General features: G+C 65.2%; 209 protein-coding genes, 7 tRNA genes and 4 pseudogenes (2 of these 220 running past the window's edge). 110 read left to right on the top strand and 110 right to left on the bottom strand.

Features of this window, described 5'->3' with window-relative positions; genetic code table 11:
- The 5 genes from KZ491_RS02190 to efpL form a co-directional block, all read left to right on the top strand.
- A protein-coding gene (locus KZ491_RS02190; protein ID WP_222564213.1) for an acetyl-CoA carboxylase biotin carboxylase subunit crosses the window boundary here: on the top strand, nucleotides 1-891 show its end. The gene continues 1113 nt to the left of window position 1, outside the view; 891 of the gene's 2004 nt are visible here — the last part of the coding sequence; its start codon lies beyond the left edge, outside the window; it ends in the stop codon at nucleotides 889-891.
- Nucleotides 888-1778: a hydroxymethylglutaryl-CoA lyase gene (locus tag KZ491_RS02185; RefSeq protein WP_222564212.1), complete on the top strand. Its 891-nt coding sequence runs from the start codon at nucleotides 888-890 to the stop codon at nucleotides 1776-1778. Before KZ491_RS02190 ends, KZ491_RS02185 begins: the two co-directional genes overlap by 4 nt.
- Nucleotides 1779-1876: 98 nt before the next feature.
- Nucleotides 1877-2647: an SDR family NAD(P)-dependent oxidoreductase gene (locus KZ491_RS02180; RefSeq protein WP_222564211.1), complete on the top strand. Its 771-nt coding sequence runs from the start codon at nucleotides 1877-1879 to the stop codon at nucleotides 2645-2647.
- The gene (locus tag KZ491_RS02175; protein ID WP_222564210.1) at nucleotides 2647-2940 is read left to right on the top strand and encodes a hypothetical protein; all 294 of its coding nucleotides are present in this window, start codon (nucleotides 2647-2649) and stop codon (nucleotides 2938-2940) included. The genes KZ491_RS02180 and KZ491_RS02175 overlap by 1 nt, the downstream gene beginning before the upstream one ends.
- Nucleotides 2937-3503 carry an elongation factor P-like protein EfpL gene (gene efpL / locus KZ491_RS02170; protein WP_043958250.1) on the top strand — a complete coding sequence of 189 codons (567 nt, stop codon included), beginning with the start codon at nucleotides 2937-2939 and terminating at the stop codon, nucleotides 3501-3503. Before KZ491_RS02175 ends, efpL begins: the two co-directional genes overlap by 4 nt.
- A gap of 92 nt (nucleotides 3504-3595) precedes the next feature.
- Here the strand turns inward: efpL and KZ491_RS02165 are convergent, their stop codons facing one another.
- The 3 genes from KZ491_RS02165 to KZ491_RS02155 form a co-directional block, all read right to left on the bottom strand.
- Entirely contained in the window at nucleotides 3596-5536 is a 1941-nt protein-coding gene (locus tag KZ491_RS02165; protein ID WP_246606459.1) for a DUF7844 domain-containing protein, read from the bottom strand.
- Nucleotides 5537-5636: 100 nt separating this feature from the next.
- Nucleotides 5637-5957 (bottom strand): DUF2388 domain-containing protein, encoded by a 321-nt coding sequence (locus tag KZ491_RS02160; RefSeq protein ID WP_222564209.1) that lies wholly within the window; start codon nucleotides 5955-5957, stop codon nucleotides 5637-5639.
- A 93-nt stretch (nucleotides 5958-6050) separates the two neighbouring features.
- A complete protein-coding gene (locus KZ491_RS02155; RefSeq protein ID WP_222564208.1) occupies nucleotides 6051-7451 on the bottom strand; it encodes an FAD-binding oxidoreductase in 1401 nt (466 codons plus the stop codon).
- Between the two features lie 130 nt (nucleotides 7452-7581).
- Here KZ491_RS02155 and serA point away from each other — a divergent pair, with 130 nt between their 5' ends.
- Entirely contained in the window at nucleotides 7582-8820 is a 1239-nt protein-coding gene (gene serA / locus KZ491_RS02150) for a phosphoglycerate dehydrogenase (RefSeq protein WP_222564207.1), read from the top strand.
- Here serA and KZ491_RS02145 read toward each other — a convergent pair.
- Nucleotides 8814-9407: an NUDIX hydrolase gene (locus KZ491_RS02145; protein ID WP_222564206.1), complete on the bottom strand. Its 594-nt coding sequence runs from the start codon at nucleotides 9405-9407 to the stop codon at nucleotides 8814-8816. The two genes, serA and KZ491_RS02145, sit on opposite strands and share 7 nt — an antisense overlap.
- Nucleotides 9408-9624: 217 nt before the next feature.
- Between KZ491_RS02145 and nhaC the strand changes: the two genes are divergently transcribed.
- From nhaC to mtnC, 5 genes are read left to right on the top strand one after another with little or no spacing between them, the layout of a single operon-like run.
- Nucleotides 9625-11109: a Na+/H+ antiporter NhaC gene (nhaC, locus tag KZ491_RS02140; RefSeq protein ID WP_222564205.1), complete on the top strand. Its 1485-nt coding sequence runs from the start codon at nucleotides 9625-9627 to the stop codon at nucleotides 11107-11109.
- Between the two features lie 26 nt (nucleotides 11110-11135).
- The gene (locus KZ491_RS02135) at nucleotides 11136-12488 is read left to right on the top strand and encodes a sodium-dependent transporter (RefSeq protein ID WP_222564204.1); all 1353 of its coding nucleotides are present in this window, start codon (nucleotides 11136-11138) and stop codon (nucleotides 12486-12488) included.
- A gap of 51 nt (nucleotides 12489-12539) precedes the next feature.
- Nucleotides 12540-13175, top strand: a complete 636-nt coding sequence (locus KZ491_RS02130; protein ID WP_222564203.1) for a methylthioribulose 1-phosphate dehydratase — start codon at nucleotides 12540-12542, stop codon at nucleotides 13173-13175.
- Complete coding sequence (locus KZ491_RS02125; protein WP_222564202.1) at nucleotides 13172-13729, top strand: 1,2-dihydroxy-3-keto-5-methylthiopentene dioxygenase; 558 nt, start codon at nucleotides 13172-13174, stop codon at nucleotides 13727-13729. Before KZ491_RS02130 ends, KZ491_RS02125 begins: the two co-directional genes overlap by 4 nt.
- Complete coding sequence (mtnC, locus tag KZ491_RS02120) at nucleotides 13726-14433, top strand: acireductone synthase (protein WP_222564201.1); 708 nt, start codon at nucleotides 13726-13728, stop codon at nucleotides 14431-14433. Before KZ491_RS02125 ends, mtnC begins: the two co-directional genes overlap by 4 nt.
- An 84-nt stretch (nucleotides 14434-14517) precedes the next feature.
- On the opposite strand, the gene KZ491_RS02115 is transcribed toward mtnC, so the two are convergent.
- The 10 genes from KZ491_RS02115 to KZ491_RS02070 all read right to left on the bottom strand — a co-directional run bounded on the left by KZ491_RS02115 (nucleotide 14518) and on the right by KZ491_RS02070 (nucleotide 23981).
- Complete coding sequence (locus tag KZ491_RS02115; RefSeq protein ID WP_222564200.1) at nucleotides 14518-16200, bottom strand: calcineurin-like phosphoesterase C-terminal domain-containing protein; 1683 nt, start codon at nucleotides 16198-16200, stop codon at nucleotides 14518-14520.
- A gap of 74 nt (nucleotides 16201-16274) precedes the next feature.
- Entirely contained in the window at nucleotides 16275-16883 is a 609-nt protein-coding gene (hisIE, locus tag KZ491_RS02110; protein ID WP_222564199.1) for a bifunctional phosphoribosyl-AMP cyclohydrolase/phosphoribosyl-ATP diphosphatase HisIE, read from the bottom strand.
- Nucleotides 16870-17649: an imidazole glycerol phosphate synthase subunit HisF gene (gene hisF / locus KZ491_RS02105; RefSeq protein WP_222564198.1), complete on the bottom strand. Its 780-nt coding sequence runs from the start codon at nucleotides 17647-17649 to the stop codon at nucleotides 16870-16872. Before hisF ends, hisIE begins: the two co-directional genes overlap by 14 nt.
- Complete coding sequence (gene hisA, locus KZ491_RS02100) at nucleotides 17643-18407, bottom strand: 1-(5-phosphoribosyl)-5-[(5-phosphoribosylamino)methylideneamino]imidazole-4-carboxamide isomerase (protein ID WP_222564708.1); 765 nt, start codon at nucleotides 18405-18407, stop codon at nucleotides 17643-17645. Before hisA ends, hisF begins: the two co-directional genes overlap by 7 nt.
- A gap of 115 nt (nucleotides 18408-18522) precedes the next feature.
- A complete protein-coding gene (hisH, locus tag KZ491_RS02095; protein ID WP_222564197.1) occupies nucleotides 18523-19140 on the bottom strand; it encodes an imidazole glycerol phosphate synthase subunit HisH in 618 nt (205 codons plus the stop codon).
- Nucleotides 19137-20210 carry a bifunctional histidinol-phosphatase/imidazoleglycerol-phosphate dehydratase HisB gene (gene hisB / locus KZ491_RS02090; protein WP_222564707.1) on the bottom strand — a complete coding sequence of 358 codons (1074 nt, stop codon included), beginning with the start codon at nucleotides 20208-20210 and terminating at the stop codon, nucleotides 19137-19139. The genes hisH and hisB overlap by 4 nt, the downstream gene beginning before the upstream one ends.
- Before the next feature lie 5 nt (nucleotides 20211-20215).
- On the bottom strand, nucleotides 20216-21331 hold the full coding sequence (gene hisC / locus KZ491_RS02085) for a histidinol-phosphate transaminase (protein ID WP_343225511.1): 1116 nt from the start codon (nucleotides 21329-21331) through the stop codon (nucleotides 20216-20218).
- Complete coding sequence (gene hisD / locus KZ491_RS02080; RefSeq protein WP_222564196.1) at nucleotides 21328-22656, bottom strand: histidinol dehydrogenase; 1329 nt, start codon at nucleotides 22654-22656, stop codon at nucleotides 21328-21330. The genes hisC and hisD overlap by 4 nt, the downstream gene beginning before the upstream one ends.
- Nucleotides 22653-23564, bottom strand: coding sequence for an ATP phosphoribosyltransferase (gene hisG, locus KZ491_RS02075; protein ID WP_222564195.1), 912 nt, complete (start codon nucleotides 23562-23564; stop codon nucleotides 22653-22655). Before hisG ends, hisD begins: the two co-directional genes overlap by 4 nt.
- A gap of 93 nt (nucleotides 23565-23657) precedes the next feature.
- The gene (locus KZ491_RS02070) at nucleotides 23658-23981 is read right to left on the bottom strand and encodes a YerC/YecD family TrpR-related protein (RefSeq protein WP_222564194.1); all 324 of its coding nucleotides are present in this window, start codon (nucleotides 23979-23981) and stop codon (nucleotides 23658-23660) included.
- 170 nt (nucleotides 23982-24151) lie between these two features.
- On the opposite strand from KZ491_RS02070, the gene KZ491_RS02065 reads away from it, so the two are divergent.
- Complete coding sequence (locus tag KZ491_RS02065; protein ID WP_222564193.1) at nucleotides 24152-26026, top strand: sensor domain-containing diguanylate cyclase; 1875 nt, start codon at nucleotides 24152-24154, stop codon at nucleotides 26024-26026.
- A 6-nt stretch (nucleotides 26027-26032) separates the two neighbouring features.
- Here KZ491_RS02065 and KZ491_RS02060 read toward each other — a convergent pair whose 3' ends face one another.
- Together KZ491_RS02060 and hisS are read right to left on the bottom strand one after the other, a co-directional pair.
- A complete protein-coding gene (locus KZ491_RS02060; RefSeq protein ID WP_222564192.1) occupies nucleotides 26033-27919 on the bottom strand; it encodes an HAL/PAL/TAL family ammonia-lyase in 1887 nt (628 codons plus the stop codon).
- Complete coding sequence (gene hisS / locus KZ491_RS02055) at nucleotides 27916-29298, bottom strand: histidine--tRNA ligase (RefSeq protein ID WP_222564191.1); 1383 nt, start codon at nucleotides 29296-29298, stop codon at nucleotides 27916-27918. The genes KZ491_RS02060 and hisS overlap by 4 nt, the downstream gene beginning before the upstream one ends.
- Before the next feature lie 135 nt (nucleotides 29299-29433).
- Between hisS and KZ491_RS02050 the strand changes: the two genes are divergently transcribed.
- The 12 genes and pseudogenes from KZ491_RS02050 (at nucleotide 29434) to KZ491_RS01995 (ending at nucleotide 40241) form a co-directional block, all read left to right on the top strand.
- A tRNA-Pro gene (locus KZ491_RS02050) sits at nucleotides 29434-29510 on the top strand.
- Nucleotides 29511-29918: 408 nt separating this feature from the next.
- Entirely contained in the window at nucleotides 29919-30344 is a 426-nt protein-coding gene (locus KZ491_RS02045) for a DUF6326 family protein (protein WP_222564190.1), read from the top strand.
- A gap of 110 nt (nucleotides 30345-30454) precedes the next feature.
- Nucleotides 30455-30892: a GNAT family N-acetyltransferase gene (locus KZ491_RS02040; RefSeq protein WP_222564189.1), complete on the top strand. Its 438-nt coding sequence runs from the start codon at nucleotides 30455-30457 to the stop codon at nucleotides 30890-30892.
- 60 nt (nucleotides 30893-30952) lie between these two features.
- Nucleotides 30953-31567, top strand: a complete 615-nt coding sequence (locus tag KZ491_RS02035) for a hypothetical protein (protein WP_246606458.1) — start codon at nucleotides 30953-30955, stop codon at nucleotides 31565-31567.
- A gap of 1285 nt (nucleotides 31568-32852) precedes the next feature.
- Nucleotides 32853-33083: pseudogene (locus tag KZ491_RS12910) on the top strand (cupin domain-containing protein); the annotation flags it as partial.
- 75 nt (nucleotides 33084-33158) lie between these two features.
- Nucleotides 33159-33764: an HAD family hydrolase gene (locus KZ491_RS02025; RefSeq protein WP_222564187.1), complete on the top strand. Its 606-nt coding sequence runs from the start codon at nucleotides 33159-33161 to the stop codon at nucleotides 33762-33764.
- Between the two features lie 198 nt (nucleotides 33765-33962).
- Nucleotides 33963-34229, top strand: a complete 267-nt coding sequence (locus tag KZ491_RS02020) for a hypothetical protein (RefSeq protein WP_222564186.1) — start codon at nucleotides 33963-33965, stop codon at nucleotides 34227-34229.
- A gap of 135 nt (nucleotides 34230-34364) precedes the next feature.
- Nucleotides 34365-34703, top strand: a complete 339-nt coding sequence (locus KZ491_RS02015) for a tRNA-binding protein (RefSeq protein ID WP_222564185.1) — start codon at nucleotides 34365-34367, stop codon at nucleotides 34701-34703.
- 160 nt (nucleotides 34704-34863) lie between these two features.
- Complete coding sequence (locus KZ491_RS02010) at nucleotides 34864-35298, top strand: DUF2231 domain-containing protein (RefSeq protein ID WP_246606457.1); 435 nt, start codon at nucleotides 34864-34866, stop codon at nucleotides 35296-35298.
- A complete protein-coding gene (locus tag KZ491_RS02005; protein WP_222564184.1) occupies nucleotides 35295-36587 on the top strand; it encodes a PQQ-dependent sugar dehydrogenase in 1293 nt (430 codons plus the stop codon). The genes KZ491_RS02010 and KZ491_RS02005 overlap by 4 nt, the downstream gene beginning before the upstream one ends.
- Nucleotides 36588-36589: 2 nt before the next feature.
- Nucleotides 36590-37807: an acetate/propionate family kinase gene (locus tag KZ491_RS02000; protein ID WP_222564183.1), complete on the top strand. Its 1218-nt coding sequence runs from the start codon at nucleotides 36590-36592 to the stop codon at nucleotides 37805-37807.
- A gap of 67 nt (nucleotides 37808-37874) precedes the next feature.
- Entirely contained in the window at nucleotides 37875-40241 is a 2367-nt protein-coding gene (locus KZ491_RS01995) for a phosphoketolase family protein (protein ID WP_222564182.1), read from the top strand.
- A gap of 33 nt (nucleotides 40242-40274) precedes the next feature.
- On the opposite strand, the gene KZ491_RS01990 is transcribed toward KZ491_RS01995, so the two are convergent.
- The 3 genes from KZ491_RS01990 to proB all read right to left on the bottom strand — a co-directional run bounded on the left by KZ491_RS01990 (nucleotide 40275) and on the right by proB (nucleotide 45769).
- The gene (locus KZ491_RS01990; RefSeq protein WP_222564181.1) at nucleotides 40275-43151 is read right to left on the bottom strand and encodes a VWD domain-containing protein; all 2877 of its coding nucleotides are present in this window, start codon (nucleotides 43149-43151) and stop codon (nucleotides 40275-40277) included.
- A 145-nt stretch (nucleotides 43152-43296) separates the two neighbouring features.
- Nucleotides 43297-44571, bottom strand: coding sequence for a glutamate-5-semialdehyde dehydrogenase (locus KZ491_RS01985; protein ID WP_222564180.1), 1275 nt, complete (start codon nucleotides 44569-44571; stop codon nucleotides 43297-43299).
- A 52-nt stretch (nucleotides 44572-44623) separates the two neighbouring features.
- Nucleotides 44624-45769, bottom strand: a complete 1146-nt coding sequence (gene proB, locus KZ491_RS01980; RefSeq protein ID WP_222564179.1) for a glutamate 5-kinase — start codon at nucleotides 45767-45769, stop codon at nucleotides 44624-44626.
- Between the two features lie 396 nt (nucleotides 45770-46165).
- Between proB and KZ491_RS01975 the strand changes: the two genes are divergently transcribed.
- Nucleotides 46166-46708, top strand: a complete 543-nt coding sequence (locus KZ491_RS01975; protein WP_222564178.1) for a DUF1190 domain-containing protein — start codon at nucleotides 46166-46168, stop codon at nucleotides 46706-46708.
- 4 nt (nucleotides 46709-46712) lie between these two features.
- Entirely contained in the window at nucleotides 46713-47897 is a 1185-nt protein-coding gene (locus KZ491_RS01970) for a glutathionylspermidine synthase family protein (protein WP_222564177.1), read from the top strand.
- Here the strand turns inward: KZ491_RS01970 and argH are convergent.
- The 7 genes from argH to KZ491_RS01935 form a co-directional block, all read right to left on the bottom strand.
- Nucleotides 47888-49204 (bottom strand): argininosuccinate lyase, encoded by a 1317-nt coding sequence (gene argH, locus KZ491_RS01965; RefSeq protein ID WP_222564176.1) that lies wholly within the window; start codon nucleotides 49202-49204, stop codon nucleotides 47888-47890. The two genes, KZ491_RS01970 and argH, sit on opposite strands and share 10 nt — an antisense overlap.
- 25 nt (nucleotides 49205-49229) lie before the next feature.
- Nucleotides 49230-50183 (bottom strand): N-acetyl-gamma-glutamyl-phosphate reductase, encoded by a 954-nt coding sequence (gene argC, locus KZ491_RS01960; RefSeq protein WP_222564175.1) that lies wholly within the window; start codon nucleotides 50181-50183, stop codon nucleotides 49230-49232.
- Nucleotides 50180-51562 carry an acetylglutamate kinase gene (locus tag KZ491_RS01955; RefSeq protein ID WP_222564174.1) on the bottom strand — a complete coding sequence of 461 codons (1383 nt, stop codon included), beginning with the start codon at nucleotides 51560-51562 and terminating at the stop codon, nucleotides 50180-50182. Before KZ491_RS01955 ends, argC begins: the two co-directional genes overlap by 4 nt.
- Nucleotides 51563-51634: 72 nt before the next feature.
- Entirely contained in the window at nucleotides 51635-52729 is a 1095-nt protein-coding gene (locus KZ491_RS01950) for an acetylornithine deacetylase (RefSeq protein WP_222564173.1), read from the bottom strand.
- The gene (locus tag KZ491_RS01945; RefSeq protein ID WP_222564172.1) at nucleotides 52719-53918 is read right to left on the bottom strand and encodes an argininosuccinate synthase; all 1200 of its coding nucleotides are present in this window, start codon (nucleotides 53916-53918) and stop codon (nucleotides 52719-52721) included. The genes KZ491_RS01950 and KZ491_RS01945 overlap by 11 nt, the downstream gene beginning before the upstream one ends.
- 76 nt (nucleotides 53919-53994) lie before the next feature.
- Nucleotides 53995-55005 (bottom strand): N-acetylornithine carbamoyltransferase, encoded by a 1011-nt coding sequence (locus KZ491_RS01940; protein WP_222564171.1) that lies wholly within the window; start codon nucleotides 55003-55005, stop codon nucleotides 53995-53997.
- Nucleotides 55006-55298: 293 nt separating this feature from the next.
- Nucleotides 55299-55754 (bottom strand): hypothetical protein, encoded by a 456-nt coding sequence (locus KZ491_RS01935; RefSeq protein WP_222564170.1) that lies wholly within the window; start codon nucleotides 55752-55754, stop codon nucleotides 55299-55301.
- Between the two features lie 152 nt (nucleotides 55755-55906).
- Between KZ491_RS01935 and cysS the strand changes: the two genes are divergently transcribed.
- Together cysS and KZ491_RS01925 are read left to right on the top strand one after the other, a co-directional pair.
- Entirely contained in the window at nucleotides 55907-57331 is a 1425-nt protein-coding gene (cysS, locus tag KZ491_RS01930; protein WP_222564169.1) for a cysteine--tRNA ligase, read from the top strand.
- A 131-nt stretch (nucleotides 57332-57462) separates the two neighbouring features.
- Entirely contained in the window at nucleotides 57463-57906 is a 444-nt protein-coding gene (locus KZ491_RS01925) for a SufE family protein (protein WP_222564703.1), read from the top strand.
- A gap of 93 nt (nucleotides 57907-57999) precedes the next feature.
- Here the strand turns inward: KZ491_RS01925 and dksA are convergent, their stop codons facing one another.
- On the bottom strand, nucleotides 58000-58983 hold the full coding sequence (gene dksA / locus KZ491_RS01920; protein WP_425493069.1) for an RNA polymerase-binding protein DksA: 984 nt from the start codon (nucleotides 58981-58983) through the stop codon (nucleotides 58000-58002).
- Nucleotides 58984-59192: 209 nt separating this feature from the next.
- Between dksA and yidD the strand changes: the two genes are divergently transcribed.
- The 3 genes and pseudogenes from yidD to KZ491_RS01905 form a co-directional block, all read left to right on the top strand.
- On the top strand, nucleotides 59193-59414 hold the full coding sequence (gene yidD / locus KZ491_RS01915; RefSeq protein ID WP_193986817.1) for a membrane protein insertion efficiency factor YidD: 222 nt from the start codon (nucleotides 59193-59195) through the stop codon (nucleotides 59412-59414).
- 28 nt (nucleotides 59415-59442) lie between these two features.
- Nucleotides 59443-60795: a dihydroorotase gene (locus tag KZ491_RS01910; protein WP_222564168.1), complete on the top strand. Its 1353-nt coding sequence runs from the start codon at nucleotides 59443-59445 to the stop codon at nucleotides 60793-60795.
- Nucleotides 60796-60938: 143 nt separating this feature from the next.
- Nucleotides 60939-61682: pseudogene (locus tag KZ491_RS01905) on the top strand (M23 family metallopeptidase); the annotation flags it as partial.
- Between the two features lie 16 nt (nucleotides 61683-61698).
- On the opposite strand, the gene KZ491_RS01900 reads toward KZ491_RS01905, so the two are convergent.
- The 6 genes from KZ491_RS01900 to efp form a co-directional block, all read right to left on the bottom strand.
- Nucleotides 61699-63399 carry a diguanylate cyclase gene (locus KZ491_RS01900; RefSeq protein ID WP_222564166.1) on the bottom strand — a complete coding sequence of 567 codons (1701 nt, stop codon included), beginning with the start codon at nucleotides 63397-63399 and terminating at the stop codon, nucleotides 61699-61701.
- Nucleotides 63400-63544: 145 nt separating this feature from the next.
- On the bottom strand, nucleotides 63545-64300 hold the full coding sequence (locus KZ491_RS01895) for a squalene/phytoene synthase family protein (protein WP_222564165.1): 756 nt from the start codon (nucleotides 64298-64300) through the stop codon (nucleotides 63545-63547).
- Nucleotides 64297-64965, bottom strand: coding sequence for a phosphoglycolate phosphatase (locus tag KZ491_RS01890; RefSeq protein WP_222564701.1), 669 nt, complete (start codon nucleotides 64963-64965; stop codon nucleotides 64297-64299). Before KZ491_RS01890 ends, KZ491_RS01895 begins: the two co-directional genes overlap by 4 nt.
- A 2-nt stretch (nucleotides 64966-64967) precedes the next feature.
- Nucleotides 64968-65690: a bifunctional 2-polyprenyl-6-hydroxyphenol methylase/3-demethylubiquinol 3-O-methyltransferase UbiG gene (gene ubiG, locus KZ491_RS01885; protein WP_222564164.1), complete on the bottom strand. Its 723-nt coding sequence runs from the start codon at nucleotides 65688-65690 to the stop codon at nucleotides 64968-64970.
- Between the two features lie 19 nt (nucleotides 65691-65709).
- Nucleotides 65710-67047, bottom strand: a complete 1338-nt coding sequence (locus KZ491_RS01880; RefSeq protein ID WP_222564163.1) for a TRZ/ATZ family hydrolase — start codon at nucleotides 67045-67047, stop codon at nucleotides 65710-65712.
- On the bottom strand, nucleotides 67047-67613 hold the full coding sequence (gene efp, locus KZ491_RS01875) for an elongation factor P (protein ID WP_222564162.1): 567 nt from the start codon (nucleotides 67611-67613) through the stop codon (nucleotides 67047-67049). Before efp ends, KZ491_RS01880 begins: the two co-directional genes overlap by 1 nt.
- A gap of 113 nt (nucleotides 67614-67726) precedes the next feature.
- Here efp and epmB point away from each other — a divergent pair, with 113 nt between their 5' ends.
- Complete coding sequence (epmB, locus tag KZ491_RS01870; protein ID WP_222564161.1) at nucleotides 67727-68779, top strand: EF-P beta-lysylation protein EpmB; 1053 nt, start codon at nucleotides 67727-67729, stop codon at nucleotides 68777-68779.
- Nucleotides 68780-68881: 102 nt separating this feature from the next.
- On the top strand, nucleotides 68882-70960 hold the full coding sequence (locus KZ491_RS01865; protein WP_222564160.1) for an EAL domain-containing response regulator: 2079 nt from the start codon (nucleotides 68882-68884) through the stop codon (nucleotides 70958-70960).
- 84 nt (nucleotides 70961-71044) lie between these two features.
- Here the strand turns inward: KZ491_RS01865 and htpX are convergent, their stop codons facing one another.
- Nucleotides 71045-71947, bottom strand: a complete 903-nt coding sequence (htpX, locus tag KZ491_RS01860) for a protease HtpX (protein ID WP_222564700.1) — start codon at nucleotides 71945-71947, stop codon at nucleotides 71045-71047.
- A gap of 121 nt (nucleotides 71948-72068) precedes the next feature.
- On the opposite strand from htpX, the gene gluQRS reads away from it, so the two are divergent.
- The 3 genes and pseudogenes from gluQRS to phaR form a co-directional block, all read left to right on the top strand.
- Nucleotides 72069-72995, top strand: a complete 927-nt coding sequence (gene gluQRS, locus KZ491_RS01855) for a tRNA glutamyl-Q(34) synthetase GluQRS (RefSeq protein ID WP_222564159.1) — start codon at nucleotides 72069-72071, stop codon at nucleotides 72993-72995.
- 88 nt (nucleotides 72996-73083) lie between these two features.
- The gene (gene phbB / locus KZ491_RS01850; RefSeq protein ID WP_222564158.1) at nucleotides 73084-73824 is read left to right on the top strand and encodes an acetoacetyl-CoA reductase; all 741 of its coding nucleotides are present in this window, start codon (nucleotides 73084-73086) and stop codon (nucleotides 73822-73824) included.
- 83 nt (nucleotides 73825-73907) lie between these two features.
- Nucleotides 73908-74351, top strand: a pseudogene (gene phaR / locus KZ491_RS01845) (polyhydroxyalkanoate synthesis repressor PhaR); the annotation flags it as partial.
- A gap of 54 nt (nucleotides 74352-74405) precedes the next feature.
- Here phaR and KZ491_RS01840 read toward each other — a convergent pair.
- On the bottom strand, nucleotides 74406-75323 hold the full coding sequence (locus KZ491_RS01840) for a M48 family metallopeptidase (protein WP_222564157.1): 918 nt from the start codon (nucleotides 75321-75323) through the stop codon (nucleotides 74406-74408).
- A gap of 34 nt (nucleotides 75324-75357) precedes the next feature.
- A complete protein-coding gene (locus KZ491_RS01835; protein ID WP_246606456.1) occupies nucleotides 75358-77256 on the bottom strand; it encodes a formylglycine-generating enzyme family protein in 1899 nt (632 codons plus the stop codon).
- A 106-nt stretch (nucleotides 77257-77362) separates the two neighbouring features.
- Here KZ491_RS01835 and rnd point away from each other — a divergent pair, with 106 nt between their 5' ends.
- From rnd to KZ491_RS01750, 17 genes are all read left to right on the top strand, one after another.
- The gene (rnd, locus tag KZ491_RS01830) at nucleotides 77363-78502 is read left to right on the top strand and encodes a ribonuclease D (protein WP_425493068.1); all 1140 of its coding nucleotides are present in this window, start codon (nucleotides 77363-77365) and stop codon (nucleotides 78500-78502) included.
- Nucleotides 78503-78543: 41 nt separating this feature from the next.
- Nucleotides 78544-78619 (top strand) — tRNA-Ala (locus KZ491_RS01825).
- A gap of 278 nt (nucleotides 78620-78897) precedes the next feature.
- Complete coding sequence (locus KZ491_RS01820; protein ID WP_222564155.1) at nucleotides 78898-80532, top strand: TldD/PmbA family protein; 1635 nt, start codon at nucleotides 78898-78900, stop codon at nucleotides 80530-80532.
- Nucleotides 80533-80551: 19 nt separating this feature from the next.
- Nucleotides 80552-82186, top strand: coding sequence for a TldD/PmbA family protein (locus KZ491_RS01815; RefSeq protein WP_222564697.1), 1635 nt, complete (start codon nucleotides 80552-80554; stop codon nucleotides 82184-82186).
- Between the two features lie 34 nt (nucleotides 82187-82220).
- On the top strand, nucleotides 82221-83555 hold the full coding sequence (locus tag KZ491_RS01810) for a TldD/PmbA family protein (protein ID WP_222564154.1): 1335 nt from the start codon (nucleotides 82221-82223) through the stop codon (nucleotides 83553-83555).
- 37 nt (nucleotides 83556-83592) lie between these two features.
- On the top strand, nucleotides 83593-84315 hold the full coding sequence (locus tag KZ491_RS01805; protein WP_222564153.1) for a DUF4159 domain-containing protein: 723 nt from the start codon (nucleotides 83593-83595) through the stop codon (nucleotides 84313-84315).
- Between the two features lie 15 nt (nucleotides 84316-84330).
- On the top strand, nucleotides 84331-85329 hold the full coding sequence (locus KZ491_RS01800) for an AAA family ATPase (protein ID WP_222564152.1): 999 nt from the start codon (nucleotides 84331-84333) through the stop codon (nucleotides 85327-85329).
- Nucleotides 85330-85340: 11 nt separating this feature from the next.
- Nucleotides 85341-86246, top strand: coding sequence for a DUF58 domain-containing protein (locus tag KZ491_RS01795; RefSeq protein ID WP_343225509.1), 906 nt, complete (start codon nucleotides 85341-85343; stop codon nucleotides 86244-86246).
- Complete coding sequence (locus KZ491_RS01790; protein ID WP_222564151.1) at nucleotides 86243-87457, top strand: BatA domain-containing protein; 1215 nt, start codon at nucleotides 86243-86245, stop codon at nucleotides 87455-87457. Before KZ491_RS01795 ends, KZ491_RS01790 begins: the two co-directional genes overlap by 4 nt.
- Nucleotides 87454-89667 carry a DUF4175 domain-containing protein gene (locus KZ491_RS01785; protein WP_222564150.1) on the top strand — a complete coding sequence of 738 codons (2214 nt, stop codon included), beginning with the start codon at nucleotides 87454-87456 and terminating at the stop codon, nucleotides 89665-89667. The genes KZ491_RS01790 and KZ491_RS01785 overlap by 4 nt, the downstream gene beginning before the upstream one ends.
- Nucleotides 89664-91484 (top strand): hypothetical protein, encoded by a 1821-nt coding sequence (locus KZ491_RS01780; RefSeq protein ID WP_222564149.1) that lies wholly within the window; start codon nucleotides 89664-89666, stop codon nucleotides 91482-91484. The genes KZ491_RS01785 and KZ491_RS01780 overlap by 4 nt, the downstream gene beginning before the upstream one ends.
- Before the next feature lie 71 nt (nucleotides 91485-91555).
- Nucleotides 91556-91632, top strand: a tRNA-Arg gene (locus KZ491_RS01775).
- A 105-nt stretch (nucleotides 91633-91737) separates the two neighbouring features.
- A complete protein-coding gene (gene amaB / locus KZ491_RS01770) occupies nucleotides 91738-93270 on the top strand; it encodes an L-piperidine-6-carboxylate dehydrogenase (RefSeq protein ID WP_222564148.1) in 1533 nt (510 codons plus the stop codon).
- A 24-nt stretch (nucleotides 93271-93294) separates the two neighbouring features.
- Nucleotides 93295-93621: a DUF4190 domain-containing protein gene (locus tag KZ491_RS01765; RefSeq protein ID WP_222564147.1), complete on the top strand. Its 327-nt coding sequence runs from the start codon at nucleotides 93295-93297 to the stop codon at nucleotides 93619-93621.
- A 2-nt stretch (nucleotides 93622-93623) separates the two neighbouring features.
- Entirely contained in the window at nucleotides 93624-94682 is a 1059-nt protein-coding gene (locus KZ491_RS01760; protein WP_222564146.1) for a quinone-dependent dihydroorotate dehydrogenase, read from the top strand.
- Nucleotides 94679-95719, top strand: a complete 1041-nt coding sequence (murB, locus tag KZ491_RS01755; RefSeq protein WP_222564145.1) for a UDP-N-acetylmuramate dehydrogenase — start codon at nucleotides 94679-94681, stop codon at nucleotides 95717-95719. Before KZ491_RS01760 ends, murB begins: the two co-directional genes overlap by 4 nt.
- 47 nt (nucleotides 95720-95766) lie before the next feature.
- A complete protein-coding gene (locus KZ491_RS01750) occupies nucleotides 95767-96636 on the top strand; it encodes a DMT family transporter (RefSeq protein WP_222564695.1) in 870 nt (289 codons plus the stop codon).
- A gap of 6 nt (nucleotides 96637-96642) precedes the next feature.
- Here KZ491_RS01750 and KZ491_RS01745 read toward each other — a convergent pair whose 3' ends face one another.
- Both KZ491_RS01745 and ispG read right to left on the bottom strand, forming a co-directional pair.
- Nucleotides 96643-97509: a phosphatase PAP2 family protein gene (locus tag KZ491_RS01745; RefSeq protein WP_246606454.1), complete on the bottom strand. Its 867-nt coding sequence runs from the start codon at nucleotides 97507-97509 to the stop codon at nucleotides 96643-96645.
- Nucleotides 97472-98740, bottom strand: a complete 1269-nt coding sequence (ispG, locus tag KZ491_RS01740; protein ID WP_222564144.1) for a flavodoxin-dependent (E)-4-hydroxy-3-methylbut-2-enyl-diphosphate synthase — start codon at nucleotides 98738-98740, stop codon at nucleotides 97472-97474. The genes KZ491_RS01745 and ispG overlap by 38 nt, the downstream gene beginning before the upstream one ends.
- A 62-nt stretch (nucleotides 98741-98802) precedes the next feature.
- Here ispG and KZ491_RS01735 point away from each other — a divergent pair, with 62 nt between their 5' ends.
- Nucleotides 98803-100815, top strand: a complete 2013-nt coding sequence (locus KZ491_RS01735; protein WP_222564143.1) for a M13 family metallopeptidase — start codon at nucleotides 98803-98805, stop codon at nucleotides 100813-100815.
- Nucleotides 100816-100908: 93 nt separating this feature from the next.
- Here KZ491_RS01735 and KZ491_RS01730 read toward each other — a convergent pair whose 3' ends face one another.
- Nucleotides 100909-101565, bottom strand: a complete 657-nt coding sequence (locus KZ491_RS01730) for a rhomboid family intramembrane serine protease (protein ID WP_222564142.1) — start codon at nucleotides 101563-101565, stop codon at nucleotides 100909-100911.
- A 77-nt stretch (nucleotides 101566-101642) separates the two neighbouring features.
- On the bottom strand, nucleotides 101643-101975 hold the full coding sequence (locus KZ491_RS01725) for an MGMT family protein (RefSeq protein WP_222564141.1): 333 nt from the start codon (nucleotides 101973-101975) through the stop codon (nucleotides 101643-101645).
- Nucleotides 101976-102010: 35 nt separating this feature from the next.
- Between KZ491_RS01725 and KZ491_RS01720 the strand changes: the two genes are divergently transcribed.
- Nucleotides 102011-102427, top strand: a complete 417-nt coding sequence (locus tag KZ491_RS01720) for a hypothetical protein (RefSeq protein ID WP_222564140.1) — start codon at nucleotides 102011-102013, stop codon at nucleotides 102425-102427.
- 16 nt (nucleotides 102428-102443) lie between these two features.
- Here the strand turns inward: KZ491_RS01720 and KZ491_RS01715 are convergent, their stop codons facing one another.
- Entirely contained in the window at nucleotides 102444-103571 is a 1128-nt protein-coding gene (locus KZ491_RS01715) for an inorganic phosphate transporter (RefSeq protein WP_222564139.1), read from the bottom strand.
- A gap of 10 nt (nucleotides 103572-103581) precedes the next feature.
- On the bottom strand, nucleotides 103582-104208 hold the full coding sequence (locus KZ491_RS01710; protein ID WP_222564138.1) for a DUF47 domain-containing protein: 627 nt from the start codon (nucleotides 104206-104208) through the stop codon (nucleotides 103582-103584).
- 332 nt (nucleotides 104209-104540) lie between these two features.
- Here KZ491_RS01710 and KZ491_RS01705 point away from each other — a divergent pair, with 332 nt between their 5' ends.
- Nucleotides 104541-105881, top strand: coding sequence for a hemolysin family protein (locus KZ491_RS01705; protein WP_222564137.1), 1341 nt, complete (start codon nucleotides 104541-104543; stop codon nucleotides 105879-105881).
- Nucleotides 105865-106506 (top strand): exopolysaccharide biosynthesis protein, encoded by a 642-nt coding sequence (locus KZ491_RS01700; RefSeq protein WP_222564136.1) that lies wholly within the window; start codon nucleotides 105865-105867, stop codon nucleotides 106504-106506. Before KZ491_RS01705 ends, KZ491_RS01700 begins: the two co-directional genes overlap by 17 nt.
- An 8-nt stretch (nucleotides 106507-106514) precedes the next feature.
- Here the strand turns inward: KZ491_RS01700 and KZ491_RS01695 are convergent, their stop codons facing one another.
- From KZ491_RS01695 to KZ491_RS01685, 3 genes are all read right to left on the bottom strand, one after another.
- Nucleotides 106515-108629, bottom strand: a complete 2115-nt coding sequence (locus KZ491_RS01695) for a putative bifunctional diguanylate cyclase/phosphodiesterase (protein WP_222564693.1) — start codon at nucleotides 108627-108629, stop codon at nucleotides 106515-106517.
- Between the two features lie 50 nt (nucleotides 108630-108679).
- Nucleotides 108680-109597, bottom strand: a complete 918-nt coding sequence (locus tag KZ491_RS01690; protein WP_222564692.1) for a phosphate/phosphite/phosphonate ABC transporter substrate-binding protein — start codon at nucleotides 109595-109597, stop codon at nucleotides 108680-108682.
- An 88-nt stretch (nucleotides 109598-109685) separates the two neighbouring features.
- Nucleotides 109686-110474 carry an RNA methyltransferase gene (locus tag KZ491_RS01685; protein WP_222564691.1) on the bottom strand — a complete coding sequence of 263 codons (789 nt, stop codon included), beginning with the start codon at nucleotides 110472-110474 and terminating at the stop codon, nucleotides 109686-109688.
- A gap of 108 nt (nucleotides 110475-110582) precedes the next feature.
- Between KZ491_RS01685 and KZ491_RS01680 the strand changes: the two genes are divergently transcribed.
- Nucleotides 110583-111413 (top strand): inositol monophosphatase family protein, encoded by an 831-nt coding sequence (locus KZ491_RS01680; RefSeq protein WP_222564135.1) that lies wholly within the window; start codon nucleotides 110583-110585, stop codon nucleotides 111411-111413.
- A 104-nt stretch (nucleotides 111414-111517) separates the two neighbouring features.
- Here the strand turns inward: KZ491_RS01680 and secF are convergent, their stop codons facing one another.
- From secF to queA, 5 genes are all read right to left on the bottom strand, one after another.
- Nucleotides 111518-112483, bottom strand: coding sequence for a protein translocase subunit SecF (gene secF / locus KZ491_RS01675; RefSeq protein WP_222564134.1), 966 nt, complete (start codon nucleotides 112481-112483; stop codon nucleotides 111518-111520).
- Nucleotides 112484-112498: 15 nt separating this feature from the next.
- Nucleotides 112499-114364 carry a protein translocase subunit SecD gene (secD, locus tag KZ491_RS01670; RefSeq protein ID WP_222564133.1) on the bottom strand — a complete coding sequence of 622 codons (1866 nt, stop codon included), beginning with the start codon at nucleotides 114362-114364 and terminating at the stop codon, nucleotides 112499-112501.
- 62 nt (nucleotides 114365-114426) lie between these two features.
- A complete protein-coding gene (gene yajC / locus KZ491_RS01665; protein ID WP_043958510.1) occupies nucleotides 114427-114765 on the bottom strand; it encodes a preprotein translocase subunit YajC in 339 nt (112 codons plus the stop codon).
- 92 nt (nucleotides 114766-114857) lie between these two features.
- Entirely contained in the window at nucleotides 114858-115967 is a 1110-nt protein-coding gene (tgt, locus tag KZ491_RS01660) for a tRNA guanosine(34) transglycosylase Tgt (protein ID WP_222564132.1), read from the bottom strand.
- Nucleotides 115964-117025 carry a tRNA preQ1(34) S-adenosylmethionine ribosyltransferase-isomerase QueA gene (gene queA / locus KZ491_RS01655; protein ID WP_222564131.1) on the bottom strand — a complete coding sequence of 354 codons (1062 nt, stop codon included), beginning with the start codon at nucleotides 117023-117025 and terminating at the stop codon, nucleotides 115964-115966. Before queA ends, tgt begins: the two co-directional genes overlap by 4 nt.
- 231 nt (nucleotides 117026-117256) lie before the next feature.
- Between queA and KZ491_RS01650 the strand changes: the two genes are divergently transcribed.
- Nucleotides 117257-118756, top strand: coding sequence for an aminotransferase class III-fold pyridoxal phosphate-dependent enzyme (locus KZ491_RS01650; protein WP_222564130.1), 1500 nt, complete (start codon nucleotides 117257-117259; stop codon nucleotides 118754-118756).
- A gap of 571 nt (nucleotides 118757-119327) precedes the next feature.
- Complete coding sequence (locus KZ491_RS01645; RefSeq protein WP_222564129.1) at nucleotides 119328-120827, top strand: catalase; 1500 nt, start codon at nucleotides 119328-119330, stop codon at nucleotides 120825-120827.
- Between the two features lie 74 nt (nucleotides 120828-120901).
- Here the strand turns inward: KZ491_RS01645 and KZ491_RS01640 are convergent, their stop codons facing one another.
- The 7 genes from KZ491_RS01640 to rsmD form a co-directional block, all read right to left on the bottom strand.
- On the bottom strand, nucleotides 120902-121663 hold the full coding sequence (locus KZ491_RS01640; RefSeq protein ID WP_222564128.1) for a TMEM43 family protein: 762 nt from the start codon (nucleotides 121661-121663) through the stop codon (nucleotides 120902-120904).
- Complete coding sequence (locus tag KZ491_RS01635; protein ID WP_222564127.1) at nucleotides 121660-122550, bottom strand: MBL fold metallo-hydrolase; 891 nt, start codon at nucleotides 122548-122550, stop codon at nucleotides 121660-121662. Before KZ491_RS01635 ends, KZ491_RS01640 begins: the two co-directional genes overlap by 4 nt.
- Nucleotides 122551-122631: 81 nt before the next feature.
- Nucleotides 122632-124389, bottom strand: coding sequence for a gamma-glutamyltransferase (gene ggt, locus KZ491_RS01630; protein ID WP_222564126.1), 1758 nt, complete (start codon nucleotides 124387-124389; stop codon nucleotides 122632-122634).
- Nucleotides 124390-124393: 4 nt separating this feature from the next.
- Nucleotides 124394-124648, bottom strand: coding sequence for a YfhL family 4Fe-4S dicluster ferredoxin (locus KZ491_RS01625; protein WP_222564125.1), 255 nt, complete (start codon nucleotides 124646-124648; stop codon nucleotides 124394-124396).
- A 68-nt stretch (nucleotides 124649-124716) separates the two neighbouring features.
- Nucleotides 124717-125220, bottom strand: a complete 504-nt coding sequence (locus KZ491_RS01620) for a hypothetical protein (RefSeq protein WP_222564124.1) — start codon at nucleotides 125218-125220, stop codon at nucleotides 124717-124719.
- Between the two features lie 52 nt (nucleotides 125221-125272).
- Nucleotides 125273-125776, bottom strand: coding sequence for a pantetheine-phosphate adenylyltransferase (gene coaD / locus KZ491_RS01615; protein WP_222564123.1), 504 nt, complete (start codon nucleotides 125774-125776; stop codon nucleotides 125273-125275).
- Nucleotides 125773-126462 carry a 16S rRNA (guanine(966)-N(2))-methyltransferase RsmD gene (gene rsmD / locus KZ491_RS01610; protein ID WP_425493067.1) on the bottom strand — a complete coding sequence of 230 codons (690 nt, stop codon included), beginning with the start codon at nucleotides 126460-126462 and terminating at the stop codon, nucleotides 125773-125775. Before rsmD ends, coaD begins: the two co-directional genes overlap by 4 nt.
- Before the next feature lie 67 nt (nucleotides 126463-126529).
- Here rsmD and ftsY point away from each other — a divergent pair, with 67 nt between their 5' ends.
- The 10 genes from ftsY to dxs all read left to right on the top strand — a co-directional run bounded on the left by ftsY (nucleotide 126530) and on the right by dxs (nucleotide 137421).
- Nucleotides 126530-127957: a signal recognition particle-docking protein FtsY gene (gene ftsY / locus KZ491_RS01605; RefSeq protein WP_222564122.1), complete on the top strand. Its 1428-nt coding sequence runs from the start codon at nucleotides 126530-126532 to the stop codon at nucleotides 127955-127957.
- Nucleotides 127958-127967: 10 nt separating this feature from the next.
- Nucleotides 127968-129311, top strand: coding sequence for an AsmA family protein (locus tag KZ491_RS01600; RefSeq protein ID WP_222564121.1), 1344 nt, complete (start codon nucleotides 127968-127970; stop codon nucleotides 129309-129311).
- Nucleotides 129308-130363 carry an A/G-specific adenine glycosylase gene (gene mutY, locus KZ491_RS01595; protein ID WP_222564120.1) on the top strand — a complete coding sequence of 352 codons (1056 nt, stop codon included), beginning with the start codon at nucleotides 129308-129310 and terminating at the stop codon, nucleotides 130361-130363. The genes KZ491_RS01600 and mutY overlap by 4 nt, the downstream gene beginning before the upstream one ends.
- A 20-nt stretch (nucleotides 130364-130383) precedes the next feature.
- On the top strand, nucleotides 130384-130659 hold the full coding sequence (locus KZ491_RS01590) for an oxidative damage protection protein (RefSeq protein WP_222564119.1): 276 nt from the start codon (nucleotides 130384-130386) through the stop codon (nucleotides 130657-130659).
- A 156-nt stretch (nucleotides 130660-130815) separates the two neighbouring features.
- A tRNA-Phe gene (locus KZ491_RS01585) sits at nucleotides 130816-130891 on the top strand.
- A 155-nt stretch (nucleotides 130892-131046) separates the two neighbouring features.
- Nucleotides 131047-131511 (top strand): LEA type 2 family protein, encoded by a 465-nt coding sequence (locus KZ491_RS01580; RefSeq protein ID WP_222564689.1) that lies wholly within the window; start codon nucleotides 131047-131049, stop codon nucleotides 131509-131511.
- A gap of 96 nt (nucleotides 131512-131607) precedes the next feature.
- The gene (locus tag KZ491_RS01575; protein WP_222564118.1) at nucleotides 131608-133398 is read left to right on the top strand and encodes an acyl-CoA dehydrogenase C-terminal domain-containing protein; all 1791 of its coding nucleotides are present in this window, start codon (nucleotides 131608-131610) and stop codon (nucleotides 133396-133398) included.
- Nucleotides 133399-133474: 76 nt separating this feature from the next.
- A complete protein-coding gene (locus KZ491_RS01570) occupies nucleotides 133475-134182 on the top strand; it encodes an HNH endonuclease (protein ID WP_222564117.1) in 708 nt (235 codons plus the stop codon).
- Between the two features lie 204 nt (nucleotides 134183-134386).
- Nucleotides 134387-135415, top strand: a complete 1029-nt coding sequence (locus KZ491_RS01565) for a hypothetical protein (RefSeq protein WP_222564116.1) — start codon at nucleotides 134387-134389, stop codon at nucleotides 135413-135415.
- Between the two features lie 86 nt (nucleotides 135416-135501).
- Complete coding sequence (gene dxs, locus KZ491_RS01560; RefSeq protein WP_222564115.1) at nucleotides 135502-137421, top strand: 1-deoxy-D-xylulose-5-phosphate synthase; 1920 nt, start codon at nucleotides 135502-135504, stop codon at nucleotides 137419-137421.
- A gap of 85 nt (nucleotides 137422-137506) precedes the next feature.
- On the opposite strand, the gene KZ491_RS01555 is transcribed toward dxs, so the two are convergent.
- The 11 genes from KZ491_RS01555 to KZ491_RS01505 form a co-directional block, all read right to left on the bottom strand.
- Nucleotides 137507-137583: transfer RNA gene (locus KZ491_RS01555), tRNA-Pro, on the bottom strand.
- Between the two features lie 98 nt (nucleotides 137584-137681).
- The gene (locus tag KZ491_RS01550; RefSeq protein ID WP_043958492.1) at nucleotides 137682-138038 is read right to left on the bottom strand and encodes a MerR family transcriptional regulator; all 357 of its coding nucleotides are present in this window, start codon (nucleotides 138036-138038) and stop codon (nucleotides 137682-137684) included.
- Nucleotides 138031-138333, bottom strand: coding sequence for an integration host factor subunit alpha (locus KZ491_RS01545; protein ID WP_222564114.1), 303 nt, complete (start codon nucleotides 138331-138333; stop codon nucleotides 138031-138033). Before KZ491_RS01545 ends, KZ491_RS01550 begins: the two co-directional genes overlap by 8 nt.
- Before the next feature lie 57 nt (nucleotides 138334-138390).
- Nucleotides 138391-140784, bottom strand: a complete 2394-nt coding sequence (pheT, locus tag KZ491_RS01540; RefSeq protein WP_222564113.1) for a phenylalanine--tRNA ligase subunit beta — start codon at nucleotides 140782-140784, stop codon at nucleotides 138391-138393.
- A 16-nt stretch (nucleotides 140785-140800) separates the two neighbouring features.
- Complete coding sequence (gene pheS / locus KZ491_RS01535; RefSeq protein ID WP_222564112.1) at nucleotides 140801-141811, bottom strand: phenylalanine--tRNA ligase subunit alpha; 1011 nt, start codon at nucleotides 141809-141811, stop codon at nucleotides 140801-140803.
- 106 nt (nucleotides 141812-141917) lie between these two features.
- On the bottom strand, nucleotides 141918-142277 hold the full coding sequence (gene rplT, locus KZ491_RS01530; protein ID WP_043958489.1) for a 50S ribosomal protein L20: 360 nt from the start codon (nucleotides 142275-142277) through the stop codon (nucleotides 141918-141920).
- Nucleotides 142278-142290: 13 nt separating this feature from the next.
- Nucleotides 142291-142488, bottom strand: coding sequence for a 50S ribosomal protein L35 (rpmI, locus tag KZ491_RS01525; protein ID WP_043958488.1), 198 nt, complete (start codon nucleotides 142486-142488; stop codon nucleotides 142291-142293).
- A 239-nt stretch (nucleotides 142489-142727) separates the two neighbouring features.
- Nucleotides 142728-143249 carry a translation initiation factor IF-3 gene (gene infC / locus KZ491_RS01520; protein WP_222564688.1) on the bottom strand — a complete coding sequence of 174 codons (522 nt, stop codon included), beginning with the start codon at nucleotides 143247-143249 and terminating at the stop codon, nucleotides 142728-142730.
- A gap of 65 nt (nucleotides 143250-143314) precedes the next feature.
- The gene (gene thrS, locus KZ491_RS01515) at nucleotides 143315-145216 is read right to left on the bottom strand and encodes a threonine--tRNA ligase (RefSeq protein WP_222564111.1); all 1902 of its coding nucleotides are present in this window, start codon (nucleotides 145214-145216) and stop codon (nucleotides 143315-143317) included.
- 279 nt (nucleotides 145217-145495) lie between these two features.
- Nucleotides 145496-146176 (bottom strand): hypothetical protein, encoded by a 681-nt coding sequence (locus tag KZ491_RS01510; RefSeq protein WP_222564110.1) that lies wholly within the window; start codon nucleotides 146174-146176, stop codon nucleotides 145496-145498.
- A gap of 54 nt (nucleotides 146177-146230) precedes the next feature.
- On the bottom strand, nucleotides 146231-146560 hold the full coding sequence (locus tag KZ491_RS01505; protein WP_222564109.1) for a hypothetical protein: 330 nt from the start codon (nucleotides 146558-146560) through the stop codon (nucleotides 146231-146233).
- A gap of 185 nt (nucleotides 146561-146745) precedes the next feature.
- Here KZ491_RS01505 and sctU point away from each other — a divergent pair, with 185 nt between their 5' ends.
- Nucleotides 146746-147810 (top strand): type III secretion system export apparatus subunit SctU, encoded by a 1065-nt coding sequence (sctU, locus tag KZ491_RS01500; protein WP_222564108.1) that lies wholly within the window; start codon nucleotides 146746-146748, stop codon nucleotides 147808-147810.
- Between the two features lie 36 nt (nucleotides 147811-147846).
- Here the strand turns inward: sctU and sctT are convergent, their stop codons facing one another.
- From sctT to KZ491_RS01465, 6 genes are all read right to left on the bottom strand, one after another.
- A complete protein-coding gene (sctT, locus tag KZ491_RS01495) occupies nucleotides 147847-148629 on the bottom strand; it encodes a type III secretion system export apparatus subunit SctT (RefSeq protein ID WP_222564107.1) in 783 nt (260 codons plus the stop codon).
- A gap of 76 nt (nucleotides 148630-148705) precedes the next feature.
- Nucleotides 148706-148972, bottom strand: a complete 267-nt coding sequence (gene sctS, locus KZ491_RS01490) for a type III secretion system export apparatus subunit SctS (RefSeq protein WP_222564106.1) — start codon at nucleotides 148970-148972, stop codon at nucleotides 148706-148708.
- Between the two features lie 36 nt (nucleotides 148973-149008).
- Nucleotides 149009-149896, bottom strand: coding sequence for an EscR/YscR/HrcR family type III secretion system export apparatus protein (locus tag KZ491_RS12825; RefSeq protein ID WP_343225507.1), 888 nt, complete (start codon nucleotides 149894-149896; stop codon nucleotides 149009-149011).
- A 3-nt stretch (nucleotides 149897-149899) separates the two neighbouring features.
- Nucleotides 149900-151027 (bottom strand): type III secretion system cytoplasmic ring protein SctQ, encoded by a 1128-nt coding sequence (gene sctQ / locus KZ491_RS01475; protein ID WP_222564105.1) that lies wholly within the window; start codon nucleotides 151025-151027, stop codon nucleotides 149900-149902.
- Nucleotides 151020-151637: a response regulator transcription factor gene (locus tag KZ491_RS01470; RefSeq protein WP_222564104.1), complete on the bottom strand. Its 618-nt coding sequence runs from the start codon at nucleotides 151635-151637 to the stop codon at nucleotides 151020-151022. Before KZ491_RS01470 ends, sctQ begins: the two co-directional genes overlap by 8 nt.
- Before the next feature lie 33 nt (nucleotides 151638-151670).
- On the bottom strand, nucleotides 151671-152747 hold the full coding sequence (locus KZ491_RS01465) for a sensor histidine kinase (protein WP_222564103.1): 1077 nt from the start codon (nucleotides 152745-152747) through the stop codon (nucleotides 151671-151673).
- A gap of 111 nt (nucleotides 152748-152858) precedes the next feature.
- On the opposite strand from KZ491_RS01465, the gene KZ491_RS01460 reads away from it, so the two are divergent.
- From KZ491_RS01460 to KZ491_RS01385, 16 genes are all read left to right on the top strand, one after another.
- Nucleotides 152859-153296 (top strand): flagellar biosynthetic protein FliO, encoded by a 438-nt coding sequence (locus KZ491_RS01460; protein ID WP_222564102.1) that lies wholly within the window; start codon nucleotides 152859-152861, stop codon nucleotides 153294-153296.
- Nucleotides 153297-153665: 369 nt separating this feature from the next.
- Entirely contained in the window at nucleotides 153666-155693 is a 2028-nt protein-coding gene (gene sctV, locus KZ491_RS01455) for a type III secretion system export apparatus subunit SctV (protein ID WP_222564101.1), read from the top strand.
- A 28-nt stretch (nucleotides 155694-155721) separates the two neighbouring features.
- Nucleotides 155722-157104 (top strand): FHA domain-containing protein, encoded by a 1383-nt coding sequence (locus tag KZ491_RS01450; protein WP_222564100.1) that lies wholly within the window; start codon nucleotides 155722-155724, stop codon nucleotides 157102-157104.
- 28 nt (nucleotides 157105-157132) lie between these two features.
- On the top strand, nucleotides 157133-157456 hold the full coding sequence (locus KZ491_RS01445; protein ID WP_222564099.1) for a hypothetical protein: 324 nt from the start codon (nucleotides 157133-157135) through the stop codon (nucleotides 157454-157456).
- A 26-nt stretch (nucleotides 157457-157482) separates the two neighbouring features.
- The gene (locus KZ491_RS01440) at nucleotides 157483-157917 is read left to right on the top strand and encodes a hypothetical protein (protein WP_222564098.1); all 435 of its coding nucleotides are present in this window, start codon (nucleotides 157483-157485) and stop codon (nucleotides 157915-157917) included.
- 13 nt (nucleotides 157918-157930) lie between these two features.
- Nucleotides 157931-158707 carry a type III secretion system inner membrane ring lipoprotein SctJ gene (gene sctJ / locus KZ491_RS01435; RefSeq protein ID WP_222564097.1) on the top strand — a complete coding sequence of 259 codons (777 nt, stop codon included), beginning with the start codon at nucleotides 157931-157933 and terminating at the stop codon, nucleotides 158705-158707.
- Nucleotides 158707-159321, top strand: coding sequence for a hypothetical protein (locus KZ491_RS01430; protein ID WP_222564096.1), 615 nt, complete (start codon nucleotides 158707-158709; stop codon nucleotides 159319-159321). Before sctJ ends, KZ491_RS01430 begins: the two co-directional genes overlap by 1 nt.
- Nucleotides 159322-159353: 32 nt before the next feature.
- Entirely contained in the window at nucleotides 159354-160085 is a 732-nt protein-coding gene (locus KZ491_RS01425; protein WP_222564095.1) for a FliH/SctL family protein, read from the top strand.
- Nucleotides 160082-161419 (top strand): FliI/YscN family ATPase, encoded by a 1338-nt coding sequence (locus KZ491_RS01420; protein ID WP_222564094.1) that lies wholly within the window; start codon nucleotides 160082-160084, stop codon nucleotides 161417-161419. Before KZ491_RS01425 ends, KZ491_RS01420 begins: the two co-directional genes overlap by 4 nt.
- Nucleotides 161416-161904: a hypothetical protein gene (locus KZ491_RS01415; RefSeq protein ID WP_222564093.1), complete on the top strand. Its 489-nt coding sequence runs from the start codon at nucleotides 161416-161418 to the stop codon at nucleotides 161902-161904. Before KZ491_RS01420 ends, KZ491_RS01415 begins: the two co-directional genes overlap by 4 nt.
- An 8-nt stretch (nucleotides 161905-161912) precedes the next feature.
- On the top strand, nucleotides 161913-162572 hold the full coding sequence (locus tag KZ491_RS01410; RefSeq protein ID WP_222564092.1) for a hypothetical protein: 660 nt from the start codon (nucleotides 161913-161915) through the stop codon (nucleotides 162570-162572).
- A gap of 126 nt (nucleotides 162573-162698) precedes the next feature.
- Complete coding sequence (locus tag KZ491_RS01405) at nucleotides 162699-162923, top strand: hypothetical protein (RefSeq protein WP_222564091.1); 225 nt, start codon at nucleotides 162699-162701, stop codon at nucleotides 162921-162923.
- Nucleotides 162913-163284, top strand: coding sequence for a hypothetical protein (locus tag KZ491_RS01400; protein ID WP_222564090.1), 372 nt, complete (start codon nucleotides 162913-162915; stop codon nucleotides 163282-163284). Before KZ491_RS01405 ends, KZ491_RS01400 begins: the two co-directional genes overlap by 11 nt.
- 31 nt (nucleotides 163285-163315) lie before the next feature.
- A complete protein-coding gene (locus tag KZ491_RS01395; protein ID WP_222564089.1) occupies nucleotides 163316-163786 on the top strand; it encodes a hypothetical protein in 471 nt (156 codons plus the stop codon).
- A 144-nt stretch (nucleotides 163787-163930) separates the two neighbouring features.
- Nucleotides 163931-164275 (top strand): hypothetical protein, encoded by a 345-nt coding sequence (locus tag KZ491_RS01390; RefSeq protein WP_222564088.1) that lies wholly within the window; start codon nucleotides 163931-163933, stop codon nucleotides 164273-164275.
- An 87-nt stretch (nucleotides 164276-164362) separates the two neighbouring features.
- On the top strand, nucleotides 164363-165136 hold the full coding sequence (locus tag KZ491_RS01385; RefSeq protein WP_222564087.1) for a DUF6683 family protein: 774 nt from the start codon (nucleotides 164363-164365) through the stop codon (nucleotides 165134-165136).
- A 116-nt stretch (nucleotides 165137-165252) separates the two neighbouring features.
- Here the strand turns inward: KZ491_RS01385 and KZ491_RS01380 are convergent.
- Both KZ491_RS01380 and uvrB read right to left on the bottom strand, forming a co-directional pair.
- A tRNA-Val gene (locus tag KZ491_RS01380) sits at nucleotides 165253-165327 on the bottom strand.
- Nucleotides 165328-165405: 78 nt separating this feature from the next.
- Nucleotides 165406-167493 (bottom strand): excinuclease ABC subunit UvrB, encoded by a 2088-nt coding sequence (gene uvrB, locus KZ491_RS01375; protein ID WP_222564086.1) that lies wholly within the window; start codon nucleotides 167491-167493, stop codon nucleotides 165406-165408.
- Nucleotides 167494-167652: 159 nt separating this feature from the next.
- On the opposite strand from uvrB, the gene KZ491_RS01370 reads away from it, so the two are divergent.
- Nucleotides 167653-168189: a GspH/FimT family pseudopilin gene (locus KZ491_RS01370; protein WP_222564085.1), complete on the top strand. Its 537-nt coding sequence runs from the start codon at nucleotides 167653-167655 to the stop codon at nucleotides 168187-168189.
- A 45-nt stretch (nucleotides 168190-168234) separates the two neighbouring features.
- Here KZ491_RS01370 and KZ491_RS01365 read toward each other — a convergent pair.
- The 8 genes and pseudogenes from KZ491_RS01365 to KZ491_RS01335 form a co-directional block, all read right to left on the bottom strand.
- Nucleotides 168235-168311 (bottom strand) — tRNA-Asn (locus tag KZ491_RS01365).
- Between the two features lie 54 nt (nucleotides 168312-168365).
- Entirely contained in the window at nucleotides 168366-168806 is a 441-nt protein-coding gene (locus KZ491_RS01360) for a type IV pilin protein (RefSeq protein WP_281421625.1), read from the bottom strand.
- Nucleotides 168803-172120 carry a pilus assembly protein gene (locus KZ491_RS01355; RefSeq protein ID WP_222564084.1) on the bottom strand — a complete coding sequence of 1106 codons (3318 nt, stop codon included), beginning with the start codon at nucleotides 172118-172120 and terminating at the stop codon, nucleotides 168803-168805. The genes KZ491_RS01360 and KZ491_RS01355 overlap by 4 nt, the downstream gene beginning before the upstream one ends.
- An 11-nt stretch (nucleotides 172121-172131) precedes the next feature.
- Complete coding sequence (locus tag KZ491_RS01350; protein ID WP_246606579.1) at nucleotides 172132-172539, bottom strand: pilus assembly PilX family protein; 408 nt, start codon at nucleotides 172537-172539, stop codon at nucleotides 172132-172134.
- Nucleotides 172540-172671: pseudogene (locus tag KZ491_RS12905) on the bottom strand (PilX N-terminal domain-containing pilus assembly protein); the annotation flags it as partial.
- Nucleotides 172668-173648: a PilW family protein gene (locus tag KZ491_RS01345; RefSeq protein WP_222564082.1), complete on the bottom strand. Its 981-nt coding sequence runs from the start codon at nucleotides 173646-173648 to the stop codon at nucleotides 172668-172670. The gene KZ491_RS01345 and the pseudogene KZ491_RS12905, both read right to left, overlap by 4 nt.
- Nucleotides 173645-174148: a type IV pilus modification protein PilV gene (gene pilV, locus KZ491_RS01340; protein ID WP_425493083.1), complete on the bottom strand. Its 504-nt coding sequence runs from the start codon at nucleotides 174146-174148 to the stop codon at nucleotides 173645-173647. Before pilV ends, KZ491_RS01345 begins: the two co-directional genes overlap by 4 nt.
- Nucleotides 174149-174153: 5 nt before the next feature.
- The gene (locus KZ491_RS01335) at nucleotides 174154-174717 is read right to left on the bottom strand and encodes a GspH/FimT family pseudopilin (protein WP_222564080.1); all 564 of its coding nucleotides are present in this window, start codon (nucleotides 174715-174717) and stop codon (nucleotides 174154-174156) included.
- A gap of 167 nt (nucleotides 174718-174884) precedes the next feature.
- Between KZ491_RS01335 and KZ491_RS01330 the strand changes: the two genes are divergently transcribed.
- Nucleotides 174885-175904 (top strand): sensor histidine kinase, encoded by a 1020-nt coding sequence (locus KZ491_RS01330; protein ID WP_222564079.1) that lies wholly within the window; start codon nucleotides 174885-174887, stop codon nucleotides 175902-175904.
- Nucleotides 175905-176005: 101 nt separating this feature from the next.
- Here KZ491_RS01330 and ppnN read toward each other — a convergent pair whose 3' ends face one another.
- From ppnN to grxD, 5 genes are all read right to left on the bottom strand, one after another.
- Entirely contained in the window at nucleotides 176006-177388 is a 1383-nt protein-coding gene (gene ppnN / locus KZ491_RS01325) for a nucleotide 5'-monophosphate nucleosidase PpnN (RefSeq protein ID WP_222564078.1), read from the bottom strand.
- 110 nt (nucleotides 177389-177498) lie between these two features.
- The gene (locus KZ491_RS01320) at nucleotides 177499-180756 is read right to left on the bottom strand and encodes a TonB-dependent receptor (protein ID WP_222564077.1); all 3258 of its coding nucleotides are present in this window, start codon (nucleotides 180754-180756) and stop codon (nucleotides 177499-177501) included.
- 181 nt (nucleotides 180757-180937) lie between these two features.
- A complete protein-coding gene (locus KZ491_RS01315; RefSeq protein ID WP_222564076.1) occupies nucleotides 180938-181531 on the bottom strand; it encodes a MarC family protein in 594 nt (197 codons plus the stop codon).
- Nucleotides 181532-181541: 10 nt separating this feature from the next.
- Nucleotides 181542-182285, bottom strand: coding sequence for an SDR family NAD(P)-dependent oxidoreductase (locus KZ491_RS01310; protein ID WP_343225506.1), 744 nt, complete (start codon nucleotides 182283-182285; stop codon nucleotides 181542-181544).
- Nucleotides 182282-182602 carry a Grx4 family monothiol glutaredoxin gene (grxD, locus tag KZ491_RS01305; protein ID WP_222564075.1) on the bottom strand — a complete coding sequence of 107 codons (321 nt, stop codon included), beginning with the start codon at nucleotides 182600-182602 and terminating at the stop codon, nucleotides 182282-182284. The genes KZ491_RS01310 and grxD overlap by 4 nt, the downstream gene beginning before the upstream one ends.
- Before the next feature lie 146 nt (nucleotides 182603-182748).
- On the opposite strand from grxD, the gene sodB reads away from it, so the two are divergent.
- Nucleotides 182749-183327, top strand: a complete 579-nt coding sequence (gene sodB / locus KZ491_RS01300; protein WP_222564074.1) for a superoxide dismutase [Fe] — start codon at nucleotides 182749-182751, stop codon at nucleotides 183325-183327.
- 382 nt (nucleotides 183328-183709) lie between these two features.
- On the opposite strand, the gene radA is transcribed toward sodB, so the two are convergent.
- Nucleotides 183710-185125, bottom strand: a complete 1416-nt coding sequence (radA, locus tag KZ491_RS01295; protein WP_222564073.1) for a DNA repair protein RadA — start codon at nucleotides 185123-185125, stop codon at nucleotides 183710-183712.
- Between the two features lie 67 nt (nucleotides 185126-185192).
- Nucleotides 185193-186200, bottom strand: a complete 1008-nt coding sequence (locus KZ491_RS01290; RefSeq protein WP_222564072.1) for an NAD-dependent epimerase — start codon at nucleotides 186198-186200, stop codon at nucleotides 185193-185195.
- 235 nt (nucleotides 186201-186435) lie between these two features.
- Here KZ491_RS01290 and mutS point away from each other — a divergent pair, with 235 nt between their 5' ends.
- Nucleotides 186436-188988 carry a DNA mismatch repair protein MutS gene (mutS, locus tag KZ491_RS01285; RefSeq protein WP_246606452.1) on the top strand — a complete coding sequence of 851 codons (2553 nt, stop codon included), beginning with the start codon at nucleotides 186436-186438 and terminating at the stop codon, nucleotides 188986-188988.
- Nucleotides 188989-188997: 9 nt separating this feature from the next.
- Here the strand turns inward: mutS and KZ491_RS01280 are convergent, their stop codons facing one another.
- From KZ491_RS01280 to ffh, 6 genes are all read right to left on the bottom strand, one after another.
- Nucleotides 188998-189402, bottom strand: a complete 405-nt coding sequence (locus tag KZ491_RS01280; protein ID WP_222564070.1) for an RNA-binding S4 domain-containing protein — start codon at nucleotides 189400-189402, stop codon at nucleotides 188998-189000.
- Between the two features lie 112 nt (nucleotides 189403-189514).
- The gene (rplS, locus tag KZ491_RS01275; protein ID WP_222564069.1) at nucleotides 189515-189940 is read right to left on the bottom strand and encodes a 50S ribosomal protein L19; all 426 of its coding nucleotides are present in this window, start codon (nucleotides 189938-189940) and stop codon (nucleotides 189515-189517) included.
- Nucleotides 189941-190084: 144 nt separating this feature from the next.
- Entirely contained in the window at nucleotides 190085-190840 is a 756-nt protein-coding gene (gene trmD, locus KZ491_RS01270) for a tRNA (guanosine(37)-N1)-methyltransferase TrmD (protein WP_222564068.1), read from the bottom strand.
- 7 nt (nucleotides 190841-190847) lie between these two features.
- On the bottom strand, nucleotides 190848-191363 hold the full coding sequence (gene rimM, locus KZ491_RS01265; protein WP_222564684.1) for a ribosome maturation factor RimM: 516 nt from the start codon (nucleotides 191361-191363) through the stop codon (nucleotides 190848-190850).
- Between the two features lie 36 nt (nucleotides 191364-191399).
- Nucleotides 191400-191672: a 30S ribosomal protein S16 gene (rpsP, locus tag KZ491_RS01260; RefSeq protein WP_222564067.1), complete on the bottom strand. Its 273-nt coding sequence runs from the start codon at nucleotides 191670-191672 to the stop codon at nucleotides 191400-191402.
- A gap of 88 nt (nucleotides 191673-191760) precedes the next feature.
- The gene (ffh, locus tag KZ491_RS01255) at nucleotides 191761-193128 is read right to left on the bottom strand and encodes a signal recognition particle protein (protein WP_222564066.1); all 1368 of its coding nucleotides are present in this window, start codon (nucleotides 193126-193128) and stop codon (nucleotides 191761-191763) included.
- A gap of 240 nt (nucleotides 193129-193368) precedes the next feature.
- Here ffh and KZ491_RS01250 point away from each other — a divergent pair, with 240 nt between their 5' ends.
- Genes KZ491_RS01250 through KZ491_RS01230 form a run of 5 tightly spaced genes read left to right on the top strand, consistent with a single transcriptional unit; the run spans nucleotide 193369 to nucleotide 199002 of the window.
- On the top strand, nucleotides 193369-194157 hold the full coding sequence (locus tag KZ491_RS01250; protein WP_222564065.1) for a cytochrome C assembly family protein: 789 nt from the start codon (nucleotides 193369-193371) through the stop codon (nucleotides 194155-194157).
- A 59-nt stretch (nucleotides 194158-194216) separates the two neighbouring features.
- The gene (locus KZ491_RS01245) at nucleotides 194217-194666 is read left to right on the top strand and encodes a MarR family winged helix-turn-helix transcriptional regulator (RefSeq protein ID WP_246606451.1); all 450 of its coding nucleotides are present in this window, start codon (nucleotides 194217-194219) and stop codon (nucleotides 194664-194666) included.
- On the top strand, nucleotides 194666-196198 hold the full coding sequence (locus KZ491_RS01240; protein ID WP_222564064.1) for an efflux transporter outer membrane subunit: 1533 nt from the start codon (nucleotides 194666-194668) through the stop codon (nucleotides 196196-196198). The genes KZ491_RS01245 and KZ491_RS01240 overlap by 1 nt, the downstream gene beginning before the upstream one ends.
- On the top strand, nucleotides 196195-197403 hold the full coding sequence (locus KZ491_RS01235) for an HlyD/EmrA/EmrK family protein (RefSeq protein ID WP_222564063.1): 1209 nt from the start codon (nucleotides 196195-196197) through the stop codon (nucleotides 197401-197403). The genes KZ491_RS01240 and KZ491_RS01235 overlap by 4 nt, the downstream gene beginning before the upstream one ends.
- Before the next feature lie 33 nt (nucleotides 197404-197436).
- Nucleotides 197437-199002, top strand: coding sequence for a DHA2 family efflux MFS transporter permease subunit (locus tag KZ491_RS01230; RefSeq protein WP_222564062.1), 1566 nt, complete (start codon nucleotides 197437-197439; stop codon nucleotides 199000-199002).
- Between the two features lie 30 nt (nucleotides 199003-199032).
- Here KZ491_RS01230 and KZ491_RS01225 read toward each other — a convergent pair whose 3' ends face one another.
- Together KZ491_RS01225 and purE are read right to left on the bottom strand one after the other, a co-directional pair.
- The gene (locus tag KZ491_RS01225; protein WP_222564061.1) at nucleotides 199033-200184 is read right to left on the bottom strand and encodes a 5-(carboxyamino)imidazole ribonucleotide synthase; all 1152 of its coding nucleotides are present in this window, start codon (nucleotides 200182-200184) and stop codon (nucleotides 199033-199035) included.
- Nucleotides 200181-200684, bottom strand: coding sequence for a 5-(carboxyamino)imidazole ribonucleotide mutase (gene purE / locus KZ491_RS01220; RefSeq protein ID WP_222564060.1), 504 nt, complete (start codon nucleotides 200682-200684; stop codon nucleotides 200181-200183). Before purE ends, KZ491_RS01225 begins: the two co-directional genes overlap by 4 nt.
- Nucleotides 200685-200805: 121 nt before the next feature.
- Between purE and KZ491_RS01215 the strand changes: the two genes are divergently transcribed.
- Genes KZ491_RS01215 through KZ491_RS01205 form a run of 3 tightly spaced genes read left to right on the top strand, consistent with a single transcriptional unit; the run spans nucleotide 200806 to nucleotide 202249 of the window.
- A complete protein-coding gene (locus KZ491_RS01215) occupies nucleotides 200806-201075 on the top strand; it encodes a Trm112 family protein (protein ID WP_222564059.1) in 270 nt (89 codons plus the stop codon).
- Nucleotides 201072-201935: a carboxylating nicotinate-nucleotide diphosphorylase gene (gene nadC, locus KZ491_RS01210; RefSeq protein ID WP_222564058.1), complete on the top strand. Its 864-nt coding sequence runs from the start codon at nucleotides 201072-201074 to the stop codon at nucleotides 201933-201935. The genes KZ491_RS01215 and nadC overlap by 4 nt, the downstream gene beginning before the upstream one ends.
- Nucleotides 201936-201937: 2 nt before the next feature.
- Entirely contained in the window at nucleotides 201938-202249 is a 312-nt protein-coding gene (locus KZ491_RS01205) for a DUF3301 domain-containing protein (RefSeq protein ID WP_222564057.1), read from the top strand.
- On the opposite strand, the gene KZ491_RS01200 is transcribed toward KZ491_RS01205, so the two are convergent.
- The 6 genes from KZ491_RS01200 to KZ491_RS01175 all read right to left on the bottom strand — a co-directional run bounded on the left by KZ491_RS01200 (nucleotide 202242) and on the right by KZ491_RS01175 (nucleotide 207410).
- Nucleotides 202242-202772, bottom strand: coding sequence for a ClpXP protease specificity-enhancing factor (locus KZ491_RS01200; protein WP_222564056.1), 531 nt, complete (start codon nucleotides 202770-202772; stop codon nucleotides 202242-202244). The two genes, KZ491_RS01205 and KZ491_RS01200, sit on opposite strands and share 8 nt — an antisense overlap.
- Nucleotides 202773-202840: 68 nt before the next feature.
- On the bottom strand, nucleotides 202841-203476 hold the full coding sequence (locus KZ491_RS01195) for a glutathione S-transferase N-terminal domain-containing protein (RefSeq protein ID WP_222564055.1): 636 nt from the start codon (nucleotides 203474-203476) through the stop codon (nucleotides 202841-202843).
- A gap of 182 nt (nucleotides 203477-203658) precedes the next feature.
- The gene (locus KZ491_RS01190; protein WP_222564682.1) at nucleotides 203659-204390 is read right to left on the bottom strand and encodes a cytochrome c1; all 732 of its coding nucleotides are present in this window, start codon (nucleotides 204388-204390) and stop codon (nucleotides 203659-203661) included.
- A gap of 46 nt (nucleotides 204391-204436) precedes the next feature.
- Complete coding sequence (locus tag KZ491_RS01185) at nucleotides 204437-205696, bottom strand: cytochrome b (RefSeq protein ID WP_222564054.1); 1260 nt, start codon at nucleotides 205694-205696, stop codon at nucleotides 204437-204439.
- Between the two features lie 3 nt (nucleotides 205697-205699).
- Nucleotides 205700-206365, bottom strand: coding sequence for a ubiquinol-cytochrome c reductase iron-sulfur subunit (gene petA, locus KZ491_RS01180; RefSeq protein WP_222564053.1), 666 nt, complete (start codon nucleotides 206363-206365; stop codon nucleotides 205700-205702).
- A 154-nt stretch (nucleotides 206366-206519) separates the two neighbouring features.
- A complete protein-coding gene (locus KZ491_RS01175) occupies nucleotides 206520-207410 on the bottom strand; it encodes a lytic transglycosylase domain-containing protein (protein WP_222564681.1) in 891 nt (296 codons plus the stop codon).
- A gap of 172 nt (nucleotides 207411-207582) precedes the next feature.
- On the opposite strand from KZ491_RS01175, the gene miaB reads away from it, so the two are divergent.
- From miaB to KZ491_RS01145, 6 genes are all read left to right on the top strand, one after another.
- The gene (gene miaB / locus KZ491_RS01170; RefSeq protein ID WP_222564052.1) at nucleotides 207583-208980 is read left to right on the top strand and encodes a tRNA (N6-isopentenyl adenosine(37)-C2)-methylthiotransferase MiaB; all 1398 of its coding nucleotides are present in this window, start codon (nucleotides 207583-207585) and stop codon (nucleotides 208978-208980) included.
- A 110-nt stretch (nucleotides 208981-209090) separates the two neighbouring features.
- Nucleotides 209091-209537 carry an azurin gene (gene azu / locus KZ491_RS01165; RefSeq protein ID WP_222564051.1) on the top strand — a complete coding sequence of 149 codons (447 nt, stop codon included), beginning with the start codon at nucleotides 209091-209093 and terminating at the stop codon, nucleotides 209535-209537.
- A 68-nt stretch (nucleotides 209538-209605) separates the two neighbouring features.
- Entirely contained in the window at nucleotides 209606-210289 is a 684-nt protein-coding gene (locus KZ491_RS01160; protein ID WP_222564050.1) for a TetR/AcrR family transcriptional regulator, read from the top strand.
- Nucleotides 210290-210419: 130 nt separating this feature from the next.
- Nucleotides 210420-211466, top strand: coding sequence for a DmsE family decaheme c-type cytochrome (locus tag KZ491_RS01155; RefSeq protein ID WP_246606450.1), 1047 nt, complete (start codon nucleotides 210420-210422; stop codon nucleotides 211464-211466).
- A 14-nt stretch (nucleotides 211467-211480) separates the two neighbouring features.
- Nucleotides 211481-214012: an MtrB/PioB family outer membrane beta-barrel protein gene (locus KZ491_RS01150; protein WP_222564048.1), complete on the top strand. Its 2532-nt coding sequence runs from the start codon at nucleotides 211481-211483 to the stop codon at nucleotides 214010-214012.
- Nucleotides 214013-214014: 2 nt separating this feature from the next.
- A complete protein-coding gene (locus KZ491_RS01145; RefSeq protein ID WP_222564047.1) occupies nucleotides 214015-214791 on the top strand; it encodes a c-type cytochrome in 777 nt (258 codons plus the stop codon).
- 34 nt (nucleotides 214792-214825) lie between these two features.
- On the opposite strand, the gene KZ491_RS01140 is transcribed toward KZ491_RS01145, so the two are convergent.
- Nucleotides 214826-216535, bottom strand: a complete 1710-nt coding sequence (locus KZ491_RS01140; RefSeq protein ID WP_246606449.1) for an amidohydrolase — start codon at nucleotides 216533-216535, stop codon at nucleotides 214826-214828.
- An 89-nt stretch (nucleotides 216536-216624) separates the two neighbouring features.
- Here KZ491_RS01140 and KZ491_RS01135 point away from each other — a divergent pair, with 89 nt between their 5' ends.
- The 5 genes from KZ491_RS01135 (at nucleotide 216625) to corA (ending at nucleotide 221312) form a co-directional block, all read left to right on the top strand.
- The gene (locus tag KZ491_RS01135; RefSeq protein WP_222564046.1) at nucleotides 216625-217611 is read left to right on the top strand and encodes a PhoH family protein; all 987 of its coding nucleotides are present in this window, start codon (nucleotides 216625-216627) and stop codon (nucleotides 217609-217611) included.
- A 20-nt stretch (nucleotides 217612-217631) separates the two neighbouring features.
- Complete coding sequence (ybeY, locus tag KZ491_RS01130; RefSeq protein ID WP_222564045.1) at nucleotides 217632-218105, top strand: rRNA maturation RNase YbeY; 474 nt, start codon at nucleotides 217632-217634, stop codon at nucleotides 218103-218105.
- Nucleotides 218106-218190: 85 nt separating this feature from the next.
- The gene (locus KZ491_RS01125) at nucleotides 218191-219078 is read left to right on the top strand and encodes a CorC family transporter (RefSeq protein ID WP_222564044.1); all 888 of its coding nucleotides are present in this window, start codon (nucleotides 218191-218193) and stop codon (nucleotides 219076-219078) included.
- A 67-nt stretch (nucleotides 219079-219145) separates the two neighbouring features.
- The gene (locus KZ491_RS01120) at nucleotides 219146-220318 is read left to right on the top strand and encodes a lipoprotein N-acyltransferase Lnb domain-containing protein (protein WP_246606448.1); all 1173 of its coding nucleotides are present in this window, start codon (nucleotides 219146-219148) and stop codon (nucleotides 220316-220318) included.
- Nucleotides 220299-221312 (top strand): magnesium/cobalt transporter CorA, encoded by a 1014-nt coding sequence (gene corA, locus KZ491_RS01115; protein WP_222564042.1) that lies wholly within the window; start codon nucleotides 220299-220301, stop codon nucleotides 221310-221312. The genes KZ491_RS01120 and corA overlap by 20 nt, the downstream gene beginning before the upstream one ends.
- Before the next feature lie 9 nt (nucleotides 221313-221321).
- Here corA and KZ491_RS01110 read toward each other — a convergent pair whose 3' ends face one another.
- The 4 genes from KZ491_RS01110 to KZ491_RS01095 form a co-directional block, all read right to left on the bottom strand.
- Nucleotides 221322-222569: a DUF819 family protein gene (locus KZ491_RS01110; protein ID WP_222564041.1), complete on the bottom strand. Its 1248-nt coding sequence runs from the start codon at nucleotides 222567-222569 to the stop codon at nucleotides 221322-221324.
- Nucleotides 222570-222647: 78 nt separating this feature from the next.
- On the bottom strand, nucleotides 222648-224738 hold the full coding sequence (locus tag KZ491_RS01105) for an alpha/beta hydrolase family protein (RefSeq protein WP_222564040.1): 2091 nt from the start codon (nucleotides 224736-224738) through the stop codon (nucleotides 222648-222650).
- A gap of 68 nt (nucleotides 224739-224806) precedes the next feature.
- Nucleotides 224807-226789 (bottom strand): OPT family oligopeptide transporter, encoded by a 1983-nt coding sequence (locus KZ491_RS01100; protein ID WP_222564039.1) that lies wholly within the window; start codon nucleotides 226787-226789, stop codon nucleotides 224807-224809.
- 153 nt (nucleotides 226790-226942) lie between these two features.
- Nucleotides 226943-227171, bottom strand: partial view of an alpha/beta hydrolase family protein gene (locus KZ491_RS01095; RefSeq protein ID WP_246606516.1) — the end only. The gene runs 1553 nt beyond the window's last position; the window shows 229 of its 1782 coding nt (coding positions 1554-1782); its start codon lies off the right edge, out of view — the gene reads right to left on this strand; its stop codon occupies nucleotides 226943-226945.

Genomic DNA, 227171 nt, shown 5'->3' with positions numbered 1-227171 from the left:
GGGGTGGTCGAGGGCGATACGGTGACGATCTTTTACGATCCGATGATCGCCAAGCTGATCGTCCACGACAGCGACCGCACGCGTGCCCTCGCCCGTCTGCGCGAGGCGCTGTCGCGCTGCGAGATCACCGGCCCCAAATCCAACATCGCGTTCCTGGAGCGACTGGTCCGCCACCCCAGCGTGGTCGAGGGCACGATCGACACCGGTTACCTGGACCGGCATCTGGACGAGTTCCTGTCGCCCAGCGGGCCGGTGGACACCGACCTGCTGCTGGCCGCCACCACCACCCGCCTGCTCGCCCAGGAGGCCGACAGTCGTCAGCGTGCAGCGCAGTCCCCGGACCCGGGATCGCCGTGGGCGATTGCCGATGGCTGGAGGCTGGCCCACGGCAGCCAGCGCAGTCTGGCCTTCGGACATGGCGAGGAGCGTATCGAGGTGCACGCCAGCGGCAGCAACGGCGAGTACCGGATCGAGCATGACGGCCAGAGCCATCAGGTCAGTGGCGCCCGCCGCACCTGCAGCGCGTTGAGCCTGCGCATCGGCGATCGTGCGCGGCGCTTCGAGGTGCTGGATCAGGGCGCGCATGTGGTCGTCCATGACGGCACCGGCCGCCTGCGCCTGCAGCCGATGGCGATGTACCAGCACGAGGCGACCGGCGCAGGCGCGGCGGCCGACAACGTGGTGGCGCCGATGCCGGGCCGCGTGGTCGTTGTCCGCGCGGCGGCTGGCGATGCCGTCAGTGAAGGCCAGGAAGTGATGGTGATCGAGGCGATGAAGATGGAGTTGAGCCTGAAGGCGCCGCGCGATGGCACCGTCGCCGAGGTGCGCGCGGCAACCGGCGACTTCGTCGAAGCCGACGCAGTACTGGTTGCACTGGATCCCGCGCCATGAAGTCTGCGGTCCGCATCGTCGAGGTCGGCGCGCGCGACGGCCTGCAAAACGAGAAAGCGATCATCGCTACCGCCGACAAGGTCGCGCTGATCGACCGGCTTTCGGCGACCGGTCTGCAGAGCATCGAGGCGACCAGCTTCGTCAGCCCCAAATGGGTGCCGCAGCTGGCCGACGCCGCCCAGGTGTTCGGCGGCATCACCCGCAAGCCGGGCGTCCACTATCCGGTACTGGTGCCCAACGAGCGCGGCTACGAGCGCGCACTGGCCGTCGGTGTGGAAGAGATCGCGGTGTTCAGCGCCGCCTCCGAGGCGTTCAACCAGAAAAACATCAATGCCTCCATCGCCGAGTCGCTGGCCCGTTTCGAGCCGGTGATGGCCCGCGCGAAAGCCGATGGCATCAAGGTCCGCGGCTACGTGTCCACGGTGCTTGGCTGTCCCTACCAGGGCGAGGTGCCGGTTGCCGAGGTGGTCCGCGTCGCCCGCGAGCTGTACGCGATGGGCTGCTACGAGGTATCACTGGGTGACACCATCGGCATCGGTACGCCGGGCAAGGCCCGCGCGATGCTGCGTGCGGTCGCCGCCGAGGTGCCGATGGATGCGCTCGCGGTGCATTTCCATGACACCTACGGGCAGGCGCTGCCGAACATCCTGGCCTGTCTGGAGGAAGGCGTCGGCGTGGTGGACTCCGCCGTGTCGGGCGTGGGCGGATGCCCGTATGCCAAGGGTGCGAGCGGCAACGTTGCCAGCGAGGACGTCGTCTACATGCTGCATGGCCTGGGCATCCAGACCGGTATCGACCTGGCGCTGCTGGCGGAAACCGGGCGGTGGCTGTCCACCTTGCTGGGCCGGGAAACCGGCAGCAAGGTCGGCCGCGCGCTGTCGTTCTAGCGGGCACGGCCATCGGGGTGAGCGTGGCGGGCGGACTGGCGGGGATGTCCTCGTTTGGATGGCCTAGAATCAGGGACTTTCGTCCGCAGGATCCCCCCATGAAGCTTTCCGATACCCGCGCCATCGTCACCGGTGGCGTTTCCGGCCTCGGCCTCGCCGTTGCCCGTCATCTGGTCGGTCAGGGCGCCAAGGTTGCGCTGTTTGACGTCAACGCCGACAAGGGCGCGGAGGCCGTCGCCGAACTGGGCGAGGCCAACGCCCGCTTCTTCGCCACCGATGTGTCCGACGAGTCGGCTGTGGTGGACAACGTCGCCAGTGCGCGCGACTTTCTTGGCGGCCTCAACGTCGCCGTGAACTGCGCCGGCATTCTGGGCGCCGGTCGCGTGCTCGGCCGCGACGGACCGATGCCCTTGTCGCGCTTCCAGACCACGGTGATGGTCAACCTGGTCGGCAGCTTCAACGTCGCCAAAGCGGCCGCTGACGTGATGCAGAACAACGAGCCCGGCGTCGACGGCGAGCGCGGCGTGATCGTCAACACCGCCTCGGTGGCGGCCTACGAGGGCCAGATCGGCCAAGCGGCCTATTCCGCGTCCAAGGGTGGCGTGGTCGGCATGACCTTGCCAATGGCGCGCGAGCTGTCGCGCTTCGGCATCCGCGTGATGACCATCGCCCCGGGCGTGTTCTGGACCCCGATGGTGGACGGCATGCCGGAGGCGGTGCAGCAATCGCTGGCCGCGACGATCCCCTTCCCGTCGCGCCTGGGCAAGCCGGAGGAGTTCGCCGACCTGGTCGCCTACGTCCTCGGCAACACCTACCTCAACGGCGAGACGATCCGCCTGGATGGGGCGACCCGTCTGGCGCCCAAGTGATGCCCGGCGGCCAGCGCACCTCCCGAATGGCGCAGCGCTGGCCGGCCATCCGCGCACGCGGCATGCGCCGTTTCGTGGTGGTCCGCGGTCTGCTGCTCTACGGCGGCGGCATGTTCGCCCTCATGGCCGTGCTGATGTGGTCGAAATTCGGCTTCGGCAACCCCCGTTTTGAACTTTTGATCGGCGTGGCCGCGGTGCTGTGCGCTTTTGGCGGCACGGTCTGGGCCGCGATCACATGGGTCCTCAATGAGCGCATCTACGGTGCGCTTCCACCGGCAGAAAAACCAAGATGAAAGCCTACGACGTAAAGAAAGGAAACGTGGTCGAGCACAACGGCACCGTCTACCAGGTGCGTGACATCGAGCGCAGCGCCGCCCAAGGCCGCGGCGGCAACGTCAAGTTCCGCTTCACCATGTACTCGGTGCCCGGCGGCAACAAGTTCGACCTCAGCCTGGGCGGCGACGACGAGCTCAAGGAAGTCGAGCTCAGCCGGCGCCAGGTCACCTACTCCTACAGGGACGGCGACGCGTTCGTGTTCCTTGATGACGAGGACTACACGCCCTACACGCTGGACGCGGCGACGGTCGGCGATGACGCCGGCTACATCGTTGACGACCTGTCCGGCTGCTACGTGCAGATCATCGACGACCTGCCCGTTGGGCTGCAGCTGCCGGCGAGCGTGGCAATGGAAGTCATCGAAACTCCGCCCGAGCTCAAGGGCGGCACGGCGACCAAGCGACCCAAGCCGGCGCGCCTGTCGACCGGCCTGGAGATCATGGTTCCCGAGTACATCGCCACCGGCGAGCGCGTGCTGGTCAGCACCAGCAACGGTGAGTTCGCCGGCCGCGCGGACTGATCGGAGCCAACGACCCGACTTCTGCCGGCGGCTCGCAGCGAGGCAGCAGTCGGGTTGGCACTGGTGCGGCACGGATGCCGCGAAGGCCCGTACTAGGGCACTTGCAGCCCGCCGCCGTCCCGGTTGAGCCGCCCCATCTGCGCGCGCAGCAACTGGAGGTTTTTCTCGGTCGCAGCGAGCTCGTCGCGAACTGCGGGAGCCAGCAGCGCCTCTACCTCTGAGGTCAATTGGCCGCCCAGTTCCGCCAGACGCCGGGATCGAGTCACGGCCACGGTTTTCAGCGCGTCGATTTCCGCCGGCTGCGGCAGCCCATAGCCGGCCTCACCGGTCAGGAGTGTTGCCGGACGGCTGAGGAACCCGCTGTCGCCAAGGATTTGCTGCAGGGTGGCATCGACCTCCGCGAACGCGCCCCTTCCGGGATGGACGCGCGCGTCCAGGAAGCGGCGTTTCAACTGCTGCCTGGCCAACACCAGCTGCCGGCGACGCGCCGACTCCTCCAGTAACAGCAGCGCCGCGGTCGCGCGGATGCCGGCCTTGCCGAAACTGCTGCGGCGGGCGGTGGCATCCAGTCCGAACCAGTCTTCCACCCTCGTCTGCGGCAGTGCCAAGTCGTTGCGGGCAATAGCGAACATCGCTTGATAGCGTTCGCGCAACGAGTCGAAGCGGTAGCCGAGCCGGCGCGCTTCCTCCACGTCCTCAAGCACGCCCGTATCGGCGATGTCAGAGCGCTCGAGCTTGCGCAGCAGACCGGTTGGAGTGATGGCATCGATACGCGCCTGCGCCAGTCGCGGGACGCCGTCGTGCAGCAGCTTGAAGGTCTCCACCGCGCAGTTGTTGGTGATGAAGTAGTAGCGCCCGTCGTAGCTCCAGTGCAGGCGCGCGGCGCGTTCCAGCAGTGCGGCGATCTCCTTGCGCTCCAGTTGCAACGGAATGGACTGCAGTCCACGCAGCTGGTCGCGCGTGTACTCGTCCACCACCTGCGCCAGCGGCAGCACGAAAAGGCGCGAGGGATACGACCCCGTCAGGCCGCGCCAGCTGGACAGCTGCACGTCATCGACAAAAGCGCGGAAGGACAGCACGAGGTGGTGTTGCAGATCCAAGCGGCACTCCGGTCCCGGCGCGCGTCCGGGCGCGCACACCACCAGGCGCAGCATGCTGTGGCCCCAGCGGCTCATCGGTTCGCTGTTGCCCTCGGCCAGCAGGTATTCGACCGAGGTCACCCGGGCCGCCTCCAGCGTGGCCAGTGCGAAGTCGCCATCGCGCGCAATGTCGCCGTCCGCGTCAACCGCGACGTAGGTGAAGCCCTGCGTGCAGTCGGCGCGCGGCGGCGCCCAGCCGAAGTGCGCGCTGAAGTAGCGGTGCAGCGCCGGCCGGCGGCACGCGTACTCCGGGTCAAGGAGAAAATATTCCAGGTTGACAGCGACAAACTCCCGCGGGCTGGTCAGCTCGTACGGGTCGGGCGTGCGATCAACGAAAGGGTTTTCCGAGGCGCGTGCGCGTGGCCGCTTGACCTTGACCTGCCAACCGGCGAGATCCAGCAAACGGGGATCCGCGGAAAGCCCCGTGCGGCGGTCGTGGAAATGCGCCACCTCGTGCAGCAAGGTCGCCAATACTTCGCTGCGCGCGCGGCCCGCCGCCGGTGCTGTCTGCTGCGCTGGGTCGGCGCCGTGAGTGGCACTGTCCAGTTCGGCTTCCACCGCGTGGGACGGACCGGCAGGTTCCACCGCCAGAAGCGGAAGTAGGCGCCGATTGAGCAGGAGCGTCCGGGACCGCGCCCGACCGGTCGCCGCATGCGGCAACGTGTCGCTCCACTGCACGGTGATGGCCTGGTCCGTCTCCGCCACCAGCGAGGGTGGTAAGCGGGCAAGCGCGGCGTCCAGCACGCTCGCGGTGGCGGCCACCTCCCCTGCGGTGAGGCTGGCGGTATCCAGCTGCAGCCGCAACCCGGCGTGGGCGGAGGCACAAGACCACAGCAATCCCACCGCCAGCAGACCGCTGCACAGGGGAGACGCCGGCAGACTGAGCCGATTCAAGCCGGCTGACTCAGCGGCCCGAGCATCCTGGCCTGACAGAAACACCGATAAGTTGTGGCCGCGCACGGCAGCCGCGGATCCAAGTCACCTGAAGCGCCACTCAGAGCGCGAGGATCGCCCGTGCAAGCGCAAGGTCACTGGCCCCGTCCGCCTGGGGCATTTCGGCGCGCAGAAGCGCCAGCGCGGCCTCGAGCTGGACGCCCCGGATCGCACCGTCGCTGGCGACGAAACTGGCAGCATCGTCGCGGGCCGCCAGCACGACGCGGTCATCGCTGAAGGACCCGCTGCTGGCGGAGACGCCATTGGATGTGCCTTTCACCGCCCCGCTGATTGCGTCGGAGGTCGTGGAAGTGGCGGACGCAAACGTCCCGGCTGAGGCAGTGCACAGCACCACGGCGACGAGCAGGCGGAATCGGATCATTGGCAGCAGACCTGAAGCGGGAAAAGGGCGACGCGCGCAGAGAGTACCGCTGCGGCGACTGTTCCGCATGCCCGACAGGCGCCGCAAGCGCGCCTACGCCTTGGGGATGGCGTCGAACACCTTGCCCGGATTCATGATTCCGGACGGATCCAGAACCTGGCGGATGCCGCGCATCACCGCGATTTCTTCGGCGCTGCGCGTGCTTTCCAGCCACGGTTTCTTGACCAGTCCGATGCCGTGCTCGGCCGAAATACTGCCGCCATGCCGCTTCAGGATGGCGGCCAGCATGTCGGTGACCTCACTGCAGCGGGCGACGAACTCCGCCTCCTCCATGCCGTCGGGGGTGAGTACGTTGATGTGCAGGTTGCCGTCGCCAATGTGGCCGAACCAGACCACCTCGAAGTCGGGGTAGCCAGCGGCCAGCAATGCCTGGGCCTCGGCCAGGAACGCCGGCATTGCCGAGATTCGCACCGAGACATCGTTCTTGTAGGGGCGGAACGCGGCCAGGCTTTCCGTAATGCCTTCGCGCAGGCGCCACAGCTGCGCGGCCTGGGCATCGCTGCTGCTCAGGACGGCGTCGCTGACCAGGCCCGCCTCCGCGCAGAGTTCGAACGCGGCCAGTGCGGCCGCCTCCTGCGCCTCGTCGGCCGCCTCGAACTCGGCCACCACGTAGTACGGATGGACCTCGGCGAACGGAGCCTGCGCGCCATGGGCCAGCACATGCGCCAGTGCGCGGTCGGTGAAGAATTCGAAGGCCTCAAGCTCGAGGTGGCTGCGCAGGATTGCAAACACCTGCATCAGCACGTCGAAGGACGGCAGCGCGAGCAGCATGACATTGGTGGGCGCGGGCGGCGCGGTCAGCCGCAGGGTGGCCTCGACCACGATGCCCAGCGTCCCTTCGGAGCCGATGAACAGATGGCGCAGGTCATAACCACTGGAATTCTTGATCAGCGAGCGGTTCAGCTCGAGCAGGTCGCCTGCGCCGGTGACCACCTTCAGCCCGGCGATCCACTCGCGCGTATTGCCGTAGCGGATCACCCGGATCCCACCGGCATTGGTCGCGATGGTGCCGCCGATCGAGCATGAGCCGCGCGAGGCGAAGTCGACCGGGTACGCGAGGTCCTGCTCGCGCGCTGCGTTGTGGACCGCCTCCAACGGGATACCGGCCTGCACCGTCAGCGTGCGGTCCACCGCGTCAAAACCGAGCACCCGCGCCATCCGCTCCAGGCTGAGGACCAGCTCGCCGTGGGCGGCGACGGCGCCGCCCGACAGCCCGGTCCGCCCGCCCGAGGGCACGATGGCCACACCCCCGGCACGCGCCCAGCGCACGATCGCCTGCACCTGCTGCACGGATTCGGGAAACGCAATCGCCACCGGCGCCGGGGTCCAGCGCCGGGTCCAGTCGCGGCCGTAATGCTCCAGGTCCGCGGGATCGGTTTTCAGCATCAGGCCGGGCACGGCCGCAAGCAGGGAAGCGGTGACTGCAGAACTCATTGTGGCGAAGCCTTCAAGGACGACCCATGCAGCGTGCCAGCAGCCTGTCAGTCGCGTCCAGTGCTGCGTCGCAGCAATCGTGTGCGGTTTCTGCGATATTTGCACTCCCACTTCCCACCCCGCGGCCGCCGTGACCAAGAAGACGTCCTACCCCAAAACCGACATCCGCGTCCTGTTGCTTGAGGGCGTCAGCCAGAATGCCGTTGATCGATTCCGCGAAGCCGGATACTCGCAGGTCGTGCTGCACGACAAGGCGCTGCCGGAAGATCAGCTCAAGCGCGAGATCGCCGAGGCGCACATCGTCGGCATCCGCTCGCGCACGCACCTGACGGCCGACGTCCTGGCCCACGCGCAGCGCCTGATCGCGATTGGCTGCTTCTGCATCGGCACCAGCCAGGTCGACCTGGAGGCCGCCGAGCTGGCCGGCATCCCGGTGTTCAACGCGCCCTACTCCAACACCCGCAGCGTCGCCGAGCTGGTGATCGCCGAGACCATCATGCTGCTGCGCGGGATCCCGCAGAAGAACGCCGCCTGCCATCGCGGCGGCTGGACGAAAAGCGCCGCTGGCAGCCACGAGGCGCGCGGCAAGACCATCGGCATCGTCGGCTACGGCCACATCGGCACCCAGGTCGGCGTGATCGCCGAGGCCCTGGGGATGCATGTGCTGTTCTACGACATCGAGGACAAGCTGACGTTGGGCAATGCGCACCCGGTCGCCAGTCTGGAGGAGCTGCTGGAGCGCAGCGACGTGGTGACCCTGCACGTGCCCGAGACGCCGGCCACGCGCAACATGATCGGCGCCGAGCAGATCGCGCGGATGCGCCAGGGCGCGCACCTGATCAACGCCGCGCGCGGCACCGTGGTCGACGTGGACGCACTCGCCGCCGCGCTCCGGGACGGCCGCCTCGGTGGGGCCGCGGTCGATGTGTTCCCAGTCGAGCCGGGCAGCAACCAGGACCGCTTCAGCAGTCCGCTGGTGGGCATCGACAACGTGATCCTGACCCCGCACGTCGGTGGCAGCACGTTGGAGGCGCAGGACAACATCGGCCTGGAGGTGGCGGCAAAACTGATCCGTTACAGCGACAACGGCACCACCCTGTCGGCAGTGAACTTCCCTGAAGTCACCCTGCCCGGGCACGAAGGCAGCCTGCGGTTGCTGCATATCCACCGCAACGTTCCCGGCGTGCTGTCGCGGATCAACGAGATCTTCTCCCAGCTCGGCCTCAACATCGATGGCCAGTACCTGCGCACCAATCCGGAGGTCGGCTACGTGGTGATCGATGTAAGCGCCACGAGCGCGCAAGGCGACGAGCTGAAGAGCCTGCTGAAGGCGATCCCGGGCACGTTGCGCACCCGCATCCTCTACTGATCCGCCGTCCGCCGGCGTTGCAGCCATTTGCGCGCCATGCGCTGCAACGCGGCGTCGTAGCTTCCGACGGTGGCGCCATCGCCACCGTCGGCAACCTGCCGGATGTCCCGCCACGCCAGGTCCAGTGACTCGGCGCTGACCACGTACTGCTCATCGGCGCCGGCTCGCACAACGTAGCGGGCGTCGAAATGCCAGTGGCCCGGCACCTCGCCGCGCGCCGGAATCCAGTGCCGGTCCAGATCGAACAGCGTGCGCTCCACGCGCAGATCCGGCAGACCGGACTCCTCCTGCGCTTCCAGCAGGGCGACCGCGGCCAGGTCGCGGTCGCCGTCGGCATGGCCGCCCAGTTGCAGCCAGCGCTCCAGCTTGCGGTGGTGGGTCAGCAGGACACGCGTGCCACTGCGATCCACCAACCACGCCGATGCGGTGAAGTGGCCTGCCAGGCGAGAGCGCGAAAATGGATCCTGCGGGTCCGTCGACAAGGCCTGGAAGTGGGCAACCACCTCGCCTTCCCCGGGCCATCGCTGCCGGTACTCCTCCAGCTCACGTCGGAATCGGGAGATGTCAATTTCTGAAGCGTTTTCCATACCTTTGCGTACGTGCAGGGTGGTCCCGGGAGGGGGGAGTATGCCCGTCGCGTCCACTTTCGAGCGCGGCTTGCCGCCCGTTTCGCCACTGGGGTAAGGTGATCCGCCACTGGCCCGCACGCTGCTCGCGCGACGTGACAGAACGCAGCCACCGTCGCTACTGAACAGCCGTTGGGGAATCCATGTCAAAGACTCGCGTGTTGATCAGGTCGGCTGCATGAGCGCAAGACCGGTTCGCCAGCCATCGCTGCTCCAGGCCCTGTTGCCCCTGCTGTGTCTCGCCATTGCCCTGGCGACTGGCGTTTACCTGTTCTCCGACAACGCCTCTTCGGGCGCCAACCAGGTATCACTGATGCTGGCCGGCGGTGTCGCCGCGATCATCGGCATCCGCAACGGGCTGAAGTGGGACGACATCCAGGAAGGCATGGTCCACGGCATCTCGCTGGCAATCGGACCGATCTTCATCCTGCTGGCGGTGGGCGCGCTGATCGGCACCTGGATCCTCAGCGGCACCGTGCCGACGATGATCGTGTACGGCCTGAAGCTGCTCCATCCCTCGTATTTCTATCCCGCCGCGTGCCTGATCTGCGCCATCGTGGGACTGGTGATCGGCAGCTCGTGGACAGTGGCCGGAACCCTCGGTGTTGCCCTGATCGGTGTCGCCCATGGCCTGGAAATGTCACCGGCGGTCACGGCGGGTGCGGTGATCTCCGGCGGTTATTTCGGCGACAAGATCTCGCCGCTGTCGGACACCACCAACATCGCTCCGGCCGCCGCGGGCAGCGAGTTGTTCTCGCATATCCGCCACATGCTGTGGACGACCGTGCCGAGCATCGTCATCGCCCTGCTCCTGTTCACCGTGATCGGCCTGGGCGAGGCCCGCGAGCTGGCCACAGAACAGGCCTTCGGCGATCTGCCACAGGTCCTGGGTGAGCAGTTCGCACTTGGTGCGCACCTGCTGATTCCGATGGTGGTGGTGTTCGCCCTGGCCATCAGCGGCTTCCCGGCGTACCCGTCGATCCTGATCGGCGCCCTGCTGGGCGCGGTGTTCGCGGTGATCTTCCAGCCCGACGTGGTGTTGCAGCTGGCCGACAACGAGGCCCTGTCACGGCCGATGGCGCTGCTGGCCGGTGCCTGGACGGCGATGTTCGACGGCTACCACGGCCAGACCGGCGTGGGCCCGGTGGATGACCTGCTCAGCCGCGGCGGCATGATCAGCATGCTCAACACGATCTGGCTGATCATCTGCGCGATGGGTTTCGGTGCCGTCATGGAACGGGCCGGACTGCTGGAGCGGATGATCCGCAGCGTGCTCAAGGCGGCCAGGTCGGCGGGGTCGCTGATTGCAGCCACCCTGGCAACGGCCATCGGCGCGAATATCGTCGCCGCCGACCAGTACATGGCGATCGTACTCACCGGTCGACTGTTCGCCCCGGAATACAAGCGGCGCGGCCTCGCCCCGGTCAATCTGTCACGCGCGCTGGAGGACGGCGGCACCATCACCTCGCCGCTGGTGCCATGGAACACCTGTGGCGCCTACATGGCGGCCACCCTGGGCGTGGCGACGATGGACTACCTTCCCTACGCGTTCTTCAACCTCGTCGGCCCGCTGGTTGCGGTCGTCTCCGCTTACGCGGGCTTCAAGATCCTGATGCTGCCGCGTGCCGCAGGCCCTGCGCCTGCTCCTTCGCCGGCCCGCTAAACGCTCCCCAACAAGGTACTGCTTGAATGGAAAAGACCTCGATCCACGGCATGTGGTCCTCGCGAACCGCGTTTATCCTCGCGGCCACCGGCTCGGCTGTCGGTCTGGGCAATATCTGGCGGTTCCCCTACCTGGCCTCCGACAACGGCGGCGGCGCGTTCGTGCTGGTGTACCTGATGTGCATCGCCCTGGTGGGGCTGCCCATCCTGATCGCCGAGATCCTGATCGGCCGCCACGGCCGGCGCAGCCCGATCACCACCCTCGCGGCGCTGACTAGGGAAACCGGTGCCGCCAAGGGCTGGATCAGCATCGGCTGGATCGGCATCGTTGCCGGCATCCTGATCCTGAGCTTCTACAGCGTGGTCGGCGGCTGGACGCTGCACTACAGCTGGTTGTACCTGATGCAGGCCTTCGGCGGTGCCCACATCACCGACCCGGCCGCGACCTTCTCCGACCTGTTGGCAAACCCGTGGGAGCTGGCTGGATGGCATGCCGTGTTCATGGGCCTGACCGTGGGCGTGGTCGGGTTGGGCGTGGAGAAGGGCCTTGAGCGCGCGGTGCGCTTCCTGATGCCAGCGCTGCTGCTGACCCTGCTGGCGCTGGTGGCCTATGGCGCCACCACCGGCCACCTGGGCAAGGCGGCGAGCTTCCTGTTCGAGCCGGACTTCTCCAAGGTCAACGCCGGCATGATGATGTCGGCGATGGGCCAGGCGTTCTTCTCGCTGAGCCTGGGCATGTGCACGATGATGACCTACGGCGCATACCTGCCCAAAGACATCTCGATCCCCAAGACCGGCGCCATCGTGGCCTTGGCGGATACCGCGATCGCGTTGCTGGCGGGACTGGCTATCTTCCCGATCGTGATCGGCTTCGGCATTGACCCGCACGGCGGCGGCCCCGGCCTGATCTTCACTTCCCTTCCACTGGCCTTCGATGTGATGACAGGCGGCGTCATCTACGGGCTGATGTTCTTCGGTCTGCTGTTCGTGGCGGCCTGGACCTCGTCGATCTCGCTGCTCGAGCCGGCGACCGCGTTCCTGGTCGAGCGCCGCGGGATTGCGCGCAAGCGCGGCTCGCTGATGGTCGCCGGACTGTGCTGGCTGATCGGTCTGGCCACGGTGTTCTCGTTCAACATCTGGTCGCACGTGCGCATGCTCGACCGCGACCTGATGGGCCTGATCGAGCTGGTCGCCAACGACATCATGCTGCCGCTGGGCGGCCTGTTGATCGCGTTGTTCGCCGGTTGGGCGCTCAAGGAGACGGTGCTGCGCGAGCAGCTCGCAGGCATTTCGCCGGCGGTGTTCACCACATGGCGCTGGGTGGTGCGGATCGTGGCGCCCCTGCTGGTGCTGATGGTGCTTCTGAACGTGGTGCTCTGAGGCGGGGGACAAGCGGGCGCCGCGGCCGCGGGCATCCGATAAACTGGCGGGATGAAGCCACACCCCTACGATCCGCAGCTGTTTGCCGCGCGCGCCGATGAGCTGGCGCGAAACGTTCGCGAGATAGCCTCGGCCGGGTGGACCCCGGCCACCAGCAGCAACTTCTCCCAGCGTCTGGATGCGCACCATGTAGCCATCACCGTGTCCGGTGGCAACAAGGGTCAACTGACCGCCGACGGGATCATGGTGGTCGATCTGGAGGGCAACGCAGTGGCGACCGAGCGTCGCTCCTCGGCCGAGACGCTGCTGCACACCCGCCTGTACCGCCGCTTTTCCGAGGTCGGTTGCGTGCTGCATACGCACTCGCAGAACCAGACCGTCGCCTCGCGCCTGTATGCCCCGGCTGGCAAGGTGCGGCTGGAGGGGTATGAGATGCTCAAGGCCTTCCACGGCAACACCACCCACGAAGCCGCGATCGAGCTGCCCGTGCTGCCCAACAGCCAGCACATGCCCACCCTCGCCGACCAGGTGGATGCGCTGCTGGACCGGCAGTCGATGTGGGGCTACCTGATCGACGGCCACGGCCTGTATGCGTGGGGCCGCGACATGGCCGAGGCGCGCCGCCATCTGGAGGCGTTCGATTTCCTGCTGGGATGCGAACTGGAACTGAGGAAGCTGCAACGATGAGCCGACTGCGTATTTTTTCCGACCTCGACCCCGCCAACGCGGTGTCAACCATCAGCGAGCACGCCGCGATTGCGCGCGAGCTGGCTGCCATCGGGGTGACATTCGAGCGCTGGGAAACCAACGACCGGATCAGCGGCGGCGACGCTCCCGAGAAGATCCTCGCCGCTTATAAGACGGACATCGACCGCCTCGTCGCGGAGCACGGTTTCCAGAGCGTCGATGTCGCCAGCGTTGGGCCGGACAACCCCAAGCGCGCCGAAATCCGCAAGACGTTCCTGGACGAGCACTTCCACAAGGAGGACGAGGTGCGGTTCTTCGTCGCCGGCTCCGGGCTGTTTACCCTGCATGTGGATGACAAGGTGTACGAGGTGCTGTGCGAAAAGGGCGACCTGATCTCGGTGCCCGACGGCACGCCGCACTGGTTCGACATGGGCGCGGAGCCGGACTTCGTCGCCATCCGCTTTTTCAAGCAGCCCGACGGCTGGATCGGCCATTTCACCGGCACCGACATCGCCACGCGCTTTCCGCGCCACGAACCGGCCGAGTCGCCATGACCAAGCCTGCACAGGTGATCCTTACCGATATCGAGGGCACGACCAGCAGCATCTCCTTCGTCAAGGAGGTGCTGTTCCCGTTTGCCCGCCGCGCCCTGCCCGCCTTCGTCAAGGTCCGTGGGCATGAGCCGGCAGTACGCAAGTGGCTGGATCTGGTCGCCACCGAGCTGGGCGGCATGTGCCAGGACGCCATGATCGGCGAGGTGATGCAGGGCTGGATCGACGAGGACCGCAAGCACACCGCGCTCAAGGCCCTGCAGGGAATGATCTGGGCCGACGGTTACCGCAACGGCGACTTCACCGCGCACATCTACCCCGATGCGGCGCAGGCGCTGCAGCGCTGGCACGCGGACGGAATCCCGTTGTACGTGTACTCCTCGGGCAGCGTGACGGCGCAACGGCTGTTTTTTGGCCACAGCGATGCCGGCGACCTGACCGGGCTCTTCTCGGGCTGGTTCGATACCGAAGTCGGTGCGAAGCGGGATTTCCGCAGCTACGACCGCATTGCCTCGGAGATAGACGTTCCGGCAGCGCGCGTGCTGTTCCTGTCCGACGTGGTCGCCGAGCTGGACGCCGCGCGTACGGCAGGCATGGACACGGTACTGATCGATCGTCTGGAGGACTATCCGCAGCCGCGCGACACCGAGGCTGCCAACGGCCATCGCCGGCTGGAATCCTTCGAAGGTATCCACCCGGTGAAGTGAGGCCGACGGCCGCTGCGGCTTGTGCGGCCAGGCGTTTCCTGCCGCGGCCGATGACGATCGTTCCGTCGCGTTGCGGATTCGCGCTTACTCCGAGGCGTCCTGCAGCCGGTAGGTGGTGCGTGCTGTCTGCTCGCCGATCCAGCGATCGGTCGTGCGCACCTCGACGCCGTGCTCGCCGGCGGTCAGATCGGTCGGCAGCGCCCCACGCCACAGGTGGCGACTGGGCTTGGCTTCGGGCGAGCGGTCGAAGCCGCGCAGCATGTCCGCCTCGTCGTCGCGGACATTCTCGGCCAGCAGTCGGGGATCGGCCTGCACCACCTTGCGCATCGGCTTCCATTCGCCACCGTCAATGCGGTACTCGACCTTGCTGTGGTCCATGCCCATGAACACGTTGGCGTACACACCCCAGGCCGGATAGGCACCGCGCCGCAGGACCCGGGGTGCGTGCAGCGCCATGGCGTCCGTGATTTCGGCCTGGTTCGCCGGCAGGCGCGCAGGATGCCAGCTCAGGGCGTAGTCGCCGGACCGACCGATCTTCAGCCGCGCGTAACCGTTGGGCGTGCCGTCGGCCATCGTCGCATCGGGGATGCCGGCCTCGTCCTTGACCCCGGACCAGAATGCGCCGCAAGCCGCCCCGACGTTGTACTCGTGCAGCGGATGTCGCCCGTTCCAGCCTTCCGCAGCACCGTGGTGGAAGTGCTGCTGGACGTGGGTGTGGCCACTGAGCAACAGCACGTTGTCGAAGCGCTGCAGCAGCTGGAACAGCCGCTGGCGATCGGCCACGCGGAAGGTCTCCGCCCCGGGTGCGGTCGCGGTGTTGAAAAACGGGATGTGCGCGCCCACCACCAGCCGCGTGTCATCAGCCAGCGTGGGCAGGTAGGACTCGAGGAAGGCGAACTGTTCCTCACGCAGTCCACCCACGTAGCCGTCGCCCGGGAGGTGGATGACGTCATCCAGCAGGACGATCGCCGTGCCCTGCTCTTCCCACGCCAAGGTGTCCGGGCCGAAATGCCGGCGGAAGGTGAGCGTGGATTCCGCGTCGGAGGCGGCGTCCAGGTCCATGTCGTGGTTGCCCGGCGCGTGCAGCCAGGGCACACCCAGGGCCGCGGTGCGTGCGTTGATCGCCGGGTACAGCGAGAGGTCGTCATCAACGATGTCGCCCAGGCTCAGACCGAGCTGCGCGGGGGCGTCCTTGCGGATCGAGTGGAGGATGTCGCGGTCGAGGTAGTCCACGTCAACCAGCGATTTGACCTGCGGGTCGGCCATCAGCAGCACCTCCAGATCGCCCGCCGGGGGCTTCCTGGCGTGCAGCGCCACGTCCATGCTCAGCCGGTTGTCGGCGGGGATGCCGCCGTACTCCAGCGCGGGCGAGCCGGCGGGAAAGTAGTGCTGCCAGAACGCAGGCAATCCGTCAGCGCCGGTGGCAAACGCCCGGTCCGCCGGTTTGACCGCGAAAACCGTGTCGCCCGGACGGACGGGGATCCGGTAGCTGCCATCGGCGTCGCTGAGGACGATGTCGCGGCCGTTGGAGAGCTTGACCCCGGACACGCCGGGCTCACCCGGGTCTCGCCGGCCGTTTTCGTTGGTGTCGGCGTACACCACGCCGGAGAACTCCGCGTTGCTCTGGGTCGCTGCTGCCACTTGGGCGGTTGGCAGCAGCCACGAGCATGCCAGCGCCGCAGCCAGAGCCAGAGCCACGAACGCAGGCCGACTGACCGTCGCGTCCGGACGGGGCGAACAGGCTGACGTTGGGAGGGGTGCACACATGCCGGGCCGTTCCGTTGCAGAGACAGGAAGGGAAGCCTAGCAGCGGCGCCGGCGACGCGAACCCATCGACGCGATCAATCGGTGCGGTGGCGCTCGCGCAGAACGCTCAGTGCAGCTTCCAGAGAGAGACCTCGCGCGCGCAGCAACACCAGCAGATGGAAGATCAGGTCGGCCGCCTCACCCGAAAGCGCATCGTCGCCCTCGGCTACCGCGGCCAGCGCCGTCTCCACGCCCTCCTCGCCGACTTTCTGCGCGATCCGCCGGATGCCGCCTTCAAACAGGCTGGTCGTGTAACTCCCCGCGGGGCGCTCAAGGTCGCGCCTCTGGACGAGCTGGTCGAGCTCGGCGAGGAAGCTGCCGGGCGCATCGGCGAAACAACTGGTGCGGTCCAGATGGCAGGTCGGCCCCTGCGGACGCGCCAGCACCAGCAGGGTGTCATCGTCGCAATCGGCCTGCATCGAGACCAGGGTGAGGAAATTGCCCGAGGTCTCGCCCTTGGTCCACGCCTGCTGACGGCTGCGGCTGTAAAAGCTGACCTTGCCGGTCTCGCGGGTGGTCTGCAGCGCCGCGCGATCCATGTAGCCCAGCATCAACACCCGCAGCGTGTCGGCGTCCTGCACGATCGCTGGCAACAAACCGCTGGCGGCGTCCCAGGCGAGCGATTCGGGATCAGGAAACGGCATGACGCACCTCGATGCCCTGCGCGTGCAGGTACTGCTTGAGTTGGGGAATGGCGATGGCACCGGAGTGGAACACGCTGGCGGCAAGCGCGCCGTCAACATCCACGCGACGGAACAGATCGAGGAAGTGCTCCCTGGCCCCGGCGCCGCCGGACGCGATCAGTGGCACCGCACAGACTTCGCGCACGCGCTGCAACTGTTCGATGTCATAGCCCTCTCGTACGCCGTCGCTGCCCATGCAGTTGAGCACGATCTCTCCCGCACCCAGGTCCTGTACCTGTGCGACCCATTCCAGGGTGGTCTTCGCCAGCGCTTGGGTGCGTTCCACATCGCCGGTGAACTGGCGCACACGCCACTGGCCGTCCTCATCGCGAAGGCTGTCCACGCCGACCACCACGCATTGGACCCCGAATGCATCGGCCAGCTCGGCCACAAGTTCGGGCCGCTGCAGGGCCGGGGTGTTGATCGAGATCTTGTCCGCGCCGGCGTGCAGCACCTCGCGCGCGTCAGCCACGCTGCGGATGCCACCGGCGACGCAGAACGGGATATCGATGACCCGCGCGATGCGCTCGACCCACTCCTTGTCCACGTGCCGTCCTTGCGGACTGGCGGTGATGTCGTAGAACACCAGCTCATCCGCCCCGGCGTCGCGGTAGCGCATGGCGAGCTCGACGATATCGCCGACATCGACGTGGCCGCGGAATTGCACGCCTTTGACCACCCGGCCGTCGGAGACGTCAAGGCAGGGAATGATGCGCCGGCTCAGCACGGGCGTTCCTCGGCCAGTGCTGCGGTCAGGTCGAGCCGACCGTCCAGCAACGCCTTGCCCAGGATCGCACCGCTGCAGCCAGCGTCGCGCGCGGCAACGATGTCGGCGGTGTCGCGCACACCGCCGGAAGCCTGCAACTGCATGTCCGGTGCCAGCGCGAGCAGATGGCGATAGAAGTCCAGGTTGGGGCCGGCCATCATCCCGTCACGGGCGATGTCGGTGCACAGCAGGTGGCGCAGGCCTTCGCCGGCGTAGCGCGACAGCAATGATTCCAGCGACACATCGCTGGCTTGGGTCCAGCCGGCGGTCGGCAACTGCCAGCGCCCTGCTTCGTCCTGGCGTGCATCCAACGCCACGGTGATGCGCTCGCTGCCGAAGCGGTGGATCCAGCGGATCACCAGTTCCGGTTCGCGCACGGCCAATGAACCCACCACGACACGGTCGGCGCCAGCCTCCAGGATCGCCTCGACATCCGACTCGGCGCGGACGCCGCCACCGGTCTGGATCTGCAGGTTCGTGGTCCGCTTCAGCTCGCGCAACAGCGGCTGCAGGGTGTAGCCACCGGCGCGCGCCGCGTCGAGATCGACCAGATGCAGCCAGGTCGCCGCGGCCCCGGAATAGCGCGCGGCAACGATTGCGGGCTGGTCGGGATAGCGGGTTTCGCGGTCGTAATCGCCTTGTTGCAGACGGACCACACGGCAGTTGCGCACGTCAATGGCGGGATAGACGACGAAGGCGTCCGCGCCGGGCCGGGTCATGGCGCGGTCGGCTGAAGGACGGGGATCGGGCGAAGGCATGGAATCAACTCCGGAAATCGTGGATATCAGCAACGGTGAGCTGCAGCGACGATGCCCACAGAAGGCACGCACACACTCACGCAGGAATCTTGAGGAAATTGGTCAGCAGGCGCATGCCCACCGTCGACGAGCGCTCGGGATGAAACTGCGCCCCGTAGCGGTTGCCGCTGCGTACCACAGCGGCGAAGGGGCTGCCGTGCTGGCAGGAGGCCAGGGTCCGCTCATCAACAGGTGCAGCGTAGCTGTGGACGAAATACACATGCGCGCCGTCACCGATGCCCGCCAGAAGCGGATCAGATTGGCGCAGTTGAAGGGTGTTCCAGCCCATGTGCGGCACCCGGATGGCGGGCTTGCCGTCGCGGGCAGGTGACGCGGTCAGCTTGCGCACGGTGCCCGGAATCAGCCCGAGGCACTCGACGCCGCCCTCCTCGGAGCCCTCGTAAAGCAGCTGCATGCCCAGGCAGATGCCCAGCAGCGGCTGCGTCAGCTCGCGCAATACCTTGAGGAGATCACGCTCGCGAAGCAGCGCCATGCCCGACGCCGCGGCACCGACACCGGGCAGGATCACCCGGCTCGCGGCGGCAATTTCCGCCGCATCGCGGCTGACCCGCAGGTCCGCGCCCAGCCGTTCGAGCGCGTAACGCACCGACCCCAGGTTGGCGCCACCCGCATCGACCAGAACCGTCGCGCTCACAGTCGGCCCTTGGTGCTCGGCAGTTCGCGGCCCTCGCGGCGAATCGCCTGGCGCAGCGTGCGCGCCAGCGCCTTGAAGCTGGCCTCGACTTTGTGGTGGTCGTTGTCGCCCTTGACCGACAGGTTGAGGTTGATCCCGCCGCCTTCGCACAGGGAGCGGAAGAAATGCGGCACCAGTTCGGTCGGCATGTCGCCGATCATCTCTCGCTGGAAATCACCTTCGAATACGAAATAGGGTCGGCCCGAGAAGTCCAACGCAGCGCTCGCCAGTGTCTCGTCCATCGGCAGGGTGAATCCGTAGCGGCCGATCCCACGCTTGTCGCCGAGCGCCTCGCGCAGCGCCTGGCCCAGCGCCAGCGCACTGTCCTCGATGGTGTGGTGTTCATCCACATGCAGATCGCCCTCACACTCCAACTTCAGGGCGAAACCGCCATGCTTGCCGATCTGCTCGAGCATGTGGTCGAAGAACCCCAAGCCGGTCGTCACCTGCGGCTCGGCAACCCGGTCCAGGTCAACCTCGACGCGGATGCGTGTCTCGCGGGTGTCGCGGGTGACCACGGCACGGCGTGGCGCATCGGCCAGCTCATGGGCGATGCCGGGCCAATCCCACTCGCCACCGAACTGTTCGGTGCGCAGCTGGAATGCACGGATGCCCATGTTGCGGGCGAAGCCGTTGTCGGTTTCGCGATCTCCGACCATCGCCGATCGTTTCCAGTCGATGTCACGGTCCTTCAGCAGGTGCTGGGCCAGGCCGATTCCGGGCTTGCGCGTGGGCGCGTTGTCGGCCGGCCAGCTCGTGTCGATCAGCACCTCGCGGAACGTGATTCCCTGGCTCTCCAGGATCTGCATCATCAGGTGCTGCGGACCGTCGAACGCCTCCTGCGGGAATGCCTCGGAGCCCAGACCATCCTGATTGGTGACCATGACGAACTGGTAACCCGCATCGCGCAACTTCAGCATCGCCGGCACCACGTCCGCCACCAGACGCAGCTTGCCGAGGCTGTCGAGCTGGAAATCTTCCGGCTCCTCGACCAGGGTGCCGTCACGGTCCACGAACAGGATCGGCGTCAGACCACTCATTGCGTACTCTCCAAGTCGTTGATGGCGTCAATGACGCGGTTGTTCTGTTCGGGGGTGCCAACGGTGATCCGCAGCGCATCGCCCAGCCCGGTGGCGGCGCGCTGGTCGCGGACCACAATGCCGGCGTCGAGCAGGCGGTCCATCGCCGCGTCGGGATCATGGAACCGCACCAGCAGGAAGTTGGCCTGCGAGGGATATGCCCGCCGGACGGCCGCGCTTTGCGCCAGCGCCGCGCGCAGACGCTCGCGCTCGGCGAGGACCACGGCAACGCCGGCATCGGTGCGCGCGCGAGCCTCGGCATCGAGCGTCCGGCAGGCCACCTCGATGCAGGGCGCCGGCAAGGGATACGGGGCCTGGCAGCGCCGAAGCACCGCGATCAGGCCGGCGTCCGCGATCACACTGCCAATACGGGCGCCCGCCAGCGCATGCGCCTTGGACAGGGTTCGCAGCACGGCAATATTGGGTTGGCGGTCGATCAAGGACGCCGCCGAGGCGACCTCGCTGAACTCGCCATAGGCCTCATCGACCACGACCAGCGCGCGGTCCTGCAATGAATGCGCGAGCGCTTCCACCTCTGACAACGGCAGTGCCGCGCCGGTCGGATTGCCTGGCGAGCAGAGGAACACGATCTTCACCGGACCGGCGGTTGCCGCGCGCCTGATGGCCGCAAAGTCGGCTTTAAACCAGTCTTCCCTGCGCGACGCTTCGGTATCCAGCAAGGGAACCTCGATCACCGCCGTGCCATGCAGGCGCGCACTGACCGCATACATGCCGAAAGTCGGCGGGGTGATCAGCACCGCGTCGCCGCCGGGCCGGCACAGCGCGCGAACCAGCAGATCGATGGCCTCGTCACTGCCGCGCCCGACCAGAAGGCGATCGGCGTCGCAGCCGTAGAGTTCGGCCAACAATGCGCGCAATGCAGCAGGCTGGGGCTCGGGATAGCGACGCAGGGCACCGTCGGCATCGGCAGCATTGGGCCACGGAGATTCGTTGGCGTTGAGCCAGGTGTCACCGTCCAACCCGGCGGTGCGGGCGGACGCATAACCCCCGAAACCCGCGAGGTCGGCTCGCACCAGTCGCACCGGGTCACCTTCGCGAAGGGACGCGTTCACGATGCATCCAACCGGCGTGACACGGCCAGGCGATGGGCGTCCAGGCCCTCCGCGCTGGCCAGCTCGACCGCGCAGGGACCAATCGCGCGCAGGCCCTGCCGGTCCACTTCCTGCACCGTGATCGCAAGCTGGAAGCTGGCGACGTTGAGCCCGCCAACGAACCGCGCCGCTCCGCTGGTCGGCAGCACATGGTTGGTGCCGCTGCAGTAATCTCCCAGCGCCTCGGGCGCCCAGTCACCCAGAAAGACCGATCCCGCAACGCTCACCGAGGGCAACCAGCGGCGGGCGTCGCGCAGCGCGAGGATCAGATGTTCGGGCGCATAGTCATTGCTGATCGCGAAGGCATCCTCCAGTGCGGCCACTTGGATCATCCGGGCCGACTGCAATGCCCGGCGCGCGGTCTCCTGCCGCGGCAGTTCCAGCAACTGGATCCCGATCCGGTCAATGACGCGCTCGATCAGATCGGCGTCATCGCTGATCAGGATCACCTGCGAGTCGGGTCCATGCTCGGCCTGGGACAGCAGGTCGGCGGCGACGAAATCGGGGTTGGCACCGGCATCGGCGATCACCAGCACCTCGGAGGGACCTGCCGGCATGTCGATGCCCACGCCCCGCTCCAGTTGCGCGACCTGGCGCTTGGCCTCGGTCACGTAGGCATTGCCGGGGCCGAACAGCTTGTCGCACGCCGGCACGCTCGCGGTGCCCAGCGCCATGGCGGCGATGGCCTGCACGCCGCCGAGCTTGAATACCCGGTCGATGCCGCAGGTTGCCGCGGCCACCAGCACGGCGGGATCCACGCTGCCGTCGACGCGTGGCGGCGTGCACAGCACGACATCGGGGCAGCCGGCCAGGCGGGCCGGGACACCCAGCATCAGCGCTGTCGAGGGCAGCGGCGCAGAGCCTGCCGGCACGTACAGACCGACCCGCTGGATCGGCCGCAGCACGCGCTCGCAGCGCACCCCCGGTGCGGTATCCACCGCGTAGGGTCGGGTCATGCCGGCGGCGTGGAACTTCTCGATGCGTGCCGCCGCCTCGACGATGGCATCGCGTAGGGCCGGCGCGACCTGCGCCTGTGCCGCCGCAAATTCGTCCGCGGACACCGCGAAGCTATCAATATCAACGCCGTCAAAACGGGCCGTCAGCGCGCGCAGCGCAACGTCGCCGCCCAACCGGACTTCCTCGATCAGCGCCGCCACCGCGGCTGCCGTCTTCCCACCATCGACCTGTGCCGGCCGCCTCAGCGCATTTGCGCGTGCTGCCGGATCCAGCGCGTTCCACTGCAGGCGATTTTGCGGACTGATCGCCGCGATGGATGCCCCGCTCATGCCAGCATCCCTTCCACCGGCAACACCATCAGGCCCATGGCCCCGGCGCGCTTGAGATCCTCCAGCCGCTGCCAGGTCAAGTGGCCATGGCATAGCGCCTGCAGCGCCAGGCGATCCGCACCGTCCACCTGCATGATCGTCGGCGCCTCGGCATCGGGCAGCAATGGCAGCAGCTCCGGCAGGCTCTCACGCGTGGCCTGGAACAACAGCAGCTTGCTGTTGCGGATACGCAGCGCGCCATCCAGCCGCCGCAGCAACAGGTCCACCAGCTCGCCACGCGCGGCGTCCAGTTCGTGCATCGGGCCGGCGAGCACTGCTTCGCTCTCAAACAGCGTGACCACAGGTTTCAACTGGTTTGCCGCCAGTGTTGCGCCGCTGGATACCAGATCGCAGATCGCATCCGCCTGCCCCAGCCGCGGTGCAATCTCCACCGAACCGGACAGCAGTACCACCTCGGCGTCGATGCCCTCACGCGCCAGCCATTCCGACAGAAGCGCCGGGTAGCTGGTCGCGATGCGCTTGCCGGCCAGCTGCGCCGGCGACTTCCACTCCTCACCTTCGGGTATCGCCAGTGCCAGGTGGCAATCACCGAAACCCAGCGCCCGCCACTCGCGGAAGGCCGGAGCCGCTCCGGACGCCCGCCGCGCGCCATCCTGCTCGGCCATCACGTTGCGCCCGACGATGCCCAGGTCGCAGACACCGTCGGCGATCAATCCGGGAATGTCGTCGTCGCGCACCAGAAGCAAATCGACCGGCAGCGACTCGCCGTAACAGAACAGCCGGTCGCGGCTTTCCCGCCAGCTCATGCCGCAGGAGGCAAGCAGGGCCCGCGCGGGCTCGGCAAGGCGGCCATTTTTCTGGATGGCGATACGCAGTCGATCGCGGCCGGCAGGAACTTGTGGAGTCATGGGGAAATCCGGAAGCGTGCATCGTGCCCGGGGCAGCGACGCAATGGCGAAATGGGGGAGGAACGAAAGGTCGAGAAGCTCGCGTCGGGCGATTCAGGCATCGCCTGGATGCAGCTCTGGGTGGCTGTGGCGGATTGCTGCCGCATAGCCGCCGGCGCCGTGGTCAATGGTCCGGGCGACCCGCCCGATGGTGGTGACGCTGACCTGGGTGCGCGAGTGGATCTCGCGGTAGGGGATGCCCTGCAACAGCAACGGCACGACCCGCCAGCGACCCGCCATCGCCTCCAGTTCTGCCGGCGTGCACAGATCGAGCAGGAAGGCGCGAACATCGGCGCTGCCTTGCAGGGCGCTGAGCGCGTCGGAAAGTGCATCCAGATCGTCTGCCGGATCGTGCGAATCGCTTGCTTGTCGCTTCATGTAAGCTGTAACAATGTAATAACGTGCTGTTACGTTATGTCACACCTGTTGTTCCGTCAAGGGGTTTGCAGGGGTAGCATTCCATTGGGGACAAGCACCGCCTGTAGGAATCGCGGCACGCGCGGGGGTCGGCGAGCAGGAGATCGCAAAGGCAGAAACGGGGATATCCGATGAAGGGCAGGAAGCTGTCGGGATGGCGCGGCGTGCTGGCGTGGCTGGCACTCGCGAGCGTGTCCGTGGCTCTGCATGCGGCGCCCCTTGCCAAGGTCGATCCCGACGCCGCGCGCCCGGTGCTGCAGCTGGACATCCAGACCTCGCGCCTTGAACTCACGCCCTACGTCAGCGTGTACCACGACCTGGAAGGCCAGGACGACCTCGTCGCCGCGCGCAAGGTACTGGACTCGGGTGGCTTCGTTGCGCTGCCCGACAACAAGACTGCGTTTGGATTCCAGCCTGGAGCGCTCTGGTTCCATGTGCGCATGGTCAACTCCAACGCGCGCGAGCCACGTTGGCTGCTGGTCCAGAAATACGCGCTGAGCGACCACATCGAGGTGCACATCCTGCATGCCGATGGCCGCGTCGATACCCACATCGGTGGAGACGCCCTGCCCTTCGAGGCGCGCAGCATCCGCTACCGGATGCCGAATTTCTGGGTCAACGTGCCACCGGGACCGCCGGTCGACCTGCTGGTGCGCGTCAGCAGCCAGAGCTCAATGCAGGTGCCGCTGTGGCTGTACACGCCGGGAGCGTTCGCCGAGGTGTCGCGCGATGCCCAGTTCGGCATCGGCCTGTATTACGGCATCCTGCTGGCGCTGTTTTTCTACAACCTCGTGCTGTGGTTGCGGCTGCACGACCCCAGCTACTTCTGGTACCTGCTGCACATCTCCGCGTTCGGGCTGGTGCTGTTCACGCTCAACGGCCTCGGCTTTGAATACCTGTGGCCGAAATCTCCGTGGCTGGCGGACAAGGCCGTGCCCCTGTCGATCTGCCTGGCCCAGATCGGCATGCAGCAGTTCGCACGCTATTTCCTGGAGTTGCGCCAGCGCTGGCGGTTGGGAGATCTGGTCGGCCTGGCAATGATCGCGTTCTTCGTGGTGCTGGGAGTCGCCTCGGTCTGGCTTCCCTACCGCATCGCGACGCCGCTTGCCTCGGCTGCCGTATTCGTCAGCATTGCCTGGATCGCGATCGAGGCGATCGTGGTGACCGCGCGGGGCTACAAACCTGCGCGGATCTTCCTGCTCGCCTGGGCCCTGTTCCTGGTTGGGACCGGCATGTTCGCCGCGCTGGCGTTTGGCGTGTTGCCGAAAACCTTCATCACCGAATACGGCGTGCAGATCGGCTCGGCCACCGAGATGCTGCTGCTGTCCATCGCACTCAGCTACCGCTACTCCGCGTTGCGGCACGAGAACGAGCGCATCATCCGCGCCGGCCGCGAAGAACTGGCGCAGAAGGTCGAGCAGCGTACCTCCGAGCTGCGGCTGGCGCTCGACCAATTGGGTCACGCACACGCCCGTCTGCGCGAATCCAGCCAACGCGACAGCCTCACCGGACTGCATACGCGCGCCCATTTCATGGATCGGTTCCAGCAACTGATGAACGAGGCGCACCGCCTGCACCAGCCGCTGTCACTGCTGATGATCGACCTGGACCACTTCAAGGACATTAATGACCGGCACGGCCATCTGGTTGGCGATGAGTGCCTGCGTTTCAGCGCACATATCCTTGGCCAGGCCTTGCGCGAGCACAGTGCGTTGTTCGCGCGATTCGGTGGAGAGGAGTTTGTGGTCGCCCTGCCCGGCAAGGACCGCGAAGCGGCCCTGCGGGTCGCCGAAACGCTGCGCCAAAGTCTGGATCAAGCGCCGTGCGAGACGGCCGGCCTGAAGATCCACCTGACCGCCAGCATCGGCGTCCACCAGTTGCACCTGGACGGGGGCACGCAGGTCGCCAGTGCCCTGCAACAGGCCGACGAGGCGCTGTACCGGGCCAAGGCGGAAGGCCGTAACTGTGTGCGCTGGGACGTCGACCTGCCAACGCACACCAGCTGAGTGCGGTCAGCTGCTGCGGGCAGCCGCCAGCACGTCACCGTCAACGACCAACCGCACCGCGGCCGCGACATCGCGATCGAGGGCTCGGTCGCGTTCCAGGAAAGGTATCCGCGCCCGGATCGCGGCATGCGCGGCGGCGACGGCGTCGCCTGGATGGAAGGGTTCCGACTCAGCCAGCTCCGCGCGCAGGGCGTCCACCTCGGCCAGGAACGCCGCGTGGTCGCCCGCATTGCCCGGAGCACCATGGATCTTCGCCGCAAGGGCTTCCACGTCGCCCTGACGGGCCAGCTCGCGGGCCGCATTGATCATGTCGGTGCGCAGATCCAGCGCCTGGGCGGCGGTGTACAGCTCCAGGCCCAGCACCTTGCCCAGGTCATCGGCCATCGCCAGCACATGACGCGCCTCGTTGGCGCCCATCGACACGTGGTCCTCGGCGTTGGCACTGGTGGGAATGGAATACACCGAGGCCGGCATCGCCCGGCTGGTGAGGTCGTTGACGATCGCCGCCGCGGTGTACTGCACGATCATGAAGCCCGACTCGGTCGCGTCCTCATTGCCGATCAGGAAGGCCGGCAGGCCGTCATTGGTGGCCGGATCGACCAGCTTGTTGAGGCGGCGCTCGGAGATACTCGCCAGCACCGGGATGGCGGCCTTGACGTAGCTCATCGCCAGCGCCAACGGCATGCCGTGGAAGTGGCCGGCGGAAATCACCTGCTGCTCGACGTAGTCCGCCTCCGCGTCCGGGAAAATGATCGGGTTGTCGGTGAGCGCGTTGAGTTCGATGTCCAGCACACGCGCAGCCTGTGCAACCGCGTCGCGGACCGCGCCATGCACCTGCGGGATGCAGCGCAGCGAATAGCTGTCCTGCGGCTGGTGTTTCTTGCCGCCCTTGAACGGGCGGAAGCGGGTGTAGAACTTCTCTCGCCCATGGCGCTGGTCCAGCGGGACCCAGTTCCAGCCGATGTCGAAACGCAGCGCCTGCGCATCCGATGTCTCCCAGCTCTGTGCCGTCCACGGCTTGAACGTGGGGACCAGGTGATAGGGAATATCCGACAGCGTGGAGCCGTCCAGCAGCGTGCGAAGGTGGGCGGCAACCTCGACCTGACCCGGATGCGGCCGCAAGGCGTGGACCTTCTCCGCAAACGCGCCCAGGCGGCCGGCAAAGGCATCGATGGTCATCGCCGCGGCAAGGTCGGCGGTGTCGAGCAGATCCTCCAGCTTGGACAGCGCCAGCACCCCGCAGGCCAGCATCTGCGCGGTGCCGTTGTTGAGCGCCAGCCCTTCCTTGTAGGACAGGGTCACCGGCTTCAGACCCGCGCGCTCCAGCGCTTCACCGCCGCCCAGCCGCTCGCCCCGATAGAACGCCTCGCCGCCACCGAGCAGCACGATGGCCAGATGCGACAGCGGGGCCAGGTCGCCGGAAGCGCCAACCGAACCGAGCTGCGGCACCACGGGAACGATGCCCGCGTTGAGCATTGCCACCAGCGCCTGCAGCGTCTCCACCCGGACGCCGGAGTGGCCACGCATGAGCGTGTTGATGCGGATGCAGAGCATCGCGCGCACCACGTCGGCGGAAAAGGGTTCTCCCACGCAGACGGCGTGGGTGACGATCAGATTGCGCTGCAGTTCGGCGTGCAGGCTCTCGCCGGTTGGCTGCTGCCCGGGCAGCGCCTCGCGCACACGACGACCACCCAGGAGGCGGTCAGCATTGCTGCCGAACCCGGTGGATACCCCATAGATCGGCTCCTCGCGGCGCACCTGCTCGGCCAGGAAATCGGCCGCGCGGGCGACGGCTGGCAACTGCTCCGGTGCCAGCTCGACATGCGCGCCGTGTGCCACCGCGACGAGCCCGGCACGGGTCAGCGAGCGCCCGTCAAGGCGGACCGGTTTCACCGCTGCACCTCGGGCTGGGCCAGCTCCACGCGCAACGCCCGCGCCAACTCCGCCCGCTCGACCTCAAACTGATCGGCGCGGCGCAGGTCCTTGACCGTGACAGTGCCTTTGGCCATCTCGTCCTCGCCCAACACGACCACGAATCGGATCCCGGCGCGATCGGCATACTTGAACTGGCGCGCCAACTTGGACGACTCCATCACCACCTCGGTATTGATGCCGGCATGGCGCAGATCGTTGGCGATCGCCAGGCACTCCGTCAGCGAGCCGCTGTCCATCTGCGTCACCAACACCTGCACCGAGCTGGCGGCGGTTTCCACCAGACCGGCCTCTCGCAGCTGCCAGAACAACCGGGTGAGGCCGATGGAGATGCCGACGCCGGGCAATTTCGACTTGGTGTAGTGGCTGGCGAGATCCTCGTAGCGGCCGCCGGAACAGATCGAACCGATCTGCGGGTAGTCATCCAGGGTGGTCTCGTAAACGGTGCCGGTGTAGTAATCCAGGCCGCGCGCGATGGAGAAGTTGAGCGCGTAGTCGGACTCGGGAACGCCCATTGCCCGGACCAGCTCCAGCACCTCGCGCAGTTCGGCAATGCCCTCGCGCAACGCCTCGTTGCCCTCACCCAGCGCATCAAGACGCGCCAGCGCGTCCGAGTGCGACGTCGACCGGACCTGGACGAAGGTCAGGATCCGGTCGACGGCAGTTGCCGGCAGGCCGAACTCCGGACCGGTCAGGGTCTCGCGGACGTAGTCCGGACCGCGCTTGTCGATCTTGTCGACCTCGCGCAGCACCCGCGCCTGCAGCTCGCCATCCGCCACGCCCTGCGCCTCGAAGAAGCCGCGCAGCAGCTTGCGGTTGTTGAGCTGGATGGTGAACTTGCCGATCGCCAGCTCGGAAAACACCGCGTGGATGACCGCGGGGATCTCGGCGTCGTAGCGCACCGACAGCGCATCCTTGCCAATGACGTCGATGTCGCACTGGTAGAACTCGCGGAAACGGCCGCGCTGCGCGCGCTCGCCGCGGTACACCCGCTGCATCTGATAGCGACGGAACGGGAAGGTCAGGTCGTGCTCGTGTTCGGCCACGTAGCGCGCCAACGGTACCGTCAGGTCAAAGCGCAGGGCCAGCTCCGGTACGCCCTCCCCGCCCGACGCGGCCTTCTCCAGCGCACCGGTGGACTGGACGAAGTAGACCTGACGCTCCGTCTCGCCGCCAGATTTGGTGAGCAGCACGTCCGAGAGCTCCATGACCGGCGTTTCCACCGGCAGGAATCCGAAGCGCTCGTAGTTGCGGCGGATGACATCGAGCATGCGCTGGAAGGCAATCTGGTCACGGGGCAGCAGCTCCATGATCCCGGGAGGCGTACGCGGCTTGATCAAGCAGGACTCCAGTGACAGAACGTCGCAATAGATGGCGCACAGTTTAGCGGCCCAGCCCACTCAATGCCGGACTGCGCGCGGCCCCCGCCCCTTGCGCAGTCCCGTGACGGTGCTTACAATCACCGGCTCTGCAGTCGGGGTGTAGCTCAGCCTGGTAGAGCGCTACGTTCGGGACGTAGAAGTCGCAGGTTCGAATCCTGTCTCCCCGACCACTTGTCAGCCATTCGCTGCAAGGCAGAAAGCAAAAAACCGGCCACGTGCCGGTTTTTTTGTGCCTGGTCGAAATGAAATCAGCTGCGTGGCGATGCAACGCGAGCAGCGAATCGGTGGGACGTTGCGCCTGGCCGGGTGCAGTGCGATATTCCGGTGGGGACCGTCGCCGGGAAAAAGCCCGGTATTAGGCACCTTAAGTTGGGGAACTAGTTGATTTCCAAGGGGCTGCGGCTCGGAAAAGGACCCGAAATTCGGGATTAGGCACAAGGAATAGGCACCACTTTGGTGTCGAATAGGTGTTAGGCCACATGCCGAACGACACGGCTACAGATGGCACTGCTGCCCAACTCCCTGTGATGGTCAGATAGCGATATCGCAAACTTCGCGCGGGAATTCTGGAGCGTCAAATGCCGCCGCTTGAACTTCAAGACACAACAGTATCGGTGAGAATCAAGTTGGCTGTACTGTGGACAAGCGTGATGTTTTGCTACGTCTACGGCGACTATTTTGAGCTTTACGTCCCAGGTAAGCTGCAAGAAATGCTTCAAGGGAACTTCTTATTTGGGCCTGTCACACAGTGGGCGTTGGTGGGTACTGCCGTTCTGATGGCAGTCCCCAGTCTCATGATCTTCCTCTCGGTTTCCCTGCCACCTGTAGTCGCCCGTTGGCTAAACATAGGTGTGGGTCTTTTCTACGCAACAATCATGCTGCTTATCTTTATTGGCGGCGCATGGGCGTTCTACATGCTCTTTGCGGCAATTGAGATCGTTCTCGCCTTACTTGTTGTGTGGTACGCGTGGCACTGGCCGCGAAAGCCCGCAAATGTGGCCTAACTATTCGTTCAAGCCGACACCGCTTCGTAGCTTCACCTTTGCGCCTGCGCTACGCTAGCGCAAAGCTTTCGCCACTGCGCGGCGCGACTTAACTCAGGTGTTAGACCGTGATGAAGAATGTCAGCGTTAACACTGCCAAAGAGAATGAACTCGTTGAGGCGCAACGCTTCTACGATTCCCGCGGTTACGGCGGCGCAGCCATTGAGACTACTGACATTGTGGTCTTGGCCAAACATGAGACCGAGATCGTAGGAATAGGTCGCCTTTGCCAAGAGGGAAGCTTTCTTTGCTTACGCGGCATGCAAGTACGTCCAGAGTTCCAACGACAAGGACTTGGCAGTCGGATTCTTCAACAACTCACGAACGCGATCGGACTCAATCCCTGCTACTGCCTGCCGTATCAGCACCTTGTGACGTTCTACGGTCAAGCAGGCTTTAAGCATGTCTCCACAGGTCTTCCAACGATCCTAGGCCACCGCCTTTCTGAGTATTCTGCTCGTGGTCTAGACGTCGTCGCTATGTTTCGCAACAGCCAGGAAACGGTCTAACTATTCGTTCAAGCCGAGACCGCTTCGCGTCCCGGCTTAACTCACGTGTTAGGAGCGCAGATGAATAAGATCGGATTCTTGCTATGCAATTTCCTATTGATGGGCGGCCCCGTAGCGCATGCCGCCACTACTTGCTCGTACGACAAGGCCGCTTTGCTGGCTCTTGACGAAGAAGCGTTCGATCAGGATCCCTCCGGTGGCTGGCGAACCGTCGCTAAAACTCCTGGATGTGAGCTTGCCGCCGCGGATCTGCTTAACGCCTATCGGACTAAACATTCCAAAGTCAGCGCGGTTCTTGCTTGGCACGAAGGGCAATTACGTGCGATGGCCGGTCAGTATGAGCGAGCAATCCCACTCCTCAACAAAGATCGCAAGCCTCCAGGTCAAGATCCCGCAGGCTGGAACTATTACGTCGATGCCACGCTTGCATTCCTACGCCATGACAAGCCTGCGCTACTCAATGCGCGGCAACAACTGGCGGCCGTGCCGTATGCTGAGGGCATGGGTTTGCCGCCGCTGAAAAATGGGTACTTTGAGATTCCCGGCCAGCCAGGGCACCCTGCTACGCGTATGCGGTGGCCGCCCAATATCGACGTCGTTGATGGGCTCGTGGCCTGCTTTGGTAAGTCCTATTCCGAAGCCGATGGAAAAGCATGTCGCCCACCGTCTCCGTAGAGTGCGCACCTAACATTTCATTCGAGGCGGACGGCTGCGCCGCCGCTCAATTCCAGCGTTAGGCCGCTATGGATCACTCACCGCGCGTCCAGTTCTCAGTTCGCTACCGGCTCGGGGAGTACCTCAAGTTCGTAACGGAGCACGCATTCGATACGCAGGAAGAATTGCGCATGCTCCGCGGCGTGAGGCGACTTCTGTCGCGCATTGTGCTGCGGATTGTTGCAACGCTCGGTTTCGTGTACAAGTCGTCTCGCGTCGGCGGGTGTGACTTCATCGTTGATGCCGCGGGCGTGAGCAGAGGCACCAGACGCGGTCCAGGCTCTGTGCCTTGGTCCAAGGTAAAAGCAGTCCACACCTACAGTCTCGGCTTCCTGATCGAGCTCGAGAGCGGTGCCATGCCCATACCGTTCCGCGTACTCTCACCTGAGCAGTGCAGCCAGATATGTCAGTTGGCAGCCGGGCTGCTCGTTACGGGGGCGCAGCCTAACCATTCGTCCAAGCCGACGCCACTTCGTGGCGCGGCTTAACTCAAGCGTTCGCGCCTAAGGATAAGTTATGCGAAGTCTCGTGGTTTTAATTTCCGCGTTGGCTGCGTTCGGCTGCAGCCCCACTGTTGTCCACCTAAGCGACACGGGGATGGCTAGCGCCCCTCTAACTACCCGATCGAATACGCACGATGGGTCGGCCGCTGCCACGATGGAATTCCTACTTGAAGCAGCGGCTGCAGACTTTCAGGCGCATCCTCCTGGCGGTGCACGCCTGCGGTTTCACAACGTGCGCTTTGGCTATTTGGCTACCTCTGCCGGCACACCAAGGTACATGCTGTGCGGTACCTTTTCATCGGAAGAGGCGGGTGTTAGAGGCGAGGCGACCCCTTTTGTGACAGTCGACTCGCCCGGCGGGCCCAATGGATACCAACAGTTGCTCGGGATGAACAACTTGTGTGCAGATCCCGCTGCCACCCTTAACAGCGCGAGTGACCTGTCGTCATTGTTGCAGGGCAGATTCGACTCAATTGCTTCCGCTGAGCATTGATCCCGATTCGGCGCTCAGCGTACGGGAACTTCAAGACATAAGGTGTTAGTCGCCAGCAAGGCGCTCGGAGACGTAGATGACACGAGAGGCAGTTTTCTTAGCACCGGGCGAAGGTCGGAGGTATCCGATGGGGCGGATCTTGGCACTGTTCAAGGCAGATGGATCTGAAACGGACGGTCGTTATTCCATTTCTGAGTGGTGGCTTGAGCCAAACACGCAGGGACCAGGTGCTCACTAGCATCCCGAGGATGATATCTTCTACGTCCTTGAAGGAACCATGAGCTTCCTTGTCGGAGATCGTTGGCTAGAAGCACCAGCCGGATCGTTTGTTCTCGTCCCTGCGGAAATGACCCATGACTTTGAGAATCGGGGGTGTTTGCGTGCCGGTGTTCTTAATTTTTCGGAGCCAGGCAACTTCGAGCAGCATATGCCTGACATCGCTGATTGGTTTGCCAACCATCCACCCGGCCCGGCTGGCTAACGATTAGTTCAAGTCGAAGCCGCTTTGCAGGCCGGCTTAGTTCCAGTGTTGGCGCCCAAAAGGAATCCGCGGCAAATGGATTTGGCCCTATTCGATTTCGACGGCACGATCACGACCCGGGAAACGATGCCAGATTTTATGCGTGTCGCGGTGCGGCCCGGTCGGCTACTACTGGGCATGGTCTTACTTCTTCCGCTGATCCTCGGCTACAGGTTCAAACTGCTGCCGGGCGCGATAGTGCGCGCAGCCATCTGTCTGTTTGGCTTTTGGCGCATACCCGTAGAGGAGCTGGAGATTCACGGCCAGCACTTTGCTAAACAGTTCTTGCCCACCACTCTGCGCCCCGAGGCCATGGCGCGTATTGCCTGGCACAAGGCAAGAGGCGATACCGTTGTGGTGGTTTCCGGGGGGCTGGACGTCTATCTACGCCCATGGTGTCGGGAGCATGGGCTACAACTTCTATGCTCCGTCCTTGAGGAACATGGCACCAAGCTCACCGGACGGTATCGAGGGCGTCAATGCGTTCGGAAAGAAAAGGCACGCCTTGTCCAGGAGCAATTTCCGCCGATGCGGTTCACGCGCGTCTTTGCTTACGGCGACACCTCGGAGGATCACGAAATGTTGGCATTGGCACATGAGCCGTACTACCGTTGGCAGCCGGCGACCACAGGTGCGCGTTAACTGGTCATGTTGCCGGGCTCACGCAGTTACCTGTGCCTGCCCGTAAACGTCGCCGGCACTCCGCGGGCACTTCCCTACGTCTGGGAGCGACAGGAGCAGGGGAAGCAAATTGTCATCATTGGTACTGGGCATGCGTCGCACGGGGCGTTGTTGACCCATTGGTAATCCCAATGAACTGGCATTGAGGAGACTTGGTCCGTGAAGAACAGCGTAATGATTTCTTTGATCGTCTCGTCGTTGGTGTTTTTCTCATTGTGCTTGCTGTTCTCCGGCAAGCCGGATGATGCAGGATTCCTGACGTCCCTGAATCCCGTCGAGGCGGTGTCCGGTCTTTCCTTCGCCCTGGGCTTTGCCGCAGGTCTGCCTCCAACTGCGGCGGTCATTGCCGCCGTCGCGCTGCTTGCGCTGGTTCCAATAGGCGTGTTTTTAATCGCGCGTCGATTTCTGCGCCGCTATGATGGCTAGGCAACTCAACGTGAAAACGGCTCTCAGCCGCATGACCGCTCATTCAACTCGGACCTCGCAATACGTCGTCCACCTTATCGTCATTCCTTTTCAAATGGTTTGCGCCGCATTGACCACTCCCACCGAATCAAACCGATGACTCCTATCTCATTTGACGACTTTCTCAAGGTTGAGCTCCGCGTCGGACGTATCGTCGATGCGTACGAATTCAAAGAGGCCCGCAAGCCGGCGTATGTGTTGCACGTGGACTTCGGTGAAGAGCTCGGGGTCAAGAAGTCGAGCGCACAGATAACCGGGCTTTACCGGCCGCAGGCGTTGATAGGCAAGCTGGTAGTGGCCGTGGTCAACTTCCCGAGCAAGCAGATCGGCCCGCTGATGTCCGAGTGCCTTGTCACGGGGTTCCATGATGCCGATGGGAACGTCGCGCTGTGTGTCCCTGATCAACCCGTCCCGTTGGGGACGAGATTGCTGTAGAAAGCGCGGCACGACCGGCTCGTGCCGCTGACCGCTCCAGGTAGCCACTCCCTCGCTAACGCGCCGCGCACATTGCCCGCGTTAAGGTTCTCCCGATGATTCCTGACAAGACGTTGGGCCAACCCGAAGAATCCTTCTGTTCTCTCCTGGAGCAAGCACCATGGCAGCCACCGTTGATCGACCCATCGCAATGCGAGACCGGATCGCCCCGCTCCACGCACTCGTGCTGGGCGGCGCTATCACCCTCTTTATCGCAGCGATGCTGAGCGATTTTGCCTACTCATCCACCTACGAAATCCAGTGGAACAACTTCGCGTCCTGGTTGATCGCCGGCGCGCTTGTCCTCACTGCATTGGCCGTTGTCTGGGGCTTGGTGGATTATTTCCGGCGCGGCCGGGGGCAGCCGCGAAGCCTGGTCTATCCAGTGCTGATGCTGATCACCTGGATCCTTGGATTCATCAACGCGCTGGTCCACGCAAAGGACGCGTGGGCGAGCATGCCTGAGGGCCTGGTGCTGTCTGTCATCGTGGTCCTGCTCGCCTGCATCGCCGCTGGTGCAGCGTCCATGTCCCGCCGGACAGGAGCTCTGTCATGAAGCGCACTTCCCTGCTCATCGCGGTCATTGCCGCCCTGTCACTGTCCGCCTGTGGCGGCAGCGATCCCGATCCCGAACAGTACGGCTCACAACCCGTCCTCCCCGACCCGCAGCGCGGCCTGCTACCCCGCATGACCATTGCCAATCCGACTGGCTGGGGCGACGAGCTTCCCACGGTGCCCGACGGCTATTCCATCAGCGCGATCGCAACCGACCTCAAGATCCCGCGTCAGACCCTGGTGCTGCCCAACGGCGACATCCTGGTGGCCGAGGGCAAGGGCGGCAACGCACCTGCGCTGAAGCCCAAGGACCTGATCGCCGGTCCGATCAAGGCCAAAGGCACCACGCCGGTGAAGGGCGGCAACCGCTTGACCCTGCTGCGCGACGCCGACGGCGACGGCAAGTACGAGATGCAGACCGTGTTCGCGGAAAATCTGAATGCGCCCTACGGATTGGCCCTTATTGACGGCACGCTCTATGTCGCCAACCAGGATGCAGTCGTGCGCTTTGACTACACCGAGGGGCAGACCCGTGCAGAAGCGCCGCCGGTCACGGTGACCCCGCTGCCGTCGGCGATCAACCACCATTGGACCAAGGCGATGACCGCCAGCCCGGACGGTCGGTTCCTGTACGTCGGCATCGGCTCCAACAGCAACATCACCGAGCGCGGCATGGTGGCCGAGGTCGACCGCGCCAGGATCTGGCAGATCGATCCGTCAACCGGCGCCCACCGCGATTACGCCACCGGCGTTCGCAACCCCACTGCGCTGGCGATCCTGCCCGGAACGGACGAATTGTGGGCGGTCGCCAACGAGCGTGACGAGCTCGGCCCGAACCTGGTCCCCGACTACCTCACCTCGATCCGCGAGGGCGGCTTCTACGGCTGGCCGTACAGCTACTGGGGCCAGAACATCGATCCGCGGGTGAAGCCGGAGGACCCGGAGAAGGTTGCCTCTGCGATCGCCCCCGACTACAGCCTGGGTTCGCACGTGGCCGCGCTCGGCCTGGACTTTTCCTCGCCGGTGATGGGCGCGCAGTTTGCGGAAGGCGCGTTCGTCGGTGAGCACGGCAGCTGGAACCGGAAAAACCCGGTCGGCTACAAGGTCGTTTTCGTTCCCTTTACCGCCGGCCGCCCGGCCGGTGACCCGATCGACTTTGTCACCGGGTTCCGAGGCGAGGATGGAAAAACGCGTGGGCGCCCTGTCGGTGTCACGGTCGATCCACGCGGCGCGCTGATTGTTGCCGACGACCTGTCGAACACGATCTGGCGGGTTACCCCGACGCGCTAGCCGTGGACCGCGCCGGTACGCTCATCGTTGTCCTGAACTGCGGCTCGTCCAGCATCAAGTTCGCCGTGTTTCCCGCCGATGCTGAGCCGCTGCCGAGAGAGCCACTGTGGAACGGCAAGGTCCAGGGCGTCGGCGGCTCCTCTCCGGATTTCGGTGAAACCGGCGTTGAACCATTTGCGGTCGATCTTGATCCGGCCCATCCGCACAGGGACGCGCTGACGCTTATCCAGCAACGTATCACCCGGCGCCTGGATGGGCGTCGCGTGATCGCCGTGGCGCACCGTGTCGTCCACGGCGGGACGCGGTATTTCGATCCCACGATCGTGACGTTGCCGATCCTGGAGGACCTGCGCAGCTACATCCCACTGGCGCCCCTGCACCAGCCGTTCCCGCTGGAGGCGATGGGCCTGTTGCTGGAGCAACGTCCTGACATCGTGCAGGTCGCATGCTTCGACACCGCCTTCCACCACACCCTGCCCAAGGTCGAGCAGATCCTGCCCCTGCCTTACTCGGCGTGGCAGCGCGGCCTGCGACGCTATGGGTTCCACGGCCTGTCTTACGAGTTCATGAGCCTCGCCCTTCCCGAGCGCCATGGTGACGTGGCGCGCGGGCGGGCCGTCGTCGCGCACCTGGGCAGCGGTGCCAGCCTGTGCGCCATGCAGGACCTGCAAAGCGTCGCCACAACCATGGGCTTCTCCGCACTCGACGGGCTGATGATGGGCACGCGGACCGGCTCCATCGACCCAGGCGCCCTGCTCTATTTGGTGGAGATCGAAAAACTCTCGTTGGAAGATGTCGCCTCCACGCTTTACCACGACTCGGGACTGCTCGGGGTGTCCGGCATTTCTTCCGAGCCGCGGGTGTTGATCCGGCACGAGGATGATCCCGGAGAATCCGGCGAGCGCGCCCGGATCGCGCTCGCGCTGTTCGTGCGTCGGATCGTGAAAGAGATCGGCGCGATGGCGGCCGTGCTGGGCGGTCTGGACCTGCTCGCCTTCACCGCAGGCATCGGCGAGCACAGCGTTTTCATCCGCGAGCGGGTCTGCCGCGATCTGGCCTACCTCGGCGTGGCGCTCGATCTCGACGCGAACGCCATCGACGCGCCGGTCATCTCGAGCGCCGACAGCCGCGTGCTCGTCGCCGTCGAACCGACCAACGAGGAGTGGATCGCCGCACGCCACGCTCAGGCACTGTTGCCAACCAACGGCCGCCCGCCGTGACCAAACACGCGGCTGCGACCGCTCCGCGCACGCTTTCCACCCATCGACAACACAGAAGGCTGACCCCATGACCACCGTTTCCACGATCCGCCAGCGCTGGCTTGCCGGCCATGGACCGATCGTCCATCGCGACCAGACCATTGAGCGCGTCGAATCACTCATTGCGCGGCTGGTGGCCGAAGGTGCCGACGAGGCAAGCGCCTACACGCTGCTCGCCGCCGCCGACCGCCTGACATGCGCGGCGATGAAGGTCGTCGCGCACATGACCTATGCGCGCCGCATCGACCTTTCCGGTGCGCCGTTGGCAGCCGAGGACTTCAAACCAACGCCCGAGGGCCACACCGGCGGCTCGCTGAACATGGTCCAAGCCTACGTGGCCTACCTGCTGGCCAACGCGCTGACCGGAACAACGCGCTCGTGGATCATGGGACAGGGCCATTGCGTGGCCGCGATCGAGGCGGTCAATGCACTGACCGGCGACGTCTCGCCGGCACAGAAGGGCCGCTACGACCGCACCGAGAAAGGCCTCTCGCAGTTGTGCAGGGATTTCTATTCCTACGCGATTGATGCCAACGGGGTGCCGGCGGTTCCGCTGGGCAGCCACGCAGGCCCCAATACCGCGGGCGCGGTTTCGGAAGGCGGCTATCTGGGGTTCGCCGGCTTGCAGTACATCCACATGCCCTTGCCCGGCGAATCGCTGGTCGCCTTCCTCAGCGACGGCGCGTTCGAGGAACAGCGCGGGCCGGACTGGGCGCCGCGCTGGTGGCGCGCCTACGACAGCGGTTTCGCGGTGCCGGTGATGATCCTCAACGGCCGGCGCATCGAGCAGCGCACCCAGATCATGCAGCAGGGCGGCGCGGAATGGCTGGCCGAGGACGTGCGCCACAACGGCTTTGAACCGGTGACCGTGGATGGACGCGACCCGGCCGCGATCGCCTGGGCGATCATCCAAAGCGAGGAGGCGCTGCGCCGCTTCGCCGCCAATCCGGACCGACGCTATCCGGCGCCGATGCCGTACGTGATTGCCGAAACCGAGAAGGGTTTCGGCTTCCCCGGCGCCGACAGCAACGCCGCCCACAACCTGCCGCTGGCCGGCAATCCACACACCCATGCCGCCACCCGCCAGTTGTTCAACGAGAGCGCCGCCGCCCTGTTTGTGCCGCCGGCCGAGCTGGACGCTGCACTGGACGCATTCGCTACCCATGCCGCGCAGGGACGCGCGTTGGAAAGCGCGCACCCGATGGCCCATCGCCACCCCGCCGCACCCCATTTGCCGGAACCACGCTGGGAAAGCACAGAAACCCACCGCAGCGCGATGACGACCCTGGACCGGTGGTTTGTCGAACTGGCCAACAGCAATCCGGACCTGCGCATCCGCGTTGGAAATCCCGACGAACTGGCCAGCAACAAAATGGGCGCCACCCTGGACCTGCTCAAGCACCGGGTCAACGAGCCCGAGCCCGGCGTGCCCGAGCATCTGTACGGCGCGGTCATTACCGCACTCAACGAAGAAGCGGTCGCCGCCGCGGCGCTGGGCAACAAGGGCGGGCTGAACCTGATCGTCAGCTACGAGGCCTTCGCAGTGAAGATGCTCGGACTGATGCGCCAGGAGATCATCTTTGCCCGCCACCAGCGCCAGGTGGGCCAAAACCCCGGCTGGATCTCGGTGCCACTGATTGTCACCTCGCACACCTGGGAAAACGCGAAGAACGAGCAGTCCCACCAGGACCCGACCATCGGCGAGGCGCTGCTGGGAGAGATGTCCGATACCTCACGTGTGCTGTTTCCGGTCGACGGCAACACCGCGGTTGCGGCGCTGCGTGACGTGTACGCGCACCGTGGCCAGCTCGCCTGCATCATCATTTCCAAGCGCGAGGTGGAAAGCCGCTTCGATGCGGAAATGACCAGACAACTGGTTCGCGATGGCGCCGCCCATCTGGTCGGTGATCCCGCCGACGCCGAAGTGCAGCTCATCGCGCTCGGCGCGTATCAGTTGGAAGAAGCGATCAAGGCACAGGAGCAGCTGGCCGATCGGGGCAAGAAGGCCTGTGTGACGGTAATCCTCGAGCCAGGTCGCTTGCGCATTCCGCGCGACGACATCGAAGCGAAATTCGTCGACGACGACGCTACGGTCGACAAGCTTTTTCCGCCCGGGTTACCCCGGGTGATTATGACCCACACCCGCCCCGAGCCGATGCTGGGCATCCTGCGCCGCATCGACAGCGGTCGCGCCAGGACCCGCGCCCTTGGCTACATCAGCCGCGGCGGCACACTCGACGTGCCGGGCATGCTGTTTGCCAACCGGTGCACGTGGGCGCACGCCGTGGATGCCGCAGCGAGCGTGGCGGGGTGGCAGCGCGATGCGCTGCTCGAACCCGCGCAGCTTGATGCGATCGACGGCAAGGGCGACCCCGGCGACCTGCGGCGGCGGTGAGCAACCCGCCACCGCAGTGGTAACCCTGCCCGGTCATTCGTCCGGTTCGGCGGCCGTGACTGTCAAGGTTTTTCTCGCCAGCACCTTGTGATCCTGGTACTGCACGTAGCGGACCTCCCAGACTCCCGGTTCGCGGGGCACCGTTACGCGGAGCGGGTTGCCGTCGTTGGTGGCGCCGTGCTCCGCGACACTTCTGGCGTCCGTCCCCGGCCTGGCTACCGCAATAAAGTCATGGGGGTAGCCAGGTCCGGTCCACTTCACCGCCATTTTGGAGCCCGCCGGCGCGCTCGCCGGGATGTCCAGGCTGGCGGTGACAGGAGTCGTGGTGATGGTCTTGCGCGCCAGCACCTTGCGATCCTGGTACTGCACGTAACGCACCTCCCACTCGCCTGGCTCCGCAGGCAGAAGAAGTTTCAGCGGCGTTCCCTCCTTGGTCGGCGTGCGGTTCACCGACTCGCTCCCGGGTGCACCGGCACGCACGACTGAAATGACATCGTGGGGATAATCCGGACCGGTCCAGCCAACGTTGATCCTTGCGCCCGCCGGTGCAGTCTCCGGGATGTCCAGGCTGGCGGTGACAGTAGTCGTGGTGATGGTCTTGCGCGCCAGCACCTTGCGATCCTGGTACTGCACATAGCGCACCTCCCACTCGCCGGGCTCCGCAGGCAGCAGAAGTTTCAGCGGCGTTCCCTCCTTGGTCGGCGTGCGGTTCACCGACTCGCTCCCGGGCGCACCGGCACGCACGACAGAGATGACGTCGTGGGGATAATCCGGACCGGTCCAGCCAACGTTGATCCTTGCGCCCGCCGGTGCACTCTCCGGGATGTCCAGGCGGGCGGTGACAGGAGTCGCGGTGATGGTCTTGCGCGCCAGCACCCTGCGTCCCTCGTACTGCACGTAGCGCACCTCCCACTCGCCCGCTTCCGCAGGTAGCAGAAGGTGCAGCGGATTGCCGGCGTCGGTGCCGGTGTGGTTCACCGACTCGCGGTCCGGTGCACCCGGACGTACCACCGCAATGTAGTCATGTCGCTCATTGGGTCCGGTCCAGATGACCCGCACGGTGGATCCGGCCGGTGCGCTTTCCGCTACCTGCAGCGTCGCCTCTGCGTTGGGATCGTGGGCCGCAGGCGCTTTCGTATCGCTGTCAGCGGCGGCAGCGGCAACGCGGGTGGCCCCGGCCGTGCCTCCGGCGATCGTCGCGCTGCGCTGTGCGGCCGAGACGAATGCCATCTCACCGGTCACCGAATAGTCGAAAATGCATTGATCGAGGAAGGGCTGCAGCGCGACGCCCGACTCGCGACATACGGCTTCCGCGCGCTTGAGCACGGCAGCCGGCAGGGTCTGGCGCGTGACGTGCTTTTCCGGGAACGCCAGGTCGGTGTAGGTCGCCGTGGATTCCCCGTCGCGGTAGTCGAACAGGGATTCCTCATCGGCGACCCGCCATTCGGCGGCGAAAACCTTGTAGAGCTTTCCGCTGTCCAGCGGCGGGGCGAGAACCGTTCCATCGCGCGTGCGGAAGTCGTTCTTCGGGTCACCGTCGTGATTGCCCAACAGTCCCGACGCTTCAACGCCGTCGGCTAACTCCATGGTGAAGTCCATGAAGCCATTGGAGGGACTGTTCACGATGATCCGATGGCCGCTGGTGGTCGCGATATGCACGGCGCGGTAAAACTGGGTCAGCGTGCCCGTGGCAAACTCCAGCACGTCGCCGTCCGCGCCGTGTGGCACGGCCTTACCGTCAACCCGCGCACGAAGGCCGCCCTGATCGGTATCCAGCAGCACGCGGGTGCCGTCGATGTCGATCGCCATTGCAGTCACCACCGATACGGTGCGTGAGGAATGCCGCGGAGCGGTGCGCAGCTGCAGCTCGAGCTTTGGCGCGCGTACGCCGACGAACTCGCCCACGGCCTGCATGGACAGGTTCGCGCCGTCAAATGTCGTCAGGTGCGGGTCGCCGCGGACACCGCCGCAGCGGCCAAAGCAACGTGGCGGAGGGGGCTGACGGGGCGGAGGATCGTAGCAATTGCCACCCAGGTTGCATCTGATCAGATCGTTGCTGTCGGACGCGCCGCCGCCAAACTTCTTGAAGTACTTGCGCACACACTTCAGTCCGAAACGGCATCCTTTCAATCCGTCGCGGAACCCCTTCATCATGGGGTCGGCCTTGGCCGGCGTACTCGAACGTGTTGAGCCTTTTACCGCAGTCGCCGGCACACCCTCGAATGCGAGCGGCTCTTGCTCTCCGTCGATTTCCTCGCCGTAGTAGCGGATGCGGTTTTCGGCCATCCGGTGGGCAAGCACTTCCAAACCACCCGCATCCGCCGGGTCCTGTCCGGGCAAGGCCTGCAGGAATGCAAAATCAATGCTCATCGGGTCATCGGGCGTCAGCCGGTCGCCGAGAAACGTCAGGTCAAGCTCGACACTGTCGTCCATCCCGATTGGGGCAGTGGCGCCGCTGTCCGGCATGGCCACGATCGCCAGCCCGTCGCCGTCAGGGGTCCGCAGCAGGCCAGCGACAACGGTGACGTCCTCGCGGCGGCTCCCGTCGCCCGCTGACAGCCAGGGCCGCAGCTCCGGGTACGCGATGAACTGTGCATCATGCGGCAGCGGAACCGCGGCTTGTGGCTCCCCCGGAAGATTCGCCATGATCTCGTCGAGCAGCTCAACACGGTTGCCGTCAGCGTCAAACGTGGAAACACGCTCATACAGCCAGAGATCCTGAACCCATGGGCCCTCAACCATCCGGGCATCCGGTGCGGGAACCGAAGCAGTCTCCCCGGCACTCGTGGAGTGGTTGCCACCAGCACCCTTGTCACCGCAGCCGGCCAGTGTCACCAGCGCGAGCAGCAGCACTGCCAGCGCACTCAAGCCCTGGCCGGTGGAGCACACCGTCCCTATCCGTCGAAACATGTCGTCTTCCCTGTTGTCCGTGGAGGAGGTCCGCGAGCCCGTCAGTGGTCCGGGGCATCACGTCAACAGGTACACGCCATGCGATCGGCAAAGCGGACATCCGCCCTGTCCTCGCACGAAGGCGGCTGGAAGTGGCAGGCCTGCGTCAGGCCTGCGCGGCGACCACGTCGGGGTGACGCACCTGGCCCTCACCGCGCACCACGTAGCGCTCGATAGTCAGAGATTCCAGCCCCATCGGCCCATAGGCATGCAGGCGGGTGGTGGAGATGCCGATCTCCGCGCCCAGGCCCAGCTGGCCACCGTCGTTGAACCGCGAGGACGCGTTGACCACCACGGCCGAGCTGCGGATCTCGCGGATGAAACGATCCACCGCTCCGGTATCGCGGCTGACGATGACCTCGGTGTGGTCGGAGGTGAAACGCTGGATATGGGCCAGCGCATCGTCGATGGAGTCAACCACCTTGACCGCCAGAACGGGTGCGAGGAACTCGCGGTCGTAATCCTCATCGGTTGCCAGCGCAGCATCCTGGAACAACGCACGGGTGCGTGTGCAGCCGCGGATCTCCGCGCCGCGTGACTGCAGATCCTTCAGCGCGCCCGGCAGCCACTCCGCGGCAATATCACCGTGGACCAGCATGGTCTCCAGCGCATTGCACACGCCCGGGCGCGACAGCTTGCCGTCGATGGCCAGCCGCAGGGCGAGATCGAAGTCGGCCGCCTTGTCGACATACAGATGGCAGACGCCCTTGTAGTGCTTGATGACCGGGACGCGCGCGTTCTCCGCGACAAAATGGATCAGCTTCTCGCCGCCGCGCGGGATGGCCAGATCGATCAGGTCGGTCAGCTGGAGCAGTTCCAGCACGTGCTCGCGCGCGGTGTCCTCGACCAGGGTGACGGCCTCCGGCGGCAGGCCCTGTTCGCGCAGCGCCTTGTGCAGGCAGGCGGCGATGGCGATATTGCTGTCGCGTGCCTCCGAGCCACCCCGCAGCAGCACCGCATTGCCGGCGCGCAGGCACAGCGCGGCGGCGTCGGCGGTCACGTTCGGGCGCGCCTCGTAGATCATCGCGATCAGGCCGAGCGGAATACGGACCTTCTCCACCTTCAGGCCGTTGGGCATTGTCTGGCTACGGGTCACCTCGCCGACCGGATCGGGAAGTTCACCGATCTCGCGGATGGCGGCCACGATGTCGGCCACCCGCCCCTCGTCCAGACGCAGGCGATCCAGCATCGCGCCGGTCGTACCGGACTGTTCGGCGCGGGCCATGTCCTGCGCGTTAGCGGTCAGGATATCGCCGCTGCCCTGCTCCACCGCATTGGCCATCGCCTCGAGCATGGCGCCGCGCGCAGGCGCGTCCAGCTTGGCAATGACATGGGAGGCGGCGCGGGCGCGCCGGGCAAGTTCGCGGACGTATCCACTCATCGAAAGTTCTCCTTGAATTCTGGTTGACTCGAAACCCGACTCGAAAGCGTGTTCAAAACTCGGCCGTTGAGGTGGGCGCCAGCAGGACCATGTCCTCGCGGCGGATCACCGAATGGCCGTGGTCGAAGCCGAGGATTTTCTGGATATCGCTGCTGTGGTGGCCGGCGATGCGGCGCAGGTCGCTGGACTGGTACTGGACCAGCCCGCGGGCGAGCCTGCAGTTGCCCTCTGCGGGGAGCACGTCGACCATCGCATCGCGGGAAAAGTCACCGTTCACGGCGATCACGCCGCCGGGTAACAGTGAAGCGCCGTGCTCGCACAACGCTTTCACTGCACCGGCGTCGATGCGGATCGCGCCGCCGCTTGGCGGTGTGTGCCGGAGCCACTGCTTGCGCGCGACGAGCTGGTCACCATGTGGCTCGATATAGGTACCCAGCAGGCGGTCCTGGGCCAGTGCAGCGATGGCTTTCGCATCATGGCCACAGAACAGCGCGGTACCAATGCCGGCGGATGCGCATTTGATGGCCGCCTCGAGCTTGGTGTACATGCCGCCGGTCCCCAGCTCGCCGGCACCGCCGGAGGTCATGCGCATGATGTCGGTAGTGATCTGGTCGATCTTGGGCACCGGCTTGGCATCCGGGTCTTGCACCGGATGCCCGGTAAACAATCCGCTGGTGTCGGTGGCGATCAGCAGTATGTCCGCCTCGACCATGGTGGCCACTGCGGCGGCCAGATTGTCGTTGTCGCCCAGTTTGAGCTCGGCCACCGCGACGGTGTCGTTCTCATTGATGATCGGCAGCGCGCCGATGCGAAGCAGCTCGCGCAGCGTGGATTGCGCATTGAGGTAACGACGACGGTTGCGCAGGTCGTCATGGCTCAGCAGCACCTGGGCGACAGGCTGTTCCATCAGGCCCTGCCAGAGGGTCAGCATGGGTGCCTGGCCGAGAGCCGCCAAGGCCTGGCGCTGGATCACGCCCATGTTGTGGCGGGCCATCAGGCCGCGCCCGGCGGCGACCGCGCCTGAGGACACCAGCAGCACCTCGCGCCCCTGATCGGCGAAATGGCCGATCAACCCCGCCAGGGCAGCGGCATTGCGCTTGCCAAGCCCCCCTTTTCCATCGGTCAAAAGACTGCTGCCGACCTTGATGACAGCGCGTCGCCAAGGGGGAAGGGGCTGCTCGGTAAATGCGGAAGTCATCGTTGTAACCAGTGCTCCATGGGTGTGTGGCCAGAGTGGGACACAACATCGCCTTCTGGCAATGGTATTGGCAGGTCGCGAAATCGCGAACGGTTGGGCACTTCCGATGGCGATCGATCAAGCCAACAGCGACCTTGCACGGTCGCAGACAGGAGCTGCAAGGACTCAAGCGCAAACAGGCTTGACGGGAAACAGCCCCGGTAGCGGCCGGGTCCACCAGCCAGCCGCAGGAAGTGCGAATCCGAAACCATCGGCACGTCGCAAATGACGCCGGAAACCGGATTCGACAAGCACGCCAGCCTAACAGGGTCGCGTGCCCAACCCAACCCGGCTGCCAGGAGCCGGGCACCCGTATCGGCTAAGATCCGCTCAGCATTGTCACTCCGGACTCCAGGCATGAAGCGATCGAAAACCACCACGCTGTTGTTGATGAGCGCCGCGCCGCTGCTGTTCTCGGCATGCCAGCTGGAGCCGCAGGGCCAGCTGCAGGAAGGCGTGTACACCTCGGTGGACAACTGCGCCCGCGCCACGGGCGACTCCTCCACTTGCCAGCAGGCGTTCGAGACCGCTCAGCAGCAGGCTGCCGACTCCGCGCCGCAGTTCGCCAGCCGCGCGGCGTGCGAGCAGGAATATGACGCCGATCAGTGCGTGGAGCAGCGCACGCGCTCGGGCACCTCGTTCATCGGCCCGATGATGGCTGGATTCTTCATGTCGCAGATGCTGCAGGGCCGCGCAGCCAGCGCCACCGCCGCAGCGCCCGCGGCGGCGCCCGCGTTCCGCGACAAGGCCAACGCCTGGGCACGCCCGGCAGCCCCCGGCATGACCGGCGCCAACCGCACCGCCCTGACCCCGATCAACAGCCAGCCCAACCGCGCGGTCACCGCCAGCCGCGGCGGCTTTGGCGACACGAGCCGCAAACGCACGACATCCGGCGGTTGATCCGGTGAAACGCATTGCCATTGCCGAGCGCTCCAACTGGCGCGCGCGGGCGGACGAGGCCGGCTTCCGTTTCCACACCATCGAAGGCGAGCCCTACTGGGATGAAAGCGCGTACTACGCTTTCACCTTGCGCCAGGTTGAAGACGACATCGAAGACCCCAGCATCGAGCTGCATGCGATGGCGCTGGACCTGGTCGGCGAGGTCGTTGCCAGCGAGGAGTTGATGGCCCGGCTCGCGATTCCCGAGCCCTTCCGCGACTGGATTGCCGAGAGCTGGCGACGACGCGACCCGCACCTCTACGGCCGCCTGGATTTCGCCTACGACGGCAACGGACCGGCCAAGCTCTACGAGCTGAACTACGACACCCCGACATCGCTGTTCGAGGCGTCCTTCTTCCAGTGGCAGTGGCTGGAGGACCAACGCAACCGGGGCACACTGCCGGGCCACGCGGACCAGTTCAACTCGATCCATGAGGCGCTGGTGGAGCGCTTCGGCCAGCTGGCGGCGCAACTGCCGCCCCCGCTGTACTTCAGCGCGGTGCGCGATTCGGAGGAAGACCAGGGCACCGTGACCTACCTGCGCGATTGCGCGGCGCAGGCCGGGCTGCACGGCGCCTCCATTGCCATCGAGGACCTCGGGCTGTCCACCGATGGGCGCTTCACGGATATGAGCGACGTCGTGATCGGCAGCCTGTTCAAGCTGTACCCGCTGGAAGACCTGATGCACGAGGAGTTCGGCCTCGCCCTGCCCGCTTCCGACCTGCAACTGCTGGAGCCCGCGTGGAAGGCGGTGCTGAGCAACAAGGGCATCCTGCCGCTGCTGTGGCAACGTCACCAGGGGCACCCCAACCTGCTGGAATCGCACTTCGACGACGGCGCAGCGCTGGCAAAAGGCTGGGTGCGCAAACCCCTGCACTCGCGCGAGGGCGCCAACGTGGCGATGCACATGCCCGATGGCAGCTGGCAGGAGAGCGATGGCCCGTACAGCGGACCCAGCATCCGGCAGGCGCTGCATCGCCTGCCGGAGTTCTCGGGCAACTACCCGATGGTCGGCAGCTGGGTGGTAGGTGACCACGCCTGCGGAATCGGCGTGCGGGAGGATGCCAGCGCGATCACCCGTGACAGCGCCCGGTTCATCCCGCACACGATCATCGACGAGATCCAGCCGAGCGTGAAAATCTACGTCTGAGGCGCAGCTTCCACCCGACCGCCCAGTGCATGCAGGCGCTCGCGCAAGACGTCCAGACGCAGGTCGCCCGCGGCTCCCGGGGACACGCGCGCCGCCAGGCTGGCATCCGCATCACCTGCCTCCCAACGCGCCGGGTCGGCTGCCTGACGGTAGGCATCGCGGAACGGGGTTCCCGCCCGCGCCAGATCCACGGCAAGGTCGGTGGCGTACATCGATGGCTCAAGGGCGGCCCGCATCGCTTCGGGCTTCCACTCCAGGTTGCGCAGCAGGTCGGGCAACAGCTCCAGCGCGCCCAGGCCGCGGCCGAAGGCGTGGAAGATCGCGCCTTTGCTGAACTGCAGGTCGCGGTGGTAGCCCGACGGCAGTGACAGCAATTGCTCGATCTCGCTGCGCGCCGCGGCGACACTCGCATAGCTGGCGCGCATCAATTCGATGACGTCCGGGTTGCGTTTGTTGGGCATGATCGAACTGCCGGTGGTGTACTGCGCCGGCAGGGTGACAAAGCCGAACTCCGCGCTGGTAAACAGGCTCAGGTCCCAGGCCAGTCGACGCAGGTCGAGCATGCCACTGGACAGAGCCTCGATCGCCGCCATCTCGAACTTGCCACGCGACAGCTGGGCGTAAGTCGCCGACAGCTGCATGCGCCCGAAGCCCAGCGCCTGCGTGGTGTGGTCGCGCGCCAGCGGCAGGTTGACCCCGTAGCCGGCGGCGCTGCCCAGCGGATTGGCGTCCACCCACGCCAGGGTGTCGCCCGCGCGCGCGGCGTTGTCGATAAATGCCTCCGCCCACGCCGACCACCACATGCCTGCCGAGGACACGACCGCGCGCTGGATATGTGTGTATCCCGGCAGGGGCAGGTCGGACTCCACGTCCGCGCGCGCCAGCGCGATGCCGGCAATTTCGGTGCACAGCTCGCGCAGTCGCGCCAGCCGGTCCTTCAGCCACAGGCGCGTCGCCACCAACACCTGGTCGTTGCGGCTGCGGCCAGTGTGGATCTTGCGGCCCGCATCGCCCAGCCGGTCGATGAGGCGCGCTTCGATCGCCGAATGCCCGTCCTCGTAGGTCGCGTCAAGGACGAAGCGGCCACTGGAGAAGTCATCGGCCAGGGCTGTCAGTTCACGCTCGATCGCGTCCAGCTCAGTCGCGTCGAGGATGCCGATCATCTGCAGGCCCTGCGCATGGGCGCGGCTGGCCTGGATGTCGAACAGCAGGAACTCGCGGTCGAGGATCACGTCGGCGCCGGCGCAGAAATGCTGGATGCGCTCATCGACCTGCACGCCGGGTTTCTGCCAAAGAAGCTGGGTCATGGTTTGGGGTTCCTGCCTGGTCGGATTAGACCGGGATTCCGGTCAGCTCGGGCAGCGCGAAGGCCCGGTTGAGGTTCTGCATGGCCTGCGTGGCGGCACCCTTGAGGAGGTTGTCCTCGGTGGCGACTGCCACCAGCCGGCGCCCATCGGCGGACAGGGTGAACCCGCCGATATCGACGTGGTGCCGACCGGCGATCGCGCTCACCCACGGGGCGCCATCAACAACCCGCACCAGCGGCTCGTCAGCGTAGCGATCCCGGTAGCGGGCAACGACCTCCTCGCGGGTGAGGGACTGTCGCAGGTGCATGTTGGCGGTCATGGTGATGCCGCGGAAATGCGGTGCCACGTGCGGCATGAACTCGACCGGATGGCCCAGCCGATGGCTGACCTCGCGCTCATGGATATGACCGGCCAGGGCGTACGGCATGAGGTTGTCGCGCAGCAGTGCCGGATCGTTGCGATCCGATGGCGTGGTACCGGCACCCGAGTAGCCCGACACGCCAAAGCACTGCGCGGGGCCGTCGAGCATGTCCAGCATCGGCGCCAGCACCAGCTGCATCGCGGTCGCGTAGCAGCCCGGATTGCTGATCCGGCGCTGGCCTGCGTAATGCTTCCGGGTCAGCTCCGGCAGACCGTAGTACCAGTCCGCGTCGAAGCGGTAGTCGGCCGACAGATCGACGATCACTGGATCGGTACCAGCGGCGTCCAGGGCCGCGACGTATTCGCCGGCCTTGTCGTTCGGCATGGCGAGGACGTAGGCATCCATGCCCGCCGTGGCGACGGCCTCCGGTGTGGAACTCTGGTAGCGCAGGTCACCGGCGACGACTTCATGATGGTCGGCCACGCGCTGCCCGGCGAATTCGCGCGAGGAGACGAATCCCAGTGCGAAGTGCGGATGCCCGGCGATCAGGCGCATCAACTCGGCGCCGGTATGCCCGCGCGCACCCACCAGCCCCACGTTGATCGTTGACCGCGTCACTTCGAAGCTCCCGCCGCAGCCGGGGCCTGGTTCGTCTTGTCATCGGCCGGATCGACCAGCGTGGCGCTGCGGGTCGCACAGTGGGCAACGCAGCTCGCGATCTCATCGAAGTTCTCGAGGCCGTACCAGAACACCTTCCATTTATCCTGTTTGCAGTGGCCGTCGGACTGCGCGTAGTAGAAGGCGTTTACCGGGTTGCCGTGGCGTGAGCGCCAGAACAGCCGCGGCGTCTGGTCGCGCATGACCTGCCACACCGCGCGCCCGAGGCCTTCGCCTTGAGCGTCGTCGAGCACCGCGAACTTGTCCAGGTAGGTGTAGCCGTCCTCATCGGTAAGCACCACCGCTGCGCGGTAGTTCTCGCTGACGAAGGCACGCAGCAGCTTCGTGCGCTCGAAGTAGTCGGGGGCCAGCTGGCGGCCGAAGGCGGACTCGATCAACGTGCGCAGACGCGGCCGGTCCAAGGCCTCCCAGCGGTCGACCTGCAGCACCCGCTCGCCGCGTCGGACCAGGGTGCCCGAACCCTTGTGGGTGAACAGCTCCTTGGCCAGTTCAGAGGGCTGGGTGATCGACACCGACGAGGACGGCGGCAGCTTGTCGAGAAGGTCCTTGACCTGCTGGATCTTCACCCGCATGCCGCCGTTGATCCAAGGCTGGTTCATCAGGTCGGTGTACTCGGTGGAGAGATTGATCGAGTCGATGATCCTGCCCTGGTCGTCCAGCAGCCCACCGGTGCCGGTCAGGAACACGATCTTGTAGGGCTGCAGTACCTGGACCAGCTCGCTGGCGGCGAAATCGGCATTGACGTTGAGGATCTGTCCGCCGGTGGTTTCGCCGAGGCTGGCGATCACCGGGATCGACCCCGCCTGCAGGCTGGCCTGGATGGGGGCCAGGTCGACCCGCGTCACCTCGCCGACCAGCCCGAGGGCGTCGCGGTCCAGGAAGTCCGCCTCGAACACCCCGGAGACGATCGAGGTGGCCCGCGCCCCACCCCGCTGCAGGGCTTCCACCAGCCGCAGGTTCTGCGCGTGGAATACGCGCCGAACAATCGCCAGCGCCTCCGGGGTCGTTACCCGCAGGCCGTTGACCGTCTGCTTCTCGATTCCCGCGGCGGAAAATTCGTCATCCAGCTGCGGTCCGGCGCCGTGCAGGACGATCGGAGTGAGGCCGACGTCCTGCAGGAATGCCAGCGACGAGGTGAGTGCATCCAGGTCGTCGCGGAGCACCGCGCCGCCCACCTTGACCACGGCGAAGCGTGCCGCGTCGAGCTGGGAGAACCGCTTCAGGTACTGGCTGATCTCCTTGGCGCTGGCCATGCTGGACAGCAAGCGCACGATGGTCTGGCGGGTCTGGATATCGTTCGCGGAAGGAGGAATGGTCATGGGGATTCGTTGATGGGGGCGGTGGTAGCAAGTCGCGATTGACGCGGGGCGGTGGCGGGGTCGCAGCAGACCTCAACCAGGCGGCTGGTCCAGGATGCGGCGGATCGACTCGGCGTAGCGCTCGAGCTGGTCAAGTTCGACCCACTCGTCGGCGGTGTGGGCCTGGGCGATGTGGCCGGGTCCGTAGACGATCGCGGTCATCCCAGCGGCCGAGAACAGCGATGCCTCGGTCCAGAAGTCGACCGCGGGACCAATCGGCAGATCGAGTGCCTCGGCCAGATCGCGTGCCTGCAGGCGGCGGTCCTCCGCCGTGGCGATATCGCCCGACGGCAGCGGTGGCCCGCGGAAGGTCTCCTGATAGCGCTCCACCGCGCCCGGCTCGGAAAGCGTGCCGAACTGATGGTGCAACTCATCGATGGACATGGACGGCAACGGGCGGAAACCGAAGCGCACCTCGGCGCTGGGGGCGATCATGTTGGCTTTGATGCCACCCTCGACCCGGCCGATGTTGAAGCGCAGCCCGGTCAGGCCACCGAAACGTTGATGCGACTGGTCGGCGACGAAATCCAGCGCCCGGCTGCCCCACCGCATCGCCTGGTGCAGCGCGCTGGCGTGGACGGCATTCGCGCCGGAGGCATGGCCGGCGGCGCCCTGGAAGTGCATCAGCACCGAGGCGATTCCGCGATGGGCGAGCACCGCTTCGCAGTTCGTCGGCTCCGCCACGATCACTTCCTGGAAGCCGTGGCCGCTGCCCAGGAAGGCGGCGATGCAGCGCGGGTCATTGGCCTCCTCGTCGGTGCTGAACAGGAAGGCCGCATCGCCGCTGGTGACCGCTGCCGCCGCGAGCAATCCGGCCGCCGCGCCCTTGATGTCGCATGCACCCAGACCCACCGCGCGGCCGCCATCGACCCGCAGCACATGCGGATCGGCACTCCACGCCGGCGAAGACGGCACGGTGTCCAGATGCACGTTGAACAGCCGCGTCGGTTGGCCGCGCACGGCGAGCATCGATACCGCACCGTCGCCGTGGTCGGTGACCTCGATCCGGAACCCCGGCAGCTGCGCGCGCAGGTAGTCGAAGATGCCGCCGGTGCCGATCAGCCGCGGCGGGTTGCGGGTGTCAAAGGCAACCAGGGCTTCAAGGTGGCGCAGGACGTCAGGGAGCACGGTTGACCTCGGCCCAGAGCGTGCTGCTCATACCGAACAGCTTGATGAAGCCTTCCGCCTCGGCCACGCCCCAATCCGCGGCCTGCGCGTAGGTCGCGCCCTTGGCGTTGAGGATGTGCGGCGAATCGATCGCCACTGCGGTGACGCTGCCACCGTGGGTCTCCACGACGACCTCACCGTTGACGGTTGCCTGGCTGGACGCCAGGAAGGCTTCCAGGTCGGTCTTCAGCGGGTCATGGAAGAAGCCCTCGTACACCAGCTCGACCCACTTGCGCGCGACCTCCGGCTTGAAGCGGTTCTGGTGTTTGCTCAGCACCGTCTCCTCCAATGCCCGATGCGCGGTCTGCAGTGCGGCCAGGCCGGGCGCTTCGTAGATGATCCGGCCCTTCAGGCCGATGGTGGTGTCGCCGGTGTAGATCCCGCGGCCGACCCCGTACTGCGCGAACAACGCGTTCAGGCGCGCCAGCATGTCGTGACCGGGCATGCGCTGCCCGTCGAGACTGACCGCTTCGCCGCGCTCGAAGCCGATCCGTACCTGCAGCGGCTGCTCCGGCCACTGCGCACGTGGCTTGCACCAGCCGGTCGCGCCTTCACCGGGCGCCTGCCAGCGGTCGATCTCGCCGCCGGACATGGTCAGGCCGAGCAGGTTCTCGTTGATCGTGTAGGCCTGCTGCTTGGCGCGCACGCCAAAGCCCCGGTCCTCCAGGTACTTCTGCTCGTAGGCGCGCACTTCGGTGTGCTCCTTCTGGATCTCGCGGATCGGCGCGATGATCTCGTAGTCGCCCAGCGACTTCACGGTCAGGTCGAAGCGCACCTGGTCGTTACCCATGCCGGTGCAGCCATGCGCGATGACCCGGGTGCCCAGCTCGTCGCAGCGCTTCAGCGCGGCATCGACGATCAGGTAACGGTCGGACACCAGCAGCGGGTATTGCGCCTGATAGCCTTCGCCTGCCCAGATGAACGGCTTGACGAAGCCTTCCCAGATCGCCGGGCCGCCATCCACGGTCACATGCGAGGCAACCCCCAGCTCGGCCGCGCGCTGCTCGATGAAGGCGCGCTCCTCTTCGTCCACGCCTCCGGTATCGGCAAACACGGTGTGGACCTGCCAACCGCGCTCCTGCAGGTAGGGCACGCAGAAGCTGGTGTCGAGTCCGCCGGAGAAGGCGAGGACGATATTCTTGTCGGTCATGGGAGAGTCTCGGTGTGGCGGTGGCCCGTCGGTCGCCGGGCGTTGGGGATGTGGGGTAAGCGGTCAGACGCAGCAGCTAGCGACCCGCCAGGGCGGTCATGATCGCTTTTTGCACGTGCAGCCGGTTCTCGGCCTCGTTGATCGCGATGCACTGAGGCGAGTCCATCACCGCATCGGTCGCCTTGACGTTGCGACGCAGCGGCAGGCAGTGACTGAACACGCCATTGTTGGTCAGCGCCATCTTGGCTTCGTCCACGATGAAGTGCCGGTACTGGTCGCGGATCGGTTTTTCCGGCGCCCAGTTGCCGAAGTACGGCAGCGCGCCCCAGCTCTTGGCATACACCACATCGGCACCGGCGTAGGCGCTGGCGATGTCATGGCTGACTGCCAGCGAGCCGCCGCTTTCGGCAACGTTGTCCGCCGCCCAGCCCATGAAGCGCTCATCGAGCACGTACTCGGGCGTCGGGCACAGCAGGGTCACGTCCATGCCCATGCGCGTGGCGATGGTGAGCGCCGAGTTCGCTACCGCCGTGTTGAGCGGCTTGGGGTGGTAGGTCCAGGTCAGCACGAATTTCTTGCCACGCAGGTCGGCGGTGCCGAAGTGCTCCTGCAGCGCCATCACGTGGGCGAGTTCCTGGCACGGGTGGGTGATCGTCTCCATGTTGATCACCGGCACCGGCGAGTATTGCGCAAATGCCTTCAGCACGCGGTCCTGGCGGTCCAGCGACCAGTCGACGAACTTCGGGAAGGCGCGCACGCCGATCATGTCCACATAGCGCCCCAGCACCTGGGCGACTTCCGCGATGTGCTCCTCGGTATCGCCATCCATCACCGTGCCCAGGTCGAATTCGATTGGCCATGCATCCTTGCCGGGCTGCAACACGATCGCATGGGCACCGAGTTGGAACGCTCCCAGCTCGAAGCTGGTGCGGGTGCGCATCGACGGGTTGAAGAACACCAGCGCGATCGACTTGCCCTTGAGCTGGTCATCCAGCTTGTCGCGCTTGAACGCCGCTGCCTGCACCAGCAGCGCGTCGAGGTCGGAGCGGGACCAGTCCTGGGTATTGAGGAAGTGCCTGGGGGTCATGCGTCAGTCCGGAGGTGAGTGAGCGGTTGAAGGAGACGGCGGGGAATGCGGGCGCCGGGAACAAAAAAACCCAGCTCGGTGGCTGGGCTTTTTTTCGTCTGTGACGCTTGTCTTGCGTGCACGTGCGATGAGCTACCCGGCCGGAGTGGTGGGCAACGGTCGGCGCGCGCGCGAGGTCATGCCCGCCGCCATGTAGGCGGAGGTCAGGATGTCGGCGTTGGCGCGGATGGCAATCATTGACCGCTGATCCTCGCACGCAGCGGCGGGCACCGCAAGTGGCTTGCGAATACCGGCTAGTTTTCGCGATTGCTGCTGACAACAGGAGTAACGCCAATGCGGATCCGCAGGCGATTGCCCGGATCCTCGGCGAGGCGCGACCGGTACTTGGAGCCCTTGTAGACATAGTCCACGTCATACGCGATCGGGCGCTGGAACTCGCGTCGGACCGGCACCACCGCGCAATCGCGCTCGTTCGCTTCCTCGGGCTCGTCGGGCTCGCGACCCAGGACACCCCTCACCGCTCCCACGACCCGCGACAGGCGGGAACCCACGTCTTCGTCCTCCGGGTCCGGCGTGCAGGTCTCCACCATCGCCGTTGCGGTGAGGGTCTGGTACACCGGCGTCACCCGCAACACCTGCGCATAGGCGAAGCGCACGTTCTCCAGCTGGGTGAGGGTCACGTCCTGTGCGCTGGCGGGAGCCGCTGCCACGGCGAACAGCAACAGGGGCAGCAGGCGAAGACACATCATCGTATTGGCGGACTCGAGCGACTGGATGCCCAAGTGTATGCGGCCAGGGACGGCGACAAATGAATCAGCGCTGTAGTGACGCCAGCCGGCCGCGCGGCTGACCCGTCGGCCTGTGAACGCTAGAATGCCGCAACGTCCCTTTCCCGTGTGCCATGAGCCTGCACCTCTACAACAGCCTGAGCCGACGGCTCGAAGCGTTTGCGCCGACCGACCCGGGCAACCCGACGATGTATGTCTGCGGGCCGACGGTCTACAACTACGTCCATATCGGCAATGCACGCGGCCCGGTGGTCTTCGGTGTGCTGGCGGATCTGTTGCGGCGGCGCTACGGCGCGCTGACCTATGCCCGCAACATCACCGACGTGGACGACAAGATCAACGCCGCCGCACGCGAGCAGCAGGTGCCGATCTCGGTCATCACCGACCGCTTTGCCGCGGCATACCGCGACGACATGGCCGCTCTGGGCGTCGCTCCGCCGGACATCGAGCCTGAGGCGACCGCACACATCGGCCCGATGATCGCGATGATCGAGCAGCTGATCGCCTCCGGGCATGCCTACGCAGCCGAAGGCCACGTGCTGTTCGCCGTTTCCAGCTTCGAGGGGTACGGCAAGCTCTCGCGTCGCAACATCGAGGACATGCTCGCCGGCGCACGCGTGGACGTGGCGCCCTACAAGCGCGACCCCGGTGATTTCGTCCTGTGGAAGCCCTCCGACGAAGGGCTGCCGGGCTGGGAATCGCCGTGGGGCCGAGGCCGCCCCGGCTGGCACATCGAATGCTCCGCAATGGCGGCCGTCCATCTGGGCGAGACCATCGATATCCATGCCGGCGGCGTGGATCTGCAGTTCCCCCACCACGAGAACGAGATCGCTCAGAGCGAGTGCGCCCATGGTGGGAAGCCGTTCGCGCGCTGGTGGCTGCACAACGGCATGCTTAACTTCGACGGCGCGAAGATGAGCAAGTCGGTCGGCAACATCGAGCGCGTCCATGACCTGGTGCAAAGGCACCCACCTGAAGCACTGCGCTACGCCCTGCTGTCCGCCCACTACCGTCAACCATTGGACTGGTCGGATGCGCTGATCGAGCGCTCCACGCGCACCCTGGACCGCCTGTACGGCACTATGCGCGACATCGATGCGCTCGCGGGCGATGCCGCGCCGGCCAGTACTGTGGATGTGCCGATACCGGCCGCGATCGAAGCGGCGCTGGACGACGACCTCAATACGCCACAGGCGCTGTCGGAGCTGGCATCCATCGCTACCAGGGCGCGCGGGATGCGCAACACGCTCGCTGCTGCAGGCGAAAACCCAAACCCGGCACAGTTGGCCCCGCTGCTGGCGTCCGCGACCGAGCTGCGCGCCGCAGGACGCGCGCTCGGGCTGCTGCAGCAGTCGCCCGAAGCGTGGTTCAACCGCGGCGGCGATGACGATGCCCATATCCAGGCGCTGATCGACGAGCGCACCGCCGCCAAGGCCGCCAAGGACTTCGCCCGCGCCGACGCCATTCGCGACCAGCTGGCAACCGAAGGCGTGGTGCTTGAAGACACGCCGTCAGGCGTGCGCTGGAAACGTGCCTGAACCGGTTCACGCTCTGCCGCATCTTTACGGGTTGACCGGTTTCCCTCCTGGACTCCCCGTCTCGCCGCTACCAATCCGTTGGCGCGAACCACCCATTTTTCAAAGCGAGCCGTACCGTGTCTGAAGCCAACCTGCCGACTCCGTTCCCACTGGAACCCAGCGCTGCCGAAGCGCAAGCCGCCATTCACGACGAGTTCGCGTTCTTCGGTGACTGGTCGGAGCGTTACCAGTACCTCATCGACCTGGGACGGAAACTGCCGGACCTTCCCCCCGAATTGAAGACCGAGGAGCATCGCCTGCTCGGTTGCCAGTCGATGGTCTGGATCGTGAGCAGCGGCAATACCGACAAGCTCGACTTCCATGCCATCAGCGATTCAGCCATCGTCTCCGGCCTTATCTACCTGGCGTTGCGCGTCTATTCCGGCCGCAGCGCCAGCGAGATCGTCGCCACCGATGCGGATTACATCGGCGATATCGGCCTGGCCAAGCACCTCTCGCCCACTCGCAACAACGGCCTGGCGGCCCTGCTCGCCTTCATCCGCGAGACCGCCAAGCAAGCGTTGGGGGAAACTTGAGTTATCGCTAGCCCGTAAACGGAAAAACCCCGCCATGGGCGGGGTTCCGGATAGGGCGCGCTGTGCGCGACACGGCCGCACAACGCAGCCGGGTCAGTCACCCATCTGCTTGCGCAGGTGCTCCCAACGTTCCTGCGCATCGATCGTGCGTTCGGCGGTCAACCGGGCATCCAGCCGCTCCAGACCGATTTCCTCACCGGTATCCACGCAATAGCCGTAATCACCGGTATCCACGCGCTTGAGCGTGCTGTCGATCTTGCTGATCAGCTTGCGGTAGCGGTCCCGGGTCCGAAGTTCCAGCGAGTTCTCGGTCTCGCGGGTCGCGCGCTCGGCCTCGTCGCCCACGTCACGGACTTCATCCTTCAGGTTCTCGATGGTCTGCTTGGACTCTTCGACCAGGTCGTCACGCCACTGCAGCAGGCGCTGGCGGAAGTACTCGAGCTGCAGAGCGCTCATGTATTCCTCCTCGACCGACGGGAAATAGTCCTTCGGCACGATCGGGCGACCCGATGCCTTGTCGATCTTGTGCGGGATCACCTTGAACTTCGTCTTTGGCGCGGGCGCCTGCGGCTTGCCCACAACCGCGACCGCCACCTTGCTCAGACGGCGCTTGGCCGGCGCGGCGGATTTAACCGGCTCGTTTACCGGAGCGGCAGTTTTTGCGGGCGATTTGGCGACTTTTTTCACTGCGGTTTTCTTGGCTGGCGCCTTTTTCGCCGGAGCGGGCGTCGCCGCTACGCTCTTGGTGGGCGCTTCCTTTTTCAGGGCAACCTTTTTGGCTGCGGCTTTCTTGGCTACCGGCGCCTTCTTCGTCGCGGCAGCGGATTTGGTGGTCGTTTTCTTGGCACTCGGCTTGCTGTCGATGGTACTGGCTACCTTCTTTTTCGCGGCCGCCTTGCTGGCAGGAGCCGTCTTGGATGGGGACTTGGCCGCCGGTTCAGCGGCTGCGGCGGACTTGGGGGCGGCGGGAGACTTCGCTGCCTTTGCCGTCTTCTTGGCCGCGGTCTTGCCTGGGGCCAGATCGGACGTGATCTTGGTTGTCTTGGCGACCTTCGTCGCGGATTTTTTAACGGCCACGAGCCACCTGTCCTGTTTCGGTTCCCTTGTGACGGGAAAGCGCGCTGTTATACCCTGCCCCAGCACCCGCGGCAACTACGCGAGAACGATGCCGCAAGTTATTCACCCGTCAGGCGCCGGCTGCAAGGCCAACGCTCCCGCTGCTGGACAGAGCGGTTATTCCCTTCATTCTACATTTCGCGCGTGACGACTGCCTGACATGGATCACCGTGATTGACCGACTGCTCATCGCGCTGCTGCGAGGATACAAGCGCTGGATCAGTCCCTTGCTGGGGCCACGCTGCCGGTTCCACCCCACCTGCTCGGAGTACGCGATGCAGGCGATCGCCCGCTTCGGCGCGCTCAAGGGCGGCTGGCTGGCGTTGCGCCGCATCCTGCGTTGCCATCCGCTGCACCCGGGCGGCAATGATCCGGTCCCACCTGCGTCCTGACGCCCCCCTTTCCCGAGGACTTCCATCAATGTCATCCCCCGCCACGCTTATCGTCAATGCCCGCTTGGTCAATGAAGGCCGCGAGTTCGATTCCGACCTGCGCATTGCGGACGGCCGCATCACCGAGATCGCTCCCGGCCTGTCGGCCCGGCACGGCGAGACGGTGGTCGACGCGGCCGGTCGCAGGCTGTTGCCGGGCATGATCGACGATCAGGTCCACTTCCGGGAGCCGGGAATGGAGTACAAGGCCGACATGGCTGTTGAGTCCGGCGCCGCCGTGGCCGGCGGACTGACCAGCTTCATGGACATGCCCAACACCAGTCCGCCAACGCTGGACGCGACCGCGCTGGAGGACAAGTACGCACGAGCCGCAGGCCGCGTTTGGGGAAACTACGGCTTCTACCTGGGGACCAGCACCGACAACCTGGAGGCCATCCAGCGACTGGATCCCCGCTCGGCGCCGGGGGTCAAGGTGTTCATGGGCGCGTCCACCGGCAACATGCTGGTCGATGATCCCGAGGTGCTGGACGCGGTTTTCCGCGACGTCCCCACGCCGATCATTACCCACTGCGAAGACACGCCGATGATCGAGGCGGCGACCGCGGTCTACAAGGCCAAATACGGCGACGACATCCCGGCCGAATGCCACCCCGATATCCGCTCGCGCGAGGCGTGCATCAAGTCGACCCGGCTGGCCATCGAACTGGCCCGCCGCCATGGCACCCGGCTGCACGTGCTGCACATTTCCACCGCTGACGAGCTGGCGCTGTTCGAGCGCGGCCCGCTGATTCGCGCCGACGGCAGCCGCAAGCAGATCACCGCCGAGACCTGCATCCACTTCCTGCGCTTCGATCGCAACGACTACGCCACGCTCGGCCACCTGATCAAGTGCAACCCGGCAATCAAGGACCCGGCCGATCGCGAGGCGCTGATCCGCGCGCTGGCCGATGACGTGATCGATGTGCTCGCGACCGACCACGCACCCCATCTACTGGAAGAGAAGCAGAACGTCTATACCCGCGCGCCCAGCGGTTTGCCATTGGTCCAGTACGCGCTCAACGCGGCACTAGAACTGGTCCACGAGGGGCACCTCACAACCGCGCAGGTGGTGCAGAAATTTGCCCACGCACCCGCCCAGTTGTTCGACGTCAGCCAGCGCGGTTTCCTGCGCGAAGGCTATGCCGCCGACCTGGTTCTGATCGACGACGTGCCGCTGACGGTCCGCCGCGAGGACGTGCTGTCCAAATGCGGCTGGTCGCCGTTTGAGGGCAAGACCTTCCACAGCCGCATCGGTGCCACCTGGGTCAACGGCACGCTGGCGTGGGACGGCGAGCGCCTGGTCGGCTCGCCGAATGGCCAGCGTCTGGTGTTCGACCGATGAGGGCAGGTGTCGCGGCCACTCTGCTGGTCCTGTCCGCTTGTGCCTGCAGCACCGCGATAACCACGGCGGGGGCGGTTCCGGCGGATCCGGTCGCAGTCGATGCACGTCCGACCGCTTCCTCTTCAGCGACGAGCAAAGAGACTATCGTTTTCCCGGCCAGCGTCGAACAGGGTTCTCTGGTGATCGGAAAGGTGCCGGTCGGCAGCCGCGTCCGCCACTCGGGGCGGGATCTGCGGGTGACGCCATACGGCACCGTGGTCTTCGGCATCGCGCGTGATGCGTCAGACGCCGCCAAAGTGGAGGTCACGCCGCCGGATGGCGAACCCACCACGGCGACGATTACGGTGAAACCCCGCGACTGGCCGATTGAGCGCGTCAACGGCGTACCGCCCAGCACGGTGAAACCGGCACCGGCGCTCGCGGCCAGGATTGCGCGCGAGCAGGCGCTGGTCACCGCCGCGCGCAAGCGGGAGGATGCCCGAACGGATTTCACCCAGGCGTTCATCTGGCCGGTCGCGGGCCGCATCAGCGGGCGATTCGGCAACCAGCGCGTGTACAACGGAACGCCCGGCGCGGCCCACTCCGGCATGGATATCGCCGTGCCTGCGGGCACGCCGGTGAAGGCGCCCGCCGCCGGCGTAGTGACCTTTGCCGACGACCTATACCTGACCGGCGGTACGATTCTGCTGGACCATGGCCACGGTGTCAGCTCGAACTTCCTCCACCTCTCGCGCATGGACGTGGCAGTGGGCGACCGCGTCGAGCAAGGCCAAGTGATCGCCGCGGTTGGCGCCACCGGACGTGCAACCGGCCCTCACCTGCATTGGGGCATGAACTGGCTGGACGTGCGCGTGGATCCGCTGCTGGTGCTCGAGCGGTCGCACTGAGCGCGTCAGCCCGCGACTAGGCTGGTTCGGCAGCCGCCACCACCGGCACCCGGCCGGTAACCCGGTCCCGGCCAGCGGCCTTACTGGCGTACAACGCGGCATCGACGCGATCGAGAAGCTGCGCCGCGGTCTCGCCCTCGGCGAGCTCGGCGACACCCAGGCTGAGCGAGGCATCGAAGAGGTGGCCGTCGATCGAAAGCGGGCGACAATTGACCGCCGAGCGCAGGTTCTCTGCAACTCCCATTGCCTCCTCCAGATGGGTATCGGGCAACACCACCAGCAACTCGTCTCCGCCCCAGCGACCAAGGCTGTCGTAGGTCCGCAGCCGGTTGCGGGTTCGCAGGGCAATGATTTTCAGGCATGAATCGCCGATGCCGTGCCCGTACTCATCGTTGATGCGCTTGAACCGGTCGATATCGAAGAACACCACCGACATTGGAATCCTCCGGCGATGCGATTCCTCCACGCAGGCCTGGAGGCGGTTCTGTATCGCGGGTCGCGACATCGAACCGGTGAGCACATCCACGCTCGCCAAGCGGCTGGCACGATCACGATCGCGACGCAATTGCTGCAGGGTATCGCTCAGTCCGATCATGAAAACCAGGCCCGCAAGCACCAACGTGCCCGGCAGAGCATGCATCAGCCAGGGCGGCCCCGACCACAGACCGCTGGTCTCGCCCACCCGGACGATCAACAGCGCCATCATCGGCAGCCACGCCACCAACACGAAGTACGCCGAGCGCCGGCGTTGAAGGCAGCCATGCACGGCCGCCACCATGATCAGCACCGCTCCGAGCAGCAATATCAGGTTGCCCACCACCGGCACCCACTCGGCCTCGCTGAGCCAGGTACTGACTGTAAATATCGCGAACAGGGCCACGCAGACCGACACCATCTTCCACAACGCCGGCTGCCGGGCCCGCATGTTCAGATAGCGGGTGAGGAAGACCACGCTGAGGATCGCAATGGCCACCACGAACAGGCGCGGCAACCGCCAGTCCGCGCCGAGTTGCTCCGCCAACGCCGGCACCATGCGGATATCGCCACTGTGGGTGGCAAAGAATCCGACCTGGGCGAGCATGCCCAGACTCAGGTACGCATAACCGCGCTCGCCGATACCGATCCAGAATCCCAGTGCCAGCAGCGCCATCAACCCCAGACCGCCCAGCAATACCGCCCGCCACGCTACATGGGCCAGGTCGGCACGATGGACCTCGTAGAGCGACTCGATCGATACCGCCATCGGCGTGCTGACCGGGGACTGGACGCGCAAGTAGATGGACTCCCCTGCCGCCAGTCCCGAGGGAAGCGGAATCACCAGGCCGCGGCTGGAAAAGCCGTGGTCGGCGTCGGGGCCAAGCAGCGCACGCGTAATCGGCGCGCTGCTGCCGGGCAGCCAGGCTTCCACCGTGTTGTGACCCGGGGAATGCAACACCAGCTGCGGCTGATCCGTCGCGCTCACCCAACGGTCCGCGGTGATTCTCCACCAGCGCGGCCGGGGCGTGAACTCGTGGATTATTCCGCCTGCAACGGGGGCGAATCCCGCATCCGACGCGCCGTCGACAACCGCCACCGGAGCCGGTTCCGGATCCAGGCGGGACACCGTGAGCTGGGCTAGAGTTCCCGGCGGAGGCGCACTGGCGGCCTGTCCGGCCATCGCCATCACCAGCCCTGGCAACAGGAAAAACAGCATCAGGACGGCCAAACGTCCTGACACGGAACGTCCCGGTCCGGCCGGCGTCGCTGTTGATTTCGATAGTGTCATACGCCCCCCGCGCACTGGTTCGCAGCATAACGGGCAAACAGTGCCGAGAACACCGGAGAGGCCGGATGCGCGTATGCGCCGGCAGCCGGAGACCGGCTCAGTCGCGGGCGGATCGCCACGCGATCCAGAGCGTCTGTACGGCAGGCAAGGGTGCGGTGGCGGCACCGGCGGCCAGCCGCTTGCGGGCGAGGGCCGCCCAGATCCGTCGTACGCGGCTACCCGGACGCTCCATGGGCCACTGCCGGCCGAGCTCTGCCGTCCATACGGCGACCGGATCACCGTCGGCGGCGCGGGCAAGCATGTCCAGCGGCACGCCGCCGTCACCTTCTTGGACCATCCGCCAATGCAGCAGGTTCGCCGCGACCGCCCGCTTATCACCGGGCCCGGGGGGCGCGTCGAACAGGGTGCTGTCGATTCGGGCGACGGCAGCCGCGAATGGCTCCAGCGTGTCGAACGCAGCAGCGACGCTCGCCGGTCGCTCGCGCGTGTCGGCGAGTGCAGGCAGCGCCTGGCCGAGTGCTTGCCAAGTTGCGGGAAGGTCCTGCAGGACGGTGGCCAGCGGATGACGTCTTGCGCCCCGGGCCCAGCCGCTCAACTCCTCCTGCCACCAGCCCAGCTTGGCCCTGCCCGGTATCGGGTCGGACCCGCCCCAGGCCGCATCGACCAGTTCCTGTTGCAATGTCGCCCACGCAAGGGCCACGTCGCGCTGGTCGGCGGGAACGAAGGCCTCGGCGATATTCCACTCGGGCCAGCGGCCGCGCCACTTGGCGAGGAAGTCGGCCAGAGCGGCCGAACCATCGTCACGCGCGTCGGCAGGACGATCCACATCCTCGGTGGTGTTGGATTCGCTCATCGGATCGCTGGCCAGATGGCGGGGTCGGCAAGCGCATCCGGATCACGCACCAAAACATCGCCACCCCACTCCGCCGGGTCGTCACCATCCAGGCGATACCCCCACAGCGCCACGACCGACGGCATCCCGGCGGCGCGCGCCGCGATAATGTCGCGTTCGTCATCGCCAACGTAGACGCACGATTGGGCCGCGACGCCGAGCCGCTCGGCGGCCACCGTCAGCGGCAACGGGTCTGGCTTGCGGGCGGCCAAGGTGTCACCGCCGATGAGTACCGCACAGCGCTCCTCCCAGCCGAGTATGGGGATCAATCGCTTCGCCAGATATTCGGGCTTGTTGGTCACGATACCCCAGACCGTGCCGGCCGATTCAAGCTTTCCCAGCACCGCCTCGATGCCGTCGAAGGGAGCGCCATGAAGGCCCAGCTCCTGCTCGTACCGATTCAGGAACTCTGGAATCCAGCTCTCCCGCTCGTCCGCATCGACTTCTGGAAACGCCGCGGCGGCCATCGCGCGGGCGCCCTTGGACACATGCGGGCGCAGCTGAGCGAGCGTCATCGGCTGACGTCCACGCGACTCGCGCATGGCATTGATCGTGGCCAGCATGTCCGGCGCGCTGTCCAGCAGGGTGCCATCAAGATCGAACAGGACGGTCCGGGGAAATTCCACGCTCAGCCTGCCTTGCGCGCGGCCGCCAGGTAATTGACGCCCGTCCGGCTGGTCAGTCGGGCGGCGTTGCGCCACGGCTCGTACATCAGGCCGGTGACGTCTTCAAGCTGCAATCCCGCGGCGCGCAGCCAGCTTCCCAACTCGGAGGGTTTGATGAAGTCCCGGTAGCGGTGGGTGCCCTTCGGCAACAGCCGGGCAACATACTCGGCGCCTACGATGGCCAGCGCGAACGCGGCCGGTGTGCGGTTGAGGGTGGACACGAATAGCTGGCCGCCGGGCTTGAGCAGTGTCGCGCACGCGTTGATCACCGCCCCGGGGTCGGGCACGTGCTCAAGCATCTCCATGCAGGTGACCGCATCGAAATGGCCGGGTAGCTCGGCGGCAAGCGACTCGGCCGATTGCAGCCGATAGGTGACCGCCGCTCCACTTTCCAGCGCGTGCAAGCGCGCGACCTTGATCAATTCCGGGGCCAGGTCGATGGCGGTGACTTGAGCGCCTTTGCCGGCCAGCGCTTCACTGAGCAGGCCACCGCCGCAGCCGATATCCAGCACCTGCTTGCCGGCCAGCCCCACTTGCCCGGCGACATAGGCCAGGCGCGGTGGATTGAGCGCGTGCAGGGCCTTTTGCGGACCGTGCGGGTCCCACCAGCGGCTCGCCAGGGCGCCGAACTTGTCCAGCTCGGCCTGGCTGAAGTTGTCATCACGCACGCGGTCGGTGGTGCTCATCGGGGGTAACTCCGGGTGTTCAAGCTTGGATCGCGGCGATCCGGGTGCGCCATTGGCGCGCGTTGGCAATCAGTGCCTGGCAGTCCATGCCGACCAGTTCGCGCTGCTGCAGGCGCGCCTTGCCGTCGATCCAGACATCGGTGACCTGATGGCGACCGGTGGCGTACACCAGCTGGGATACGACATCGTGCAACGGTTGGGTTTCGATCTGCTGCAGATCCACGCAGGCAAGGTCGGCGCGCTTGCCGACCTCGATCGAGCCGACGCTGTCGTCCAGACCCATCGCCTTCGCGCCTCCCAGGGTGGCGGCACGCAATGCACTGACGGCACTGAACGCGGTCGCGTCACCCGCCACGGCCTTGGCCAACTGCGCCGCGGTGCGCATCTCGCCGAACATATCCAGGTCGTTGTTGCTGGCCGCGCCATCGGTGCCAATCGCGATATTGATGCCGGCCTGCTCGAGTTTGCCGATCGGACAGAAGCCGGATGCCAGCTTGAGGTTCGACTCCGGGCAGTGCACCACGCTGACGCCGCGCTCCGCGCACAGCGCAATTTCCGCATCGGTCAGCGAGGTCATGTGGACGGCGATCAGCCGGTCATTGACCAGGCCCAGCCGGTCCAGGCGTGCCAGAGGGCGCTGGCCGTACTTCTGCACCGATTCCTCGACCTCGTGCCCGGTCTCGTGCGTATGCAGGTGCACCGGGATGTCGAGCTGGTCCGAGAGCATCCGGATCCGCTCGAAGCTGGCATCGGAAACGGTGTAAGGCGCATGCGGAACGAACGCCATCGACACGAGTGGGTCGTGGCGCCACTGGTCGTAAACCTCGATGGCGCGATCGAAGTACTCGGCATCCGTCTTCGCCCACGCAGTGGGGAAATCGATGACCGGGAGACCGACCCGGGCGCGGAAGCCGAGCTTCTGGTACGTCGCTGCCTGCACATCGGGAAAAAAGTAGTTCTCGTTGGCGCAGGTGGTGCCGCCGCGAAGCATCTCCGCCACCGCCAGCGACACGCCATCGGCGACGAATTCCGGACCGATGACCTCTCCTTCGATCGGCCAGATGTGCTCCTGCAGCCACACCATCAACGGCAGGTCATCGGCGATACCGCGCAGCAGCGTCATCGGATTGTGGGTGTGCGCGTTGACCAGGCCGGGGATCAGCACCGAGCCCGGCCGGGCCACCGTTTCGCGGGCATGAAAACGTTGCCTGGCCTCGCCAGTCGGCAGCAATCCGACGATCGCGCCATCCGTCACGGCGACGGCATGGTCGACCAGCACGGCATCACCGGGCGCGACCGGAACCACCCAGCCCGCCTCGATCAGCAGGTCGCATTGACGCGGCGCGGTATCGGTCATTACTTGACCCGGCTGACGTATTCGCCGGAGCGCGTGTCAACCCTGATGACTTCGTCCTGGGCCACGAAAAGCGGCACGCGCACGACGGCGCCGGTTTCCAGCGTGGCCGGCTTGCCGCCGCCGCCCGAGGTGTCGCCACGCACGCCCGGATCGGTCTCGACGATTTTCAGATCGACGAAGTTGGGCGGCGTCACGAAGATCGGGTTGCCGTTCCACAGGGTCACCACGCAGTCTTCCTCGCCTTTGAGCCACTTGGCAGCATCGCCGACGCCGTTCTTGTCGGCCTGGACCTGCTCGAAGGTCTGCGGGTCCATGAAATGCCAGTGCTCACCGTCGGTGTACAGGAACTGCATGTCCGTATCCATCACGTCCGCGCCTTCCAGCGAGTCGGTCGCCTTCATGGTGACTTCCTGCGTGCGCCCGGTCTTGATGCTGCGGTACTTCACGCGGGTGAAAGCCTGGCCCTTGCCGGGCTTGATGAAGTCCGTATCAGTAATGACGCAAGGCTCATTATTGATCAGGATCTTCAGGCCGTTCTTGACGTCGTTCAAGCCGTAGGTGGCCATCTGGAACTCCTGGAGTGTGGTGGAAAACGGGATGCCGCAGGCCGCCAATTTGACGGCCCGCTAGAATGGACGGCTGCGCCCGGCGGATCTGTCGCAGGCAAAACCGGATACGAATGATAACCGCAGGCCCCTCACCCATACAGCCGGACCCCACTCCGCAACGCTGGCAACAGTTGTGGCGCGATGCGGTGCGCGATCCGCGCGAGCTGGCCGGCCTGCTTGGACTGGACCCGGACGTGCTCGCGATCAGCGATGCGGCGGCCGCCCAGTTTGCGTTGCGGGTGCCACGCGGCTTCATCGCCCGCATGCGCCGCGGCGATCCGCATGATCCGCTGCTGCGCCAGGTGCTGCCGCTGGATGCGGAGATGCAAGCGAGCCCCGGATTCAGTCTCGACGCGGTGGGCGATGGTCCGGCCAACGCCGGCACCGGGGTGATACGCAAGTACCGCGGCCGGGCGTTGCTGGTCGCCACCGGCAGCTGCGCGATCAATTGCCGCTACTGTTTTCGTCGCCACTTCCCGTATGCGGAACAGAACGCGGCGGCGGCAGGATGGAGCGAAGCGCTCGCGGCAATTGCCGCCGACCCCGGCATCGACGAGGTGATCCTCTCCGGCGGCGATCCGTGGTCGCTGGCGACAGCGAAACTCGCCGCGCTCACAGACGCATTGGCGGACATTCCGCATATCCGCCGCCTGCGCGTGCATACCCGCCTGCCGGTAGTACTGCCCGAACGGGTGGATGCGGAACTGGCGCAGTGGCTGGCCAACCTGCCATGGCCGGTCGCGGTCGTGCTGCACGCCAACCACGCCAACGAGTTCGACGAACACGTCGATGCGGCCGTCGCGCGCCTGCGCGATACGGGCGCGACGGTTCTCAACCAGGCCGTGCTGCTGCGGGGCGTCAATGACTCGGTGGATGCACTGGCGGCGCTGAGCGAGCGTGGCTTTGCGGCGGGTGTGCTGCCGTATTACCTGCACCAGCTGGACCGCGTTCAGGGCGCCGCGCATTTCGAAGTCGACGATGCCCGCGCCCTGGAGCTGCACGCGCAGCTCGCCGTGCGCCTGTCGGGCTATCTGGTGCCTCGACTGGTGCGCGAGGTGGCCGGCGACACCGGCAAACGCCCACTGAGAGCACTGAGCGACGGCAACCAGTCCACCGCTGGATAGCCACGATCGTTGGTCACCACGCGGCATGAAGTGACCCAACGCAAGTCTTGGGTGACACTCTTGCGCGATACTCGCCGTCCAAAGCACCGGGAAGGAACGCAGATGCAACTGGGAAAGGACAAGACGCTGCGGGTGATGATCGTTGACGACAGCGTCGATGACGCCGAGGCCATCGCCAACACACTTCGCAACAGCGGGATTGCAGTGCGTCCCAGTCGCCCGGAGACCCCGGACGAGCTTGCCGGCTTGCTCGCCAGCCAGCCCCTGGACCTGCTGCTGGTGTCCCGGAGCTCGCAGGCCATCCCCTTGGAGCAGGTCGCTGCGCAGGTGGGCAGCAGCGGCAAGGACCTGCCGATGCTGGCGATGGTCGAGACCATGGATACCCAGCAGATGCTGGAAATGGCCAACCTTGGCATCCGCGCCGCCGTCCTGCGCGGCCAGCCCGCGCATATGGAAGCGGTGATCCGCCGCGAGTGGAGCGACCTGGAGGCCCGGCGCGCGCTGCGCCGGCTGGAATCGCAGGTGCGCGAAACCGAACGCCGCTGCGACGCATTGATCGACTCGTCCCGGGACCCGATCGCCTACGTGCACGAGGGCATGCACATCCGCGCCAACAGCGCCTACCTGGAGATGTTCGGCTTCGAGTCCTTCGAGGACATCGAGGGGATGTCCCTGCTGGATCTGATCGCGCCACAGCACATCGATGAATTCCGCGAGCTGTTGAAGCGCCTGGGCAAGGGCGAGGCCGCGCCAACGCGCCACGAAATCGAAGCGCGCACGCTGGACGGCACCGGCTTTCCGGCGGTGATGGAGTTCACCTCGGCCACCTACGAGGGCGAAGCCTGCCAGCAGATCGTCCTGCGCCGACAGGAGCTGGATCCCGAGCTGGTCCGCGAGATGGAGGAGCTGCGCCATCGCGACCAGGTCACCGGCCTGCTCAACCGCGCCAGCTTCCTGCGCACGCTGGAGGACGCCGTTACCGATGCCGCCCGCGACGCAGGACGCCAGGGATTCCTGCTGGTGGAACCCGACCACTATGCCCACCTGCTGCAGGACATCGGCCTGGATGCCGCCGACGAGCTGATTGCCGCGTGCGCAAAGCGACTGCAGAGCGCACTGGGGGAAAATGATGTCGCGGCGCGTTTCAGCGAACACCAGTTCGCCGTCCTCCGCCCCGACAGCGACTATCACGACACCGCCGCGCTGGGCGAGTCGATCCGCGCCGCCTTCGCCGATCACGTGCTGGAGACGGAGGCCCACTCGCTCAATGCCACTGTCAGCATCGGCGGCGTCCAGATCGGGCAGAAGATCGCCAGCGTCCCCGAAGTGCTGGGCAAGGCGCACGAAACCGTACAGGCCAACCTGGCGGTCGGCGGTAACCGGGTGGAGATCTTCGACCCCGGCGCGGTGGACCGCGCCGAGCAGGAGCGGATCGATGCGTGGGTGACCCGGATCCGCGACTCCATCGACGGTGACCGCTTCACCCTGCACTACCAACCGCTGATCGGCCTGCATGGCGAGCCGATCGAGATCTACGACGCCTACCTGCGCATGCTCGGCGAACACGGCGAACTGGTCCCGCCGCCCGCGTTCCTGCCCATTGCCGAGGAACACGGCCTGCTGTGGGAGATCGATCGCTGGGTGGTGGGCAAGGCAATCCATGCGATCGGTGCGCGCATGAAGGCGGGCCATCGCACGACGCTGATGGTGCGCATCAGTGAAGTGTCCTTGCAGGACGACAGCCTGGCGCAGCACATCACCGAGCGCCTGGCCAAATTCGACGCCGACGGCGCCCTGCTGGTCCTGCAGTTGCCAGAGTCCAAGGTGTTCACCCACCTCAAGGCGGCCAAGGATTTCCAGCAGCAGATGGCCAAGCTCGGGGTTCGGGTCGGCCTGGAGCAGTTCGGCAGCGGCTTGAACTCCTTCCAGCTGCTGAGCCATTTCGATGCGGCGTTCCTGAAGCTCGACCGCAGCTTCATGGAAGATCTGCCGGCCAATCCCGAGTACCAGGCGAGGGTCCGCGAGATTGCCGCGAAGGCGCGGGAAACCGGACCCCAGACCATCGCCGAATTCGTCCAGGACGCGGCCAGCATGAGCGTGCTGTTCGCTGCCGGGATCGACTATGCGCAAGGCCAGTTCCTGGCCGGCGCCGGACCCGAAATGGATTACACGTTCGGCTGAGCGCGGAGACCGGCAACTGGTTCAAGCAGGCCAAGCACAAAAACCCGCCGGATGGCGGGTTTTTGCTGGCATCGAGAATGCGGGTCAGGCCACCGTACGCACGGTGTTGGCCCGCGCCCGCAGCGCGCCGATACGCTCCTCCAGCGGCGGGTGGCTGAGCAGCAGGCGGCGCAAGCCATGGCCCACCGCGCCGCTGATGCCGAACGCGGCCACCTGGTTCGGCAGGGTGTTGACGCCGTGGTTCTGGCCGAGCCTCTGCAAAGCGGCAATCATCTTGTCCCGACCCGCCAGGCTCGCGCCGCCGGCATCGGCGCGGAACTCGCGGTAGCGCGAGAACCACATCGCAATCATGTTCGCCAGCAGGCCAAAGACCATGTCCAGCACGAACACGGTGATGTAGTAGCCAAAGCCGACCCCGTTGCCCTCGCGGTTGCCGCTCAGGTAGCTGTCGACGATCCGTCCGACAATACGGGCCGCGACGATCACGAACGTGTTGAGCACGCCCTGCACCAGCGCCATCGTCACCATGTCGCCGTTGGCCACGTGGCTGACCTCGTGGGCAAGCACCGCTTCCGCCTCGTCCCTGCTCATCGCGCCCAGCAGGCCGGTGGATACCGCCACCAGCGAGTTGTTGCGAGTCGGGCCGGTGGCGAAAGCGTTGATCTCCGGCGCCTCATAGATGGCAACCTCCGGCATCTTGATCCCGGCTGCCTCGGCCTGCCTGCGCACCGTGGCGACCAGCCACTGCTCGGCCTCGTTGCGCGGCGTCTCGATCACCTGTGCACCGGTGGAGCGCTTCGCCGCCCACTTCGAAATCATCAACGAGATCAGTGAACCGCCAAAGCCGAAGATCAACGCGAACACCAGCAAGGTGCCGTTGTCACCCAGCCGGATGCCGAAAACACCCTGCAGTACGCTCAACACCACGCCCAACAGCACCATCACTGCCAGGTTGGTGGCCAGAAACAACCCGATCCGCTTGAACATCGACATTTCCCTTCCTGCGCAGGTTGCGCAGCTGTATCGCAATCTGTGGCACGCTCGGGCCGAATTCAAGAGCCAGCGACCTCGAAGCACCATGGCATCAGACCCGGATTGCCCGCAGTTGATGACCGACGGAGCGCAGCCGCGCGCTACCGCGCCGCGGAGCACCTACCGCGGCCGGTTCGCGCCCTCCCCGACCGGTCCACTGCATGCGGGCTCGCTGCTGTCCGCGCTCGGCAGCTGGCTGCTCGCCCGCTCAGCCGGTGGCCAATGGCTGGTACGCATCGAGGACGTTGACCGCACCCGCGAGGTCGCCGGCGCCGCCGCGGCCCAACTGTCCGCGCTGCATGCATTCGGACTGCACCCCGACGCGCCGGTGGTGCACCAGTCGCAACGCGGGCCGCGCTATCAGCAAGCGCTACAAAAATTACTCGACGCCGGGCTCGCCTTCGAGTGCCACTGCAGCCGTGGCCAGCTGGCCGCGGTTGGCGGAATCCATCGCCGCTGCCTGGCACGGTCGAATCGCCGCGACCCCGCGATCCGCTTTCGGGTCGCCGACAACAGCCGGATCTCCTTCACCGACCGGATCCGTGGAACCGTGCAGCAGGATGTGGACCGCGAGGTCGGCGATTTCGTCATCCGCCGTTCGGATGGATGCTGGGCCTACCAGTTGGCCGTGGTGGTGGACGACGCCGCACAGGGCATCACCGAAGTGGTCCGGGGGGCGGATCTGATCGGCTCCACCGCGCGCCAGATCCTGCTGCAACGTGGATTGGGCCTGCCGACCCCGCGCTACGCCCATTTGCCCGTGTTGCTGGACGCGGCCGGCAAAAAGCTGTCCAAGTCAGAGCGCGCGCATCCATTGGACCCGTCCGATCCGGTTCCGGCCCTGCGTAGCGCGTGGCGAATGCTCGGCCAGGATCTCGCCTGCCTAGGCGACGCCGCCGACGTGGAGACGCTTCTGGACCGGGCCGTTGCGAACTTTGAACCCGGTCGGATCCCGGCCCAACCGGCGCGGAGCGAACCGTTCGCGGCCTCGCACAAACGCTGAGGCTCTGATACACCTTGGATACCCCGCGCCAGGCATCACCCGCCTGCCGCAAGCGTAAATCCCACCGGCCCTCGTCTAGGAGAACACCATGTCGCAACGCATCGCTCTGGTCACTGGAGGTGCCGGCGGAATCGGCACCGCAATCATCAAGCGCCTCAGCAAAATGGGCCACAAGGTGGCGACCAACTACCGCGACGAGGCCCGCGGACGCGCCTGGCAGGAGAAAATGAAGGCGGAGGGTTATGACGTCGTGCTCGCTGCCGGCGACGTGTCCTGCCCCGAGCAGAGCGCGGCGATGGTCCGCGACATCGAGAATCAGCTCGGGCCGGTCGACATCCTGATCAACAATGCCGGCATCACCCGCGACGCCACGTTCCACCGGATGACCCCGCAGCAGTGGGAGGAGGTGATCTGCACCAACCTCAACTCGTGCTTCAACGTCACCCGCGCGGTCATCGAAGGGATGCGGGCACGAAAGTGGGGGCGCATCGTCCAGATCAGCTCAATCAACGGACAGAAGGGTCAGTACGGCCAGGCCAACTACGCCGCGGCCAAGGCGGGCATGCACGGCTTCACCATCTCGCTGGCGCAGGAAAACGCACGGATGGGAATCACCGTCAACACGGTATCCCCGGGTTACATCGGTACCGAGATGGTGATGGCCGTACCCGAGGAGATCCGCGAGAAGATCATCGCCCAGATTCCCACTGGCAGGCTCGGCACGCCCGAGGAAATCGCCTACGCGGTGAGCTTCTTCATTCCCGACGAAGCCGGCTGGATCACCGGTGCAAACCTGTCTGCCAACGGTGGCCAATACATGGGCTGGTAGCATCGCCTGCGCCCCGGGCGATGTTGCAAGCCTCCGGTTGCTCCGCCATGCTGCGGGGCATCATTGCTGCAGGCGAGCTGTCGATGTCATCCAAGCGTGTCATCAAGAAATATCCCAACCGGCGTCTTTACGACACCCGCATCTCGAGCTACATCACCATCGAGGATGTGCGCCAGTTGATCATCGATGGCGAGGAGTTCGAGGTCGTTGATGCGCGATCCGGCGAGGATCTGACCCGCCAGGTGTTGCTGCAGATCATCACCGAGCACGAGCAGGATGGAGAGCCGATGCTCTCCACCGAGCTGCTGAGCCAGATCATCCGCTTCTACGGCGACTCGCTCCAGGGCTATATGGGCAGCTACCTGGAGCAGTCGATGCAGGCCTTCCTCGATCAGCAGCAGCAATTCCGCAAGCAGATAGGCAACGTGCTGGGCCAGACGCCGTGGACGATGATGAATCAGCTCACCGAGCGCAACATGAGCTTGTGGAAGGAATTCCAGAAGAACTTCTCCGCCAGCGTCGGCCAGACGCCCAGGTCCGAGCGCAAGACCGACGAGCCGTCGGATTCCTGATCGCAGCCGTTACTGTGGCGTGCCGCCGCAGTACTTCTCGTAGAACCCCATCGCCTGGGGCATGAGCCCCTGCAGCGTCTGGATACGGTTGGCCGGATCCGGATGGGTCGAGGCGAACTCCGGCGGACGCGCACCGCCGCCCAACTGTGACATGCGCTCCCACAACGGCACCGCTGCACGGGGGTCGTAGCAGGCCGCCGCGGCGAGCATCAATCCGATCTGGTCAGCCTGGGTTTCGTGGTTCCGCCCGTACGGAAGGATCAGCCCGTACTGCGCACCGGCGCCGAGGGCAGCCATTACCGCCTGTTGCTGCTGTGGATCCATACCGTCCACGGCCATGCTCGCCGCGATCTGTCCCATCTGCACCAGGTTTTGCTGGGCCATGCGCTGCGAGCCATGCCGCAACAGCGCGTGGGCGATTTCGTGCCCCATCACGACCGCCATCGCGTCCTCGGTCTGGGTGATCGGCATCAGCCCGGTGTAGACGGCCATCTTCCCGCCGGGCAGGCAGAAGGCATTTGCCTCGTCGGACTGGATCACGCTGACGTCCCACTGGAAATCCTGGTAGGTGGTCGGCGCCTGCTGCTGGTTCTGCGCAGCGAGATCCGCGGTCACCTGCGGTACCTTTTCGATCAGTCGGTTGGCGATCGCGCGGATCTGGCGGCTGGCCGGCGCATCGGGCGGCAACAGCGCACCCTGGCCCTGTGCATCCGCCTTGACCTGGCGATAGGCCTGGGCGCCCAGGTCGACTTCTTTACTGGTGCTGACGCCGTAGTGCGCGGTCTCGCCGGTGTACGGATCCGTCTCGGCTGAGCCGAACCACTGCCACGCGGCGAAGGCGGCGAATGCCACCAGGATCCACCAGCGCACGCCAACACCGCGGCGACGCCCCGGACCAGGCCGATTTCCCATGCGATCGGAGTTCATCGTGTTTCCTCAAAGGGGCCGGGGTGCTGCCGGCTCAGATCTCGCGCACCACGCGGAAGCCTACGCGCGCATTTGTGGTGTTCGCGTCACTGCCCAGCCGCCATGTCGAACGGGTCTGTTCGGGCGAGCTCGCCCACGAGCCACCACGCACCACGCGCTCACGACAGCCCGGGTTGACCCACGCCTTGCCCGAAGCGGGCGCGCGACGGTAGCTGCCGTGCCAACAGTCGCCAACCCACTCACTGACATTGCCTGCCACATCGAAAAGACCGAACCCATTGGGCGCGAAGCTGGCTGCAGGCGCCGGCCCCCAGGCACCATCACCGTAACCTTCAAACGCATTGCGCCAATGTCGACCGCTGGGCGACTCGTCCAGCGCGCCGGTGTAATTGCCGCTGCCCGGCGGCGGCGCACCCTCACCCCAGGGGTACGGACCCGGGTTGCCGGCACGCAGCATGTACTCGAACTCGGCCTCGCTCGGCAGGCGGTAACGCTGCCCGGTCTGCTCGGCGAGCCATTCGGCATAGGCGTCGGCATCACGGGCACCAACGTGGAGCACCGGCAACTCGTCCGCGGCGGGTTTGCCGGTGTAGTCGTGGCGCCAGTCGACGCCGTTGCGGCGAACGAGATTGCCGCTGCGTTCGTCGTAGATGGTGGAATATCCGCGCCGCGCGGCGCGCGTGGTGTAACCGGTGGCGGTAATGAAGCGTCGGAACTCGGCCACAGTCACTTCGTGCTGGGCGACCGCGAGGCCGCGGTCAAAGCGGATAGTCCGAGAAGGGCGCTCGGCGTCCGTCGCATCCGCGTCGGAATCACTGGCGCCCATGCGGAACCCACCGTGCGGAATCACCACCATGGCCGGTCCACGACCACCTAGCCGGAGCGCCTCGGTAAACACCTGGCCCGGCCGGAAAAGTCCGTAGTGGCTGGCAAGCTCAATGCGCTCGCGCAGCTCGATGGCGGCGGGATTGGCCTCCGGGGCGATGCGCAGCAGGTTCGCCAAGTGGCCGCGCGCAACATCCACACCACCCTCGACGCTCAGTGCGGCAATGCCCTGGTCACGCAGGCTGCCGATGCGCGCAAGCCGCACGCGTGCGATCTGTGACCGCGCCCGGTCCACGGTGCCCGCGTCCGGGCGCACGTCCGCGGCCTTGTCGAGCCAGCTGTCGGCCTGCTCGTAATCGTCGGCCTCGGCAGCCTTTTCGGCGCGCCGGATGAGGGCGCTCTCTGCGGCGGCCAGCCCTTGCATGGCCCGCGCGTTGCCCGGGCGAATCTCCAGTGACTGGAGGAACCAGCCGATCGCGCCGCCGTCGCCGACTTCGCCGATGTCATCCTGATTCAGTGCCCGCTCGCCGCGCAGGCTGGCCTCCTGCGCGCGCTCGACCGTCTGCAGCTCATCCAGGTAGGCAATGACGCGGGGGTCTTGCGGAGCCACGACGCGGACAACCGAGCCCACCTCCTGCGCCTGCCGCAAGCCCGATGGGTCGTCTTCGACTGCTGCAAGCGCCTCGCCCGCGCGGGCGATCAGGGCATCCAGCGCATCACCGAGTCCCTGGCGGATTTCCGGATCGTCCGGTGCCGTCTGGCGCAGCGCAAGGTAGAGCGGGACCGCGTCGCCATCGCCCCCGAACAGACGGCCCTCGTCGAGCGCTTCGCGAGCCTTCTCTTTCAGCTCGTCGGTGTTGCCTTCATCCACATCGATGGCGGGCGCTTCCCACACGACCGCTTCGGGTAGCGCTTCGTCCGGGCCGATGGTGACCACGGGCGCCGTTGCAGCCGACCCGTTCGGAGCAGCGTCGTCGACCGCAGCACCATCACCGGAGCGGGAGCATCCCGAGCTGATCAGGACTGCCGCAAGCAACAGCGCCTTCACTGCGAGGCCAGCCTTCAGGCCCTTCGCGCGCGACGACACCGCTGGCACTGGGTTGCGCAATCGTCCTCCTCGCCTGTCGGCTGTCGCTGTGGACGCGCCGTAAAGGCACGCTGAAAGTAGGCTATTGTCGCCGCTTGCGGCAACTCCCGTCTCCGGCTTACTCCACGTGACAGAATCACCGAATTCCAACCGCCCTCCCACCTCCTCCTCCCCCGTCTGGATCGACGCCCCGGAGCAGCTCCGCGCCCGGCTAGCCCACGGACCCCGCAGGATCGGGGTGGATACCGAATTCATCCGCGAACGCACCTATTGGCCGAAGCTGGCTCTGGTGCAGATCGCGCTGGAGCGCGACGGCCGGCTCGAGATCCTGCTGGTCGACAGCCTGGCATCGGGCATCAACGAAGCGCTCGCCTCGATCCTCGCCGATACAGCGATCCTGAAGATCATGCACAGCCCCAGCGAGGACCTGGTGGCATTCAAGCATGCGTGCGATACGTTGCCGCGGCCGCTTTTCGACACCCAGCTGGCGGCTTCACTGACCGGCGTGGGAGGCGGCATGGGGTACCAGAAGCTGGTGGAAAGCATCACCGGCGTACCACTGGCCAAGGGCGAAACGCGCTCGGACTGGTTGCGTCGTCCGCTGTCGGCATCGCAACTGGAATACGCCGCCGACGACGTTCGCCATCTGTTCGAGCTGCACGACGTGCTGGACAGCATGTTGCACAAGCAGGGCCGCAGTGAGTGGCTCGCCGCGGACGCGGAGCGCACCCTCGCCAACGCCGATGCGGACGGGCTGGAACGCTGGCCACACCTGTCGCTGCGCGGTGCGCAGTTCCTTGATCCGGATGCCCAGCGCAGCGCTATCCGGCTGCTGCGCTGGCGCGACCGCTATGCCCGCCAGACCGACCGTCCCCGTGGCTGGATCCTGGACAATGAGCTGGCATTGCTGATCGCGCGGGAAAAGCCCGCCGACGCTGCGGCGCTGCAGGGGTTGCTCGACGGCCAACCCAAGGCACCGCGCAAACTGACCGACGTCATCTGGAATGCATTGCGCACCCCTGTTGACGACGAAGGCGGCGCGCCCGATGCCCGGCTCGCGGAGAAACGCGACAAAGCCCGCTTGCGCGCCCTGCAGGACGCGGTCGCTGCGGTGAGCGAGCGGTTGGATCTGTCTGCCGGCGTGCTCGCATCGCGCAAGCACCTGGAAAGCCTGCTTGACCACGGTGAGTGGCCTGATGCTCTCGCCGGCTGGCGGCAGGAAGCGCTGGAACCAGTGCTGACACCATTGCTGGAAGCAAAACACTAGCGCTGGCGTCGTCGCCCCGTTAGACTTGGCTCCGCTTTCATGGGGCGGTAGCTCAGCTGGGAGAGCGCCACGTTCGCATCGTGGAGGTCAGGGGTTCGATCCCCCTCCGCTCCACCATGAAGCAGTCCGGATAGCATCCGAAACGGTAAAGGGCCCTGCCACTGGCGCAGGGCTTTTTGCTTTGCGGTTCTCCCGATTTCCTGTCCGAATGGCGCTGGTTTGTTTGCCTCATCAGGGCAAGTCGCGTCGTGGGCTTATCTGCCGCACAGGATGTGCCGAAGGTCACTTGACGCCTTCCGGAGCGATCACCAGAGTCGATTCACGCGGTTCTCCCTCCTGTCTCCAACGCTTTGGGTACGTCAAAGCCGGTCGAGCACACCAGTGGCGCATGAACGATGGATAGACGGCAGTTTCTCACTCTCAGCAGCCTCGGCTTCGCCGGTCTTGCGATACCCGGTTGGGGTCACGCCATCGCGGCGGAAGCACTTCTGGATCCCGCACTCGACGTGGCGATGAAGAAATCGCTCGCCGACACGGCACTGCAGGCGGCCACCGACAGCGGCGCGTCGTACTGCGACGTCCGCATAGGTCGCTACCTTCGCCAGTTCGTGATCACGCGCGAGGACAAGGTCCAGAACGTGGTCAATACCGAATCCACCGGCATCGGCGTGCGTGTCATCGCCAATGGCGCCTGGGGTTTCGCCGCCACCAACGACATGGGCGCGGCGGGCGTCGCCGAGGCGGCCAGGCAGGCGACAGCCATCGCCAAGGCAAATGCGAAGCGACAGACGGCACCGGTTGAACTGGCGGCCACGCCGGGCCTGGGTGAGGTGAGCTGGAAGACGCCAATCCGCAAGAACGCGATGGCGGTGCCGGTCAAGGAAAAGGCCGATCTCCTGCTTGGCGTCAACGCCGACGCGATCGGAGCCGGTGCAAGCTTCGTCAACTCGATGCTGTTCCTGGTGAACGAGCAGAAATATTTTGCCTCGACCGATGGCTCCTACATCGATCAGGACGTGCATCGCATCTGGGCGCCGATGACGGTCACCGCGATCGACAAGGCCAGCGGCAAGTTCCGCACCCGTGCTGGGCTGTCGGCGCCCATGGGCATGGGGTTCGAGTACCTCGACGGGGACGCAGCGGGCCGCTTCGTGCTGCCAAACGGCGTCACCGCCTACGGCCAGTCCTACGACATGCGCGCCGACGCCGTCGCTGCCGCCAAGCAGACCCTGGAGAAGCTCAAGGCGCCTTCGGTCAAGCCCGGCAAATACGATCTGGTGCTCGATCCATCGCACACCTGGCTGACCATCCATGAATCGATCGGCCATCCGCTGGAGCTGGACCGCGTCCTTGGTTATGAAGCCAACTACGCAGGCACCAGCTTTGTCACGCTGGACAAGGTCAGGGACCGGTTCCAGTACGGCAGCGAGCAGGTCAATATCTTCGCCGACAAGACCCAGGCCGGAAGCCTCGGCGCGGTCGGCTACGACGACGAGGGAGTGAAGACCCGGCGTTGGGACCTGATCAAGGACGGCAAGCTGGTGAATCTGCAGGCGACCCGCGATCAGGTACACCTCCTTGGCGAGAATGCCTCGCACGGGTGTTCCTACGCGGACTCGTGGTCGAGCGTGCAGTTCCAGCGCATGCCCAACGTATCCATGGCCCCGGGCAACGCGAAACTCAGCGTCGCCGACATGATCAAGGATGTCGAGAAAGGCATCTACATCATCGGCGACGGCTCCTTCTCGATCGACCAGCAACGCTACAACGCGCAGTTCGGCGGCCAGCTGTTCTACCAAATCGAGGACGGAAAGATCACCGGGATGATCGAGGACGTCGCCTACCAGATCCAGACGCCGGAGTTCTGGAATTCCTGCGCGGCGGTCTGCGACAAGAGCGACTACCGCTTCGGTGGCTCGTTCTTCGACGGCAAGGGCCAGCCATCGCAGGTGTCGACGGTGTCGCACGGGTCGAGCACGGCTCGCTTCAACGGCGTCAACGTGATCAACACCGCCCGCAATCTGGGTTGATGGCAGGACACGGGAGATGATGGACCGCCGCGATTTCCTCAAGGCCTCCAGCGCAGGGATTGGGCTGCTGTTGTTGCCCGCATTCGGCCGCGCGATCGCCGCGGAGGAGCTGATCACCCGCATCGATGCCGTCTTGAAGAAGCGTCTGGCCGATACCGCGCTCGATACCGCCAGAGCCGGTGGTGCGACTTATTGCGACGTGCGCATCGGACGCTACCTGCGCCAGTTCATCACCACCCGGGAAGACAAGGTCGAAAACGTCGTCAATACCGAATCAACGGGTGTCGGTGTCCGCGTGCTGGCCAACGGCGCCTGGGGGTTTGCCGCCACCAACCAGCTCGGCGACGATGCGGTAGCCGAGGCGACGCGGCAGGCGCTCGCGATTGCGAAGGCCAATTCCGGGACGATCACCGAACCCGTCCAACTGGCCCCGGCCCGCGGCGTCGGCGAGGTGACCTGGGCGACGCCCATCCAGCGCAACGCGATGGAAGTGCCGATCAAGGACAAGATCGAGCTGCTTATGTCGGCCAATGCCGCGGCGACCGCCGCCGGAGCCAGCTTTGTCGCGTCGCGGATGTTCCAGGTCAACGAGCAGAAGTACTTTGCTTCCACCGATGGGTCCTATATCGACCAGGACATCCATCGCATCTGGACCCCGTTCACCGTCACCGCGATCGACAAGGCCAGCGGCAAGTTCCGCAGCCGCGACGGCCTGTCATCGCCGATGGGGATGGGGTACGAGTTCCTCGACCCGAAACCGCAGCACCGCTTCGAGTTGCCCGGCGGCGTGGTGATGTACTCGGACTCCTACGACATCGTCGCCGATGCCGCTGCTGCGGCGCGCGACGCCAGGGCGAAGCTCAAGGCGCCGTCGATGAAACCCGGCAAATACGACCTGGTCCTCGACCCCAGCAACCTGTTCCTCACCATCCATGAATCGGTCGGTCATCCGCTCGAGCTGGACCGCGTGCTCGGCTACGAGGCCAACTACGCCGGCACCAGCTTCGCCACGCTCGACAAGTGGCGCTCGGGTGATTACCGCTACGGCAGCGACAAGGTGACGTTCATCGCCGACCGGACCCAGCCGCACTCGCTGGGCGCAATCGGCTTCGATGACGAGGGCGTGGCGGCCAAGCGCTGGAACCTGGTCGAGGACGGCGTACTGGTGAATTACCAGGCCACCCGCGACCAGGCCCACATCATCGACGAAGCGCACTCCCAGGGCTGTTCGTATGCGGACTCGTGGTCGAGCGTGCAGTTCCAGCGCATGCCCAACGTCTCGCTGGCGGCCGGCAAGTCGGCGCTGTCGCCGGCGCAGATGGTCAAGGACATCGACGACGGCATCTACATTTTTGGCCGTGGTTCCTACTCGATCGACCAGCAGCGCTATAACGCCCAGTTTGGCGGTCAGCTGTTCTACGAGATCAAGAACGGCGAGGTCACCAACATGATCGAGGACGTCGCGTACCAGATCCGCACCCCGGAATTCTGGAACGCCTGCTCGGCCATATGCGATCAGCGCGACTACCGCCTTGGCGGATCGTTCTTCGACGGCAAGGGCCAGCCGTCACAGGTTTCCGCGGTCTCACACGGATCCAGCACCACCCGCTTCGACGGCATCAACGTCATCAACACAGCACGCAACCTCGGCTGACCGGCCAGGCACGCACCAATCAGGAGTTGCACAGATGGGTATGTTCACCGAACAGGAAGCCAAGGCGATCCTCGACAAGGTTATCGCCTTGTCGACGGCCGACGAGTGCACGGCGACGCTGACCGGCGCGATCGACGGCAACGTCCGCTTCGCGCTGAACAATATCTCCACCAGCGGCGTGGTCAGCAACACCGAGCTCGGGGTGCAGGTGGCGTTCGGCAAGCGGGTCGGCACCGCGACGATCAACGAGTTTGATGACGCGGCGCTGCAGCGGGTCGTGCAGCGCGCGGAGGAGCTGGCCAAGCTGGCACCGGAGAACCCCGAGTTTGTGCCCGCTGTCAGCAAGCAGAACTACACGCCCAGCCCGACCTTCAACGCTGCTACCGCTGCGATCACTCCCGAGTACCGGGCCAAGGTCGCGGCTGACTCGATCGCGCCAAGCAAGGCGGAGAATCTGGTTGCCGCCGGCTTCCTCGACGACGGACAGCGCTTCTCCGCGATCGCCAACAGCAATGGTAATTTCGCGTACCAGAAGTCCGCCGCGATGGATTACACCTGCACCGTGCGTACCGAGGACGGCACCGGTTCGGGCTGGGTCGGACGCAACCTGGCCGACGTGAGCGACTTCAACGTTGGCAACGACATCCAGACCGCGATCCGCAAGGCGCGCAGCTCCGCCGGCGCCAAGGCGTTGGAGCCGGGCAAGTACACGGTGATCCTGGAACCGGCCGCTGCCGCCGGCCTGGTGTCGTTCATGATGCGCTTCTTCGATGCACGCCAGGCCGACGAGGGCCGCAGCTTCCTGTCCAAGAAGGGCGGCGGCAACAAGCTTGGCGAACAGGTGTACGACCCCCGTGTGAATATCAGCGCCGATCCGTGGCATCCCGAAGCGGCGGTCCTGCCCTGGGACGACGAGGGCCTGCCGCGCGAGAAGATGGCCCTGGTCAAGGATGGCAAGATCGCCAACCTGCAGTACTCGCGGTTCTGGGCCCAGCAGCAAGGCAAGCGTGCGGTCGGCCGGCCCGGCAACCTGCTTGTGGCCGGTGGGACCAAATCGACCGGCGATCTGGTGCGGGAAACGCAGCGCGGCATTCTGGTCACCCGGACCTGGTACATCCGCATGGTCGATCCGCAGACCGTGCTGTTGACCGGGCTGACCCGCGACGGAACGTTCTATATCGAGAACGGGGAGATCAAATACCCGGTCAAGAACTTCCGCTTCAACGAGTCGCCGGTGATCATGCTCAACAACATCGACGAGCTTGGCCGACCGGTCCGCGTAGCCGGGGATGAGTCGGACATGGTGATGATGATCCCGCCGATGAAGCTGCGCGATTTCACCTTCACCTCGCTGTCGGACGCGGTCTAGGCGGTGCTCGCGGTGCGTGGCCGTTTGTGATCGCGGGATGAGCAGCGTCGCTGAGCGCAGGAAGTTCCTGCGCCTGTTCGGGGCGGCCGCGGCTGGCGCCCTGCTCGGTCCGCTTCCGTTCGCCACCCGCGCGCAGAGCACAAATTACGACTTCTGGTTCACGCGCCTGCGCTACGAATCCGGTGACTGGGACGTGGACGAGCGGATGCCGGCCAACGTGCTGACCTCGCTGATCGACTACACCAGCCTTCGGGTCGACCCGAAGGAACACGTGCTCGATCTGGCCGACCCGAAAATGCTGATGGCTCCGTTCTGCTACCTCGCCGGGCACAAGCTGGTCGAGTTCAATCCGGCCGAACGCCGCAACTTCGAGCACTACGTGCGCAACGGCGGGTTCGTGTTCGTCGATGACTGCAACCACGACATCGACGGCCTGTTCGCCAGGTCATTCGAAGGGCAGATGGCGTCGATCTTCGGCAAGACCGCGATGAAGAAGCTGCCGAACAACCACGCGCTCTACCGCAGTTTCTTCATGTTCAAGGACGGCCCGCCGGCCACGACGTTCGAGCTCAACGGATGGGGCGACGACCTGGTCCACGACTATCTCAAGGGCATTGAGATCAACGGCCGCCTCGGTGTGCTTTACAGCAACAAGGACTACGGCTGCGAGTGGGACTACGACTGGCGCAACAAGCGTTTTCTGGCGGAAGACAACACGCGGCTTGCGGTCAATATCGTGGTCTACGCATTGACCGCCTGAACCCACAGGATCCCCATGAACAGCGCCCCATCCGAAAACGACATCCAGTCCGAGCTGGCACAGCTGGACACCCTGCGCGACGCCATCGCCAAGGCGATCGTGGGACAGGATGAGGTGGTCGAACAATTGCTGATCGGATTACTCGCCAGTGGCCACTGCCTGCTCGAGGGCGTGCCCGGGCTGGGCAAGACGCTGTTGGTGCGTTCGCTGGGACAGGCGCTCGACCTGCCCTTCCGCCGCATCCAGTTCACCCCGGACCTGATGCCCAGCGACATCATTGGCACCGAGATCCTCGAGGAGGACCACGGCACCGGCCATCGCAGCTTCAAGTTCCAGCGCGGACCCGTCTTCACCAGCCTGCTACTGGCCGACGAACTCAACCGCACGCCGCCCAAAACCCAGGCTGCGCTGCTGGAGGCGATGCAGGAACGGACCGTTACCTATGCGGGCGTCACCCATGCGTTGCCTTCACCGTTCTTCGTGCTCGCGACCCAGAACCCGATCGAACAATCCGGGACCTATCCGCTGCCGGAGGCCCAGCTTGATCGCTTCCTGCTGCACGTGCGGGTCGCCTACCCCACCGAGTCGGAGGAGCGCGACATCCTCATCCAGACCACCGGCACGCACCTGGCAGAGGTGCCTCGGGTGATGGGCGGCGATGCGATCCTGGCATTGCAGGCCCGGGTTCGCGAGGTCCATCTGGGTGACGAACTGCTCGATTGGATCATCCGCCTGGTTCGCGCCACCCGCCCCGATGACGGTGCTCCGGCCGAAGTACGCGCGTGGGTGAAATGGGGTGCGGGCCCACGCGCCGGACAATCGCTGGTGCTTGCGTCCAAGGCCCGCGCCTTGCTGCATGGGCGGCTGGCCGCCACCCGTGAGGACGTGCTTGCGCTGGCCGCGCCGGTCCTGCGCCATCGCCTGATGTTGTCATTCACTGCCGAGGCCGAACAGAAAAGCACCGATGACGTCATCGCCGCCCTGTTGAGAGCCGTACCGCTGTCGCCGCGCTGAGTCGCGACCCCGTGGCCCAGTCACCTGCCGCCGTGCCCGACCTGATTCCACCGCAATTGCGGGCGCGCCTGAAAGGCATCCAGCTCTCAGCGCGCCAGGCAGCAGGTGCACAGGGCTTCGGGCTCCATCAGAGCCAGAACCGTGGGGCAGGGTTGGAGTTCTCCCAGTACCGGGCGTACGAACCCGGTGACGAACTGCGCCAGGTCGACTGGAAGCTCTATGCCCGCTCAGACCGCTTCTTTGTTCGCGAGTCCGAGCGTGACAGCCCGCTCGAGCTGTGGATTCTCATCGACACCAGCGCCTCGATGTCGCAGGAGGATGCTGCGCGCCCGGGCTGGTCGCGCCTCGACGCGGCGCGCACGCTGGCCGCGTGCCTGATCGAGGTCGCAATCCGCCAGGGCGACCGCTTCGGCCTGGCCATGATCGGTGGCGCCGGGTTGCGGATTTCCCCTCTCGGCACCGGCGCGCGCCACCGCGATCGCTGCCTGCTGGAGCTCCACACGCTGGCTGCAGCCGGCACCTGGCCGGACGAGGCGCGACTGCGGCCGGTATGGGAACACGTGCGCGCACGCAGCGTGGTCGTGTTCCTGGGCGACACCTTTGACGAAGAGGTCGTGCGCCTGGCTGAGCGCCTTGCCGCGGCCCGACGCGAAGTACTGAACCTGCAGATCCTCACCACCGAGGAGCGTGACTTCCCGTTCCACGGCGGCCATCTTTTCCGCGATCCGGAAAGCGGTGAAGAACTGATCGCCGACGGTGCTGCCGTGCGCGATGGCTTCATCGCCCGCTTCACCGCCGCGCGTTCCGACCTGGCCAAACGCCTCGCCGCCAGCGGTATCCGCCATGTCGAGTACGTGCTCGACGAACCACTCGACTTGCCGCTTCGGCGTCTGTTCACCGCGGGCCCCGTGGCATGACGCTGTCGGTCATGCTGCCACTGGGGCTGGCCGCGTTGGCGTCACTTGTGGTGCCACTGCTGGTGCACCTGGCCCGGCGCAGCGAACAGCGTGTGGTGGTGTTCGCCGCCCTGCGCTGGTTGCAGGCAAAGCCGCAGCCCCGACGCAAGCACCGCCTCGATGAGATCCCCCTGTTGCTGCTGCGCCTGCTGATGCTCGTGGTGATCGCCTTGTTGATTGCCGAGCCGGTGCTGTTCGGACGTCCGGACCGCACGCCCCGTGTGCTGGTGGCCCCCGGTGTCGACGTCGCTTCGTTTCGCCCCGACGGGGGTCTGGCTGACGCACGGTGGCAGTGGCTTGCGCCGGGTTTCCCGACCATCGAGCAAACCGGTGCCGATGCGCCGGCGCTCCTGCGCCAGGAAACGGCATCGTTGTCCAGCCTGTTGCGCGAGTTTGATTCAGCCCTGCCCGCCGGAACGCCGCTGACCGTGCTGGTGCCACCGGTGATCACCGGCGCCGATGCGGAACGCCCCGTCCTCAGCCGCGAGGTCCACTGGCGCGTCGTGGCAGGGGCAGGACCGACTTCCATCGAGTCGGACACGGATGAGGCTCAGCCGGCCATTCCCACACTGATGGTCCGCTACGCGCCTGAGCACCCGGAAGGACTCGAGTACGTGCGGGCCGCCGGTGCGGCGTGGCAGGTCTCGCGCGGCGGCGACTCAGCGGATGGCTCCGACCCCGACCCAGCGGTGGCCGTCGCGGTTGCATCCACTCCCCTCGATGGGCGCCATCTGGCTTGGCTGGTCCCCGGCCCGTTGCCTGACGCGGTGCACCGGTGGGTTGCCGCAGGCGGGAATGCGCTGCTAGCAGCCGGCACCATCGCCCCGGAAGTGGAGGGTGCTCCGGTCATTTGGCGCGACGCTACCGGCCCGCTCACGCGCGGGACCCGTCTGGGACGTGGCCGTCTGATGCGCCTGGAGCACAAGCTCACTCCGGCTGAGATGCCCATCCTGCTGGAGCCCGCGTTCCCTGCTCAGCTGGCGGCTCTGTTTGCCGAAACGCCCCCACCGCCGACCCATGTGGATGCCAGTGCCCACGCGCCCCGTGTCGGCGCGACGCCGACTCCGGATGCGCCCCGGCCGCTCGCGCCGCTGCTGGCCGGGCTCGTCGCGCTGCTGTTCCTTGTCGAGCGATGGATGGCCAATGGACCACGTCGCAGGACAACCGCATGAGCACGGCCGACACCCGTCTGCGCCGCGCACGCGAGGCTGCGGCCCGGCGCGCGCGCATCCAGGCCGCGCTGTTGGCGCTGCCGTGGCTGCTGGTTGCAGTCGTCATGGCCTGGCGGGCCAATGCTGCGGCTTGGTCGATCCTGGTGTTCGTCGCGATCGCGCTCGTTGCGGTCTGGCATGTCTGGCAGGTGGGACGCGCGTTCGATGACCGCTGGCTGGCGCGGACGCTCAACGCACGGCGGCGCGACATGGACGACAGCGCGGACCTGTTGTTTTCGCACCGCCCCTCAACCAATCCCTTGGAGTATTTGCAACAGCAGCGATTGCGACAACGGGTGCAGGACGGCCCGCAGATCGACCTGCGGGCGCCCTGGCGACACCGCCGTCTGCTGCTCCTGGGCACGCTCGCCGCCGCGCTCGCATGCGCGATCGTGTTTTATCCGGAGCCGCAGCAGAAAGCTTCACCCGCCAGCATTGCCGGCCCGGAACGCGCCACCCCCGACCGCCCCGCGCAACTGAACGCGCTTCGCATCGACATCCAACCGCCCTCCTACACCGGCCTCCCGGAAAGCAGCATCGACACGCTCGAAGCGACGGTGCCCGAAGGCTCCGTCCTGCAATGGACATTGCACTTCGCGCCAATGCCCGAGCAGGTCGAACTGGTTTTCCACGACGGCGAGCGCCTCGCCCTGGAGCGCGACGGGGATGCCTGGGTCGGCCGCCGCCGCATTGATCGCCCTACCCTCTACCACCTGCAGCTGGAGCACCCGCTGCCGACGGCACAGGCGGGCGAGAACCGGATCGATGTGGTCCTCGACAAACCACCCGAGTTGCGCGTGCTGAAGCCGCTGCAAACCCTGACGATGGCAGTGTCAGGCCAGAGGCACTGGTCGCTCGAATTCGAAGCCAGCGATGACTACGGATTGTCTCCCACCGCGGAACTGAGCATTACCCGGACCGTCGGCAGTGGCGAAAACATCACCACCCGGCAGCAGGTGATCACCTTGCACGGTCGAGGCAGCCCCGGGCAGATGCGCTATGCCCACCAGATCGCACTCGCTCCTTTGGGCATGGTCGCCGGCGAGGACCTGATCGCGCGGCTCAGCGTCAGCGACCGGCGGACACCCTCGCCCAACACTGTTGTCAGCCCCAGTTTCATCCTGCGCTGGCCGACCCCTCCCGTGGTCGAGTCGGCCGACCTGGACGGCCAGGTCAAGCGCGTCATGCCTGCCTACTTCCGCAGCCAGCGTCAGATCATCATTGATGCCGAGGCGCTGCTGAAGGAAAAGCCACGGCTGGCAGAGGATGTCTATCTCCAGCGATCCGACAGCATCGGGGTGGACCAGCGGTTGCTTCGCCTGCGCTACGGACAGTTTCTTGGCGAGGAAACCGGGGGGACGCCGCACCTGTTGCCCACCAACGACGCCCAGGACGTCCACCAGACCGACCTGCCGATCGAAGTCGCCTCCGAGGCGCCGGTAACCACACCCGCGCGGACCGATGAGCAGGCAACGGAGGACGGAAACGGCCACGACCACGCCGAGGGCATCCAGCGCCAGGCGACCTTCGGCGAGGAAACCGCCGTGCTCGAACAGTTCGGCCACACCCACGACCATGCGGAGGCTGCAACGCTGCTGGATCCGGCAACGCGCGAACTATTGCGATCCGCGCTCAACGAGATGTGGCAGTCGGAACTCAAGCTGCGTCAGGGCCAGCCCGACCGTGCATTGCCGTACGCGCATCGGGCATTGGCGCTCATCAAACAGGTGCAGGAAGCCGAGCGCATCTACCTGCCACGCGTGGGCAGCCAGGTGCCGCCAATCGATCTTGGCCGGCGTCTGAGCGGTGACCGAAGCGGCATTGCCAGTCGCCGCGACCCGCTGCACGAGGCAACGGCGGTCGATCCGACCGCGGTCGATACCTGGCGCGCGCTGGCGCCGACGCCGGGTGCCACGAATCCGGATCTTGATCTGGAGAAATTGGCACGCTGGGTCAACTCGCAGGATCTGGACGCCGCCGACCCCTTGCAGCTGGCGGCGGCAATCGCCGAAGTGCGACGTGACCCGGATTGTCGGGAGTGCCGCGCACGCTTGCGGAGCGCCTTGTGGCCGCTGGTCGCACGACCACCGGCGGCAGCAACCGACCGGCCGTCGGCGGGTGACGCCGGCGACGCGTATCTCGACGCACTGCAACGGGAGCTCCGGCGATGAACCCGCCGCTGTTGGTGATCGGAATACTCGCACTCGCGGTGCTGCTCGGCAGCGCTCGCGCCATGTGGGTCCGGATACGACAGCCGGTGGCATCGCGACCCCATGCGTTGCGCACGACGGTGCTGTTGCTGGCGCAACTGGCCTGCGCTGGGCTGCTCTACTTTTTATTGTTTCCGCCGCCCGTTCCACATGAGGCGGGAACGCTGGTCGTCCTGACTGCCCACGCCGAACAGGTCCCAGCGCCCGGGGCAGTCGGCGACCGCCGGGTGGCGTTGCCCGAAGCAGGCACAGACTTGCCCGCCGACGCCGAGCGCTTTCCGGACCTCGCCAGCGCATTGCGAAAGTACCCGGCGACCCAGCGCCTCCAGGTGGTAGGCGCCGGCCTCGTCGCGCGCGACCGGGAGGCCGCCCGGGACCGCGAAATCGACTTTCGCGAAGCACCGCAGGCACCGGGCCTGATCGAAGTGCAATCGCCTGATCGGGTGTCCGCTGGCCGGCGCTTCTCCGTCAGCGGGCGGGCCGAAGCGCTCGCTGGCGGATCAGTCGAGCTGCGCGACCCGGCCGATCGCCTAATGGATAGCCGTGTGCTTGACGACGACGGCCAGTTCACCCTGCACGGGAGCGCACGCAGCGCCGGTTTGACGCTGTATCGCCTGCTGGTGCTGGATCCGGACGGTAACGCGATCGACGAGGTGCCAGTACCGCTCGAGGTCACGCCAGCGCGCGTGTTGAAGGTCCTCATCCTGGCCGGTGGGCCCTCGCCGGAACTCAAGTACCTGCGCCGCTGGGCCCTCGATGCCGGCGTCGAACTCGATACCCGCATCAGCCTGGGCGCCGGCACGCAGCTCGGCACCCCGCCCAGCCGATTCGATGCGACAACGCTTGACCAATTCGACTTGCTCGTGCTCGACGACCGCAGCTGGGGCGCGCTCACCCACGCTCAACGTGGCGTACTCGCAGCCGCGCTCGACCGCGGCCTGGGCCTATTGCTGCGGATGGCTGGACCCGTGGGCGATGGCAGCCGCCAGCAACTGGCGGCACTTGGCTTCAACGTCGCCCGCACCAACCCCGACCGCGAGATCCGGCTTGGCGGAGGGTTGGTCGGATCAGGCGATTCCGCCGACGCGCTGCCGACCCTCACCCGCGGCATGAGCGTGACGGCTGCTGACGGTATCGCGCTGCTTGCTGACGGCGCCGGGCAGCCGCTGGGGTTCTGGGTGGCCCATGGTCGCGGCCGCGTCGGCGTAACGCCTCTGGTCGACAGCTACCGCCTGGTCCTGGCCGGGCGCGACGACGTGCATGGCGAGATCTGGAGCCGGGCCTTCACCACCCTCGCGCGCGCCAGCGCCGACACCGCATCGCCGATCACCATCGAGGTCGCTGCGCCGCACCAGCGGAGCGTGATCTGCGGCGTTGGTGACGGCGGACTCGTGGTGTCGCCTGCAGGTGAGTCGATCACGCTGCATGTCGATCCGGCCAGCAGCGCACCCGGCTGCGCAGGCTTCTGGGCAAGCGTCCCGGGCTGGCACCAGTTGCGCGACCGTGGACAGTCGCAGCTTTTCCTGATTCCGCCTGCAGAGCAAACCCCGGCAATGACCGCCCACGCATTGCGGGAAGCGACCCGGATCCTTGCAGCGGGTGCGCCGTCACATTCCACGGGCTTCCCTGAGCAGCACCAATCCTCATCACCCGGGCCCCGCTGGCCGTGGTTTTTGGCATGGCTGGCTTTGACATCAGCCTGCTGGTGGCTGGAACGCTCGCGCTGGGGGCGTGATCCGGAAACGATCCGTGCTGAAGCCCCGGCGGGCGACAGGTAGGCAATCGCAGGGCGACTTCGGCCGGTCCCCGCGCCACCCGCGCATCGGTTCATGCGAAAATAGCGTGTTGCGGCCCCGTAGCTCAGCTGGATAGAGCGGTCCCCTCCTAAGGGACAGGTCACACGTTCGAATCGTGTCGGGGTCACCATTCGTCGTCTGCGAGAACTTTTCGTGGCACTGCGGCGTGCGTCGCCCGGATTTGCCCGCGGCTTGAAGCGCGGCTTCACCACTGTTCGATCAACAGGAGATCTTCATGACCCATCCCGTCCTCACTGCGCTCGGCCTGAATGACACTGAATCCGGCACCTACCTCGGCAATGGCGAATGGGCCAAGGCCGGCACCGCGGGCATGCTGGAGCCGCTCAGCCCGACCGACGGCGAGTCACTGGCGAAGGTGCATGCAACCACGCAGGCCGACTACGACACGATCGTCGAGCGCGCCCAGGCCGCGTTCAAGGTGTGGCGCAGCACACCGGCCCCGCGCCGCGGCGAAGCGGTCCGGCTGTGCGCTGACGCGCTGCGCGAGAATAAGGACAAACTGGGTTCGCTGGTCGCGCTGGAGATGGGCAAGTCCAAGCCCGAAGGCGACGGCGAAGTGCAGGAGATGATCGACATCGGCGAGTTCGCCGTCGGCCTGTCACGTCAGCTGTACGGCCTGACCATGCACTCCGAGCGCCCGGGTCACCGCATGTACGAGCAGTGGCACCCGCTCGGCATCGTCGGCGTGATCTCGGCGTTCAACTTCCCGGTCGCGGTATGGGCGTGGAACGCGCTGGTCTCTGCGGTCTGCGGCAACATCACCATCTGGAAGCCGTCGCCCAAGACCCCGTTGTCGGCCATCGCCTCGATCAAGATCTGCAACGAAGCGCTGCGCAAGGGCGGGTTTCCCGACATCTTCTTCCTGTTCAACGACGCCGGCACCGAGTTGGCCCAGCACTTCGTTGACGACAAGCGCATCAACCTGATCAGCTTCACCGGTTCCACCAAGGTCGGTCGCCATGTGGGCGAGCGTGTTGCCAAGCGCATGGGTCGCTCGTTGCTGGAGCTGGGTGGCAACAACGCGATGATCGTCGACGCCAGCGCGGACCTGAAGCTGGCCATCCCGGCGATCGTGTTCGGCGCCGTCGGCACCGCCGGCCAGCGCTGCACCTCGACGCGCCGCGTGTTCATCCACGAATCGATCTATGACGACGTGCTGGCCAAACTGGTCGCCGCCTACAAGCAGGTCGAAGGCAAAATCGGTGACCCTACCGACCCGGCCAACCTGATGGGCCCGCTGAACAGCCCCGAAGGCGTCAAGGAATTCCTCGCTGCGATCGAGAAGGCCAAGGCGGCCGGTGGCAAGGTCGAATCCGGTGGCGAGGCGATCGACCGCAAGGGCAATTTCGTCCTGCCGACCCTGATCACCGGCCTGGCCAACAGCGCCGACGTGGTGCAGACGGAAACTTTCGCCCCCATCCTGTACGTGATGAAGTTCAGCACCCTGGATGAGGCGATCGAGATGCAGAACGACGTGCCGCAGGGCCTGTCCTCGGCGATCTTCACCGAAAGCCTGAAGGCGGCCGAGCAGTTCCTGTCGGCGTGGGGCTCGGATTGCGGCATCGCCAACGTCAACATCGGCACCTCCGGTGCAGAGATCGGCGGCGCATTCGGTGGCGAAAAGGAAACCGGCGGTGGGCGCGAGTCCGGCTCCGACGCGTGGCGCGCCTACATGCGTCGCCAGACCAACACCATCAACTACTCTGACGAACTGCCGCTGGCGCAGGGCATCAAGTTCGACCTGTAAGCTCCCACCCACCGAGCACTCTCGATGAACACATCCGTCTCCGCCCCGCTTCCGCCACCGGCCAACCAGATTCGCCGGACCAGCAGCATGGCCGTCATCAGCCTGGTTGCCGGCATCCTGGGCTGGACCCTGCTGCCCTTCGTGGGCAGCCTCGTGGCGATCGTCACCGGGCACATGGCGCGCGGTGAGATCAAGCGCGGCAATGGCCTGGTCGATGGTGACGGACTGGCGGTCAGCGGGCTGGTGCTCGGCTACGCGATGGTCGCCGTGGCCATACTCTCGATCATCGGCGTGGTGCTGCTGTTCGGCGGCCTGGCGGCCTTCCTCGCGGTCGCCTCCAACTGGGGATAGACGTGTACGGTCTGGCCCGCCCGCTGCTGTTCGCCATGGATGCCGAGCGCGCGCATGACCTCGGTCTGCGCGCGCTCGATGTCGCCTGGCGATCGGGTGCGGCTTCGCTGCTGTCGAAAACCCCTGCCCCGCTGCCGACACGGGCGTTCGGGCTGGATTTCCCCAACCCGGTCGGGTTGGCTGCCGGGCTGGACAAGAACGGCGAGCACATCGATGCACTGATGGCGCTTGGCTTCGGTTTCGTCGAGATCGGCACCGTCACGCCCCGCCCGCAGGAGGGCAACCCGAAACCGCGGATGTTCCGCCTGCCTTCGCACAAGGCGGTCATCAACCGGCTGGGCTTCAACAACGCGGGCGTGGACGCGTTGGTGCGCAATGTCGAGCGTGCCGACCGAAAGGGTGCGCTGCTGGGCATCAACATCGGCAAGAACAAGGACACCCCCAACGATATCGCCGACGGCGACTACATGTACTGCCTGTCGCGCGTTTACGAGCTGGCCGATTACGTCACCGTCAACATCTCCTCACCGAACACGGCGGGGCTGCGCGAGCTGCAGGAGGAACAGACCCTGCGGCGTCTGGTAGGCACGCTGCGCGATGAGCAGGAGCGTCTGGGCGCCAAGCATGGCCGGCGGATCCCGATGCTGGTGAAGATCGCGCCGGACCTGTCGGACCCGGATATCGAAGCCTGCGCGCGCGTGCTGACGGAAATGGAGGTAGACGGAGTGATCGCGACCAACACCACCGTCTCGCGCATCGCGGTGGAAGGCGTGCGCGGCGCCGACGAGGCGGGCGGTCTGTCCGGGAAACCGTTGATGGGCCGCTCCACCACGGTGTTGCGGATGATGCGCACGCGCCTTCCCGAGTCGATCCCCTTGGTGGGTGTCGGTGGCATCCTCAGTGGCGCCGACGCGGTGACCAAGATGGCCGCCGGGGCGACCTTGGTGCAGTGCTACTCGGGCCTGGTCTACCGCGGCCCGGCCCTGATCAACGAGTGCGTGGAAGCCATTCGCCGCCGCAAGTTCTCGCCCAGCGGCGGACCGATGCCCCCGGCTGCATGAGCCCGTCGGTGCAACTGTTCCGCAATGTGCCGCTGAAGTCGCGCAACACCTTCGGTGTGCCTGCAAATGCACCTGTGCTGGCCGAAGTGGACGACGCCTCCTTCCTGCCGGATCTACTGGGATCGCAGGATTTCCGCGACCGATCACCACTGGTGATTGGCGGTGGCAGCAACCTGTTGTTCGTGGGCGATCCGCAAGCCCCCCTTCTTTCTCTGACTGGCCGCCGCATCTCCGTGGTGGGAGAGGGCCCCGACAAGTCGATCCTGCGTGCCGACGCGGGAACCCCTTGGCACGAACTGGTCATGGAATCGCTTGCACTCGGCCTTTGCGGGCTGGAGAACCTGGCCTTGATCCCCGGCACAGTCGGCGCCGCACCGATCCAGAACATCGGTGCCTATGGTGTCGAGGTCGGCGAGTTCATCCATCGGGTGGAGGCGTTCGAGCCGGCCACCGGGGAGTGGCATCACCTGGGTGCCGATGACTGCGCGTTCGCCTATCGCGACAGCCTGTTCAAACGGGAGTCCGGTCGCTTCATCATCACCGCGGTCGAGTTCGCCCTGCCCCGTGAATTCAAGCCACGCCTGTCCTATGCAGGCATCAGCACGCAACTGGAGGCGCATGGCGTAGTGCAGCCCACGGCGCGCGAGGTCGCCGACGCGGTCGTGGCCATCCGGCGCAGCAAGCTGCCCGATCCGGCGGTGATCGGCAACGCCGGCAGCTTCTTCAAAAACCCCATCCTGGCGGCCGCCCAGGCCAGCGCCCTGCTCGACGCCCACCCTTCCATGCCGATGTTCGCCACCGCTGAGGACTCGACGAGAAAGGTGTCTGCCGCATGGCTGATCGATGCCTGCGGCTGGAAAGGCCACCGCTGCGGTGACGCGGGCGTCTCAGCGACCCACGCGCTGGTGCTGGTCAACCACGGCGCGGCCAGCGGACAAGCGCTTTACGACCTGGCCCGGGAGATAGCAGGTTCGGTGAACGAACGGTTTGGCGTCGCCCTGGAGCCGGAACCGCGATTGATCGGCGCCGTCTGGTGACATCAACCAAACCGCCGATCTCGATCCACACCCGCGCAGCGCTGTTGATGCTGGGCAGCACCGCATTTTTCGCCGTGATGGTGATCACCATCCGGTTGGCATCAGAGTCGCTGCACACCTTCGAGATCGCTTTCTTCCGCAGCTTCTTCGGCATGCTCGCGGCCCTGCCACTGCTGCTCAGGCACGGGCCGGGGCTACTGCGCACCCAGCAGATGCCGCGCTATATCGTGCGTTGCGTACTCGGCACGCTGTCGATGTTCTGCGGCTTCTGGGCAATCAGCCATCTGCCGCTGGCACAGGCCGTCTCGCTGTCCTATTCCACGCCGCTGTTCGTCACCATCGCCGCCGTGCTCTGGCTGGGCGAGCAGGTGCGCGTGCGTCGCTGGAGTGCGGTCATCCTGGGCTTTATCGGGGTGCTGGTCATCGTCCGTCCGGGCACGACCGAGTTCAGCGCCGCGTCGCTGGTCGCGGTGACGGCCGCCGTCATCAGCGGCATCGTCGCCATCCAGATCAAGCAGCTGGCCTATACCGAGCCGGCGGACCGGATCGTGATCCTGACCACCATGCTGTGGGTGCCGCTGTCGCTGCTCCCGGCGCTGTGGGTGTGGGAATGGCCGCAGGGCATCGTCTGGCTGTGGGTGGTGCTGGCCGGCGTGCTGGGCACCGGCGGGCACATGTTGTGGACACGGGCACTGAAGCTGGGCGAAGTGTCCGCCCTGGTTCCGATCAGTTTCATGCAACTGCCGATTGTCGTGGTTTTCGGCTACTTCCTGTTCGGGGAAGCGCTGGACCGGTGGACACTGCTGGGCGCGGCAATCATCTTCAGTGCCAATGGCTACATCGCGCACCGTGAAGCCAGCCTCTCCCGCAGGGCCGCGAGCACCGCGCCGACCAGCGCAGCCAAGCCCGGCAACTGAGAGCGTTCAGCGCGTGCGCTCGTCGCGGGCCGGCCATATCGGCGCGCGGAAGCGGTAAACCGCGAGATGGCAGGCCGCCGTCCACGCGCTGGCCACGGCCCAACCCGCAAGGATGTCGGACGGGTAATGCACGCCCAGATACATCCGCGAGATTCCCACCAGCAGGACAAAAGCGGACATTGCCGCGATGGCGGGCCAACGCCAGCGGGTGTGCCACACAAGCACGATCACGACCGCGGCCAGCGTTGCAGAGCCCATCGCGTGTCCGCTGGGAAAGCTCCAGGTGACTTCAGGCGTGATCGACTCCCAGAGCGAAGGCCTGTCCCGGGTGAATATGCGCTTGGCCGAGACGTTCAGCAGCGCCGATCCCACCACGGCCATGGACGCGAACGTGGCGGCCCTCAGGTGGCGGCGGATAAACAGCACCGCGACCAGAACGATGTCGACCGGCACCACGCCGTACAGGTAGCCCAGGTTCGAGAGCAGGACGAAAAACCGGTCGCCGCCGGCGCTGGCCATTGCGCGCAGCGCGCGCAGGAACGGCTCGTCAAAGGCGAAGATCGCCCCCTCCCGCAGCTCCACGGCGAGCTTGGAAAAGCCCCACAAGGGCAACAGCAAGGTCAGAAACACCAGCACCAGCGGCCAGCCGAAGTCCCGGGCGATACGGACCAGCAGCCGCTGCTCGCGGCGCAGGGTCGCCGGGGCACTCTCGGCGGAAAGCGCGGTGTCAGCCGGCAACCCGGCTTTGCCTGCTGGCAAACGCCCGCCTGCGATGTCGGGTACGCGACGGTCGACTCCAGCCGGGCCGGGCTCCAGCGGCCCGCTTGGCGGCGGGTCAGGCTCGCCGGGCGCCGCCATGGTGGCGCTCGACATAGGCGTCGATCAGGCCCAGGAATTCATCGGCGATGTGCTCGCCGCGCAGAGTCACGGTTTTCTCACCGTCCTCGAACACCGGGGCCGACGGCGCCTCACCGGTGCCGGGCAACGAGATACCGATGTTGGCGTGGCGGGATTCACCCGGTCCATTGACGATGCAGCCCATCACCGCGAGGGTGAGGTTTTCCGCACCGGGATGGGTGATCTTCCACTCCGGCATCTTTGCCCGGACGTGTTCCTGCACCTTCTGCGCCAGCTCCTGGAAGAACGTGCTGGTGGTCCGTCCGCAACCCGGGCATGCGGTGACCATCGGCGTAAACGCACGCAGGCCCATCGTCTGCAAAAGCTCCTGGGCCACGATCACCTCGTTGGTGCGCGACTGCCCCGGCTCCGGCGTCAGCGAGATGCGGATGGTGTCGCCGATGCCTTCCTGCAACAACACCCCCAGCGCGGCGCTGGAGGCAACGATGCCCTTGCTGCCTATGCCGGCCTCGGTCAGGCCCAGATGCAGGGCGTAATCGCCCCGCGCCGCCAACTCGCGATAGACGGTGACCAGCTCCTGGACTCCGCTCACCTTGGCGCTGAGCACGATCCGGTCTGCGGGCAGCCCGATATCCACCGCGCGCGCCGCCGAATCCAGCGCCGAACGCAGCAAGGCCTCGCGCAGCACGCGCCCGGCATCCCAAGGCTCGGCACGCAAGGCGTTCTCGTCCATCAGTTCGCGCGCCAGCGACTGGTCGAGCGAGCCCCAATTGGCGCCGATGCGCACCGGCTTGTCGTACTGGATCGCCAGCTCGATCAGGGTCGCGAACTGGGTATCGCGCTTCTTGCCAAAACCGACGTTGCCAGGATTGATGCGGAACTTTGCCAGCGCCTCCGCGGCGGCCGGCTCGGCGGTGAGCAACTGGTGGCCGTTGTAATGGAAATCTCCGATCAGCGGTACCGGCGCGCCGATCATTGCCAGCTTGTCGCGGATGCGCGGCACCGCAGCGGCGGCTTCGGCATTGTTGACTGTGATGCGGACCAGCTCCGAGCCGGCGCGCCACAGATCGGCCACCTGTTTCACCGTCGAATTGATATCGGCGGTGTCGGTATTGGTCATGGACTGCACGACAACCGGCGCCCCGCCCCCTACGGTGACGCCACCGATGCTGACCGCGCGCGTGACGCGGCGCGGCATCGGACCAAAGGCAGGAGCAAGGCAGGGCAGGACGACGTGTTGGCTCATGGGGGCATTGTACTGCCCGCCGCCTTGCTAGACTGCCGGAGATATTCTGGATGGACTACCCGATGACCCTTCGACCCCTGTTTTATGCCCTCGCCATCGGCTTGACCGCCGGCCTCGCCTCGCCCTCCGTCAGCGCCCAGGATACGGCCGAGGCCTGCTCCGACTTCTACGGCTTCGCCAATGCCGGCTGGCTGATGGCCAACCCGTTGCCGGCGGGTGCCGACTCCATTTCCGCGCTCGGCCAGCTCGAGACCCGCGCGCGCCAGGAGCAGATCGACCTGCTCAACGGCGCGATGCAGGCGCCGCAGGGCCCCATCCAGCAGTTGCTGGGTGATTTCTGGGCCAGCGGCCTGAACGAGGCTGGCGTGGAGGCCGATGGCGCCCAGCCGCTGGCGCCGCTGCTGGATCGTATCGTCGCGATTAAACGCAGCAAGAGCATCGCGCCGGCTATTGCCGCGCTGCACCAGGTCGGCATTCCGGTGGCATTCCACTTCGGCGCCGACATCGACCTGGCCAACCTGTCGCGCCACATCGGCTACTTCAGCCAAGGCGGCGTGGGCCTGCCCGATCCGGCCTATTACCTGCGCACGGATGAACCGACCCAGGCCGTCATGGCGCAATACCGCGCCTATATCGAAAAAATCCTCGCCCTCACCGGTGTCAAGGACAGGGAACTTGCCAAACAGGTGCAGATGGTCGTCGACCTGGAAACCCGCCTGGCAAAGGCCTCGCGTCCACTGGCCGAGCTTCGCGACCCGCGGAGCAACTATGCCGCTGTAGACACCGCCAGTCTGGCCTCCCAGTACCCCAACCTTGAACTCGACAAGTTCCTCGATGCCCAGGGTGTCACCACGGCCACCGTTTCCATCGCTACCCCGGCGCGCCTGGCGGAAGTGGACCGGCTGATCGGTGAGCTCAAGCCGGAACAGTGGCGGGCGTACCTGCGTTGGCGTGTAGGCGACTCGATGGCGCCCTACCTCGCCAAGGCCTGGCGCGACGCCCATTTCGATTTCCACGGTCGCGTGATCGCCGGCGATTCAGCGCCACCCTCGCGCGAGCAGCAGGTGCTGGATGCGATCAACCACGCCGCCGGCCCCATGCTGGGCCACGAGTACGCGGCGCGGTTCCTGAAGCCGGAGACGCGCGAGCAGGCCCTGCAGATTGCCGGCCAGGTCCGCAATGCGCTGGCCGATTCGCTGGCCAGTGACACCCGCATCAGCGAGCAGGCCCGGGCAGAAGCGTCCGCCAAGCTGGCGAAGATGAAGATCGAGCTGGGCGTCCCGGCCCGCGACCTGGATTTCACCATCCAGCCAATGGGACGTGGCAGCTTCGGCGGCAACATGCTCATCGCATCGACCTGGCGCCACCGCGAGGAAATGCGTCGCATCGGCGAGAACAACGCCGACCGCCGCTGGGACGTGCTGCCCCAGCAGCCCGCCCTTACGTACGACCTGGCCCAGAATCGCTTGATCGTCACTGCCGCCGCGCTGCAGGCACCGCTGCTGGATCCGCTGGCGCAGACGGCGACCCGCTACGGCGGTTTCGGCGCTCTGGTCGGGCACGAGATCAGCCACGGGTTTGATGCCCGCGGCCGGCATATCGCGGCCGATTCGGATATCCGTGACTGGTGGGCCCCGCAGGACGCCTCCACCTGGGATGCGATGGGCAACCGCGTCGTGACCCAATACAGCGGTTTCGACTACCCGATGCTCAATGGCGCCAAGGTCAATGCGATGGCGACCCGGGACGAGAACATCGCCGACATCGCCGGCGTCCAGCTTGCCTGGGAAGCCTTCAACAAGGCCGTGCCGGACGCGGACAAGAAAGCCAGGGAGGCGTTCTTCGAGGGCTGGGCCGCTCTGTGGCCGCAGCATTTGAGCCCGGGGTCGGCCGCCCAGCTCGCCGCGCACGGCGTGCATGCGCCCGGCAAATGGCGGACCAACGGCCCGCTGATGAACATGGCCGCCTTTGGCACGACCTACGGCTGCAAGGCGAGTGCTCCGATGCAGCTGAAGGCGGACGACCGCATCGTGCTGCGTCCGGAGCCGGCCGCGGAAAAGAGCAAGAAGAAGTAGGTAGCTGCGCCGGCACGCGGCAGACGGTAAAGGAAACGGCGCGTTCAACCGCGCCGTTTCCCGTTGTACAGCGGGTCTATTCGGCGACCACGCTCAGCGCACCACCCGCGGCCGCGGCGGGCCGCGCCGGCCGAACGGTGGTTGGCCACGCCAATACCGGATCAGCAGCCATCCAAACAGCATGCCGCCCAGGTGGGCAAAATGCGCCACGCCCGGCTGGTATCCGCTGAAGCCCAGCATCAGCTCGATCGCGCCGTAAACGATCACCAGGGTGCGCGCCTTCATCGGAATCGGCGGGATCAGCAGCATTACGCGCTGGTTTGGAAACAGCATGCCGTAGGCCAGCAACAGGCCGAACACGCCGCCCGATGCCCCGACTGTGGGGTAGGCCGTGCCGCCCTGGGACATGGTCCAGGCGCCCACCGCCAACTGGCACACGGCTGCGCCTGCCACGCAGACCAGGAAGAACGTCAGGAACCGGCGCTCGCCCCAGGTGTGCTCCAGCGGCGCGCCAAACATCAGCAACGCGACCATGTTGAACAGCAGATGGGTGAAGCTGCCATGCATGAAGCCGTAGCTGAGCAGCTGCCAGGGCAGGAACTCCCGGCCCGGATACATGCCCTCGCCCCCACCGATTGGCCACAGCATGAAGGCGGAGAGCGCGGCTTCCCCGAGGACGTTCTGGAGCAGGAACACAACCGCATTGGCGATCAGCAACGCGCGGGTGATGGGGGGAAGATTGGAAAACATCGCAGCTCCTTACCAAGTCACGCAATGGTAGCTGCTGAACGGGCCTGCGAGGCGAGGGATTGCGCGTCCGCTTGACCTCAGCCGGGATCTCCCCACAAACGCTCGTCCAATGAGGGGGAGCGTCGCATCCCACGGACCCGGCCACCCTCCACCCGGACGCCCTCGGCGCGGAGCCGCCGGCATTGCTCCAGGTGTTGTCGGGAACCTGCCGGGAATGCGATGCGCCCGTCGGCACGCACCACCCGGTGCCACGGCAAATCGGGATCATCATTGCCGGCCAGAAGCCGCGCCACCATCCGCGCGCGGCCCGGCAGGCCAGCACGGCGGGCCACCTCGCCGTATCCGGCCACCTGGCCGGGCGGGATCTGACGGATCGCCGCGATCACGCGGACGTTGGCCGGGTTTTCCATCGCGGTAGCATAGGCCTCCCCCGTCGGAGTCCGCCATGCACACGTTCAAGTCGATCCGCCAGCACCTGACCGGTGCCGGGTTCAATGTCGTCCTGCAGGATGAAGGCGTCGCCAGCATCGAGCTGTCGCTGGAAAAGGGCAGCCGCCACCAGACGATTTTCCTGTCCGAGCTGCACGACGAGGACGGGCGTCCGTACCTGCGTGTCAGCAGCGCGGTCGCCGTTGCCGTTGCCGACGGCATCGACGCCACCCGGGCGCTGAAGTTCAACTGGCAGAGCCGGGTCGGCTACCTGGCCATCGGTGAAATGGGCGGCGATCCGTACCTGCAACTATGCGAGAACCGCCCCTTCGAAGGCTTGGATGGCGCCGAAGTGCACCGTCTGGTGCTGGACATCGGGGGCACCAGCGACCGCATGGAGCGGGTGCTGTCGGGCGAGCGCGACGTGCTCTAGTCCACCCGTGCTGCGGCTATGCCCAGCCCAATGCAGCCATGCCGCGGAACGCCAGCCACGCGATCCCGCCTGATGCGGGAATGGTCAGGATCCACGCCCAGATCATCCGCTCCACGATCGTCCACTTGATCGCGTTCAGGCGCTTCGCCGTGCCCACGCCCATGATCGCGGCGGAGATGTTGTGGGTGGTCGACACCGGGATTCCCAGCGACGAGGCGGCCAGGATCACCGAGGCCGCGCTGGTCTCGGCGGCAAAACCGTGGATCGGGTGCAGTTTGACCAGCTTGTGGCCCAGGGTCTTGATGATCCGCCAGCCGCCGGCCGCGGTACCGGCGGCCATCACCAGCGCGCAGGCGAACTTGATCCACAGGTCGATGTCACCGTCGGCCAGCGCGCCTGGCGAGGGGTGCAGGAACGCCAGCCAGCCAGGCAGATTGTCGAGGACGCCAGTGCTCTGGGCGCTGACCAGGGTCAGGGCGATGATGCCCATGGTTTTCTGGGCATCGTTCATGCCGTGGGCGAAACCCATGCCCGCGGCACTGACGATCTGCGCGCGGCCAAAAAAACCGTTGACCCAGCGCGGCCGCGCCATGCGCGCCAGAAATCCGCCACTGTTGGCCATGCCGGAAATCACCGCAAACAGCACAGCCATCAGCAGGAAGCCGGCAACGAAGCCCAGGATCGGCGAGCTGAACATCGGCACGACCACTTTCCACAGCACGCCGGCGCTGTGATAGATCGGCTTGGCGGGTTCGGACCAGATGATCGCGTCGAAGTTATTGGACGCGGCGGCCAGCGCTGCACCGATCAGTCCGCCGATCAAGGCGTGGGACGAGGACGAGGGCAACCCGATCCACCAGGTGATCAGGTTCCAGATGATGCCGCCCAGCAGCGCGCACAGGATCAGCTGCGCCCCCACCTCGACCACACCGATGTCAATGAGCCCGGACGCAATGGTCTTGGCGACCGCGGTACCCACGAGCGCACCGATCAGGTTCATGCTCGCGGCCATCGCCACCGCCTGGGCCGGAGACAGCACCTTTGTGGCGACCACCGTCGCGATCGAGTTGGCGGTGTCGTGGAAGCCGTTGATGTACTCGAACACGAGCGCGACGATTACCACCGTCATGACCAGGGTCAACATGCTCGGCGCCTCAGGAGTTCTTCAGGACGATGTCGTACGCCACCACGCCAGCCTCGCGGCAGCGGTCGATCGCTTTCTCCAGGATCTCGAAGAACTCCTTCAACAGGAACATCTGCAGCGGCTCCAGATCGCCCGAGTAGATCTCACGGTACAGCTCGAGCATCAGGCGATCGGCTTCGTTCTCGATGGAGCGCAACTCGTCGTTGAGCTCTTTCATCGGCCCCAGTTTGATCTTGCGCAGCTGCTTGACCATCTTCACCACCACGCTGGCGGCCTGTTCCAGCATCGCTGCGCGGGGCGCGAAGTCGATGTGCTCGAGGTGCTGCACCGCCAGCGTGTAGCGATCGGCGAACTTTTCCGCCTGCTTGTTGATCTTGTGCAGGGCCGAGCTGAGCGCTTCGATGTCCTCACGCTCGATTGGCGTGATGAAGCTGTCCACCAGCTCCTGGCTGATCTTCTCGGACGCGTCGCGCTCACGCTGGCGGGCCAGCTTGAAAGCATCCAGCGCGGGCTCGCGCTGCTCGCCCTTGAGCATCTCGTGCAGCGCCTTGGTGCTGTCGTGGGCGGCAACGGCGGATTGCTCGAGCAGGTCGTAGAACTGGTTGCCTTGGCCGAACATCGTCTGCAGGGAAAACATCGGTGCAATACCTCGTCGTGCCGTAAGGCAACGCGTCGTGGTGGAGGAAACCGCAATCCGGTACAAAACCGCGCCGGACATCTTCATTGCGCTCCGGGCGGCAACCCGGGGGGTGCGATTATGACGGTTTCGCCGACTTCACGCCCAGTCATTGATTGTTCCATGGCCGGCATGGCCTACCTGCTAAAATCCGGCGGCGTCGCTTGGACGCGTCAATACGGTCTCCTGCGCTCCATGGGCGACGATCCAAAACCTCCGTCTACACGGCCCACGGCGCCTATCAGCGGCCGTGGCACAGTCATGCCCTGCTTCGCTCAAATGAGGCCAGCGGCATGCTGAAGTTTGGGATCGTACTGGTGCTCATCGCGTTCAACGCGTTTTTTGCGTTGTCAGAGATGTCGGTTGTCACCTCGCGCAAGGCCAAGTTGCGGCACATGGGGGTAACCAGCCGGCGCGCGCGCAAGGCGCTGGACCTGGCCGAACACCCGGACCGCTTCCTCTCCACCGTGCAGGTCGGGATCACCCTGATCGCAATCCTCACCGGCATGTTCGGCGGTGAGGCGATCGGCATGGCGATCGGCGACTGGCTCGCCGTACAGGCGCCTTTCCTGGCCGACTACTCGGGTACGATCGGCCTTGTGATGGCGGTGGGGCTGATCACCTACCTCAGCATCGTCCTGGGCGAGCTGCTGCCGAAAAGGCTGGCCCTGCTCGCCCCGGAAAAGCTCGCCAGCTTTGTCGCCGCGCCGATGCACTGGGTGTCGTGGGTCGCCACGCCGGCCGTCTGGCTGCTAATGGTCAGCACCCAAGGCATGCTCAAACTGATGCGCCTGGACCAGACCCAGGCGTCGAACGTGACGGAAGAGGAGATCAGGCTGCTGGTCAGCGAGAGCCACGAGCAGGGCGTGATCGATGCCGACGAGCGCAAGATGATGAACCGCGTCCTGGGCCTGGGTGATCGCACCGCCGACAGCCTGATGACGCCAAGGACGCGGATCACATGGCTGGACGCCGGTGCGCCGCTGGATGACAACCTGGAGACGATGCGCACCTCGCCGGTATCGCGTTTCCCGGTGCTGCGCGGGACCGACCAGGACGTGATCGGCGTGGTCGAGGCCAAGTCGCTGCTGCGCGGCCTGATGCCCGGTGTGCCGATCGATCTTTTCGGCCAGATGCGCGAGGCCCTGTTTGTCTCCGAATCGACCCACGCGATGAAGTTGCTGGAGATCTTCCGCGAGGAGCAGCAGTCGCTTGCCCTGGTGGTGGACGAGTACGGCGATGTCACCGGCCTGGTGACCGTCAACGACGTGATGGGGGCGGTCATCGGCCGCGTCCAGGCCGGTATGGGCAACGGCAGCAGCGAGAGCAGCGACGAAACCGCCGGACCGGTGGTGCAGCGGGCCGACGGCTCATGGCTGATCGATGGCAGTCTGCATCTGGAGGATCTGCACGAACTGGTGTCCGGCTCGGTGCCGGGCGAGGAAGAGCACGACTTCCACACCGCGGCCGGGATGGTTATTGCCCACTTCGGCCGGATTCCCAACGTGGGCGAGCAGTTCGCATGGCCGGGCTGGCGGATCGAAGTGATCGATCTGGACGGCCCCAGGATCGACAAGCTGTTGCTGCAGAGCGAGCCCGTGCAGGATCCGGAAAACGATGAAACCAGCGGATAGGGACGCCGCCGGTCCCGCGGCCCCCGAAGACCGCATCGGTACCCGGGCGTTGCTGGATTCCTTCACCGTGGGCGATCCCGCCGAAACCCTGCCTCTGGGCGAGATGTTTGGCGGACTGGGCGAGCGGTCCTTCGGGATGCTGGTTTTCATCGCCATCCTGCCCTCCTTCCTGCCCATTCCTGGCGTTGGCGGGCCAAGCGGCCTGCTGGTGGTGCTGCTTGGGCTGCAACTGATGGTCGGCCTGTCTGCGCCGTGGCTGCCCGGCTTCGTCGCCCAGCGCGGCCCGACGCGGCACACCCTCAGCCGCTTCCGTGACCGCATCTCACCGTGGCTGGAACGCCTGGAGCGCTTGTCGCGGCCGCGCGCGCCCGCGCTGCTCGAGCGTCGCGTATCCAGCATCATCACCGGATTGTTGCTGGTCGCGCTCGGCCTCCTGCTGTGCTTGCCGATCCCCTTCACCAACTATCTGTTTGGTGTGTTGCTGCTGCTGTTTGCACTGGCCCTGCTGGAGCGCGACGGCTATCTGATCGCCGTGGCGTGGCTGGCGGGAGCCGCAGCGATTGTCTTCTTCGGCCTTGTCTCCGGGCAGCTGGCAACCGCGATCGCGCACTGGATCCACGGCTGAGTTGAGACTCACACCTGGACTTTTTCCACCGCCGCGCGGTTGCACAGCTCAATAAATTCGTCGGCGCTCATGGGACAGGCCAGGCTGAAGCCCTGGGCCAGATCGCAACCGCGATCGCGCAGCACGCGGTACTGCGCGCGGTTCTCGACACCCTCGGCGATCACCGTGATTCCCAGCGAATGCGCCATGGCGATGATCGCCGTGGTCAGTGCCAGGTCATCTGCATCATGCAGGATGTCGGCCACGAAGCTGCGGTCGATTTTGACCCCGTCGACCGGCACCCGTCGCAGGTGGCTCAGGCCGGAAAATCCCGTGCCGAAGTCGTCGAGCCAGACCCGCACCCCGGTCGCGCGCAGCTGTTGCAGGAGTCGACCGGCGTGGGCCTCATCGCCAATCATGGCCGTTTCGGTCAGCTCCACCAACAGGCGACCGGGGTCCAGACCACTGTAGTCCAGGCTTCTGGCCACGCAGCGCGGCAGTTCACCGCTGCGCAACTCGCGGGCCGAAACGTTGACCGACACGAACGGCGCCGCTCCACCGTCCAGGGATGGCCAACGCGCCGCATCGCGGCAGGCCGCGGTCATCACCTTTGGGCCGATCATCTCGATCAGCCCGGTCTTCTCCGCCACATCGATGAAGACCGTGGGCGGCACCTCGCCAAGTTCGGGATGGTGCCAGCGCAGGAGGGCTTCCGCACCCACCACCGCGTCATCGCAGACCCGGAACACCGGCTGGTAAGCCATGCTCAGCTCGCCGCGTTCCCATGCACCGCGCAGCTCCGTTTCCAGCCGCACGTGGCGCTCCACCGCCTGGTTCATGACGGTGTCGTAGTAGCGCGCGCAATTCTTGCCGGCCAACTTCGCCTGATACATGGCGATATCGCCGTTCTTCATCAGCATCGCCGCGGTCGTGGCGTCCTCGGGGTACATGCTGATGCCGATCGATATACCCAGGAACACCTCGCGCTCGCGCAGCGCCAGCGGCGCGCCGAGTTCTTCCACCAGCGACTGGCCCAGCGCGGTCGCGGTCTGGCGGACATCGCTGCCGGGCTCGTTGGCCTCCACCAGGATCACGAATTCGTCGCCACCAAAGCGCGCCAGCATGGCGCCCGGCCCGCCCAGACGCTGGACCACCTCGCGGATCCGGCGAGACACCGCCAGCAGAACCTCGTCGCCCACGTCATGACCAAGGGTGTCGTTGACCCGCTTGAAGTCATCGATGTCGGCGAACAGCAAGGCGAGCTGCCGGCCGCTGCCGCGCAGACGGGTCAGTCGCTCATCGAGTGCCTCGCGGAATGCGAGCCGGTTGGCCTGGCCGGTCAGCGCGTCGGTGTAGGCCATGGTGCGGATGTCCCGATCATGCCGGGCGACGCTCTCGCTCATGTGGCGGAACGCACGTATCAGCTCGCCCAGCTCGTCCTTGCGAGCGCTGTCAAACGACAGCACGTCGTAATGGCCGGACTCGATCTTGCGTGCGGCATCGGCCAGGCTCCGAATCGGGCGCACCAGCCAGCGCTGGATCGCCCACAGCACCGCGACCCCGATGGCCATCAACGCGACGCCAAGCAGCAGCATCCACAACTTCTGCCGCTCCGCCAACGCCTGGAGCCGGGTGTCGAGCTGGAGCGACGCCCGCTGCTGCAATGTCCGCATCGCGTCGAGGTCGTATCCGATACGGACACCTCCCAGGCGTTCCCGACCGATCATGATCGGCGCCGAGACATCCATGACCGAGTCGCTGAACTGAGTGTTGAGCGAGGGCGCCGCGACTGCCGCGGGTGCCAGCCGATCCGCCATTGCCAGCCCGTAGGCCGGAATGGATTCACTGCCGTCGTGGAGCACATTCCCCTGCGGATCGAAGACGTACACGTAGCGGATCCAGTCCTGCTTGAGGGCGCCCTGCAGCAGTGCGCCTATACCGTCCAGGTCGTGGTAGTAGAGCGGGTTGACCAGAAGTTCAGCCAGCGGGCCAACCATGTTCTCGCCCCGCTGCTTCAGGTTTTCTTCGGCCACTTCCCGCATCGCGGCGTTGCTGACGCGCTCGACCTCATGCTGGGTTTGCGCCTGGCGCTGCAACATGAGCGCCGTCAAAGCGCCGAACACCAGCAGCGCGACCAGCAACATGGCCAGTACGCGGCCCTGCAACCCGCTGAAAAGCCTGGAGAAGACCGCCCTCACTCAACCTCCGCCCGGACCAGTCGCACGAGCGACTGCACCTGGGCCAGCTCGCGACGGGCCTCGTCATCGAGCGGCAGGAAGCGGGTGGTGCCGAAAAACTCGTGCAGGGCAGCCGCTGCCTGGGGATCGTCGGCAGCCCGTTCCAGCACCTGACCCAAGCGCTCGCGCACCCTCGGGTCGAGATCTTTGCGCACCAGCTCCAGGGCGCGTGGAATATCGCCGCTGCGTCCAATAACCGTCATGTCCTTCTTGAAAGCGTCGGGCATGCGGCGCGGATTCTCCCAATCCAGGTTGCTCATCACTCCGACATCCACCAGCCCCTTGTGCACCCAGGTGGCGATGTTCAGTTCCGACCGGGCGAAGAGATAACCCAGCGCATGGGGACCGACCGTATCCAGCGGCGACATCAGCAGATCCAGTTCGACACCGCTGCGCAGCAGCTGGCCGGCGGGAATGAAATACGCACTGGTCGAGGTCGGCCGCTGGAATGCTATCCGGGTTCCCTGCAATGCATCCAAGCCGGTGATGCCGCGGTCGGCGCGGGCAAAAAACACGGTGTGGTAACTGCGCTCTCCGTCCCTTTCGGTCAGCAGCAGCGGACGCGCGCCGGCGCGTTCGGCCAGGATCGCCGCCGAACCCGACGTCTCGGTGACCCAGTCGACCCGCTCGCGACGCAGGTAGCTCGCCATCTGCTGTGGGTCCTTCGCCATGAGGATGCGGCCTTCGCGGATCCCGACCTCCGCCATCCGCGGCACGACATAGTCGAGCAGCGGTTTGAGCTGTTCGTAATGCGTACTCGGGTCATCGCTGATGCGTCCAAGCACCAGGATATGGGCGTCACCTGCCCAGGCCATGGGCATGCCGACGCCCAAGCCCAGACTCGCTGCCAGCATCAGTTTTCCCAGCCGACCCATGGTGGCCGCGAACCGTCCGCGCACGCGCTGTTCTGTATTCAGTTGCATGTGTCCCCCGACGCCCCGCGGATGAGCGTACAGGGCATCATCAGCGTTGTCCGGCGAGTGTTGCCATGCGACTGGCGTCGGCGAGGATTCCCCGTAACAGGCGCAGTTCGCGATCCTCGAGATCGACGCGCAGGAAGAGCCTGCGCAACTTGCGCATCGCCGAGTCCGGCGCCCGGCCCTTGTGGAAGTCGATTGCATCCAGGGTCTCGGCCAGCTGGGCAAAGAAGTGCTCCATCTGTGCATGCGAGGCGGGTGGATTGCGCTTCGCTGGTATTGCCAGAGTCGGCGAGCCTGCTTCCGGGCTCGCCAGCAGCGCCAGGCGCAGTTCATAGCTGATGACCTGCACCGCGGCAGCCAGATTCAGCGAGCTGTAGTCGGGATTGGCCGGGATATGGATCGCTGCGTGGCACAGCTGCAGCTCGTGGTTCTCCAGACCCGTTCGTTCACGCCCGAACACCAGCGCCACCTCGGCCTCGGCGGCAACCGCCACCGCACGTTTTGCTCCCGCCCGCGGCATCAGCTCCTGCAGGCTGATCCGACGGCTGCGCGCGGTACACCCCAACACCAGCCGGCAATCGGACACGGCCTCGGCCAGCGTGTCGAAGGTCACCGCGGAATCCAGCACATCGTTGGCACCCGCCGCCAGCGCGAAGGACTCCACGTCCGGCGCCCGCTGCGGCGCGACCAGCACGAGCCGGTCCAAGCCCATGGTCTTCATTGCCCGCGCCGCCGACCCGATATTGCCCGGGTGCTGCGTCCCCACCAGGACGATGCGGATGCGCTGTGCAACGGACGACGCTGGCGGAAGGTGCGGATGGTCGGAGGTCATGGCGGCAATGGTAAACTGCGCGGCCGGCAACGAACCATGTTCGTCCATCGCCGGTCGCTCTTTCCCTTCGCCCACTCCCCCCACCTCCCCGCTCGAGGCCGTTTTACCATGCAGAAACCCGCCATCAACCTCATGGTCAAGGCCGCCCGTTCCGCCGGCAACGTACTGCTACGGCACATGCACAAGCTCGACGCGCTGAACGTGGTGGAGAAGGACCGGATGGACTTCGCCAGCGAAGTCGATGACCTGGCCGAGAAGGAAATCATCAAGGAATTCCGCCGCGCCACGCCCGACTACGCCATCCTGGGCGAGGAAGGCGGCCTGCTGGCGCCCAAGAGCGGCACGGCGCGTTCGACCTGGGTCATCGACCCGCTGGACGGCACCAGCAACTATCTCCGCGGCATCCCCCACTTCTGCGTGTCCATCGCCCTGGTCGAGAACGGCGAACCGGTCCACGGGGTGATCTTCGATCCGTTGCGCAACGAGCTGTTCACCGCCAGCCGTGGCAGCGGCGCCACCTTGAACGACAAGCGCATCCGCGTCGCGGACCGCAAGAACCTTGACGGCGCGATGGTCTTGACCGGCTTCCCACCGCGGGAGCGCAAGCGCGCCAGCGCCCAACTGAAGTCGCTGGACACCCTGTTCACCGAAATCCAGGACATCCGGATCTCGGGCTCGGCCGCGCTCGATCTGGCCTACGTGGCCTGCGGACGTGCCGATGCCTACTTCGAGGCCGGGATCAAGCCCTGGGACATCGCCGCCGGTGCACTGATGGTGCGCGAGGCCGGCGGCAAGGTCAGCGACTTCCGTGACCGCAGCACGGGCCCGATGGACAGCCGCGGAATCAATCCCCGCCCCCTGATCGCGGGCAACCTCAAGGTCGCCGGCCTGTTGCAGCAACGCATCCTCAATACCGGGTACGCCGCCACGTTCGACTGATGCGGCATGCGGGCGGATGCGGGCCATCCCCGCCGCCGTCACCGAAGCCATAAAAAAGGCCGCGCATTCCAGCGCGGCCTTTTCCGTTTGCGGTGCCTGCAGACTCAGGGCCGGCGGGCCAGGGCCTCTTCGTCGCGTGCCTTCGGCATCAGGTCCTGCTTGGTGACCTTGAGGAAACCGACGGTCAACAGCGGCGATGCTACGAAGATCGAGGACATCGTGCCGATCACCACACCGATCATCATTGCCTCGGCCATGCCCTGCAGCGATCCGCCACCGTACATGTACAGCGCGAAAACGGTCAGGAACGACGCCACCGAGGTGATGATCGTGCGCGAGAGCGTCTGGTTGATCGAGGCGTTGATGATCGCCTCCGGGGTGGTGCGCATAGTGCGGAAGTTCTCGCGGATACGGTCGAACACCACGATCGTGTCGTTGATCGAGAAACCCACCACCGACAGGATGCCCGCCAGCACGGTCAGGTCGAACTCGTGGCCACTCAGGGCGAACCAGCCGACCACGATCACCGAGTCCTGCAACGAGGTCAGCACGGCGGCAATCGCGAACTTGCGCTCGAACCGGGTCGAGATGTAGACCAGAAAACCGACGACCACGAAGATCAATGCCCAGATGCCGTTGAGGGCGAGTTCCTTGCCGACCTGCGGGCCAACGAAGTCGCTGCGCATCACCGTGCCGGGGTTGTCCGCGGTCGATACCGCGTCGGTGATCTGCCGGGCGGTCCGGTCATTGGTTTCCAGATCGCCGCCTTCGCCCTCGTCGCCGGACTGCAGGCGCACCAGCAGATCGTTGCCGGAACCGAAGGTGAGTACCTCGGCACTGCCGTAACCCGCGTCAGCCAAGCGTTTGCGGGCTTCGTTGACGTCCACGGGCTGCTCGAAGCGAAGCTCGGTGACCGTGCCGCCGGTGAAGTCCAGTGCAAAGTTGAACCCGTTGAACGCGATCGCGCCAACCGACACCACGAGCAGCAGGATGGAGACGACGAACGACGCCCCGCGCAGGCGCAGGAAGTCGATGTTCGTCACATTGGGGATAAGGGTGAAAGGTTTCATGATCGATTCCTGCGGTCAGATCGCAATGGACTTGAGCTTGCGGCGATTGCCGTAGAGCAGCGTTGCCATTCCGCGCGAGGCCGAAACCGCGGTGTACATCGAGGTGATGATGCCCACGATCAGTGCGACGGCGAACCCCTTCACCGGTCCTGTGCCAAAGGCGAACATCGCCACGCCGGCCAGCAACGTGGTCAGGTTTGCATCCACGATTGTGCTGGTGGCCTTCTCGTAGCCCAGTGCGATGGCCGACTTGGGCGGCACGCCGAGACGCAGTTCCTCGCGTATTCGCTCGTTGATCAGGACGTTCGCATCCACCGACAGACCCACGGTGAGAGCGATACCGGCCATTCCCGGCAAGGTCATGGTGAAGCCGAACAGCGACATCACCGCCACCAGCATCAGGATGTTGAGCAGCAACGCGGCGCAGGTGATCACGCCGAACATCCGGTAGTAGAGGAGGAAGAACAGCAACACGAAGCTGAAGGAGAACACGACTGCTTTCACGCCACGCTCGATGTTCTCCCGGCCCAGGCTGGGGCCGACGATGCGTTCTTCCACGAAATCCATTGGCGCTGCAAGTGAACCCGAGCGCAGCAGCAGCGCCAGGTCGGCCGCTTCCTTGGCGCTGTCCAGCCCGGTGGTCTGGAACTCCTTGCCGAACACGCCGTTGATGTTGGCCACTGAGATCACCTCCTCGCTGACCTTGGTGCTGCGGACCTCCTTGCCGTCGACCATGCGCACCTGCGGGATGCGCTCGATGTAGACCACCGCCATCGGCTTACCAACGTTGCCACTGGTGAAGTCGAACATGCGCTGGCCACCGGAACTGTCCAAGCGCACCGATACCGAAGGCGTCCCCGACTGCGGGTCCAGACCCGAGGTCGCGCCGACCAGCTGGTCACCCGAGGCGATCACTCGCTTGTTGAGCAGGATCGGCACCGGCTTGCCATCGATTCCCAGCTCCCGCCGGTAATAGACCTTTGCCTGCGGCGGCACGTTGCCGGTGGCGACCGCGTCATACGCATCGCCCTCCACCACGGCGCGATACTCCAGGGTCGCGGTTGCGCCGATCACGCGCTTGGCCTGCGCCGTGTCCTGAACGCCTGGCAGCTCGACCACGATGCGGTCGTTGCCCTGCCGCTGGATCAGCGGCTCGGCCACGCCCAAGGCGTTGATGCGGTTGCGCAGCGTACCGAGGTTCTGGTTCAGCGCGTCGGTCATCATCCGCTGCAATTCCGTATCGGGAATCTGCAGGGTCAGGATTTGTCCGCTGCCATCCAGACGCAGGGCAGGCTGGCTGGCGATGATCTTCTTGCGCGCTGCATCCGCATCGGCTGCATCCACCAACCGCACGTTGATGGAGTTGTCCGGGCGCCGGGTGACCGACTCATAGCGCACGCGCCCGTCGCGCAGGACCACCCGCACATCCTCGACGATCGCATCCAGATGCTTGTCCAACGCGGCCTTCTGGTCGACCTGCATCAGGAAGTGGACGCCGCCCTGAAGGTCAAGGCCGAGCAGCATGCCGTGGGCGCCGATCCGGTCCAGCCACGGTGGCACCGTCGAGGCCAGGTTGAGCGCGGTGACGTAATCATTGCCCAGCACCGGAGCCAGCGCGTCGGCGGCTTTGGACTGGTCATCGGTTCCGGTCAGGCGCACCAGCAGGTTGTCACCGTCAATCGCGACGTTCTTGGTCGGGATCCCGGCTGTCCGCAGCGTCTGGGACACGCGCTCGACCAGTGCCTGGTCGATGGGCGCACCGCGATTGGCAGTGACCTGCACCGAGGGGTCCTTCTGGTACAGGTTCGGCAACGCGAAGATGGTGCTGAACAGGATGGCCAGCACCAGGACGACGTATTTCCAGCGCGCGTAAGTGAGCATCGATTACCCCTGCGGCGGCCATCCGGCCGCCCCTGCTTCTAGAAAAAAGTGGCTACAGCCGCTCAGGCGGATTTCAAGGTGCCCTTGGGCAGTACGTTGGCGATCGAGCCCCGCTGCACGCGGATGCGGACGTTGTCTGCGATTTCCACGGTCACGAAGTTCTCCCCCAGAGCCGTGACCACGCCGGCAACGCCGCCGTTGGTCAGCACTTCATCACCCATGGCCAGCTGGCCCAGCATCGCCTTGTGTTCCTTTGCGCGCTTCATCTGCGGGCGGATCATCAGGAAGTACATCACGCCGATCAACAGGACCGGAAACAACAGGGACATTCCCAGACCACCCGCCGGAGCAGCAGCGGCCTGGGCATGGGCGGGAGCGATCACCAGATCAAGCAGGTTCATGTCGATATTCCGTAGAGACGAAAAACAGCCGGAGATTATGTCATGGCTGGCGAATGCCCACGCGGGTGACGCGGGGACCGGATCACACCGCGTTACGGCGTGCGCGCCGCGTAGAAGGACTCACGGAACGCCGCGAAAGTTCCCCCGGCGATCGCGTCGCGCATCTGCGCCATCAGTCGCTGGTAGTAACGCAGGTTGTGGGCCGTCCCCAGCATCGGTCCCAGCATCTCGTTGCAACGGTCCAGGTGGCGCAGGTAGCTGCGGCTGAAACCGCCGGCGCACGCGGTGCAGTCACATCCCTCTTCGATCGGTCCCAGGTCATGCTCGTACTTCGCGTTGCGGATGCGCACCGTGCCGGTCGAAGTAAAGAAATGCCCGTTGCGCGCGTTGCGGGTCGGCATGACGCAATCAAACATGTCGATGCCGCGGGCGACACCTTCCACCAGGTCTTCCGGGCGTCCGACGCCCATCAGGTAGCGCGGACGCTCGGGCGGCAGCTGCGGGCAGGTGTGCTCCAGCATGGCGTTGCGCTCATGCTCCGGCTCGCCTACCGCCAGGCCACCGATGGCATAACCGTCGAACCCGATCTGCGTCAGCCCCTCTGCCGATCGGGTGCGCAAATCGTGATGGACACCGCCCTGGACGATGCCAAACAGCGCGGCGTCATTGCCTTCATGCGCCTTGCGCGAGCGCTCGGCCCAACGCAGGCTCAACTCCATCGAGGTGCGCGCGACCTCTTCGGTGGCCGGGTACGGCGTGCATTCGTCGAAGATCATCACCACGTCCGATCCCAGCACCTTCTGGATATGCATGCTTTCCTCGGGGCCGAGGAACACCTTGCGGCCGTCGATCGGGGCTGCAAAGGTCACGCCGGCCTCGGTGATCTTGCGTTTGTGGGCCAGCGAAAACACCTGAAAGCCGCCGGAGTCGGTCAGGATCGGCCCGTCCCAGCGCATGAAACCGTGCAGCCCTCCGTGCGCTTCGATGACCTCCAGCCCCGGCCGCAGGTAGAGGTGGAATGTATTGCCCAGCACCATCTGTGCGCCGAGCTCGCGCACCGCCTGCGGATAGATGCCCTTGACCGTCCCGTAGGTACCCACGGGCATGAAGGCCGGCGTCTCGACAACCCCGCGCGGAAAACTGAGACGGCCGCGACGCGCCTCACCGTCGGTACCCAGCAGTTCAAATGCCATCCGGCTCATTGCCGTGTCGCTCCAGGATCGGGAAACAGCAACATCGCGTCGCCGTAGGAAAAGAACCGGTAGTGCGCCGCGACCGCGTGCGCATAGGCGGCGAACACCCGCTCGCGGCCGGCAAATGCCGAGACCATCATCAGCAGCGTGCTTTCGGGCAGGTGGAAATTGGTGATCATCGCGTCGACCGCGCGGATCCGGTAGCCGGGGGTGATGAACAACCGGCTCTCGCCCACGAACGGGCGGAGCTCGCCGGCGGGATTTTCCGGCGTCGGCTGCATCGCCGTTTCCAGTGCCCGGACAACCGTCGTGCCTACTGCGATCACCCGGCCGCCTCCACTGCGCACCCGCTCAACCTGCCTGACCAGCGCGGCATCGACGTGCAGTCGCTCGGCATGCATGACGTGATCGGCAAGGTCCTCCACCCGGACCGGCTGGAACGTGCCAGCGCCCACGTGCAGGGTGACGTGGCCGAACTTGACGCCTCTCGCAGCCAGCGCCTCCAACAATGCAACGTCGAAGTGCAGTCCCGCGGTCGGCGCCGCGACTGCTCCGGTTTCACGCGCGAACACGGTCTGGTAGCGCTCCAGGTCGCCTGCGTCCGGCTCACGCTGGATATATGGAGGCAATGGCAGACGCCCCGCACGCTCCAGATACTCGTCCAATGGCGCGTCCAGATGAAACCGCAGGAGGTAGAACTCGCCATCCCTTCCCAGCACCTCGGCCTCACCACCTGCATCGAGCTGGATCCGGGCGCCCTGCTTGGGCGATTTGCTGACGCCCAGCTGGGCGCGCGCGCAATGGTCCTCCAGCAGGCGCTCGATCAGGATCTCCACGCGTCCACCCGTGCTTTTCAGCCCGAACAGGCGCGCCGGGATCACCCGCGTATCGTTGAACACCAGTAAATCGCCAGGTTGCAGCAAGCCGGGCAGATCGCTGAAAACGTGGTCGGCAAATGCTGCCGGGGACGGCGGAACCAGCAGCAGCCGGCTCGCGGATCGCCGGGCGAGCGGCGCCTGGGCAATCAGCTCCGGCGGCAGCGGGTAGTTAAAGTCGGATTTTTTCAAGACGGCCTTTTCACGGGTGCAGGCGATACGGCAGGTCGGGAAACACGCCTGCGGCAAATCGCATAGTGTAGCGACACAGCGCGTCCGCCCCGGGGGTTATGCCGATCTTCGCGGCGTGTTAGAATCGGCTAACTGATTGAAATACAACGCAAATCTATTGCGCGGCGCGCCCGCGCATTTTTGTTTGCGGTGCCGTGCCACTGCGATCAACCCTGTGGAGGAGCAACACCGATGCCCAGCACCACCCACTCAAACGCCATCGCCAACAAGCTTGCGCCCTTGCGCGCCCACGGCGGCTCGCGCCGCACGGTCGGCCTCGACGATGCCGTGCTGGAGCAGTTCGCCGACAACGCCGAACTGGGCGAAGCGGTGGATGCTGCGCTGGCCGAATATGCCGAGGTGAAGAAGCAGTTCCCCGAACTGTTGGATCTGGACGAAGCCAGCCAGATCCAGAAGCTGCAGGCCGGCTTCATCAACTTCTATCAGGACGACGCGGTCAATCCATATGTTGCCCTCGCCGCCCGCGGACCGTGGATCGTGACCCTGAAGGGCGCGGTGATCCATGATTCGGGCGGGTACGGCATGCTTGGCTTCGGCCACGCGCCACCGCAGGTGATCGCCGCCATGGCCAAGCCGCAGGCGATGGCCAACATCATGACTCCGAGTATCTCCCAGCTGCGCCTGAGCACGCTGTTGCGCGAGGCGATCGGCGTCGATGGCGAGTGCCCGTTCACCCACTTCATGTGCCTGAACTCGGGCTCCGAATCGGTCACCCTGGCCGCGCGCATCGCCGATGCGAATGCCAAGACCATGACCGACGACGGCGGCAAGCGGGCCGGACACACCATCAAGCGTCTGGTGGTCAAGGGCGGGTTCCATGGACGCACCGATCGACCGGCCCTTTATTCCAACTCCACCCGCAAGGCCTACGAGCAGCATCTGGCCAGCTACCGCGGCGAGGACAGCGTCATCGTCGTGGAGCCCTACGACATCAATGCCCTGAAGCAGGCATTTGCCGACGCCGATGCCAATGGCTGGTTCATCGAGGCGATGTTCCTGGAACCGGTGATGGGAGAAGGTGACCCGGGCCGCAGCGTTCCGGTCGAGTTCTACAACGCGGCCCGCGAATTGACCCGCGAGCACGGCTCGATGCTGCTGGTCGACTCGATCCAGGCCGGCCTGCGTGCCAATGGCGTGTTGTCGATCATCGACTACCCGGGCTTTGAGGGTGTGGAAGCACCGGACATGGAAACCTACTCCAAGGCGCTCAACGCCGGACAGTATCCGCTGTCGGTGCTGGCGGTGACCGAGCGCGCGGCGAGCACCTACCGCAAGGGCCTTTACGGCAACACCATGACCACCAATCCGCGCGCGCTGGATACCGCGTGCGCCGTGTTGGAGATGGTCACCCCGGAGCTGCGCGAGAACATCCGTGCCCGCGGCGCCGAGGCCCTGGAGAGGCTGGAAACGCTCAAGTCGGAACTGGGCGGCATGATCACCAAGGTCCAGGGCACCGGCCTGCTGTTCTCGTGCGAGCTGTCCAGCGAATTCAAATGCTTCGGCGCCAACTCGACCGAGGAATGGCTGCGCGAGCACGGCATCGGCGTGATCCATGGCGGCGCCAATTCCCTGCGCTTCACCCCGACCTTCACCAGCACCAGCGCGGAGATCAAGCTCCTCGTCGACATGGTGGGCCGCGCGCTGCGCGAAGGTCCGCGGGCCAGTAAGTAGCAAGTAGCGTCGCGAAAAACGGCTGCGTGGGTGATCGCGCTGATCAAGCACACAAAGAGCCGGGGGAACCCGGCTTTTTGCAGGTTCTTTTCCAGACTCCGGCGGTGACCGGATCGGCGGTAGGGGGGGCGTGAACTGCATGCCTTCAGGGCGAATGTCCCCCGGCCTCCGCCTGCGGCGGCGGCCTCCTCCTTTATTTCGCCCCGAAGGCATCCAGCTCACCCCTGGGTTGGCGCGTATCCGCTTTTACGACCACCAGCGATGCTGGAACGGCGGGGTGAATCCCCTTGCGGCGAAATAAAGGAGGAGGCCCCAGCTTCATCGGTGCCGGAGGACATTCGCAGCAAGGGCATTCACCCCCGGCCGCCCCGGCTGCTCCGCAGACGCAGCACGCCCCCGGATGGAAGAAGCGCATTTCCATTTACGCGCTTGCCAGAGACCGATGTTATCGATGCGATCCAGCGAACCAACTGGCAAGCCATCGGCCGCGGAGGCAGACTGGAACGAGCGGAAGGACGAGCGACTTCCGCCACAGCTTCCGCCCCCAGCAATTGACGCCAGGAGTCTCCTCATGAGTAACCCACACGACAAGACCGTGACCGGCTCCACCACCGGCTCCGGCAGCCCCGCTCCCAGTGACCGCAATTCGCTGACCGTCGGTGCCAATGGTCCGATCCTGCTGCATGACGTGCACTTCCTCGAGCAGATGGCGCACTTCAACCGCGAGAACGTCCCCGAGCGCCGGCCGCATGCGAAGGGTGCCGGCGCGTTCGGAGTCTTCAAGACCACCGCCGACGTGTCGCGCTACACACGCGCCGCGCTGTTCCAGCCGGGTGCCTCGACCGAGATGCTGGCGCGTTTCTCCACCGTCGCCGGTGAGCTGGGCAGTCCGGACACGTGGCGCGACGTGCGCGGGTTCTCGTTGAAGTTCTACACCGACGAGGGCAACTACGACCTGGTCGGCAACAACACCCCGATCTTCTTTGTCCGCGATCCGATGAAGTTCCCGCACTTCATCCGCAGCCAGAAGCGCCTCCCCGACTCGGGCCTGCGCGACAACCACATGCAGTGGGATTTCTGGACCAATAACCCGGAATCGGCGCACCAAGTCACCTACCTGATGGGCGAGCGCGGACTGCCGCGGACCTGGCGCCACATGAACGGGTACGGCTCACACACGTACATGTGGATCAACGCCGCCGGCGAGAAGTTCTGGGTCAAATACCATTTCCACACCCGCCAGGGCATGGCGTTCTTCACCAACGCCGAAGCCGCCGAGATGGCGGGCAGCGACGCCGACTACCACCGCCGTGATCTGTTCGACGCGATCAAGCGTGGCGATCACCCGGAATGGGTCATGTCCGTCCAGGTCATGCCGTATGCCGAAGCGAAAGACTACCGCTTCAATCCGTTCGACCTGACCAAGACCTGGTCGCACAAGGACTACCCGCTGATCGAAGTGGGCACCATGACGTTGAACCGCAATCCGGAGAACTTCTTCGCCCAGATCGAACAGGCCGCGTTCTCGCCCGGCAACACGGTTCCCGGCATCGGACTTTCACCGGACAAGATGCTGCTTGGCCGTGCGTTCGCCTATGCCGACGCACAGCGCAACCGGATCGGCACCAACTTCCACCAGCTGCCCGTCAACCAGCCCAAGGTGCCGGTCAACACCTACATGTTCGATGGCCAGATGGCCTATCACCACAGCGGAAATGCGCCGGTCTACGCGCCCAACAGCGGCGACCGCAGCTGGGCCGACGAGACCGGTCGGATGGCGGACGGCTGGGAGTCGGATGGCGACATGGTTCGCAGCGCCTACACCCTGCACGCCGAGGACGACGACTTCGGCCAGCCAGGGACGCTGGTACGCGAGGTCTGGAACGATGCCCAGCGCGCGCAGTTTGTCGACCAGGTTGCCGGCAGCCTGCTTGGAGGCGTGCGCAGTCCAGTGCTGGAGCGGGCATTCGAATACTGGAAGAACGTCGATCAGGCTACCGGCCAGCAGATCGAGGACAAGGTTCGCAGCGGCATGGCACCGGACCCTGCCGAAGGCATGGGCGAAGGCTGAGCCCGACCTGCATCATGGGCTGGCGCGTTGGCGCCGGCCCATGGTTTTCCGCTCCACGAGTGGCGCCGTTGGCGTCAGACGCGGCGTCGGCGGCGATATCGACCCACAAGCCATACGCCCAGAAGGAGCAGCACTCCGAGGATCAGCTTGCCTATCAGGCGAACCTCCCCGCGCTTGTGCAATTTCTCTTCGGCTGGCGCCGTGGGGGATGTCGGCGGCGTCGCACTGACCGGGTCTTCTGGCTGTGCGGAAGCAACCAGCTGCCACTTGCCGCCTCGCAGCTGCACCTTTCCGGCCAGCGGCGGCAGATGCAGAGCCCGCCATCGGATGCGGATGTCGCCGTTATTCGGGTCAAGGGGATTGAGGGCACTGCCCAGCCCGTCGCCCTCTGGTTGGAAAGTCGCCGCCAGATTGGCCGGCAGGCGGGTGAAACCGGGTCGGAACTCCTTCCACTGGCCGACGGCCTTGATCACCGACAACTCCACCGGTTTGCCGTCGATGCTGACATCGCGCGCCCACCAGATCCGGTTCTCCAGCGGGAAGCTGCGCGGGTTCGCGTGGCCGTCCTCGAAGGCGGAGGAATCCACCAGCGCCGGCTTCCATACTTGCTGATAGCCGCCGCTGCCGTCGCGCTGCCATTGATACATCTCGACCCGGCGTTCCAGCCCGAACTGACTGGTACGTACGCCAAAGTCCGGATCCTCAATGGGCGCTGCGGATACCGGCTCCCTCAGCGGCGCAACCGGCCGGGTGTCGCTGCGCGGGGCCTCGTCGGCCCACGCACATGCCATCGCGCCTGCAAGCAGCACGGTAGCCAGCAGCCGGCGGAGGCTCATGCAGCCAGCGACCTCGCCTGCAGTTCCGCGACCTCATGCTCGGTGCCGTAACGGCCACGCTCATTTCGGGTCACCTGGGCGAGCGCACAGCCGGGGTCGTGGGTGAAGAACAGATGGACGTTGCGTTCCAGCATGTCCGCCAGGAAACGCTTTTTCTCGTCGATCAGCAGCTCCGCGTTGCGGTCGTATCCCATGGTGATGGGCACATGCACCCACGGCCGGCCGGGGATCAGGTCGGCGCAGAACACCAGCCCACCCCGGTCCTGACCATCGACCCGTTCCGGACCGATGATCTCCGCCAGCATCAGCCCGGGCGTGTGGCCATCGCTGTAGTGGAAGCGCACGCCCTTGCCCAGCGTGGTGGAGAACTCGCCATCGACAAGCTCAAGCCGCCCGGTCGCCTCCAGCAGGCCCGGCAGCTCTGGGATGAAGCTGGCGCGGTCGCGCGCGTGCGGCGCGATGGCCCGCTGCCAGTGCGCGCGCCCGACCACATAGCGGGCGTTGGGGAAAACCAGACGTGGCGGCAGGCCGTCCTCCCACGCGGCGAGCAACCCGCCGGCATGGTCGAAATGCAGGTGCGACAGCACCACCACGTCGATGTCCTCCGGCGCGAAGCCGGCGACATCCAGTGACTCGAGCAGTACATGGCGATCTTCGACCACCCCGTAGCGCTCGCGCAGCCTGGGCTCGAAGAACGCACCGATTCCGGCCTCGAACAGGACCGTCTTGCCGCCAAGCGGGCTGGCGAGCAGCGCGCGGCACGCAAGGTCGATTCGGTTGTGCTCGTCCGCCTCGACCCACTGGCTCCACATCGCGCGCGGCGCGTTGCCGAACATCGCTCCGCCATCGAGCTTCTGGCTGTTGCCCATCAGCGACCAGAGTTTCATCGTCGGCTCCAATGTTGCGCAGCCAAGGCTGCCTCACCGACCATCATCGGCGATCGACACGATGGGCGAAAGCCGCGTGACTCACGGCCGATCCAGTACCACCTCGACCTCGCCGACCGGGTTGCGCGGGTCGGTGCCACCAGAAAGCTCATCGGTCCGCTTGTCCCAGGCGACAGTCTGCAGGTTGCCCCAGGTGCCTTCTCCCGCATTCACCGTGTGCCCCATCTTCTTCAGCGCCTTGACCGTGGCGGCATCCAGCGCGCCGGGTTCGGCCGAGATGACATCGGGCATCCACTGGTGGTGGATCCGCGGCTCCGCGGCCACCGCCTGCGCGGTCATGCCGCTGTCGTAACCCAGGATGCCGATCAACACCTCGGTGATGATCCGGCTGCCGCCGGGCGCACCCAGCACGGCCAGCTTGTCGGACGAATCAATGTACGTCGGAGTCATTGAGCTGAGCATGCGCTTGCCCGCTTCCACCGCGTTGGCATCAAAGCCCATCACGCCGAAGGCGTTGGGCGTGCCGGGCTTGAGCGCGAAGTCGTCCATCTCGTTGTTGAGCAGCACGCCGGTGCCCGGCGCGATCATGCCCGAGCCATACAGCAGGTTGACGGTCTGGGTGGCCGAGACGATGTTGCCGTCGGTATCGATGATCGAGAAATGGGTGGTCTCGTCATCCTCCATCGGCGTGGGCTGACCCGACAGCAGGTCGCTGGGGGTCGCCTTGTCGGGATGGATCGTCGCGCGCAGGCCGGCGGCGTAGGCCGGGTCGGTCAGCATAGCGATGGGCATCTCGACGAAATCGGGATCGCCCATGTAGAGGGTGCGGTCGCGGTAGGCGCGACGCATGGCTTCCACGATCAGATGGGTGCGCTCCGCGGAACCGAGCTTGGACAGGTTCCATGGCTGCAGCATCTGCAGCATTTCCGCCAGCGCGACACCGCCCGATGACGGCGGTGGCGCGGTGACCACTTTCCAGCCACGGTAATCGAACTTGATCGGCTCGCGCTCGCGGATCTGATAGCCGGCCAGTTCGGCGGCGGTCCAGCGCCCGCCCTCCTCGGCTACCGCCGCCAGCAGTTGCTCCGCGACCTGCCCCTGATAGAAGCCGGTGCGACCGTTTTTGGCCAGCAACTCCAGCGTCTGCGCCAGGTCTTCCTGCTTGAGAATGTCACCGGTTTTGGGCGCGTGCCCGTTCGCCAGGAAAACCTCGCGCGTGCCACGGTAGCGCTCCATCACCTTGCTTCGGCTTGCGTAGCCCTTCTCCAGTCGCGGGTAGATCGGGAAGCCTTCCCGGGCAATCCGGATCGCCGGAGCAAGCGAGGTGGCAAGCGGCAGCCGGCCGTATTCATCGGCCAGATGGACCAGCGCAGCGGGAAGTCCGGGAATGCCGGCAGACCAGGGTCCGTTGGTGGCACGGTCGCGGTTCAGCTCGCCCTTCTCGTCCAGATATTCCGCAGGGGTGGCCGACTCGGGCGCCGTTTCCCGCGCATCGACAAAGATGTCGCGGCCGGTTTTCGCGTCATGCAGGAGAAAGAATCCGCCGCCGCCGATTCCCGAGCTGATCGGCTCGACCACCGACAGTGCGGCAGATACTGCAATTGCGGCATCAAACGCGTTGCCGCCCTGATTGATGATTGCCGCGCCGGCTTCAGTGGCCAGGGAATGCGCGCTTGCGATGGCCGCGCCCGGAGGGGTCGCCGCGTTCGATGGAGCGGTGCGCGATGCCGAAGCCGCGCTGGTCGCCGGCTCAGCGGTTGTCGCGCATCCGCCGATGGCAAACGCCAACAACGGCGCCAGAAAGCCCGTCACCACTGCGGTTCGCGTCGCAATTCGCATCACATCACTCCTGTTTTTGCTGCAACCGGGCGAGCTTGGCCAGCAGCTGGCCGGTCGTTTCGGGAAAGTCGGGATCCGGATCAATGCATTCGACCGGACAGACCACCACGCACTGCGGTTCATCGAAATGGCCAACGCACTGCGTGCAGCGTGCCGGGTCGATCACGTAGATCTCTTCACCCTGCGAGATCGCCTGGTTCGGGCAAGCCGGCTCACAGACATCGCAGTTGACGCAAAGGTCATTGATCTTGAGGGACATGGGCAACCGCTATGCGCGGGTGGGACAAGCCCCACCACGCGCGGATACTGGCAATGAAACCAAGCGGACTACTTGGCTTCGACAAACACGTAATCGACACCGGCAGGCGACACCGCCTGCTCGACACGCTCGCTGTCGGCGGGCGCGCCGATGAAGAGCAAACGCACGCCCTTCATCGAACCCGGGCCTACCTTCTCGAACGCGCCAACGATGATGTCCGCCATCATCGCCGACTCGGGCGAGCCGAATGCCACCAGGTTGCCTTCCACGATGCCGCGCTGCATCGCGTTCTGGATTTCCTCACGAAGACGCTCATGGGCGCCTTCGAATCCTTCGCTGTCGCTGCTGGGGAGGTAGTACAGGTACGGACTGGAGGTCACGTCACCCATGTTGCGGGTGACCACTGCGGACAAGTAGGTGCCCCACTCGTTGTCATCGTTGGTGGTCGGAGCCGAAAGGGGCGCAAGTGCGACCGCGGCATCTTCGGTGGTCTCGGTCGGAGCCTTGTCGCACGCGGCCATCAACGGCAGCGACAAAAGGGCGACAAGCATCAGGCGGGTGGTGGTGTTCATGGCGATCCCCATTCTTGTTGGTTGGAATATGACGTCGGCGAGGCGCCGGCGATCAGGCGGTGCTGCGTTGCCATTCGCGCTGAAGCGCCTCGGCAACCGCGGGCGGAACAAAACCAGAGACATCGCCCCCCAGGCGGGCTATCTCGCGGACCAGCGATGAAGAGATGAAGCTGTACTGCTCGGCGGGAGTCAGGAAAAGCGTCTCCACGTCGGGGATCAGGTGACGGTTCATGCTCGCCATCTGGAACTCGTACTCGAAGTCCGACACCGCGCGCAGTCCCCGCAGTACGACGCCCGCGCCGATGCCGGAAACGAAATGCGCGAGCAGTGAATCAAATCCGCAGATCTCGACGTTGGGATGATGGCCCAGCGCTTCGCGGGCCAGTTCCACCCGCGTCGCCAGCGGCAGGGCGGGACTTTTGGACGGGCTTTCCGCCACACCCACGACGAGCCGGTCAAACAGCGGCGCTGCGCGATCAACCAGGTCGATATGGCCGTTGGTGATCGGATCGAAGGTGCCGGGATAGACGGCGGTGCGATGTCGGGCCGGACTCATTGGGCAAAACGCTCCAGATCAAGGACGTCCGGCTGGGCCGGACCATTGGGGAGTGTATCAACGCCGGCGGGGGTGCCGTCGCCTGCCGTCAGTACCGGTCGATGCCGATAAAGGGCATGCCGGACCTCCCGGGTCCTGCCTTCCCGGTGCAGGCTCCAGTCTCCGGGCAGTATCACCGGCTCGTCGATGGGGCCTTCCACGTGCAGCCATGAACCCGCCCTCATCAACGGCAGGAGCCCGGCCAGCGCAGGCGCCAACAATCCTTGGCCAAAGGGAGGGTCGACGAAAGCGATGTCGAAGCTGGAGCGCGGCTGGGTCGGCAGCCAATGCATGGCATCGGCCTGCACCACCTTGGCCGCCTGGCCGCCCTGCAGCCGCTGCGTGGTGGCCAACAGGCTCGCCGCCAAAATGGGGTCGCGCTCGACGAGTACTGCCGACGCGGCGCCCCGCGATAGCGCCTCCAGGCCCAGCGCACCGCTGCCGGCGAACAGATCCAGCACGCTGGCGCCATTGATCACCGGGGCCAGCCAGTTGAACAGCGTCTCGCGGATCCGGTCCGGAGTCGGGCGCAGACCCGCCGAGTCAACGACCGGAAGCTTTCTGCCGCGCCAGCGCCCCCCAATCACACGGACCTGGCCAGGGCCATTGGCGACGGAGCGGGGAGACTTTCGGGCGGGCATCTTCATGGGGTCGGAAAATCAGGCCGGTGCTAGCATGGGCGCCATTCTCGCGCATTCGTGAAACCTCCTGTCGATGGCCAGTTTCTTTCGCCGGAAAAAGCCCGGTTCCGCACCCTCCAAGCGCCGCTACAGCACCGAGGAGCTCGCCGCCGCGTTCCCCGGAGCGCAGCGGGAAAAAAGCGATGCCGACAGCACGCAAAGCGATGTTCCGCCATCCCCATCCGAGGTGGAGGCGCGCGAACACCCGTCTACGCCGACGCAGCGGGCGCCGGCCAAGCTTTCCGACGCCCGCGAGGGCGAGCAGCCCACGTCCGCGAAGATTCCAGAGTCTCGTTCTTCGGCGCCCGCCTCGGCACCTGTCGTTCCGGCCCCCCAACCAGTCGAGTCTGCCCCAGCGGCCCCGGCGCCTGTCGTAGCCCGCGCGCCGATCGCATCTCCCCTGCAGCAGCCGGTCCCGCCGCAACCGCAGCGCACGCCCGCGCCTCCCGTACCCCGCCCAATTGAGACCGCCCTTGCGCCCGTCACGGATACGCCAAGCCATGAGCCCGCTGATCTGGCACGTGCCGGGACGCCGGCCGCTCCGACGAAGGGCGGCTGGCGCGAGCGGCTGCGCGGCACGGCTTTCGCACGCACCTTCGGCGGGTTGTTCCAGGGCAATCCCCGCCTCGACGATGACCTGCTGGACGAGATCGAAACGGCATTGATCATCGCCGACGTCGGAGTAACGGCAACCACCGATCTGGTGGAGGACCTGCGCAAGCGGATGAAAGCACGAGAGTTCGCCGACTCTGCGGCCCTGCTCAAGGCCTTGCGCCAGGACCTGATCGACCTGCTCGCACCCGTTGCCGTACCGCTGGAAATCGACTCTGGCGCCAAGCCCTTTGTTGTCCTGACCGTGGGTGTCAACGGAGTCGGCAAGACCACGACCATCGGCAAGCTGGCACGCCGCTTCAAGGGCGACGGGCATTCCCTGATGCTTGCCGCAGGCGACACCTTCCGGGCGGCGGCCGTTGCCCAGTTGCAGACCTGGGGCGAGCGCAACGGCGTACCCGTAATCGCCCAGGGCCAGAATGCGGATGCCGCGTCGGTGGCGTTCGATGCGCTGCAGGCGGCCAAGGCGCGCGGCACCCAGGTACTGATCGCCGACACCGCCGGCAGGCTGCACACCCAGCAGGGCCTCATGGCCGAGCTGGGAAAGATCAAGCGCGTCATGCAGAAGCTCGACCCCGCCGCACCGCACGAGGTGTTGATGGTGATCGACGGCACGACCGGCCAGAACGCGCTCTCGCAACTGCGCCAGTTCCACGCCGCGGTGCAGGTGACCGGGCTCGTGGTGACCAAGCTCGATGGCACCGCCAAGGGAGGCGTCGTGTTCGCCCTGGCCCGCGAGTTCGGCATTCCGATCCGTTATGCCGGCATCGGCGAGAAGCTCGAGGACCTGAGGGTCTTCGATGCCGAGGCATTCGTGGACGCGCTGCTGCCGGACACACTCGGCGGCTGACGCGTAAGCCATGCCCGCGGAAACCACCCCCGCGCCCCGCTCCCGTTGGCGTCGCGGCGGTCGAGTCGCCGCGATCATCGCCGTTGTCGTGCTCCTGGGCCTGGTCGTCTCGATTGGGTGGATTTCCCGTCCCGCCCGCCTGAGCGCCTTGATACTGGATCGGGTCGGAACCTCGCTGGGACTGCAGATAACCGCCACCGGCGCGAGTGAGTACCGCCTGCGCGGAACCCCGATGCTTACCGTTCGCGGACTTGATGTTCGCCAGCCCGGCAGCGCCAGTGCCTTGTTGACGGCCGAGCGTGCGTATCTGGCGCTGCCTTGGGCAACCCTGTGGGCAGGCGGCGAGGACCTCACGATCCGCCGCGTCGAGCTCGATGGACCGCAGCTCGATCTGAGGGCGTTGCAGGACTGGCTGGCAACGCGTCCCGAGGGCGGGCCGCTGAGAATTCCCACGCTGACAGAGGGTTTGGGAATCACCCGTGGCCGGGTGGCGGGAGAAGGCTGGTCCGTTGACCGTTTGGGTGTTTCCACCGATCACGTGTCCGCCACGCAGCCCTTGATTGCACGCTTGGCCGGACGCTTGCTCGTGTCCACCACGACCGCCGCGTTCGATGTGCAGCTGGCACTGACCCGGCCGGTGATTGGCGCCGGTGCCGCCATTGCGGGAATCACCACTGTGCACAGCGGTGAGTCGCGCATTCCGCTTGCGCTGAACCTCTCGGGAGCCCTGCGCGACGACGCGGAAGGAATCGGCTTGGACGCAACGCGACTGGGCGCCCACGCTCGTTGGTTCAGTGCACCATCCGCCGCCGCGCCTACGGTGGCATTAGCTCTGGGGATGGCCGGCCGGCTGCGCTATCGCGACGGCGGCCTGATCGTGGCGCCGCTTGCGGCAGCCATTCGCGGTCGGGACAACATTCCCGAGCAAGTGGACGCAACCGGCTCCATCGTATTCGGCGACGCCCTTGTGCTGCACCTATCTGGCGAGGTGACAGAGTGGCCGGTGCAATGGCCGGAACTGCCGGCACCCCTGGGCGCATCAAACTCCCCATTCCCCTTCACGGTGGACTATGCGGGCCCAAGCGACTTGTCCGACCCGGTACATCTGCAGCTGAGCCGTGATGAAACCCGCTTTGACGGCCGATTCCAGCTGCCCGAGCTGATTGACTGGGTGACGCAGCTTGCCGATGGCACGCCGCTCCCGCCGCTCACCGGCTCCCTGACCACGCCGCGGATGGAAGTCGCCGGCGCGACCCTCACCGGCGTGCAGCTGGAAATGGATGACGGCGACAGCGAGCGCGACGAAGGGCTGGGAGAACCAGAACCTCATCACGGCTCCGGACCGAGCCGATGAGAGCCAGCGCCATTGCAGACACCTTCGCTGGCCGCCTGCTGGACTGGTTCGACAGCCACGGCCGCCATGACCTGCCATGGCAGCATCCGCGCTCGCCGTACCGGGTCTGGCTGTCGGAGGTGATGCTGCAGCAGACCCAGGTAAAGACCGCCGCTCCCTACTTCGAGCGCTTTGTCGCCGCTCTGCCCAGCCTGCCGGCACTCGCCGCCGCGCCGTTGGACGATGTACTCGCGCTGTGGTCGGGACTTGGTTACTACAGCCGCGCACGCAACCTGCACCGGGCCGCGCAGCAATGCATGTCTGCGCACTCCGGCGAGCTGCCCCGCGACCTGGACGCCCTGCTCGCACTGCCGGGCATCGGCCGCAGCACCGCCGCGGCCATCCTCGCCCAAGCCTGGGGCGACCGCCACGCCATTCTCGATGGCAACGTGAAACGGGTCCTTGCACGTTTCCACGGCATCGAGGGCTGGCCCAGGTCGCCCACGATCGAACGCCAATTGTGGGCCGTTGCGGAACAGCACCTGCCCAACGATCGCCTCGCCGACTACACCCAGGCACAAATGGATCTGGGCGCCACAATCTGCACCCGCGCCCGCCCCCTCTGCGCCAAGTGCCCAATGGCCGGAGATTGCGTCGCCTACGTGCATGACCGTACCGCCGAGCTCCCCACACGCAAACCCGCGAAGGCCGTTCCGCGCCGTGAAGCCCGGATCATGTGGCTGGAAGACGACGACGGCCGGGTTCTGCTGCAAAAGCGGCCTCCGGTTGGCATCTGGGCCTCGTTGTGGACCCTGCCTCAAGCGGAAGACGAGATCGGAATGGAGGCGTTCATCCGCGATCACGTCGACGGCGCCAGCGGGGATGGGGAGTCGTTGCCACCCATCGCGCATGCTTTCAGCCACTACAAACTCGACCTGCTTCCGCGGCGCTGGCGCGGAGTCGCCCTGCGCACCGCGGTGCAGGACAATGACCAACTGCGCTGGATCGCACCGGCAAGTCTGTCCACGCTGGGAATACCCGCGCCCATCCGTCGCCTGCTGGAGAGCGGCTGACCACCCCGAAGAGGAATCCGATGACCCGTACCGTCTACTGTGAATTCGAGAAGCGCGACGCCGAAGGTCTCGACTTCGCACCTTGGCCCGGCGAAGCCGGCCAGCGCGTATTCGATCACATCGGCAAACCCGCATGGGCGAAATGGCTGGCCCACCAGACCATGCTCATCAACGAAAACAGGCTGTCCCCCATGGACCCGGCGCACCGTAAATTCCTGCAGGAGCAGATGCTCGCGTTCCTGTTTGAGGGCAACGTGACCCGGGTGGCCGGCTACGTCCCACCCGCGCAGGACTGAGTCTGGCCCGCTTCCCTGCGGGCATGTGGAGTGCCAATGATCCCGCCATTGGCCTTCATCGGTCGCGAAGCGATCGGCCTCCACAGTCGTCTCGCGGCTTGCAGGCGCGCGGCTGCCCCGTTATAGTTCCGCTCCTTCACGGCCTGCCCGTGACTTGGCCGGGTAGCTCAGTTGGTAGAGCAGGGGATTGAAAATCCCCGTGTCGGGGGTTCGATTCCCTCCCCGGCCACCATTTTGGTGGCACCGCAAGACCCAAGCCCTGCAACGGCCACAGCCGATGCGGGGCTTTTCGTTTCCTGGGTCGGGCCTTTGCGGCAACCGCACCATGCGCCGTAGTATGCTCGGAGCAATCAAGACGGAGCGTTCGACATGCGGGCAACACGCGGGATGCGGTGGGCGGTTTGGCTGGTTTGCGTCGCTACTCTGGTCGCGTGCGCCAGTGGGCCCGTACGCCGGGTTTCAGAGCCCTCGGCCAGAATCCAGCAGCTCACCGTGCTCGCCGACGGCAGCTGGACGGCTGACCTGCGGATCGAGAACTTCAGCAGCATCCCGATGCGTTTTGACAGCCTCCAGTTCGCGATGAAGATCGCCGATCAGGATGCGGGTACGTTGAGCGCGCAGCCTGCACTGACCATTGGACCGGAGTCTGCGGACGTCGTCAGCGTTGCGGTGTCGCCCTCGGTCGCCGGCAAGCTGGCGGTCGCCGATGGACTGGCGGGCCGGCAGAGCGTGCAGTACTCGCTGGACGGCACAGTGACCGCGACACCCGATGAACAACGCCAGCGCGAGTTCAAGATCAAGCGCTCCAGTGCCCTCAGTCCTGCCCCGGGCCTGCCCGGCGTCCTGCGTTGAATTGAATCTCTGATATCGCGGCGTCCCGCTGCGCCGCCGGTACTCCCGGCACCAGCGCCACGCCGCCCCACCTTCCTTGAGTAGAGCGAGGCCGGCATGAGCCAGTACAAAGCACCCCTGCGAGATATGCGTTTCGTCCTGTTCGACCTGTTGGGCGCAGAAGCGGAATTCCAGCGCCTCGGGTTTGAAGACGCCAGCCGCGAACTGGTCGACGCGGTACTGGATGAGAGCGCCCGTTTTTCCGAGGAAGTGCTGGCGCCTTTGAACGAAGTCGGCGACCGCGAAGGCTGCACTTTTGACCAGGCAACCGGCAACGTGACGACCCCGGCCGGATTCAAGGAAGCGTATACGCAGTACGTCGAAGGCGGCTGGACCGGCCTGGTCGCATCCAGCGAGTTCGGCGGCCAGGGCCTGCCACAGGCGGTGGGCTTCGCGCAGAAGGAAATGATCGACGCCGCCAACCTGGCCTGGGGCAACTTCCCCCTACTTTCCCACGGCGCAACCGAAGCCCTGCTGCATCACGGCGAGGACTGGCAGCGCGAGGTGTTTCTCAAGCCATTGGTCGAGGGTCGATGGACCGGCACCATGTGCCTGACCGAGCCGCATTGCGGCACCGACCTGGGGCTGTTGAAGACCCGCGCGGAACCCAACGAGGACGGCAGCTACGCAATCACCGGGACCAAGATCTTCATCACCGCCGGCGAGCACGACCTGACCGAGAACATCATCCACCTGGTCCTGGCGCGACTGCCCGATTCCCCGGCCGGCAGCAAGGGAATCTCGCTGTTTGTCGTACCCAAGCGGCGCGTGGGGCGCGACGGCAGCATGGGCGATCCCAACCATGTCCGCTGCGGCAGCATCGAACACAAGATGGGGATCCATGGCTCGGCGACCTGCGTGATCAACTTTGACGGTGCGCAGGGTTACCTGGTCGGACAGCCCAACAAGGGCATGAGCGGCATGTTCACCATGATGAACGCTGCGCGTCTCGCTGTGGGCCTGCAGGGTCTTGGACTCTCGGACCGCGCATACCAGAACGCTCTGGCCTATGCGCGCGAGCGACTGCAGATGCGTTCGCTCTCCGGCCCCAAGTTCCCCGACAAGCCGGCCGACCCGATCATCGTCCACCCCGACGTGCGCCGCATGCTGCTCACCTGCAAGGCCCTGATTGAGGGTGGCCGCGCGATGAGTTACCACGCCGGACTGCAGATCGACGTGGCCCACAACTCGCCCGACGATGCGCAGCGCAAGCGGGCCGATGACCTGGTCGGCTTCATCACGCCGATCGTCAAGGCCTGCCTCACTGAGTGGGGCATCGAGTGCACCTACCACGCGGTGCAGTGCTATGGCGGCCACGGCTACATTGCCGAGAACGGCGTGGAGCAGCTGGCCCGCGATGCCCGTATCACGACGCTGTACGAGGGCACGACCGGCATCCAGGCGGTCGACCTGCTCGGCCGCAAGATCCTGCAGCTGCAGGGGGCCGGTTTCAAGGTGATGCTGGGCATGGTCCAACAGCTTTGCAGCGAGCATGCCGACAACGCCAACGTCGCCGAATTCATTGCGCCGCTGCAGAAACTCGCCAGCCAATGGCAGCAGCTCACCATGGATGTGGTGGACAAAGCCAGCCGCGATCCGGAGGAAATCGGAGCGGCCGCCTACGACTACCTCATGTATTCGGGTTACGTCGCACTCGCCTACTGGTGGGCGCGCAGCGTCGCCAGCAGTGAAGCGGGCAGCGAGTCGGAAGCATTCAAGACAGGCAAGCGTGAAACGGCGAAGTTCTACTTCGCCCGAATCCTGCCGCGGACGCTCACCCATGCAGCGGCAATCCGCAGCGGCAGCGCGTCGTTGATGACTCTCGAGGCTGACCAGTTCGACGCCTGAGGCCGGAATTCCGGGGCCGGACCCGGGAAATTGCTGCAGACAAATCGTGTCGGATCGGGTATATGCTCGATTTCTCATGGAGACCGACACAGTGATGCCACGCGTGGCCGGGCCCGGAACTCCCGCCACGTCCGAGCGCCGGTGGGACCCGGATGGCTTGGCGATTGCACCGCGCCACGCGCTGGAACAGCTCAACTCCGTGCGCCTCCTCTCCCTGGACGCGCACGGGAGAGTGCTTGACTGGATGAACTGGCAGCACGCGGCCTGCCTATATGCGCGCGATGCAGTGGCCTGGACCCTAGGAGACCCCTGCCTGACGGTGCACGGCGGCCTCAATCGGCGCAGCGGCGAGGCGAGCATCCTGCGCCTGCATCCAATCGTGGCTGCGCGCGGACATGCCAGTGCACGCGCGGCCAACCCGACCCCGACCCTGACCAACGCCGCACTGTTTGCCCGCGATGCCCACCTTTGCCTCTATTGCGGCGGGCAATTCAACCGCCCGCAACTGACCCGCGACCATGTGAAACCGGTCTCCCGCGGCGGTCGCGATGTGTGGGAGAACGTTGTGGCTGCCTGCTTCCACTGCAACTCGCGCAAGGGCAGCCGCACGCCACAACAGGCCAACATGCCATTGCTGGCAGTCCCCTACCGGCCCAGTTGGGTCGAGCACCTGATCCTGTCCAACCGAAACATCCTTGCTGACCAGATGGCGTTCCTGAAGAGCCAGCTGCCGAAAAAGCACGCCCGCGACGGCCTGGTCACGCACCGCTCCGCACTTGCTTGAACGCGTGGTCGTTGCTGTGTGGTCCACAGTGCGCACGCCCCTTCATTGACGCCCGTAGCACGCTCCGCGACACTGGGCGATTGTTAAGACATGGACTCGACAATGGCCCTCACACTCGGCCTGACCGGCATGGACCCGGCCACTGAAGCGTCCCTCAAGGTCGCTTTTTCCATCGCAAACGCCCAGTTGGCTGGAGCCTGGAAGTTGCTGGCCGACGACACCGCTGACCATGTGATCGTCGATATGGACAGCATGTATGGGCCAATGAGCTGGCTGCGCCTGCACGCAGCTGGCAAGACGGTCATCGGGCTGACTTCGGCTCCCCGCACGCAGGCCGACATCCGTCTCGCGCAACCCTTTGATAGCGCGTCGGTGCAGCGACTTCTGGTGGAACTGGCGCCCGAAGCCGCCCCGCCCAGCTCGATCACGCAGCCCACGGACGCAGTGCCCAGCGGCCTCAGCGCTGCGCCGGAGCCGCAAGACCAGCTGCCGGAAGAACGCCCCGCTCGCGTCGACGAAGAAGTCGCCCCGCCGGCCGGCCTGAACGCGGTCCCGGTAACGATCGAGGAGGGTCTGGACCCGGACGAACCTGCCAGCGCTGCATCCAGCGCGATCATGCCCGCGGCGACCAACCTGGCCGCGCATCTACGGCCAGAAACCACGACGGCGGCGAAATCCGAGCCGAGAACCCTGACGGAATGGCTGGCCTCGGGCCGCATCACCGGGCGGACCGGCTTCGAGCGCGACGGGCTCACCCTCTTTCTGGATGTCGACCGGCGCGAGTACTTCGGGCCACCGACCTTGAAGCCGCTGAGCGCGCACGTCACCTCGGACGCGGTGGCCGCGGATTTCGCCGATGTTGCCGACTGGGCGAAGAAGGTGGCCGGACTCGGCGCAGCGCAACCGATGTCGCGCCTGCTGTGGTTCGGTGGCCTCATGTCCGGGGGGGGAAAGCTCCTGCCAGGCTTTGACCCCCAGGCACGCTTCCTGATGCTGAAGTGGCCGCAGACCGAGCGCGAATTCCCCCGCCACTTCCGTATCGCCACGGTGATGATGAAGGGCGCGGCGACGTTGGAGGAGATCGCCGAGGCCAGCGGCGTCGCGATCGAGGACGTCACCGATTTTGTCAACGCCAACCTGGCGACGGGCTTCGCCGAGGTTGAGCGGCCTCCCGAACCCGAGCCCGAGCCGCGTAAGCCGAGCGGGCTGTTTGGACGCTTCCGCGGCCGCTGAACTCTCCCCGCAGCGCCGCCCCGGTTCGCCTTGCCCCGCCGCGACCCGAGCGGGACAATGGCTTACCACCGTCCGACACCGTATTGATGATCGATCCGCAACGCTATCCCCGTCTCTCGCGCATCCAGGTGCCAGCCGACCTGCGTCAGTTCCCGGTGGAGGATCTGCCAGCCATCGCCGATGAGCTGCGGGCGTACCTGATCGAGCAGGTTGCGCAGTCGGGCGGGCACTTTGGCGCAGGCCTGGGCGTGATCGAGCTGACCGTGGCGCTGCACTGGCTCTACGACACTCCCACCGACCGGCTGGTGTGGGATGTCGGCCACCAGACCTATCCGCACAAGATCCTTACCGGCCGGCGCGATGTGATCCAGACGGTGAAGCAGAGGGACGGCGTATCGCCTTTCCCCAAGCGCGACGAATCGGAGTTCGATACCTTCGGCGTCGGCCACAGCTCGACGAGTATCTCTGCCGCACTGGGCATGGCCATCGCGCTCCAGCGCGCCGGCGACGAGCGCAAGGTGGTTGCGGTCATCGGCGACGGCGCAATCACTGGCGGCATGGCTTTTGAGGCGCTGGCCCACGGCGGCGGCATGGGCGATGACCCGGACGGCATCGAACCGAACCTGCTGGTCATCCTCAACGACAACCAGATGTCGATCTCCGAGAATGTCGGCGGCGTGACACGGATGCTCGGGCGATTGACCGGCAGCCGGACCCTCAATGCGCTCCGCGAAGGCGGCAAGAAGCTGCTGGGCGACAAGAACCGGCCGGCGGCGAAGTTCGTCAAGCGCTGGGAGGAGCAGTGGAAGGGCATGTTCGTCCCCTCGACGATGTTCGAGGAGCTCGGTTTCCACTACACCGGTCCGATTGATGGCCACGACCTGGAAGCGCTGGTGGGCACCATGAAGACCCTGCAGGGGATGAAGGGCCCGCAGCTGCTCCACATCATCACCACCAAGGGCAAAGGTTACGAGCGCGCCGAAGGCGACCAGATCGGCTATCACGCGGTCGGTCCGTTCAATCCCGAGCTCGGCATGGTCAGCAAGGCGGGCGCGAAGAAGGTGACCTACACCGACGTCTTCGGCGACTGGATCTGCGACATGGCGGCCGCCGACGACAAACTGATGGGGATTACTCCGGCGATGCGCGAAGGCTCCGGCCTGGTGCGTTTCAGTAAGGAGTATCCGCGGCGCTATTTCGATGTCGCCATCGCCGAACAGCACGCCGTCACCCTGGCAGCCGGAATGGCCTGCGAGGGCGCCAAGCCCGTGGTAGCGATCTACTCCACCTTCCTCCAGCGCGGCTACGACCAGCTGATCCATGACGTGGCGCTGCAGGAGCTGGACGTGCTGTTTGCGATCGACCGGGGCGGTGTGGTTGGCCCGGACGGTGCAACGCACGCGGGCAATCTGGACCTGAGCTATCTGCGCTGCGTCCCCAATATGGTGGTCATGGCGCCGGCGGACGAGAACGAGTGCCGCCAGATGCTGTCCACCGGCTTCCGCTTCAATGGCCCCGCCGCCGTGCGCTATCCGCGTGGCAGTGGTCCGGGTGTTGCCGTGCAGTCGACCCTTGATGTGCTGCAGATCGGCAAGGCCCAGCTGCGCCGGCGCGGCTCGCGCATCGCCCTGCTCGCCTTCGGCTCCCTGTTGCCCGCAGCGGAACAGGTCGGCGAGGCGTTGGGGCTCACCGTGGTCAACATGCGCTTCGTCAAACCGCTCGATCGAGTACTGATCCTTCAGCTTGCCGCCGATCACGAAGGGTTCGTAACCCTGGAAGACAACGTTGTTGCCGGCGGTGCCGGCAGCGGCGTTGCCGAGCTGCTGGCGGCAGAAGGCCTGAATGTATCCATGTTGCACCTCGGGCTGCCTGATGCCTTCCAGGCGCACGGTAGCCGCGAGGAACTGTTGGCCGAGGCAGGTTTGGATACCGAAGGCATCCGCCGCGCGATCATCCAGCGCTGGCACGACCTAGACAGTGCCCCACCGCGTAGCGCGGCGATCTGAGCAGGCAGCAGCGGGTGCACGTAACCGCATCACGCAAAAAAAATGCCTGCGGATTCTTGCGCAGGCATTTCAGTGAATCGTGATTTGGTCGGGGCGGCCGGATTTGAACCGACGACCACTTGTCCCCCAGACAAGTGCGCTACCAGGCTGCGCTACGCCCCGAAGATGTTGCTGTCCGCCGCTGTTCCGGCGACGCAAGAGTATAGCTGAAAATCAGTAAATCGCGAGCCCTTCAGGGCGCGCTGCGATGCACTGCATTGTCACCGGCGCAGCATCTGCAGCACTTCCTCCAGCTCCATCCGGACCTGTCGGATGATCTGCGTGCTCAGCGCTGACTCGTCCTTGGCCTCTTCGCCTTCAAGACGCAGGCGCGCGCCACCGATCGTGTAGCCCTGCTCGTACAGCAGGCCGCGGATCTGGCGGATCATCAGTACTTCGTGGCGCTGGTAATAGCGCCGGTTGCCCCGCCGCTTGACCGGCTTCAGCGAAGGAAACTCGGTTTCCCAATAACGCAGCACGTGCGGCTTGACGTCGCACAGCTCGCTAACCTCGCCAATGGTGAAGTAGCGCTTGGCCGGGATCGGCGGAAGTTCGCGGTTGCTGCCCGGATCAAGCATTGTCGGTACCGCCGTAGGACTCGACGCGTTCCTTCAATTTCTGCCCCGGACGGAACGTAACCACGGTTCGGGCGGAAATCGGAATCTCCTCACCGGTCTTGGGATTACGTCCAGGCCGTTCCTTCTTGCGCCGCAGATCGAAGTTGCCGAAACCGGACAGCTTGACCTGGCGTCCGCTCTGCAGCGCCTGGCGGAGGGAGTCAAAGAAAGCGTCGACGAATTCCTTGGCCTCACGCTTGTTGAGGCCGACCTCGTCAAACAGCCGCTCGGCCATTTCAGCCTTGGTCAACGCCATTGTCCGCTCCGTCCCCTGCTTTGTGCCTGGCTCGCGCGCTGAAGGCCGAAAACCGGCTCAGTCCCGAATCTTTGCTGCGTGATCGGAAACCATCGCAGACGTGACGGAAGCCACGACGCGATCCACGTCAGACTCGATGAGGGTGCGGGATTCCTCCTGCAAAATCAAGCCCATAGCAAGACTCTTGCATCCGGATTCCACCCCTTTGCCCTGGTAGCGATCAAACAGAACCAGATCGCGCAGTACCGGGCCGGCAGCGTTGCGGACGCTCCGCGCGACGTCTCCCCAGGGCACGCATTCGGGCAACACGAAGGCCAGGTCCCGCCGCACCCAGGGGTACCGTGACCGGCCACTCGCCTTGGGCACGGGGCGTGCCTGCAACGGCTCCAGATCCAGCTCGAAGGCGATCACGTCGACGTCAATTTCAAGGGTCTGCAGCAGGCGCGGGTGCAGCTGGGCTATCCAACCAAGTGCGGTTGCGTCGCCTGCTTCACTTCGTCGAAGGACACGGGCACAGCGTCCGGGGTGCGCCCAAGGCATGACGACGGGCTCGTACTCCAGGCGTGCGCCGGAAAGCCCGGCGAGGCTCTCCAGGTCGCCTTGCAGGTCGTGGAAGCCAACCTCGCGTGAGGCCTGGCCCCATTGCTCCGCGTCCGCATCGCCGCACGCCACGCCAGCGATGCGCTGGGTATGCCGCGGCGCATCACCATCGACCGCAGTGAAGACATTGCCGGTCTCGAACAGGCGAATCCGGGATTGCTGTCGTGAGGCATTTCGCGCCAGCCCCGACACCAGGCCCGGCAACAGCATCGTGCGCATCACGCCCAGCTCGGCACTGAGGGGATTGGCGATGGCCACCGCATCCTCCGATACCGCCCATGAATTGAGCACGCCAGCATCGACAAAGGCGTAGTTGATCGCTTCGAGATAGTCCCTAGAGGCCATATGGCGGCGGATATCGCCTTTGTCGACGATGGTTTCGGTAGGCGCGGCCAATCGCGAAGCCCCGCTGGGCAGCGTGGTCGGAATATTGTCGTAGCCGTGGATGCGGGCGACCTCCTCGATCAGGTCCTCCTCGATTGCGATGTCGAAGCGGCGGCTGGGAGCGATGACCTTCCACCCTTCCTCCCGCGCTTCCACCTGCAAGCCCAGCGCACCGAGAATACGTTCGACCCGCGCATCCGGCACCTCGATGCCAAGCACCCGCGACAGCCGCGCACGGCGCAACAGGATGGGCTGTGGCTGTGGCAGGTGCTCCTGGAGCGCTGCCTCCACCACCGGCCCCGCGCTACCGCCGGCGACGTCAAGGATCAGCCGTGTGGCGTACTCGATGGCTACGCGCGGAAGTTCGGGGTCCACGCCGCGTTCGAAGCGGTGGCTGGCATCGGTATGCAGGCCGAGCTTCCGGCTGCGGCCGATGATTGCGGCGGGCGCAAAATGGGCAGCCTCGAGGAACACGCTGCGGGTCGCGTCGGTAACGCGCGCATCAAAGCCACCCATGATTCCCGCCAGCGCGATGGGCGTGTCGGCATCGGTAACGAGCAGGAACTGCGGATCCAGTTCGGGCTCGCTGCCGTCCAGCAGTTTGATCCGCTCGCCTGCGCGCGCCCGACGGACGCCCACCGTGCCACCGCTGAGCAGATCACGATCGAAGGCATGCATCGGCTGGCCGAGCTCCAGCATCACGTACTGTGTGACGTCCACCAGCAGCGATACCGGGCGTACGCCGCTGCGGCGCAGCCGCTCGGCCATCCACAGCGGGGTGGTCGCGGTGGCATCGATATCGCGCAGCACGCGGCCGCAGTAGCGCGGCGCGTCGGCGCCAGCATCCAGCTCGATCGAAAGTGCGTCCTCAATTCGTGCTGCGACCGGCTCCACGTTCAACGCCGACACGTCCGCATCGGCCGCCGCCGCCACATCGAAGGCGATGCCGCGAACGCCGTAACAATCGGCGCGGTTGGGGGTGAGCTTGATCTCGATCGCGAAGTCGGGAAGGCCGAGCAGCTCGGCTACCGGCGTGCCCGGTGCCGCAGTGCCAGGCAGTTCAAGCAGGCCGGACGAATCGCTGTCAGTGCCCAGCTCCTTGGCCGAACACAGCATGCCGAACGACTCGACACCGCGCAGCGTGGCCGCTTCGATTTTCATGCCACCGGGCAGGACCGCCCCGACTTTTGCCAACGGAGCCAACAGGCCGGCCCGAGCATTGGGTGCGCCGCAGACGATCTGCACCAGCTCGCCGTTGCCGGCATCAACCTGGCAGACCTGCAGGCGGTCGGCCTCTGGGTGCTTCTCCGCCGATACGATCCTGGCCACGACGACACCGGAAAGGGATTCGCCGATGCGGGTGACCTCTTCCACCTCCAGCCCGATCGCGGTGAGGGTGGCGACAAGCTCGTCGTGGCTTGCAGTGGTGGATACGTGCTGGCGCAGCCAGTTTTCGGAAAACTTCATTCAATCGATCCCTGGCTTACGCGAACTGTTTCAGGAAACGCACGTCATTCTCGAAGAAGCTGCGCAGGTCGTCGACGCCGTAGCGGAGCATCGCAAAACGCTCCACGCCAAGGCCGAACGCAAAGCCGGTGTACTTCTCCGGGTCGACGCCGATGTTGCGCAGCACGTTGGGGTGGACCATGCCGCAGCCCAATACCTCCAGCCAGCGCATGCTGCCATCGGGCTGCTCCCAGGCAATATCGACTTCTGCCGATGGCTCGGTAAACGGAAAGTAGCTGGGACGGAAGCGCATCTGGAAGTCACGCTCGAAAAACGCGCGCACGAACTCCGTGAGGGTTCCCTTGAGGTCGGCGAAGCTGGCGTGCTCGTCCACCAGCAGGCCTTCGACCTGATGGAACATCGGCGTGTGCGTCTGGTCGCTGTCGCTGCGATAGACCTTGCCCGCGGCGATCATTCGCAGCGGCGGAGCATGATCCTTCATGTAGCGGACCTGCACGCCGGAGGTGTGGGTGCGCAACAGGCGCGCCACGCCACTGCCGTCGGGACGCATGTAGAAGGTGTCGTGCATCGCCCGCGCCGGGTGATGCGGCGGGAAATTCAGTGCTTCAAAGTTGTGCCAGTCGTCCTCGATCTCCGGTCCGTCAGCGAGTTCGAAACCCAGGCGCCCGAAGATGTCGGTGATCCGTTCCAGGGTGCGGCTGACCGGATGCAGGCCACCGCGCGACGAATTGATGCCGGGCAGCGTTACATCGATGGCCTCTGACGCCAGTCGGGCGTCCAGCGCTGCGTTCTCCAGCGCGTCACGGCGTGCGACGAGCGCGTCGGTGACAGTGTTGCGGGCTTTGTTGATCGCCTCGCCTGCTGCCTTGCGCTGATCGGCGGGCAGTGTTCCGAGCTGTTTGAGCTGCGTGGTGATGCTGCCGGACTTGCCCAGCAACTCCACTCGCAGCGACTCCACGATGGCGGGGGCATCGGCGGCGGCGATGCGTTCCAGCGCCTGGGCGGTGAGGGTTTCAATTGCGCTCATGCCTGTTCCAAAAAAAAACATGGGGAAGGACTTGCGCCCTTCCCCATGCGTGACTCTCGTTGCTGACCGGCGCCCGCGGACAGTGCCGCGCGCCGATGCGGCACCTTTACGCTGCGAGCGCGCCCTTGGCCTTCTCGGTGAGCGCGGCAAAACCCGCCGCGTCGTGCACGGCGATGTCCGCCAGCACCTTGCGATCGAGGGTGATGCCGGCCTTCATCAGGCCATTCATGAAGCGGCTGTAGCTCATGCCATTCATGCGTGCAGCCGCATTGATGCGGGTGATCCACAGCGAACGGAAGTTGCGCTTCTTCTGCTTGCGGCCGATGTAGGCGTACTGCTGTGCCTTGATGACGGCCTGATGGGCTACGCGATAAACCTTGCGGCGGGCATGGTAATAGCCCTTGGCGAGGTCCAACACCTTCTTGTGGCGACGGCGCGCCTGTACACCACGTTTGACTCGTGCCATTTCTCAGTCCTCCTCAGGCGTACGGCAGCATGCGATTGATACGGCCAGCGTCTTCCGGGCGGGCGTAATTCGTCTGCCTCAGGTTGCGCTTCCGCTTGGTCGCCTTCTTGGTGAGGATGTGGCTACGATTGGCGTGGCCGCACTTGAACTTGCCGGACGCGGTCTTGCGAAAACGCTTGGCCGCCCCACGGTGGGTTTTGATCTTGGGCATTGCGAAGGTCCTTTCGGGTATATGTCACTGACATGGGCGGTGGCATGGCCACACTTTCCGTCCTGCCCGTATCGGTCGATAAGTCATTGATCCGAAAAGGATCAGCAACAGGTCCTGAAACTGCAAACAACAACCCCGGCGAACCGGGCCGCCCATTATGCCGGCAGCGCATGGTGCGCGCAACACAAATGGGCGAATGGTGTCCTGCGGGTGTGCGGCTGCCAAGCGGCAGCGCGCGGTTACTTCTTCTTCGGCGCGATCATCATCACCATCTGACGGCCTTCCAGACGGGGACGTGATTCCACGACGATGTCCTCACCCAGATCCAGTTCAATCCGGTCCGCCATCTGGCGACCGAGATCCTGGTGGCGCATCTCGCGGCCACGGAAACGGATGTTGACCTTGATCTTGTCGCCATCTTCCAGGAAGCGACGCATGTTGCGGAGCTTGATCTGGTAGTCACCTTCATCGGTGACCGGGCGGAACTTGATTTCCTTTATCTCGACCTGCTTTTGCTTCTTCTTGGCCAGATTGGCCTTCTTTTGCAGATCGAAGATGAACTTGCCGAAATCCATGATGCGGCACACAGGCGGATCGCCGTGCGGCTGGATCTCCACCAGGTCGAGCCCTTCTTCTTGTGCCAGCGCAAGCGCTTCGTCGCGTGAAAGCACGCCGACCTGTTCGCCATCGCTGCCGATCACGCGCACTTTCAGCGCGCGGATCTCCTGATTCTTGCGGTTCCGCTTGTCGGGGGTACTGATGTTGCAATCTCCGGTATGGGTCGTTCAGCCGCACGTGCGGCCGAAACAGTATGGACTACGCCGCCTCAGCGAGCGTCTTCGTTACGTAAACGCGCGGCGAACTCGGCAACGGACATCGAGCCGAGATCTTCCCCCCCACGCGTGCGCACCGCGACCAGGCCGTTTTCCTTTTCGCGGTCTCCGACCACAAGCAGGTAAGGCACGCGCTGGAGCGTGTGCTCGCGAATCTTACGGCCGATTTTCTCGTTGCGCAAATCCTTTTCCACCCGGAACCCTTGATCCGCAAGGGATTGGGCGACCTCGGCCGCGTAGCTGGCCTGGGCATCGGTAATGTTTCCTACGACCGCCTGCACGGGCGCCAGCCAAGCCGGGAATTGACCGGCGTGGTGCTCGATGAGAATGCCGATGAAACGCTCCATCGAGCCGACGATTGCGCGGTGCAGCATCACGGGATGCTTCCGCTGGCTGGCCTCGTCGATGTATTCCGCGCCAAGGCGGCCGGGCATCATGAAGTCGACCTGCATGGTCCCCAGTTGCCACGTGCGACCGATCGCGTCGCTCAGGTGGTACTCGACCTTCGGGCCGTAGAAGGCGCCCTCGCCGGGCAGTTCCTCCCACTCAACGCCGGTGGCTCGCAACGCCAGGCGCAATGCCTCCTCGGCCTTGTCCCAGGTCTCGTTGTCACCCATACGTGGCTCGGGGCGCAGGGCCAGCTTGACCTGCACGTCGGTGAAGCCAAAGTCCTCGTAGACCTTCATCGCCTGCTGGTGGAACGCGGTGACCTCGGACTCGATCTGGGACTCCGTGCAGAACACGTGGCCATCGTCCTGGGTGAAGCCCCGGACGCGGAGAATCCCGTGCAGCGCGCCCGAGGGCTCGTTGCGGTGGCAGGCGCCGAACTCGCCATAGCGGATCGGCAGGTCACGGTAGCTGTGCAGGCCATGGTTGAAGACCTGGACGTGGCCGGGGCAGTTCATCGGCTTGAGCGCGTAGGTGCGCTTCTCCGACTCGGTGAAGAACATGTTCTCCTGGTAGTTGTCCCAGTGGCCGGACTGCTTCCACAGCGACACGTCGAGGATCTGCGGGCAGCGCACCTCGTCGTAGCCGCTGTTGCGATACACGCCGCGCATGTACTGCTCCACGACCTGCCAGATCGCCCAACCCTTGGGGTGCCAGAACACCAGGCCCGGCGCCTCTTCCTGCATGTGGAACAGGTCCTGCTGGCGACCGATCTTGCGGTGGTCGCGCTTCTCGGCCTCCTCCAGCTGCAGCAGGTGCGCCTTCAGGTCCTTGTCGTTGAGCCAGGCAGTGCCATAGATGCGGGTAAGCATCTGGTTGTTGTGATCGCCTCGCCAGTAGGCGCCGGCAACCTTCATCAGCTTGAAGCTGCGAAGCTTCTCGGTGCTGGGCACGTGCGGGCCGCGGCACAGGTCGGTGAACTCGCCCTGGGTATAAAGCGAGAGGTCCTCACCGTCCGGGATCGACGCGATGATCTCGGCCTTGAAGTGCTCGCCGATGCCGTTGAAGTAATGGATCGCGTCGTGACGCGTCTTTACTTCGCGGCTCACCGGCAGCGCTTCCTTGACGATCTTGTGCATCTCCGCTTCGATCGAGGGCAGGTCTTCAGGCGTGAAGGGCCGCTCGTAGGCGAAGTCGTAGTAGAAGCCGTTCTCGATCACCGGCCCGATCGTGACCTGCGTGCCAGGGAACAGCCGCTGCACTGCCTGGGCGAGCAGGTGCGCCGTGGAATGGCGGATCACCTCCAGCGCGTCGGGGTGCTTGTCGGTGACGATTTCCAGCGCGGCGTCTTCGGTGAGGCAGTAACTGGTATCGACCAGATCGCCATCCACCTTGCCGGCCAGCGCGGCCTTGGCCAGGCCCGGGCCGATGGACGCGGCGACGTCGGCAATGCTCAGGGGTGCGTCGAATTCACGGCGACTGCCGTCGGGAAGGGTAATTGCGATCATGGCGGTGTCTACAGGTGTCTGGCTGGAGGTCGAGAAACATTCGACCTGAAAAGAAAAAAAGCGCCCCCAAGGCGCCTGCATCGAAATGGAAGCCCGGGGCGGTTCTAGCGTTGGATGCGCGTAGTGCTCATGTCACACACTCGACCGGCACGTTGGTGCGGGCCACCTTTGCAGGACGGGGCGGGGAAGTCGCACCGCATGACCATCTAATATTGTGGACGCGGCGGTGCAAGTCAACGCCCAGCGGCACGCACGACAGGCCAGCGCGCCGCCCTGCGACTAGAGATCGTGCACGACCCACTGCCCTCCCCGTGAGTCGGGAGCGGCTCCCAGAGCGGCGCGCGCCACGTCTTCGGGCGATTGCCCCGCCTGCCAGGCGACGGCCATGGCGGCGAGACGCTCCCGGGTGGTTCGCGTGTAGGCCCCTTCCAGTTCATTCTGGGCGTCGACAGCGAGTTTTTGCGGATACAGCCGGCGCGCGTCTTCGCTGTGGTTGAGCAGTGCCACCAGGCGGGCGGTCGCCAATACAAAAGCGTCGCGCCCGAGCAGCTGGCGCTGGGTGCGTTGCAAGTGCCACACCGCCAGATACTCCAATGGGCCCAAAAGCCGTTGCGGGGTGGCGCCAAAGAAGTTGCCGGAAAATGTGCTGGCGGCCACGGGCGTCTTGGTGTCGGGCAAGCCCGTAGCGCCCCAGGAGCTCAACGCCCCGCCCGGCAGGTCCATGCGGCGCAACGCGAGCCCGAAAGTATCGGCAAGCAGGCGCTGCGCGCGCAGATCGTCGCTCTCGGCAATCACGCCCAGGATGCGCAGGAAGACCGGGTAGCGCGCTTCGCCCAGACGCCGCGCCAGACGTTTGAGCACGCTAAGCCGGTACTCGGGATCGGAGTGCGACGCGAGCGCCGCCACCAGGCTGGCGGAAGCCGCGCGCAGTCCGTCGGACGAAGGAATCAGGTCATTCATGGGGCAACCGGTCTCCGCGCAGGATCAAACGCTGCAACGTGCCGATGCTAGCCCTCAGTCGAGTGCGGCGACTACCGCATCAACGCCGGCATCGACCGCTGAGGGCAGGTCGAGGCGTCCCAGCATGCCCTGAAGCGCCAGATCGCTGGGCAACATCCGCTGCCCGCCGGCGACGCCGTCCCATGCTGCAACACTCAGCGCCTGCTCGCCCGCATCGATGAGGGCGCCAGCGGCATGGCTGGGTAAGCCGGCGGCTTCGTCAATCGCAGGACTGGCAGTCGGCAGTTGCGCGCCATGGCGTGCAGGATCATCCAGCGCAAGACGGTCGGCGAGCGATTGCAGGCCGGCGCGATCAAGTTGTGGACTGTTGCCGATGCTGTTCATGCGCTTGCGATGGCCTCGATAGCACCCGGGGTCGGAGGGATGGCTGAAATGTACCTCGTGCATCCAACCCTGGCATCTGGGGTAAGTACCAGGGTGCTGCCGGCGCGTTCAGGTGTATCCGGAGGCTGTCGGAACCGGCATGGGCCCATGCTAGCCTTTGATCCTCCCGGATTCGAGCCCCGCCCGTGTCGGAGAAAGACAAAGGCGCTGACAAGACCGAGCCTCCTACCCGAAAACGCATCCTCGATGCGCGCAAGGAAGGCAATGTCTCCAAAAGCCGCGACCTCACCGGCACCGTGCTGGTGATGGGCTGGCTGGTGACTGCATGGATGCTGGTCGGCTCCATGCACTCACGGATCAACAATCTGTTTGAACAGAGCCTGGCGACGCTGGGGCAACCTTTCGAGACGAGCCTCCCGCTGCTGGCGCAGACCGCGATCGAGACCTTCCTGTGGCTGATGCTGCCGCTGCTGGCGATGTCGCTGATGCTGGGTCTGTTGATCGAGTTCCTGCAGGTCGGCCCCCTGCTGAGCTGGGAGAAGGTCAAGCCGAAAATGGACAAACTCAATCCGGTTGAAGGCATCAAGAAGATGTTTTCAATGGACAACCTGGTGGATCTGGTCAAGTCCATCGTCAAGTCCGCCGCATTGATCGGGATCGGCTGGATCGTCGTGCGCGGCATGCTTCCCGACCTGCTGCAGTTGCCAACCTCCCCGCCCCAGGCGATCGGCGCGACACTGTGGCAAGGTCTGTCGCGGATCGTGATCTGGACGATCTGCGTGTTCTTCTTCATCTCCGCGCTGGACACGTCGTACCAGAAGTACTCCTACCTGAAAAACCTGCGCATGAGCCGGCGCGACATCCGCCAGGAGCTCAAGGACAGTGAGGGTGACCCGCATGTCAAACAGCGGCGTCGCCAGTTGCATCAGGAGTGGTCGCAGCAGAACATGATGCATGCCGTCCGCGGAGCCAACGTCGTCGTGACCAACCCCACCCACATCGCCATTGCGCTGCGCTACCAGGACGGCGAAACCGACCTGCCCATCGTCGTCGCCAAGGGCGAAGGACACACTGCCGAGATGATCCGCCAGGCAGCCGAGGAAGCAGGCGTGCCGATCCTGCAGAACATTCCGCTGGCGCGCGGACTGCACGAGAAGGTGGCGCTCGACGACCACATCAGCAACGAGTTCTTCGAGGCCGTCGCCGAGGTCCTGCACTGGGCCGAGGGCGTGCGCGACGCGCGCGATTGAGCCGCGTGCCGGCGGCGCAGCGTTGCCGACGGACGGTCAGGAAAACGCCCGGTTGAGAACCTCCAGCAGGCCGCGGTTCTCACCCAGCTTCTTCAGCACCATCTCCACATAGACCCCCATCAGCAGCAGGATCATGCCGGTCGCCACCCAGGCCTTGATCGGCAGCGTGAGCGCGAACACATTCAGCTGCGGCGCGTAGCGGTTTACCAGCCCGAACGAAAGATCCACCAGCAGTAGCAGGATCAACGCCGGGGAGGCCATCACCAGCAGTGCGGTCATCAGGTAGCTGAACTGGCCGATGAACAATTCCCTGCCCTCGGCCTGTATCTGCGGGAAGTAGGACATCACCGGCCACAACGCGTAGCTGGAAAGGAGCAGGTCGAGGAAGATCAGGAACGCGCCGCTGGCCATGAACAGCCACGCTGCCAACTGCGACAGGAACTGCCCGTGCGGGGCTGCCTGATGGCCCTGAATGGGATCGAAGATCGACGCCATCGCCATGCCGACCTGGCTGTCCATCAAGTTGCCGGCCGCGCCGATGGCCCAGAAGACCATGCCGAAACAGAACCCGATTGCCATGCCGAGGAAGATCTCCTTGAGCACGATCACCGGCCACATGGGTGCGCCCATCGCATCAATCGGCGCGCCGGCCATCGCGACAGGAAGGGCGACCACCGCAAGACTGACCAGGAAGCTGTTGCGGACCATCGCCGGCATGTTCTGCGAGGTGAGCAACGGCAGCATCACGAACGCGCCGATCACCCGCGGCAGCGTCAGGGCCAAGGCCAGCAGCGCATTGCCAACACCGTCGAATGGCATCAGTCGGGCTTCGTCAGTTGCGTCGACACAAGATTGCCGCGCATCCCGGCGCGTGCGCGCACCGCGATCCACCTGATCATCGTCTGACCAGCCCAGGGAACTCGATGAACAGGCGTTCCGCGAACGTGAACAGCGTCCCACCCAGCAGCGAAGCTGTGATGAACAACGTCAGCACCACCACCAGCAACTTCACCGCGTAGGCGAAGGTCTGCTCCTGCAATTGGGTGGCCGCCTGCAGGAACGCGATCACGAGGCCGAAGATCGCCGCTGCGGCAATCGGTGGCCCGGACAGGATCAGCACCAGCCACAACGCCTGCTTGGTGAGCTCCAGGACCTCGTTCATGGCCGGACTCCGGGAGTGGGCCTGGCCTGACTCAGCCTAGATCGCATACGTCAGCACCAGGCCGTGCACGAGCTTCGCCCAACCGTCGATCAGCACGAACAGCAGCAGCTTGAACGGCAGCGAAACGATCGTCGGCGACATCATCATCATGCCCAGCGCCAGCAGGATATTGGCCACCACCAGGTCGATGACCAGGAAGGGCAGGAAAATCAGGAATCCGATCTGGAACGCGGCAGTGAGTTCGCTGACGGTAAACGCCGGCACGATCACGATGAAATCTGTCGCGGTGATGTCCGCACGCCGGACCTGAGGCAGCAGCCGCTGCGCGCTGCGCAGGAAAAACGCGCGTTCGTTGTCGCTGGAATGCTTGATCAGGAACCCGCGCAGCGGCTCCTTGCCCACCTCGACCAGTTTCAGCAGGCGGGCCGTATCCATGCGCTCGCCCGGCGCCAGCGGCGGCAGCGCAGCGACGCCCTCTGCCTCCGCTTCCGCCTCATCAGCCTCGGCACTATTGTCGCCCTCCGTTTGTGCGGCGAGCTGCGACCCGGGCTTGCCCAGCATCTGCGCCGTGCTGTCCACCGCAACCTCGACCCCGGGAATCAGCGCCAACGGCGCCGCGGCCGGTGGTTCAGCAGCACCGGACTGCGTCGGAGGCTGGCTCGCGGCCGTGGATTGAGCCTGACCGGTGATCGCCGCATGGGTGTCAAGCAGGACGGGATACATCACGTAGATCGACAGCACGATCGCAAGTCCGTTGATGACCACGTTGGGCGGGACCTGCTGCAGCCCCAGCGCGTTGCGCAACAGGCTGAGCACCACCACGATCTTGGTGAACGAGGTCACCATCACCGCCACGAACGGCGCCAGCGCAAGGCTGACGACGGTGACAAGGATCAGCGCCGGAGAAAAGGAACTGAAGTCCACGCGTCAGCTCCACGCCAGCAGACGGACACCCAGCGTGTCGCCGACGGCCACGACTTCGCCGCGACCGACCTGGCGGCCGTTGGCGCGGATTGCCACGTTGGCACCTTCCAGGCGGCTCGCCAGCGGGAAGACGTATCCGGGCTGCAGGGCCGACAACTCGGCGATGCTCAACTCGACCTCGCCCAGCTCGAAGCGCAACTGCACCGGCAGTTGCTCAATGCCCTCGCCCCCGGCCGGGGCATCCACCTGAGGCTGTGCGCCTGGTTGATCGTTGCTTGTCATGGAACTCTCCTGAGGGGGTGACAATGATTCTGATGTGCCGTCCACGCGCCAGCCTTGGCCGTCGGGTGCCAACGGCCAACGTCGCCCGCAAGCGACCGCATCCACCGGCGGAGGCGCGCTCGCGCGGCCAGCAACAATGACGCTGCCGAGCGTGAGGCCCCGCCATTCGACAAGAGGGATATCCGGCCCGGCCAAGCCGATCGCCACCTTGGCGGGCAAGTCCGGCCACGCACCCAAGGGCACCGGCGGGTCCTCCCCGTAGGGGTCGCCGGCGCGCGCCAACAGGGGCGCGAGGCTGTGGACCGGCAGGCGCAGCAGCCCGCTCAGGCCCGGCGGCTTCGGTTCGTCGGCGATCTCCGGCTCCTCGACCACGAAGTTGAGCCAGACGTGCTGCGAATCTGTATCGGTGGCGACCGTAGCGGAGCCTGCACCGGCGGCTGGCAGCACCGGTACGAGCGCCATACCCAGCGCCTCGCTGAGACGCGCCAACCGGGATTCCTGGGCAAGGCTCCACGCGAGCACGCGCGAGCGCCCCTGGTAATCGGTCCAGTGCAGCTCAGAACGCGCCGTCGCCGGGTCCTCGTCCAGGCGCAGTGCCATGCCGGTGCCATCCGCATCGACGGCGAACGTGGCGGCACCCTCATCCGGCATGCCTGGGGAGAACACCAGACGGCCTCCATCGGGCAGATGCCAGCGCCGCGGGTACTCGAACAACGCCTGCAACGGAAGCAGGTGTGACGCCGCAATCGACGGAATAAGACCGCGCAGCGAGGCCACACTTGCTGGGCCTGCGGCGTCGCCCGCCCGGGCCCGGTTCGCCTCGTTCGTTGCAGTGCCAGCATCAGCCATGTCCGAGTGCCACCTTCATCAAATCGGGGACCGACCGTACCCCAAGCTTCGCCATCATGTTCGCCCTGTGCAGTTCAACAGTCTTGATGCTGATGCCGAGGATGTCGGCGATGATCTTGTTGGGCTTGCTGGCGACGACCAGGTCCAGCACCTGCTTCTCGCGCGGGGTCAGCTTGGCCAGCGCGACGGCAGCGCCCACCGGCTTCGCCAGCGCGGTGCGGATGGCCTCGATCAGGGCATCGTCGGAGAACGGTTTCTCCAGGAAGTGCGCCGCGCCGTTGCGCATCGCCTCCACCGCGAGCGGAACGTCGCCGTGGGCAGTGACGAACACCAACGGCAATGTGACGTCGCGACGGCGCAGCTCGGCCTGCAACTGCAATCCGCTCATTTGCGGCATGCGGATGTCCGATACCAGGCATTCGGCTTGCGCAGGAGATGTCGATGGCGCAGTCGCCTTCGCGTCGAGCACCTCGGCCAGGAACTGCGGCCCGGAGGCATATTCGCGCACCTCGAAACCGGCAGTCTGCAGGAGCCATGCGGTCGATTCGCGGAACGCGTCGTTGTCATCGACCAGGTGAACAAGCGTTTCAGTTGCAGCGACATCAGCCATGCCATCCTCCGGCGTGGAAAACCCTGTGGCGGGTCATTGCCGACCCTGCGCCGTAGGCAGGGTAAAGCCGAACACGCTGCCGCCGTCGGGATGGGGTTCAAAGAACAGGCGTCCCTCGTGGTACTCGATGATCGACCGGCAGATCGCCAGACCGATGCCCAGGCCATCGGCCTTGGTGGTGAAAAACGGCGAGAACAACTGGTCCTGCTCGTCCTCGGCCAGACCGACACCACGGTCGATGACACGCACCTCGAGGTCACCGTCCAGGTTGACCCGACCTTCGACGCGCAGGGCACGACGCTCGGCGGGGACTTCGCGCATGGCTTCGATCGCATTCTTGACCAGATTCAACAGCACCTGCTCGACCATCACGTGATCGGCCCATGCGGACGGGAGCACCGGGGGCAGGATCACGTCGATGCGCAACTGCTGGCGTTCGGCTTCCAGTCGAAGCAACTCGAGCACCGTCTCGACCATCGAGGCCAGCGCCTGGGGCGAGCGCCGTGGCTCGCGGGCGCGGACAAACTCGCGCACCCGGGCGATCACCGCGCTGGCATGTTCGGCCTGGGTGCGCGCCGCCTGCAGGGCGCGCTCCACCTGCACCGGACCGCCTGCCTGTGCGACCAGACGGAGGCTGCCGTTGAGGTAGTTCACGATCGCCGCGAGCGGCTGGTTGAGCTCGTGGGCCAGGGTCGCCGCCATTTCACCGACCGACATCATGCGCGAGGTGAACAGCAACTTTTCCTGCTGGCTTTTGTGCGAGTCGAGCACTTCCAGACGCTCACTGATATCGACCGCGGTCAGCAGTGCCAACGGGCCGGCTGCGGTGGAGATGCTGCTCCAGTGCAGGCCGTACCAACGGCCGTTGTGCTCCAGCCGCACCTCGTCGCCGGCGCCGGGGAAGTGGGCGAGCAGCCGGTCGCGCGCGACGTGGCCGGGCAGCGGACCGAACTCCGCCATGTAGCGCTGATTGGCTCCCACCAGTCCCTCATTGCCCGGATCAAAGGCGGCGCAGGCGAACGGCAGTCCGTCCAAAACGGCCAGCAGATCCGGGCACGAATCAGGCGAAGCCGTTTTTGGCGCACCCGAAGCGTTCACTTCACTTTTCATCGCGCACCACTCCAGCCCAGATCCGTCCAGTAACGAGACAGCCGGACAAGACGCGCCTTGCTGCTAACGTACCCGCGCCCTTCCCGCCCGAGTCCCGCTCCAATGGCTGACATGATCCATTTCCTGCGCAACCAGATCGCGCCCACCTTCACCGCGGCATGGCTCGCGATGAGCTGGTTTCCGGCCGGGGCGGCAACCCAGACCGCCACCTCGGTCGATTCCAACCCCGCCGCCGCGACAGGTACGCCCGCGGTTGCGTCCGGCTCATTCATCTGGGACCTGATTGCGGTCGTCGTACCTTTGCTTCTCGTCATCGCTGGCCTGTTTGCCGTCCTTTTCTTTGCCCGCCGCCGCTACAAGTTGACCGGGCGCGACGCAGCGCTTTCCATCGTTCAGGTGCTCCCGGTTGGGCCCCGGGAACGGGTGGTCGTGGTCAGGACCCGAGCCGACCGGGTGTTCGCGATCGGCGTCGGAGCCCAATCCCTGAATCTCATCGCAGAACTTGACGCCGCTGACGTCGCGGTGGATGCCGGAAAACCGGAAATCTGACCCCTTGCGCCCAGCGACTCCCGCCTTACCGTCAGCACTCGGGCGTTAGCTTTTGGTGAAGGCAGGCAACGGTTTGCGGACTATCTGAACGCCGTTGTTGAAAAGTCTCAGATAGTGAAAAAAATCTCGTCTTCCGCTGGCATTGCCGATCGCATTCGGCTAGGTTCGATTGACCTTGATTGTCACATAGTGACGCTCAGGGCAGGAAGCTACGCACGATAAAGCCGTCGCTGTGCACCACCGCGACATCCGTGCGTCAAATCGAGAGAGCCCACGGATGCGATATGCAGCGACACTCATCACCCCCCGGGGATTAGATCCCGCCACCGCTGGCCGGGGGCCGTCTTGCGTACGCTGATCGGATCGCTGATGGCGGCGCCGGCCGGCGCTGCGCCGCGTAAACGCGGCGGCTACAGCGATATCGTGCTGGCCTTCGCCGCGGTGCTGATCATCAGCCTGATGATCCTGCCGCTGCCCATGGCGGTGATAGACACGCTGGTTGCTTTCAACATCGCCATCGGGTTCGGCTTGCTGTTGCTGGCGATCTACATCCCGTCGCCGGTCGCGTTTTCCAGCTTCCCCAGCGTTCTTCTGCTGACGACCCTTTTCCGCCTCGCGCTGTCGATCGCGATCACCAAATCGATCCTGCTGGAAGCCGAGGCAGGCCACATCATCGACACCTTCGGCACCATGGTCGCCGGCGGCAATCTCGTGGTCGGGCTGGTGGTGTTCCTGATCATCACCGTGGTCCAGTTCATCGTTGTCGCCAAGGGCGCGGAGCGCGTGGCAGAAGTCGCTGCGCGCTTCACCCTGGACGCGATGCCGGGCAAGCAGATGTCGATCGACTCGGACCTGCGCTCCGGGCTGCTGGACAAGGACGAGGCGCGCAAGAAGCGGCGCTACCTGGAGACCGAGAGCCAGCTCTACGGCAGCCTCGATGGCGCAATGAAGTTCGTCAAGGGCGATGCGATCGCCGGCATCGTCATCATCATCATCAACCTGCTCGGCGGCCTGGCCATCGGCGTGTTGCAGCGCGATATGTCGCTGGGCGACGCCACCCAGACCTACAGCATCCTGACCATCGGCGACGGCCTCGTGGCGCAGATCCCGGCGATCCTTGCCGCCATCTCGGCAGGGCTGGTCGTGACGCGTACTGCCGGCATCGAGGACGACCGCCACCTCGGCGACGCGATTTCCAAGCAGATCTCCGCCCAGCCGCGGGTGCTGACCATCACCGGTGTCCTGTCGTTGCTGATGATGCTGGTGCCCGGTTTCCCGACCGTGGTCTTCGGTCTGTTGGGCGCGACCCTGTTGACCATCGCTGCATGGCGCTACCGTCACCAGAACGATCTGCTGCGGCGCGCGTTCCGGGTCACCGACGAGGCCATGGCGACGCACCAGCAGCCGGTAGACATCGATGACCTGGCCCCGCCAGCGCCCCTGCAGCTGGCGGTGTCGCCCAGTCTGGCCGCAGAGTTCGGCAAGCAGCCGCTGCTCGATGGGCTCACCCAGATCTGCCAGCGCGTGCGCGAGGAGTTCGGCGTTCCGGTACCTGCGCCGACGGCACGCGTGGATGTCACGCTGGGCGAAAGGGAATACCAGCTCACGGCGTTCGGCGCCCGCATGGCGAAAGGCGTGCTCCGCAAGGACGGGCACTTCCGTCCGGCACGCAGCAGCGGCGACAACACTCCCACGCTGTCGGGCTTCCACCCCCCGCTCGCCGGCCAATGGCAGGAAGAAGCCGGCGAAGACACCCTCGCCCCCCTAGAGGTGCTGACCGAGCACGTCCGCCGCACGTTGCAACGACGGCTGGGCAGCTTCATCGGCATCCAGGAGGCATCCAACCTGTTCGCGAAAATGCAGCGCGACTATCCGGATCTGGTCAAGGAAATGCTGCGCGTCGTAGCGCCGCAGCGCGTGGCCGACGTGCTCCGCCGCCTGGCCGAGGAAGGTATCCCGGTGCGCAACCTGCGCGACGTGTTTGAAGCTATCACCGACGTGGGCGGGCGCGAGAAGGACGTCGTGCTGCTGACGGAATACGTACGCGTGGCGCTGAAGCGCGAAATCGCGGATCGCTACGCCGATGGCGAGCGCACCCTGCACGTACTGCTGATCCACCCCGAGCTTGAGGACCGCCTGCGCCAGTCCGTACGCGTTGCCGGTGGCGCGAGCCAACTCGCCATCGCACCGGAGCTCGCGGCCAGATTGTCCGGCGAAGTGCGCACCCAGTTGGCCCGCCAAGGTGGCTCCGTGCGCCCTGTCCTGCTGTGTTCACTGGACGTGCGCAGGCACTTGCGCAAGCTGCTGGAGAACGATTTCTTCGAGTTGCCCGTGCTTTCGTACCAGGAATTGGCAGCCGACCTGCGAATCTCGCAGGCAGGACAGATCAACGCATGACGCGCTACGCATGCAAGGAGAAATTCCAATGATCGACGACATCGTCCCCGATCCCGAGCAGACTCCGGCTACGTTGGAGTCGGCTCCGCAGCCATCGGCAACCAGCGCCGGGACCCAAGAAAAAGCCGCGACTGCAAAGCCCACAACGACCAAACTGGTCCTGCGCATTCTTTCGGGCCTCCACATGGGCGCCAGCCGGGTTCTGGCCGATCAGGAGATGCTTCTGGTCGGCAGTGGCGAGGACTGCGACATCGTGCTTTCCGATGACGGCGTTGCCCCCCACCACGCCATGCTGCTGCGCAACGGCGACTCACTGGCGCTGCGGGCAATCGATGCGCCGGCGGGCTTCGCCGGCGACCCGCTGTACCCTGGGGATCCGATCGAGCTGCAGCTTGGCGCCCCGGTTCGACTGGGCGATGCGAGCTTTGCGGTGGGTGATGCCAGCGATCCGAAGTGGATGCCCGTGGACGGCCTTGATGACGTCGAGCAGCAGCCCTTGAATGCGCGTCGCGTGGTACGTCCCGGATTGTCGAGGACGCTGGCCGGACTGGCCGTGCTTTCGCTGGTCTCGGCAGGTATCTATGCCTCCGTCCGCCCCGCCGCCGAGCCGGCCCCAACCATCGAAGAGCAGGTGGCCGCGTTGGTCACCGCGTACGACATCGGCGACAACACGGTGTCCACCGACGACGCGGGCACGACGGTGCTGACCGGAACGGTGCCCGACAGCATCTCCCGCACCCGCATCCAGCAGCACGTGGAATCCAACGGAATCCCGGTCCGCCTCAATCTGCGCACCGGCGATGACGTGGCGGCCGACGTCGCCGAAGTCCTGCGCAGCCAAGGCATCACCGCGCGCACCCGTTATCTGGGCAACGGCGACGTTGAAGTCAGCGGCCGTTTTGAGGATCAGGACAAGCTGCGGGCGGCCGCAACCTCACGCGCGATGATCGACGTCACCGGCATCAACAGGGTGATCCCGCGCAATTATGCCGACGAGGACGCCAAGTCCCCCACGCGCGCCAAACCGCCGGTGGAGCGGACCCGCATCGTGTCAATCGTGGGCGGCGACGATTCCTACGTGCTCGCCGCCGACGGCACGCGCTATGCGGTGGGCGCCGAACTTCCCGATGATCGCGGCACGCTGGTTGCCATCGGCAAGTCGGCCTGGGCGCTGGTCGACGGCAAGGTCCACCAGGTCACACCCGATCCGCCGGTCGAGGTTGATGAACCCGCCGCGGCCGGTGTGTCCGTCAATCAAGACACCCGCGGTGTCGCCAAGGCGGGAGATGCCGCCGGCGACGGCCCCTCGGCTACCCCTGCAGAAGCCGCGAAGAAATCCCAGGAAAGCCGCCCCTCCGCTGAAGTCGCAAGGCGATTCGTCGCCGCCAATCCACGCACCAACCGGATGTAACCCGTTCCGAGAATCAAGGAGAAATCTCATGAGCATCAATGCCAACGATCCGAACGCTCCCGTCACCACGTTCATCGCGACCGCCAGCAGCGGCAGCACCCGTAGCCACGTGTCCTCCGGCGACAGTGGCAGCTGGTATGAAGCCATGTCCCGCGCATGGGGCCAGACGCTTGACGGCCAGGCGGCGCGCGTGACGCAGCTGTCCGACGCGATCTCGTCGGGCGGCGACCAGCCCTCCAACATGGTCCAGCTGACCGCCGAGAGCCTGCGCATGCAGTTCATGTCGAACAATGCGGCGACCTCGCAAAACGCTGTCGGCCACGCGCTGGAAACCCTCGGCAAGCGCCAGTAATTCCAAACCCTCGCGAGGACACGATCATGATCGAAGCAATCCAGGTGTCGGCGCTGGACGCCGCCAAAACCGGCGCGGGCGGGCTGTCACCGGCCCAGCAATCCCAAACGCCACAAGCCCAGGCCACGCCGTTCGACGTGCGTGATTTCGCAGCGACGATGGAGCGCACCGGCGCCGCGCCCAATGCCGACGCGCCCGCAGCCGTGGCACCACCGGCGGCGTCGGAGCCATCCCAGGGAACCCGTGCGGTGCTGGGCGCGCTCGACGGCCTCAATGGGGGCGCGGACAAGATCGAGTCGATGTCGAAGATCCTGACCGCCAACGGCGCCGACCTCACTCCCGGCGAGATGATCCAGCTCACCATGCGCAGCCACCAATTCCTCTTCACCGCGCAATTGACCTCCAACGTTGCCAACCGTTCCTCTGACGGCATCCAGCAATTATTCCGTCAGCAGTCGTAAGTCAGGAGCACGCATGAATCTTCCCAACCGGGCATTCCCTTGGCGCATCACGTGCAGCATCCTGGCCTGCCTGCTGCTGGCCGCCTGCAATCGGGTAACGCTCTACAACGAGCTCGATGAGCAACAAGCCAACCAGGTCATGGCGGCGCTGCTGGGGTCGGGAGTTTCCTCGGAAAAAATGCCCTCCTCCAGCAAGAAGGGCTGGGAAGTACGGGTCAACCGCGGCGATTTCCCGTATGCGATGCAGGTGCTCAATTCGCAGGGCCTGCCCCATGCCAGCTACCGCTCGATGGGGGAGATCTTCAAGAAGGAAGGGTTCGTGTCCTCGGCGATGGACGAGCGCGCGCGCTACATGGATGGGCTGCAGCAGGAGATCGCGCGGACACTGTCAAGGATCGACGGCGTCGTGGAAGCGCGCGTGCATATCGCGCTGCCTCCGCCGGATCCGCTGGGCGGCCGGGACAACGACTCGTCCGCCTCGGTCATCATTTTCGAGCGCCCCGGCGCGAAGCTGCGCGATCGCGAAACCGACCTGAAAGTATTCATCAAGGACAGCGTTGAAGGACTGGCCGACGTCAACAAGGTCACCATAAAGTTCTTCACGATCGCCGCGCCGGGTGCGGCTGACCAACAGACCAATGCGCCGATTGCGATGTCCTCGATGGGGCCGTTTGCCGTGGTCGCGGTGGTGCTTGCCGCGCTGCTCGGTTTGGGCATCGCGTTCCGGGGCAAGCTGCGCGCCCGCCTCAGCCCCCCCGCCGAGGTAAAGGCCCCCGCGTGGAGTGATTGATGGACACGGCACCTGGCTTGCAGACGGTCATTGAAGGGGCCGATGACAGCTGGTTTAACGATTTTGACCTCGCGCTGCTTCCCGCGGCCCGCGCCAGTGCTCTGGGGCGGCGCCTGCTGGCACGAACCCTCGCCGACGGAGCGGCGTCCATGCTGCTGGCCCCCGCCCCCAAGCCGGCGCTGGATCGTGTCGTAGCGCGCTGGTCACCGGAAAAGCTGCGCTCGCTGGTGCGCAACATCGGCGTACTCGCATTCGCTCCGGCAATCCGTTCCGAAGTGGGCCGCGAGCCGGTACGCCGACTCAAGCTGGCGCTGGAAAAGCGTTACTTGCTGGCGCTGGATCGCAATGTCTGGGATGGCGAAGTGCCGCGCGACGTGCAACTTGGGCTGCAGCAAGCAATTCGTGCCGCGCTTGATGAGTCCGACCCGACGCCTGCGTTGCTGTCGCTGTTCGATCGCCACGGCTGCGCTGAACTCCGCGCGTGGGCCCATCCGCGGGATCCGGCATTCACCGAGTGGCTTGCGCTGCTGCATCCACGCGACCAGACGCTGCCCCCAACGCACCTGCCGCCCTCGGCGGTGCAGCAGCTTTACTCCGTCCACGCGGGCAATTGACTCCTCCCCGAACCGAAGCAGATATCGACACCATGCGTTCAGACGATCACTCCAGCACCTTGTCCACGCGACCCTCGGCCGCTGCGCCGCAAGGTGGTGTTGGCGTCATGGAGCCGGGTCGTTTCGAGCGCGTGCTTGCCGGCAACATCGTCCCACCCGACGCCTGGGAGCACCTGGCCGACGTAGATGCCGTAGTCGAGCAGGTCAACGCATTGCACGCGCAAGCCAGCGAGCAGATCGAGCAGGCGCGCGCGGAGGCCGCCGCCGCCGGTTACGCCGAAGGTATCGCCCGCGCACAGACCCAGATGACCGAGCAGTTGGCCGCGCTCAATGAGCGACGGGCGCGGGTTCTTGGCGACGCCCAGCAGCGTGTGATCGATCTCGCCTGCGCGATCGTCGCCCGTCTTGCGCCGGGATTCGATCCGGCCCAAGTCGCGCCGTCACTGGTGATGGAAGCCGTCGAGGCCGCGCAGGCCGAACAGTTTCTGTTGATCCGGGTGCACCCATCGGTACGCGAATCGGTGACTGCCGGTCTTGGCGCCGTGCGCCAAGCGCATCCGGCGGTCGGGGTGATCGAGCTGGTGGACGATGAGAGTCTGGATCCGCTCAGTTGCGTAGTGGTGTCCGAGGCGGGGCAGGTGCGCGCCGGGATCGCCCAGCAGATTGAAGCCATCCGTTCTGCATTGGCGTCACACACCCCGGCCTTGGATCCTGATGGAGAGACGGACGGAAGCCCCCCGGGCGCGCTCGGAGATCCTGCATGAGCGCGCTGCTCGGCAACGAACAGGACGCGCTGCTCGCCGGCGCACTGAATCGCGCGCGCACGGTCGAGCGGGTCGGCAAGGTCGCCGAAGCCTATGGCACCCTGATCCGCGCGACCGGCCTGAAAGCCGCCATCGGGGAGCTGTGCGAACTGCGCAATCCGCCGCACGAAGGTCCGGCCGACTTCCATCTCGCCGCCGAGGTCGTGGGGGTTTCCCGCCAGCACACGCTGCTGACGCCTCTGGGCGCGCTGGACGGTGTTTCGGCGACCACCGAGGTGTATGCGACCGGACGCCAGGCAACCGTGCTCGCTGGCGATGGTCTGCTCGGCCGCGTCCTGGATGCCCATGGCAACCCCATCGATGGTCTCGGACCGATCAGCGGTGGCGTGCCCGCCCCCATCTACGCAAGCTCACCCAACCCCCTGTCGCGCAAGCTCATCGACCGGCCGTTTTCCACCGGCGTACGCGCGATCGACAGCGTCATGAGCGTTGGCGAAGGCCAGCGGCTCGGGATCTTCGCCGTCGCCGGCGGAGGCAAAAGCACGCTGCTGGGCATGCTCGCGCGCGGCGGGGATGCCGACGTCAACATCATTGCCCTGGTGGGTGAGCGCGGCCGCGAGGTCAATGAATTCATCCTCGACAATCTGGGCGCTGAAGGCCTTGCGCGCTCGGTTGTCATCGTCGCCACATCCGACCGGCCAGCACTGGAACGCAGTCGCGCCGCGTGGGTCGCCACTGCGATCGCCGAGCACTTCCGGGATCGTGGCCAGCGCGTGCTGTTGCTGCTCGACTCGGTGACCCGCTTCGCGCGAGCCCTTCGTGATGTCGGACTGGCGGTCGGCGAACCTCCCGCCCGACGCGGCTATCCACCCTCGGTGTTCAGCGCCCTGCCGGGTCTGTTCGAGCGGGCCGGCAACAACGACAAGGGCAGCATCACCGCGTTCTACACGGTGTTGATGGAAGACGAGGACGGCAGCGACCCGATCGCCGAGGAGGTCCGCTCGATTCTCGACGGCCACGTGGTGCTCTCACGCAAGCTTGCGGCGGCGTACCACTACCCGGCCATCGATGTGCTCGGCAGCCTGAGCCGGACGATGCCGCGCGTGGTCGACCGCACCCACCAGCACGCCGCCGGACAGCTGCGGAAGTACCTGGCCAAGTACCAGGACATCGAACTGCTGCTGCAGCTTGGCGAGTATCAGCGCGGCACGGACCCGGAGGCGGACATCGCCATCGACCGCATTGAACCCATTCGCCGGTTGTTGCAACAGCCGGCCAGTGAGCTGGTCCCCTTTAAGCGCTCCGCAGATGCTCTGCGAAGGCTGTTTCCATGAAGCGCTATCCACTGGCGACGCTCATCCGCCTGCGCGAGCACCGCACCCAGGCCGCGCAGCAACTCGTGCTTCAACACCAGCGCGAAGTCGCGGCAAAACGCGGCGCATGCGTGGAGATCGAGCGTCACATCGACGCGTTGGGCGAAGAGCGCGGGCGCCAGCGACGGCAACTGCTTGATCCACCTCCGCCGGGCATCGCCTGGCCGGCGGCACTGGCACAGCGCGAGGCCCATATCGAACTGTTGCAACAGCAGACTGAACTGGCGCAACAGCAATTGCTCCGCGCACAGCAGTTGCTGACCGAAGCCGAGGCGGAACTGCAAAAGGTTCGCGAGGCCTTCTTCCGCGTCAAGGCGCGCGAGGATGCACTCAAAAAACGCAAGGATCTATGGCGGGAAGAACAGCACGCCAATGAGCTGCGCCAAGAAGAGATCGCTTCGGCGGAACTGCTGCATCGTCGCACCACTCCAATCGCTTTCCACTGAGGTATGCCATGAGCATCATCCGCGACAGTTCGTCCGCGCCCTCTTCCGACAGCATCGACAACTCCCACAATCGCGACTCCGCCCGCGACCCACAGCGCGCAGTGGACCCGGCGGCCCGTCAGCGGTTCCAGCATCTGATGCGCGAGGGACAGCTCAAGGCCCAGGGCGACTCCGAGGCCGCCGCGCGCAAGGGGGAAGAACTGGCAGGCGAGCGCCTCAACCGCAGCTTCCCCAGCCAGCAGGATGGGACCGGCCCTCGCGACCTGGGCAAGGTTTCCGCCGAACCTCTCCCCCCGGCCGAAGTTGCAGCGATATGGCAGGCGCAGAACCTCGCCAACCAGGCATCAGGAACCACCAGCGCGCTCCCCGCCCCACCCGTCAACTCCACGGCCTTCGCGGAGCTGCTCGAGCGCCATGTGCGCCAACTGGCGGTCAGTGAGGGCTCGGCAAGCACCGATGATGGTCATGTACTGCTGCGCTTGGCAGACAGCACGCTGGCCGGCACCGACCTCCTGTTGAGCCGGACGTCGGACGGCTGGCTCCTGCGCGCCGACGTGCGCTCGCGCGACAGTTTCGATGCGATCCAGCAGGCTGGCAGCGAGCTGAGCGATCGCTTTGCGCAGCGCGGACTGGGCGCCCTCACCATCGACCCTCACCTCACCGAGTGAGCGGCGAATGCCCGCACCCTCGGGCAACACCTAGGTGGGGTCACCCCCAATACCAAACCGGAAGTCGGTGCGGATACTTGAACATGAACCATCCCGCATCACTCTTTCAGCAACCGGAGAATCCCCATGTCCTTGATCGGTGACATCGTTCAATCCGTAAGCAAATTGGTTGGCACCGCGATCGGCGGCCCCTTGGGTGGCATGGTCGGCAACATCGTCGGTGACATCATCGGCGACGTGTTCGACCAGGCCATCTCGGCCGCCTTCAGCCGCGCCAACATTCCGGCCGATGTCAGCCAGTACTTCAGTGCCGCCTACTCGTCCGGTTTTGCCGACGGCTATGGCAGCTGACCAACTGCCGCCATTCGACATCTCGACCGCGGTGGCGTCAGCCCCCGCGGTTGCCGCTGACCGGCCCGGACCCAGCGGCGGTGACAACCGCGAATGGATCGGCCGCATCGAAGAGCTCAAGGGCGACGGTGGGATCAACGCCGACGACGAGTCGACACTGATCCGCCATGTCGGCGAACAGCGCGAGTCGCTCGAGCAGGCGCTTGCCCGGATCATGCCCGAGTACAAGCAGCGCCTGGCCGACGATGGCAAGGAAAGCGCCGACCGTTGGCTCGGCGAGACCGCGCGTGCGCTGGGCGAAGAGCACGGCAGGGAGAGTCGACGGGTCGTCGACGGCCTCGACGCCAGCCAATCCCCCTGACCATTCCACCGTCACTACAGGAAGCCCGACGATGACCAGTTACGACACGCCATCCCGCACCGCGGACCACGAACAGATGCTCGCGCAACTGGATGCGTCACTGGCCGAAAACCCGGACGTGGACGCGGCGGACCGGGAAACCATCCTCCGCCACTTCCGCGACGCGCTGGAAACCGAAGCTGCCTCCGCCAGTCCGGCGCAGAGCGTCGGGCCCGACCGCGCCCAGTGGATGGACACCCTGGATCTGCTGGTGGGCAACCACCTGCTCGACGAGACCGACCGCAACGAACTGGTGCGGCAGTTCGACGATGCCTTGGGCAGTCTGCAAAACGATGCGTTGCGCACCGCGACCGAGTTTGCGCGCCGTTGCAACGAGCAAGGGGAAGCGTCCGCGCAGGAGTGGTTGAGCGGCCAGCTGCGTTCGGCCCAGGCCAACCCTTCACAGGATCACACCATGGCCCTGCCGGCCCACGTCGCCATGGCGCTCCGGCGTCGCCGGTGAGGTGCGACGACTAGGGCACGCCCTAGCTAGTCACCCGTGTCAAGCAATCGCACTATCAGTTCACACGCAACAGATCCAAATCCAACCCCCGGCCCAATCGTCACAACGCGCAATCGGCCAATTCCAACACAGCGGAGAATCGACATGACTGCACAGGCTTCCAACAATTTTGCCATCGCCAAGATGGTCGTCCAGAACCTCCAGGCCAGTGACGCCAAGGGCGGCAAGGGCAAGAGCTGGCTGGTCGCGATTGCCCAGGCGCTGGGCGGCATCATGGGTGACAAGGCGGCGAAGCTGGTCGAGCTGACTGGCAAGATGGACAAGCTGGCTGCCGCGAATCCGGAAGACCAGAAGGCCGCGAAGGAATTCCAGAAGACGATGATGGAGTTCCAGGCGCAGAGCCAGCTCTTCAGCATGATCTCCAACGCCAGCAGCACCGCGATCAAATCGATCGGTGAAGGCATGACCACGGTAGCCCGTAAGCAGTAATCTCCCGGCTACCCTGTTTCACCGAAGTGTCACCACATGGCGATCCCGGGTTTCCGGGGTCGCCATGTGCTTTGTGGAGGATCTCCTATGCGAACCCATCTGACCTTGCTATTTATCGGATTTGCCGGCGCGTCCGCGCTGGCACCTGCGCACGCCCAGTGGTCCCCCAGTCCCACCCTCGATATGGGGGTGAACTACGGCCAGATGGCGCTCAGCCAGTCAGCGATCGGAGGCACCCGCGCCCTCAGCAAGAGCAGCACCAAAGCGATCGAGTCATCGGCTGCAAGTGCCCCACCAGTGGAAGCCAAAAAGGTGCCATTCAACCCGCGTTTCTCATCGGATCCCGAGGTGAGCAAGCTGGTCGACCGTCGTTTCGCCCGATACCTGGCCAGCGATCAGCCCGACGTGGAGGAGGCAGAGGCGATGGTAATGCGCGATCTTGAGGCGGGTCATTACCGCTCGGACTTCAAGAAGATCCTCGCCTCCAACGGCTTGGCTTCCAACGACCTCATCGATGTCACCGCGGCACACTACGCGGGCTTATGGGAGGTCGTCAGGGGAAGCCCCCTGACCCGGGCTCAGGTCACCTCCATCCGCGATCAGCTACGCAAGGCGATGCGCGACAACCCGGAACTGGCGGAGATGGACGACGCCGATCGCCAGGAAATCGCGGAGACCTTCATGCTGCATACCGCGGCGGCACTGGGCGGCTACCGTACGCTCCAGTCCCGCGGGGACCAGAAGCTGCTGTCGCAGTACCGCGAAGGTGTGCAGCGGAACATGCTGCCTGACGGCCCGGACTTGAAGAGCTTGAGCGTGGACTCGGGCGGCTTCACCAGCATCGCGCCGGAGCGCCGCTGACAGCGCTTTCCATCCGGGTCACGCCCGAACCCCAGCAGACGCAACGCACGATAGGCGCGGGCACCGAAGCAAACAAAAACGGCAGACCTGCAAAGGCCTGCCGTTTTCATTGGATGTGGTGGGCGGTGAGGGTTTCGAACCCCCGACCCCTACCATGTCAAGGTAGTGCTCTACCACTGAGCTAACCGCCCAATCGCCAAACTCATGAACCCGGCGAGAGGGCGCGCAGTTTAGCCCGCCAGCGGCGCTTCGGCAACAGCTTTGCGTCGTCAGACCCCGAAGCCCTGCTCTTTCAGCAGGTGCAGCTGGTCGCGGACGGCTCCCGCCTCCTCGAATTCCAGATCCCGCGCGTGCTGGTACATCTTCTGCTCGAGCTTCTTGATCTTCGCCGAGAGCTGGGCAGGATTGAGCGCCGCGTACTCCGCCAGCTCCTCGGCCACCTGGCGGGCACGATTGCGCTCCTTCAGCGCGGCCGGGTCCACGCGCGCGCCTTCCATGACGTCCATGACCGCACGGTTCACCGATGTCGGGGTGATGCCGTGCTCGGTGTTGTACTCGACCTGCTTGCTGCGCCGCCGGTCGGTCTCCTCGATCGCCCGCTTCATCGAGTCGGTGAACTTGTCCGCGTACAGGATCGCCTTGCCGCGCACGTTGCGGGCCGCTCGGCCGATCGTCTGGATCAGTGATCCGGTCGAGCGCAGGAAGCCCTCCTTGTCGGCATCCAGGATCGCCACCAGCGACACCTCAGGCATGTCCAGGCCTTCGCGCAACAGGTTGATGCCAACCACCACATCGAACTTGCCTAGGCGCAGGTCACGGATGATCTCCACCCGCTCGACCGTGTCGATGTCCGAGTGCAGGTAACGCACGCGCACATCGTGGTCGGCCAGGTATTCGGTGAGGTTCTCGGCCATGCGCTTGGTCAGCGTCGTGATCAGCACCCGGTCGCCCATCGCCACCCGCAGGTTGATCTCGCCGAGCACATCATCGACCTGGGTCGCAACGGGCCGCACTTCGACTTCGGGGTCGATCAATCCGGTCGGACGCACGACCAGCTCGACGACCTGGCCCTCGGACTTCTCCAGTTCGTAGGCACGTGGCGTGGCGGAAACGAAGATCGAGCGCGGGGAACGCCCTTCCCACTCCTCGAAGCGCAGCGGCCGGTTGTCCAGCGCCGACGGCAGGCGGAAACCGAACTCCACCAGGGTCTCCTTGCGCGAGCGGTCACCCTTGTACATCGCGCCGATCTGCGGAACCGTCACATGCGACTCGTCCACCACCAGCAGCGCGTCGGGCGGCAGGTAGTCGAACAGGCACGGCGGCGGCTCGCCCGGCATGTGGCCGGTCAGGTGGCGACTGTAGTTCTCAACGCCATTGCAGTAGCCAACCTCGGCCAGCATCTCCAGATCGAACTGCGTGCGCTGCGCGAGCCGCTGAGCCTCGACCAGCTTGTTCTGCGAGTACAACTGCTCCAGGCGCACGCGCAGCTCGTCCTTGATGGCATCCACGGCGTCGAGCACCGTGCGCCGCGTGGTGACGTAGTGGGATTTGGGGTAGATCGTGTAGCGCTGAAGCTTGCGAAGGCTCTCGCCGGTGAGCGGATCGAAGGTGGAGACGTTCTCGATCTCGCCGTCGAACAACTCGATCCGCACCGCCTCCATCTCCGATTCGGCCGGATGCACGTCGATCACCTCGCCGCGCACACGGTAGGTACCGCGGCGGAGCTCGGTGTCGTTGCGGGAGTACTGCATCTCGGTGAGGCGGCGGATCAACTCGCGCTGGTCGATGCGCTCGCCGCGGACCATGTGCAGCACCATGCGGAAGTATTCGTTCGGATCGCCCAAGCCGTAAATGGCCGAGACGGTGCAGACGATGATCGCGTCGCGGCGCTCCAGCAGCGCCTTGGTCGCCGACAGGCGCATCTGCTCGATGTGCTCGTTGACCGAACTGTCCTTCTCGATGAAGGTGTCCGACGAGGCCACGTACGCCTCGGGCTGGTAGTAGTCGTAGTAGCTGACGAAGTACTCGACTGCATTGTTGGGAAAGAACGACTTGAACTCGCCGTACAGCTGGGCGGCCAGAGTCTTGTTGGGCGCCATCACCAGCGTCGGCTTCTGCACCCGCTGGATCACGTTGGCGATCGTGTAGGTCTTGCCCGAACCGGTGACGCCTAACAGCGTCTGGTGCGCCAGTCCGGCCTCGAAGCCCTCCACCAGCTTCTCAATCGCTTGTGGCTGGTCTCCAGCCGGCGAGTAGGGCGACACCAGCTCAAATGTCCCCTCGCGCTGTCTCGCGCCCGGGAAGCGGTCAAGCGGGCCGTCGGAGGTGGCGGTTGGGGTGTGCGCTGCGTCGTTCATCGTATCCAAGCGTCGGATTTCTCAACTCGTCAGTGTAGGACCCTTCCGTGATGGGGGCGGAGACGGCAAATCCCTACCACTCCGCGGTGGGTGTCCGGATGCCTGTTCAGCGAGCCCAGCGCGATCCTTGCCGCAATCGGATCAAAAGGACTGATGGCGATGAGGCAGGATGCCCGGGGGTTGACGTTGCTGGAGTTGCTGGTGGCTATCGCCGTGATGGGGGTGTTGCTGGGGGTTGGGGTGCCTTCGTTTAAGAACCTGCAGCGACGGATGCGCGCGGACACCACGTTCCACGTTCTCACGGCCTCGCTGACGTTAGCGCGGACAACAGCGGTTAAAAACCACTCGTACGTCAGCGTTTGCCCCAGCAGCGACGGACATAGGTGTCGCAATGATGCGGTGTGGCAAGACGGTTGGATTGTGTTTTCCGACCCGCACCGTGAGGATCATCCGCGCAGTGCCGCGGAGATCCTTGACCGTGTGGGCGCCATCGGCGACGAGCTGACCCTTCAGAGCACCGCGGGTCGGATCCGGGTTCGGTTTACCGCGGACGGCTGGGCGTACGGCAGCAACCTTAGCATCCGACTTTGCTCGCCGGAAAAGTCCCGAATGCTGGGCCAGGTGATCGTCAACAACGCTGGACGGCCGCGTACAGAGCGCTATGCCTCCCTGAAATCCTGCCCGCATGCTCCCTGAGCTGAAAAAAAAGACCCGCATCAATGCGGGTCTCTTCTCAAATCTTGGCGCCCGAAGCTGGACTCGAACCAGCGACCCCCTGATTAACAGTCAAGTGCTCTAACCAGCTGAGCTATTCGGGCGGGGATGCGCATTGTAGACGGCCTGTCCCCAAGGTCAAGCCCACATCGACAATTTCACCAACAATCCGATGCAGACCCGGCCGATCCGCTGATGCCCCTCGCGCCTGTCTGATCCAACGACAGCGTCCCACACTTGGTGTCCTTCACGGCTTGCCGGTTCTGGGGAGTCGCGGTGATCCTGTAGGTGCGCGCGGCCGACGCGGCCAAGGCAACGACATAGTGACCCTGCAGCTCCTGCTGACAGTCATTGGCAGGCAGCGCGGCGTCGACGTAGGTGAGGTTGGTGGTGTAGTAGCGCTCCATGAACTGTGCGCCCTCCAGCGCACACCCGGCTGCAGTGTTCCTTCTGCTCTTGACGACGGCGAAGTCGTAACTGGCGTAAGCGATTCCCGCGAGAATCGCTATGATCGCCACAACGATCATCAGCTCGATCAGGGTGAAACCCGCTGAAAGGCGGTGCGCCGGCGATCGGACATCTCCACGCATAGCCGTCATTTCCGCAGAACCTCACGCCAGGACACACGCCCGGAAGCCGAGCTCGGGTTGATGCCCACTGATCCGGTGCCGCCACTTGATCCACCCGCGCTGAGCAGCTTGTCGATCAGGATGCTGTCGGTATTCATTCCCACTCCGAGGTCGATTGAACCGACCGGCTTACCGTTGAGTTCGTCATCGCTGTACACCCCGTCGCCGTCGACATCGAAGAAGTGCTCACCCACGCTACCGCCGGTAAAGGCGTTGATTGCATTGATGTAACCGCGCCCCCCCGGCGTGCACGGGTCACTGCTCGGAATAATGCTCGAAGTGATGAACACCCCGCCGACAACCTGGGCGTCACCGATGATTCGCTCGCCCTCCCTGAGCCCGTTCGGAGGCGTCAGAAGGTCTACAAACCAGCCGCGCTTGCCTGCCGGCATCATCACACTGGAAGACTCGAACGCGCGCACAGCCTTGCCTGCTATAGACCCACTTTCCGCTATCTTGCGCTGCACGAGCAACCCGTTGGCAGCGTCATTGTCGGCACGCGTTCCGATGGCGTCACCGTCAACGATCCCGTACATGCTCTGGACCGAAGTGCTAGCCAGATCCTGGTTGGTAAGCAGGCGACCGGTACCGAAGAAAACCCACCGCATGTAGTTGACAGGATCGATGCCAAGGGACACTGCGCCGCTGATCGGCTGACGGTTACCCGCCGCATCGGTGGCGACGAACAGGGGATCGTAATTTTTGGAGTTCGAGTTGTTGACATTGTTCCCGCCGTCAACGCCCCACTTGGAAGCCGATTTATCTTCCAAGTTGAACTTCCACAAATTTCCCTGTTGATCGCCGGCGTACACCAAGTCGAGGATTCCGTCTCCGTCGGAGTCCCAGCCACGAGGCCCTGAAAGTCCGTTGGACGTTGAACTGTTCGTCTGTAGCTTCGTGACATTGCCGGTATCAACATTGACGACCCACAGAACCGCGCGGTCATTGCTACTGTTGAGTCCATTCCCGAAAATAACGCTGACGCTTCCGTCGTTGAGCTTTGCCACGATCGGCTCGCCCATCACCAGACCCATGTCGGCGTCACCTGAGATATCGAATTTGATGCTTCCTGCGTTGAACGCCTCGGGGGTGGTCACATCAAGCGCAAAAACGCCCTTGCCGCCATGGCCCAAGGTACCCGCAAGAATGTTCCGCCCGTTGGGATGCGCCGTGGTGCGGGTCATCGCCCTGTCCGACACGGTGATAGGTCCGTCGACGAAATAGCGATGTGAATAGCTGCGGCCACTCAACTCCTTCAGCTGAGCCATCTGAATGCCCCGAGGGATGTACGCGAACGCCTCCACTCCGGATCCCGCGTCGAAGGCATGCATCATGCCGTTGTTGCTACCCACGAAAATCCTGTCGGTATCCTTGGAGTAAAACGGTGAGCTGTGGATTATGTCCCCCAGGGGATGGGCTCGGTTCCGCAAATCCCCGCCCTTTGACTCCTCCCCCAATCTGTTGCCGCGTATGTAGTCGGCGATGCTGAAGCCGCCCGGGCTCCCTCCCAGGACGGCACTCTGATTCGCCGTGGGAAAGGCACCGCGGGTCCCAGCTGCGTCGGTCGTAAATATCTTTCGTGACTCCCACGCAGGAAACTTCTCCGAGGCCTTCCATACAGGGCTGGCTTCGTTCACTCCGGTCGCAGTGACCGGATAAGCAATAATGTCGCCGCTCCAGCTTTCACTGAGATATTTCGCCTGGAACAGCTTGGTCTCGGTGCTAATCGAGGTGCTGCTCGCCGACACATTTGAACGCGACCCCACCCGCTCACCAATGGTGGCAAGCGCCTTCTCTAGCGCTTTGGCAAACGCGGTCGGGTCGGTGGCCGCAACGAACTCTCCGTGCCCGTTTACCGCTGCATGAAGCAGGTCGTCAATTCGTTCCCTGTCTTCCTTATTTGTCGGGTCAGGCCAATCACCGAGATCGACGCCATTGACGCTTACACCGCCCTTCTCCAGAACCTCGGCAACCGAGGTCTGGTCAACCGTGCCAGAGAGGCCAATTGAAATACCGAAAGTGACCATGTGTTGCCAGAACGCAGGGTTCAGCGTCGACGTCGGAACTATATTGAGCAGATCGCTCCGGAGATCCGTTTTCCAGTAGTGCATCGCGACATCCGCCAACGTCGTCGAGGCAGCACCTTTGTAGGGCGCGACAGGCTGGTAGGTGTACTTCCTGCCGGGCGACCCATCGGGATTTGCCGGTGCCGATATCTCCACGCCAGCCGTATTGTCTGCATCACCCACGTTGGCACTACCGGAATTCCAGAAGCCGTCGGTTGTGAGGATCGAAAAGTTCTGCCTGCACTGGAATTGCTTGCCGGAGGCGTCCTTGATTCCGCCATAGGGACCGCTGTCACCCGTTTCACTGAAATACCTGCCCGCGCGCTGCAACGCGGGCAGCAAAGGCGTGCCGTTTTTGCCACGAGCTGCGAAAAGCCGATCGAACCAGGCCTTGCGGTTGAACTCTCGGAAAAGCCCGTTATCTGATTGAACCGGAATTAAAAGCTCAGCATTCTTGTAACCCGATCCGGGACCCCAAATCGTAGTGAATCCAACGCGATATTTTTCACCATCCAACGCCGCGAACGCTTCGCTCGCCCCTGCTTTTGCCGCCTTCATTCGCGACCGGTGATATGAAAACCAGGTGGCATAGTTTTGCCGTTCCGCTACTTCCTCCCGTCCAGTCGGCGTGATGAAGATCGGATTGATCCAGCTGCCTCCAGAATACACAGTCCGCTCAACCCGTCCGTTGGCAAGAATCTGAAATCGATAGTAATTGCTTCGCGCATCAAGATATGCCGCATCAGTACGCGTCAAATCTTTTGGAACGTAGTATGTCTGGATCCCGCCACAGACATTATGCTCCGACCCATTACGATCCACCTCTTTGCAACGAGAGTCAGAGAGATCGATTGTGTCACCTTCCGCACGACTCAGGTCCGCATACACAGAGCTGTAACTGGTCCCTCCTGTAAGCCGGGTGGAGTCGGCTCCCATCCATGGCTGATAGGTAGTCGCTGGATTGTAGTACACGGAATTATGTACATATGTACGTCCCTTCCAATCGCTGATGGTATCGGCGGGCATCGCCTCAAATACCATCGACCCGGAGTCATCCAGAATGAACAGGATGTTGGGCGGAATCGTGTTGCCTGACCCTGGCGGCGTGGATGGCAGGGTGACAGCCGCGGAAGCGGGAAGAGCCAGCACGGTGATGAGGGCAGCCGACAGGCCGGCGTTCCATTTGGTCGGTCGGGTGTTTTGCAGTTTGGTCTTCATGGGAGTCCTGCTCATGAGCCGGCGAAACTCGCCTGGAGAATGACATTGGCGCGCCCGTCGGCTACGCTGCGGGCCGTGATGCGATAGCGCGGTCGCATGCAGCTCGGGTGTCGCGGTATTTCACGGTCGCAGAGCGGCCAACCCGGTGCCTCCCCCATGTACTCGACAAAATACTGAGGCGTGCCGGCCATGTTGCTGACCAGCGCCGCGTTGGTCCAGCCGTTGAAACCCGGGTTGTCAGCGCGCTCGAGCTTTCCCTCCGCCGGCACGGGCGTCGAGCACAATCCCGCGTTGCAGGTATCCGCCAAGGTCGGGAATGCGGCGCGGGTCCCGGGCTGGAGGAGCCGCGTCTCAGCCTCCCGCAACGCCGCTTCCGCGGCTTGGAATCCGACGCTGCGATCAAACATGTTCGCACTCATGCGCTCCTCCATGAGCGCGCCGCGGAGGCTGGCAAGACCAAGCAGTGTTGTTATCAGCAACAGGATAAGCACCACAATCAGCGCCGCGCCACGCTCCCGTGGAGCTGTACTCCGTGGATTCGCGTAATTCATGATGTCCGATTCCGCAGGTTGACCACATGGGATATCTCGCGCACCAACGCGCCACCATCGGTCCCGACGCGCTCGCGACCTTCAAGCGACAAGGTGATCCTTACCGCGGTGACTGACTGCCACGCAATGCCCGGCGCCGCATCCACATAATCCACTGCGCCCGCCACTAGGTACTGGATTTGCATGTCGGAAATCCCCTCGGAAACCTCCTCACGCGCGCCGAGCGCTCCCTTGTTCATTGGTTGACGGTAGAGGGACCGCCCGTTGCGACCGTTGTCGGCAACAAACCACCGTGCGGCGTGCAGTTTGACCACCAAGGAGTTGGGACCGTAGATTTTTCCTGTACCGTTTGCCGTACATACGACCGGCAGGCCCAGTCCTTTCGTGCAGTTGCCGGGAGAGACGCTCCCGCCTGTGTTATGCACGATCGTGACATTGGTGGAATTGACATTGGTGGCCTGAAAAATGGAAGCCTGGCTGTAGTCACACACCATCAGGATCTCGCCCTCTTCAAAACCGTGATCGGCCGTGTTGACCTTGAAGTTTGCGGAGTTTGCCGAGGGCACTTCGGTGATTGTTACGCCGCTGGAGGTGGCTGACATTAGCTCCAGCGCGTCAGTACCCGTGGCCGTTCCCGACAAGGCCCCGTTGTCGTAACCGATCACACCGGCCGCCCAATTGGACCACCAGGACGCGCCGGGATTATTCAATACGTTGGCGATTGGAAGGTTCGCAGCACAGGGATTACCTGCGGCTTCACGGACTTCCCTTGCCATAAGTTCGAATGCGACCCGCGCGTTCTCCTGCACCCGCGCGAGACTTTCGGTCGCCCTATACGTCTGGTGGTTTGAAAGGAACATGCCAATTGCGGCACCGACGACCATCAGGCCAAGAACCAGCGAGATCATCAGCTCGATGAGACTGAGACCAGACTCGCGCGCTGCTCGATTGCTGCTTTCAATTGTTCTTTGCCTCATAGCCGGCTCACCGTCTGTATCTGCTGTTCGTCAGATCCCTCTGTGGCACGCGCGTCATTCCAGCGTACGGTGACGGTGCAGCTTCGAGACTCGCTGTTTACAATGGGAAGGCATTGAATGCGCCCACAGGCGTCCTCTCCCATGCTGTCCTCTATCGCTTTGATCCAACGTGCGTGGTCGGCGGCCACCAATGTGGTGTCTGTCGCCGGCGGAACACACACGAAACCGGGGGTGTTATAACCACCAGCGCGAGCGACAGGGAGGTTGGCACGCATCGCATCTAAGATCCCGTAGCTATGAATCACCGCTTGGCTACGCTCAAGGGAACTCTGGCTATTACGAAGAGCTGTCGCCTGCATCGCGGCAATGCCAAGCAGACCGATGCCCATGACGAGAATCGCGATCAAGACCTCGATGAGCCCCACTCCCGAACTGTCGGCACGGCATTTGTAAACGGCGCGCGGACCGGATCGGCCAGCGCGTCTGCGAGAACTGGATATCAAGCTCATGGGCACGCACCCCCCCCGTTAGCGCGATCGGTCGAAATTCTGCTACCAGAAGCGATGTTGACCACGCGCACGTTCTCTGCCGGCTGGGTCGTCGGGATGCAAAACCGAAAAGCTGTTTCCAGCAGCGCGCCATTGGGAGCAGAAGCGGCGCGACCCAGACCAGTGGAGAAGAACACCACGTCGGTGCCACCGCTGAGCTGCACTGCGCGGTTAATCGTCGCGACGCGGATGGACTCTCCTGCATCTACATTACCGTTACTGTTGGCGTCGACGAAAGCGACCAATGAGTTTGCGTTACCGTCGCAACCTGCGCATACGTTTATCCTTGTATTGCGGCGTACCGCCTCCATCCGCGCCGTTTGCAAGGTCGCGACCATCTCGTTCGCGGAGCTGGTCAAACGGCTGCTATTGATGAGCGACGTGAAGCTTGGCGTGGCGATGGCCAGTAAGATAGCGGCCACGGCGATGGTCACCATCAGTTCGATTAAGGTGAAGCCCTTGGAACGGCCGGCATTGGATCTTTGGATGGCCGCCCTCCCTCGACTGTCTACAAGCTGCATCGTATCCCCCGGGCATATGCTTGACTCACACCCTATTGTCAGGGTCGCGACACTGCCATCACTAGACGATGGAAGGCATTTCTACGTGCATGAACGGCAAGGGGGCGCCCCACCGGCGTTGTACAGGCATGATGCAATACATCTGCTCCTTCTAGCCCGGCTTCTGGATGCTTCCTGACGACTCTTCGAGCCCATTGGATTCTCTCTGGCAGGCTCCGGCGCTCATCTGGGTTTTGCTTGCTGGGGAGTGCCTCGCACTGGTCTTGGCCCTCGCGCCCGGAGTGGACGGGGAGCGCTGGATCCATTTCGGATTAACATCGCTGGTAGTCCAATGGGTGGCCTTGCTCACGATTGGCACGCTCTATCTTCTGCGGCGCGTGGTGGGGGGAGCTCGTCCCCAGCGACTCGCGTATCTGACCGTTGCTCTGCTGCTGTTGAACACCTGGCTCGTGGCCGGGCTGGTGTGGCTTCTGGCTCGCGACGTATGGCCAACGTCGGACGGAGGCTGGTCGGGCCTGGTCCTGCGCCTGACCGGTATCGTTTTGGCCGTGGGCCTGCTCGGCCTGGCGGTATTCCAGAACCACTGGCGTGGACGCCAGCATGCTGTCCGCGCCAAACAATCCGAACTCCAGGCCCTCCAGGCCCGCATCCGTCCCCACTTCCTGTTCAACACGCTCAACACGGGCGCGGCGCTGGTGCATGAGCGGCCGGAGGAGGCGGAGCGCCTGCTGCTCGACCTGGCGGACCTGTTTCGCGCTGCGCTGGGTGGTCCGCGGCAGATCCCACTGGAAGACGAGCTCTCACTCGCGCGTCGGTATCTGGAAATCGAGGCCCTGCGCTTCGGCGATCGACTCACGGTGCACTGGCACCTGCCGCGGGAGCTGCCGGCGGTGACGGTGCCTGCGCTGTCGATCCAGCCACTGGTGGAGAATGCAGTGCGCCATGGCGTAGAGCAGCTCGCCCACGGTGATGTGGACGTGCGGGTGACGACGACCGCCGAACGGGTCATCGTGCGGATCAGCAATCCGCTGCCCCCTCCGGGCGGCACCTCGTCAACCGGCCATCAGGTCGGTCTGAATGCGTCGCAGGTCCGGATCGAGGCGATGACGGACGGTCGCGGCAGCGTACAAACGCAGGTTGAGGATGGACGCTTCATCGCCACAGTGCGGCTGCCTGTAGCCCCCTGAGCAACTTGTCGGGAGTCACTGGCTGCACCAGCCTTTCGGCGGGTGCGGCAGGGCTGGGCGGAGTAAGCCCGCCCTACCCCCGATAGACGACGGTCGTATCGTCAGGCAACCACGCGATAACAGGGCTTGTAGTCACCGGCGATCTTCATCCGCCGCTGCTCGACAAACGCCAGCAGCAGCGCGTCGAGGGAGGCCATGATCTCCGGGTCGCCGTGAATCTCGAACGGTCCGTGCTCCTCAATGCGGCGCAGGCCGTCTTCCTTGACGTTGCCGGCGACGATTCCCGAGAACGCGCGGCGCAGGTCGGCAGCCAGCTCGAACGGTTTGCGGCCATGGTGAAGGTCCAGCGACGCCATGGCTTCGTGGGTCGGAATGAACGGCTGCTGGAACTCCAGCGGGACATTGAGCGACCAGTTGAAGAAGAACGAATCGCGCATATTCAGCCGATGCTCGCGGACCTTGCGGACGCCGTTCGCCATGCGCCGTGCGACCGCGGTGGGGTCGCCGGTGATGATCTGGTAGCGCCGCGTCGCCGCATCTCCCAGGGTCAATCGAATGAAGCGGTCTATCTGTTCGAAGTAAGGTGCCGCGCTGGTGGGCCCGCTGAATACGAGCGGGAACGGCACGTCCGCATTCTCCTCGCGCAGCAGGATGCCCAGCAGGTAGAGGATTTCCTCGGCGGTACCGACCCCGCCCGGAAACACCACGATGCCGTGGCCGAGGCGCACGAAGGCCTCCAGGCGCTTCTCGATATCCGGCATGATGACCAGGTGGTTCACGATCGGGTTCGGCGATTCGGCCGCGATGATCCCCGGCTCGGTGACCCCGATATAACGCATGTTGCGCTTGCGCTGTTTGGCATGAGCGATCGTGGCGCCCTTCATCGGTCCCTTCATCGCGCCGGGTCCGCAGCCCGTGCAGATGTCGAGTCCACGAAGACCGAGCTCGTAGCCGACTTCCTTGGTGTAGAGGTATTCCTCCCGGTTGATCGAGTGGCCGCCCCAGCACACGACCAGATTGGGATCGGCGGGCAGCAGTGCCTCGGCGTTGCGCAGCAGGCCGAACACCGCGTCGGTGATGCCTTCGCTGCTCTGCAGGTCGCGATCGCCGTCCTGCCCCAGCTCGATTGAGCGGTACGCCAGATCCCGCACCACCGCAGCCAGCAGTTCGGCAACGCCGTGGATGATCTCGCCATCCACGAACGCCATCGCCGGCGCGTGCTGCAGGTCGATGCGCACACCGCGATCCTGCTGATGGACCTGGATGTCGAAGTTCGGGTACAGCTCCTGCGCGGCGCGCGGATCATCTGAGGTGCTGCCGCTGGTCATGACCGCCAGCGCGCACCGACGCAACAGCTCGTGCATGCCGCCGCTGGATGCATCCGCCAGGCGCGCGACTTCCTTGCGCGAAAGAATGTCCAGCCCTCCGCGCGGATGGATTCGCGCGTTGACGGTGGGCAGGACGGCATTGCTGGGATGACTCATTTGCGGACGTTTCCTTCTTGTTGTGCGCTTGACCGGGCGACTTTAACGCAGACACATGAAAACGGCCGGGTTTCCCCGGCCGCTTCCGTCGTGCAACGTCCTGACCGGAATCAGAACTTGTACTTGAAGCTCAACATCATCGACCAGCGCGACACCGCGGTGTTGCCCTTGTCGTTGTTGTTTTCCTGGATCTGGGCGTTGTCGGTGGAACCGGAGAAGTTGTAGATGTACTTCCCGGTCACCGGGTCGATACCGGCGTAGTTGACCACGCGACGGGTCGAGTAGAAGCCGTAGTCTTCGATCAGGCCCCAGTCCTTGTTGAGCAAGTTGCCGACGTTCATCACGTCCAGAGCGAGCTCGGCCTTGTGGCCCTTGAAGAAGCCGGGCAGCTCCTGGCTGACGCGGACGTCGAAGCTGTTGGTCCAGCCTGCGCGGAAGCCATTGGCCGGAGCCACGCTGCCACGATGGCCCTGCAACTCGGGTGCGTTGCTGGCCATCCAGTCGAAGAACTGCTGCTCCATCGCCGCGCCGCCGGTCCACTGCACGTCGCCCGGGCCAGCCGGAACGTAGAACAGATCGTTGGTGTTGGCACCGTCGCCGTTGGCATCGTTGTAGAAGATGTAGCTGTACGGACGGCCCGAGCGGCCTTCGTAGAACAGGCCCACGCGGGTGGCGTTGTCACCGAAGAAGTTGTGCTGCCACTGAAGCGTACCCGTCACGCGGTCCTTGATTGCGTAGCGCGAGTTGTAGGCAACGTCCTCGTTGGCGTTGTAGATCAGCGTGTTGCCCCAGTTCGAGGTGTTCTGCGAACTGGTCAGCGGGCTGACTTCCTTGGCCTGGGTAAAGGTGTAACCCAGCGACCAGCCCCAGTTCTCGGTCATCGGCTTGCTCAGCGAGAAGGTCGCCTGCGAGCTGCTGCCCTTGCTGGTGTTGCGCAGCAGGAGGACGTCGCCGATATCTCCGGGGCGATTGGCCTTCACTTCCGGGCACATGCCAGCGGCAACCACGTTGGCGCTGCAGTTGCGGCCACCGATCCTGCCCGCTTCCATGCCGAACCGTCCCGCATTGGCCGGGTCACGGCCAGCTGCGTTCCAGTAGCTGTCGCGCCCGTCAAAGGTCCCGGTGAAGGTCGGGTTCATGACGTCAAGACGCTCGAAGTAGATGCCGTCATTGACCTTGGTGAACAGCAATTCGGCCGACGCCACGATGCCATGCCACGGCAACTCGTGGTCGAACGCCAGATTGGTCTTCCAGACCGACGGCAGCTTGGTGCCCGGCTCGATCAGGTCAACGTTCTGCCGCGCCGCGCCCGGAGTGAGGCCGGCGGTGGACGGCGGCTGGGACGGATCGAACGTCGGTGCCTGGCCGCCGCGCAGGTCGTATTCCACGTAGTTCAGGCCTGTGTTCTGGTAGGCACCCGCCAGCCAGACGTTCGGGGCCGCGCCGCCGAACAGGCCGATACCACCGCGCAGCTGGGTCGGACGGTCGCTGTCGAAGGTGTAGTTGAAGCCGACGCGCGGTTGCACCAGGTTGCTGTCGACCAGATTGGTGTTGTTGTAGCCGTACAGCGCTTCGATACGCGGGTTGTACAGGCGCTGGTCGCTGAAGGACGGCATGTCGACGCGGACGCCCGCCATCAGGTTCAGGTTGTAGTTGATCGCCCAGGTGTCCTGCAGGAACACGCCGGTGTTTTTCAGGTTGAAGCTGGCCGGGATGTCGGCGCGGCTTCCGCCCGGACGGGGTGCGCGCAGCTGATAGCGCGACGGCGTACCGACAAGGAACGCGTCCAGATCGTTGAACTCGTACACGCCGTTGAGATTGCGACCGTAGAAGTTCATCAGGTCGTTGTCGGAGTAGTCAAAGCCGAACTTGACCGTGTGGTCGCCGGCGTACCAGGTGGCCGCACCGAACGCGCTCAGCTCCTTGCTCTCGACGATGTTGACGTGGGTGTTCTGCTCGGTACCGAACAGCAACGCGGCGTTGTTGTCGCCAAATCCGTTGATGCGGATCTGCGGCAGGTTGACGTTGGGCACGCGATTGGCCGAGTAATCCTTGTGCGAGACCTTGAACTCGGTCGAGAAATTCTCGCTCCAGTCGGAGAACACCTCACCCATCCAGGTCTCGTAGATCTTCGGCTGGGAGTACCAGTAGTTGCTCAACGACACGGTGCCGGTGCCGATGCCCGGGAAGCGCATCACGTCCTGCTCCATCTTGTTGTAACGCAGGGCGGCGCGGTGGTTGTCGTTGATGTTCCAGTCCAGCTTGACCGCGTATTCCTCGATCTCGGTCTTGCTGTCGGGGGCGGACAGGCCACCGATGTCGTAGCCCTGGGCCGACATCACGTTCTGCACGGTGGTGATGTCCGCGGCGGTGATGTCACCGGAGCCGAACGGGGTGCTTGCCAGCGCAACACCGGGAGCCGAGCGCTCGTACTTCTCGTAGTTGGCAAAGAAGAACAGCTTGTCCTTCACGATCGGGCCGCCAAACGTCATGCCGTAGGTCTGCTCGTCGTTGAAGCCATTGAAGTCGGCACGGTCGCCTTCCAGGCGCGTGCGGACCATGTCCTTGTCGCGGTAGGTGTAATACACCGTGCCGTGGTACTCGTTGGTACCCGACTTGGTGACCGCGTTGACCACCGCACCGGTGCCGCCGCTGATGGTGGTGTCGTAGTTGGCCAGGTCGATGGTGATCTCTTCGATCGCGTCCATCGAGACGGGCTGACGCTCGGTCGGCAGGTTGTTGGACTCCAGGCCGAACGGATCGGACGCACTGATGCCGTCGATGCGGATGGCGTTGTAGCGGGTGTTCTGGCCGCCGGCGGAAATCGCACCGTCCGCCTTGCTGGTCTGGGAGATGCGCGGATCCAGACGGATGTAGTCCTGGATGTTGCGGTTGGCCGAGGGCAGCGCCTCGATCGTCTCGCGGGTGACGTTGGTACCGGTGCCCATCTTCTCTGCGCTGAAGATTTCCGAGCCACCCATGGTCGCCACTGCCTGGACCGAGCCCAGGGTGGTCACATCGTTGTTGAGCTGCGCGTTGACGGTAGCGACCTGGTTCAGCGGCAGGTAGATGTCATCCTGCGAGCGGCTGCCGGCGCCTGCCTTGTTGATCGTGACCGTGTAGGGGCCACCCACGCGCAGGCCACGGGCGTTGTAGCGGCCGCTGGCGTCGGTGGTGACGCGACTGACCGTACCCGACTCGGCATGGACGATGGTGACTTCCGCACCGGCGACCGGCTGGCCATCCGCACCGACCACCTGGCCACCAAGGCCGGCGGACGTGCTCTGGGCGAAAACGGGGGCGGAAGCGAGGACGACGAGCAGTCCCAAAGTGAGCTTGGACAACCGGACGCGGCTGGGGTGGGTCATGGCAAAAGGGCCTCGGGCGTGGGTAACGGGCACGTCCAGCGACAGGGCGCTGGCATGATTTCCGGATCGCTGGGATGTAAAAAACCGACTGCTTCGCCGGTTAACGTGAGTTTAACACGGGCAAACAATAGGTTGCTTGCATTACCGGCGGATGACCAAACGGCCGGGATTTCAAGCGGTGTCAGACCGCGATGCCCAGATATCCGACCAGGCCGTCGAGGAACATCTGCACCGAGATCGCGACGAGCAGCATCCCCATCAGGCGCTCGACAGCGGTCAACACGCGCATGCCCAGCAGCTTGTACAGATAGGTGGCCGAGAACAGGATCGCGGCCGTGGCACCCCAGGCAATGAGCAGGGCGAGGCTCCATTCCATCAGGCGGCCGGGCTCGTTGCTGCCCAGCAGCAGGACCGCCGCCATGCCTGAAGGCCCGGCCACCAGCGGGATCGCCAGCGGCACAATGAATGGCTCTCCATCGGGCAGCTCCCCCATCAGCCCTTCCGGCGGCGGGAAGATCATTCGGATACCGATCAGGAACAGCACGATACCGCCGGCAATCGAGACCGAATCCTGACGCAGGTGCATGACCTCCAGGGCGTACTTGCCGCCCCACAGGAAGACCATCAACACACCCAGCGCGATCAGCAGCTCACGCGCCAGCACATAGCGCTGCCGCTGCGGGGAAAGCGTGCGCAGCATGCTCAGAAAGATCGGGATGTTGCCCAGCGGGTCCAGGATCAGGAACAGCAGCAGGGCGGCGGCGGTAATGGTCATTGCCGGAAGATCATTCCGCCGGTGCCCACACCTGGCCGCGATGCGCCGCTCCGGCACTCGACAGCAGGGTTACGCAGGCAGGCGCATAGCGGAGCGGATCGGCGGCGCGATGAACGTCCTCCTCCACGTACGCCTTCGCCCGCAACGCGGAGCGCATCGGCCCGGGCTGCAGGCCGGACACTCGCACCGTCGTGCTCGCCAGCTCGGCGTGCAGGATGCTCACGAGACCAGTCAGTCCGTGCTGGGCCACCCCATAACCGCCCCAGAATGCCTTGCCCACCCGCGCCGGATCATCCATCGCGAATACGAGCGCGGCGTCTGGCGCCTGGGAGAGCAGCGGCAGGCAGGCCTGGCTGAGCCACCACGGCGCGGTCAGGTTGACGTGGATGGCGCGCGCGAAGGCCGCCGGGTCGGTGTGCAGCAGCGGGGTCAGGCCGGCGAAATCTGCCGCACAGTGCAGCACGCCATCCAGCCGGCCCAACTCGTCGCCGATGCGCTCCGCCATCTGGGCGTAGTCGTCCGGGGATGCCCCTTCCAGATCCAGCGGATACAACAAGGGCTCCGGACCAGCAGCGGCGACCGCGTCGTACACGCGGTTCAACCGCGGCACCTTGCGTCCCGACAGGATCAGCTGTGCTCCCGCGCGGGCGCAGGCGATGGCGGCCTGATTGCCGAGGCCGCCGTGTGCGCCGGTCAGAAGTACCACGCGGCCGGCAAGTGCGTCACCGGGAATCGTGTCCACAACAGCATTCACTGTGGCAATGCCTCGGAAAGCATCCGCGCCAGCTCACCGGACTCGGCCAGCTCGGCGGTGATGTCGCTGCCGCCAATCAACTCGCCGTGGATGAACAACTGCGGGAACGTCGGCCAGTTCGAGTAACGCGGCAGGTTGGCGCGGATTTCGGGCTCTTCCAGCACATTGATGGTGCACATGGCCTCCCCGCCCGCCGCGTGCAGGATCTTCACGGCGCGACTGGAGAACTCGCACATCGGAAATTGTGGCGTGCCCTTCATGAAGAGTACGACCGCATGGCCTTCGACGGCAGCCCGGATCTGTTCCATCACCGACATGGGCGCGGCTCCTGCAATGGTGCCTCCGGGCATTGACGGCCCGGAAACGGAGGTGGGGATAGAATGACCAATTGTAATCCCTCATCACGACGACGGCCCCACCGGTGCCGTCGTCTCCCCCCGCCAGCCCTGCAAGGAGCCTGCCAATGGCCATCGAACTGCCACCACTTCCCTACGATCGCACTGCCCTGGAGCCGCACATCTCCGGCGAGACCATCGACTTTCACTACGGCAAGCACCACAAGTCCTACGTCGACAACCTCAACAAGATGATCGAAGGCACCGAGTTTGCCGACATGCCGCTTGAGGAGATCATCCGCAAGTCTCAGGGCGGAATGTTCAACAACGCCGCCCAAATCTGGAACCACACCTTCTATTGGAACTGCCTGAGCCCGAACGGCGGCGGCGAGCCGACCGGCAAACTGGCCGAGGCGATCAACAAGTCCTTCGGCGACTTCGCCACGTTCAAGGAGCAGTTCAGCGATACCGCGGTCAAGACCTTCGGTTCCGGCTGGGGCTGGCTGGTGCAGCGCACCGACGGTTCACTGGCGCTGGTCAGCACCTCCAACGCCAACACGCCGCTGACCGGCAGCGACACCCCGCTGCTGACGTGCGATGTGTGGGAGCACGCGTACTACATCGACTACCGCAACGCGCGGCCGAAGTACGTGGAAACCTTCTGGAATCTGGTGAACTGGGATTTCGTCGCCAAGAACCTGAAGTAAGCAAGACGCTACGCAGTGCACCGAAACGGCCGGAGCAATCCGGCCGTTTTTTGTTCAGTGCCTAGGGGCGGGACCTGCAGGCCTTCCGGGCGAATGTCCCCCGGCCTCCACCTGCGGCGGACGCCTCCTCCTTTACTTCGCCCCGAAGACCTGCAGGTCGCGCTGTCGGATCGCAGGAGTACGCAAAAAGCAAGCAGCCGGGGGTTACCTTTCTCGAGCCACTGCGTGCTGGATCAACGGGAGCGAAAGCCGTTGGGGCGAAGTAAAGGAGGAGGCACCGGTTTCATCGGTGCCGGGGGACATTCGCACCCAACGGCTTTCGCTCCCGGTGCCCCGCAGATGCGGCGCTTTCCCCTCGAATGGGACAAGAACGTTTTTCGCTTCAGCCCGCCGCTTCGACGGCCTCGGCCAGCCGCTCCACGGCAATCACCTCCATTGCCCCGATCCGGCCGCTGCGCGGCGCGTTGCCCTTGGGCACGATCGCGCGCTTGAAGCCGTGGGTGGCGGCCTCTTTCAGGCGGTCCTCGCCGTTGGGCACCGGTCGGATCTCGCCGGACAGGCCGACCTCACCGAAGGCGATCGTTTTCTCTGCAAGAGGCTGGTCGCGGAGGCTGGAAAGCACCGCCAGCAGGACCGGCAGGTCGGCCGCGGTTTCCTGCACGCGGATGCCGCCAACGATGTTCACGAACACGTCCTGGTCGCCGACCCCTACTCCTGCGTGACGGTGCAATACCGCCAGCAGCATCGCCAGCCGGTTGCCTTCCATGCCCACTGCCACCCGGCGCGGATTGGACAACGGCGAGGCATCCACCAGCGCCTGCACCTCCACCAGCAACGGCCGGGTGCCTTCGCGGGTCACCATCACGCAACTGCCGGGCTGGGAGGCCACACTGCCGGACAGGAAGATCGCCGACGGGTTGGACACCTCGCGCAAACCCTTGTCACCCATCGCGAACACGCCCAGCTCGTTGACGGCGCCGAAGCGGTTCTTGAACGCCCTCAGGACCCGGAACCGGCTGCCCGACTCGCCCTCGAAATACAGCACCGCGTCCACCATGTGTTCGAGCACGCGCGGTCCGGCGATCCCGCCTTCCTTGGTCACGTGGCCGACCAGAAACACCGCGGTGCCGGTTTCCTTGGCGTACCGCACCAGCCGCGCGGCGCTTTCGCGGACCTGGCTGACCGAGCCGGGGGCGGCGGTCAGCGATTCAGTCCACAGGGTCTGGATGGAGTCGGCGACCAGCAGGCGCGGCGAGGTCGCGACCGCCTGCTCGAGGATCCGTTCTACCCCGGTTTCGGCCAGCGCGTTGACGCCGTCCAGCGACAATCCAAGCCGCGCACCGCGCGCCGCGACCTGGGCCAGGGATTCCTCGCCCGTCACGTACAGCGCCGGCAGCGATTGAGCCATCTTCGACACCGCCTGCAACAGCAGGGTCGATTTGCCGATGCCCGGATCGCCGCCGACCAGCACCACTGAACCGGCCACCATGCCCCCGCCCAGGACGCGATCCAGTTCACCGATGCCGGTCGATACCCGGGACTCGCCGGAGTGGCTGACGTCCTTGAGCGCGGTGACCTTGGGTGGATCGACCTTGCCGGCCCACCCGCTGCGGCGGGCGGGTGCGGCGCTTTTCTGCGCTGCAGCCGATTCGATCACGAACTCGGTCAGCGTGTTCCACTCACCGCAATCCGCGCACTGCCCTTGCCACTTATTGTGGTCGGAGCCGCATTCCGAGCAGACGTAGGCGATTTTCGCCTTGGCGGCGGACTTGGCGGACGATTTGCTGGCGAAGGACATGGGCGGCATCAAAACGGGTGGGACGCCACTTTAGCGGCCCCCTGTCGCACCGCGGGAGATCCGCGGCTCAGACCTTGTAGTAACCGCGGTACCAGTCGACGAAATTCGCCACACCCGTCTCCACCGATACCTGCGGCCGGTAGTCCACCGCGTTGATGAGTTCGGACACATCGGCCTCGGTATCGGGCACGTCGCCGGCCTGCAGCGGCAGCAGCTCCATCTGCGCCTTGCGGCCCAGGCACTGCTCCAGCACTTCGATATAACGCAACAGTTCTACGGTGCTTTCGTTGCCGATGTTGAACAGACGGTACGGCGCGTTGCTGGTGGCCGGATCCGGAGCCGCGGCATTCCATTCGAGGTTTGCCACCGGCGGATGGTCGAGGCTGCGGATGACGCCCTCCACGATGTCATCAACATAGGTGAAGCTGCGCTTGTGGTGGCCGTGGTTGAACACCTTGATCGGGTCGCCGGCGAGGATCGCCTTGGTGAACAGGAACAAGGCCATGTCCGGCCGGCCCCACGGCCCGTACACGGTGAAAAAGCGCAGGCCGGTGCTGGGAATCCCGTAGAGGTGCGCGTAGCTGTGCGCCATCATCTCGTTGGCTTTCTTGGTCGCCGCGTACAGGGTCAATGGGTGCTCGGTGGACTGGTGCTCGGAGAACGGCATCGTGGTGTTGGCGCCGTACACCGAGCTGGTGGAAGCAAACACCAGATGCTCGACACCGTGGTGGCGGCAACCTTCCAGGATATGCAGGAAGCCGGTGACGTTGCTGGAGACATACACATGCGGGTTCTGCGCCGCATAGCGCACGCCGGCCTGCGCGGCGAGATTCACCACGCGTTGCGGCTTGTGCGTCGCAAATGCGCCCTCTACCGCCTCGCGGTCGGCGAGATCCGCCTGGATGTGTGTGTAGCCGGGGTGGTCCATGAAGCGCGCCAGACGCGCCTGCTTCAGGGTCACGTCGTAGTAGTCGCTGAGGTTGTCGAAGCCGACCACCTCATCGCCGCGCTCGAGCAGGCGCATAGCGAGATGGGAGCCGATGAATCCAGCGGTGCCGGTGACGAGTATTTTCATGAGATATCAACCCAAAGTCGCGCGCGAGCCACGCCTGAAAACGAGTGAGGCCGTGTCCGGCACCGGTGCATCATAAGTCCATGGCGCTGTTGGCGGCGAGGCGATGGCCACGGAGCGCGCGAGGCGTGAGAATGGCGCCCCATCCCCAACGACGCGATCCGCCCGGAGCAGCCTGCCAGTGACCCAAGCCACGGAAAGCCTCCCGAAAGAGCCATCTGCGGAGCACACCCCGTTGATGCGCCAGTTCTTCCGGGAAAAGGCCGCGCATCCCGACGTGCTGCTGTTCTTCCGCATGGGCGACTTCTACGAGCTGTTCTACGACGACGCGCGCAAGGCGGCGCGGCTGCTCGACATCACCCTGACGCAGCGCGGCAATTCCGCCGGTCAGCCGATCCCGATGGCCGGCGTGCCGCACCACGCTGCCGAGGGCTATCTGGCGCGTCTGGTCGCCCTGGGCGAGTCGGTGGCGATCTGCGAGCAGATCGGCGATCCGGCCACCAGCAAGGGCCTGGTCGAGCGCAAGGTGGTGCGCATCGTCACTCCCGGCACCGTCACTGACGAGGCCCTGCTGAGCGAGCGCCGCGACACCCTGCTGCTGGCCGTGTCCCGTGGCAAAAGCGGTTATGGAATCGCGTGGGCGGACCTGGCCGGTGGGCGGTTCCTCGTCAACGAGGTGGCCAGCGAGGACGCCTTGGAGGCCGAGCTCGCCCGTCTGGAACCGGCAGAGCTGCTTTGCGCGGATGAGGACGGCTGGCCGTCTTTCCTCAGCGGGCGCAACGGCGTGCGCGCGCGGCCGCCTTGGCTGTTCGACGCTGACAGCGGACGCCGCCAATTGCTGAAGTTTTTCGGCCTGCACGATCTGTCCAGCTTCGGGCTGGAGGACAAGCCACTGGCAATTGCCGCCGCGGCCGCCCTGCTCGGCTACGTGGAGGAAACCCAGAAGCAGCGCCTGCCGCACCTCACCGCGATCGCCGTGGAATCGGGCGACGGCGCCATCGCGATGAACGCCCCGACACGCCGCCATCTGGAGCTCGACTCCCGCATGGACGGCGACAGCAAGCACACCTTGCTGGGGGTGCTGGACACCTCGGTCACGCCGATGGGCGGTCGTCTGCTGCGGCGCTGGTTGCATCGGCCGCTGCGCGATCACGAGATCCTGCGCCGGCGTCACCATGCGGTCGAAACCCTGTCCGCAGCGGCCGGAGAGACACTGCGCACGCATTTCCGCGCGCTGGGCGATCTGGAGCGGATCCTGACCCGGATCGCCCTGCGCAGTGCCCGTCCCCGCGACCTGTCCACCCTGCGCGATGGCCTGGCGATGCTGCCGGAGGTGAGGAAGGGCCTCGCGCCGCTGGATTCGCCGCTGCTGGATCGCCTCGCCGCCGAGCTTGGCGAGCACCAGGACCACGCCCACCTGCTCGCGTCGGCGCTTGTCGACCAGCCGCCGGTCCTCGCCCGCGACGGCGGTATCTTTGCCAGCGGTTACGACGCCGAGCTGGATGAGCTGCGCAACCTGTCCAGCACCGCCGACCAGTACCTGATCGACCTGGAAAGCCGCGAGCGAGAGGCCAGCGGCATCCCGACCCTCAAGGTCGGCTACAACCGCGTGCATGGCTACTATCTGGAGGTGAGCAAGGCGCACGCCGCCAAGGCGCCCACCCATTACACGCGGCGTCAGACCCTGACCAACGCCGAGCGCTACATCACCGAGGAGTTGAAGGCCTTCGAAGACAAGGTCCTCTCAGCCCGCGAGCGTTCGCTGACCCGCGAGCGCCTTCTCTACGAGCAACTGCTGGACACCCTGGGCGAGCAGCTGGAACCGTTGAAGCGATGCGCCGCCGCGCTGGCCGAGCTGGACGTTCTGGCCTGCCTGGCTGAGCGTGCGCAAGCGCTGGACTGGTCCAGGCCGCAGCTCAGCAACGAGCCAGGCCTCTTGATCGAACGCGGCCGGCATCCGGTCGTGGAAGCGGTGCGCAGCGAGCCCTTCGAGCCCAACGATCTGGTGATGCACGATGATCGCCGCATGCTCGTTATCACCGGCCCCAACATGGGCGGCAAGAGCACCTACATGCGCCAGAACGCGCTGATCGTGCTGCTGGCTCACATCGGCAGTTTCGTGCCGGCCTCACGCGCCGTGATCGGTCCCATCGACCGCATCCTGACCCGGATCGGGGCCGGCGATGATCTGGCCAAGGGGCAGTCGACCTTCATGGTCGAGATGAGCGAGACCAGCTACATCCTCCATCACGCCACCGACCAGTCGCTGGTGCTGATGGACGAGATCGGTCGCGGCACCTCGACCTACGACGGTCTTGCGCTGGCCGAGGCCTGCGCGCGGCATCTGGCCCACCACAACCGGGCCTGGACCCTGTTTGCCACCCACTATTTCGAATTGACCGCCCTCGCCGAGCCCGGCAGCGGCATCGCCAACGTCCACCTGGACGCCGTGGAGCACCACGATCGCGAGCACGGCGACACTCTGGTGTTCATGCATGCGGTCAAGGACGGCCCGGCGAATCGCAGCTTCGGCTTGCAGGTGGCGGCGCTCGCCGGCCTGCCGCGCGAGGTGATCGGCCAGGCACGCGGGCGTCTGGCCGAGCTGGAGCAACAGAGCCGGGATGCGCCACAGCCATCGATGACGGCCGCAGCCCTGGACCAGCCCCAGCAGATCGGCCTGTTCGCACCTTCCTCGGCCGCGCTGGACGCACTGGCCCAGCTGGATCCGGACGAGTTGACGCCGCGCCAGGCGCTTGAGGCCTTGTACCGGATAAAAGCGCTGGCGTATTAGACCGCGCTGTTACAGCGCGTCGATATCACCCAACGCCCGGATCAGCCTCCGGGCGCGCTTGTCGGGTTTCGTCCTGGGCGCCTCGTAGCCGACCCGTGCAGCCGCACGCAACTCCCTGGCCTCATCGCGCGCGATTCGTGACTCCTCGGACTCGCAATACAGACTCTGGGCCACGGGTGCAGAGCCGCGCTTGCGGGCGAGCGCCAACACCGTGATCTCGAAGACTTCCTCCCCGCGCGTAACCCGCAGGACGTCACCGATGCGGATCGCGCGCGATACCTTGGGTCGCTGGCCATCGACCTCGACCTTGCCGGTTTCGATTGCCTGGCGCGACAGCGTCCGGTTCTTGAAGAACCGTGCCGCCCACAACCACAGGTCGAGGCGGACGGTCTCCACCGTGTCGGGGCCGGTCATCGCCGAGGCTTCCAGCAACCGCACTGGTCGCGAAGGGTTGTGGCCGGGCAGACACACAAAAGCCGCCCGGAGGCGGCCTTGTGGTGAAGCCGATGCAGCATCGCCAAATGGATTACTTGGCGGCGTCCGCAGCAGCGGCAGCAGCGGCTTTCGCCTCGGCCTTGAACTTGGCCGCACCGGCCAGGTCTTCCTTGATGCGCGCCTTGCGACCTTCCAGACCACGCAGGTAGTACAGCTTGCCTGCACGGACCTTGCCGCGACGCTTCACTTCGACCGACTCGATGATCGCGCTGTGACTCTGGAAAACGCGCTCCACACCGAAGCCGTGGGAGATCTTGCGCACGGTGAACGCGGAATTGAGACCGGCGTTCTTCATCGCGATGACCACGCCCTCATAGGCCTGCACGCGCTCACGGGTGCCTTCCTTGACCTTGACGTTGACGACGATGGTGTCGCCGGGGCCAAACACGGGCAGTTCGCGGGTGACCTGCTCGGATTCGAATTCTTGCAGCAGCGTATGGATCGAGGGCTTCTTCATGGGTGCGGCCTGTTGGAGTAGTTGTAGCGCGAGTGCACGTGGACCCGCGTCTGGCGTTATAAGTGTTAAGCGGCGAATTGTAGCGGAGATGCGGCCACCATTGCCAGCGCTGGCAGCCACGCGCCTCGACCGGGAGTCCAAGGTTCAACTCGCGGGATCGGGTTCCGCTGGCGTGGCGCGCCACTGCTCCAGCAGTTTCCGGTCGGCCCTGGAAAGCGCGGCCTCGTCAAACAGGTCGGGGCGCCGCTGCATCGTCCTCACCAGAGACTGTTGCCGGCGCCAGCGCGCGATATCGCCATGGTTGCCCGACATCAACACATCCGGCACCGGTCCCAGCTCGTGCGAGACCGGCCGGGTGTAATGCGGGCAGTCCAGCAAACCATCCTCGAAGCTGTCCTGGACCGCGGAATCGGCGTCGTTCAACGCGCCTTCCTGCAGTCGCGCCACTGCATCGACCACGACGGCGGCCGCCAGCTCGCCGCCGGAGAGCACGTAGTCACCGATGGAGAGCTCCTCGTCGACTTCGGCGGCAATCAGGCGCTCATCGATGCCCTCATAACGACCGCACAACAGCAGCAGCCGCTCACGGCCTGCGAGTTCGCGCGCCTTCGCCTGGGTCAGTGGCGCGCCCTGCGGACTCAGGTAGATGGTCCGCACCGGCCGTGGATCGGCCGCGCGTGCAGCAGTCAACGCCGAGCGCAGCGGATCGATCATCATCACCATTCCCGGACCGCCGCCAAAAGGCCGATCATCGACGCGCCGATAGTTTCCCTGCGCATGGTCGCGCGGATTCCAGCCGTGCAGCGACAGCAAGCCGCGCTCGACCGCACGCCCGGTCACACCAAACGCGGCGCACTGCGCAATGAAATCCGGGAAAAGGCTGATGACATCGATGCGCATGCCGGCGCTAGAACTCGGGGTCCCAATCAACCGTAATCAGCCCCTGCTCCAAGTCGATGGCAGTGACGTATTGCGGCTGGACGAAAGGAATCATCCGTTCGCGCTCGTCGTCACGCGCCACGAGCACGTCATTGGCGCCGGTGGCGAAAAGGTGGGATACGCGCCCCAGCTCCACACCGTCGACGGTGCGGACCTGCAGCCCTTCAAGGTCGGCCCAGTAGTATTCGCCGGGCGCCGGCGGCGGCAGTGCGCTGCGCGGAATGTGGATCTCAAGCCCGGTCAGCGCTTCCGCAGCATCGCGGTCTGCGACATCGGGGAAGACGGCAAGGACGTGCTTGCCGGTATCCCTGCCGCGCACGCCGCTGCAGGCACGCTCGTTGCCCTGCGCGTCGCGAAGGGTCCACGGCTGGTAGCGGAAAATGGCGTCGCGCGGCTCCGTCCAGGATTCAATCCTGACTTCACCACGCAGACCAAGGGCACCAAGCACCCTGCCAAGGAGGATGCGGTGCCCGGAGTCGTTCATCATGGTTGGCAGTACGCCGGGCGCACCGCCGGAAAATCAGGCCGCGGCAGTGGCCGGGGCATCAGCGGACTTCAAGGCTTCCTTGTACAACAGGGCGACCTTGTCGGACATCTGCGCGCCGGTGCCGACCCAGTGCTTCACGCGCTCGGTGTTGAGCTCCACGCGCTTCTCGCCGCCGGCGGCAACCGGGTTGTAGAAACCCAGGCGCTCGATGTTGCGGCCGTCGCGCGCGCTGCGGCTGTCGGTAACGATGATGTGGTAGAAGGGACGCTTCTTGGCGCCACCGCGGGTCAGTCGAATCTTGACCATGGTCTGTGATGTCCTGTGTTGCCCAGTCGCCGGAATGGCGAGGTAAGCCTGCAATTGTAGGGGATCGCGTACCGCAAAGGGAAGTGGCTCAGCCGAATGGCATCCGGCCCCGTCCGCCCATCATTCCCTTCATGCCGCGCATCATGCCCTTCATGCCGCCGCGGCCGAGCTTGCCCATCATTTTTTCCATCTGCTGGTACTGCTTCATCAGCTTGTTGACCTCGGCCGGCGTGGTCCCGGCGCCGCGCGCGATGCGGGCACGGCGCGATCCGTTCAACAGCGCGGGGTTGCGGCGCTCCTTCGGTGTCATCGAGTTGATGATCGCCACCAGGCGCGGCACTTCCTTGCCGGTCACCTGCGACTTCACCGAGTCGGGGATCTGGCCCATACCCGGCAGCTTGTCCATCAGGCTGGAAATCCCGCCCATGCTCTGCATCTGCTCAAGCTGGTCGCGCATGTCTTCCAGGTTGAACTTCTTGCCCTTGGCGACCTTCTCGGCGAGTTTCTGCGCCTTGTCCTGGTCAACCTGCCCCTCGACCTGCTCCACCAGTGACAGCACGTCGCCCATGTCGAGGATCCGGCTGGCGACCCGGTCGGGATGGAACACATCCAAACCGTCGGGCTTCTCGCTGACACCGATGAACTTGATCGGCTTGCCGGTGATGTAGCGCACGCTCAGCGCGGCACCGCCACGGGCGTCACCGTCGGTCTTGGTCAGCACGACGCCGGTCAACGGCAACGCCTCGCCAAACGCCTTGGCGGTGGTCGCCGCGTCCTGGCCGGTCATGGAATCGACCACGAACAGGGTCTCTACCGGATTGACCGCCGCGTGCAGCGCCTGGATCTCGGCCATCATCGCTTCGTCGATCGCAAGGCGGCCGGCGGTATCGACGATCAGCACGTCGATGAACGACTTGCGCGCATCCTCGATTGCGGCGCGTACGATCGCTTCGGGCTTCTGGTCGGAGCTGGACGGGAAGAAGGTGACGTCGACCTGCTCGGCGAGCGTCTTCAATTGCTCGATCGCCGCCGGACGATAAACGTCGGCGCTGACCACCATGACCTTCTTCTTGCGCTTGTCCTTGAGGTGCTTGGCCAGCTTGGCGGTCGTGGTGGTCTTGCCCGCGCCCTGCAGGCCGGCCATCAGGATCACCGCCGGGGCAGGCACGTTGAGGTTCAGCTCGTTGGCCTGCGACCCCATGACCGCGGTCATCTCGTCGCGCACGACCTTGATCAGGGCCTGGCCGGGAGTCAGCGACTTGAGCACTTCCTGACCGACCGCACGCACCTTGATGCGCTCGATCAGCGCCTGCACCACAGGCAATGCCACGTCGGCTTCCAGCAGCGCGATGCGCACTTCGCGCAGTGACTCGCGGATGTTCTCTTCCGACAGGCGGCCGCGGCCACGCAACCGCTCAATGGTGCCGGACAGGCGCTGGGTCAGGGATTCGAACATGCGGAGGTACCCGGAAAAGGACGGCGGAAAATGGTCGCCAAGTATAGCCCGCCGCCACCGGGCGACCGCGCGAACTCGTCCGGCGCATACCCGAGACAGAGCCGGGCTGCCACGTCCTTGCGCGCGCCATGCGAAGATCACGGCTGCTCCCTGCCTCGATCGGCCGGGTTGCGCCCACAAACCCTTGTGCGGCGCGGTTGGCGTGAGCCAGCGGCGATCGCGTCGTGAGACACTTTGCCGATGACAATCGTTCTCATCAGCGTTCTGTTGTACCTGCTCGCGACGGGCCTGCTCGTCGCAAATTTCGCGGGCAGGGAAGCGGCCGGACGCGGCTGGCTGATGCCGGCGACTGGCGCGTTGCTCCTGCATGCCAGCACGCATATGGCTGCTTGGCGCGGCATCGGTGGCGCGGACATGCACTTCTACGCGGCACTCTCACTGGTCTCGCTGGGGATGGCGGCGATGACGGTGGTGGTGGGCGCCACGGGCCGGATGGCGGCCCTCGGCGTGGTGGTTTTCCCCTTGGCCATGGTCACACTGGTCGGCTATCACCTGCACGGCCATGTCGCGCCCGAGACGCTCGACTGGCGACTTCAGCTGCACGCCTGGACGGCGCTGTTGGCCTACGCGACGCTCGCACTGGCCGCACTGCTGGCGATCATGCTCTGGCTGCAGGAGCGCGCGTTGCGCCGCCGCAGCATTCATGGCTGGCTGCGTGCCCTGCCGCCACTGGTGGAACTGGAAATGCTGCTGTTCCGCACCATCACGGTCGGCTTCGTACTGCTTTCGGCGACCCTGCTCACCGGCGTGCTGTTCGTCGATGACCTGCTCGCCCAGCACCTGGTCCACAAGACGGTGCTCAGCGTGCTGTCGTGGTTGACCTTCGGCGCGTTGCTGGTGGGTCGTTGGCGGTACGGCTGGCGTGGCGCGGTTGCCGTCCGCTGGACACTGGTGGCGATGGTGCTGCTGGTGCTGTCGTTCTTCGGCAGCAAGTTCGTGCTGGAGCTGGTACTGGGGCGCGGCGACTGACGCGGCGAGCAAACTTGTTGCATTGACAACCATTTTTCCCGGAAACGATAATTCCCGGGATGACCTCCACCCTCCTCACCGGATCGACCCTCGGTCTGCTGTTCCGCCAGGTTCGTGATGCGATGTGGGCGAGGATGGCCCGCGAGTTGGAAGCCGCAGGCCACCAACTGACCTTCAGCCAGTACGCAACGCTCAAGCTCCTGGCCCAGCGTCCCTGCAATGCAGCCGAACTGGCGCGTTCGGTCGACCTCGACCGCGGCGCGATGTCGCGCTTGCTCGACCGGCTGGAAACCAGAGAACTGGTCGCACGGGTGCCCGACCCCAAAGACGGTCGCGCCTGGCATGTGGTCCTCACTCCCTGCGGCCAGGCGCTATGGAAGGATGTCAATCACTGCGGAACCAAGGTGCGCGAGTGCGCCCTGAATGGCCTGAGCGATAGAGAGCGCGAGCAACTCTCTTCGCTGCTCAACCGGGTGTGCGCCAACCTCTCCACCGACGAGTCCTGCTAATGAGTCCTGTCGTGTGCTGCCTGTGCCGCGGGTTCAGGCCATGGTTCTCCGTCGTCGCGCTGACCTTCCTGCTCGCCGCTTGTGCTAGCACGCATGGCCTTAAAGTGACCGGCACTTTGCTTGATGACGGGGACCTTCGGGCGGTGCGCACGATCGATCCGGAGCGGCTGTCACCCGCTGAGTTTCCCGCTCGGGAGTGGTGGAAAGCGTTTGGCGATCCGCAGCTGGATGCGCTGGTCGTCGAGGCATTGGAGGGCGCTCCAAGCCTGGACGCGGCCGATGCACGGGCGCGTCGCGCTAGCGCAGTGGCGGGTCTCGTCGACGCGCAGCGAAAACCCATACTCGGCGCCTCTGCGCAGGTCTCGGGATTGCAACTGCCCTCGACCGTCGCACCCGACGGGCTGGGCGGAGATTTCAACACCGTAGGCGTGCTGATGATGAAGTTGGCCTACAGTCCGGACCTCTGGGGCGGCAAGCGCGCCGCGTGGCAGGCCGCGCTCGGGCGCAGTAACGCCGCGCAGGTTGAGGCACAGGCCGCGCGTTTGACGCTCGCCGCCAATGTCACCAAGGCGTACATCGCCCTCGCCCAGGCATACCGAATGCGCGAGGCCGCCGGTACTGAGCAGGCACGCACCCAGCACCTGCAGCAGCTGGCGAGTCAGCGCGTCGCCGCTGGGATCGACAACCAGGCACAGTTGCACCAGATCGAAGGCAAAATCTCCAGCGCCCGCCAGGAGCTCCAAGCGGCCCAGCAGCAGATCGACAGTCTGCGCACCGCCCTCGCGGCCCTCCTCGGCAAGGGCCCGGACCGGGGCCTGGCAATCACCAAACCGGTTCTGCTGGACGCCTCCGTTCCCGCGCTTCCATCCGTTCTGCCCAGCGAACTGCTCGGCCATCGTCCCGATATTGTTGCGGCCCGCTGGCAGGTTGAGGCCGCCGCACAGGACATTAAGACCAGTCAGGCCGCGTTCTACCCGTCCGTCAACCTCAACGCACTTGCCGGACTCGCCAGCGGCAGCCTGTCCAGCCTCTTCAGCAGCGACGCGGTACTGCTGCAGGGTGGCCCGGCAATCAGCCTGCCGATCTTTGACGGTGGCCGGCTACGCAGCCAGTTGGCAGCCAGCAACGCCGACTACGACCTCGCCGTGGCCCAGTTCAACCAGCGCCTCGTGGACGCTCTGCGCGAAGTCGCTGACGCTCTCCAGTCCTCACGCTCGTTGCAGGCACGGCTGGCGTCGGCAACTGCCGCCCATGAGGCAGCCGACGCCGCGACCGAAATCGCCCAGCTTCGCTATGCGGCCGGGATCGGCACCCAGATGGATATCCTGGCCGCCCAGGCGCCACTTTACGAACTTGGCCAGCTCCTGGCCAACCTGCGGGCACAGCGTCTCGGCGCAATGGTCGATCTCCACGTGGGCCTCGGCGGCGGAGTCGATCCCGTTGCCCCTGCGCATTCCCCACCCGACAAGGACAGCGCAGGGCCCAGCGCGGCTGCTGCGGAACCCGCTCCCTCCAAGGCCGTTATCCAATGAGCACCGAATCCACTCCCGCCGCGCGACCCGCCACACCTGCGACGTCCGCCGCGAAGGGTATGCCCGGCAAGCGCCGGATGGCGTTGCTGATCGTGTTGGCCGTGGTCGTATTAACCGTCGCCGGTTGGCTGGCGTGGTACCTGCTGATCGGGCGCTGGTACGAGAATACCGACGACGCCTACGTGCAGGGCAACGTCGTCGCGGTGACCCCGCAGACGGCGGGCACGGTGGTCAGCATAGGCGTGGACGACGGCATGATGGTCACGGCCGGCCAGGTGCTGGTTCAACTGGACCCCCACGATGCGCAGATGGCCTATCAGCAGGCGGTGGCCAACCTCGCCGGCACGGTCCGCCAGGTCCGCGGGCTGTATAGCGCGGTGGATGCCGGCCAAGCGACGGTAGCCGCGCAGCAGGCTGCGTTGACGCGTGCCCGTGCCGACGTCGCGCGGCGCGAAGGGCTCGTCGCCAGCGGTGCGGTTTCCTCCGAGGAACTCGCCCACGCCCGCGACCAGTTGGCGGCCGCCGAAGCGGCTCTGTCGGTGTCGCATGGCGACCTGTCGCGCAACCGCGCGTTGGTGGACGCGACCACGGTGCAAAGCCAACCGCAGGTGCAGGCTGCAGCCGCCCGGTTGCGCCAGGCGTACCTCGACTCACAGCGCACGCAGATCCTTGCGCCGATCTCAGGCCACGTTGCCCAGCGGCACGTGCAGCTCGGCCAGCGCGTGCAGCCGGGAACGACGCTGATGACGGTCGTCCCCTCCGAGCAGATGTGGGTCGAGGCCAACTTCAAGGAAACCCAGCTCGCCAATATGCGCATCGGGCAACCGGTGGAAGTGCGAGCGGACCTCTACGGCAACAAGGTCACCTACCGCGGCACCGTGGGCAGCCTTGGCATGGGCACAGGCAGTGCTTTCGCGTTGCTGCCGGCGCAGAACGCCAGCGGCAACTGGATCAAGATCGTGCAGCGGCTGCCGGTGCGGATCAACCTGGAACGCGAGCAACTGGCGAAGTATCCGCTGCGGATCGGCCTGAGCATGAGCGTGGACGTGGATATCCACGACGACAGCGGCCAGGTTCTTGCCGGTGAACTGTCCACCGCGCCGGTCCTGAGCACCGCCGTCTACGCGGACCAGATAGGCGATGCGGACGCGCTGATTGAACGGATTGTGCAGGACAACCTCTCCCAGAGCGGCACCCGCGACTGATCCCCGGATCAGCGCGCACAGGCCACCTCTACCATGTCCACCACCACCGCCAGCGCGGGCGCGACGCCCGCCGCAGCCACCGGGTTCCAGCCGGCCAACCTGATCCTGACCACGATCGGGCTGTCGTTGGCGTCTTTCATGCAGGTGCTGGACCTGACAATCGCCAACGTCTCGCTGCCGACCATCGCCGGCAATCTGGGTGGTAGCGGCGACCAGGCCACATGGGTGATCACCTCGTTTGCCGTAAGCAACGCGATCGCGCTGCCGTTGACCGGCTTCATGACGCGGCGCTTTGGTGAGCGCCGCCTGTTCATCTGGGCCACCGCGCTGTTCTCGCTCGCTTCGCTTCTATGCGGACTGTCGCACAGCATTGGCATGCTGGTCGGCGCACGCTCGCTCCAGGGGTTCGTCGCCGGGCCGATGTATCCCATCACGCAGGCGCTGATGATCTCGGTCTATCCACCCCACCGGCGCGGTCTGGCAATCGCGGTTCTGTCGATGGTGACGGTGGTGGCGCCCATTGCCGGACCGATTCTCGGCGGGTGGATCACCGACAACTACAGCTGGGAATGGATATTCCTGATAAATGTGCCGATCGGGTTTTTCTGCAGTTTCGTGGTGGGTGCCCAACTGCGCGGCCGGCCGGAGCGGCTGGAAAAGCCACGCATGGACTATGTCGGACTGGCAACCCTGATCATCGGGGTGGGCGCGCTACAGATTGTGCTGGATCTGGGCAACGATGCCGACTGGTTCCAGTCCACGCGGATCATCGTTCTGTCGAGTGTGGCGGCGGTCGCCTTGGCGGTATTCCTGATTTGGGAGTTGACCGACCACGATCCGATCGTCGACCTGAAACTGTTCCGCCATCGAAACTTTGCCACCGGCACGATCGCGATGGTGCTGGCGTACGCGGCGTTTTTCAGCTTGAGCCTGCTGATTCCGGTGTGGCTGCAACGCAACCTGGGCTACACACCGATATGGGCCGGCTTCGCCACCGCGCCGCTGGGCGTGATCCCGATCCTGCTGACGCCGTTCATCGGTAAATACGCCATGCGCTTCGACCTGCGCCTGATCGCCAGTGCGGCGTTCGTGGTGATGGCCTTCACCAGTTTTGCCCGCGCCGGTTTCAATACCGAGGTGGATTTCCATACCGTGGCGATGGTTCAGCTGTGGCAGGGCCTGGGCGTGGCGCTGTTTTTCATGCCGGTACTGACCATCCTGTTGTCAGACCTGGCCCCTCACGAGATTGCTGCCGGCTCGGGGCTGACCACCTTCGTGCGTACTCTTGGAGCGAGCTTTTCGGCCTCGCTTACCACCTGGGGCTGGGGGCTGCGCAGCACGATTCACCATGCCGAGCTGACCAGCCATATCAGCGCCTACGATCCGGCGGCGCTGGAGACGGTAGAGGCACTTGGACGGGGCGATCTACAGCGTGGCGCGATGGTGCTTGATGGCCTCATCGAGCAGCAGGCGGTGCAACTCGGCTTCAACGATATCTTCCATTTGCTGGGGATCATCTTCCTGCTGGTGATCGCCTTCATCTGGCTGGCGAAGCCGCCGTTCGGAGTCAAGCCGGGCGCCGCACCACCGGGACATTGAGTCACGGCGAGGCGGCACGCGCAGTCGCCCTCAGCTGGCAGTCGCCTGCAACCGGGCGATCACCGGCGCGACCTGCTCCTGCCGACCCAGTGCGACACCCACTCGCTCCAGTGCCTGCGCGAGCTCCTGCCTGGAATCGGCGCGCAGGGTCGCATGCCCCACCTTGCGGCCTTCCCGCGCGGCCTTGCCGTAATCGTGCCAATGACCCGACGGCTCAGCCAGCACGGCCTCCGGCGCCGGCATCTTGCCGATCCAGTTGAGCATGCAAGCATGGCCGAGCATCCGGGTCGCGCCCAGTGGAAGGCCCAGCACGGCGCGCAGGTGGTTCTGGAATTGGCTTGTCTCGGCACCTTCGATGGTCCAGTGGCCGGAGTTGTGCACGCGGGGCGCCATCTCGTTGGCCAGCAGCTCACCGTTGCGACAGAACAGCTCAAGTGCGAACACACCGACGTAATCGAGCGCATCGGCCACCTTGCGGGCGTGACGGGTCGCCACTGCCGCCATTGCATCGCTTACGCTGGCCGGCGCCAGGCTGGCCGACAACACGCCATCGACGTGCCAGTTCTCCGTCACCGGCCAGCTCCGGAACTCGCCGTGGCGGTCCCGGACCGCGACCACGCTGAGCTCACGATCGAACTCGACGAAGCCCTCCAGGATCAGCCCGACCCTGGACGCCTGCGCGCCCAGCGCGTCCCACGCTGCATCGGCATCGTCGGACGAGAGCAACCGGAACTGGCCCTTGCCGTCGTAGCCAAGGCGTCGCGTCTTCAGGATGCACGGGGTGCCTACCTTCGCAATCGCCTCGTCCAGCTGCGCGCGGTTGTCGACTACCGCGAACGGCGCCACGGGAATGTCCAGCTCACCGAACAGGGTCTTTTCCGCCAGGCGATCCTGGGCGACGGCGAGCGCACGCGGGTTCGGAAACACCGGCACTCGCTTGAGCAGCGACTCAGCCGACGCAGACGGCACATTCTCGAAATCGAACGTGGCCACATCTGCGCGGGATGCGAATTCGTCAAGCGCCTGCGTATCGGCGAAACTGCCGGCCACCATGGGCGCCACCTGCGATGCGCACGCATCCGCCGCGGGGTCGAGAACGACAAACCGCACCCCCAACGGCGTACCTGCCAACACCATCATGCGCGCCAGCTGGCCGCCGCCAAGGATGCCAACCGTCTTCATTGGCGAGGATCGTCGCTGCAGATGACATCGGCGGTCTGGCGCGCGCGGAAGGCATCCAGCGCCGCGGCCACATCGGCATGATCGGCGGCCAGCATCGCCGCCGCGAACAGTGCGGCGTTGGCCGCGCCGGCGTTGCCAATAGCGAAGGTGGCCACCGGCACCCCGGCCGGCATCTGCACAATGGACAACAGCGAGTCCATGCCATTGAGCGCCTTGCTCTGGACCGGAACGCCCAGGACCGGCACAACCGTCTTCGCCGCCAGCATGCCTGGCAGGTGCGCGGCGCCGCCTGCGCCGGCGATGATCGCCCGCAGGCCACGCCCGGCCGCGGTGGCGGCATAGTCGAACAGGACATCAGGCGTGCGATGCGCGGACACCACCCGGACCTCATGGGCGATTCCCAGCGCCTCCAGCCGCTCGGCCGCGTGCTGCATCGTCTCCCAGTCGGAACGGGAGCCCATCACAAGGCCGACCAGCGGCGCCTGCACGGTGTCTGTCATGGTTGGACCCTACGGCAAAACGGTATTCTACCGGGCACACACGCAAGCGCCATGGGCGCGCGCGTCCCGCCAACACCGTCCGCCGCGCACCCGCGGACCGACCACTGGAGAAACCGGCCCGATGGACCGCAAACTGCTCGACCTCCTCGTCTGCCCCACGACCCGCCAACCCCTGGCGATGCTGGACAGTCGCAGCCTGAAGTCGCTCAACGAGGCGATCGCCCGCGGCGGCGTGCTACGAGGTGACGGCAGCCAACAGACCGAGCCGCTTCGCGAGGCCCTGGTGACCCGCGATCGCGCGCAGGTCTATCGCGTGGACGACGGCATCCCGGTACTGCTGGCAGAGGAAGCGATCGCGTCCCGGCAGGTGGAAGGATTCCCGTCGGCATGAGCGAGCCCCTGCGCGCCCCTGATTGCGTGGCCGAAGACGTGTCCCGCGCACTGGCGGAAGACGTCGGCAGTGGTGATGCGACTGCCTCGCTGTTGTCGGATCATGCCGACTCCGCCTACCTGCTGTGCAAGGAAGACGCCGTCGTTTGCGGCCGTCCCTGGTTCGATGCGTGCCACCGCGCCCTGGATCCTGACGTCCGCATCCAGTGGCATGTTGCGGAAGGCGACCACGTTGCGGCCGGAACCGTCCTGGCCATTCTGGAGGGTCGCGCCCAAGCGCTTGTCACCGCCGAGCGTACGTCGCTCAACTTCATGCAGACCCTTTCGGGCACGGCAACCACCACGGCCCGCCATGTCGCCGCCGTCGCTGGCACCGGCACCCGGATCCTGGACACCCGCAAGACCATTCCGGGACTGCGCCTGGCGCAGAAATACGCCGTCCGCACCGGTGGCGGCGTGAATCATCGGATCGGGTTGTTCGACGCGGTGATGCTGAAGGAAAACCATGTCCGCGCGGCCGGTTCGATCGCTGCCGCGATCCAGGCCGCCCGGCGGATGCAACCGGACCTGCCGCTGATTGTCGAAGTGGAGACTCTGGTGGAGTTGCGTGAGGCTCTGGATGAGGGCTGCGACCGCATCCTGATCGACAACTTCGACGCGGCGAAACGACGCGAGGCGGTACGCATCAACGCGGCGCATGCCCGGCCCGCGCCACTGGAAGTCTCGGGCGGTGTCGAGCTTGCCGGACTGCGGGCGATCGCCGAAGACGGCGTGGACTTCATCTCCATTGGCGCGCTGACCAAGCACATCCACGCCATCGACCTCTCACTCAAGCTCGGCCCACCGCCGATGGCGGGCTGACCATGCCCACGATGCTGATCGTGATGATTGTCGGATCAGTGGCGTTTGCTTTCTGGAGCGCAGGCCGGGGCGCCGCCGAGCGCGCGGAGGTGCTGGGCCGGGAGGCTTGTTCAGCGGCCGGTGTACAGCTGCTTGACCAGACGGTGCACGTGATGGGCATGCGCCTGTACCGCGGCGATGACGGCTGGCTGGGATGGGAACGAACCTTCCGGTTTGATTACTCGCGCGACGGAGAGGACCGCCATGCCGGCCGCCTGGTGCTGCGCGGCGGCCGGATGATCTCCTTTGTCGGCCCCGTGGATCAGACTATTTGACGACCCGAAGGTGCCCGCCACGGCGGGGACCGGAAGGATCGGTTCCGTCGCCATCGGGCTCAGGATCGTGGTCGCTGTCATGACTGTGGTCAGCGCTGGACGCATCGCTGGGAACCGCGCTCAGCGCGGGCCGTGGTGTGGCCGCAGCGTCGGGCGTGCCGTGCGTGCCGTCTCCAGCGGCCGGCCCCTCGCCCGTCTCTTCCGGCAGCACCATGCCCTGCCCCGTCTCGCGGGCGTAGATGGCGACGACCGCATGGGTCGGCACGGAAATCGATTGGCTCACACCGCCAAACCGCGCGCTGAAACGGATCAGCTCGTTGGTCATCTCCAATCCGGAGACGGCCTGCTGGGCGACATTCAAGACGATGCGCCCCTCGCTCACCGCATGCAGCGGAACCTGCACGCCGCTGCGGGTCGCGTCGACCAGCAGGTGCGGCGTCATTTCATTGTCGGCGATCCACTCATACAGCGCCCGCAACAGGTACGGACGATGACTGGTCATCACTGGGGTTTCGTCGTTCATGCGGCCAGTTTAGAACACAGACCGTGATTCCGGGGCCGGCGCCCTGTGTCGATACGGCAACTGCCGACTCAGACCGGCAGTTCGTTCAGGCGTCGCTCCTGCTCGGTCAGGCTGCGGGCAAAACCGGGGTTGCGGAAAATGCGGCTGCCGTAATCCTCCAGCGCCTTGGCATCCTTCGGCAGGGCGACGCCGAGCGAGGGCAAGCGCCATATGATCGGCGCCATCGCGCAGTCGGCCAGGCTCATCTCGTTGTTGAGGAAGAACTTGAAGGCCTTGAACAACGGGACGGATGCAGTCAGGAGTTCTTTCAGACGCTTACGCGCTGCTTCGGCTTGGGGCTTGGTGCCCATCTGGATCGCCTGCACCTGGGGCACCCAATCATGCTCCAAGCGCAAGGTCGCCAGGCGCAGGCGCGCACGCGACAACGGGTCAACAGGCATCAGCGGCGGGTGCGGATAGCGCTCGTCGAGGTATTCGCTGACCACGCTGGCTGCGTACAGCACCAGGTCGCGCTCGACCAGGGTCGGCACCGAGTGGTACGGGTTGAGGTCGATGAGGTCCTCCGGCGGATTCTGCGGATCCACCGAAATCAGGTCGTAGGTAACGCCCTTGGACGCCAATACCAGCCGGACTCGATGACACAACACGCAGTCATTTGAGGAGAACAGGGTAAGGGCATTACGCATACGTGGGCTTGACGCCATTTTCGACCTCTCCAACGCCCGGAATCCGCCGGACGCAAGACGCTGACCACCCAGCGTGGACAGTCGTCACGGCCCCAACTACCGCCGACCATGGACCACTTGAAAGCGGCCATCCCTGACCGCTTTCATCGCGCGACCGCGGCGCTTCCCGCGCCGGAGCCACGCCGTGGAACCGGGTTGACTCAGTGCACGTCCCGCCAGTACTCCTTGTTGAGCAGCCAGGCGAAGAACGTGAACACCGCAAGAAACAGGATCACCCAGACGCCGATCCCCGGGCGCTTGAGGATCGCCGGCTCTCCGGCGTACTCGAGGAATGCTGTGATGTCGCGTACCGACTGATCGAACTCCTGCGGGTCCATCGTGCCTGGCTGGGTCACCTTGAGTCCGGTGATCGCGCGGTCGCCGCTGGCATCCGGCGCGCCGTATTCGGCGTGCTGCAGACCCTGCATCTCCCAAAGCGGGTTTGGCATGGCGACATTCGGGAAAAGGCTGTTGTTCCAGCCCAGTGCCGAGGTGTCATCAAGATAGAACGACTTCAGGTAGGTATACAGCCAATCGGCACCACGCACCCGGGAGATGACACTCAGATCCGGTGGCGTGTTGCCAAACCACTCCGTGCCACTCGCCGCGGGCATGGCGGTTTCAATGTGGTCGCCGAACTTGGCATCAGTGAATACGAGGTTTTCCATCACCTCGTCCTGAGTCAGGCCAAGGTCATCGGCCATGCGCGAATAGCGCAGGTATTTCAGGGAGTGGCAACCGGCGCAGTAGTTCAGATAGAGCTTGGCGCCGCGCTGCAGTGACCCGCGGTCGTTGAGATCCGTATCGGCTTGCTGCAGTGCGCCACCACCGGCGGCGAAGGCAGCGGCCGACACCAGCAGGCCGGCAACGAAGAGGGCGAATTTGGCAACCATGTTCGATTTGACCGTGGTAGAGCGCGGAGTGAGGGAGATCGACGGACTACTCATGGGTCGTCACCCGCTCTGGCACCGGCTTGGTTTTGTCGATCTTCGTCCACAGCGGCATGGTGATGAAGAAAGCGAAGTACAGGAACGTCAGCACCCGACCGATCTGGGTCTCCACCGGGTCGGTACCCGGACCGGCGCCGATCTTGCCCAGCCAGATGAAGCAGACCACCAGCATCGTCAGCATTGCCTTGGTGATCCAGCCCTTGTAGCGGACCGAGTTGACCTTGCTGCGGTCAAGCCAAGGCACCGCGAACAGGATGGCGATCGCGCCGAACATCACCATCACGCCGCCCAGCTTGTCGGGGATGACCCGCAACATCGCGTAGAACGGGGTGTAGTACCAGACCGGTTTGATGTGCGCCGGCGTCACCAGGCGATTGGCTTCCGTAAAGTTGTCATGCTCCAGGAACCAGCCACCAAAGGCCGGCGCAAAGAAGATGATGAACGCGGCAATCATCAGGAAGAAACCGATGCCCACCAAGTCGTGCACGGTGTAGTACGGATGGAACGGAATGCCGTCCGCGGGCTTGTTGGGATCCCAACGGTTGCCCTTGGGACCCTTCTTGATGTCCACGCCGTCGGGGTTGTTGGAGCCCACTTCATGCAGTGCACCCAGATGCAGCACGACCAGCAACAGCAACACCAGCGGCAGCGCGATCACGTGCAGAGCGAAGAAGCGGCCAAGTGTGGCGTCTGATGGCAGGTAATCGCCCATGATCCACTCGGTCAGACCGGGCCCGATCACCGGGACCGCGCCGAACAGCGAGATGATGACCTTCGCCCCCCAGAACGACATCTGGCCCCAGGGCAGCACGTAGCCCATGAAGGCTTCTGCCATCAGCACCAGGTAGATCAGCATGCCGAGGATCCACACCAGCTCGCGCGGCTTGCGGTACGAGCCGTACATGAGGCCGCGGAACATGTGGATGTAGACAACGATGAAGAACAGCGAGGCACCGGTGGAGTGCATGTAGCGGATCAGCCAGCCCCACTCCACGTCGCGCATGATGTACTCGACCGAGGAGAACGCCTCGGCGGCGCTGGGCTTGTAGTGCATGGTCAGGAAGATCCCGGTAAGGATCTGGTTGACCAGCGCCACCATGGCCAACACGCCAAAGTAGTACCAGATGTTGAAGTTCTTCGGCGCGTAGTACTCGGTCATGTGCTTGCGGTACACCGGCATCATGCCGGGCGCACGCTCGTTGACCCAGTCCATCACGCCATTGGCGCCGCGGATGAAGATGTTCGCCATGGCTCAGGCTGCTCCCTGGTTGGAAGAGGGATCGAGGCCGATCACGATGGTGTTGTCGTCGGCATAGAAATGCGGCGGCACCAGCAGGTTCGTCGGTGCGGGAACGCCGTCGTACACGCGGCCGGCCATGTCGAACTTGGACTTGTGGCACGGGCAGAAATAGCCGCCCTTCCAGGCCGTGTCGAACGGTTCGGGCCGGATTTCCGCCTTCATCTCCGGCGAGCAGCCCAAGTGCGTGCAAAGGCCAACGAGTACCGACACTTCGCGCTTGATCGAGCGCAGCTCGCGGAACTCGCCCAGCACGTACTCGGGTTGCTGGTCCGGGTTCTCCGACTGCGGATCACGCAAGTGGTCGTCCAGGGTCGGCAGCGCCTCCAGAATCGCCTCGGTGCGGCGCACGATCCAGATCGGCTGGCCGCGCCACTCGCGCACAAGGCGCTGGCCGGGCTCCAATGGCGTGATGTCAACAGTCACCGGGGCACCGGCCTGCTTTGCCCGCTCGCTGGGGTTCCACGACTTGATGAAGGGCACAGCGGCAACGCCGGCGCCAACAGCGCCAATAACGGCCGTGGTCGCGGTCAGGAACCGGCGACGACCCTTGTTGACGGGTTCGCCGACGGGATCACCGACAGGCACATGTTGAGGATCATTGACCCCTGGGTTGGTCATCCGGCACTCCGCAAAGCTGGTAGTCGAAGCTCCACCGCGCACCCGGCACCACTGGCGACGGATGGCGGCTCATAAAGACGTGGAAGTGTAACGGATGGATGAACAGCCCGACAATCGAAAGTGCCAGCGGTCCACGACCTGCCCGTTACAAACGTCAATTGGTCGCGCGGTAGCGCTCGGCCAATACACCCACACGCTGCACGTAGCGCTGGGTTTCACTGTACGGCGGAACGCCCTTGTACTTGTCTACCGCGCCTTCGCCCGCGTTGTAGCCCGCGGCCGCCAGGGTAAGGTTGCCGTCGAAGCGCTTGAGCAGCCACGCGAGGTACTCCACCCCACCCTGGATGTTCTGGGCGGCATCGAAGGCATTGCTGACCTTGAAGCGACGCGCGGTGGCTGGCATCAACTGCATCAGGCCTTGTGCGCCCACCCGGGACAGCGCATTGGGGTTGAATGCCGACTCGGCGTGGATGATCGCGCGCACGATCGCTTCGTCGATGCCGTGCGAGCGGGCGGCCGCGGCGATCTCGTCGCGGTAGGCCTCCCGGTTCAACCGCACGTTACCGAAATTGACACCTGGCGCAGAGCCGCAGGCAAAACAGGTTTCCACGTAGCTGTAGGCAATGGTCCGTACCGGGCTGGCGCTCGCCACACCCTTGGGCCGGGTACTCGTGTAGTGACGCACACCATCCTTGATATAGGAATAGACCTGCCCCTGCACCCTGCGCGAGCTGCCCGCGCCGGTCTTGACCGGACTGATGGGGGCGGCGTTGGTGAGGAAGGTCGCAGGCGCAGACGGATCGGGCGCCGGGTTTGCGGTCGCGTTGCTCGGCTCCGGAGCGGTTGACTGCGCGGCGATGGCGGGTACGGGTGCGCGGGAAGGAGCGGGATCAGTGCTGACGGCACGGCACTGCGCACCGGGGACGCGCTTGCTGACGTAGCTGCGGGCTCCGTCGGGCGCCTCACAGCGGTAGACGCTGCCGGCAACGGCAGGAATTGCGGCCAGCGCAAACGCCAGGCCGATGACTAGACTTAACCCCCTCATGAACGGGAGTTTCACCTTTCACACCGACTTTGCCAAGTGTGCGCTAGCGAAAACGGGACCCCCTTCGCGCTCCTCGGCCGTTAGACTGACGCAACCTTCCTTTCACAGGCCCGGCGTGTACGCCCTGCTTCGCTGTCCTGAAGCAATCTTCGCCCGCCGGCTCCGGACCGCCATGACCGACTTCCCTAACTCCCAGCCCATCGCCGAGGAGCCTGCACCGGCAACGGCGCCGCGAGGCAAGCTGTTCATCGAGACCCACGGGTGCCAGATGAACGAGTACGACTCGGCCAAGATGGCCGACGTGCTTGCCGCCTCCGACGGCTTGGAACTGACCAGCAACGCGGCCGACGCCGACGTGATCCTGATCAATACCTGCTCGATCCGGGAGAAGGCACAGGACAAGGTGTTCAGTCGGCTGGGGCGCTGGAAGTCGCTGAAGAAGGACGGCAAACCGGTCCTGATCGGCGTGGGCGGCTGCGTGGCCAGTCAGGAAGGCGACGCCATCATCAAGCGGGCGCCCTATGTGGACCTGGTGTTCGGACCGCAGACCCTGCACCGCCTGCCCGAACTGATCCGTGACCGGCGCGAGTCCGGCCTTCCCCAGGTCGACATCAGCTTTCCGGAGATCGAGAAGTTCGACCGTTTGCCCGAGCCGCGCGCAGAAGGTCCCTCCGCTTATGTGTCCATCATGGAGGGCTGCAGCAAGTACTGCAGCTTCTGCGTGGTGCCCTACACCCGCGGCGAAGAGGTCAGCCGACCGTTCGAGGACGTGCTGGTCGAAGTCGCCCAGCTCGCTGCGCAGGGCGTGCGCGAGATCCACCTGCTCGGGCAGAACGTGAATGCGTATGCGGGCCTGATCAGCGGCGAGGACGGCCAGGCGGAGATCGCCGACCTCGGCCTTCTGGTGCGGACGATCGCCCAGATTGACGGGGTCGAGCGGATCCGCTTCACCACCTCGCATCCACTGGAGTTTTCCGACTCGCTGGTCGAGGCGTACCGCGACGTCCCGGAGCTGGCCAACTACCTGCACCTGCCAGTCCAGGCTGGCAGCGACCGCGTCCTGGCGGCAATGAAACGGGGCTATACGACGCTCGAGTTCAAGCAGAAGATCCGCAAGCTGCGCGCGGTGCGACCGGACATCTCGATCTCTTCGGACTTCATTGTCGGCTTCCCCGGCGAGACCGAGGCCGACTTCGAGAAGACCATGAAGCTGATCGAGGACGTCGGTTTCGACCAGTCCTACTCCTTTGTGTATTCGCGTCGTCCCGGAACGCCGGCGGCAGACCTGGAGGACACCACCACAGACGCCGAGAAGCACGCGCGGCTGGCCCGACTGCAGGCGGCGATCAACGACAACGCACGGCGCATCAGCGAGTCGATGCTCGGCAGCACCCAGCGGGTGCTGGTGGAAGGGCGATCCCGCCGCGATGCGAACGAGCTGACGGGCAAGACGGAGAACATGCGCTCGGTCAACTTTGCCGGCGACCCGTCGATGATCGGCCAGTTTGTCGACATCGTGGTGACCGACGTGATGGCCAACTCACTGCGCGGACGGGTGGCGTCGCCTTGAGCTTCTGAGCGGCGTTGTGCCCTTAGGCTTCACCTCCACGAAATGTAACCGGCGTTACGGTAGGGGCCCGATTTGGCGCTCCCGCCAAGCCAGCCAGAAAGGATACCGCCATGATCCGTCCCCTCGCCCTCGCTCTGCTTCTGTCGTTGGCGGCGCCCACGGCATTGGCCTCTACCTGCTCGGTGGATCTGGAAGGCAGCGACGCGATGAAATACAACCTCTCCCAGATCGATGTGAGCAAGTCCTGCAAGTCGTTCACCATCAATCTCAAGCACACCGGCAAGCTGCCGAAGAATGTGATGGGCCATAACGTGGTGATCGCCAAGCCGGCCGACATGAAGGGAATCGATGCCGACGGCATGAAAGCCGGGATCGACGCCGACTACGTCAAGGCCGGCGACACACGCGTTATCGCGCATTCGAAGGTGGTTGGCGGTGGCGAGAGCACGTCTGTCAGCTTTGATCCGGCCAAGCTGACCGCCGGGCCATACTCGTTCTTCTGCAGCTTTCCCGGCCATTCGGCGATAATGAAGGGCGCGATCAATCTCATTCCTTAAGCGGTTCCGGTGACGACAGGCGAAATACCACTGCATCGGCAGCTGTTCGAATCGGCTGGTCAGCCGAAATGACCTTACCGATGGTTCCGGGACGGGGGCGCAGTGCCCCTCTGCCGCTTGTGTCATCGCCGCGGAGTGCCAAGCTGCGCAAGCGCGGTGAACAGCGGGTCGACCGCTTCGTCGAGGCCGCCACCGCAATTTTCCTGGAGAAGGGCTACCGCCGGGCACGCCTGAGCGACATCGTCCGACGCGCCGGGGGCTCGCTGTCGACCCTGTACGACACCTTCGGCAACAAGGAAGGTCTTGCCCACGCCATCATCGAGCGCCAGGCCGACCGGTTTACCCTCGTTTTCCACGACGTCTGCTTGACCACCCTTCCCGCCGACGAAGGTCTGCACCGTTTGGCGAAGCACTTTGTAGAGGCGATGGTGTCGCCCGAATCGCAGGTCCTGCATCGCTTGATCGTTGGCGAGGGTCCGGCGTTCCCGGCATTGCGCGACTGGTACTTCGACCACGCGGTTGTGCCCAATAACCAGCTGCTGGCGGGGTATTTGCGACACCACCGTGACAGTGGCGCCCTGGTGCTTCCGCAAGGTGCGGACGTGGCCGCGCAGCAGCTGGGAATGCTGATGACCGGCGATCTGGTGCTGCGGATGTCAAGCGGGCATTCGCTTCTGCCCGATACCGACGCGGCGGTAAAGCTTGCTCTCGCAGGCGTGGACACCTTCCTAAACGGCGCCCTGCCGCGCTGATCGATTGCCGGTGGGCGCGATTTTCTGATTGACGAACGCTGAACGCTGCCTTTATGGTGCAGGTGTAATTCCAATTACGCGAGCTCACGGCCGCAAAGCGGCGCGCCAGCAAAGGTGGAATTCGATGCGCATGTTCCTGACCCTCTTGGTCATAGCGATCACCGCGCTTGTCGTGGCCGGCTGGCAGGCCCCCGTGGCGGCGCAAAGCACGAGCGTCGACAATCCGCATCGACTCCCCTCCACCCACTTTGGGGGTGACGGGCCGGTCGCAGCCCACGGCTTCAACGTCCCACCGGGGTTTGCCGGTGCGCGGGTGGCCAACAACCCGCTGGCAATGGATGCGACGCCAATTGGAGCGGCCACGTGCACCGCCTGCCACTCCCGCGAAGCGCAGAATTTCGCCCATACCACCCACGCGCTGGGCATGCAGGTCGCGGAGGCGGCCGATCCCCAGACTCCCACCTGCGAGACCTGCCATGGACCAGGGTCCAGACATGCCCAGAGTCCCACCGCAAAAGGCTTGATCATCGCCTTCAGCCATGAAGGCGGTAGCGCCATCGGCACCCAGACCGCCACGTGCCTGGGTTGCCACTCCGGTGGCCCGCGCGACCAATGGGCCGGCTCGGTCCATCAGCGCAACGAGCTGTCGTGCAGTGACTGCCACAATCCGATGGCGCGGTTGTCGGCCGAAGGCCTGATGGCCAAACCCTCGATCAATGAGACTTGCGCCACCTGCCATACCGACATCCGCCAACAGTTCAACCGTCGCTCCCACATGCCGCTTCCAGAAGGGCAAATGGCGTGCGTGGACTGTCACAACCCGCACGGCGGATTCAACAACGCGCTGATCAAGACCGACACGGTCAATGAGACGTGCTACCAGTGCCACGCCGAAAAGCGCGGCCCGTTCCTGTTCGAGCACGCGCCGGTGCGCGACAACTGCCTCAACTGCCATACGCCGCACGGCTCCAACCAGCACGCACTGCTGGTCGCGCCGGTGCCCATGCTGTGCCAGCAGTGCCACTCGCACGTACGCCATCCCAACGACCTGCTCACTGCCCAGTCCCTGGGCACGGGTGGCGCGCCTGACGAGCGCCTGATGGGGCGAGGCTGCCTTTCCTGCCATGCGCAGGTCCACGGTTCCAACAATCCATCCGGACCACGACTCCACAAATAAGGGAGGGCCGCGCCATGCACGGACATCCACGAGCGCTGCTGCTGGCGTTGTCCGGACTTGCGTTGTGGCTGGGTACTACCTCGCTACTCCATGCGCAAAGCAGCGGCAGCGGCATTGATCTGCAATTTGGCAGCGAACTCGATGCGGCAGGCCTGTGGGCGAGGGAGTGTGACCGCGCAGGGATGACCTGGCTCGCCGGCGACGCCAAGCGTACGCCAACGGGTCACTCGTACGGCTGCGTGCCGCGGCCTTACGGAATCGACACCGATTCTGGAACTATCTGGCAGGGCGGAGGCGTTTTTTCGGCCGGCTATCTGCACCTCATCGGCGATGAAACCAACGCTCAGTGGCGGCGCTTCAGCGATTGGGAAGACGGACTGATCCTCGCGGCGAATTTTCGCTGGGTACGCCGCGATCAGGGACGCTATGTGGACTTTCGGGCCAACCGGATCGGTCCGGACAGCCAGTACTACCGCGCCGTGTTCGGGCAGGCCGGAAAATTTCGGGTGCAGGCTTTCGTGCGTTCACAGCCCAACGTGCTCAGTGGCAACGCTCGTTCGATCTGGAACGGCGTCGGCAGCAGGCACCTGACCCTGACTGACGGACTCACGATCAACGGCAGCACCGCTGCCCAAGTGAGCCAGGTCTCCGCCGCGCAACCGCTGCAGACCTTGAAGGTGGTACGCGACAAACAGGGCCTGGGTATCGAGTACCTGCTGACGAGGCAGTGGGTGGCGACTTTCAACGCAAGCCACGAGTCACGCGAGGGCGCGCGACCTTTCGGGGGGCCTTTTTTCTTCAACTTTCCGTTCCCTGACAACGGCGGCATCTACGAGATACCGCGCCCGATCGACGACAGCACGGTCAACGTGAACGCCGGACTGCGCTTCGTCAGCCGGGACTGGCGGATGCAGCTCAGCTATTCGGGCTCGTTCTTCCGCAATGCGTACACCGGTTTCGACTACGAGATCCCCTACAGCACCTGGGCCGTAGTACCGGGGGTGGTTACGCCACAGATCCCGCTGGGCCAGTTTTCCTACGAACCCGACAACGATTACCACCATCTGTCTGCGACCCTGAGCCGGCGAACGCGTTGGCAGGGCGATTTCTCCGTCAAAGCCGCCTTTGGCACGTCTAGACAATCCGACCGCCTGCTTCCACCCACCAACTGCCAGGGTCAGATCGGCATCCCGATTCCGGGCTTTCTGTATGACTGCGCCGACTGGAACACCACAGCGGCCTTGTCACAACAAAAGGCCGATCTGGCGATCAATACGCAGAGACTTGACCTGCGCTGGGTCCTCCAGCCCACCAGCAAGCTGAGCTGGCAGAACACCGCGAAGTTCCATCGCCAGGACTATTCCGGCACCTACTGGGCATACAACCCGCTGACCGGACAGTACGGCTACATTGCCGAGAACGGCGCGCAGGGCAGCGTGGTGCCTGGCGAAATGGGCGTCTGGGACCCCGGGGTGAATGCGTCCGTCCCGACCCGCGTGCGCAACCTGCCGCTGGACAAGGAAATCTGGGAGGCGGCCACGGCCCTCACCTGGCGTCCGAACAGCAAAAACACGCTCGGCGCGGGTTTCACGTTCACCCGGACCGAGCGCACCCATCGTGAATTCGCCACGACGCGCGACAACGTGCTCGACCTCAACTGGAGCAACCGGGCGATCAACTGGCTCAACGTTCGCGCGAATTACTCGTTTCTCGATCGTTCCGGGCACGACTACCAGTACAACCCCTACAAGTTTACTTTTTCCATGGACCTGCCCGGCTATGTCGCGCCGCCGGGCGGCACGCCCGCACATACGATCGCGCAGCTTCGCAAGTACGACGTCGGCGAGCGCGAACAGCACAAACTCAGCGTGATGGCGACGGCAGCCCTGCCCCGGCAGATGACCCTGAGCGGCACCGTCCGGGGCAACTGGAACGACTACGACGCCCAAGTGGGTCGACAGAAACTCGACACGCTCGGAACCAGCGTGCAATGGGACTGGCAACCAGCAGCAGGAAAAGCAGCCGGTGCGTGGTACGGCTACGACGAATCCGACCTGGTGTTTGCCAACGCCAACGACGTGTTCATCACTGCCGATCCCAACCTGGGCGGTGCCACCTATCTGGACAGCGGCCGCTGGAGCACCAACGACAAACAGCGCAACCATTATGCCGGGGCGAACTGGTCGCAATCGATCGGCAGGGCACGCCTCGACGCGTCCTGGAACTGGACCTACACCCGGGGCACGACCCGTTACGACTTCGCCTCCGCGGATGCGCTTGCCTACCCGCAACTGGTCGCAAGCGCGACCGGCGCTTACCCGCCGATGATCTACCGCTCCAACGCGCTGAGCCTGTCGCTCTCGATTCCGATCAACCCGCGTGTGGGCCTGCGCCTGTTCAATACCTATGAGCGTGCGCGGATTTCGGACTGGCACTACCTGGGCTTCGACCAAAGCCGTGTCTACGACCACCGGGTCTACACCGACGGCGGTCCGATGGACTACGGCGTCAACATGTTCGGCGCAATGGTGGAGGTGCGGCTGTGAATATGCGCGCGATGATCCTGGCTGTAGCGGCAGTCGCGTGCGCGCCGATACTCCCCGCGCATAGCAGCGACGGCGTCGAGGCTGACGTGCTGCAGTTGCCTTTCCTCGACCTGCGTCGCGTTGAACTGATCAACGGCGACGCCGAAGCGGGCATGAAAAAAACCCAGGTCTGCGCGAACTGCCATGGGGGTGATGGCATCGCCGTTGTTACCGAATTTCCCAATCTGGCCGGTCTATCGGCCGATTACATGTATTGGCAGCTGGTCCGATACAAGCGCGGCGTGAACCCATCGCCCATGACACCGCTGGTCGCCGGCTTGTCGGATCAGGACATGCGCGATCTGTCGGTCTACTACGCATCGCTTCCCGTCCCCTCAGCGGCGCCTGCCGGCGACGCCGGGCCCACCGGCGAACTGACGTCGGCACTGCTGCAAAAGGGCGAACAACTGTATCTGACGGGTGATCCCGCCCGCGGCATACCCGCATGTCAGGGATGCCATGGCGCCGATGCCCGCGGTCCCGCTCCAGCGCGCCGCGTGCTGCCGGGCGGCCAGGCGCCGTATGCCGCCTACCCTGCCCTGCGCGGGCAGCATTTCGGCTATCTGCAAACCAAACTGGCCGGCTACCGCGACGGCGACATGGACGATTCAACGTCCGGGTTCGTCATGACCGGCGTCGCCAGGACGCTCGATGATGAGGCGATCCAGGCCGTCGCTGGGTGGCTGTCGAGTCTACAAAACAGCGTGGCAACCGTGCCGACGTCGCCTTCGGATCGCTGATCGGCGGCGGCCCGCGCGGGCCCGACGAGGCGGTCTAGTCAACCGTACCGATGTACACCGGCTCACCGTCAACGTAGGTTCCCAGCACCGTCAGTTCGCGCAACTGACGCGGGTCGATCTGCAATGGATCCTGCGCCAGCACAACAAAGTCGGCACGCTTACCGACTTCCAGACTGCCGATCTGGTCCTCGTCGAAGCTCGCATACGCGGCATCCAGGGTGAATCCCCGCAACGCCTCGAATGCGGTCAGCTTCTCCTCCGGCTGCCAGCCGCCTGCCGGCATGCCCTCCGCGTCGGCGCGGGTCGTGGCGCTGTACAGGCCAAGGCGTGGATCGACCGACTCCACCGGGAAATCCGACCCCAGCGCGAGGCGCGCGCCACTGTCGCGCAGCTCCCGCCAGGCGTAGGCGTGTTCGATCCGCTCCGGTCCCACACGGTCACCGGCCCAGGCCATGTCGCTGGTGGCGTGGGTGGGTTGCATCGATGCGATTACGCCCATCTGCCCCAGTCGCGGCAGGTCCGTCGCGGCCAGAACCTGCGCATGCTCGATGCGCCAGCGGTGGTCGGAACCCACCTGTTTGCCGAGGGCGGCTGAGTAGGCGTCCAGCACGGCGCGGTTGCCGCGATCGCCGATCGCATGGGTACCGACCTGCACGTTGCAGCGCTGGGCCTTGGCTGTGACCTTGGCCAGTTGCTGCTCCGATGCCAACATCAGCCCGCGATTGCCCGGATCGTCGCTGTAGTCAGCCAGCAATGCCGCCCCGCGACTGCCCAGGGCTCCGTCGGCGAACACCTTGACCGCGCGCATCTGCAGCCGCCCGCCGGGGTGTTGGTAGAGGCCGTCACGACAGAGCATTTCCAGGGCCTCGCTGTCCCCGTCGGCCATCGCATATACCCGCATGGGCATCTCGCCGCGGTCGGCCAATTGCCGGTAATGGTTCAGCGTCGACAGCGACACGCCGGCATCGTGCACGCCCGTCAAACCGTGCGCGACGGCGGCTTGCATACCCAGCGCGAGCGCCTTCGCTGCCACGTCATCCTCAAGCTCGGGGACCTGGGCATCCACCAGCCCCATCGCCTCGTCGATGAAGATGCCGGTGGGCTGGCCTCGTGCGTCGCGCTCGATCCTGCCGCCGTCAGGCTGCCAGTCGCCGCTGAGGTCGCGCTCGACCAGGGCCAGTGCCGCGCTGTTGGCCCAGGCCGCATGGCCATCCACCCGGCGCAGCCACACCGGCCGATCGGGAAACACCTCGTCCAGATCCTTGGCCGACGGAAACTGCTTTTCCGTCCACCGGTTCTGGTCCCAGCCACGTCCGAGCAACCAGGTGCCCGGCGGCAGATCGGCGGCGAAATCGCGCAATCGCCGTACGGCCTCATCCTTGCTGGTGGTTCCAGCAAGATCGGCACGCAACGCGTTCAGACCCAGCCCGGCCACGTGTCCGTGGGCATCGATCAGGCCCGGTACCACCGTGGTCGGTCCGACATCCAGCAAAGCGCCGTTGGGAAACTCGGCCTGGACGGCTTCCCGTGAGCCCAGCGCGAGGATTCGACCTTCGCGGTCGAACGCCATGGCCTGCGCGCGGGGGCGCGCGGCATCCATGGTGTGGATGCGACCGGCGACCAGCACCGTGATATCCGGTGAATCGGAACGCGACTGCGCGGCTTCGACCACGGCCCAAGGCATCACGCACGCCACGATGGCGGCGACCAACAGCTTTTCCTGGATCGCGTGCAGTACCCGCATGTCGTGCCCCTTCCCGAGTGAATCCGGCCACTTTGCGAAAAGACGACCGCCGGTGCAAGCTGATCAGCCCCCGCAGGACCACAATTCCCATGGCGCCACCGACTGTCTCCGAGTTTGCACTGGACCCACCCGGCGTAGAACGACTGGCGAACCTGGCCGGTCCCTTTGACGCCCATCTGCGAATGATCGAACTGCGTACCGGGGTGGAAATCGCCAACCGCGGCAACATCTTCCGCCTTACCGGTGCCAAGGCCGGCGTCCGCACGGCCGAGAAGGTGCTGCGCCAGCTCTGGCGCGAGGCCGAAGAGGAAACGCTCGATGAGCACGCCATCCACCTCGCGCTGTCGGGCACCGACGCGCCCCGCGCGGCAGAGGCTGACGTGGAACCACAGGAAGTGGTCATCCGCGTGAAGCGCGGAACGATACGCGGACGCGGGGCAAACCAGCAGAAGTACCTGCACGCGATCGCCACCAACGACATCAACTTCGGGATCGGCCCGGCGGGAACCGGCAAGACCTTCCTGGCCGTAGCGAGCGCGGTGGAGGCCCTGAACGAATCGCGGGTACAGCGTCTGGTGCTGGTACGGCCGGCGGTCGAAGCCGGCGAGAAGCTGGGCTTCCTCCCCGGTGACCTGTCGCAGAAAGTCGACCCGTACCTTCGGCCGCTCTACGACGCCCTCTACGAAATGCTCGGGGTGGAAAAGGTGCTCAAGCTGCTGGAGCGCAACGTCATCGAGATCGCGCCGCTGGCGTACATGCGCGGACGCACGCTTAACGATGCGTATGTGATCCTCGATGAGGCGCAGAACACCACCATCGAGCAGATGAAGATGTTCCTGACCCGGATCGGCTATGGCAGCACCGCGGTAGTGACGGGCGACCTGACCCAGAACGACTTGCCGAAACACGTCAAATCCGGCTTGAAGGACGCGGTGGATGTGCTGCGCGAAGTGGAAGAGGTGAGCTTCACGTTCTTCGAGTCACACGATGTCGTGCGGCATCCGCTGGTTGCACGCATCGTCAATGCCTACGAGGCCCGCGATGCACGTGAAGCCAGCAACGCGGGTACCCCCTGAACCGATCAGAATTCATGGCGATGACACTGGGCCCCACCATTCTCGAAGTCTCCGTCAGCTACGGACTGCCACGGCGCGGCCTTCCCGCCGCACGCAGCTTTCGGCGCTGGGCGGCGGCCGCACTGGACGGTCGCATCCGCGAAGCCGACCTGGCGATCCGCCTGGTGGACGACCGCGAGGGCCTGGCGCTCAACCGCCACTACCGCGGCAAGGAATACCCGACCAACGTGCTCAGCTTCCCGGCGGATCTGCCTGAGGGGGTCACGCTGCCGTTGCTGGGAGACCTGGTGATCTGCGCGCCCGTGGTCGCGCGCGAGGCCGCCGAGCAGAACAAACGGGTCAATGCCCATTACGCCCACCTGACTGTGCACGGCATCCTCCACCTGCTGGGCTGGGACCACGAGGACGAGCGCGAGGCCGAATGCATGGAGCAACTGGAGCGCGAGATACTCGCCACGCTGGACATTTCCGACCCGTATCTCACCGACGATTAGCCCGGCGTAATGACGCAGCCGCGACTATGGCATGCGTTAGACTCGCACTGACGTCCATCCCCCGGGCGTATCCCGAATGCGAGCAATGTCCGAGGACGACAGTAGTACTTCCACCCACGCCTCTGCGCACGACACGCCGGATCGCAATGAGAAGCGCCGTTCCTGGTTCGAGCGCATCAGTTCCGCGCTATCCGGCGAGCCCACCTCGCGCGAGGATCTGGTCGAGCTGCTTCGCGATTGCCAGTCCGACGGCCTGATCGAAGCCGACACCCTGACCATGATGGAGGGCGCAATCGCGATCTCCGACCTCAGCGTGGGCGACGTGATGATTCCGCGCTCGCAGATGGTGATGCTGCCAGCCGACATGCCCTTCCATGCCCTGGTGGAGCAGGTGGTCGAGTCGGGTCATTCGCGCTTCCCCGTGCACGGCGAGGACAAGGACCAGATCATCGGCATCCTGCTGGCCAAGGACCTGCTGCAGGGCGTGGTCGCCGACAACGGTGCGCCCAGCCTGCATGCACTGGTGCGGCCGGCGGTGCTGATCCCCGAGTCGAAGCGGCTGAACATCCTGCTACGCGAGTTCCGCCAGTCGCGCAACCACATGGCGATCGTCATCGACGAACACGGCGGCGTGGCCGGCCTGCTGACCATCGAGGACGTGCTGGAACAGATCGTCGGCGATATCGACGACGAGCACGACGAAGCCGAGGATCCCGATGCCCTGATATCGGCCCAGGCCGACGGGCACTTCATCGTCGACTCACTGGCGCCGATCGAGGACTTCAATGACCATTTCGGTGCCGATTTCGATGATGACGAATACGACACCATCGGTGGGCTCGTGATCGCGGCGATCGGCCACCTGCCCGAAGCGGGCGAGGAGCTGATGCTGGGGCGCTTCGTGTTCCGTGTCGCCAGCGCCGATGCGCGCCGCGTGCACACCTTCCATGTGAGCGTGCTTGGCGATGGCTGAGGCGAGCGGCCCGTCCTCGCGCCGGGTCTTATCGGCAGCGGTCCGCTCCAATCCAATACCAGATCTGATGTTGCTGATCGCGCTGTTGCTGTGCGCGTTCAGCGCTGCAGCAAGCCCGCGGATTGGCGTGGTGACCATGCAGCCCGGGGAGATCTTCTTCGAGCGCTTCGGCCACAACGCGATCCTGGTCGATGATCCGGCGGAAGGCACCGCGATTTCATACAACTTCGGTTACTTCGATCCGACCGAGCCGGACTTCATCGCCCGATTCATCCGAGGCGAGATGCCCTACCAGTTGGTCGCGTTGCCGCTGCAGGACGACCTGAGCTACTACGACGACGTGGGCCGAGGCGTCAGCCTGCAGTGGCTCGACCTGGATCCGGTGGACGCTGCCGAGCTGGCAACCGCGCTGGCCGAGAACGCACGGCCCGAAAACGCGCATTACCGCTACGACTACTTCCTCGACAACTGCTCGACCCGCGTCCGCGACGCACTGGATCAGGCGCTCGACGGCGCGCTGGCGCGGCAGATGGGTGGATCGCGCGGGGACACCTTCCGCAGCGAGGCCACCCGTCTTGCTTCCCCGGATTTCTGGATGTGGCTGGGTTTTGACCTCGGCCTCGGCCCGGCTGCCGACCAACCCCTGTCGAACTGGGGCGACGCGTTCATACCGATGCGCCTGGCCGCATCGCTGCGCGACGCGCACAGCCCGGACGGTGGGCCATTGGTTGCCGAAGAACTGGAGTTGCTGCAGCATCGGCTTGACCCGGAGCCGGCGGAAACTCCGCGACGTTGGTGGCTGTGGTTGCTGGCCGGAGTGATCATCGGCGGTGCACTCGGATGGACCGGACGCGTCGCGCCGCGTCTCATTGCCGGCCTCGCACTGCCTTTCTGGGCGATCTCGGGCGCACTCGGCGCGCTCATGCTTTTCATATGGTTTGGCACCGCGCATCGCTTTGGATGGACGAACTACAACCTGCTGCTGATGAGCCCTTTGGCATGGGCGCTGCTGCCCGGGGGATGGCGCGCGCTACGCCGGCGGTCACCCGGTCGAGGGTTCCGGCCGTTGCTGCAGGTGATGCCGGTTCTGGCGATACTCGGTCTGTTCACCCACTGGCTGCAGACGCTGCCGCAGCAGAACCTGCACTGGATCCTGCTGTTGCTGCCCATCCATCTGGGGCTGATGTTTGGCCTGCGGACCGTTGACCGGAAGGACCCCAATGCTGGCCAAACCCGCTGACCCGCCGTACATCGATCTGCCGACCAGCGTGATGAGCTGCGCCGTTTACGCTGCTGATGGCACCCGCACCGATATCAACCTGGACGCCATCAGCGACGTGCTTGCGGTGGACGACGGCAGTTTCGTCTGGGTCGGGCTGTACGAGCCTGACGTCGGCGTATTGAACAAGTTGCAGGAAGAGTTCGACCTGCACGATCTGGCGATCGAAGACGCCGGCAACGCCCACCAGCGGCCGAAAATCGAGACCTACGGCAATTCACTCTTCATCGCCCTGCACACGGCGCAGAACATCGACGGTGCGATCAATTTCGGCGAGACCCACCTGTTCGTCGGGCCCCGCTATCTGGTGACCGTCCGGCACGGCGCGTCCAGCAGTTATGGCGACGCGCGCACACGCATGGAACGCGAGCCGGAGCTGCTCAAACACGGCCCCGCTGCGGCGCTCTACGTGGTCCTGGACATGGTCGTGGACAGGCTGCTGCCGATCGTCGACGAGTTCCGCAATGCGCTCAACGCGCTCGAGAACGACATTTTTGCGGATGACTTCGACAAGACCACGGTGCACAAGCTCTACGACCTCAAGCGCGAGCTGACCCGGTTGCGCCTGGCCGTGGCGCCGTTGCAGGACGTGCTGTCGCATCTGGCGCGACCCCGGCCGGACCTGATCGATGACGAGATGCGGCTTTACTTCCGTGACGTCCTGGACCATGCCGTGCGGATCAACGAGAACACCGACACGCTGCGCGAGATGCTGACCGCGGCGGTGCACGTGAATCTGTCGCTGGTCACGGTGCGCCAGGGCGAGGTAGTCAAACGGATGGGCGCCTGGGCCGCGTTGCTCGCCGTACCCACCCTGGTAACCGGCTGGTACGGAATGAACTTCGCCGTGATGCCTGAGCTGCAGGGACGCTGGAGCTACCCCGTACTTACAGCGCTCGTCGCTGCGGGCTTGCTCGCGCTGTATCGGGCGTTCAAGCGGTCCGGCTGGCTCTAGCAACGGCGCTCAGCCGGCCATGAATTGCAGGCCGACTCCCGTGAGATAAGCGAAATACGTGCCCAGAGCGTAGCCGACAACCGCCAGCAGTACGCCGACCGGTGCCAGCGACGGATGGAACGCGCTCGCCACCACCGGCGCCGACGCCGCGCCGCCAATATTGGCCTGCGAGCCGACGGCGAGGAAAAACAGCGGCGCCCGGATCAGCTTGGCGACACCGATCAAGAGCACCGCATGCACGGCGATCCAGATCACACCGAGCGCGAGCAGCGTGGGCCTGTCCGCCAACGATTTGAGATCCATCTGCATGCCTATCGTCGCGATCAGCACGTACAGGAACACCGAACCGATCGTGGAAGCACCGGCGCCCTCCAACTGGCGGGCACGGGTGAAGCTGAGCAGCACACCGAAGGTCGTCGCAAACACGACGATCCAGAAGAACCGCGAATCCAAGCTGTAATCCTGCAGGCGCCATTCCAGCGGCAGCGAGCGCACCCAGTCCACCAGCGGCGCGGCCAGGAAGTGCGACAGGCCGGTGATGCCGAGCGCGATCGCGAAGATCAGCATGAAGTCCGCCATGCTCGGAATGCGGGCGTGCTCGGCCTGGTAGCTGGCGATCTGTTGCTTCAGGCTCTCGATGGCCGACGTATCAGCGTTGACCCAGCGGTCGAATGCTGCTGCGCGGGGCGCGAGGAACAGCAGGACTGCGAGCCAGAGGTTGGCTACGATCACATCGATCGCAATGAACTGGCCAAACAGGGTCGGCTCGACCTCGAAGACTTCCTTCATCGCCGCCTGGTTGGCGCCACCGCCGATCCAGCTTCCGGCGACCGTCGTCATCCCGCGCCAGGTCTCCCCTGCCACGGTTTCCGGATGGATCAGACCCATCGCCCAGAACGACACCCAGGCCCCGATGACGACGCCAAGGGTGCCGGTAAGAAACATGATCACCGCCTTGGGCCCCAGCCGCAGGATCGCGCCGATGTCCATCGCCACGCAGAACAGGACCAGCGCGCTGGGCAGCAGGTAGTCGCGTGCCATCGGATACAGCCCGGAGGCGGCTCCGTCGATCAGGCCGAAGCTGTTGTACAGAGCGGGGACGAGGTAGCAGACCAGCAGTGCGGGCACGATGTTATAGAACTTCTTCCAGAAGCCTGCCGGGCGCGATGCTGTCCAGAACACCACGCCCAGGGTGACCGCAAGCAGCCCCAGTACGACGGCATCGTCGGTGATCAGTGCGGCGTTTTCAGCAGCCATCGCTGGAGCTCCTGTAGAAATTGCGGGCGCGGAGAAACCCGGCCGCGACACCATGGCCGCGGCCGCCACGCGTCCTGTTTACGGGCCCAGATGCGCTTTCAGCCAGCCATTGACGGTGTCATGCCACTGCACCGAGTTGTGCGGCTTGAGCACCCAGTGGTTCTCATCCGGGAAGTAAAGGAACTTGGACTCGATCCCGCGCCGCTGCAATGCGGTGAACGCACCCAGGCCCTGGCTGACGGGAATGCGGAAGTCCTGCTGGCCATGCACCACCAGCATCGGCACCCGCCATTTGTCGACGTGGCGGCTGGGGTTGAACTTCTCGTAGTCCGCGCCCTTGTCCCACGGGCTGCCGCCGTTCTCCCATTCGGTGAACCACAGCTCCTCGGTGACAAAGCCCATCATGCGGGTGTCGAACACGCCATCGTGGTTGACCAGGCACTTCCACGCCCCCGATGCGGGTGTGTGCCAGTTGCCGGCGATCCAGTTGACCATGTAGCCGCCGTAGCTGGCGCCCAGTGCGCAGGCGTTGGCGCCGTCCAGGAATGGGTATTTCTGCTGCGCGGCCTTCCAGCCCTTCTGCAGGTCTTCCAGCGGCCGGTCGCCCCAGTGCTGGCTGATCGCGTCGGTGAATGCCTGGCCGTAGCCGGTGGATCCGTGGAAATCGATCATGACCACGGCGTAGCCCTGCCCCGCATACGTTTGCGGGTTCCAGCGCGTGCTCCAGCTATTACCGAAACTGCCCTGCGGCCCGCCGTGGATCAGGAACGCGACCGGGTACTGCTTGCCTTCCTCGTAGTTCCACGGCTTGAGCACGTAGCCATGGACGGTTTCGCGGTTCCAGCCGGGAAAGCTGAACTGCTCGAACTCGCCGAATTTCACCTGCGGCAACAGCTCGCCCGCATCCGGGGTGATCGCGCGCTCGAAACTGCCGTCCGTGCTGCCGGTGAACACCTGATTGCCGCTGGTCAGGCTGTTACGTGTGAAGGCCAGGGTCTGGCCGGCGACCTGCACCGAGCCGATGCTGCCGTCGGCCGCCAAACGGGTGACTTCGCCGTCAGCGACGTCCAGTGCGAACAAAGGGTGCTCGCCCACGTCCTGCGCGGTGACATACAAGGTCTCGCCATCAGGGGAGACCGCGATGCTGTCGGCGGAGCGGTCCCACTTGGGCGCGATCTCCCGACGCTGTCCGCTCGCCATGTCCAGCTCCATCACCGCATAGCGGTCCGCCTCGAAACCCGGGCGCTTCATGGCGCGGTAGAACAGCTTGCTGCCGTCGGCATTGAAAACCGGCCCCGAGTCGGTGGCCGGGTTGTCGGCGGTCAGGTTGCGCGCCGCGCCACTGCCGTCGGCGCTGACTTGATAGAGGTCGAAGTTGGTGGACCAAGGCTCAGTGCGATCGGCCTTGCGGACACTGAGCACGAGGGACTTGCCGTCGGGCGCCCACGTGTAATCGCCACTGTCCCCGAACGGCTTGGACGGAACATCGCCGATGACATCGCCAGCGATTGCGGTCGCTGCGGTGACCGTTGCCCGCCCCGTCGGAAGCTCGGCGACGAAGACGCGGTTCAGGCGGCCATCGCTCCAGGTATCCCAGTGGCGGACGAACATGCGGTCGTAGACCGTGCCTGTCTCCGGGCTTGCCGCGCGCTCATCGACGCGCTGCTTTGTGCAGGCCAGGTCACTGCCGCAGTCAACGAAAGCCTCGACACTGAATGCGACACGTCGGCCATCGGGAGATATCAGGAAGCTGCCCACGTCCAGCGGAAACTTGCTGATCTGCCGCGGCTTGCCGCCTTCGACCGCAATGGAATACAGCTGCGACGCGCCTGACTTGGAACTGAGGAAGTACACGCTCTTGCCGTCGGGCGCGAACACAGGCGAATTGACGTTCCAGTCCTCCGGGGTCAAGCGCGCCGGTGGTCGTAGATCGCGCGTCAACAGGTTGCGCACCCACAGTGAGGTGGATGACTTGTTCGCGTCGTAGTCGGTGACGCTCCGTGCGAACACAACCAGGCTCCCATCGGGTGACAGGATGGGCGAGGCAAAGCGATCAAGTGTCGCCAGATCCTGCGGCTGCAAGCCACGATCGGCCACGTCGGCGGCAAATGCAGCGCCGGGCAAAGCCAATGCCAGCAACAGCGGCAGGGCGGCGGGGACAATACGCATGGACAACTCCTGTTGTGTTCTGAACCGCCGCACGGGCGGCACTGGCAACGGTGATACGGATACCCGCGTCAGTTGTTGGTAGCCGGAGCGCGGACGCCGGTGCGGTAGAGGTACCAGCCCACCAGGGCCAACACCAGGAGACCGATCCACTGCGAGGCCGGCACCTGGACCGCCAGCGCAAGCACATCGGCGCGGGCCGACACAACAATGGGAACCGCAATCGCGATGCCCATCAAGGCCTCGCCGGTGATCAGGCCGGCGGCGAACAACACACCCGGCCGATGCACGCGGTCGCGGCCTTCATCGTCGTCGGGGCGGACCTTGTGGAAGCGCTCTACCGCATAGGACAGCACGCCACCCAGGAAGATCGGCACCATCAGTTCCAGTGGCAGGTAAATGCCAATGGCGGCGGCCAGGACCGGCACCCGGAAGCGTGCGCCGCGGGCCTTGAGCCATTCGTCGAAAGCGATGATCGCAGCACCCACGGCCACGCCGATGCCGATCATGGTCCACGGCAGGTCGCCGCCAAACATGCCGCGGGCGACGGACGCCATCAAGTTGGCCTGGGGGGCCGCGAGCGCGTTGGGATGTTCAAGCGTGGGCTCGCCGATGCCGTAGGCCGTGGCCAGCAGGTTGAGCACCGGCGCCATGATCAGGGCGCACGAGAACGCGCCGATACCCAGCATCAACTGCTGCTTCCACGGTGTCGCACCCACGATGTAGCCGGCTTTCAGGTCCTGCAGGTTGTCGCCGCCCACGGCTGCTGCGCAGCACACCACCGCACCGATCATGATCGCGGCGACCGCGCCCAGCGGCGCGCCTCCCACACCCACCGGCTCCAGCCCGCTAGAACCCAGCAGCACCACCAGCACCGCCGATGCGAACAGGATGGTCGAGATGGTGATGCCAGACACCGGATTGTTGGACGAGCCGATCAGTCCGGCCAGGTAAGCCGACACCGAGACAAACAGGAAGCCCGCCACGATCATGATGATCGTCATCGGGATACTCACCAGCCACTGACCGACAATCATCTGGTACAGCGCCAGCAGCGGCAGTGTGAACAGCACCAGCGCGATCAACATCCACTTCATCGGCAGGTCGCGTTCGGTTTCCGCCAGCGCCGGACCTGTGCTCTTGCGCGCCGCGGCGAACCCGCTCTTGACGCCGTTGAGCAGCGAGTTGCGCAGGGAGAACAACGTCCAGATACCGCCTACCAGCATCGCCCCCACACCCAGATAGCGGATCTTCGCGCCCCAGATCGCAAACGCCGCGTCAGCCGAGGACGCGTTCGCCAGCGAGGCCGCCAGCCCCGGATCGGTGCCCGTGAAAAACGCCTGATACAGCGGGATTGCGATGTGCCATGAAAGGACCGCGCCCGACAACACCACGATGCCGACATTGAGGCCGACGATGTACCCGACTCCCAGCAGGGCCGGCGACAGGTTGGTGCCGATGAACGCGGTGATCTTGGAGCTGCCCAGGTAGGTGGACTGGGTCCACGTGTCCGGAATCAGGCGCAAGCCGCTGGTCGCGGCGAGTTTCACCACCGCACCGATCGCACCGGAGATCGCAAGGATCCGCATGCCGGGGCCGGGATTGTCACCGGCCTTGAGTACTTCCGCTGCCGCCTTCCCTTCGGGGAATGGCAGCGGATCCTCGACGATCATCGACCGCCGCAGCGGCACCGAGAACAGGACGCCCAGCAGGCCGCCCAATCCGGCGATACCCAGGACCCACCAGTATTTGAAATCGGGCCAGTAGCCCATGATCACCAGCGCAGGGATGGTGAAGATTACCCCGGCCGCAATCGATGAACCCGCAGAAGCACCGGTCTGGACGATGTTGTTTTCCAGGATGGTGCCCCCGCCGAGCAGACGCAGCACGCCCATCGACACCACCGCGGCGGGAATGGCGGTGGCGATCGTCAGGCCGGCGAACAGCCCGAGATACGCGTTGGCGGCCGCCAGGATGACCGCCAGGATGATCGCGAGCACCACGGCACGAATGGTCAGCTGCGCCTGGGCAGGTACGGGTGCTGGTGTACTCATCAACGGCTCCGGTCAGGTAGCGGGCGTGGCCCGTGAATAACGCAACCCGGCGAGGATAGCCTGAAAATCCGATCGCTCACGCGGGCGTTTGGTCACGGTTCGCGGCAGCGCCGAAACGCCACCGGAGTCGACGCTGCGCTGGCTGCCGGCACATCAGTCCAACTTGGCGGACGCACCACCGATATGGCGCGCCAGGAATGCCAGCAGACGGGTGTAGTACTCGCGGCGATTGGCTTCGAGGTAGAACCCGTGACCCTCGTTCTTGAAGTACAGCGTCTCGACCGGAACGCCGTTGCTGCGCAATGCACGCTCCATCATCTTGCTGTGCTCGATGGGTGTGCGCTCGTCTTCCCCGCCTGCGGCCAGAAACACCGGGACTTTG

The organism is Novilysobacter antarcticus (assembly GCF_019802285.1).
GTDB lineage: Bacteria > Pseudomonadota > Gammaproteobacteria > Xanthomonadales > Xanthomonadaceae > Novilysobacter > Novilysobacter antarcticus.
This window is presented reverse-complemented; position numbering and strand designations above follow the sequence as displayed.

What these genes read in the sequence shown, in the direction of transcription:
- KZ491_RS02185 (WP_222564212.1), top strand. Translation starts at nt 888, where the DNA reads ATGAAGTCTGCGGTCCGCATCGTCGAGGTCGGCGCGCGCGACGGCCTG.
- KZ491_RS02180 (WP_222564211.1), top strand. Translation starts at nt 1,877, where the DNA reads ATGAAGCTTTCCGATACCCGCGCCATCGTCACCGGTGGCGTTTCCGGC.
- KZ491_RS02175 (WP_222564210.1), top strand. Translation starts at nt 2,647, where the DNA reads ATGCCCGGCGGCCAGCGCACCTCCCGAATGGCGCAGCGCTGGCCGGCC.
- efpL (WP_043958250.1), top strand. Translation starts at nt 2,937, where the DNA reads ATGAAAGCCTACGACGTAAAGAAAGGAAACGTGGTCGAGCACAACGGC.
- KZ491_RS02160 (WP_222564209.1), bottom strand. Translation starts at nt 5,957, where the DNA reads ATGATCCGATTCCGCCTGCTCGTCGCCGTGGTGCTGTGCACTGCCTCA.
- KZ491_RS02155 (WP_222564208.1), bottom strand. Translation starts at nt 7,451, where the DNA reads ATGAGTTCTGCAGTCACCGCTTCCCTGCTTGCGGCCGTGCCCGGCCTG.
- KZ491_RS02145 (WP_222564206.1), bottom strand. Translation starts at nt 9,407, where the DNA reads ATGGAAAACGCTTCAGAAATTGACATCTCCCGATTCCGACGTGAGCTG.
- nhaC (WP_222564205.1), top strand. Translation starts at nt 9,625, where the DNA reads ATGAGCGCAAGACCGGTTCGCCAGCCATCGCTGCTCCAGGCCCTGTTG.
- KZ491_RS02135 (WP_222564204.1), top strand. Translation starts at nt 11,136, where the DNA reads ATGGAAAAGACCTCGATCCACGGCATGTGGTCCTCGCGAACCGCGTTT.
- KZ491_RS02130 (WP_222564203.1), top strand. Translation starts at nt 12,540, where the DNA reads ATGAAGCCACACCCCTACGATCCGCAGCTGTTTGCCGCGCGCGCCGAT.
- KZ491_RS02125 (WP_222564202.1), top strand. Translation starts at nt 13,172, where the DNA reads ATGAGCCGACTGCGTATTTTTTCCGACCTCGACCCCGCCAACGCGGTG.
- mtnC (WP_222564201.1), top strand. Translation starts at nt 13,726, where the DNA reads ATGACCAAGCCTGCACAGGTGATCCTTACCGATATCGAGGGCACGACC.
- KZ491_RS02115 (WP_222564200.1), bottom strand. Translation starts at nt 16,200, where the DNA reads ATGTGTGCACCCCTCCCAACGTCAGCCTGTTCGCCCCGTCCGGACGCG.
- hisIE (WP_222564199.1), bottom strand. Translation starts at nt 16,883, where the DNA reads ATGCCGTTTCCTGATCCCGAATCGCTCGCCTGGGACGCCGCCAGCGGT.
- hisA (WP_222564708.1), bottom strand. Translation starts at nt 18,407, where the DNA reads ATGACCCGGCCCGGCGCGGACGCCTTCGTCGTCTATCCCGCCATTGAC.
- hisD (WP_222564196.1), bottom strand. Translation starts at nt 22,656, where the DNA reads ATGAGCGGGGCATCCATCGCGGCGATCAGTCCGCAAAATCGCCTGCAG.
- hisG (WP_222564195.1), bottom strand. Translation starts at nt 23,564, where the DNA reads ATGACTCCACAAGTTCCTGCCGGCCGCGATCGACTGCGTATCGCCATC.
- KZ491_RS02070 (WP_222564194.1), bottom strand. Translation starts at nt 23,981, where the DNA reads ATGAAGCGACAAGCAAGCGATTCGCACGATCCGGCAGACGATCTGGAT.
- KZ491_RS02065 (WP_222564193.1), top strand. Translation starts at nt 24,152, where the DNA reads ATGAAGGGCAGGAAGCTGTCGGGATGGCGCGGCGTGCTGGCGTGGCTG.
- KZ491_RS02045 (WP_222564190.1), top strand. Translation starts at nt 29,919, where the DNA reads ATGCCGCCGCTTGAACTTCAAGACACAACAGTATCGGTGAGAATCAAG.
- KZ491_RS02040 (WP_222564189.1), top strand. Translation starts at nt 30,455, where the DNA reads ATGAAGAATGTCAGCGTTAACACTGCCAAAGAGAATGAACTCGTTGAG.
- KZ491_RS02035 (WP_246606458.1), top strand. Translation starts at nt 30,953, where the DNA reads ATGAATAAGATCGGATTCTTGCTATGCAATTTCCTATTGATGGGCGGC.
- KZ491_RS02025 (WP_222564187.1), top strand. Translation starts at nt 33,159, where the DNA reads ATGGATTTGGCCCTATTCGATTTCGACGGCACGATCACGACCCGGGAA.
- KZ491_RS02015 (WP_222564185.1), top strand. Translation starts at nt 34,365, where the DNA reads ATGACTCCTATCTCATTTGACGACTTTCTCAAGGTTGAGCTCCGCGTC.
- KZ491_RS02010 (WP_246606457.1), top strand. Translation starts at nt 34,864, where the DNA reads ATGGCAGCCACCGTTGATCGACCCATCGCAATGCGAGACCGGATCGCC.
- KZ491_RS02005 (WP_222564184.1), top strand. Translation starts at nt 35,295, where the DNA reads ATGAAGCGCACTTCCCTGCTCATCGCGGTCATTGCCGCCCTGTCACTG.
- KZ491_RS01995 (WP_222564182.1), top strand. Translation starts at nt 37,875, where the DNA reads ATGACCACCGTTTCCACGATCCGCCAGCGCTGGCTTGCCGGCCATGGA.
- KZ491_RS01990 (WP_222564181.1), bottom strand. Translation starts at nt 43,151, where the DNA reads ATGTTTCGACGGATAGGGACGGTGTGCTCCACCGGCCAGGGCTTGAGT.
- KZ491_RS01985 (WP_222564180.1), bottom strand. Translation starts at nt 44,571, where the DNA reads ATGAGTGGATACGTCCGCGAACTTGCCCGGCGCGCCCGCGCCGCCTCC.
- proB (WP_222564179.1), bottom strand. Translation starts at nt 45,769, where the DNA reads ATGACTTCCGCATTTACCGAGCAGCCCCTTCCCCCTTGGCGACGCGCT.
- KZ491_RS01975 (WP_222564178.1), top strand. Translation starts at nt 46,166, where the DNA reads ATGAAGCGATCGAAAACCACCACGCTGTTGTTGATGAGCGCCGCGCCG.
- argH (WP_222564176.1), bottom strand. Translation starts at nt 49,204, where the DNA reads ATGACCCAGCTTCTTTGGCAGAAACCCGGCGTGCAGGTCGATGAGCGC.
- KZ491_RS01955 (WP_222564174.1), bottom strand. Translation starts at nt 51,562, where the DNA reads ATGACCATTCCTCCTTCCGCGAACGATATCCAGACCCGCCAGACCATC.
- KZ491_RS01945 (WP_222564172.1), bottom strand. Translation starts at nt 53,918, where the DNA reads ATGACCGACAAGAATATCGTCCTCGCCTTCTCCGGCGGACTCGACACC.
- KZ491_RS01940 (WP_222564171.1), bottom strand. Translation starts at nt 55,005, where the DNA reads ATGACCCCCAGGCACTTCCTCAATACCCAGGACTGGTCCCGCTCCGAC.
- KZ491_RS01935 (WP_222564170.1), bottom strand. Translation starts at nt 55,754, where the DNA reads ATGATGTGTCTTCGCCTGCTGCCCCTGTTGCTGTTCGCCGTGGCAGCG.
- cysS (WP_222564169.1), top strand. Translation starts at nt 55,907, where the DNA reads ATGAGCCTGCACCTCTACAACAGCCTGAGCCGACGGCTCGAAGCGTTT.
- KZ491_RS01910 (WP_222564168.1), top strand. Translation starts at nt 59,443, where the DNA reads ATGTCATCCCCCGCCACGCTTATCGTCAATGCCCGCTTGGTCAATGAA.
- KZ491_RS01895 (WP_222564165.1), bottom strand. Translation starts at nt 64,300, where the DNA reads ATGAGCGAATCCAACACCACCGAGGATGTGGATCGTCCTGCCGACGCG.
- ubiG (WP_222564164.1), bottom strand. Translation starts at nt 65,690, where the DNA reads ATGAGCACCACCGACCGCGTGCGTGATGACAACTTCAGCCAGGCCGAG.
- KZ491_RS01880 (WP_222564163.1), bottom strand. Translation starts at nt 67,047, where the DNA reads ATGACCGATACCGCGCCGCGTCAATGCGACCTGCTGATCGAGGCGGGC.
- efp (WP_222564162.1), bottom strand. Translation starts at nt 67,613, where the DNA reads ATGGCCACCTACGGCTTGAACGACGTCAAGAACGGCCTGAAGATCCTG.
- epmB (WP_222564161.1), top strand. Translation starts at nt 67,727, where the DNA reads ATGATAACCGCAGGCCCCTCACCCATACAGCCGGACCCCACTCCGCAA.
- KZ491_RS01865 (WP_222564160.1), top strand. Translation starts at nt 68,882, where the DNA reads ATGCAACTGGGAAAGGACAAGACGCTGCGGGTGATGATCGTTGACGAC.
- htpX (WP_222564700.1), bottom strand. Translation starts at nt 71,947, where the DNA reads ATGTTCAAGCGGATCGGGTTGTTTCTGGCCACCAACCTGGCAGTGATG.
- gluQRS (WP_222564159.1), top strand. Translation starts at nt 72,069, where the DNA reads ATGACCGACGGAGCGCAGCCGCGCGCTACCGCGCCGCGGAGCACCTAC.
- phbB (WP_222564158.1), top strand. Translation starts at nt 73,084, where the DNA reads ATGTCGCAACGCATCGCTCTGGTCACTGGAGGTGCCGGCGGAATCGGC.
- KZ491_RS01840 (WP_222564157.1), bottom strand. Translation starts at nt 75,323, where the DNA reads ATGAACTCCGATCGCATGGGAAATCGGCCTGGTCCGGGGCGTCGCCGC.
- KZ491_RS01820 (WP_222564155.1), top strand. Translation starts at nt 78,898, where the DNA reads ATGGATAGACGGCAGTTTCTCACTCTCAGCAGCCTCGGCTTCGCCGGT.
- KZ491_RS01815 (WP_222564697.1), top strand. Translation starts at nt 80,552, where the DNA reads ATGGACCGCCGCGATTTCCTCAAGGCCTCCAGCGCAGGGATTGGGCTG.
- KZ491_RS01810 (WP_222564154.1), top strand. Translation starts at nt 82,221, where the DNA reads ATGGGTATGTTCACCGAACAGGAAGCCAAGGCGATCCTCGACAAGGTT.
- KZ491_RS01805 (WP_222564153.1), top strand. Translation starts at nt 83,593, where the DNA reads ATGAGCAGCGTCGCTGAGCGCAGGAAGTTCCTGCGCCTGTTCGGGGCG.
- KZ491_RS01800 (WP_222564152.1), top strand. Translation starts at nt 84,331, where the DNA reads ATGAACAGCGCCCCATCCGAAAACGACATCCAGTCCGAGCTGGCACAG.
- KZ491_RS01790 (WP_222564151.1), top strand. Translation starts at nt 86,243, where the DNA reads ATGACGCTGTCGGTCATGCTGCCACTGGGGCTGGCCGCGTTGGCGTCA.
- KZ491_RS01785 (WP_222564150.1), top strand. Translation starts at nt 87,454, where the DNA reads ATGAGCACGGCCGACACCCGTCTGCGCCGCGCACGCGAGGCTGCGGCC.
- KZ491_RS01780 (WP_222564149.1), top strand. Translation starts at nt 89,664, where the DNA reads ATGAACCCGCCGCTGTTGGTGATCGGAATACTCGCACTCGCGGTGCTG.
- amaB (WP_222564148.1), top strand. Translation starts at nt 91,738, where the DNA reads ATGACCCATCCCGTCCTCACTGCGCTCGGCCTGAATGACACTGAATCC.
- KZ491_RS01765 (WP_222564147.1), top strand. Translation starts at nt 93,295, where the DNA reads ATGAACACATCCGTCTCCGCCCCGCTTCCGCCACCGGCCAACCAGATT.
- murB (WP_222564145.1), top strand. Translation starts at nt 94,679, where the DNA reads ATGAGCCCGTCGGTGCAACTGTTCCGCAATGTGCCGCTGAAGTCGCGC.
- KZ491_RS01750 (WP_222564695.1), top strand. Translation starts at nt 95,767, where the DNA reads ATGCTGGGCAGCACCGCATTTTTCGCCGTGATGGTGATCACCATCCGG.
- KZ491_RS01745 (WP_246606454.1), bottom strand. Translation starts at nt 97,509, where the DNA reads ATGTCGAGCGCCACCATGGCGGCGCCCGGCGAGCCTGACCCGCCGCCA.
- ispG (WP_222564144.1), bottom strand. Translation starts at nt 98,740, where the DNA reads ATGAGCCAACACGTCGTCCTGCCCTGCCTTGCTCCTGCCTTTGGTCCG.
- KZ491_RS01735 (WP_222564143.1), top strand. Translation starts at nt 98,803, where the DNA reads ATGACCCTTCGACCCCTGTTTTATGCCCTCGCCATCGGCTTGACCGCC.
- KZ491_RS01730 (WP_222564142.1), bottom strand. Translation starts at nt 101,565, where the DNA reads ATGTTTTCCAATCTTCCCCCCATCACCCGCGCGTTGCTGATCGCCAAT.
- KZ491_RS01725 (WP_222564141.1), bottom strand. Translation starts at nt 101,975, where the DNA reads ATGGAAAACCCGGCCAACGTCCGCGTGATCGCGGCGATCCGTCAGATC.
- KZ491_RS01720 (WP_222564140.1), top strand. Translation starts at nt 102,011, where the DNA reads ATGCACACGTTCAAGTCGATCCGCCAGCACCTGACCGGTGCCGGGTTC.
- KZ491_RS01715 (WP_222564139.1), bottom strand. Translation starts at nt 103,571, where the DNA reads ATGTTGACCCTGGTCATGACGGTGGTAATCGTCGCGCTCGTGTTCGAG.
- KZ491_RS01710 (WP_222564138.1), bottom strand. Translation starts at nt 104,208, where the DNA reads ATGTTTTCCCTGCAGACGATGTTCGGCCAAGGCAACCAGTTCTACGAC.
- KZ491_RS01705 (WP_222564137.1), top strand. Translation starts at nt 104,541, where the DNA reads ATGCTGAAGTTTGGGATCGTACTGGTGCTCATCGCGTTCAACGCGTTT.
- KZ491_RS01700 (WP_222564136.1), top strand. Translation starts at nt 105,865, where the DNA reads ATGAAACCAGCGGATAGGGACGCCGCCGGTCCCGCGGCCCCCGAAGAC.
- KZ491_RS01695 (WP_222564693.1), bottom strand. Translation starts at nt 108,629, where the DNA reads ATGTTGCTGGTCGCGCTGCTGGTGTTCGGCGCTTTGACGGCGCTCATG.
- KZ491_RS01690 (WP_222564692.1), bottom strand. Translation starts at nt 109,597, where the DNA reads ATGGGTCGGCTGGGAAAACTGATGCTGGCAGCGAGTCTGGGCTTGGGC.
- KZ491_RS01685 (WP_222564691.1), bottom strand. Translation starts at nt 110,474, where the DNA reads ATGACCTCCGACCATCCGCACCTTCCGCCAGCGTCGTCCGTTGCACAG.
- KZ491_RS01680 (WP_222564135.1), top strand. Translation starts at nt 110,583, where the DNA reads ATGCAGAAACCCGCCATCAACCTCATGGTCAAGGCCGCCCGTTCCGCC.
- secF (WP_222564134.1), bottom strand. Translation starts at nt 112,483, where the DNA reads ATGAAACCTTTCACCCTTATCCCCAATGTGACGAACATCGACTTCCTG.
- secD (WP_222564133.1), bottom strand. Translation starts at nt 114,364, where the DNA reads ATGCTCACTTACGCGCGCTGGAAATACGTCGTCCTGGTGCTGGCCATC.
- yajC (WP_043958510.1), bottom strand. Translation starts at nt 114,765, where the DNA reads ATGAACCTGCTTGATCTGGTGATCGCTCCCGCCCATGCCCAGGCCGCT.
- tgt (WP_222564132.1), bottom strand. Translation starts at nt 115,967, where the DNA reads ATGAGCCGGATGGCATTTGAACTGCTGGGTACCGACGGTGAGGCGCGT.
- KZ491_RS01650 (WP_222564130.1), top strand. Translation starts at nt 117,257, where the DNA reads ATGCCCAGCACCACCCACTCAAACGCCATCGCCAACAAGCTTGCGCCC.
- KZ491_RS01645 (WP_222564129.1), top strand. Translation starts at nt 119,328, where the DNA reads ATGAGTAACCCACACGACAAGACCGTGACCGGCTCCACCACCGGCTCC.
- KZ491_RS01640 (WP_222564128.1), bottom strand. Translation starts at nt 121,663, where the DNA reads ATGAGCCTCCGCCGGCTGCTGGCTACCGTGCTGCTTGCAGGCGCGATG.
- KZ491_RS01635 (WP_222564127.1), bottom strand. Translation starts at nt 122,550, where the DNA reads ATGAAACTCTGGTCGCTGATGGGCAACAGCCAGAAGCTCGATGGCGGA.
- ggt (WP_222564126.1), bottom strand. Translation starts at nt 124,389, where the DNA reads ATGCGAATTGCGACGCGAACCGCAGTGGTGACGGGCTTTCTGGCGCCG.
- KZ491_RS01625 (WP_222564125.1), bottom strand. Translation starts at nt 124,648, where the DNA reads ATGTCCCTCAAGATCAATGACCTTTGCGTCAACTGCGATGTCTGTGAG.
- KZ491_RS01620 (WP_222564124.1), bottom strand. Translation starts at nt 125,220, where the DNA reads ATGAACACCACCACCCGCCTGATGCTTGTCGCCCTTTTGTCGCTGCCG.
- coaD (WP_222564123.1), bottom strand. Translation starts at nt 125,776, where the DNA reads ATGAGTCCGGCCCGACATCGCACCGCCGTCTATCCCGGCACCTTCGAT.
- rsmD (WP_425493067.1), bottom strand. Translation starts at nt 126,462, where the DNA reads ATGAAGATGCCCGCCCGAAAGTCTCCCCGCTCCGTCGCCAATGGCCCT.
- ftsY (WP_222564122.1), top strand. Translation starts at nt 126,530, where the DNA reads ATGGCCAGTTTCTTTCGCCGGAAAAAGCCCGGTTCCGCACCCTCCAAG.
- KZ491_RS01600 (WP_222564121.1), top strand. Translation starts at nt 127,968, where the DNA reads ATGCCCGCGGAAACCACCCCCGCGCCCCGCTCCCGTTGGCGTCGCGGC.
- mutY (WP_222564120.1), top strand. Translation starts at nt 129,308, where the DNA reads ATGAGAGCCAGCGCCATTGCAGACACCTTCGCTGGCCGCCTGCTGGAC.
- KZ491_RS01590 (WP_222564119.1), top strand. Translation starts at nt 130,384, where the DNA reads ATGACCCGTACCGTCTACTGTGAATTCGAGAAGCGCGACGCCGAAGGT.
- KZ491_RS01580 (WP_222564689.1), top strand. Translation starts at nt 131,047, where the DNA reads ATGCGGTGGGCGGTTTGGCTGGTTTGCGTCGCTACTCTGGTCGCGTGC.
- KZ491_RS01575 (WP_222564118.1), top strand. Translation starts at nt 131,608, where the DNA reads ATGAGCCAGTACAAAGCACCCCTGCGAGATATGCGTTTCGTCCTGTTC.
- KZ491_RS01570 (WP_222564117.1), top strand. Translation starts at nt 133,475, where the DNA reads ATGGAGACCGACACAGTGATGCCACGCGTGGCCGGGCCCGGAACTCCC.
- dxs (WP_222564115.1), top strand. Translation starts at nt 135,502, where the DNA reads ATGATCGATCCGCAACGCTATCCCCGTCTCTCGCGCATCCAGGTGCCA.
- KZ491_RS01550 (WP_043958492.1), bottom strand. Translation starts at nt 138,038, where the DNA reads ATGCTTGATCCGGGCAGCAACCGCGAACTTCCGCCGATCCCGGCCAAG.
- KZ491_RS01545 (WP_222564114.1), bottom strand. Translation starts at nt 138,333, where the DNA reads ATGGCGTTGACCAAGGCTGAAATGGCCGAGCGGCTGTTTGACGAGGTC.
- pheT (WP_222564113.1), bottom strand. Translation starts at nt 140,784, where the DNA reads ATGAAGTTTTCCGAAAACTGGCTGCGCCAGCACGTATCCACCACTGCA.
- pheS (WP_222564112.1), bottom strand. Translation starts at nt 141,811, where the DNA reads ATGAGCGCAATTGAAACCCTCACCGCCCAGGCGCTGGAACGCATCGCC.
- rplT (WP_043958489.1), bottom strand. Translation starts at nt 142,277, where the DNA reads ATGGCACGAGTCAAACGTGGTGTACAGGCGCGCCGTCGCCACAAGAAG.
- rpmI (WP_043958488.1), bottom strand. Translation starts at nt 142,488, where the DNA reads ATGCCCAAGATCAAAACCCACCGTGGGGCGGCCAAGCGTTTTCGCAAG.
- thrS (WP_222564111.1), bottom strand. Translation starts at nt 145,216, where the DNA reads ATGATCGCAATTACCCTTCCCGACGGCAGTCGCCGTGAATTCGACGCA.
- KZ491_RS01510 (WP_222564110.1), bottom strand. Translation starts at nt 146,176, where the DNA reads ATGAATGACCTGATTCCTTCGTCCGACGGACTGCGCGCGGCTTCCGCC.
- KZ491_RS01505 (WP_222564109.1), bottom strand. Translation starts at nt 146,560, where the DNA reads ATGAACAGCATCGGCAACAGTCCACAACTTGATCGCGCCGGCCTGCAA.
- sctT (WP_222564107.1), bottom strand. Translation starts at nt 148,629, where the DNA reads ATGCCATTCGACGGTGTTGGCAATGCGCTGCTGGCCTTGGCCCTGACG.
- sctS (WP_222564106.1), bottom strand. Translation starts at nt 148,972, where the DNA reads ATGAACGAGGTCCTGGAGCTCACCAAGCAGGCGTTGTGGCTGGTGCTG.
- sctQ (WP_222564105.1), bottom strand. Translation starts at nt 151,027, where the DNA reads ATGGCTGATGCTGGCACTGCAACGAACGAGGCGAACCGGGCCCGGGCG.
- KZ491_RS01470 (WP_222564104.1), bottom strand. Translation starts at nt 151,637, where the DNA reads ATGGCTGATGTCGCTGCAACTGAAACGCTTGTTCACCTGGTCGATGAC.
- KZ491_RS01465 (WP_222564103.1), bottom strand. Translation starts at nt 152,747, where the DNA reads ATGAAAAGTGAAGTGAACGCTTCGGGTGCGCCAAAAACGGCTTCGCCT.
- KZ491_RS01460 (WP_222564102.1), top strand. Translation starts at nt 152,859, where the DNA reads ATGATCCATTTCCTGCGCAACCAGATCGCGCCCACCTTCACCGCGGCA.
- sctV (WP_222564101.1), top strand. Translation starts at nt 153,666, where the DNA reads ATGGCGGCGCCGGCCGGCGCTGCGCCGCGTAAACGCGGCGGCTACAGC.
- KZ491_RS01450 (WP_222564100.1), top strand. Translation starts at nt 155,722, where the DNA reads ATGATCGACGACATCGTCCCCGATCCCGAGCAGACTCCGGCTACGTTG.
- KZ491_RS01445 (WP_222564099.1), top strand. Translation starts at nt 157,133, where the DNA reads ATGAGCATCAATGCCAACGATCCGAACGCTCCCGTCACCACGTTCATC.
- KZ491_RS01440 (WP_222564098.1), top strand. Translation starts at nt 157,483, where the DNA reads ATGATCGAAGCAATCCAGGTGTCGGCGCTGGACGCCGCCAAAACCGGC.
- sctJ (WP_222564097.1), top strand. Translation starts at nt 157,931, where the DNA reads ATGAATCTTCCCAACCGGGCATTCCCTTGGCGCATCACGTGCAGCATC.
- KZ491_RS01430 (WP_222564096.1), top strand. Translation starts at nt 158,707, where the DNA reads ATGGACACGGCACCTGGCTTGCAGACGGTCATTGAAGGGGCCGATGAC.
- KZ491_RS01425 (WP_222564095.1), top strand. Translation starts at nt 159,354, where the DNA reads ATGCGTTCAGACGATCACTCCAGCACCTTGTCCACGCGACCCTCGGCC.
- KZ491_RS01420 (WP_222564094.1), top strand. Translation starts at nt 160,082, where the DNA reads ATGAGCGCGCTGCTCGGCAACGAACAGGACGCGCTGCTCGCCGGCGCA.
- KZ491_RS01415 (WP_222564093.1), top strand. Translation starts at nt 161,416, where the DNA reads ATGAAGCGCTATCCACTGGCGACGCTCATCCGCCTGCGCGAGCACCGC.
- KZ491_RS01410 (WP_222564092.1), top strand. Translation starts at nt 161,913, where the DNA reads ATGAGCATCATCCGCGACAGTTCGTCCGCGCCCTCTTCCGACAGCATC.
- KZ491_RS01405 (WP_222564091.1), top strand. Translation starts at nt 162,699, where the DNA reads ATGTCCTTGATCGGTGACATCGTTCAATCCGTAAGCAAATTGGTTGGC.
- KZ491_RS01400 (WP_222564090.1), top strand. Translation starts at nt 162,913, where the DNA reads ATGGCAGCTGACCAACTGCCGCCATTCGACATCTCGACCGCGGTGGCG.
- KZ491_RS01395 (WP_222564089.1), top strand. Translation starts at nt 163,316, where the DNA reads ATGACCAGTTACGACACGCCATCCCGCACCGCGGACCACGAACAGATG.
- KZ491_RS01390 (WP_222564088.1), top strand. Translation starts at nt 163,931, where the DNA reads ATGACTGCACAGGCTTCCAACAATTTTGCCATCGCCAAGATGGTCGTC.
- KZ491_RS01385 (WP_222564087.1), top strand. Translation starts at nt 164,363, where the DNA reads ATGCGAACCCATCTGACCTTGCTATTTATCGGATTTGCCGGCGCGTCC.
- uvrB (WP_222564086.1), bottom strand. Translation starts at nt 167,493, where the DNA reads ATGAACGACGCAGCGCACACCCCAACCGCCACCTCCGACGGCCCGCTT.
- KZ491_RS01370 (WP_222564085.1), top strand. Translation starts at nt 167,653, where the DNA reads ATGAGGCAGGATGCCCGGGGGTTGACGTTGCTGGAGTTGCTGGTGGCT.
- KZ491_RS01360 (WP_281421625.1), bottom strand. Translation starts at nt 168,806, where the DNA reads ATGACGGCTATGCGTGGAGATGTCCGATCGCCGGCGCACCGCCTTTCA.
- KZ491_RS01355 (WP_222564084.1), bottom strand. Translation starts at nt 172,120, where the DNA reads ATGAAGACCAAACTGCAAAACACCCGACCGACCAAATGGAACGCCGGC.
- KZ491_RS01350 (WP_246606579.1), bottom strand. Translation starts at nt 172,539, where the DNA reads ATGAGTGCGAACATGTTTGATCGCAGCGTCGGATTCCAAGCCGCGGAA.
- KZ491_RS01345 (WP_222564082.1), bottom strand. Translation starts at nt 173,648, where the DNA reads ATGAGGCAAAGAACAATTGAAAGCAGCAATCGAGCAGCGCGCGAGTCT.
- KZ491_RS01335 (WP_222564080.1), bottom strand. Translation starts at nt 174,717, where the DNA reads ATGCAGCTTGTAGACAGTCGAGGGAGGGCGGCCATCCAAAGATCCAAT.
- KZ491_RS01330 (WP_222564079.1), top strand. Translation starts at nt 174,885, where the DNA reads ATGCTTCCTGACGACTCTTCGAGCCCATTGGATTCTCTCTGGCAGGCT.
- ppnN (WP_222564078.1), bottom strand. Translation starts at nt 177,388, where the DNA reads ATGAGTCATCCCAGCAATGCCGTCCTGCCCACCGTCAACGCGCGAATC.
- KZ491_RS01320 (WP_222564077.1), bottom strand. Translation starts at nt 180,756, where the DNA reads ATGACCCACCCCAGCCGCGTCCGGTTGTCCAAGCTCACTTTGGGACTG.
- KZ491_RS01315 (WP_222564076.1), bottom strand. Translation starts at nt 181,531, where the DNA reads ATGACCATTACCGCCGCCGCCCTGCTGCTGTTCCTGATCCTGGACCCG.
- grxD (WP_222564075.1), bottom strand. Translation starts at nt 182,602, where the DNA reads ATGTCGGTGATGGAACAGATCCGGGCTGCCGTCGAAGGCCATGCGGTC.
- sodB (WP_222564074.1), top strand. Translation starts at nt 182,749, where the DNA reads ATGGCCATCGAACTGCCACCACTTCCCTACGATCGCACTGCCCTGGAG.
- radA (WP_222564073.1), bottom strand. Translation starts at nt 185,125, where the DNA reads ATGTCCTTCGCCAGCAAATCGTCCGCCAAGTCCGCCGCCAAGGCGAAA.
- KZ491_RS01290 (WP_222564072.1), bottom strand. Translation starts at nt 186,200, where the DNA reads ATGAAAATACTCGTCACCGGCACCGCTGGATTCATCGGCTCCCATCTC.
- mutS (WP_246606452.1), top strand. Translation starts at nt 186,436, where the DNA reads ATGCGCCAGTTCTTCCGGGAAAAGGCCGCGCATCCCGACGTGCTGCTG.
- KZ491_RS01280 (WP_222564070.1), bottom strand. Translation starts at nt 189,402, where the DNA reads ATGACCGGCCCCGACACGGTGGAGACCGTCCGCCTCGACCTGTGGTTG.
- rplS (WP_222564069.1), bottom strand. Translation starts at nt 189,940, where the DNA reads ATGAAGAAGCCCTCGATCCATACGCTGCTGCAAGAATTCGAATCCGAG.
- trmD (WP_222564068.1), bottom strand. Translation starts at nt 190,840, where the DNA reads ATGCGCATCGATGTCATCAGCCTTTTCCCGGATTTCATTGCGCAGTGC.
- rimM (WP_222564684.1), bottom strand. Translation starts at nt 191,363, where the DNA reads ATGAACGACTCCGGGCACCGCATCCTCCTTGGCAGGGTGCTTGGTGCC.
- rpsP (WP_222564067.1), bottom strand. Translation starts at nt 191,672, where the DNA reads ATGGTCAAGATTCGACTGACCCGCGGTGGCGCCAAGAAGCGTCCCTTC.
- ffh (WP_222564066.1), bottom strand. Translation starts at nt 193,128, where the DNA reads ATGTTCGAATCCCTGACCCAGCGCCTGTCCGGCACCATTGAGCGGTTG.
- KZ491_RS01250 (WP_222564065.1), top strand. Translation starts at nt 193,369, where the DNA reads ATGACAATCGTTCTCATCAGCGTTCTGTTGTACCTGCTCGCGACGGGC.
- KZ491_RS01245 (WP_246606451.1), top strand. Translation starts at nt 194,217, where the DNA reads ATGACCTCCACCCTCCTCACCGGATCGACCCTCGGTCTGCTGTTCCGC.
- KZ491_RS01240 (WP_222564064.1), top strand. Translation starts at nt 194,666, where the DNA reads ATGAGTCCTGTCGTGTGCTGCCTGTGCCGCGGGTTCAGGCCATGGTTC.
- KZ491_RS01235 (WP_222564063.1), top strand. Translation starts at nt 196,195, where the DNA reads ATGAGCACCGAATCCACTCCCGCCGCGCGACCCGCCACACCTGCGACG.
- KZ491_RS01230 (WP_222564062.1), top strand. Translation starts at nt 197,437, where the DNA reads ATGTCCACCACCACCGCCAGCGCGGGCGCGACGCCCGCCGCAGCCACC.
- KZ491_RS01225 (WP_222564061.1), bottom strand. Translation starts at nt 200,184, where the DNA reads ATGAAGACGGTTGGCATCCTTGGCGGCGGCCAGCTGGCGCGCATGATG.
- purE (WP_222564060.1), bottom strand. Translation starts at nt 200,684, where the DNA reads ATGACAGACACCGTGCAGGCGCCGCTGGTCGGCCTTGTGATGGGCTCC.
- KZ491_RS01215 (WP_222564059.1), top strand. Translation starts at nt 200,806, where the DNA reads ATGGACCGCAAACTGCTCGACCTCCTCGTCTGCCCCACGACCCGCCAA.
- nadC (WP_222564058.1), top strand. Translation starts at nt 201,072, where the DNA reads ATGAGCGAGCCCCTGCGCGCCCCTGATTGCGTGGCCGAAGACGTGTCC.
- KZ491_RS01205 (WP_222564057.1), top strand. Translation starts at nt 201,938, where the DNA reads ATGCCCACGATGCTGATCGTGATGATTGTCGGATCAGTGGCGTTTGCT.
- KZ491_RS01200 (WP_222564056.1), bottom strand. Translation starts at nt 202,772, where the DNA reads ATGAACGACGAAACCCCAGTGATGACCAGTCATCGTCCGTACCTGTTG.
- KZ491_RS01195 (WP_222564055.1), bottom strand. Translation starts at nt 203,476, where the DNA reads ATGGCGTCAAGCCCACGTATGCGTAATGCCCTTACCCTGTTCTCCTCA.
- KZ491_RS01190 (WP_222564682.1), bottom strand. Translation starts at nt 204,390, where the DNA reads ATGGTTGCCAAATTCGCCCTCTTCGTTGCCGGCCTGCTGGTGTCGGCC.
- KZ491_RS01185 (WP_222564054.1), bottom strand. Translation starts at nt 205,696, where the DNA reads ATGGCGAACATCTTCATCCGCGGCGCCAATGGCGTGATGGACTGGGTC.
- petA (WP_222564053.1), bottom strand. Translation starts at nt 206,365, where the DNA reads ATGACCAACCCAGGGGTCAATGATCCTCAACATGTGCCTGTCGGTGAT.
- KZ491_RS01175 (WP_222564681.1), bottom strand. Translation starts at nt 207,410, where the DNA reads ATGAGGGGGTTAAGTCTAGTCATCGGCCTGGCGTTTGCGCTGGCCGCA.
- miaB (WP_222564052.1), top strand. Translation starts at nt 207,583, where the DNA reads ATGACCGACTTCCCTAACTCCCAGCCCATCGCCGAGGAGCCTGCACCG.
- azu (WP_222564051.1), top strand. Translation starts at nt 209,091, where the DNA reads ATGATCCGTCCCCTCGCCCTCGCTCTGCTTCTGTCGTTGGCGGCGCCC.
- KZ491_RS01160 (WP_222564050.1), top strand. Translation starts at nt 209,606, where the DNA reads ATGACCTTACCGATGGTTCCGGGACGGGGGCGCAGTGCCCCTCTGCCG.
- KZ491_RS01155 (WP_246606450.1), top strand. Translation starts at nt 210,420, where the DNA reads ATGTTCCTGACCCTCTTGGTCATAGCGATCACCGCGCTTGTCGTGGCC.
- KZ491_RS01150 (WP_222564048.1), top strand. Translation starts at nt 211,481, where the DNA reads ATGCACGGACATCCACGAGCGCTGCTGCTGGCGTTGTCCGGACTTGCG.
- KZ491_RS01145 (WP_222564047.1), top strand. Translation starts at nt 214,015, where the DNA reads ATGCGCGCGATGATCCTGGCTGTAGCGGCAGTCGCGTGCGCGCCGATA.
- KZ491_RS01140 (WP_246606449.1), bottom strand. Translation starts at nt 216,535, where the DNA reads ATGCGGGTACTGCACGCGATCCAGGAAAAGCTGTTGGTCGCCGCCATC.
- KZ491_RS01135 (WP_222564046.1), top strand. Translation starts at nt 216,625, where the DNA reads ATGGCGCCACCGACTGTCTCCGAGTTTGCACTGGACCCACCCGGCGTA.
- ybeY (WP_222564045.1), top strand. Translation starts at nt 217,632, where the DNA reads ATGACACTGGGCCCCACCATTCTCGAAGTCTCCGTCAGCTACGGACTG.
- KZ491_RS01125 (WP_222564044.1), top strand. Translation starts at nt 218,191, where the DNA reads ATGTCCGAGGACGACAGTAGTACTTCCACCCACGCCTCTGCGCACGAC.
- KZ491_RS01120 (WP_246606448.1), top strand. Translation starts at nt 219,146, where the DNA reads ATGTTGCTGATCGCGCTGTTGCTGTGCGCGTTCAGCGCTGCAGCAAGC.
- corA (WP_222564042.1), top strand. Translation starts at nt 220,299, where the DNA reads ATGCTGGCCAAACCCGCTGACCCGCCGTACATCGATCTGCCGACCAGC.
- KZ491_RS01110 (WP_222564041.1), bottom strand. Translation starts at nt 222,569, where the DNA reads ATGGCTGCTGAAAACGCCGCACTGATCACCGACGATGCCGTCGTACTG.
- KZ491_RS01105 (WP_222564040.1), bottom strand. Translation starts at nt 224,738, where the DNA reads ATGCGTATTGTCCCCGCCGCCCTGCCGCTGTTGCTGGCATTGGCTTTG.
- KZ491_RS01100 (WP_222564039.1), bottom strand. Translation starts at nt 226,789, where the DNA reads ATGAGTACACCAGCACCCGTACCTGCCCAGGCGCAGCTGACCATTCGT.